The 191,803-nt window shown below is 68.4% G+C and carries 157 protein-coding genes, 1 other RNA gene and 2 pseudogenes; 63 read left to right on the top strand and 97 right to left on the bottom strand.

Translation table 11 applies throughout. The annotated features are described in order from the left end of the window. Window positions 1–117: 117 nt before the first annotated feature. Window positions 118–1,113: an ABC transporter substrate-binding protein gene (locus AC07XP_RS05795; protein ID WP_495264074.1), complete on the top strand. Its 996-nt coding sequence runs from the start codon at window positions 118–120 to the stop codon at window positions 1,111–1,113. Window positions 1,114–1,143: 30 nt separating this feature from the next. Here the strand turns inward: AC07XP_RS05795 and mnhG are convergent, their stop codons facing one another. The 21 genes from mnhG to gyrA all read right to left on the bottom strand — a co-directional run bounded on the left by mnhG (window position 1,144) and on the right by gyrA (window position 23,559). Beyond that, window positions 1,144–1,494: a monovalent cation/H(+) antiporter subunit G gene (mnhG, locus tag AC07XP_RS05790; RefSeq protein ID WP_062468694.1), complete on the bottom strand. Its 351-nt coding sequence runs from the start codon at window positions 1,492–1,494 to the stop codon at window positions 1,144–1,146. Then, the gene (locus AC07XP_RS05785; RefSeq protein WP_062468691.1) at window positions 1,491–1,769 is read right to left on the bottom strand and encodes a K+/H+ antiporter subunit F; all 279 of its coding nucleotides are present in this window, start codon (window positions 1,767–1,769) and stop codon (window positions 1,491–1,493) included. The genes mnhG and AC07XP_RS05785 overlap by 4 nt, the downstream gene beginning before the upstream one ends. After that, the gene (locus AC07XP_RS05780) at window positions 1,766–2,257 is read right to left on the bottom strand and encodes a Na+/H+ antiporter subunit E (RefSeq protein ID WP_062468688.1); all 492 of its coding nucleotides are present in this window, start codon (window positions 2,255–2,257) and stop codon (window positions 1,766–1,768) included. The genes AC07XP_RS05785 and AC07XP_RS05780 overlap by 4 nt, the downstream gene beginning before the upstream one ends. After that, complete coding sequence (locus AC07XP_RS05775; protein WP_159274629.1) at window positions 2,254–3,960, bottom strand: monovalent cation/H+ antiporter subunit D; 1,707 nt, start codon at window positions 3,958–3,960, stop codon at window positions 2,254–2,256. The genes AC07XP_RS05780 and AC07XP_RS05775 overlap by 4 nt, the downstream gene beginning before the upstream one ends. Beyond that, complete coding sequence (locus tag AC07XP_RS05770; RefSeq protein WP_056582686.1) at window positions 3,957–4,307, bottom strand: Na+/H+ antiporter subunit C; 351 nt, start codon at window positions 4,305–4,307, stop codon at window positions 3,957–3,959. Before AC07XP_RS05770 ends, AC07XP_RS05775 begins: the two co-directional genes overlap by 4 nt. Further along, window positions 4,307–7,273 carry a monovalent cation/H+ antiporter subunit A gene (locus AC07XP_RS05765; protein ID WP_495264073.1) on the bottom strand — a complete coding sequence of 989 codons (2,967 nt, stop codon included), beginning with the start codon at window positions 7,271–7,273 and terminating at the stop codon, window positions 4,307–4,309. Before AC07XP_RS05765 ends, AC07XP_RS05770 begins: the two co-directional genes overlap by 1 nt. A 77-nt stretch (window positions 7,274–7,350) precedes the next feature. Then, window positions 7,351–7,737: a fluoride efflux transporter CrcB gene (gene crcB, locus AC07XP_RS05760; RefSeq protein WP_070063999.1), complete on the bottom strand. Its 387-nt coding sequence runs from the start codon at window positions 7,735–7,737 to the stop codon at window positions 7,351–7,353. Between the two features lie 25 nt (window positions 7,738–7,762). Then, window positions 7,763–9,076, bottom strand: coding sequence for a TRAP transporter large permease (locus tag AC07XP_RS05755; protein WP_495264072.1), 1,314 nt, complete (start codon window positions 9,074–9,076; stop codon window positions 7,763–7,765). A 21-nt stretch (window positions 9,077–9,097) separates the two neighbouring features. Next, window positions 9,098–9,631 (bottom strand): TRAP transporter small permease, encoded by a 534-nt coding sequence (locus AC07XP_RS05750; RefSeq protein ID WP_095744336.1) that lies wholly within the window; start codon window positions 9,629–9,631, stop codon window positions 9,098–9,100. 3 nt (window positions 9,632–9,634) lie between these two features. Continuing rightward, complete coding sequence (locus AC07XP_RS05745) at window positions 9,635–10,603, bottom strand: TRAP transporter substrate-binding protein (protein ID WP_495264071.1); 969 nt, start codon at window positions 10,601–10,603, stop codon at window positions 9,635–9,637. Window positions 10,604–10,765: 162 nt separating this feature from the next. Further along, window positions 10,766–11,098 (bottom strand): ComEA family DNA-binding protein, encoded by a 333-nt coding sequence (locus tag AC07XP_RS05740; RefSeq protein WP_095744337.1) that lies wholly within the window; start codon window positions 11,096–11,098, stop codon window positions 10,766–10,768. A gap of 137 nt (window positions 11,099–11,235) precedes the next feature. After that, window positions 11,236–12,414: a lipopolysaccharide assembly protein LapB gene (gene lapB / locus AC07XP_RS05735; protein WP_495264070.1), complete on the bottom strand. Its 1,179-nt coding sequence runs from the start codon at window positions 12,412–12,414 to the stop codon at window positions 11,236–11,238. Beyond that, a complete protein-coding gene (locus AC07XP_RS05730) occupies window positions 12,404–12,739 on the bottom strand; it encodes a LapA family protein (RefSeq protein WP_095744339.1) in 336 nt (111 codons plus the stop codon). The genes lapB and AC07XP_RS05730 overlap by 11 nt, the downstream gene beginning before the upstream one ends. Window positions 12,740–12,785: 46 nt before the next feature. Then, on the bottom strand, window positions 12,786–13,112 hold the full coding sequence (locus AC07XP_RS05725; RefSeq protein ID WP_056582668.1) for an integration host factor subunit beta: 327 nt from the start codon (window positions 13,110–13,112) through the stop codon (window positions 12,786–12,788). A gap of 80 nt (window positions 13,113–13,192) precedes the next feature. Beyond that, entirely contained in the window at window positions 13,193–14,881 is a 1,689-nt protein-coding gene (rpsA, locus tag AC07XP_RS05720) for a 30S ribosomal protein S1 (RefSeq protein ID WP_062468664.1), read from the bottom strand. Window positions 14,882–15,114: 233 nt separating this feature from the next. Beyond that, the gene (locus AC07XP_RS05715) at window positions 15,115–17,133 is read right to left on the bottom strand and encodes a bifunctional 3-phosphoshikimate 1-carboxyvinyltransferase/cytidylate kinase (protein ID WP_495264069.1); all 2,019 of its coding nucleotides are present in this window, start codon (window positions 17,131–17,133) and stop codon (window positions 15,115–15,117) included. Window position 17,134: 1 nt separating this feature from the next. Continuing rightward, entirely contained in the window at window positions 17,135–18,028 is an 894-nt protein-coding gene (locus AC07XP_RS05710; protein ID WP_495264068.1) for a prephenate dehydrogenase, read from the bottom strand. A gap of 18 nt (window positions 18,029–18,046) precedes the next feature. Next, the gene (pheA, locus tag AC07XP_RS05705) at window positions 18,047–19,168 is read right to left on the bottom strand and encodes a prephenate dehydratase (RefSeq protein ID WP_062468655.1); all 1,122 of its coding nucleotides are present in this window, start codon (window positions 19,166–19,168) and stop codon (window positions 18,047–18,049) included. A 24-nt stretch (window positions 19,169–19,192) separates the two neighbouring features. Further along, on the bottom strand, window positions 19,193–20,323 hold the full coding sequence (serC, locus tag AC07XP_RS05700; RefSeq protein ID WP_495264067.1) for a 3-phosphoserine/phosphohydroxythreonine transaminase: 1,131 nt from the start codon (window positions 20,321–20,323) through the stop codon (window positions 19,193–19,195). 6 nt (window positions 20,324–20,329) lie between these two features. Then, a complete protein-coding gene (locus AC07XP_RS05695; protein WP_235926701.1) occupies window positions 20,330–20,917 on the bottom strand; it encodes a DUF2059 domain-containing protein in 588 nt (195 codons plus the stop codon). Then, on the bottom strand, window positions 20,914–23,559 hold the full coding sequence (gyrA, locus tag AC07XP_RS05690) for a DNA gyrase subunit A (protein ID WP_062468652.1): 2,646 nt from the start codon (window positions 23,557–23,559) through the stop codon (window positions 20,914–20,916). Before gyrA ends, AC07XP_RS05695 begins: the two co-directional genes overlap by 4 nt. Window positions 23,560–23,783: 224 nt before the next feature. On the opposite strand from gyrA, the gene ompA reads away from it, so the two are divergent. From ompA to ssrA, 4 genes are all read left to right on the top strand, one after another. Next, a complete protein-coding gene (gene ompA, locus AC07XP_RS05685; RefSeq protein ID WP_070064005.1) occupies window positions 23,784–24,434 on the top strand; it encodes an outer membrane protein OmpA in 651 nt (216 codons plus the stop codon). Window positions 24,435–24,563: 129 nt separating this feature from the next. Beyond that, window positions 24,564–25,292 (top strand): bifunctional 2-polyprenyl-6-hydroxyphenol methylase/3-demethylubiquinol 3-O-methyltransferase UbiG, encoded by a 729-nt coding sequence (gene ubiG, locus AC07XP_RS05680; protein WP_495264066.1) that lies wholly within the window; start codon window positions 24,564–24,566, stop codon window positions 25,290–25,292. Next, on the top strand, window positions 25,292–25,960 hold the full coding sequence (locus AC07XP_RS05675) for an HAD family hydrolase (protein WP_495264080.1): 669 nt from the start codon (window positions 25,292–25,294) through the stop codon (window positions 25,958–25,960). The genes ubiG and AC07XP_RS05675 overlap by 1 nt, the downstream gene beginning before the upstream one ends. Before the next feature lie 12 nt (window positions 25,961–25,972). Beyond that, window positions 25,973–26,357: a transfer-messenger RNA gene (ssrA, locus tag AC07XP_RS05670) on the top strand. A gap of 114 nt (window positions 26,358–26,471) precedes the next feature. Here ssrA and AC07XP_RS05665 read toward each other — a convergent pair. After that, on the bottom strand, window positions 26,472–27,446 hold the full coding sequence (locus AC07XP_RS05665; protein ID WP_495264065.1) for a Bug family tripartite tricarboxylate transporter substrate binding protein: 975 nt from the start codon (window positions 27,444–27,446) through the stop codon (window positions 26,472–26,474). Between the two features lie 57 nt (window positions 27,447–27,503). Then, a complete protein-coding gene (locus tag AC07XP_RS05660) occupies window positions 27,504–28,823 on the bottom strand; it encodes an arylsulfatase (RefSeq protein ID WP_495264064.1) in 1,320 nt (439 codons plus the stop codon). 82 nt (window positions 28,824–28,905) lie between these two features. Here AC07XP_RS05660 and AC07XP_RS05655 point away from each other — a divergent pair, with 82 nt between their 5' ends. Further along, window positions 28,906–29,832 carry a LysR family transcriptional regulator gene (locus AC07XP_RS05655; protein ID WP_492738489.1) on the top strand — a complete coding sequence of 309 codons (927 nt, stop codon included), beginning with the start codon at window positions 28,906–28,908 and terminating at the stop codon, window positions 29,830–29,832. Window positions 29,833–29,854: 22 nt separating this feature from the next. Here AC07XP_RS05655 and AC07XP_RS05650 read toward each other — a convergent pair whose 3' ends face one another. From AC07XP_RS05650 to AC07XP_RS05620, 7 genes and pseudogenes are all read right to left on the bottom strand, one after another. After that, window positions 29,855–31,225: an FAD-binding oxidoreductase gene (locus AC07XP_RS05650; protein WP_495264063.1), complete on the bottom strand. Its 1,371-nt coding sequence runs from the start codon at window positions 31,223–31,225 to the stop codon at window positions 29,855–29,857. A gap of 8 nt (window positions 31,226–31,233) precedes the next feature. Further along, window positions 31,234–32,052 (bottom strand): ABC transporter permease, encoded by an 819-nt coding sequence (locus AC07XP_RS05645; RefSeq protein WP_492738485.1) that lies wholly within the window; start codon window positions 32,050–32,052, stop codon window positions 31,234–31,236. Next, on the bottom strand, window positions 32,049–32,879 hold the full coding sequence (locus AC07XP_RS05640) for an ABC transporter ATP-binding protein (RefSeq protein ID WP_495264062.1): 831 nt from the start codon (window positions 32,877–32,879) through the stop codon (window positions 32,049–32,051). The genes AC07XP_RS05645 and AC07XP_RS05640 overlap by 4 nt, the downstream gene beginning before the upstream one ends. Window positions 32,880–32,892: 13 nt before the next feature. Then, window positions 32,893–33,879 (bottom strand): ABC transporter substrate-binding protein, encoded by a 987-nt coding sequence (locus AC07XP_RS05635; RefSeq protein ID WP_495264061.1) that lies wholly within the window; start codon window positions 33,877–33,879, stop codon window positions 32,893–32,895. Window positions 33,880–33,940: 61 nt separating this feature from the next. After that, window positions 33,941–34,804 (bottom strand): creatininase family protein, encoded by an 864-nt coding sequence (locus AC07XP_RS05630; protein WP_070059842.1) that lies wholly within the window; start codon window positions 34,802–34,804, stop codon window positions 33,941–33,943. A 19-nt stretch (window positions 34,805–34,823) separates the two neighbouring features. Continuing rightward, window positions 34,824–36,092 (bottom strand): annotated as a pseudogene (locus AC07XP_RS05625) (amidohydrolase family protein). 178 nt (window positions 36,093–36,270) lie between these two features. Then, window positions 36,271–37,488: an MFS transporter gene (locus tag AC07XP_RS05620; RefSeq protein ID WP_495264060.1), complete on the bottom strand. Its 1,218-nt coding sequence runs from the start codon at window positions 37,486–37,488 to the stop codon at window positions 36,271–36,273. 111 nt (window positions 37,489–37,599) lie between these two features. Here AC07XP_RS05620 and AC07XP_RS05615 point away from each other — a divergent pair, with 111 nt between their 5' ends. Next, on the top strand, window positions 37,600–38,538 hold the full coding sequence (locus AC07XP_RS05615; RefSeq protein ID WP_495264059.1) for a LysR family transcriptional regulator: 939 nt from the start codon (window positions 37,600–37,602) through the stop codon (window positions 38,536–38,538). Window positions 38,539–38,556: 18 nt separating this feature from the next. On the opposite strand, the gene AC07XP_RS05610 is transcribed toward AC07XP_RS05615, so the two are convergent. From AC07XP_RS05610 to AC07XP_RS05600, 3 genes are all read right to left on the bottom strand, one after another. Next, complete coding sequence (locus tag AC07XP_RS05610; RefSeq protein WP_495264079.1) at window positions 38,557–39,189, bottom strand: TetR family transcriptional regulator C-terminal domain-containing protein; 633 nt, start codon at window positions 39,187–39,189, stop codon at window positions 38,557–38,559. A gap of 291 nt (window positions 39,190–39,480) precedes the next feature. Then, the gene (locus AC07XP_RS05605; RefSeq protein WP_495264058.1) at window positions 39,481–40,329 is read right to left on the bottom strand and encodes a PhzF family phenazine biosynthesis protein; all 849 of its coding nucleotides are present in this window, start codon (window positions 40,327–40,329) and stop codon (window positions 39,481–39,483) included. 31 nt (window positions 40,330–40,360) lie between these two features. Next, window positions 40,361–40,990: a LysE family translocator gene (locus tag AC07XP_RS05600; RefSeq protein ID WP_495264057.1), complete on the bottom strand. Its 630-nt coding sequence runs from the start codon at window positions 40,988–40,990 to the stop codon at window positions 40,361–40,363. Window positions 40,991–41,113: 123 nt separating this feature from the next. Here AC07XP_RS05600 and AC07XP_RS05595 point away from each other — a divergent pair, with 123 nt between their 5' ends. Then, window positions 41,114–42,460 carry an aminotransferase-like domain-containing protein gene (locus AC07XP_RS05595; RefSeq protein ID WP_495264056.1) on the top strand — a complete coding sequence of 449 codons (1,347 nt, stop codon included), beginning with the start codon at window positions 41,114–41,116 and terminating at the stop codon, window positions 42,458–42,460. 13 nt (window positions 42,461–42,473) lie between these two features. Here the strand turns inward: AC07XP_RS05595 and AC07XP_RS05590 are convergent, their stop codons facing one another. Beyond that, on the bottom strand, window positions 42,474–44,015 hold the full coding sequence (locus tag AC07XP_RS05590) for an amidase (protein ID WP_495264055.1): 1,542 nt from the start codon (window positions 44,013–44,015) through the stop codon (window positions 42,474–42,476). A 21-nt stretch (window positions 44,016–44,036) separates the two neighbouring features. Further along, window positions 44,037–45,053, bottom strand: a complete 1,017-nt coding sequence (locus AC07XP_RS05585) for a Bug family tripartite tricarboxylate transporter substrate binding protein (protein WP_495264054.1) — start codon at window positions 45,051–45,053, stop codon at window positions 44,037–44,039. A 187-nt stretch (window positions 45,054–45,240) separates the two neighbouring features. Between AC07XP_RS05585 and AC07XP_RS05580 the strand changes: the two genes are divergently transcribed. Then, the gene (locus tag AC07XP_RS05580) at window positions 45,241–46,146 is read left to right on the top strand and encodes a LysR family transcriptional regulator (protein WP_495264078.1); all 906 of its coding nucleotides are present in this window, start codon (window positions 45,241–45,243) and stop codon (window positions 46,144–46,146) included. Between the two features lie 21 nt (window positions 46,147–46,167). Here AC07XP_RS05580 and AC07XP_RS05575 read toward each other — a convergent pair whose 3' ends face one another. The 4 genes from AC07XP_RS05575 to AC07XP_RS05560 all read right to left on the bottom strand — a co-directional run bounded on the left by AC07XP_RS05575 (window position 46,168) and on the right by AC07XP_RS05560 (window position 50,277). Beyond that, window positions 46,168–47,190: a Bug family tripartite tricarboxylate transporter substrate binding protein gene (locus AC07XP_RS05575; RefSeq protein ID WP_062470813.1), complete on the bottom strand. Its 1,023-nt coding sequence runs from the start codon at window positions 47,188–47,190 to the stop codon at window positions 46,168–46,170. Between the two features lie 85 nt (window positions 47,191–47,275). Further along, window positions 47,276–47,959 (bottom strand): hypothetical protein, encoded by a 684-nt coding sequence (locus AC07XP_RS05570; RefSeq protein WP_495264053.1) that lies wholly within the window; start codon window positions 47,957–47,959, stop codon window positions 47,276–47,278. A 118-nt stretch (window positions 47,960–48,077) separates the two neighbouring features. Then, window positions 48,078–48,926 carry an acid phosphatase gene (locus AC07XP_RS05565; RefSeq protein WP_495264052.1) on the bottom strand — a complete coding sequence of 283 codons (849 nt, stop codon included), beginning with the start codon at window positions 48,924–48,926 and terminating at the stop codon, window positions 48,078–48,080. 22 nt (window positions 48,927–48,948) lie between these two features. Next, entirely contained in the window at window positions 48,949–50,277 is a 1,329-nt protein-coding gene (locus AC07XP_RS05560) for a porin (RefSeq protein ID WP_495264051.1), read from the bottom strand. 492 nt (window positions 50,278–50,769) lie between these two features. Here AC07XP_RS05560 and AC07XP_RS05555 point away from each other — a divergent pair, with 492 nt between their 5' ends. Next, a complete protein-coding gene (locus AC07XP_RS05555) occupies window positions 50,770–51,429 on the top strand; it encodes a Crp/Fnr family transcriptional regulator (RefSeq protein WP_062470825.1) in 660 nt (219 codons plus the stop codon). A gap of 9 nt (window positions 51,430–51,438) precedes the next feature. On the opposite strand, the gene AC07XP_RS05550 is transcribed toward AC07XP_RS05555, so the two are convergent. The 22 genes and pseudogenes from AC07XP_RS05550 to AC07XP_RS05445 all read right to left on the bottom strand — a co-directional run bounded on the left by AC07XP_RS05550 (window position 51,439) and on the right by AC07XP_RS05445 (window position 89,100). Beyond that, window positions 51,439–52,485: an AraC family transcriptional regulator gene (locus AC07XP_RS05550; protein WP_495264050.1), complete on the bottom strand. Its 1,047-nt coding sequence runs from the start codon at window positions 52,483–52,485 to the stop codon at window positions 51,439–51,441. A gap of 21 nt (window positions 52,486–52,506) precedes the next feature. Beyond that, on the bottom strand, window positions 52,507–53,502 hold the full coding sequence (locus tag AC07XP_RS05545) for a Bug family tripartite tricarboxylate transporter substrate binding protein (protein ID WP_495264049.1): 996 nt from the start codon (window positions 53,500–53,502) through the stop codon (window positions 52,507–52,509). 43 nt (window positions 53,503–53,545) lie between these two features. Then, window positions 53,546–54,877, bottom strand: a complete 1,332-nt coding sequence (locus AC07XP_RS05540; RefSeq protein WP_495264048.1) for a DUF1254 domain-containing protein — start codon at window positions 54,875–54,877, stop codon at window positions 53,546–53,548. Then, entirely contained in the window at window positions 54,874–57,234 is a 2,361-nt protein-coding gene (locus AC07XP_RS05535) for an arylsulfatase (RefSeq protein WP_495264047.1), read from the bottom strand. The genes AC07XP_RS05540 and AC07XP_RS05535 overlap by 4 nt, the downstream gene beginning before the upstream one ends. A 54-nt stretch (window positions 57,235–57,288) precedes the next feature. Next, the gene (locus AC07XP_RS05530) at window positions 57,289–58,272 is read right to left on the bottom strand and encodes a Bug family tripartite tricarboxylate transporter substrate binding protein (protein ID WP_495264046.1); all 984 of its coding nucleotides are present in this window, start codon (window positions 58,270–58,272) and stop codon (window positions 57,289–57,291) included. Between the two features lie 245 nt (window positions 58,273–58,517). Next, a pseudogene (locus AC07XP_RS05525) lies at window positions 58,518–58,682 on the bottom strand (acyl-CoA dehydrogenase family protein); the annotation flags it as partial. A gap of 9 nt (window positions 58,683–58,691) precedes the next feature. Further along, entirely contained in the window at window positions 58,692–61,403 is a 2,712-nt protein-coding gene (locus AC07XP_RS05520; RefSeq protein WP_495264045.1) for an FAD-dependent oxidoreductase, read from the bottom strand. A 216-nt stretch (window positions 61,404–61,619) separates the two neighbouring features. Then, window positions 61,620–62,276: a winged helix-turn-helix domain-containing protein gene (locus AC07XP_RS05515; RefSeq protein WP_062470843.1), complete on the bottom strand. Its 657-nt coding sequence runs from the start codon at window positions 62,274–62,276 to the stop codon at window positions 61,620–61,622. Window positions 62,277–62,354: 78 nt separating this feature from the next. Then, on the bottom strand, window positions 62,355–63,716 hold the full coding sequence (locus tag AC07XP_RS05510) for a TolC family outer membrane protein (RefSeq protein WP_095950017.1): 1,362 nt from the start codon (window positions 63,714–63,716) through the stop codon (window positions 62,355–62,357). 86 nt (window positions 63,717–63,802) lie between these two features. Beyond that, window positions 63,803–64,489 (bottom strand): SCO family protein, encoded by a 687-nt coding sequence (locus AC07XP_RS05505; protein WP_354347816.1) that lies wholly within the window; start codon window positions 64,487–64,489, stop codon window positions 63,803–63,805. Further along, entirely contained in the window at window positions 64,486–66,270 is a 1,785-nt protein-coding gene (locus AC07XP_RS05500; RefSeq protein WP_495264044.1) for a multicopper oxidase family protein, read from the bottom strand. Before AC07XP_RS05500 ends, AC07XP_RS05505 begins: the two co-directional genes overlap by 4 nt. 34 nt (window positions 66,271–66,304) lie before the next feature. Continuing rightward, window positions 66,305–67,642 carry an HlyD family type I secretion periplasmic adaptor subunit gene (locus tag AC07XP_RS05495; protein WP_495264043.1) on the bottom strand — a complete coding sequence of 446 codons (1,338 nt, stop codon included), beginning with the start codon at window positions 67,640–67,642 and terminating at the stop codon, window positions 66,305–66,307. Window positions 67,643–67,678: 36 nt separating this feature from the next. Beyond that, window positions 67,679–69,361, bottom strand: a complete 1,683-nt coding sequence (locus AC07XP_RS05490; protein ID WP_495264042.1) for a type I secretion system permease/ATPase — start codon at window positions 69,359–69,361, stop codon at window positions 67,679–67,681. Window positions 69,362–69,392: 31 nt separating this feature from the next. Continuing rightward, window positions 69,393–69,707: a hypothetical protein gene (locus AC07XP_RS05485; protein WP_095744456.1), complete on the bottom strand. Its 315-nt coding sequence runs from the start codon at window positions 69,705–69,707 to the stop codon at window positions 69,393–69,395. Beyond that, on the bottom strand, window positions 69,704–80,698 hold the full coding sequence (locus AC07XP_RS05480; RefSeq protein WP_495264041.1) for a peroxidase family protein: 10,995 nt from the start codon (window positions 80,696–80,698) through the stop codon (window positions 69,704–69,706). Before AC07XP_RS05480 ends, AC07XP_RS05485 begins: the two co-directional genes overlap by 4 nt. Window positions 80,699–81,194: 496 nt before the next feature. Further along, complete coding sequence (locus AC07XP_RS05475) at window positions 81,195–81,647, bottom strand: hypothetical protein (protein ID WP_495264040.1); 453 nt, start codon at window positions 81,645–81,647, stop codon at window positions 81,195–81,197. Window positions 81,648–81,661: 14 nt separating this feature from the next. After that, on the bottom strand, window positions 81,662–82,435 hold the full coding sequence (locus AC07XP_RS05470; protein ID WP_095744458.1) for a LuxR C-terminal-related transcriptional regulator: 774 nt from the start codon (window positions 82,433–82,435) through the stop codon (window positions 81,662–81,664). 858 nt (window positions 82,436–83,293) lie between these two features. Continuing rightward, a complete protein-coding gene (locus AC07XP_RS05465; protein WP_062470864.1) occupies window positions 83,294–83,980 on the bottom strand; it encodes a response regulator in 687 nt (228 codons plus the stop codon). A 37-nt stretch (window positions 83,981–84,017) separates the two neighbouring features. Beyond that, complete coding sequence (locus AC07XP_RS05460; RefSeq protein WP_492694907.1) at window positions 84,018–85,700, bottom strand: sensor histidine kinase; 1,683 nt, start codon at window positions 85,698–85,700, stop codon at window positions 84,018–84,020. Window positions 85,701–86,074: 374 nt separating this feature from the next. Next, a complete protein-coding gene (locus AC07XP_RS05455) occupies window positions 86,075–86,545 on the bottom strand; it encodes a hypothetical protein (RefSeq protein ID WP_083259040.1) in 471 nt (156 codons plus the stop codon). Between the two features lie 378 nt (window positions 86,546–86,923). After that, window positions 86,924–88,270, bottom strand: coding sequence for a DUF5666 domain-containing protein (locus tag AC07XP_RS05450; protein ID WP_495264039.1), 1,347 nt, complete (start codon window positions 88,268–88,270; stop codon window positions 86,924–86,926). Then, window positions 88,267–89,100, bottom strand: a complete 834-nt coding sequence (locus AC07XP_RS05445) for a DUF6502 family protein (RefSeq protein WP_159275114.1) — start codon at window positions 89,098–89,100, stop codon at window positions 88,267–88,269. Before AC07XP_RS05445 ends, AC07XP_RS05450 begins: the two co-directional genes overlap by 4 nt. A 354-nt stretch (window positions 89,101–89,454) precedes the next feature. On the opposite strand from AC07XP_RS05445, the gene AC07XP_RS05440 reads away from it, so the two are divergent. Both AC07XP_RS05440 and AC07XP_RS05435 read left to right on the top strand, forming a co-directional pair. Further along, the gene (locus AC07XP_RS05440) at window positions 89,455–90,408 is read left to right on the top strand and encodes an alpha/beta fold hydrolase (protein WP_495264038.1); all 954 of its coding nucleotides are present in this window, start codon (window positions 89,455–89,457) and stop codon (window positions 90,406–90,408) included. Further along, on the top strand, window positions 90,405–90,722 hold the full coding sequence (locus AC07XP_RS05435; RefSeq protein ID WP_495264037.1) for a hypothetical protein: 318 nt from the start codon (window positions 90,405–90,407) through the stop codon (window positions 90,720–90,722). Before AC07XP_RS05440 ends, AC07XP_RS05435 begins: the two co-directional genes overlap by 4 nt. 4 nt (window positions 90,723–90,726) lie before the next feature. Here the strand turns inward: AC07XP_RS05435 and AC07XP_RS05430 are convergent, their stop codons facing one another. Together AC07XP_RS05430 and AC07XP_RS05425 are read right to left on the bottom strand one after the other, a co-directional pair. Then, complete coding sequence (locus AC07XP_RS05430) at window positions 90,727–91,446, bottom strand: FadR/GntR family transcriptional regulator (RefSeq protein WP_095950006.1); 720 nt, start codon at window positions 91,444–91,446, stop codon at window positions 90,727–90,729. Window positions 91,447–91,520: 74 nt separating this feature from the next. Then, the gene (locus tag AC07XP_RS05425; RefSeq protein ID WP_095950005.1) at window positions 91,521–92,846 is read right to left on the bottom strand and encodes an MFS transporter; all 1,326 of its coding nucleotides are present in this window, start codon (window positions 92,844–92,846) and stop codon (window positions 91,521–91,523) included. Between the two features lie 185 nt (window positions 92,847–93,031). Between AC07XP_RS05425 and AC07XP_RS05420 the strand changes: the two genes are divergently transcribed. Both AC07XP_RS05420 and AC07XP_RS05415 read left to right on the top strand, forming a co-directional pair. Beyond that, window positions 93,032–93,589, top strand: coding sequence for an ureidoglycolate lyase (locus tag AC07XP_RS05420; RefSeq protein ID WP_062470974.1), 558 nt, complete (start codon window positions 93,032–93,034; stop codon window positions 93,587–93,589). 140 nt (window positions 93,590–93,729) lie between these two features. Further along, on the top strand, window positions 93,730–94,086 hold the full coding sequence (locus AC07XP_RS05415; protein ID WP_143599158.1) for a hypothetical protein: 357 nt from the start codon (window positions 93,730–93,732) through the stop codon (window positions 94,084–94,086). Between the two features lie 150 nt (window positions 94,087–94,236). Here AC07XP_RS05415 and AC07XP_RS05410 read toward each other — a convergent pair whose 3' ends face one another. Next, window positions 94,237–94,443 carry a hypothetical protein gene (locus AC07XP_RS05410; protein WP_062470893.1) on the bottom strand — a complete coding sequence of 69 codons (207 nt, stop codon included), beginning with the start codon at window positions 94,441–94,443 and terminating at the stop codon, window positions 94,237–94,239. 145 nt (window positions 94,444–94,588) lie between these two features. Here AC07XP_RS05410 and AC07XP_RS05405 point away from each other — a divergent pair, with 145 nt between their 5' ends. From AC07XP_RS05405 to ntrC, 12 genes are all read left to right on the top strand, one after another. Next, on the top strand, window positions 94,589–96,184 hold the full coding sequence (locus tag AC07XP_RS05405) for a class I SAM-dependent methyltransferase (RefSeq protein WP_495264036.1): 1,596 nt from the start codon (window positions 94,589–94,591) through the stop codon (window positions 96,182–96,184). 56 nt (window positions 96,185–96,240) lie between these two features. Next, the gene (gene ggt / locus AC07XP_RS05400; RefSeq protein WP_495264035.1) at window positions 96,241–97,977 is read left to right on the top strand and encodes a gamma-glutamyltransferase; all 1,737 of its coding nucleotides are present in this window, start codon (window positions 96,241–96,243) and stop codon (window positions 97,975–97,977) included. A gap of 61 nt (window positions 97,978–98,038) precedes the next feature. After that, window positions 98,039–98,779: a pseudouridine synthase gene (locus tag AC07XP_RS05395; RefSeq protein ID WP_307694364.1), complete on the top strand. Its 741-nt coding sequence runs from the start codon at window positions 98,039–98,041 to the stop codon at window positions 98,777–98,779. A gap of 105 nt (window positions 98,780–98,884) precedes the next feature. Continuing rightward, a complete protein-coding gene (locus AC07XP_RS05390; RefSeq protein WP_492741291.1) occupies window positions 98,885–99,898 on the top strand; it encodes a YncE family protein in 1,014 nt (337 codons plus the stop codon). Continuing rightward, the gene (locus tag AC07XP_RS05385) at window positions 99,882–100,712 is read left to right on the top strand and encodes a polysaccharide deacetylase family protein (protein WP_495264034.1); all 831 of its coding nucleotides are present in this window, start codon (window positions 99,882–99,884) and stop codon (window positions 100,710–100,712) included. Before AC07XP_RS05390 ends, AC07XP_RS05385 begins: the two co-directional genes overlap by 17 nt. 16 nt (window positions 100,713–100,728) lie before the next feature. After that, on the top strand, window positions 100,729–101,703 hold the full coding sequence (locus tag AC07XP_RS05380) for a sterol desaturase family protein (RefSeq protein WP_070059806.1): 975 nt from the start codon (window positions 100,729–100,731) through the stop codon (window positions 101,701–101,703). A gap of 56 nt (window positions 101,704–101,759) precedes the next feature. Beyond that, window positions 101,760–102,665: an EI24 domain-containing protein gene (locus AC07XP_RS05375; protein WP_495264033.1), complete on the top strand. Its 906-nt coding sequence runs from the start codon at window positions 101,760–101,762 to the stop codon at window positions 102,663–102,665. Continuing rightward, entirely contained in the window at window positions 102,662–103,462 is an 801-nt protein-coding gene (locus AC07XP_RS05370; protein WP_167394999.1) for a competence/damage-inducible protein A, read from the top strand. Before AC07XP_RS05375 ends, AC07XP_RS05370 begins: the two co-directional genes overlap by 4 nt. 147 nt (window positions 103,463–103,609) lie before the next feature. Next, on the top strand, window positions 103,610–105,025 hold the full coding sequence (gene glnA / locus AC07XP_RS05365; RefSeq protein ID WP_062470904.1) for a type I glutamate--ammonia ligase: 1,416 nt from the start codon (window positions 103,610–103,612) through the stop codon (window positions 105,023–105,025). Window positions 105,026–105,171: 146 nt separating this feature from the next. After that, the gene (locus AC07XP_RS05360) at window positions 105,172–105,699 is read left to right on the top strand and encodes a hypothetical protein (protein WP_495264032.1); all 528 of its coding nucleotides are present in this window, start codon (window positions 105,172–105,174) and stop codon (window positions 105,697–105,699) included. Between the two features lie 14 nt (window positions 105,700–105,713). After that, a complete protein-coding gene (gene glnL / locus AC07XP_RS05355; protein WP_062470910.1) occupies window positions 105,714–106,793 on the top strand; it encodes a nitrogen regulation protein NR(II) in 1,080 nt (359 codons plus the stop codon). Between the two features lie 26 nt (window positions 106,794–106,819). Further along, window positions 106,820–108,340, top strand: coding sequence for a nitrogen regulation protein NR(I) (ntrC, locus tag AC07XP_RS05350; RefSeq protein WP_062470913.1), 1,521 nt, complete (start codon window positions 106,820–106,822; stop codon window positions 108,338–108,340). Window positions 108,341–108,367: 27 nt separating this feature from the next. Here ntrC and AC07XP_RS05345 read toward each other — a convergent pair whose 3' ends face one another. The 16 genes from AC07XP_RS05345 to AC07XP_RS05270 form a co-directional block, all read right to left on the bottom strand. Then, window positions 108,368–108,898 (bottom strand): hypothetical protein, encoded by a 531-nt coding sequence (locus AC07XP_RS05345; protein ID WP_495264031.1) that lies wholly within the window; start codon window positions 108,896–108,898, stop codon window positions 108,368–108,370. A gap of 5 nt (window positions 108,899–108,903) precedes the next feature. Continuing rightward, window positions 108,904–109,689 carry an exodeoxyribonuclease III gene (gene xth / locus AC07XP_RS05340; RefSeq protein WP_354347836.1) on the bottom strand — a complete coding sequence of 262 codons (786 nt, stop codon included), beginning with the start codon at window positions 109,687–109,689 and terminating at the stop codon, window positions 108,904–108,906. A gap of 223 nt (window positions 109,690–109,912) precedes the next feature. Then, on the bottom strand, window positions 109,913–111,406 hold the full coding sequence (locus tag AC07XP_RS05335; protein ID WP_495264030.1) for an ABC transporter permease: 1,494 nt from the start codon (window positions 111,404–111,406) through the stop codon (window positions 109,913–109,915). 82 nt (window positions 111,407–111,488) lie between these two features. Further along, the gene (locus AC07XP_RS05330; protein WP_139703615.1) at window positions 111,489–112,319 is read right to left on the bottom strand and encodes an ABC transporter substrate-binding protein; all 831 of its coding nucleotides are present in this window, start codon (window positions 112,317–112,319) and stop codon (window positions 111,489–111,491) included. A 48-nt stretch (window positions 112,320–112,367) separates the two neighbouring features. Further along, the gene (locus tag AC07XP_RS05325; protein ID WP_495264029.1) at window positions 112,368–114,287 is read right to left on the bottom strand and encodes a molybdopterin biosynthesis protein; all 1,920 of its coding nucleotides are present in this window, start codon (window positions 114,285–114,287) and stop codon (window positions 112,368–112,370) included. Next, on the bottom strand, window positions 114,284–115,537 hold the full coding sequence (locus tag AC07XP_RS05320; RefSeq protein ID WP_495264028.1) for a molybdopterin molybdotransferase MoeA: 1,254 nt from the start codon (window positions 115,535–115,537) through the stop codon (window positions 114,284–114,286). Before AC07XP_RS05320 ends, AC07XP_RS05325 begins: the two co-directional genes overlap by 4 nt. A gap of 151 nt (window positions 115,538–115,688) precedes the next feature. Next, window positions 115,689–116,078 carry a hypothetical protein gene (locus AC07XP_RS05315; protein WP_062470933.1) on the bottom strand — a complete coding sequence of 130 codons (390 nt, stop codon included), beginning with the start codon at window positions 116,076–116,078 and terminating at the stop codon, window positions 115,689–115,691. Beyond that, the gene (locus tag AC07XP_RS05310) at window positions 116,075–117,331 is read right to left on the bottom strand and encodes a formate dehydrogenase subunit gamma (RefSeq protein WP_495264027.1); all 1,257 of its coding nucleotides are present in this window, start codon (window positions 117,329–117,331) and stop codon (window positions 116,075–116,077) included. Before AC07XP_RS05310 ends, AC07XP_RS05315 begins: the two co-directional genes overlap by 4 nt. A gap of 12 nt (window positions 117,332–117,343) precedes the next feature. Then, the gene (locus AC07XP_RS05305; RefSeq protein WP_082817975.1) at window positions 117,344–117,595 is read right to left on the bottom strand and encodes a hypothetical protein; all 252 of its coding nucleotides are present in this window, start codon (window positions 117,593–117,595) and stop codon (window positions 117,344–117,346) included. Next, a complete protein-coding gene (gene fdh3B / locus AC07XP_RS05300) occupies window positions 117,592–118,212 on the bottom strand; it encodes a formate dehydrogenase FDH3 subunit beta (RefSeq protein WP_062470938.1) in 621 nt (206 codons plus the stop codon). Before fdh3B ends, AC07XP_RS05305 begins: the two co-directional genes overlap by 4 nt. Window positions 118,213–118,221: 9 nt before the next feature. Beyond that, window positions 118,222–121,197: a formate dehydrogenase subunit alpha gene (locus AC07XP_RS05295; protein ID WP_487850023.1), complete on the bottom strand. Its 2,976-nt coding sequence runs from the start codon at window positions 121,195–121,197 to the stop codon at window positions 118,222–118,224. Between the two features lie 9 nt (window positions 121,198–121,206). Then, on the bottom strand, window positions 121,207–121,434 hold the full coding sequence (locus tag AC07XP_RS05290; protein ID WP_062470944.1) for a hypothetical protein: 228 nt from the start codon (window positions 121,432–121,434) through the stop codon (window positions 121,207–121,209). Window positions 121,435–121,548: 114 nt separating this feature from the next. Beyond that, window positions 121,549–122,166 (bottom strand): TorD/DmsD family molecular chaperone, encoded by a 618-nt coding sequence (locus tag AC07XP_RS05285; RefSeq protein ID WP_070059791.1) that lies wholly within the window; start codon window positions 122,164–122,166, stop codon window positions 121,549–121,551. Continuing rightward, entirely contained in the window at window positions 122,163–124,241 is a 2,079-nt protein-coding gene (locus AC07XP_RS05280) for a 4Fe-4S dicluster domain-containing protein (protein WP_495264077.1), read from the bottom strand. Before AC07XP_RS05280 ends, AC07XP_RS05285 begins: the two co-directional genes overlap by 4 nt. After that, window positions 124,201–124,824 carry a DUF3306 domain-containing protein gene (locus tag AC07XP_RS05275; RefSeq protein ID WP_495264026.1) on the bottom strand — a complete coding sequence of 208 codons (624 nt, stop codon included), beginning with the start codon at window positions 124,822–124,824 and terminating at the stop codon, window positions 124,201–124,203. The genes AC07XP_RS05280 and AC07XP_RS05275 overlap by 41 nt, the downstream gene beginning before the upstream one ends. After that, on the bottom strand, window positions 124,817–125,407 hold the full coding sequence (locus tag AC07XP_RS05270; protein ID WP_095744485.1) for a DUF3305 domain-containing protein: 591 nt from the start codon (window positions 125,405–125,407) through the stop codon (window positions 124,817–124,819). The genes AC07XP_RS05275 and AC07XP_RS05270 overlap by 8 nt, the downstream gene beginning before the upstream one ends. A gap of 82 nt (window positions 125,408–125,489) precedes the next feature. On the opposite strand from AC07XP_RS05270, the gene AC07XP_RS05265 reads away from it, so the two are divergent. Continuing rightward, entirely contained in the window at window positions 125,490–126,401 is a 912-nt protein-coding gene (locus AC07XP_RS05265) for a formate dehydrogenase accessory sulfurtransferase FdhD (RefSeq protein WP_493192974.1), read from the top strand. Window positions 126,402–126,414: 13 nt separating this feature from the next. On the opposite strand, the gene AC07XP_RS05260 is transcribed toward AC07XP_RS05265, so the two are convergent. Both AC07XP_RS05260 and AC07XP_RS05255 read right to left on the bottom strand, forming a co-directional pair. Beyond that, window positions 126,415–127,437 (bottom strand): alpha/beta fold hydrolase, encoded by a 1,023-nt coding sequence (locus AC07XP_RS05260; RefSeq protein ID WP_495264025.1) that lies wholly within the window; start codon window positions 127,435–127,437, stop codon window positions 126,415–126,417. A gap of 368 nt (window positions 127,438–127,805) precedes the next feature. Next, window positions 127,806–128,546 (bottom strand): response regulator, encoded by a 741-nt coding sequence (locus AC07XP_RS05255; RefSeq protein ID WP_062470956.1) that lies wholly within the window; start codon window positions 128,544–128,546, stop codon window positions 127,806–127,808. 193 nt (window positions 128,547–128,739) lie between these two features. Here AC07XP_RS05255 and AC07XP_RS05250 point away from each other — a divergent pair, with 193 nt between their 5' ends. Genes AC07XP_RS05250 through AC07XP_RS05240 form a run of 3 tightly spaced genes read left to right on the top strand, consistent with a single transcriptional unit; the run spans window position 128,740 to window position 132,379 of the window. After that, window positions 128,740–129,159, top strand: coding sequence for an organic hydroperoxide resistance protein (locus AC07XP_RS05250; RefSeq protein ID WP_307589588.1), 420 nt, complete (start codon window positions 128,740–128,742; stop codon window positions 129,157–129,159). Between the two features lie 52 nt (window positions 129,160–129,211). Continuing rightward, window positions 129,212–130,588: an ATP-binding protein gene (locus AC07XP_RS05245; protein WP_495264024.1), complete on the top strand. Its 1,377-nt coding sequence runs from the start codon at window positions 129,212–129,214 to the stop codon at window positions 130,586–130,588. A gap of 27 nt (window positions 130,589–130,615) precedes the next feature. Then, complete coding sequence (locus AC07XP_RS05240) at window positions 130,616–132,379, top strand: cytochrome c biogenesis protein DipZ (protein ID WP_495264023.1); 1,764 nt, start codon at window positions 130,616–130,618, stop codon at window positions 132,377–132,379. Window positions 132,380–132,391: 12 nt separating this feature from the next. Here the strand turns inward: AC07XP_RS05240 and AC07XP_RS05235 are convergent, their stop codons facing one another. Genes AC07XP_RS05235 through AC07XP_RS05225 form a run of 3 tightly spaced genes read right to left on the bottom strand, consistent with a single transcriptional unit; the run spans window position 132,392 to window position 133,072 of the window. Further along, a complete protein-coding gene (locus AC07XP_RS05235; RefSeq protein WP_095744491.1) occupies window positions 132,392–132,643 on the bottom strand; it encodes a general secretion pathway protein GspL in 252 nt (83 codons plus the stop codon). 12 nt (window positions 132,644–132,655) lie between these two features. Continuing rightward, window positions 132,656–132,901 carry a hypothetical protein gene (locus AC07XP_RS05230; RefSeq protein ID WP_495264022.1) on the bottom strand — a complete coding sequence of 82 codons (246 nt, stop codon included), beginning with the start codon at window positions 132,899–132,901 and terminating at the stop codon, window positions 132,656–132,658. A 9-nt stretch (window positions 132,902–132,910) separates the two neighbouring features. Continuing rightward, window positions 132,911–133,072: a hypothetical protein gene (locus AC07XP_RS05225; RefSeq protein WP_495264021.1), complete on the bottom strand. Its 162-nt coding sequence runs from the start codon at window positions 133,070–133,072 to the stop codon at window positions 132,911–132,913. A 204-nt stretch (window positions 133,073–133,276) separates the two neighbouring features. Here AC07XP_RS05225 and AC07XP_RS05220 point away from each other — a divergent pair, with 204 nt between their 5' ends. From AC07XP_RS05220 to AC07XP_RS05125, 20 genes are all read left to right on the top strand, one after another. Further along, a complete protein-coding gene (locus AC07XP_RS05220) occupies window positions 133,277–134,227 on the top strand; it encodes a LysR family transcriptional regulator (protein ID WP_062479604.1) in 951 nt (316 codons plus the stop codon). A 157-nt stretch (window positions 134,228–134,384) separates the two neighbouring features. Further along, complete coding sequence (locus tag AC07XP_RS05215) at window positions 134,385–134,894, top strand: cupin domain-containing protein (RefSeq protein WP_495264020.1); 510 nt, start codon at window positions 134,385–134,387, stop codon at window positions 134,892–134,894. A gap of 23 nt (window positions 134,895–134,917) precedes the next feature. Continuing rightward, entirely contained in the window at window positions 134,918–135,925 is a 1,008-nt protein-coding gene (locus tag AC07XP_RS05210; RefSeq protein ID WP_062479601.1) for a hypothetical protein, read from the top strand. A 94-nt stretch (window positions 135,926–136,019) separates the two neighbouring features. Beyond that, window positions 136,020–137,483, top strand: coding sequence for an aldehyde dehydrogenase family protein (locus AC07XP_RS05205; protein WP_062479615.1), 1,464 nt, complete (start codon window positions 136,020–136,022; stop codon window positions 137,481–137,483). Window positions 137,484–137,521: 38 nt separating this feature from the next. Beyond that, complete coding sequence (locus AC07XP_RS05200) at window positions 137,522–138,496, top strand: tripartite tricarboxylate transporter substrate binding protein (protein WP_495264019.1); 975 nt, start codon at window positions 137,522–137,524, stop codon at window positions 138,494–138,496. A 21-nt stretch (window positions 138,497–138,517) separates the two neighbouring features. Next, window positions 138,518–139,585 carry a maleylacetate reductase gene (locus AC07XP_RS05195; RefSeq protein WP_495264018.1) on the top strand — a complete coding sequence of 356 codons (1,068 nt, stop codon included), beginning with the start codon at window positions 138,518–138,520 and terminating at the stop codon, window positions 139,583–139,585. Window positions 139,586–139,634: 49 nt separating this feature from the next. Beyond that, entirely contained in the window at window positions 139,635–140,888 is a 1,254-nt protein-coding gene (locus AC07XP_RS05190; RefSeq protein ID WP_492738375.1) for an ABC transporter substrate-binding protein, read from the top strand. 12 nt (window positions 140,889–140,900) lie between these two features. Next, window positions 140,901–141,620 (top strand): ABC transporter ATP-binding protein, encoded by a 720-nt coding sequence (locus AC07XP_RS05185; RefSeq protein WP_062479592.1) that lies wholly within the window; start codon window positions 140,901–140,903, stop codon window positions 141,618–141,620. Next, the gene (locus AC07XP_RS05180; RefSeq protein ID WP_354347855.1) at window positions 141,617–142,333 is read left to right on the top strand and encodes an ABC transporter ATP-binding protein; all 717 of its coding nucleotides are present in this window, start codon (window positions 141,617–141,619) and stop codon (window positions 142,331–142,333) included. Before AC07XP_RS05185 ends, AC07XP_RS05180 begins: the two co-directional genes overlap by 4 nt. After that, the gene (locus tag AC07XP_RS05175) at window positions 142,326–143,186 is read left to right on the top strand and encodes a branched-chain amino acid ABC transporter permease (RefSeq protein ID WP_159277679.1); all 861 of its coding nucleotides are present in this window, start codon (window positions 142,326–142,328) and stop codon (window positions 143,184–143,186) included. The genes AC07XP_RS05180 and AC07XP_RS05175 overlap by 8 nt, the downstream gene beginning before the upstream one ends. Window positions 143,187–143,198: 12 nt before the next feature. After that, window positions 143,199–144,794, top strand: coding sequence for a sulfatase-like hydrolase/transferase (locus AC07XP_RS05170; RefSeq protein WP_495264017.1), 1,596 nt, complete (start codon window positions 143,199–143,201; stop codon window positions 144,792–144,794). A 36-nt stretch (window positions 144,795–144,830) separates the two neighbouring features. Further along, entirely contained in the window at window positions 144,831–145,808 is a 978-nt protein-coding gene (locus tag AC07XP_RS05165) for a Bug family tripartite tricarboxylate transporter substrate binding protein (protein WP_495264016.1), read from the top strand. 5 nt (window positions 145,809–145,813) lie between these two features. Continuing rightward, window positions 145,814–146,851 (top strand): branched-chain amino acid ABC transporter permease, encoded by a 1,038-nt coding sequence (locus tag AC07XP_RS05160; RefSeq protein WP_495264015.1) that lies wholly within the window; start codon window positions 145,814–145,816, stop codon window positions 146,849–146,851. Beyond that, on the top strand, window positions 146,835–147,698 hold the full coding sequence (locus tag AC07XP_RS05155) for an intradiol ring-cleavage dioxygenase (protein ID WP_495264014.1): 864 nt from the start codon (window positions 146,835–146,837) through the stop codon (window positions 147,696–147,698). Before AC07XP_RS05160 ends, AC07XP_RS05155 begins: the two co-directional genes overlap by 17 nt. 74 nt (window positions 147,699–147,772) lie before the next feature. Further along, on the top strand, window positions 147,773–148,003 hold the full coding sequence (locus AC07XP_RS05150) for a hypothetical protein (protein WP_495264013.1): 231 nt from the start codon (window positions 147,773–147,775) through the stop codon (window positions 148,001–148,003). A gap of 97 nt (window positions 148,004–148,100) precedes the next feature. After that, window positions 148,101–148,955 carry a response regulator transcription factor gene (locus AC07XP_RS05145; protein WP_095744502.1) on the top strand — a complete coding sequence of 285 codons (855 nt, stop codon included), beginning with the start codon at window positions 148,101–148,103 and terminating at the stop codon, window positions 148,953–148,955. A 907-nt stretch (window positions 148,956–149,862) separates the two neighbouring features. After that, window positions 149,863–150,453 (top strand): hypothetical protein, encoded by a 591-nt coding sequence (locus tag AC07XP_RS05140; protein ID WP_495264012.1) that lies wholly within the window; start codon window positions 149,863–149,865, stop codon window positions 150,451–150,453. A gap of 180 nt (window positions 150,454–150,633) precedes the next feature. Then, window positions 150,634–153,606, top strand: coding sequence for a hypothetical protein (locus AC07XP_RS05135; protein WP_495264011.1), 2,973 nt, complete (start codon window positions 150,634–150,636; stop codon window positions 153,604–153,606). A 186-nt stretch (window positions 153,607–153,792) separates the two neighbouring features. Then, window positions 153,793–161,394: an OmpA family protein gene (locus AC07XP_RS05130; RefSeq protein ID WP_495264010.1), complete on the top strand. Its 7,602-nt coding sequence runs from the start codon at window positions 153,793–153,795 to the stop codon at window positions 161,392–161,394. Between the two features lie 473 nt (window positions 161,395–161,867). Further along, the gene (locus tag AC07XP_RS05125) at window positions 161,868–168,617 is read left to right on the top strand and encodes a prealbumin-like fold domain-containing protein (protein WP_495264009.1); all 6,750 of its coding nucleotides are present in this window, start codon (window positions 161,868–161,870) and stop codon (window positions 168,615–168,617) included. Between the two features lie 16 nt (window positions 168,618–168,633). Here the strand turns inward: AC07XP_RS05125 and AC07XP_RS05120 are convergent, their stop codons facing one another. Further along, window positions 168,634–169,416, bottom strand: coding sequence for an IclR family transcriptional regulator (locus AC07XP_RS05120; RefSeq protein WP_062481672.1), 783 nt, complete (start codon window positions 169,414–169,416; stop codon window positions 168,634–168,636). Between the two features lie 141 nt (window positions 169,417–169,557). Between AC07XP_RS05120 and AC07XP_RS05115 the strand changes: the two genes are divergently transcribed. The 9 genes from AC07XP_RS05115 (at window position 169,558) to AC07XP_RS05075 (ending at window position 178,303) form a co-directional block, all read left to right on the top strand. Next, complete coding sequence (locus tag AC07XP_RS05115; RefSeq protein ID WP_495264008.1) at window positions 169,558–170,565, top strand: TRAP transporter substrate-binding protein; 1,008 nt, start codon at window positions 169,558–169,560, stop codon at window positions 170,563–170,565. A 157-nt stretch (window positions 170,566–170,722) separates the two neighbouring features. Then, window positions 170,723–171,784, top strand: a complete 1,062-nt coding sequence (locus tag AC07XP_RS05110) for a ThuA domain-containing protein (RefSeq protein WP_495264007.1) — start codon at window positions 170,723–170,725, stop codon at window positions 171,782–171,784. Window positions 171,785–171,878: 94 nt separating this feature from the next. Beyond that, window positions 171,879–174,104: an outer membrane protein assembly factor BamB family protein gene (locus AC07XP_RS05105; protein WP_095951053.1), complete on the top strand. Its 2,226-nt coding sequence runs from the start codon at window positions 171,879–171,881 to the stop codon at window positions 174,102–174,104. A gap of 36 nt (window positions 174,105–174,140) precedes the next feature. Further along, window positions 174,141–174,215: a pyrroloquinoline quinone precursor peptide PqqA gene (pqqA, locus tag AC07XP_RS05100; protein WP_013539171.1), complete on the top strand. Its 75-nt coding sequence runs from the start codon at window positions 174,141–174,143 to the stop codon at window positions 174,213–174,215. A 58-nt stretch (window positions 174,216–174,273) separates the two neighbouring features. Continuing rightward, window positions 174,274–175,194 (top strand): pyrroloquinoline quinone biosynthesis protein PqqB, encoded by a 921-nt coding sequence (gene pqqB, locus AC07XP_RS05095; protein WP_495264006.1) that lies wholly within the window; start codon window positions 174,274–174,276, stop codon window positions 175,192–175,194. 4 nt (window positions 175,195–175,198) lie between these two features. After that, window positions 175,199–175,936, top strand: coding sequence for a pyrroloquinoline-quinone synthase PqqC (gene pqqC, locus AC07XP_RS05090; RefSeq protein WP_495264005.1), 738 nt, complete (start codon window positions 175,199–175,201; stop codon window positions 175,934–175,936). Next, window positions 175,933–176,202 carry a pyrroloquinoline quinone biosynthesis peptide chaperone PqqD gene (pqqD, locus tag AC07XP_RS05085; RefSeq protein WP_070059765.1) on the top strand — a complete coding sequence of 90 codons (270 nt, stop codon included), beginning with the start codon at window positions 175,933–175,935 and terminating at the stop codon, window positions 176,200–176,202. The genes pqqC and pqqD overlap by 4 nt, the downstream gene beginning before the upstream one ends. Beyond that, a complete protein-coding gene (pqqE, locus tag AC07XP_RS05080; protein WP_495264004.1) occupies window positions 176,180–177,358 on the top strand; it encodes a pyrroloquinoline quinone biosynthesis protein PqqE in 1,179 nt (392 codons plus the stop codon). Before pqqD ends, pqqE begins: the two co-directional genes overlap by 23 nt. Window positions 177,359–177,370: 12 nt before the next feature. Further along, a complete protein-coding gene (locus AC07XP_RS05075) occupies window positions 177,371–178,303 on the top strand; it encodes an alpha/beta fold hydrolase (RefSeq protein ID WP_495264003.1) in 933 nt (310 codons plus the stop codon). Here the strand turns inward: AC07XP_RS05075 and AC07XP_RS05070 are convergent. Genes AC07XP_RS05070 through AC07XP_RS05050 form a run of 5 tightly spaced genes read right to left on the bottom strand, consistent with a single transcriptional unit; the run spans window position 178,284 to window position 183,031 of the window. Next, entirely contained in the window at window positions 178,284–179,699 is a 1,416-nt protein-coding gene (locus AC07XP_RS05070; protein WP_495264002.1) for an ELWxxDGT repeat protein, read from the bottom strand. The genes AC07XP_RS05075 and AC07XP_RS05070 overlap by 20 nt on opposite strands. 4 nt (window positions 179,700–179,703) lie before the next feature. Then, window positions 179,704–180,984, bottom strand: a complete 1,281-nt coding sequence (locus AC07XP_RS05065; protein WP_390345359.1) for a TRAP transporter large permease — start codon at window positions 180,982–180,984, stop codon at window positions 179,704–179,706. Further along, complete coding sequence (locus AC07XP_RS05060; protein ID WP_062476567.1) at window positions 180,981–181,547, bottom strand: TRAP transporter small permease; 567 nt, start codon at window positions 181,545–181,547, stop codon at window positions 180,981–180,983. Before AC07XP_RS05060 ends, AC07XP_RS05065 begins: the two co-directional genes overlap by 4 nt. Beyond that, window positions 181,544–182,011 (bottom strand): type II 3-dehydroquinate dehydratase, encoded by a 468-nt coding sequence (locus tag AC07XP_RS05055; RefSeq protein WP_495264001.1) that lies wholly within the window; start codon window positions 182,009–182,011, stop codon window positions 181,544–181,546. Before AC07XP_RS05055 ends, AC07XP_RS05060 begins: the two co-directional genes overlap by 4 nt. 36 nt (window positions 182,012–182,047) lie before the next feature. Continuing rightward, entirely contained in the window at window positions 182,048–183,031 is a 984-nt protein-coding gene (locus AC07XP_RS05050) for a TRAP transporter substrate-binding protein (RefSeq protein WP_495264076.1), read from the bottom strand. A gap of 195 nt (window positions 183,032–183,226) precedes the next feature. On the opposite strand from AC07XP_RS05050, the gene AC07XP_RS05045 reads away from it, so the two are divergent. Then, entirely contained in the window at window positions 183,227–184,009 is a 783-nt protein-coding gene (locus tag AC07XP_RS05045; RefSeq protein ID WP_062476577.1) for an IclR family transcriptional regulator, read from the top strand. Window positions 184,010–184,055: 46 nt separating this feature from the next. After that, window positions 184,056–185,075, top strand: coding sequence for a TRAP transporter substrate-binding protein (locus AC07XP_RS05040; RefSeq protein WP_062476580.1), 1,020 nt, complete (start codon window positions 184,056–184,058; stop codon window positions 185,073–185,075). A gap of 56 nt (window positions 185,076–185,131) precedes the next feature. Here AC07XP_RS05040 and AC07XP_RS05035 read toward each other — a convergent pair whose 3' ends face one another. Beyond that, entirely contained in the window at window positions 185,132–185,623 is a 492-nt protein-coding gene (locus AC07XP_RS05035) for a hypothetical protein (RefSeq protein WP_492685075.1), read from the bottom strand. Between the two features lie 230 nt (window positions 185,624–185,853). Here AC07XP_RS05035 and gdhA point away from each other — a divergent pair, with 230 nt between their 5' ends. After that, window positions 185,854–187,197, top strand: coding sequence for an NADP-specific glutamate dehydrogenase (gene gdhA, locus AC07XP_RS05030; RefSeq protein ID WP_095744520.1), 1,344 nt, complete (start codon window positions 185,854–185,856; stop codon window positions 187,195–187,197). A gap of 15 nt (window positions 187,198–187,212) precedes the next feature. On the opposite strand, the gene AC07XP_RS05025 is transcribed toward gdhA, so the two are convergent. Together AC07XP_RS05025 and AC07XP_RS05020 are read right to left on the bottom strand one after the other, a co-directional pair. Next, complete coding sequence (locus AC07XP_RS05025; protein ID WP_095951069.1) at window positions 187,213–187,452, bottom strand: hypothetical protein; 240 nt, start codon at window positions 187,450–187,452, stop codon at window positions 187,213–187,215. Window positions 187,453–187,507: 55 nt separating this feature from the next. Next, complete coding sequence (locus tag AC07XP_RS05020) at window positions 187,508–188,002, bottom strand: MerR family transcriptional regulator (protein WP_495264000.1); 495 nt, start codon at window positions 188,000–188,002, stop codon at window positions 187,508–187,510. A gap of 69 nt (window positions 188,003–188,071) precedes the next feature. Here AC07XP_RS05020 and AC07XP_RS05015 point away from each other — a divergent pair, with 69 nt between their 5' ends. Beyond that, entirely contained in the window at window positions 188,072–189,313 is a 1,242-nt protein-coding gene (locus tag AC07XP_RS05015; RefSeq protein WP_495263999.1) for an NADH:flavin oxidoreductase/NADH oxidase family protein, read from the top strand. A 7-nt stretch (window positions 189,314–189,320) separates the two neighbouring features. Here the strand turns inward: AC07XP_RS05015 and AC07XP_RS05010 are convergent, their stop codons facing one another. From AC07XP_RS05010 to AC07XP_RS05000, 3 genes are all read right to left on the bottom strand, one after another. Next, window positions 189,321–190,448 carry a phosphatidate phosphatase App1 family protein gene (locus AC07XP_RS05010; protein WP_139705761.1) on the bottom strand — a complete coding sequence of 376 codons (1,128 nt, stop codon included), beginning with the start codon at window positions 190,446–190,448 and terminating at the stop codon, window positions 189,321–189,323. Next, window positions 190,445–190,963: a dihydrofolate reductase gene (locus AC07XP_RS05005; protein WP_495264075.1), complete on the bottom strand. Its 519-nt coding sequence runs from the start codon at window positions 190,961–190,963 to the stop codon at window positions 190,445–190,447. The genes AC07XP_RS05010 and AC07XP_RS05005 overlap by 4 nt, the downstream gene beginning before the upstream one ends. Before the next feature lie 5 nt (window positions 190,964–190,968). Continuing rightward, window positions 190,969–191,803: thymidylate synthase (locus AC07XP_RS05000; RefSeq protein WP_495263998.1), on the bottom strand; the 835-nt coding region annotated here is incomplete at its 5' end.

The following is a 191,803-nucleotide window of genomic DNA, read 5'->3' as shown; positions in this document are numbered from 1 at the left end:
GTTTTTGATTCTCCCGGCAGGGGCAACGCAGTCTGGATGATCTGGATTGCCTGTCAACCAAACAGTTGGTAATATGAATTTCAGGACCTGTTTTTACCTTCTTTTGGAGTGTTCCGCATGAAAAAGCTGTTGTCGGCCGCCGGCGCCACCGCCTTGCTGATGGCCTCGGCCCCCGCCGCGCTCGCGGCCGATGCCATGAGCCTGATGCTCAACTGGACACCCACGGCCGATCATGCGCCGATCTATTTCGCGAAGGCCAAGGGCTGGTACACCGAGGCGGGCATTGACCTGAACATCGAGGCCGGCAAGGGCTCGGCCGTGTCGGCGCAGCGCGTGGGCACCGGCGGCAGCGACCTGGGCATTTCCGACCTGCCCACCACGATCCAGGCCAAGGGCAAGGGCGCTGACGTGAAGGCCGTGATGGTCATCTACGCCAACAGCCCGCAGGGCTTCTACTGGCTCAAGTCGTCGGGCATCAACGGGCCCAAGGACTTCGCGGGCCGCAAGATCGGCAACCCGCCCGGCGATGCCGCGCGCCTCATGTGGCCGGCCTTCGCCAAGAAGGTGGGGCTCGACCCGGCCAGCGTGGCCTTCGTCAACGTGAGCCCGCAGGCCAAGGTGGCGGCGCTGAAGAGCAAGTCGGTCGACATCATCAGCGACTTCTACAACGAGCACGACCTGAAGGCGCGCGAGTTCGGCGCCGACCTGGGCTTCCAGCCGTGGCGCGACGCGGGCGTGAACGTGTACGGCAACTCGCTGATCGTGAATGGCCCGTACCTCGCGAAGAACCCCGGCCAGGTGAAGAAGTTCGTGGCCGTGACGCAGCGTGCCTACGACGCCTGCGTGAAGAGCTTCGAGCCCTGCCTGCAGGCGCTGCAGGCCAGCGTGAGCGGCCTCACGCCCGACAACCAGCGCGACCAGTGGAATCGCATCAAGCAGCTGATGCGTGACGACACCACGACCAAGGTGGCACTCGGCGCCTTCGACGGTGCGCGCGTGAAGGCCGACTACGAACTGGTGTCTTCGCTGATCGGCATCGACAAGGCCTACGACCCTGCGACGCTCTTTACCAACGAGTTCCTCGACAAGGGCGTGCGCATGGCGCCCAACTGAGGCAAGGAGAAAGAGGAAGAGAGAGCCGCTTCAGCGCGACTCGGAGGAGGGCGGCACCTTCGTGTTGCCCTTCTGCCGTTCGCGGAAGAGGGCAGCACGCATCAGGAAGATGGTGGTGATCGGCGCCGTCAGCACGATGAACAGCACGATCAGCACCGCGTGCAGGAACAGGCTGAAGCCCTGCACCGAGAAGTAGGCGATGGTGGCCACCGTCAGGCACCAGGCGCCCACCGTGGCGCCCAGCGTGGGCGCATGGATGCGGCGGAAAAAGGTGGGCATGCGCACCAGGCCGAAGGAGCCGATGGCCGCGAAAGCCGCACCGAGCACCGCGAACACGGCGGTGATGATTTCGGCCCACAGGGGAAGTGCAGTGGCGCTCATTCGATGACCTCCCCGCGCAGCAAGAACTTGGCGATCGAGGTCGACCCCACGAAGCCGAACAGCGCCACCAGCATCGCCGCCTCGAAGTACACGCTGCTCGCGTAGTTGATGCCGAGCACCAGCATCATCAGCATGCCGTTGATGTAGAGGCAGTCGAGTGCCATCACGCGGTCCTGCGCGGACGGGCCGGCCAGCAGGCGAAAGAGCGCGCACAGCATCGCCACGGCCAGCAGGAAGAGCGCGGCCTTCAGGGCCCAGAAGAGAACAGGCGTCATGATTCGAAAATCTCCATCAGCGGACGTTCGTAGCGGGTCTTGATCAGGGCGATGAAGGCCGCCTCGTCCTCGAGGTCGAACACGTGGATCAGCAGCGTGGTGCGGTCGAACGAGACCTCGCCCCAGGCCGTGCCGGGCGTGAGGCACATGATCATCGCGAGCACGGCGAGGCCGTTGGGGTCGCGCATGTCCAGCGGAATCTGCACGAAGCGCGCCGAGATGTCGGCGGTGCGGCGCGTGAGCAGCAGCCGCGCCACGTCGTACGCCGACTTCAGCATGTCGAAGGTGACGAGGAACGACAGCCGCAGCGCCACGCCGGGCCGGCGCATGCGCACGGTGGCGGGGCGCAGGCCCTTGGTGATCAGTGGCACCGCAATGGCGAGCAGCGCGGCCGACAGCAGCGTGGCCGCCTCGAGCGACTGGTTGAGCAGCAGCCAGATGACGAACAGCGCGAACGACAGCGGTGGGGACGGCATCAAGCGCTTCATGGCTTGGCCTCCTCTTTCTTCGCGGGCACCGGGTTGGGCTTCTGCTTGGCGCCGAGCACGGCCTCGCGGTACGCGGTGGGCGTGCGCAGGCCGCCGGCGGTGGCCTGCGCGTGCTGCATCACGGGCTCGGCCCAGACCGTGAGCGCCACGCAGGCCGCGAGCAGGGCGGCCACCGGCAGCACCTCCAGCGCGGGCAGCGAGGGCATGGTGGCGTGGGGCTGCGTCCAGAAATGGCGGATGCCGGTGCGGCTCAGGGCGATCAGCGAGAGAAAGCCCGAGACGATCAGCAGGCCCAGGAAGGTCCAGCCGGCCGAGGCCACGGTCCTGCCGTCGAGCAGGCCCGAGAGCATCGCGAACTTGCCCACGAAGCCCGACAGCGGCGGCAGGCCCGCCAGCAGCAGCGTGCACAGCATGAAGCTCAGGCCCAGGAAGGCCACGCCCGCCGGGATGGCGCGGCCGTAGAGCGCTTGGGCGTCGTCGTCGAGGTTCACGTCGTCGAGCGCGCGCAGGTCTTCGGCCAGAAAGGGCGCGTTGCCCGCAGCCTCGTGCGGCGCGACGCTCATGCCCGCGTTGCGCCAGCGCTCGATCATGTCGATCAGCAGGAAGAAGGCCGCCACCGCGAGCGTCGAGCTCAGCATGTAGTACAGCGCACCCGCCCACACGGCGGGATCGCCCAGCCCCACGGCGGCCAGCAGCGTGCCCGCCGACACCAGCACGCTGAAGCCCGCGAGGTTCGACAGCCGCTGCGTGCCGACGATGCCGATGGCGCCGACGAACAGCGTCGCCAGCCCCACGCCCACCAGCGCGGCCTGCCCGAAGGCGGCCGAGGCGCCGGTGTCGGGCGCGAACAGCACGGTCCACAGGCGCAGCACGGTGTACACGCCGAGCTTGGTCAGGAGCGCAAACACCGCGCCCACCGGCGACACGGCCGCGCTGTAGGCCGGCACCAGCCAGAAGTTGAGCGGCCACGCGCCCGCCTTGGCGAAGAAGGCGGTGGCCAGGATGGCCGCGGCGGCGTGCACCAGGCCGCGGTCGCCCGGCGCCAGCTCGGCGATGCGCGCGCCCAGGTCGGCCATGTTGAGCGTGCCGGTCACGCCATACAGGATGGCCGCGCCGATCAGGAACAGCGACGAGGCCGCAAGGTTGATCGCGATGTAGTGCAGCCCGGCGCGCACGCGCAGCCGGCCCGAGCCGTGCAGCAGCAGGCCGTACGAAGCCGCGAGCATCACCTCGAAGAACACGAACAGGTTGAACAGGTCGCCCGTGAGGAAGGCGCCGTTCAGGCCCATGAGTTGCAGCTGCAGCAGCGGATGAAAGTGCACGCCCGCGCGGTCCCAGCGCGAGGTGGAATAGATCGAGGCCGCGAAGGCGACCACGCCCGTGAGCGCGACCATCATGGTCGAGAGCCGGTCGGCCACCAGCGTGATGCCGAAGGGTGCGCGCCAGTTGCCCGGCAGGTACACGCCGATGGAGCCCGGGCCGCCCCCGGTGTCGGCCGCGTTCACCCAGCGCAGCAGCGCGAGCGCGGCCAGCAGGCCGACCAGGCCCGACACCACGCTGAGGAAGGACTTGGTGCGCCGGTGGTTCTCGTTCATCAGCAGCATCAGCGCCGCCGTGAGCATGGGCACGAGGATGGGCACCGCCACCAAGTGCGGCATGCTGAACTCGAGGAAGCGGTCGAGCAGGTGCAAGAGGTCGTTCATTCGACCGCCTCCCGCTCTTCACCGTCCACGTGGTCGGTGCCCGACAGGCCGCGCGAGGCGAGCATCACGACGAGGAACAGGGCGGTCATCGCGAAGCCGATCACGATGGCCGTGAGCACCAGCGCCTGCGGCATCGGATCGGCCGTATTGGCCAGCGTGGCCTTGAAGCCTTCGACCAGCACCGGCTCGCTGTCGACCTTGAGCCGGCCCATGCTGAAGATGAACAGGTTGACCGCGTACGAGATGAGCGTCAGGCCCATGATGACCTGGAAGGTCCGCGGGCGCAGCAGCAGGTACACGCCCGAGCCGGTGAGCACGCCGATGGCGATGGCCAGCACGATTTCCATCAGCGGGCCCCTCCGGTGGCGGTGGCAGCCTCTTCGGCTTCGGCGGCCGCGCGGGCCTGCGCTTCTTTCTCTTCTTGTTCATCGGCCCAGCGGTGGCTTCGGATGGACTGGTGGGCCAGCGCGGTCAGGATCAGCATGGTGGCGCCGAGCACCAGCGCGAACACGCCGATGTCGAAGAAGAGGGCACTGGGCACGTGCATGTCGCCCAGCAGCGGCACGTGCACGTGCGCGGTGTGCGTGGTCAGGAACGGGTAGCCGAACACGATCGCGCCGCCGCCGGTGGCCAGCGCGAACAGCAGGCCGATGGCGATCCAGCGGCGCGGGTAGATGCGCAGGTGTTCTTCGACCCACTCGGTGCCCGAGACGATGAACTGCAGCACCAGCGCGACCGACATCACCAGCCCCGCGACGAAGCCGCCGCCGGGCGCGTTGTGGCCGCGCATGAAGAAATACACCGACACCAGCACGGCCACCGGCAGCACGAGGCGCACCAGCACGGCCGGCACCATCAGGTAGCCGATGGCGGAGTCGGTGGCGCGGCGCGGGTTCAGCAGGTCGCTGCTGCCGTCGTCGACCTGCAGCCGCTGCTGGATCGGTAGCGCCATCGATTCGATGGCCGGGCGGAAGCGCCGCAGCAGCGCATACACGGTGAGCGCCACGATGCCCAGCACCGTGATCTCGCCGAAGGTGTCGAAGCCGCGGAAGTCGACCAGCATCACGTTGACCACGTTGGTGCCGCCGCCTTCGGTGAGCGCGCGTTCGAGGAAGAAGGGCGAGATGCTCTGCGGGAAGGTGCGCGTCATCATCGCCCATGCCAGCGCCGCCATGCCGCAGCCGGCGATGGTGGCCACCAGCAGGTCGCGCCCGCGCCGGCCCCAGGGGCGCAGCCGCATGCGCGCGGGCTGCACCACGTCCTTGCTGCGCATCGGCAGCCAGCGCAGGCCCAGCAGGATGAGCACCGTGGTCACGGCCTCGACCACCAGCTGCGTGAGTGCGAGGTCGGGCGCCGAGAACCAGATGTAGGTGACGCACGAGACCAGCCCGGCGCCCGCGGCCAGCATCAGCGCCGCGAGCCGGTGGAACTTGGCCTGCCAGGCGGCGGCCACGGCGCAGGTGCAGCCGATGAGCCAGGTCATCGCGAACATCGGCGAGAAGGGCAGCAGCTCGCGCGTGCCGCGCTCGGCCGGCGTGGTCCACAGCGAGGCCGCGGCACCGGCCACGGCCACCACCACCAGCCACAGCAGCTGCCACTGCAGGCGGCGCGTGCCGAACAGGCGGCGGCTGCGCCGGCCGGCTTCGCTCAGCAGCGCGATCAGGTGTTCGAAGATGAGCTGCCCGTCGAAGCGGTGCAGCAGCGGCGTGTGCTCCAGGCGCCCGCTGCCCAGCGGACGGCGCAGCAGCAGGTAGAGCACGGCGCCGCCCGCGAGCGCGACGAAGCTCATCATCAGCGGCAGGTTGAAGCCGTGCCACACGGCCAGGCTGTAGACGGGCAGCGTGCCGCCGACCACCGGCGTGGCCGCGGCCGCGAGCATCGGGCCGACCGACCAGGCCGGCGCCACGCCCACCACCAGGCACACCAGCACCAGCAGCTCGACCGGCACGCGCATCCAGTGCGGCGGCTCGTGCGGGGGCTTGGGCACGTCGGGGCCGCAGGGCGGGCCGAAGAACACGTCGAACACGAAGCGCGCCGAGTACGCCACGCTGAAGATGCCCGCGAGGGTGGCGATGACCGGCAGGCTGAGGTCGATCCAGGGCGTGGCCTGGATGAAGACGGTCTCGGCGAAGAACATCTCCTTCGAGAGAAAGCCGTTGAGCAGCGGCACGCCGGCCATCGAGGCGCTGGCGATGATGGCCAGCGTGCCCGTGATGGGCATGAGGCGCATCAGGCCGCTGAGCTTGCGGATGTCGCGCGTGCCGGTCTCGTGGTCGATGATGCCGGCCGCCATGAACAGCGACGCCTTGAAGGTCGCGTGGTTCATGACGTGGAAGACGGCCGCCACCGCCGCCAGCGGGCTGTTCAGGCCCAGCAGCAGCGTGATGAGGCCCAGGTGCGAGATGGTCGAGTAGGCCAGCAGCGCCTTCAGGTCGCGCTGGAACATGGCCGCGAAACCGCCCAGCAGCAGCGTGATCGCGCCCGCGCCGCCCACCATCCAGAACCACTGCTCGGTGCCCGAGAGCACGGGCCACAGTCGCGCCATCAGGAACACGCCCAGCTTCACCATGGTGGCCGAGTGCAGGTAGGCCGACACCGGCGTGGGCGCGGCCATGGCGCGCGGCAGCCAGAAGTGGAACGGGAACTGCGCGCTCTTGGTGAACGCGCCGAGCAGGATCAGCACCAGCGCCACCGGGTACAGCGCATGCGCGCGGATGATGTCGCCCGAGGCCAGCACGATGTCGAGCTCGTAGCTGCCGACGATGCGGCCCAGCACGAGCACGCCGGCCAAGAGGCACAGCCCGCCTGCGCCGGTGACGGTGAGCGCCATGCGCGCGCCGCGCCGCGCGTCGCGCCGGTGGTGCCAGTAGCCGATGAGCAGGAAGGAGAACAGGCTGGTGAGTTCCCAGAACAGCACCATCTGAATGAGGTTGCCCGAGAGCACCACGCCCATCATCGCGCCCATGAACGCGAGGAAGAACGAGAAGAAGCGCGGCACCGGGTCGGAGGCCGACATGTAGTAGCGCGCATAGAGCACCACCAACGCGCCGATGCCCAGCACCAGCATGCAGAACAGCCACGCGAAGCCGTCGAGGCGGAACACGAGGTTCAGGCCGAGGGCGGGCAGCCACTCGATCTCCTGGCGCAGCACGTTGCCGTGCGCGATCTGCGGAAAGAGCCAGGCGACCTGGATCGCGCAGCCCAATGCGACGAGCCCTGCGAGGGTCGACTCCCGGTTGCGCGCGTTGGACGGCATCAACGCGGCCAGCACGCTGGCAAGAAAGGGGAGTGCGACGAGAAGGGCGAGGGGCATCGGGGGTCGATTCTATCGACCGACCCTCTGGAGAGCCCCTGTCTATAACCGCAGGAGCACGGGCAGTTTTTTCGCTGTCACGCAGCCAGCACGAGCTGCACGCTGCGGATGCCCAGCCAGGTCAGCACCAGCGAGCCGCACAGGTGCAGCAGGCCGGTGCCCAGCGCCAGCAGCGGCCGTCCGCCGAGCAGCAGTGCGACCACTTCGGCCGAGAAGCTCGAGAAGGTCGTGAGCCCGCCGAGGAAGCCGGTGATGAGCAGCAGCCGCCACACCGGGTCGAGCTGCGGCAGCGCCTGGAAGACGGCCACCGCCACGCCGACGAGGTAGCCGCCCACGAGGTTGGCGGCCAGCGTGCCGTAGGGCACGGGGCCGCCGGTGTTGAGCCACAGGCCCAGGCCCCAGCGGGCGAGGGCGCCGCACGAGGCGCCCACGCAGATCGCTAGAACCGGCAGTAGAGGCGGCATCCGTTCCCTTGTCGTCGTCGCACTGTCATTTCTCCTTGCCCATCACCAGGTCGGGCAGGATCGTGACGATACCCGGGAACAGCGTGATCAGCGCGATGCACAGCACGAGGCAGAAGAAGAACGGAATGGCCGCCCTGGCGATCACGTTGCTGTCCTTGCCTGTCATGTTCTGCAGCACGAACAGGTTGAAGCCCACCGGCGGCGTGACCTCGGCGATCTCGACCAGCAGCACCACGAAGATGCCGAACCACACGAGGTCGAAGCCCGCCTTCTGGATCATCGGCAGCACCACCGCGCTGGTCAGCACGATCATCGAGATGCCGTCCAGCGCCGTGCCCAGCACGAGGTACACCACCACCAGTGCGCCGATCAGCGCATAGGGCGACAGGTGCATGCTGTCGACCCACTCGGCCAGCTCGCGCGGGATGCCGGTGAAGGCCATGGTCTTGGTGAGGAAGGCGGCCCCCGCCAGGATGAACATGATCATGCAGCTGGTGCGCGTGGCGCCCATGATCCCGTCCTTGAAGTTCTTCCACGTGAGGCTGCGTCCGTAGGCCGCAATCGCCAGCGAGCCCAGCACGCCAAAGGCCGCGCACTCGGTGGCCGTGGCCCAGCCGGCCACCAGAACCCACACGATGAACACGATCAGCAGCGCGCAGGGAATGAGGTTGCCCGACAGCCGGATCTTCTGCATGAAGGTGGTGGGCGGATCGGCCGGCGGCACCTTGTCGGGATGGCGCAGGCTCCACCAGGCGATGTAGCCTGAGAACAGCAGCATCAGCAAGAAACCCGGCAGGAAGCCGGCCAGGAAGATGCGGATGATGGAAGCGTCGGCTGCCACGGCATACACCACCATCGTGATCGACGGCGGGATCAGGATGCCCAGCGTGCCGGCGGTGGCCAGCGAGCCGATGGCCAGCTTCTCGTTGTAGCCGCGGCGCTTGAGCTCGGGCAGCGCCACCTTGGCGATGGTCGCGCAGGTGGCGGCCGAGGAGCCCGAGACCGAGCCGAACACGCCGCAGCCGAGGATGGTGGTGTGCATGAGTCGGCCGGGCACGCGGTTCAGCCACGGCCTCAGGCCTTCGAACATCTCCTCGCTGAGCTTGGTGCGGAACAGGATCTCGCCCATCCAGATGAACAGCGGCAGCGCCGCCAGCTCCCAGCTCGCATTGCTTTCCCAGAAGGCCGAGAACAGGTTCTTGCCGGGCAGGGTGTTGGTGAAGAAGGCCTGGCCAACCCAGCCGACGATGGCCAGGGTCATGGCGATCCAGACGCCGCCGGCGAGCAGCAACAGCATGATGCCGAGCAGCAGCGCGCCCATCAAAAGGGTTTCGAGCATCGGTGTCTTTGTTGTTGTCGTTCAGACGTCGGAAGAGAAGTCGCCCGCCGCGTGGCGCTCTTCGACGGCGCGCTGGTAGCTGGGTTTTTCGCCGCGCACCACGCCGACGAGTTCGTCGACCATGGCGATCAACAGCAGCCAGCAGCCGATCACGAAGCTCGACTGCGGAATCCAGATCGGGATCACGAGCAGGCCCGTGGCCATTTCCTTGAACTCGTAGCTCTCGTACGTGAAGCTGGTGGCCCAGTAGGTGAGGTAGGCCACCGACACGGCGGCGATCAGCAGGCAGGCCACGTCGAGCACGCGGCGCACCTTGGGCGGCACGGCATCGAGCAGCAGCGTGACGCGCACGAAGTCGCCGTGGCGAAAGGCGTGGGCCATCGCGAAGAAGGCCGCGGCCGCGCACAGCCAGGCCACCGCGTCGTTGAGTCCGCTCACGTGCCAGTTCATCTGTCGGCCCACGCCGGCCACGATCATCAGCACGAAGATCAGGAACACGCAGAACGCGCCGAGCGCGCCGGCACCGTTGTACAGGCGGTCGAGGAAGCGCCTCACGGCTTACTTCTTCCTGTAGGAGTCGACGATCGCCGCGCCGTCGGCACCGGCAGCCTTGAGCCAGTCGGCCTGCATGATGCCGCCGACCTGGCGCATGTCGGTGTCCAGCTTGGGCGAGGGCTTGTGGATCTTCATGCCGCGCTCGGCCAGCAGGCGCTTGTACTCGTCGTTCTTCTCCTGCGCGACCTTCCAGCCGCGTGCTTCCGCGTCGGCGGCGGCCTTGGCGACGGCGGCCTTGCCGGCGGCATCGAGCGCATCGAAGGCCTTGGCGTTCACGAGGATCGCGTTCTTCGGAATCCAGGCCTGCGTGTCGTAGAAGTTCTTGATGTGCTCGAAGGTCTTGGTGTCGTAGCCGGTGGAGCCCGAGCTCATGTAGCTCTCGATCACGCCGGTGGCCATGGCGGCGCTCAGTTCGGCCTGCTGGATCTGCACGGGCTGCGCGCCGATGAGCTCGGCGATCTTGGCCGTGGCCGGGCTGTAGGCGCGCCACTTGATGCCGCGCAGGTCGGCCACCGAGCCGATCTCCTTCTTGGTGTAAATGCCCTGCGGCGCCCAGGGCACCACGAACAGCACCTTGATGCCTTGCGCGGCCAGCAGCTTGTCCATCGCGGGCTTGGAGGCGTCGTAGAGCTTGCGGGCCTCGGGATAGGTGGTGGCCAGGAAGGGCACGCCGTCCAGCGCGTAGATCGGGTTCTCGTTGGCGTAGTTGGCCAGCAGGATCTCGCCGGCCTGGGCCTGGCCGCTTTGCACGGCGCGCTTGATTTCGGGCGCCTTGAACAGCGACGCGTTGGCGTGCACCGTGATCTTCAGCTTGCCGCCGGTGGCCGCGTCCACGTCTTTGGCGAACTGCGTGATGTTCTCGGTGTGGTAGTTGGTCGCGGGGTAGGCGGTGGGCAGGTCCCACTTGGTTTGCGCGAAGGCGGCGGCGCCAAGGGTGAGGCCCGCCAGGGCAATGCCGAACTTGTGATTCATGGACGCGCTCCGGAATGTAGTCAAAGCTGAATGAAAGAAAAGCATACGTGCAAATTCCGGGCCATTCGCTGAGGCATTTCCCTGCCATGTGGTGTCGATGCGGCACCCGGCGCGGGCATGAAAAAACCGCCTCGGGGGCGGTTTCTTCGGTTCAGGTTGGCGTCACTGCTTGGCGGGTTTCGCCTCGGCCACCTTGGCGGCCTTGCCTGCCTTGGCCGGGGCCGCCGCGCCGTTGAAGCTCTGGCCGTTGACCGTCAGGCCTTCGGCCGACAGCTTGGCCGCGCTCTTTTCCTTCACGCCCTTCACGCGCTGCATGAGGTCGGGCCAGTCCTTGAACTCGCCCTCCTTGCGAGCGTCGAGGATGCGCTTGGACAGCGAGGGGCCGACGCCCTTGAGGCCGTCGAGGTCGGCGGCGCTGCCCTTGTTGGCGTCGACGGCGGCGAACGAGACGGCCGCGAAGCACATGGCGAGCGTGGCGATGACTTTCTTGAACATGGTGAAAACTCCCTCTTCAATCGTTGGTATGGCTATGCCGACAGGAATATCGGCTTCGGCTCAACGAGAGGGGGCGCGCGGCAGTTGACGTGAAAACGGGGCCCAGGGCCCCGTGTGACGATTGTTCCGAACCGTGGTCAGAGTTCTTCCACGCGCCGCGGCGGGTAGCTGTCCCAGGCCTGGCAGCCGGGGCAGTGCCAGAAGTACTGGTGCGCCTCGAAGCCGCAGGCCGCGCAGCGGTAGCGCATGAGCGGACGGGTCGCCTGGTCGAGCGCGCGTTGCACCTGCGGGTGGAACTGCTCGTGCTCGAAGCGCTCGCCGGCGAGCCAGCGCGACGCCGCGACGAGCGAGGGCTGGTGCGCGAGGTGGGCGATGTAGCTGTCGCGCGGCGTGGGGGCTTCGGTGGGCGTGTCCGATGGCGTGGCGTCGGGTGTGCCGCCGAGCGCGATCATCGCTTCGAGCACGTCGATCGACGGCGACTCGGCATAGCGCCGCTGCAGCAGCGCCAGCGCCTCGCCTTCGCGCTGCGCGGCCACGGCGGCTTTCTGCAGCGACGCGGCATACAGCGGCAGCGCCAGCGGTGCCGTGTCGCTGAGCCCTTCGAGCGTGTCGAAGGCCGCGGCGGCTTCGCCGTTGCGCAGCTGCAAGGTGGCGGTGTCGATGGCCGGGCGCGGTGCCTGCGGCGCCAGGGCGCGGGCCTGCGTGAGCAGGTCGCTGGCGCCCTGCAGGTCGCCGGCCGCGACGCGTTCGTTGGCCTGCTCGCACAGGTGGTGGGCGCGGCGCGTGCTGTAGCTGGCCTGGTCGGACTCGTCGAGCTTCTGCGCCACGTCGGCGGCCTGTGCCCATTCGCGCGAGCGTTCGTAGATGGCCAGCAGCGCGAGGCGGGCCTCGTTCTCGTAGCGCGTACCTTCGAGCTTCTGCAGCGCCGCTTCGGCGCGGTCGAGCAGGCCGGCGCGCAGGAAGTCTTGCGCCAGCGCGTGCTGCGCGCGCTCGCGGTCGGCGCGGCTCAGGTCGCCGCGGCCCAGCAGGTGCTCGTGCACGCGCACGGCGCGCTGGTACTCGCCGCGGCGGCGGAACAGGTTGCCGAGCGCGAAGTGCAGCTCCTGCGTGTCGGGGTCGTTCTGTACGGCCTCGATGAAGGCGTCGATGGCCTGGTCCTGCTGCTCGTTGAGCAGGAAGTTCAGGCCGCGAAAGTAGGCCTTGGGCGCCTGCCGGTTCTCGAGCTTGAGCTGGCGGATGTCGAAGCGCGATGCGAGCCAGCCCAGCACGAAGGCGACGGGCAGGCCGATCAGCAGCCAGCTGGGATCAAAGTCCATGTTGACGTACGGCGGGAAGGTCGGTGGCGGAGATGGACGGCGTTGCCGCGGAGGCGGTCGCAGTGGCCAGCGGTGCGGGCGAGGGGGCTTCGGAAACCGCAGGCACCTGGGCCGCGGCGGCGCGGTGTTTCCACCAGCCGGGCAGCATGCCCAGCGCGCCGACCACGAGCCCGCCGGCAAAGGCCGCGAGCACGACGAGCACCAGCGGCGCGCGCCAGTGGGTTCCGAAGAAGAAGTAGACGGTCGCGTCGTGCTGGTTGTTCAGCGCGAAGGCGAAGAGCGTAAAAAAAATGGCTGCCTTGAGCAGCCACAGGAGGTACTTCATAGCTGTTCCCGTTGCCGGGAGCATTCTACGTTTGCATTCATTTGCATCAGGCCTTGCGGCCAGCGGCTTCCTTGCCTGCATCGAGCTCGGCGGTCTTCGCGTCGACGGCTTCGCGCAGCGCCTTGCCCGGCTTGAAGTGCGGCACGCGCTTCTCGGGAATCTGCACGCTCTCGCCCGAACGCGGGTTGCGGCCGATGCGCGGCGGACGGCGGTTGACCGAGAAGCTGCCGAAGCCACGGATCTCGATGCGATGGCCGCGCACCAGCGCGTCGCTCATGGCGTCCAGGATGGTCTTGACGGCGTATTCGGCATCGCGGTGCGTGAGCTGCGCGAAACGGGCTGCGAGTTCTTCGACGAGGTCTGAGCGGGTCATAGGCCAAACATAAACGAAAAACGTGGACGAAAAAAAAGACAGAGCGGCCCCGGGGGCCTGCCTCTGTCTTCGGACTCAGCTTACTTGTTGTCGCTGTTGTCGAGCTTGGCGCGCAGCAGGGCGCCCAGGCTGGTCGTGCCCGCGTTTTCGCGTGCCGACTGCTGGCTCAGGCTGGCCATGGCGCCTTGTTCGTCGACCATGTCCTTCTGCTTGATCGACAGCTGGATGTTGCGGGTCTTGCGATCCACATTCACCACGATGGCCGTGACTTCGTCGCCTTCCTTGAGCACGTTGCGGGCATCTTCGACGCGGTCGCGCGAGATTTCCGAAGCACGCAGGTAGCCGATGATGTCTTCGCCGAGGTCGATTTCAGCGCCGCGGGCGTCCACGGTCTTGACCTTGCCGGTCACGATCTGGCCCTTGTCGTTCACGGTGGTGAACGTGGTGAACGGATCGCTGTCGAGCTGCTTGATGCCCAGCGAGATGCGTTCGCGGTCGACGTCGACAGCCAGCACGATCGCTTCGACTTCCTGGCCCTTCTTGTAGTTGCGAACGGCGGTTTCGCCGGTTTCGTTCCACGAGAGGTCCGAGAGGTGAACCAGGCCGTCGATGCCGGCAGCCAGACCCACGAACACGCCGAAGTCGGTGATCGACTTGATCGGGCCCTTGACGCGGTCGCCACGCTTCGTGTTCTGAGCGAACTCTTGCCACGGGTTGGCCTTGCACTGCTTCATGCCCAGGCTGATGCGGCGCTTGTCTTCGTCGATTTCCAGGACCATGACTTCGACTTCGTCGCCCAGCGAGACGATCTTGTTCGGAGCGATGTTCTTGTTGGTCCAGTCCATTTCGGAGACGTGCACCAGGCCTTCGATGCCGGGTTCGAGTTCGACGAACGCGCCGTAGTCGGCAATGTTCGTGACCTTGCCGAACAGGCGGGTCGATTGCGGGTAGCGGCGCGAAACGCCCATCCACGGGTCGTCACCCATTTGCTTGAGACCCAGCGAGACACGGTTCTTTTCGGTGTCGAACTTGAGGATCTTGGCGGTGATTTCCTGGCCGGCCTGAACGACTTCGCTCGGGTGGCGGACACGGCGCCATGCCATGTCGGTGATGTGCAGCAGGCCGTCGATGCCGCCGAGGTCCACGAACGCACCGTATTCGGTGATGTTCTTGACTACGCCGCGCACGACTGCGCCTTCCTTCAGGGTTTCCATCAGCTTGGCGCGTTCTTCGCCCATGCTGGCTTCGACCACGGCACGGCGCGACAGCACGACGTTGTTGCGCTTGCGATCGAGCTTGATGACCTTGAATTCGAGGGTCTTGTTTTCGTACGGGGTCAGGTCCTTGATCGGACGCGTGTCGATCAGCGAGCCCGGCAGGAATGCACGGATGCCGTTGACCAGAACGGTGAGACCGCCCTTGACCTTGCCGCTGGTGGTGCCGGTGACGAAGTCGCCCGATTCCAGAGCCTTCTCCAGGGCGAGCCACGAAGCCAGACGCTTGGCGGTGTCGCGCGAGAGGATGGTGTCGCCGTAGCCGTTTTCAACGCTGCCGATGGCAACGGAAACGAAATCGCCGGCCTGGACTTCGAGTTCGCCCTTGTCGTTCTTGAACTCTTCGATCGGCACATACGCTTCGGACTTCAGACCGGCGTTGACGACGACGTGGTTGTGTTCGACACGAACGACTTCGGCGGTGATGACCTCGCCGCTGCGCATTTCGGAACGCTTCAGGGACTCTTCGAATAGGTCGGCAAAAGATTCAGACATTTATGGTTCCTTCCGTCAGGCAGGGTTGGCAGGCGCTCTTGCGAAATTGCGTGCGGCTGCTGTGGGGTCTGTAGACGGCGGTTAGGTTGTGGGCGTGAGCCCGGTTGGTTGAACAACCAGCAGGCCGGTGCGCTGTCGCGCGGAAGGAGCCTGCTGGAGCGGTAGGCGCCACCCGGAACACCCGGGAGACGCAAGCCTTTCAAGCGGACTTGAAAGGCTGCACTTCAATCCGCTCAAGCGGACTTGAACGGTTGAATTTCTTGCCACCAGTTCAACACCGTGTCGATCGAGCGTTCGATGGACAGCTGGGAGTTGTCGAGGTGGCGAGCGTCTTGCGCCGGCTTCAGAGGTGCAACGCTGCGGGAAGAGTCCCGGGCGTCACGTGCTTCCAAGTCGGAGCGAAGACTGTCGAGTGTAGTCGAAATACCCTTTGAAATCAACTGCTTATGCCGCCGTTCGGCGCGCTGAGCGGCACCCGCTGTGAGGAACACCTTGAGCGCCGCGTCGGGGAAGATCACGGTGCCCATGTCGCGCCCATCGGCCACGAGGCCGGGCAGGCGGCGAAAGCGATGCTGCAGGTCCTGCAGCGCCTCGCGCACGGCCGGCAGCGCGGAGACGCGCGAGGCGTCCATGCCGGCGGCTTCGGTGCGGATGTCGTCGCTCACGTCTTCGCCGGCCAGCAGCACCTTGCCCTCGGTGAACTGCAGGGGCAGGGCGGCGGCCAGTGCGGCGATCTGTGCTTCGTTCGCGGCGTTGGCCTCCAGGCCGGCGCGGCACGCGGCGAGCCCGGTCACGCGGTAGAGCGACCCCGAATCGAGGTAGTGGTAGCCCAGCAGGCGCCCCACCTCGGCGGCCAGCGTGCCCTTGCCCGAGGCGGTCGGGCCGTCGATGCAGATCACGGGCACCTCGGCAGCCTCGGCCACCGAGAACAGGGTCTCGAAGTAGTCGGGGAAGGTCTTGGCGACGCAGTGCGGCTCGAGGATGCGCACCGGCACACCGGCCGGATTGAAGGCCGCGAGCGAGAAGCACATGGCGACCCGATGGTCGTCGTAGGTGCGGATGCTGGCGGGCCGCCAGCCGGCGGCGGGGAGGGGGTGGACGCGGATGAAATCGGGCCCGGCCTCGACCGTCGCGCCGAGCTTTTGCAGCTCGTTCGCCATGGCGTCGATGCGGTCGGTTTCCTTCACGCGCCAGCTCGCGATGTTGCGCAGCGTGCTCGGGCCATCGGCATAAAGCGCCATGACGGCCAGCGTCATGGCGGCGTCGGGGATGTGGTTCGCGTCGAGGTCGATGGCCTTCAGGGGCCAGGCGCCGCGGCGGATTTCGAGCCAGTTCGGGCCGCTGTCGACCAGCGCGCCCATCTGTTGGGCGGCGTCGATGAAGCGGATGTCGCCCTGGATCGAGGCCGCGCCGACGCCTTCGATACGGATGCCGTTCTGCCCCGAAACGCCCGTCGCAATGGCGCCGAGCGCTATGAAATAGCTAGCAGACGAGGCGTCCGCCTCGACGTGGATCTCGCCCGGCGAGCTGTAGCGGCTGCCGGCGGGGATGGTGAAGCGCTCCCAGCCGTCGCGCTGCACCGTGATGCCGAAGCGTGCCAGCAGGTTCAGCGTGATCTCGATGTAGGGCTTGGAGATCAGCTCGCCGACCACCTCGATCACGATGTCGTCGGCCGCCGCGAGCGGCAGCGCCAGCAGCAGGGCGGTGAGGAACTGGCTCGACACGTCGCCGCGCACGCGGATCGGTGCGCCCAGCGCCAGCTCGTCGTGCGACACCGGGTGGATGCGCAGCGGCGGGTAGCCGGGGTTGCCGAGGTAGTCGATGCGGCAGCCCAGCTGCGTGAGGGCGTCGACCAGGTCGCCGATCGGGCGCTCGTGCATGCGCGGCACGCCGCTGAGTTCGAACTCGCCGCCGAGCAGCGACAGCGCCGCCGTCAGCGGACGCATGGCGGTGCCGGCATTGCCCAGGAACAGCGGCAGCAGCGTCGCGCCCAGCGACGGCGGCAACTGGCCGCCCAGGCCCGTGATGCGCAGCGAGGCGCCGGCCGGCTCGATGCCGCAGCCCAGCGCGCGCAGGGCGTCGAGCATCACGCGCGTGTCGTCGGAATCGAGCAGGTCGTGGATCGTGGTGGTGCCGCTGGCGAGCGCCGCCAGCAGCAGCACGCGGTTGGAGATGCTCTTGGAGCCCGGCAGCCGGACCGTGCCGGCGGCGCCCGCGAGGGGTGGGAGGTCGAGGAAGGCGGTCGAGAACATGTCAGCTGTCCTGCTGGGCCAGAGCATCGGTGCTCGAATTCGGCCGCCAGGCGGCGCGTGCCTTGCTGGCGGCGGCGATGGATTGCTCCAGGCCCTGCAGGTCGCCGGCGGTCATCAGCGTCTCGAGGTCTTCCAGCGCCTTGCGGAAGGCCTGCGACTGCTGCAGCACCTGCTCGCGATTGGCGAGCAGCACGTCGCGCCACATGACGGGGTCGCTGGCGGCGATGCGCGAGAAGTCGCGAAAGCCCGGTCCCGCGAGGCTCAGGAAGCGGTCGCCCTGCGGCTGGCCGGTGAGTGCGTTGGTGTAAGCAAAGGCCAGCAGGTGCGGCAGGTGGCTCACGGCGGCGAAGGCAGCGTCGTGCTCTTCGTGCGTCATGGTGACGACGTTGGCGCCGATGCCGCTCCACACCTGCGAGGCGCGCTGCACGTTGGAGCGCAGCGTGGTCTTGACGGGGGTCAGCACGACCTGGCGGCCGGTAAAGAGCGAGGCTTCGGCATGCTCGATGCCGGAGACTTCCTTGCCGGCGATCGGGTGCGCCGGCACGAAGTTCGCGAATTGCTTTTGCAGGCCGTTGCGCGCGGCCTCGATCACGTCGCCCTTGGTCGAGCCCACGTCCATCACCAGCGTGTCGGCCGAGATGCCGTGGCGGATCGCCTTGAAGGTGGCTTCCGAGGCGGCCACCGGCACGGCCAGCAGCACGATGTCGGCACCCGACACCGCCAGCAGCGCCGAGGGCGCCGCCACGTCGATCACGCCGAGCTGGCGCGCCCGCTCGGTGGTGGAGGGCGACTTGCTGTAGCCCACCACGCGTTTCACCAGCTTCGCGCGCTTGAGCGCGAGCGCAAAGGAGCCGCCCATGAGGCCGCAGCCGATCAATCCCAGTTGCTCGAACATCGCGTCGGTCCGTTCGGCTCAGGCTTTGATCGGGTAGGCGCCGAGCACCTTGTAGAAGGCGCAGAGGCCGCGCAGTTCGGCCAGCGCCGCGGCCACGTTGGGCTGCGAGGGGTGGCCGTCGAGGTCGATGTAGAAGTAGTACTCCCACTGGCCGGTGCGCGCGGGGCGCGACTCGAAGCGCGTCATCGAGACGTTGTTGGCCTTCAGCGGCACCAGCAGGTCGTGCACCGCGCCGGGGCGGTTGGGCACCGAGACGATCAGGCTCGTGCAGTCCTTGCCCGAGGCCGGCGGCATGGCCAGCGTCTGCGGCAGGCAGATCACCGAGAAGCGGGTGCGGTTGTACGAATCGTCCTGGATGGCGTGCGCCACGATGTGCAGGCCGAAGCGGGTGGCGGCGCGTTCGCCGGCCAGCGCGGCCCAGGCCGGGTTGGTGGCCGCGAGGCGCGCGCCTTCGGCGTTGCTCGACACGGCGCGCCGCTCGGCGTTGGGCAGGTGCTTGGACAGCCAGGTCTGGCACTGCGCCAGTGCCTGCGGATGGGCCAGCACGGCCTCGACGCCTTCGAGCGAATTGCTGCTGCGCATCAGGTGGTGACGCACCAGCAGGCTGACTTCGCCGACCACATGGGTGGGCGAGTGCAGGAACAGGTCGAGCGAGCGCGTGACCACGCCTTCGGTCGAGTTCTCGACGCCGACCACGCCGTACTGGGCGCTGCCTGCGGCGGTGGCGTGGAACACCTCGTCGAAGCTGGCGCAGTAGATCAGGTCGGCGGCGCCGCCGAAGTACTCGATGGCGGCTTGTTCGCAGAAGGTGCCCTCGGGGCCAAGCACCGCCACGCGCTGGGGCGACTCGAGGGCGAGGCAGGCCGACATGATCTCGCGCCAGATGGCCGCGACATGGAGGTCCTTGAGCGGACCGCCATTGCTTTTCTGCATCTTGTCGATGACCGCGGCGACGCGGTCGGGGCGGAAGAAGGGCGTGCCTTCGCGCTTCTTGACCTCGCCGACCAGCTCGGCCACATGGGCGCGCTCATTGAGCAGGCTCAGCAGCCGTTGGTCGAGGGAGTCGATCTGCACGCGCAGACCGGCCAGGCTTTCGGAATTGTCGGGGGTGGTGGGTGGTGTGGGGGCAGAGGCGGTCATCGGTGCGAGCAACAGGGCATGCGCCTACGCATGCGATCGCTCGAATTCTCTCATGTAGGCCACCAAGGCTTGCACCCCTGCCAGCGGCATGGCGTTGTAGATGCTTGCGCGCATGCCACCGACCGACTTGTGGCCCTTGAGCTGCAGCAGCCCGGCTTCGCGTGCGCCGGCCAGGAAGGCCTCGTTGCGCCCCTCGTCGGCCAGGAAGAACGGCACATTCATGCGCGAACGGCAGTTGGCGTCGATGCGGTTGGCGTAGAAGTCGGAACCGTCGATGAAGTCGTACAGCAGCTTCGCCTTCTCGACATTGCGTTGCTCCATGGCGGCAACGCCGGTGAGCGCGCCCTCGGTCTGCTGCAGCAGCCACTGGAACGTGAGCCCTGCCATGTAGATGCCCCAGGTCGGCGGGGTGTTGTACATGGAGTGGTTGTCGGCCACGGTCTTGTAGTTGAACGCGCTCGGGCAGATCTCGAGCGCATGGCCCAGCAGGTCGTCGCGCACGACCACGATGGTCAGGCCGGCGGGGCCGAGGTTCTTCTGGGCGCCGCCGAAGGCCAGGCCGACGCGGCTCCAGTCGACGCTGCGCGAAGCCACGTGGGAAGAAAAATCGATGACCAGTGGCGCCTTGCTGCCGAGCGCGGCCAGGTCGGGGAGTTGCTGGAATTCGATGCCGTTGATGGTCTCGTTGCTGCACACGTGCACGTACGAGGCATCGGCGGACAGCTGCCAGCTGGCGGGATCGGGCAGCTGCGTGTGCTGGTTGTCGGCGTTGCTGGCCGCCACGCGGGCGGTGCAGTAGCGCTGCGCTTCCTTGTGCGACTTGGCGCTCCAGCTGCCGGTGACGACGAAGTCGGCAACGCCACCGCGCGACAGGTTCAGCGGCACGATGGCGTTCTCGCCGAGGCCGCCACCCTGCATGAACAGGATGTGAAAGTGCGAGGGGATGGCCAGCAGCGTGCGGATGTCGGCTTCGGCCTGGGTGCAGATGGCACCGAATTCCTTGCCGCGATGGCTCATCTCCATCACGCTCATGCCGCTGCCCTGCCAATCGAGCATCTCGGAAGCGGCGCGTTGCAGCACCGCCTCCGGCATGGCAGCCGGACCGGCCGAAAAGTTGTAGGGGCGCTTGCCGGCCGGCGTCTGCTGCTGGGTCACGTTGCTTTACTTCTTGGCGGGAGCCTTGGCGGCGGGCGCCTTGGCGGGAGCTGCTGCGCCGTCGGTCGGAGCACCGAGGGCCTTGGCGACGTTGGTGTCGAGTGCGCGCATCTTGGGTTCGATGGTGGCGCGGGTTTCGGTCACCAGCTTTTCCGTCAGAGCGGTCTGCATCTTCGGGTTCAGTTCCTGGTACTTCTTGCTCAGGGGCGAGTTGATCCAGGCCAGCAGCTGCTTGAGTTCGTCTTCGCTGAAGTTCTGCTCGAGGATGGGCGTGAGGGCGCCAGGGGCGATCTGCACGGCCTTGTCTCGCACCAGCGGGTAGGCGTCGTCGAAGTACTTCTTCAGCTCGGCGTCGGCGGCCTTGGCGGCGGATTCGCGCTTGGCTTCGGGCACCTGGGTCTGCAGGTACTGCGAACCGGCTTGCGCGATGGGGGCGCTCGACTGCTCGATCAGGCCGCGTGCCAGCGACTCGATGCCGGGGCGCTGGATCTCGATGAACTGCTTGATCAGCGTGGCCTTGTCCTGGGCCATGGCGGCCATGGACGAGCCGGCGAGGGCAGCGGTCAGGAGTGCGAGCTTGAGTTGTTTTTTCACTGAGGATTCTCCGTTGAAGATGTGGAAGTGTCGTCTGCGTCCGGCTCACCTTCGCCGTTCGCGTCGTTTTCGACGATGCGTTGAAGCCCGCTGAGTTTGGCGCCTTCGTCGAGCCCGATCAGCGTGACGCCTTGCGTCGCCCGACCCAGTTCGCGAATCTCGGCCACACGGGTGCGCACGAGCACACCCTTGTCGGTGATGAGCATGATCTCATCGTCCGCATGAACGAGCGTGGCGGCAACGACCTTGCCGTTGCGCTCACTCTGTTGAATCGCGATCATGCCTTTGGTTCCGCGGCCATGACGCGTGTATTCGGTAATGCTTGTGCGTTTTCCGTAACCATTTTCGGTGGCGGTGAGCACGCTCTGCTGCTCGTCCTCGGCCACCAGCATGGCGATCACGCCCTGGCCCGGCTCCAGCGACATGCCGCGCACGCCGCGGGCGTTGCGGCCCAGCGGGCGGACGTCTTCCTCGTCGAAGCGCACGGCCTTGCCGTTGTCGCTGAAGAGCATCACGTCGTGCTTGCCGTCGGTGAGCGCCGCGCCGATGAGGTAGTCGCCTTCATCGAGGTTCACGGCAATGATGCCGCCCTTGCGCGGGTTGCTGAATTCGTCGAGCGCCGTCTTCTTGACCGTGCCCATCGAGGTTGCCATGAACACGTACTGGTCGGCCGGGAAGTTGCGCTTCTCGCCGGTGAGGGCGAGGGCGACGTTGATCTTCTCGCCTTCCTGCAGCGGGAACATGTTGACGATGGGGCGTCCGCGCGAGCCGCGCGAACCTGCCGGCACTTCCCACACCTTGAGCCAGTACAGCCGGCCGCGGTTGGAGAAGCACAGGATGTAGTCGTGCGTGTTGGCGATGAAGAGCTGGTCGATCCAGTCGTCGTCCTTGGTGGACGTGGCCTGCTTGCCGCGCCCGCCGCGCTTTTGCGCGCGGTACTCGCCCAGCGGCTGGCTCTTGATGTAGCCGCTGTGCGAGAGCGTGACGACCATGTCGGTCGGCGTGATCAGGTCTTCGGTCGAGAGGTCGTAGGCGCTGTGCTCGACCAGACTGCGGCGGGCGCCGATCTTCGACTGGCCGAACTCCTGCTTGATCTCGCCGAGTTCGTCGCCAATGATGATCGAGACGCGCTCGGGCTTGGCCAGGATGTCGAGCAGGTCGTCGATCTCGGCCATGACGTCCTTGTACTCGGCGACGATCTTGTCCTGCTCGAGGCCGGTCAGGCGCTGCAGACGCATCTGCAGGATTTCCTGCGCTTGCGTTTCCGACAGGCGGTACAGGCCGTCGCCGCCCATGCCGTATTCACGCTCGAGGCCTTCGGGGCGGTAGTCGTCGGCGTTGATCACGCCGCCGTCGGCGCGCGAACGCGTGAGCATTTCGCGCACCAGCTTGCTGTCCCAGCTGCGGGTCATGAGCTCGGCCTTGGCGACCGGCGGGGTGGGCGACTCGCGGATGATGCGGATGAACTCGTCGATGTTGGCCAGCGCCACCGCCAGGCCTTCGAGCACGTGGCCGCGTTCGCGGGCCTTGCGCAGCGTGAAGACGGTGCGGCGCGTGACCACTTCGCGGCGGTGCTGCAGGAAGACCTCGATCAGGTCCTTCAGGTTGCACAGCTTGGGCTGGCCGTCGACCAGCGCCACCATGTTGATGCCGAAGGTGTCCTGCAGCTGGGTCTGCTTGTAGAGGTTGTTGAGCACCACCTCGGGCACTTCGCCGCGCTTGAGTTCGATCACGAGGCGCATGCCCGACTTGTCGGACTCGTCCTGGATGTGGCTGATGCCTTCGATCTTCTTCTCGTGCACCAGCTCGGCCATGCGCTCCTGCAGCGTCTTCTTGTTGACCTGGTAGGGGAGCTCGTCGACGATGATCGCCTGGCGCTGGCCGCGGTCGATGTCCTCGAAGTGGCACTTGGCGCGCATCACGACCTTGCCGCGGCCTGTGCGGTAGCCGTCCTTCACGCCGTTGATGCCGTAGATGATGCCGGCGGTGGGGAAGTCGGGCGCCGGCACGATTTCCATCAGTTCGTCGATGCTCGCCTGCGGATTGCGCAGCAGATACAGGCAGGCATCCACCACTTCATTCAGGTTGTGCGGCGGGATATTGGTGGCCATGCCGACCGCAATACCGCCGGAGCCATTGACCAGCAAATTCGGCAGCTGGCTGGGCAAAACTTTCGGTTCTTTTTCGGAGCCGTCGTAATTGTCCTGAAAGTCGACAGTTTCCTTGTCGATATCGGCCAGCATTTCATGCGCAATTTTGGCCAGCCGGATTTCCGTATAACGCATTGCGGCGGCGTTGTCGCCGTCGACCGACCCGAAGTTGCCCTGGCCGTCGACCAGCATGTGGCGCATCGAGAAGTCCTGGGCCAGCCGGACGATGGTGTCGTAGACCGACTGGTCGCCGTGCGGGTGGTACTTACCGATCACGTCACCGACGATACGGGCCGACTTCTTGTAGGGCCGGTTCCAGTCGTTGTTGAGCTCGTGCATCGCGTACAGCACGCGCCGGTGCACCGGCTTGAGGCCATCGCGGGCGTCGGGAAGCGCCCGGCCGACGATCACGCTCATGGCGTAATCGAGGTAGCTGCTGCGCATTTCCTCTTCGAGACTGATGGGCAGGGTTTCTTTGGCGAAGGAGGTCATGAGCAAGAGGCTGGCGGCAGGAAGGCGAAATTTTACGCTGTGAGGGGTGTCGCACCGCCGCAACACAAGGGCTCTATTCCGCCTCCGTCCTACGCTTCAGGGGCGTCCAGCGGCCTGTTTGCCAAAGACCCTATGGCACAATCGTCTCAACGTTTTGGGTGGTGGTCACTTAAAGCGTCCTTGATTCGCAGCGCGGCTGCGGCTTTTTCCCCAAGAGGAGAACCATGAAGAAACTGAATAAAGTGGCGATGATGTTTGCAGTCGCTGCGCTCGCCACTGCCGCCGGCGCGCAGACCCGTGTCACCGCTGCGAACGGCGGTCCTACGATCGACAACTGGCAAAACGGCACCGGCGAACTGGTCTGGAAGAACGGCACGAACGAACTGTGCTGGCGCGATGCCAACTGGACGCCCGCAACGGCTGCCGCCGGTTGCGACGGCGCTCTGGTTCCGGCTGCTCCGGCTGCTGTGCCCACCGCTCCTGGCGTGGCTCCCGTGGCTCCCCCGGCTCAAGTCGCTGCTTCGAAGGTCACCTTCGCTGCTGACGCCTTCTTCGACTTCGACAAGTCGGTTCTGAAGCCTGAAGGTCGCGCCAAGCTGACCGACCTGGTCGAGAAGATCCGTGGCGTGAACCTCGAAGTCATCATCGCTGTGGGTCACACCGACTCCATCGGTACCGACGCCTACAATCAGCGTCTGTCGGTGCGTCGCGCCGAAGCCGTCAAGGCCTTCCTGGTCTCGAAGGGCATCGAACGCAACCGCGTCTACACCGAAGGCAAGGGCGAGAAGCAGCCTGTGGCTGACAACCGCACCAAGGAAGGCCGCGCCAAGAACCGTCGCGTGGAAATCGAAGTGGTTGGCACCCGCGCCAACTGATCGATCGATTCCATCGACCGATAAAAACCCCGCCTCGGCGGGGTTTTTTTATGCCTGTCGAATTCGCAGTCGGGCCTGACGCAAGCCCATTGCTTTCGAGTCGGGCTTTGCTCGCTTCATAATTGCCATATGACAGAAAACGTGAATGCAGACCCGGCCGAACTGGCCAAGTTTTCGGAGCTTGCCCACCGGTGGTGGGATTTGGAGAGCGAATTCCGCCCGTTGCACGAAATCAATCCATTGCGACTCGATTGGATTGACGGTATTGCGCCTATTTCGGGCCAACGTGTGGTCGATATCGGCTGTGGCGGCGGCATCCTGGCCGATTCGATGGCGCGCAAGGGTGCCGACGTGCTGGGCATCGACCTCGCGAGCAAGGCCCTCAAGGTCGCGCAACTGCATGCGCTTGAAGCCGGGACGCGTGGCGTGAAGTACCGCGAAGTCAGCGCCGAGGCGCTGGCGGCCGAGCAGCCCGGCAGCTTCGATGTCGTCACCTGCATGGAAATGCTGGAGCACGTGCCCGATCCGGCGTCTGTGATCCAGGCCTGCGCCACGCTGGTGAAGCCGGGCGGCTGGGTGTTCTTCTCGACCATCAATCGCAACCTGAAGTCCTTCATGCTGGCGATCGTGGGCGCCGAGTACGTCCTGGGCATGCTGCCGCGCGGCACGCACGAGTACCCCAAGCTGATCCGTCCCAGCGAGCTGGCCGGCTACTGCCGCGCCGCCCGCCTGGACCTGCGTCACACCCGGGGCATGGAACACAACCCGCTGACCCGGCGCTACTGGCTCAGCGCCGACACCAGCGTCAACTACCTCTTCGCGACCCAGAAGCCGGCGCTGCCGGAGGCGCAAGGATGATGGCGGGAGAAAAGACACAGGCCATCCTGTTCGACCTCGACGGCACGCTGATCGACAGCGCGCCCGACCTCGGCGCAGCCGCCGACAAGATGCGCACTGACCGCGGCCTGGAGCCCTACCCCCTGGAGCGCTACCGCCCGATGGCCGGCGCTGGCGCGCGCGGCATGCTCGGCATCGCGTTTGGCATCACGCCCGATGCGCCCGAGTTCGATGCGCTGCGCGAAGAGTTCTACGTCGCCTACGAGCGTCGCATGCTGCTCAACACCCTCGTGTTCGACGGCGTGGCGCCGCTGATCGAGGCGATCCGCGAGCGCGGCCTGCGCTGGGGCGTGGTCACCAACAAGTCGGCCCGCTTCACCGACCCGCTGACCGGCGCGATGCCGCTCTTCGCAAGCGCGGGCGCCATCGTGAGCGGCGACACCACGCCGTTCTCCAAGCCGCACCCCGAGCCGCTGCACGAGGCAGCGCGCCGCCTGGGCGTGGCGTCCGAGGCCTGCATCTACGTGGGAGACGACGAGCGCGACATCATCGCGGGCCGCGCCGCAGGCATGGGAACCGTGGCGGCCACCTACGGCTACATGGGTTCGCAAGCCGATGCGGCGCTGTGGAAAGCCGATGCCTCAATCTCTTCGCCCCTGGAGCTCTTGAAGTTACTCAATAGCGCCTAAAATGAGTCGCTTGGGGCTGCACTGGTTTCGACGTGGGTTCGGAGTCGCAGCGGGGCATGTCGAGCTGAATGCGCTCGTAAAACAGATTCAAACAAACTAACTGCAAACGACGAACGTTTCGCACTCGCTGCTTAATTGCCAGTGAGCCTTGCAACAGTTGGCCGATGGGCTGGGCAAGGGGGTCTGGAGCAATCCTGACCTCCCGGCTGCAAGGATAATTACATGGGCTGGCTCCGATCTGGGTACCTTGGGTCGGGGCGAGAAAATAGGGTGCTGGCGTCCGGTTTAGCGTGTGACTGCGCGACTCCGGAAGCGAGACTTAAATCAGATCACTACACATGTAGAACTGCGCGATGAAGGCTTGCGGACGGGGGTTCAAATCCCCCCAGCTCCACCACACAACGACCTAGGGCGTTCACTGAAGTTCAGTGAACGCCCTTTTTCATTGGCCAGACGGCTTCGTTTGGACGACCCCCGCGATCCCGTCGATGGGGTTCACTCCACACGCTAGCTAGTCGATCGCGATCTTGTTCTTCTTCACAAGGTCTGCCCAGCGCCGCATGTCGGTGTGGATGTAGTCGGCGGTCTGCTTCGCGCTGTGGGCTTCAGGAAACATGCCGACGTTCTCGAAGCCTTTCATGACCTCCGGGTCCTTCAAGGCCTGTGCCACCGCCTCGTTGAGGCGATCGCTTCGGTCTGCCGGGAGGCCCGTGCGCGCAGCGAGGACGAACCACTGGCTGGCCTCGAAGTTGGCGATGCCGGCTTCCCTGAGTGTCGGCACTTCGGGCAAGGAGGCGGAGCGGGTCGCCGTGGAAACCCCGTACGCCTTGAGCTTGCCGGACTTGATGTGCGGGAGCACGGGCGTGATGCCCAGTACGGCCAGGGGGATCTGTCCACCGATCACGTCGGTCACCGCCTGGTTGCCGCCCTTGTAGGGCACATGCGTCATCGTCACGCCCGTCAATGCCTGCATGAGTTCGCCGGTCAGGTGCTGGCCGGTGCCGTTGCCGGAGGAGCCGTAGCTGTACTTGTCCGGGTGGGCGGATGCGTCTGCGAGCAGGGCCTTGAGGTCCTTGGGCGCATCGGGCCGTGCCGGTCCTACGAGGACGGTGGAGCCTTTGGCGAGCATGGCGATGGCGCTCATCTCCTTGCCGATCTGCGGCATCGGGATGCTCGTGAGCACGGGGCCCGGAACCGTCACCAGGGTGTAGCCATCGGCCGGCTGGGTCGCCACATACCGCAGCGCGAGCGAGCCCGTGGCACCGGGCTTGTTGTCGACCACGATGGGCTGGCCGAGCGTCGCTTCCAGCTTGCGAGCGACAAGGCGCGTGACGACATCGACGCTTCCCCCGGGTGGGTAGCCGACGACCCAGGTGATCGCTCGAGAGGGGTACTTCTCTTGCGCGAGCGTCGCAGAAGACGCCAGCGCCGTGAGTGCGCAGAAGATCAGAAAGAGGCCTCGGCGGCCGCCTGGATGCTTGGACATGGGGTGAGCCTTCTGGGACGGTGGGGAGATGCGCGAGCGCGTCGGGAGTCCGCGGCCTCAGTCGGGCGCTCCCGGCGCCGTGTGAGGATGTGCTGTCGCACTCTGATGGAAGGCGCGGACCATCCGCTGGATCGGCCCCAGGACCCACGTGTTGTAGACGAGCACATCCGACTCCTCCTTGGGGTCGCGCGTGATGTTGAAGAGATAGGGCGACTCGAGCTTGCCCTTGCCTTCGTTCACCTCGGGCTCCCAGTAGAAGTGCAGCTTCCAGTCGCGCCACTTCACCGCGCGCAGTTCGTTCTTGATATGGAAGAGAAAGCCCTCGCGCAAGGACTTCTGTTCGCCGAGGAAGAAGGGCATCTGATCGATGCCATCGATCGGCCTGTCCTCGGGAATGCGGGCGCCGCCCGCGCGTGCCAGCGTGGAGAAGAGGTCGGTGACGTGCACGATCTCATTGCTCACCCGGCCCGCGGCGATCTTGCCTGGCCAGCGCACGATGCACGGCACGCGCAGGCTGCCTTCCATGGCCGTGTGATAGGTGCCGCGCCAGGGGCCGGCCGTGCCGCGGTACGGAGCGCGGAACTCGGGGCCGTTGTCGCTCGCGAAGATGAAGAGAGTGTCTTGCGAAATACCGAGGCGCTCGATCTCGTCGATGACCTGGCCTACGCGGTGGTCCATCTCGACCATGGAGTCGGCGAAATCGCCATGGCCGGTGCGGCCCGCGAAATCGCGGTGAGGCAGGGTGGGGAAATGCAGGTGCGTGAGCGGCAGATAAAGGAAGAACGGCTTCTGTGCCGCGTGGTTGCGCTGGATGAATTCCAGAGACCGGTTCGTCAGCGTCTCGTCGATGCGCCGGCGCGAATCCAGGTTGTATTCCTCGACGTTCTGCGAAGGCACACCGGCACGGCCCTGCATGATGTACGGGATGTCCGCCACGCTCGGGTCGTAGCCGACACTGGCCGTGAACTGGCTCTCGTCCGTGGTGCGCGGGATGCCGTACCACTCGTCGAATCCCCGGTCGCTCGGGAAGCGGCCTTGAACATCGCCCAGGTGCCATTTGCCGTAGTGCGCAGTCGCATAACCCTGTGCCGAGAGCAACTGCGCCAGCGTGATCTCGCGGCGTGCCAGGCCCTGAGGCAGGCCGGGCGGCACCGACTGCAGGCAGCCCGTGCGGATCGGATGCCGCCCGCTCATCAGCGCGGAGCGCGTCGGCACGCAATCGCTCTCGACATTGAAGTTCTGCAGCAGAAGGCCTTGGCTGGCAAGTGCGTCGATGCGTGGCGTGGGCGCGCCCCGCAGCGCCCCGCCGCCGTAGCAGCCGAGCTCGCCCCAGCCGAGGTTGTCGGCAAGGATGAGAACGATGTTGGGTGGGTTCATGGAGGGACTCATTGCGACTGCAGTCTAGGAACGGCTAGGATTCGGGTGTTTCCAATTGGGAAAACTTCGTTAACTTTTATTCATGTCCTTCTCGGCACGTGACCTCGACTACTTCCTGGAAGTGGCGCGCCATGGGCAGCTGGCCCGTGCGGCAACCAGCCTGACGGTGACGGCCGCGGCGCTTTCCAAGGCGATCCGCCGGCTGGAGGACGAGATGGGGCTCGGTCTCTTCGAGCGCTCGGGCCATGGCATGACGCTCACGCCCTTCGGCGTCGCGTTCCGCGAACGTGCGCAACGCATGAAGTCCGAGCACGACGAGGCGCTTCGTCATGCGGGCGACGTCCGTGCAGGACGTGCCGGGCTCATCCGCGTGGGCGCGACGCTGGCGGTTCTGGATGCCGTGCTCTCACCGGCGCTTGCGGCCCTGCAGCCCCGTCGCCCGGGCATGCATGTGCGCCTGGAAGTGGCGTCCTCGGACGAGTTGATCGACTGGACGCGCCAGGGCCTGCTCGATGTCGCCGTGATTCCGACCTATGAATCCATGCCGCACGGCCTGGTGCATGAGGATCTGCTGACCGATGCGCTCGTCGCCGTGGCGCGCGTGGGGCATCCGGTCTTCGCGCGTCGCCGTCTCGCGATGGGCGATCTGTCGAAATTCTCCTGGGTGCTGCCGTCCGTTCATTCGGCTGCACGCGCGAAGCTGGACGAGGTATTTCGTTCCGCCGGCGCGACGCCGCCGCAAGGCGCGATCGAGGTGCACTTCAATGCGTCCTGGTCGCTGCCGGTGCTTGCAGCGACCGATCTGATGGGCATCGTCCCGGTCTCCGTGCTCGCACTGCCTCAGGCGCGTGGCGTCAAGGTGATTCCCGTCGACGCGCTGTCGATTCCGAGGCGCATCTCGCTTTTTTCACGTCCGAATACCTACCGATCCCCACTTCTCGAGGAGTTCGTGCAGGCGCTCAAGGCACTGGCGCCGGCGCAACGAAGCAGCGCGGCGCGCAAGGGCTGACGGACGCTCGCTGAGGTCGTCTTCAGTTCGCGATCGTCGCCTTCACCGGCCAGTCGCGCAGCTTGCCCGGGTTCAGCAAGCCCATCGGATCGAAGCGCTTCTTCACCTCGATGACTTCCGGCGGCAGCGGACCGCCGGCCTTGCCGTCTTCCACGATGTTCACGTGCGGGTTGTTGATGTGCACCTGGCGCGCGCGGTGGATGTCGATGATCTCGTTCAGGCGATCCTCGGTGCTGAAGCGCACCAGCTGCAGCCCGCTGCAGGTCAGGAGCCCTGCCGCGTTGCGCAGGAACTCGACGTGCATCATGACCTCGCCGCCCAGCAGTTTTTCCATCTCGATGACCTGCTCGACATGCCGGCCGGGAATGAACCCGCTTTGCAGGTAGGTCAGCGTCGGGTCGATCTTCAGCGCGTGCAGCGTCGTGTGGTTCCAGGTGAACTCCATCAGCGTGCGGTTGCTCTTCTGTACTTCGGCGGCCGTCTTGCGGTAGCTCACGGTGCCGCCGTGCGCTTGCACCAGCAGCATCATGGCCGGCTCGCTCTGCTCGGCCACCAGCGACAGCACGGTGTGGCAGCCCTTCGGCAGGTGCGCCGCCAGCTGCGCGAGGTGGTCGGCGATGGGGGCGGCAAAGAAGGTGACGCCGCGCTTCACGATGCCCGGCGCATGTGCGAGCTTGTCCGCGAAGTTCAGCGCGTTCTCGAAGTCGTCGAAGGTCACCAGCGTCTCGAGCCACGGATGCGCCGGCGCCAGCGCGATCTCCAGCTCCAGCACGAGGCCGTTGGTGCCCCACAGGTGGTGCATGCGCATCGCTTCGGCGCCGCGCAGCTCGACCACCTGCGGCTCGGCCTCGATGGTCATCGCGCGGATGCCCAGCACATTGCCGGGGGCGCCCAGCGGCCCGTAGTTGATCGAGCCCACGCCGCCGAAGCCGCCACCGAACAGGCCGCCCAACGTCGCGCTGCGGTAGGTCGAGGGCACGCAGCGCATCTCCTGGCCGGTGGGTTTCGTCTGCTTCTCGAGTTCGCCCAGGCGGATGCCGGCCTGCGCGCGCGCCACGCCGGGCTGCACCCACAGGCAGGCGTTGTAGCCCGTCATGTCGAGCACCACGCCGCCGGCGAGCGGCGTGGTCTGGCCGTAGTTGCCGGTGCCGCTGCCGCGAATGGTGATGGGCACGCCGCGGCGCGCGCAGGCGCCCACCACCGCGCGGATGTCTTCTTCGGTGCGCGGGCGCACCACCACGTCGGCGCGCTTGTCCTTCAGCTGGCGGGTGAGCACCGGGCTGAACCAGGAGAAGTCCTGCGAGAGGCGCGTGACGCGGCCTTCGTCGGTGATCCAGTCGAGGTCGGGGAGTTCGAGCAGCAGTTGTTCGATGGCGGAAGCGGGAGCGTTCATGGTCGATTTCAATCCTGGGAAAGTTCGCTCGCGTGCCACGAGCCCAGCGCCACCTTGGTGAGCCAGGCCATCAGAACGAAGAGCGCGACACCGGTGAGGGAGATGAGCAACAGGGCCGCGAACATGCGCGGAATGTTCAGCTGGAAGCCCGCCTGCAGGATCTGGTAGGCCAGTCCCGCGCCCGAGCCGCCCGTGCCGGCCACGAACTCCGCCACCACCGCGCCGATCAGCGCCAGGCCGCTGGAGATGCGCAGCCCGCCGAAGAAGTACGGCAGCGCGCTCGGGATGCGCAGGCGCACCAGCTGCTGCCAGCGCGTGGCGCGGTTCAGCTTGAAGTAGCTCTGCAGGTCGGGGTCGATGCTGCGCAGGCCCAGCGTGGTGTTGCTGATGATGGGAAACAGCGCCACCAGCGCCGCGCACACCGTCATGGCCGCCACCGGGTTCTTCACCCAGATGATGATCAGCGGCGCCACGGCCACGATGGGCGTGACCTGCAGCAGCACCGCGTACGGAAAGAGCGCGGTCTCGATGCGCTTGCTCTGTACGAACAGGAACGAGATCAGCACGCCCGCCACCGTGGCCAGCGCGAAGGACAGCACCGTGATCTTCAGCGTGACCAGGAGCGCGCTGCCCAGCGGCGCCCAGTCGGTCACCAGCGTCTGCACCATCAGCCAGGGCGAGGGCACGAGGTAGGGCGGCAGCTCCATGGCCACCACCATCCACTGCCACAGCGCGACCAGCACCACGCCGATGAGCACCGGGTAGAGCACGCGCTGCACGCGCGGCTGACTCAACAGGGGCGTCGCGGGCTTTGTCGCTGTCTTCATGGCGCGGCCTCCTCTTCGGCGGTGCTGGCGCGCAGCAGGCTGTCCTGCAATTGCTTCGCGTGGCGCGCGAACGCGGGCGTGACCATGAAGTCGGCCTGGCGCGGATAGGGCTCGTCGATCTGGAACTGCTCGACCACGCGACCCGGCCGCGCGGCCATCATCACCACGCGGCTCGACAGGAACACCGCCTCGTGGATCGAGTGCGTCACGAAGATCACCGTGAGCTTCTTCTTGCGCCACAGCTCGAGCAGGTCGGCGTCGAGCTTGTGGCGCGTGATCTCGTCGAGCGCGCCGAAGGGTTCGTCCATCAGCAGCAGGTCGGGCTGCGTGACCAGGCCGCGCGCGATCGACACGCGCATCTGCATGCCGCCCGACAGCGCACGCGGCAGCGCACCGGCGAACTTCTCCAGCCCCACGAGCGCGAGCGATTCCGTCACCCGCGCATCGGCCTCCTTGCGGGGCACGCCCGCCAGGTCCAGCGGCAGTCGCACATTGGTCTGCACGCTGGCCCAAGGCATCAGCGTGGGCGACTGGAACACGAACGACATCTTGTGCGGGCAGTCGTGCAACTGCGCCACGGGCTTGCGCCACACCAGCAGGCGCCCATCGCTGGGCTCCAGCATGCCCGCCACCATCTTCAGCAGCGTGCTCTTGCCGCAGCCCGAGGGGCCGAGCAACGTGACGAACTCGCCTTCGGCGATCGACAGGTCCACCGGCAGCAGCGCCTGCGTGCCGTTGGGGTAGGTCTTCTCGGCCGAGAGGATTTCGACGGCGGGCACGGCGGGCGCCACCGGCGGCGCGAGGGTGTGGGGTTCGATGCGGTTCATGGCGCGGCGAGGTTCAGGGCAAGACCTTGGCGTCCTTCACGAACTCGGTCGTGTAGGTTTTGGCCAAGTCGACCTTGGCCGGATCGAGCAGCTTGGAGGCCACGAGAAAGTCGTAGCTCGCTTTGGCGCGCGCATCGGTGATCACGCCGATGCCGAGCTTGGCCGCGTCGCCGCCCGTGACCATGCCCATCTCTTTCAGCTTGGCCACGCTGTAGGCCAGCTGGTCGTCGGTCATGTTGGGGTTGTCCTTCTTGATCAGCGCGTTGGCCGGTGCCGGGTCGGCCAGGTAGCTCTTCCAGCCTTCGGCCGAGGCCTTCACGAAGGCCGCGACCTGCTTGCTGCGCTCCTTCACCGTCTTGTCCATGCACGACACGGTGACCGCGTAGGAGGGGTAGCCGTGGTCGCTGAACATCAGCACCGTGCTCTTCACGCCGGCCTTCTGGATGGCGTAGGGCTCGGAGGTCAGGTAGCCCTGCTGCGCGGTGTTCGGGTCGGCCACGAAGGGCTGGATGTTGAAGGTGTAGGGACGCGTCTGTTCGTCCTTCAGGCCGAAGCGGGCCTTGAGCCACGGCCAGTAGCCGCGGTTGGCCTGCGCGCCGATCAGGAGCGTCTTGCCCTTGAGGTCCTCGAACTTCTTGACGTCGTCGTGCGCGATCAGCACCTGCGGGTCCTTCTGGAAGAAGGCCGCCACGTTGACCACGGGCACGCCGCCTTCGCGCACCTGCATCATCTGGATGTCGCTTGATCCCATGATGCAGTCGGCCTGGCCCGCGGCCATCATCTGCGTGATGTTGACCTGCGGGCCGCCCATGCGGATCGTCACGTCCAGGCCGTGCTTCTTGTAGATGCCCAGCGCCACCGCCTGGTAGAAGCCGCCGTGCTCGGCCTGCGCGTACCAGTTGGTCATGTAGGTGAACTTGTCCTGGGCCTGTGCGGGTGCGACGGCCGTGAGGAGCGAAAGCGCGGCGGCGCCGGCCAGGGAAAGAGCGAAGGAACGCATGGTGGGGACCTCTCGAAGGCGGGATGAAAAAGAAGAACGAAGCCGTTGCAAGGCGCGCGCCTCAGGCCGGCACGAACGACTGCTGGATGAAGCCCTGCTGGTGGCCGCGCTCCCAGGTGGCTTCCTCGCGCACGACCCAGCGCAGCGCATGAAGCTCGGTCAGCGCCTGGGCCCAGCTGTCCGAGAGCGTGTCCAGGATCTCCAGGCCCTGTTCGCGCGTGGCGCTGGTCGGGTCGCCGATCACGCCGCTGGGGCCGAAGTCGCGCGCGGTCCAGGCGCAGGCCGGGCGGCCGTCGGCCGACAACAGCTGGATCGGGAAGGGCGGCGGAAAGTTGGCCACCGCGCGTTCCATGTGCACGGTGTCGGGCGCCAGCGCGAGCATCAGCGCGGTCTCGGAATGGCCCGCGTGCATCGCGAGCTTCTTCTCCTGCTCGCTCACCTGCCGGCTCGCCGCGCTGGGCAGGCGCGACACGCCGTGCGGCACGATCACGAAGTCGCCATGGCGCAGGCGCAGTTCGCGCGCCGCCATCTCCAGCACCTGCGGCTGGCCGCCGTGCCCGTTGGCGAACAGCAGCTTGCGAAAGCCCGAGCGGTACACCGATTCGCCGATCTCGATCACGGTCGACAGCAGCGTGGTGCCCGTGAGCGTCACCGTGCCGGGAAAGTGCAGGTGCTCTTCCGACTTGCCGTAGGTGATCGGCGGCAGGGCAAAGGCGCGCACCTCGGCCGGCAGCTTCTCGAGCGCCTTGCCCATCACGCCCGAGGCGATCACGCTGTCGACCGAGCACGGCAGGTGCGGGCCGTGCTGCTCGATCGCGCCGCACGGCAGCACGATGACGGTGTTCTCGCGGTCGGGCAGCGCGGCGATTTCGGTCCAGCTCAGGTAGGGCAGGAAGCGGTGGGGCGGGATGTAGCCGTGGAGCATGGGGGTCCTTGCGTGTTCTTTATTCAGGGAAGAAAGGCGATGCGTCGCCGTGCGTCACGCGGCCGTCGCGCAGCACCACGCGGGCGGCGCTGCGCGAGGGCCAGCCGTGGCGGTCGGCCTGCGTGAACAGCACCAGGTCGGCTTTGGCGCCGACCAGCGTGGGCGCCGTCGTGGCGGGCGTGCGTCCAAGCCAGTCGCTGCGGCACAGCGCCTGCGACCAGGTGTCGAAGGGCTCGTCGAGCTGCGCGACCAGCGCGGCCGTGCCCAGCGCCTCGACGGGGTCGAAGCTGCCGAGGCGGCAGAACGGGTCCTGCACGTTGTCGCTTGCGAACAGCAGCGGAATGCCGCGCGCCTGCGCTTCCTTGACCAGCGTGATGCCGCGCTGGCGCGGCGTGCGACCGGTGACGGCGTCCTGCAGCAACAGGTTGGTGGCGGGCAGCGACACCACGGTGATCGGCGCGCGCGCCACGGCGTCCAGCGTGGCGAAGGCCTGTGCCTCCGGCTGGGCTGCCAGCGCGCAGAGGTGGCCGCAGACCACGCGGCCTTCGTAGCCGATCTCGCGCAGCAGGCGCGCGGTGGTCTGCAGGCCCACGGCCGAGGCGTCGAGCTCCTCGTCCACGTGCAGGTCGATGTCGAGCTCGCAGGCCTGCGCCGCCAACAGCAGGTTGCGCAGCGCGTTCTCGCTTCAATTGGTGGAGTGCACGAAGCCGCCGAGCAGCGCGTGCGGTCCGGTGGCCTTCACCTGCTGCGCCAGGCGCAGTGCCTGCGACGCGTCTTCGAACAGGGGCAGCTTGATGAGGGCGACCTGCTCCAGCCGCACCCGGCCGGCCCATTCCTGCGCCAGCTCGGCCATGACGGGCCAGGCCGTGGGCAGCGCGTCGGGCTCCCACCAGTCGACGTGCGTGCGCACATGGGCGGTGCCGCATGCCCAGGCCCATTGCAGGCCGCGCGATGCGCGCTCGCGCACGTCGGCGGGCGTCCAGTGCACGCGGTCGGCCAGCATCGCGTCGATCGCCCCGAGCAGGCCGGGCTGCACCTTTTGCATGCGCGCCAGCGTGAATGCCTTGTCCAGGTGCGTGTGCGCGTCGACGAAGGCGGGGAGGGCGAGCGTGCCGGCGAGGTCCCAGCCGGCGCCCGGCGTGATGTCCCTCGCGGGCTGCACCGACCGCACGCGGCCGGCTTCGATGGCGATGCGTGCGAGTTCCGGCGCCCCGTGGCGCTGCGGCCAGTCGGTGGGCAGCAGCCAGCGCGGCAGCCGTGCGTTGTCCAGCAGCGCGGGCGCGTTCATGCGCAACGCGCCTCCGCCGGGCGTACGGGAGCGCTGGTTTCCATCGACAGACAGCAGGCAACGCGGACATGCATGAATTTGACCAATCAATCAGAGCAACTGGTCAGGTTATGCAAGCGACGTGCCAGTCCGGGTGCACCGGACTGGGGAGGCGGGCTTTAGCCCGCGGCTGATGCGACTACGTTGCCTGGCGCGGCCAGAGCCGCACCGCCAGCGCGGCGGCGGCCGTGGCGGTCGCCAGCGCCGTCACGCCGGCCCAGCCCCACGCGGCGAGCACCAGCGCGCCCAGCGCCGAGCCGGTCGCCATGCCGATGAACATGCTGGTGAACAGCACGGCGTTGAGCCGGCTGCGCGCACCGGGCTCGATGCCGTAGACGATCGTCTGGTGGGCGATCAGCGCCGCCTGCATGCCCAGGTCGAAGCCGATCGCGGCCAGTGCCAGCAGCCACAGCTGCGCATGCGGCGTCATCAGCGGTGCCAGCCCCATGGCCGCGAACGACACCAGCGCCAGCCCCGCGCCCAGGCGCGTCACCAGCTCCGGCCCGCGCCGGTCGGCCAGTCGCCCGGCCAGCGGTGCGGCCAGCGCGCCCGCCGCGCCGGCCAGGCCGAAGGCGCCTGCCGCCGCGCTGCCCAGGTGGAAGGGCGCGCCGTGCAGCATCACGGCCAGCGTCGACCAGAAGGCGCTGAATCCCACGGCCAGCAGCGCCTGGGCCAGCGCCGCGCGGCGCAGCGTGCCGTGGCGCGACCACAGCGTGCCCAGCGAGCCGAGCAGGGCGCCGTAGGCCAGGTGCGTGGTCGGCCGAAAGCGCGGCAGCCCGCGCCAGGCCGCGGCGCCGATGAGCGCGATGCTGGCCGCGGCCGCGATGAACATGGCGCGCCAGCCGAAGTGCTCGGCCACGAAGCCGCTCACCACGCGCGACAGCAGGATGCCCAGCAGCAGCCCCGTCATCACCGTGCCGACCGTCTTGCCGCGCGTGGCGTCGGGCGCCAGCGTGGCGGCGGCGGGCACGAGGTCCTGCGCCATCGTGGCCGCCAGCCCGATCGCGAGGCTGGCCGCCAGCAGCACGCCGATCGACGGTGCCGCGCCTGCCACCAGCAGTGCGGCGCACAGCGCACCTGCCTTGATCAGCACGATGCGGCGCCGGTCGAAGCGGTCGCCCAGCGGCGCCAGCAGCAGGATGCCCAGCGCATAGCCCAGTTGCGTGAGCGTGGGAATGAAGCCCACCGCACGGGTGGAGGCGCCGATGTCGGCGCCCAGCACCCCGAGCATCGGCTGGGCGTAGTAGAGCGAGGCCACCGACAGGCCCGCGCCGGCGGCCAGCAACAGGATCAGCGAGGCCGGCAGGCCATGCCCCGGCGCGGTGGCCGATGCATGCGTGGTTTGAATGGAAGACATAGTGTTAACCCTCGATTATCGAAGCAAGGGTTGGAATGTGCCCGTTGGGGGCTTGGCTTGGTAGTCCCGTGGATCGCACAATGCCCATACGTAAAACGTATAAATGAGGCCATGTCCACGTCCCCTGCTGTCGACCGCATCGAGCTGATGCAGACCTTTCTTCACATCGTCGAGGCCGGCAGCCTGTCGGCCGCCGCGCTCCAGATGGGCGCGACCCAGCCCACCGTGAGCCGTCGCCTGCAGGCGCTCGAGCGCTCGCTGGGCGTGCGGCTGCTGCGCCGCTCCACGCACGCCATGAAGCTCACGGAGGATGGAGAGCGCTGCTACGAGCGCGCCCGGGAGCTGATCGCCGACTGGCACGCCTTCGAAGCCGACCTGCGCGGCGTGGGCGACGAGCCCGAGGGCACGCTACGCGTGGTCGCGCCGCATGCGCTGGGCCAGCTGCTGCTGGTCGGTCCGCTGGCCGAGTACCTGCGCGCCTATCCGCGCGTGTCCGTCGAATGGCTGCTGAACGACCGCCGGCCCGACTTCATCGCCGAAGGCGTCGACTGCGCGATCCAGGTCGGCGAGATGACCGACGCGATGGCCGTGGCGGTCAAGGTCTCGGAGGTTCCGCGCGTGGTGGTCGCCGCGCCTTCGCTGCTGGAAGGGCGCTCACTGCCTGCGCACGCGGCAGAACTGGCCGAGCTGCCGTGGCTCGCGCTGCGCACCTTCTATCGCAACGAGGTGCTGCTCACGCACCGGCCGACCGGCGAGATCGCGCGCGTGCCGATCCGTCCGCGCATGAGCACCGACAGCCTCTATGCGCTGCAAAGCGCGGCGCGCATGGGCCTGGGCGCCTGCCTGGGCTCGGCCTGGCTGCTGAACGAGGACATCGCCGCCGGACGGCTGGTGCAGCTCGTGCCGCAATGGCATGTGGCACCGCTGCCGGTCTACCTGACCTACCCGCACACGCGCTTCCAGCCGGCGCGCCTGCGCCGCTTCATCGAGATGATGCGGCTCGCGTTGGCCGACCCGACGGGCCAGGTCTGGGAGGCCCGCGTGGGCTGAGCGAGGGCGGCGCGGAACTCAGGCCTTGATGTCGCAGCCGCCCAGGACGAACGCCACCAGTTCCCGCGCGATCGGTTCGCGGTCGATCGGCGCTTCGGGCGGCAGGCCGAGCATCACGCGCGTCTGGATCGCGTAGTCGGCGTAGCTCTGGGTCATGGCCCAGATGTGCATCAGCAGCAGGCGCGCATCGAGCGGACGCATCTGCCCGCGCGCGATCCAGCCGTTGATGATGTCGACCTTCTTCTGCGTCCACGCCTGCGCGTTGGGCCAGTAGCGGTCGAGGTTGCGTCCGCCGTCGAGCACCTCGCGCGTGAAGATGCGCGAGATCTCCGGGTTGTCGAACGCGTGGTCGAGCTTCTTGCGGATGTAGTCGCCCAGCACCGTGGCCGGGTCGCTGGCGTCCTCGAACGAGAACACCACCTTCCAGGCATGCAGCACCTGCATCAGCAGCTCTTCGTAGAGCTCTTCCTTGCCGGCGATGTAGTAGTGCAGCTGGGGCTTGGTGAGGCCGGCGCGCGCGGCGATGGCCTGGGTGGAGGTGCCCTTCAGGCCGTGCAGGCTGAACTCGGTCACCGCCGCCGTGCGGATGGCCGCCATGATGCGTTCGCGCCCCGGCCTCGCGCGCGACAGCGGGCCGTCGGGTGCGGGCATTTCTTGGGCGATGGCGGGAGGCACAGGGGCGGTGGCGACGGTCATGGGCGTGGGAGGCGCGGCGTGCGCCCGGCCGATGGTAATCCTTGGCCCGTGGCCCTTTCTTGCGATGAGTGCGCCTGCGCCTTTCTCGATGGGCGATGAAAGGTGACAGCGGTCGGCATCGAGGCGTTTCCCTGAGCTACTTTTTTCTTCCCCTTGCCTCTACCAGCGCCGAACCGCTGTCGAAACGTAGTGTGCGCAACGCAGGTGAAGTCAGAGTGAAGTCTGTGCAGGCCTTGCGTGAACGGATCAAAGGCCGTCCAGTTCGCCCTTGACGTGCGTGCGCGTGTCGCCGCCGACCCAGATCTGGCCGGCGTCGTCGCGGGTCAGGTGGATGCGACCCTGCCGGCCCAGGCGTGTGCCCTGCGCGGCGACATAGTCGTCGTGTGCCACGCCCGTGGCGAAGAGCCACTGCGCGAGCGAGGCATTGAGGCTTCCCGTGACGGGGTCTTCGACGATGGCGCCCAGATGGTCGGTGAAGAAGGCGCGCACCTCGAAGGCCGCATCGCTGCCCTTCGCATGAGGGCCGACCACGCCGACGTCGATGCGGGTGGGCCAGCGCCGGGCCGGCTCCAGAGACAGCACCTTCTCGGCCGAGGCCAGCCGGATCCCCAGCCAGCCGGGACCGTTGTCGATCCAGGCCGCGTCCTCGATGTCGTCGGCTTCGATGCCCAGCAGCCGCCGTGCATCGTCGAGTTCGTCCGGGGTCGGCGCGCCCGAGCGGATCAGCGGCGGCGCGGCGAACGCGAGCCGTCCCTGGTCGCGCCGGATCTGGACCAGCCCCGCGCCGCACTCCTGCGTGATCACCGTGGCGTGCTGCCCGGGCGCGCCCTGGCCCGACAGCCAGGCGTGGCAGCTTCCGAGCGTGGGGTGCCCTGCAAAGGGCATCTCCCGGTCGAGGGTGAAGATCCTCACGCGGTAGTCCGCTTCTGGATGCGTGGGTGCGAAGACAAACGCGGTTTCCGAGAGGTTGAACCAGCGCGTCAGCTGCTGCATGTCGTGCGTGGCGAGCGCGTCGGCGCCGGTGACGACCGCCAGCGGATTGCCCGAGAGCGGGCCGGCGCCGAAGACGTCGACCATGTGGACGGTGATGCTCATGCGTTCGGTCTTTCGAAGGGATTCATTGGATTCAGTTCTGCGAGACCAGCAGCTTGAGCCCCGCGGCCGCGAACACCGCCGAGAGCACGCCTTCGATCCAGCGCCGCAGCCTCGCATACAGCGCAATCATCGAGGCGGTGGAAAAGACGATCGCGTAGCCGCCGAACACCATGATGCCGAGAAGTACGCAACCGCCCACGATCGCCGGCAACCCGCCGGCGGGTGTGTCCTGGCGCACGCCGAGCGAGATGATCGCGATCCACGACATGATGGCCTTCGGGTTGCCGATGTGCATGAGCACGCCCTGGCGGTAGAGGGTGCGGTAGCGCAATGCACCGCGTTCCGCGCTGCCGTTCACCGCGTCGGCGCCAGGTCGCATGGCGGACCGGCCCGCGCGAAAAGCCAGGTACAGCAGGTAGAGGCCGCCGGCGATCTTGAGCACGACAAGGGCCTGCGCATACGCGGTCAGGACCGCGGAAACACCGGTCGCCGCCAGGATCGCCCAGAAGAGCGAGCCCGTGACAACGCCGGCCGCAAGCGCGAGCGCAGGGCGGCGGCCGTCGCGCATCGCGGTGCCCATGATGGCCATGTTGCTCGGCCCCGGACTGGCGGTGGCGATGAGGTACGTCCCGTAGACGAGTGCGATCTGGCTGACGGCCATGCGGGTGCTCCAAAACCAAGGGTGTCTTCGGCGGCCTGCCTTTCGGGGGCCGAGGAGTGAAAGTTACACTATTGGAATATTCAAAAAGTGTCACCTGACACTTTTATTTGCGAGGCCGCGCACGTGCTCCTTCGATCCTCCTGGACGCCCCGTCTGGCAAGCAACGGTGTGAACGCCACCGAGCGGGTGGTGCTGGCCCTGGCCGACGACATCGTCGAGGGGCGGCTCGCAGGCGGCGATCGTCTGCCTGCGCATCGGGACCTGGCGAAGACGCTGCAGATCGGCCTGGGCACCGTGACGAAGGCCTATGCCATCCTGGAGCGCAGGGGCCTGACGCGCAGCGTCAAGGGCCGGGGAACCTTCGTGGCGATCCACCAGGCGCACGGCGACCGGCAGATCGATCTGTCGTCGAACGCGCCGCCGGCCGCGCTCGGTGCGCGCGTGCTGGCGCGCACGCTGACGGGCATCGCGCGCAAGATCGACGCGGATCACTTCAACCTGTATGCGCCGCCCGGCGGGCACCTGGAACATCGCCGCGTTCTCGCCCGCTGGCTCGAGACGATCGGCCTGGCCGTCGATCCGTCGCAGCTGGTGCTGACCAGCAGCGCACGCCAGGCGCTGTCGCTGGCCTTCGAGCTGGTGTGCGGGCGGCAAGGATTGCTGCTCACCGAACGGATTACCTATCCCGGCGCCCTCGCGCTGGCCCGGCGCAAGGGGTATCGGGTCCAAGGGGTCGAGATGGACGCGGAAGGGATGGTGCCGCAGGCGCTCGCACAGGCGCTCGACGGCGCGGCGCCCGCCGGTGGCACGGCGGTCTATCTCACCCCGACGCTGCACAACCCGACGACGGCCACGATGAGCGCGAAGCGACGGCGGGCCATCGTGGCGGTGTGCCGCCGCGCGGGCGCCTGGATCATCGAAGACGGCGTGTATGCGGCGGCCTCCGACGGCTTGCCCCAGTTGGCCACCTTGGCGCCCGACATCGCGTTGCATGTGAACGGGCTCTCCAAGTCGCTCGGCCCGGGATTGCAGGTCGGCGTGCTGGCACTGCCGCCCGACCTGTGCGGCCCGGCGCAGGCGCTGCTGCAGGATGTGCCCATGGCGCCGTCGGCGTTCTCCTGCGCGGTGGTCGACGAATGGCTGGCCACCGGCGTGGTCGCCTCGGTCCAGCGCGATCTGCGCCACGAGGCCCGGCGGCGTTCCAGGCTGGCCGTCTCGCTGCTCGCTGCCAGCGAGCTGGTCTGGCATCCCGATGCCTACAACGTCTGGCTGCCGATGCGACGCGATGCCGCCGAAGGTGTCGTGGCCGCGGCGGCGCAAGCCGGCGTGAAGCTCACCCCGCCGCAGACCCTGATGGCGAACCCGAAGGACAAGGCGAGCGGCCTGCGAATCTGCCTGGGCGGCCCCGGCTTCGACGAGCTGGCCGGGGCCCTGGCCCTGCTGGCCACCTTGCTGAAGCGAAGCGCCTGACGCGGCGCGGACCTCAGACCACCGGTGCCGGGGCGCCGTCGGTGGGCACGCTGGCGTGCCGGTCGTCGGGAGGCGCGGTCACGATCGAGTCGAGGGCCGGCTCGGCCTTGCGAAGGCGTGCGAGATCGGGCCGTGGCCGGCGCAGCCGCGGGTCGGGAGCGAAGGCCTGCTCCATCGCCTGCGCGGCCGACAGCAGCGCGAGGTCGCCGCGAAAGCGCCCCACCACCTGCAGGCCGAAGGGCATGCCGTGCTCGTCGGTGCCGCACGGCAGGCTGATCGCAGGGTGGGTGGTCAGCGTCACGACGTAGGTCAGTGCGAGCCAGCGGTAGTAGTTCTCCTGCGGGCGGCCGTCGATCTGCAGCGCATGCGACTGCGTCCAGGCAAAGGGCGAGACCGGTGTCGTGGGCGAGAGCACAAGGTCGTAGTTCTCGAACACTTTCTGAAAGCGCTGGAGGATGCGCGTCTGTTCCGTCTGCGCCCAGGCCGCGTCGGGCAGGCTCATGTGCGCGCCCATCTCGTAGTTGCTGCGCGGGTTCGGGCCCAGGCTCTCGGGGGCGCGTTCGTAGGCTTCGCGCATGCCGGCGACGAAGGCCTCCGCGCGCAGCACGTCGAAGCAACGGTGCACCTCGCCCAGGTCGAAGCGCACCTCGTCGCAACTCGCAAAGAGCCCGCGCATGGCGGCCATGCGGTCGTGCATCGTCCGGCGGATCGACGGGTCGACATCGCACAGGCCGAAGTCCGTGGTCCAGGCCACGCGCAGGCGCGACAGGTCCAGCGGCGCGGGCCGCGCGAAGGCCGCCGCATCCAGCGGATAGCTCAAGGGATCGCCTGGATGCGGGCCTGCCGTGGCCGCGAGCTGGAGGCAGGCGTCGGCCACATCGCGCCCCATCGGACCGACCACCGAGATCGGCGACCAGCCCAGGCTCTTGCGCACGCTGGGCACGATGCCCGGCGACGGCCGCAGGCCCACCACGCCGCACTTGGCAGCCGGGATGCGCAGTGACCCGCCGGTGTCGGAGCCGGTGCACACCGGCAGCATGTCCAGCGCCAGGGCCGCGGCAGAACCGCCCGACGAACCGCCGGCGTTGAGGTTGGGGTCGAAGGGATTGCCCGTGGCCCCCCAGACCGGATTGCGGCTGTTGGCGCCGGCGCCCATCTCGGGCACGTTGGTCTTGCCCACCACGATCGCGCCGGCGGCACGCAGGCGACGCACCAGCTCGATGTCGTTCGACGGCACATGGTTGCGCAAGGCGGGCGTACCCATGGTGGACAGCAGGCCCGCCGTCGGCTCGAGGTCCTTCACGCCCAGCGGCAGGCCGTGCAGCAGGCCCAGCGGCTCGCCGTTCTTCACGGCCCGCTCCGCGGCGCGGGCCTCGGCGCGGGCGCGCTCGTAGCAGGTGGCGGTCACGGCGTTGACGAAGGGGTTGAGCTGCTCGATGCGCGCGATGCAGGCTTCGAGCAGTTCGACCGGCGAAAGGGCGCGCGTGCCGATCAGCCGACGCAGCTCGACGGCGGAAAGTTCGACGAGCTCGGAGGAGGAAGAAGGTTGGGTCATGGCTTTCGGAATGTGCCGCACTCAGTCGGCCTGGATGTTGGCGCGCCGGGCGACGGCGCGCATGAGTGGCAGTTCGCGTTCGATCTGCGCGAGCGAGGCGGCGGCGCCGGCGAAGGCCGGCTCCGCGCCCTGGGCCTGCAGGGCCGCCTGGGCCTGGGGCGTGGCGACGATCTTGGCGAGTGTCTTCTCCAGCCGCTCGCGCACCGGCGCGGGGGTGCCCTTCGGCGCGACGACCATGATCCAGGTGTCGGCATCGACCTCGGGGTAGCCCGCCTCGGCGAAGGTCGGGACCTGCGGCAGCTGCGAGGAGCGCTGCCGGGTGGTCACGGCGATCGCCTTGACCTTGCCGCCCTTGAGCTGCGGAATGGCGGCGGTGACGGTGTCCACCGAGAACGGCACCTGGCCGCCGATCAGGTCCGTCATGGCCGGCGCGCTGCCCCGGTAGGGCACGTGCATGATCTTCGCGCCCACCGCCTGCAGGATGATCTCGCCGGTGAAGTGCGAGGACGTGCCCGTGCCGAAGGAGGCGTACGAGAACTTGTCGGGCGCCGCGCGCACCGCGCTGGCGAACTCCTTGACGCTGCCGATGGGCATGTTCTTGTTGGCCAGCAGGATCAGCGGAATGCGCGCGACGATCGCGACCGGCTCGAAGCTGCCCAGGGCGTCGTAGGGCAGGTTCGGGCGGATGGCCGGGTTCATCGTGAGGGTCGAGCCCGAGCCGAGCAGCAGCGTGTAGCCGTCGGGCGATGCCTTGGCCACGAACGCGGCGCCGACCGCCGTGCCGGCACCGGGGCGGTTGTCGATGAGCACCGGCTGTCCCAGTTCCTCCGACAGGCGCTGGCCGACCAGGCGCCCCACCGTGTCCGCGCTGCCGCCGGGCGGGTACGGCACCACCAGCGTGACGGGGCGCGTCGGGTAGGCCAATTGAGCCTGCGCCTGTGCCATCGCGGGCAGGGCCGTGCCGAGGCATGCGGCCAGGCCAGCGAGGACGGCACAGCACCAGCGCCGATGCGGCGCTTGCGAACGGGGAGCGTTCATTGACAGGGTCCTTCCGTAGAGCGAAGAGAAGAGGGGGAGGGGAAATGCTGGGGCACGCCCTGCGGTGTAGCAAGCACAATGATTGGAAGGTTGCGTTGCTGCTGGCGCAACGCAGACCACGCCGATGAAACCTCCCACCTCCAAGCCTCCCGCCCCGGCTCGCACCGGGGCGCGCACCGAACGCCCGATCAACCAGCGCGTGCTCCAGGAGGAGTCGATGCGCTACTTCCTGGAGGTGGCGCGCGTCGGCTCGGTCACCGAGGCGGCCGTGCGGCTGAACGTGGCGCCGTCGGCCGTGAGCCGCCAGATCGGCCGCATCGAGCGCGAGCTCGACACCCTCCTGTTCGAGCGCCGCGCCCGCGGCATGGCGCTCAATTCAGCCGGCGAGCTGCTGGCGGCGCATGCGCGACGGGCCTGGCTCGACATCGAGCGCGTGACCGACGACATCCTCGCGCTGCGCGGCCTGCGCAAGGGCGAGGTGCGCGTGGCCGCGACCGAGGGCTTCGCCTACGAGTTCCTGCCGGCCCTGGTGGCTGCGTTCCAGGCGCGCTGTCCCGGCATCCGCTTCACGCTCGACATGTGCGTGCAGCGCGAGGTGGCGCGCCGCGTGCGCGAAGGCCTGGTCGACCTCGGCGTGACGGTGAGCCTGGGCTCGGAGCACGGCCTGGACGTCGAGATCCGGCACCCCTCGCCCGTGTGCGCGGTCATGGCGCCTTCGCATCCGCTGGCCGAGCGGCGGCAGGTGTCGCTGGCGCAGGTGGTCCATTACCCGCTCGCGCTGCCGGCGCCCACGTCGACGCTGCGCCAGCTGCTCAACATCAGCTGCGCCCGCCAGCGCCTGCCGCTCGAGGCGGCACTGACCAGCGATCACCTCTACCCGCTGGTGCACTACGCGGCGCACGGCCAGGCCGTGACCTTCTGCGGCGAGCTTGCGCTGCGCCAGCAGCTCGAGAACGGCACGATCGTGGCGCGTGCCTTGCGCGACCGCGAGATGAACGAGCGGCATTTCGAGGTGCAGAGCATGGCCGGTCGGCGCCTGCCCGATGCGGCGCGCGCGTTCGTCGAGCACCTGCGCGAAGTGCTCAGCGCCTGATGCGAGGCGCGCCGCCGAAGCTCAGTCGGCCGTGATGTTGTTCGCCTTCACGACGGCGCCCCACATCTTGTACTGGTCGCGGGTCATCGCGCCGAGCTGCTCGGGCGAGCCGCCACCGGGCTCGTCCCCGCGATCGACGATGCTCTTGACGACGGTCGGCTCCTTCAGTGCCGCGTTCATGGCGCTGTTGGCCTTCTTCACGACCTCGGGACTCAACCCGGGCGGTCCGTACAGGCCGATGAAGGAGATGATGCTGAAGTCCTTGATGCCGCTTTCCGCGGCGGTGGGCACATTCGGCAGCATCGGCGAACGCTTGTCGCTGGTCACCAGCAGGGGCCGCAGCTGGCCCGACTTCACGAACGGGGCGACGACGGAGGTGGCGTCGAACATGGCGTCGAGGCGACCGGCCATCAGGTCGACCATCGCCGGGCTGCTGCCCTTGTAGGGCACATGGTTCATCGCCGGGTTGCCCAGGCGCTCGCGCAGCAGTTCCATCGTGACGTGGATCAGCGAGCCTGCGCCCCCCGTTCCGTAGTCGATGCCCTTGCCGCTCTTGGCACGCGACTTCACCTCTTCGGCGAACTGCGCGTAGGTCTTGATCGGCGACGTGGCGGGCACCACCAGCACCAGCGGCGACTGCAGCATGATGCCGATGGGGGTCATCTTTTGCGGATCGACGATGCCGAGCTTGGTGTACACGTGCGGCATGATCGTCATCGAGCCGTTGCCCACCAGCAGCTTGTGGCCGTCTGGCGGTGCCTTCATGAGTTCGACGGACGCGATGTTGCCGTTCACGCCGGCCTTGTTGTCGATGACCACGGGCTGGCCGAGCGCGCCCTGCATGCCGTTCGTCAACACGCGGCCGGCGAAGTCGGTCTGCCCGCCGGGCGGGAAGCCGATCAGCAGCGTGACCGATTTGCTGGGCCAGGCCGTCTGTGCCCACGCGGGGCTTGCCCCGAAGGCGCCCAGGCCGAGTGCCGCGGCACCCAGGCAAAGAAGCAGGCGCCGCGGCGCTGCACGAAGGGGCTGGGTGGCTTGGATCATGAAGTCCTCCGATGGGTCGTCTGTGGCACATCGCAGCGCGCCCGCCCGTGGATCGACGCACGGGCCGGGGCGCTGCCCTGCGGGCTCAGTTCACGGCGAAGCAGTACATCAGGCCGGCACTGCCGCTTTGCTTGAGCTGGTCGACGCTGCAGCCCCGCGTGCCGTGCGACGCGTTCCACGAGGCGTTGGCGACCGGGTCGGGGTTGGTGCCCTTCTTGTCGTGGTGGCCGACGATGGCCGAGCCGTCGACGCTGCGCGTCCAGTTGCCGCAGGTGGTGTCCTTGCCGGCGGCGGCCGGCGCGAGCGTGCCGTCGGGGCGTGAGCCGGTGAGGATGTCGTGCCGGTTGACCGGGTCGCCGAAGCCCGAGACCACCTCGCCCTTTTCGGTCAGCGAGGTGTCCTTGCCGAGCTTGGCGTTCGCGCTGTGCAGGTCGGCCACGCTGGTGGCCACGACCACGCCCTTGGCGTTGCGCCACGGCCCGGCGCCGATGCGGTCGCGTGCGTTGACGGCCGGCTGGCCGCCCGCTTCGGCTGCGCTCAGGTAGGCACGCCAGGTCTTGCCGCCCGCACCGGCGCTGGCGGCCAGCGCCTGGCACTGGCGGTCCGCGCCGGTCAGGCCGCCGAGGTCGCCGCCCTTGCCGGGATTGGCACTCGTGATGAAGAAGCTCATCGGGTTGGCGTCCTTGCCCGAAGACATGGCGCCGCATGCAGCGAGGAGTGCGACCGCCGAGGCCGCGGCACCCCATGACAGAACGGAACGATGGCGCATGCGAGGTCTCCTTGGAGTGGTTGGAGTTGGCGAGGCTACCCGCTTCGCACACGCAGCGTTCCCCTCGACAACCCGCACACACGCTGGCCGTGGGCGAGGTGGTCGAGGGGGCGCGTGTTCAGGGCGTCAGCGCCGCGGAACCCGCGATCGCATTCGCCTCGGCCGCGCAGTCGGCGGCAGGCGGAGCGCTGTCCGGGCGGCTGCGTGCCTGCGCGATCTCGTTCTTCGCCGCGCTCATCTGCGCCGTGAACACCGGGTTGGCGTGCAGCCGGCCTACGGCGGCCGCGCCGATCAGGCGTCCCGCTTCGATGTCGCTGCGCCAGTGCACGCCGCAGATGCCGCGGCTTTGCGCGAAGGCGCGGCCGCGCTGCAGCAGCGCGTCCGCGCGCTCCGGCGCGAGCTCCGTCAGCACCAGCGCCCAGGCCCAGCCCAGCGCCGAGTGCCCGGAGGGGTAGGAGCCGTCCTTGGCCAGGTGCGCCTCTTCCTTCGGCGTGCAGCTGGCGGCCTTCAGCGCCACGAAGGGCCGCGTGCGCTGGTACTTCTCCTTGGCCTTGTAGGTGGCGCCGCCGGCATCGGCCAGCGTGCGCCGCAGCAGCATGTTCAGGTGCGGCGTCTGCTGCTCGGAGATGCGCACGCCCAGCGCGCAGGAGAAGGTGGAGGCTGCCTCCGGAAAGCGCAGGTTGGCATCGCGCACCGCGAGCGCGCCGCGCGGCGAACCCTGCAGCGCGGTGAGGCTGCGGAACGCGGCGACGTCGGCCGCCAGCGCGGCCGAGTTGGCCTCGGGCGGCGGTGGCAGCAGCGCCAGGCTGTCGGGCATCTCGGCCGAGGCCAGGTAGCCCTTGAGATAGCCCGACCCCGGGCGTGTTTCGCCGACGTCGGCCGCCGAGGTGGTCGGTGCGGGCGATGTTGCGCATCCGCTCGCGAGCAGGGCCGCGACGAGCAGCGGCGACAGGTGTTTCAAGGCCATGGGTACCTCTTTTCGCATGCGCTCAGAACGCGTGGCGGATGCCGAAGTCGTAGCCCATCGACGAGCGCGGCGCCCAGCCCGCGGCCTGCGCGGTGCCGCCCGTGAGGTAGGCGGCCGAACCGCCGGTGATGGCGCCCATCACGCCGGGGTTGTTCCAGCCGTCCTTGATGCGGATGCGCGACACCGAGGCATACAGCGCGGTGCGCTTGGACAGGTTGTGCACGTAGCCCAGCGAGATCTGGTTGGCCGTGGTGTCGCGGTTGCCGTTCAGGCCCCACAGCAGGCTGTTCAGGTCGGTCGCGGCCGGTGCGCCGTTCTTGTACTTCACCGAGGCGTACGACGCGCGGATGAGGCCCGGGCCCACGGGCACGGTCACGCCCAGCATGTAGCCGTTGTACTTGTCCTTGCGCGTGGCGGTGTTCATGAACGGGACCGCCAGGCCCGGCAGGTTCTGCAGCGTGCCCGTCTCGTTCTTGTCCTGCACGCGCGACACCTCGGCGAACAGCTTGGCGGGGCCGAAGTTGTACGACGCGCCCAGGTTCAGCGCGTTGATCTTGCGCTCCTGCGTGGCGGTCGCGATGCCCAGCGCGTTGAGCGTGGTGCTGTCGGCGGCCGTGCTCTGGCCGTAGGCGATGGCCAGGTCGAGCGGCCCGCTGGCATAGCCCAGGCGACCGCCCACGTAGCGGCCCTTGGCCGATGGCGTGCCGGGCTGGTCGCTGCGCTTGGTGTTCTCGTGCAGCGTGTACTGCAGCTGGCCGTAGACGCCGCCCAGGTTCGGCGGCAGGAAGTAGCCGATCGAGTTGCCGGTGCGGATGTAGTTGTCGGTCGCGGCCACCACGGAGCCGGGGCCGGCGATGGCGGCGATGCGGCTGTTGATGTTGGCGATGAGGTTGGTGCCCACGCCGTTGGTGCCGAAGGGATCGAAGACGGTGTCGTTCCAGAAGGTCGCGGCGTAGTCGCGGCCCAGGCGCAGTTCGCCGAACGGGCCCGACAGGCTCATCGTCGAGCGGCGGTTGAAGTTGGTGATGCCCTTGGCGCCGTCGTCGTTGGTGATGCCCGACTCCAGCCAGAAGCTCGCCGCCAGGCCGCCACCGAGGTCTTCCGTGCCGCGAAAGCCGATGCGGCTGCCCGCATAGCCCGAGTTCGACAGCGCGGTCTGGCTCGTCTTCGCACTGCCGCCCGCGGCGTTCGCCGGTGGCAGCGCGAAGGGGTTGGGGCTGTGGTACGTGCTCTTGGACGTGTAGCGGCTGATGCCGACGTCGACGATGCCGAACACCGTGACGGACGATTGCGCCGATGCAGTACCGGCAGTAGCGAGAAGGGCCAGTGCGGCGAGGGAGTGATGTTTCATGGCAGGTCTTGCTTTGCTTGCTTCTTCAGGGATGAACGAGTCCGCTGGTGCGCATCGCTGCGTTCCAGGGCTCGGGTGTTCCGAAGGGCGGATGCCCTTCGGGGACTTCGGGAAAAAGGGGGGCGGCCTCTAGCCGCGCACGCAGGGCGTGTGGCCGCGCATCACGGCATTCGCATCGCGTCGCGCGAGCCGCGCATGCTGCGCAGGGGTCTCGTCGTTCGCGCATCGCGTCGCATGGGCGACGCAAGAAGCCGGATCAACGAACGCGCCGCGGTGCTGCGAAACAGCGTCAGGCGTGCAGGCAGGGAACGTGCATGTCTCACTTAGGGAGTTCCTCGTTGTTCTTTGATTGGCCAGTCCTATGATAGGAATCGCTGCTCTTCGAATCCGTCAACCAGGCAACAGTTTTTGCTGAGTCATCCCATGGAATACCCGCAACCCGTATCGTAGAGCACAAGGGAAGAGATCGAGCACGGGCTGAGCACGTGCGCGGTGTTTCTCGATTGGCCGAAAGACCGGCTGCGCGAGTTGGCGAACGCCGCGCGCGCCAGGCACTACCGGCGCCGTACGCCGCTCGTGAGTCGCGGCAACCACCAGCGGGAGGTGTTCGTGATCGTGTCGGGCTCGATCGAGATCGCGGCCACCAACGCGGCCGGCGACAAGTACATCCTCTCGGTGCTCGGGGCCGGCCAGATCACGCGCATGGTGCACCTGATCGACGACATGCAGCCCATCTTCGCCTTCGATGCGCGCGCCGATTCGCACATCATCCACATCCCCGGTGCCGCCATGCGGCGCATCCTCGATGCGGAGCCGGTGCTGTGGCGCAGCATCGCCCAGACCATGCTGCGGCGCTATCGCATGAGCGCCGAGATCCTGCAGGACCAGGTGCTGGGCTCGGTGCGCCGGCGCACGGCGATCACGCTGCTCAACATGGTGTATCGCTACGGGGACGCGAGCGGCGCGCCGTGCGACACCGAGCTGCGCGTGTCGCAGACCGACCTGGCGAACATGCTGGGCGTGTCGCGCCAGACCGTCGGCAAGGAACTGGCGCAGTTCAAGGACGAGGGCGTGCTCGGCTGCAACGAGGGCTACCGCCTGGTCACCGTGGTCGACCTGCCCCGACTGCACCGCATCGCCGCGGAAGACTGAGCTGAGGCCTCAGCACGGCGCGCAGGCCAGGCGGTAGGCGTGCGGGCTGGTGCCGGTCCAGCGCACGAAGGCATGCCTGAAGTTGGCGGCCTCGCTGTAGCCCAGGCGCTCCGCGATCTCCTCGGTGGTCATGCGGGTCTTGCGCAGGTACTCGATGGCCAGCCGCAGGCGCACCTCGTTGAGGATCGACCGGTACGTGGTGCCATGCGTGGCGAGCCGCCGCCGCAGCGTGCGCGGCTCCAGCGCGAGCGTGCGGGCCATCGACTCGATGCTCGGAAAGCGCCACGGCATCTGCTCCACCAACTTGCGCCGCACCGCCGCGGCGATGCCGCCGGCATGCGCCAGCCCGGCCACGAACTGCTGGCAGCTCTCGCTGGCCATGGCGTGCGTGAGCGGATCGTGCAGGCGCGGCGCGCGCGTGCACCAGGCCTCGTCGAACTGCAGCGCGTTGTCAGGCTGGCCGAACTGCACGGGGCACTGAAACCACGCCTCCCAGACGCCCGCGCCGTGCTCGGGCGCGGGGCAGGCCAGGCGCAGGCCCGTGAAGCCGAAGCCATCGCCGTACAGGTCGCGTGCCAGCGTCAGGTGGGCCGCGAAGGTGAAGGCCAGCGCAAAGCGGTAGAGCGGATCGCGCGGGTCGGGCGACACCAGCACCTCGAAGCTGCAGGTGCCCGGCGCGCGCGCGGGGTCGTGGTGCATGTCGGCCAGCGGCCCGATGGCGCGGCGGTAGGTGATGGCGAACTCGATCAGCGCGCTGAAGGTGGGGCTGCTCTGCAATGCATAGCCCCACATGCCGTAGGCCGTGAGGTGCATGCGCGCGCCGGCACGCAGCGCCACCGTCGGGTTGCGTGCCAGCGCGAGCGCATTGCGCAGCACGGTCACCGTCTGCGCATACGACACGCGCGTGCCGGGATCGCGCAGCGCGGCCTCGTCGAGCTCGCTGCCGGCCAGGGCCTGTGCGGCGGGGATGCCGTCCGAGGCCAGCGTGGCGACGACCGCGGCGATGCGCTGCGGGGTGTACACCCGGGGTTCGAAATCGGGAGGCGGGTGATGCACGGTTCTCGAGAAGCGGCGCAATCAGTCCAGCGTCACGCCCGTGGCCCGCGTGAGCTTCAGCGACACGGGCAGGAACGCCTTGTACGCCGCCGAGGCTTCGGCCGGCGTGTTGCCGATGGGCTCGGCGCCCATGTCCTCGATGCGGCGCTGCACCTCGGGCTGCTTCACCACGGCGGCGACTTCGCGGCTGAGCTTCTCGACGATGGCGTCGGGCGTCTTGGCCGGCACCAGCAGCGAGGTCGGCGCCATGAGCATGAACATGTCGTCCTTGTAGCCCTGCTCGGCGAAGGTCGGCACCGTCGGGGCGGCCTTGGCGCGCTGCGCGCCGGGCACGGCGATGGCGCGCAGCTTGCCGGCCGCGACGTAGGGCTGGAAGGTGCTGATGGAGCCCACGGTCATCTGGATCACGCCGCTGAGCAGGTCGACCGCCATCGGGCTTTCGCCCTTGTAGGCCGCGTGCAGCGTCTGCGTGCCGTAGGTCTTGTCCATGAAGACCTGCATCTGGTGCGGCTGCACGCCGGGGCCCCAGGAGCCCATCGCGTACTTGCCGGGCGCCTTGCGCACGGCCTCGACGAGGCTTTTGAAATCCTGCGCCGGCACCGAGGGGTGCACGACCATGATCGTGCGCGTGCTCGCGATGTCCGACACGTGGCGCAGGTCGGTGCGCGGGTCGTAGGGCAGCTTCTTGTACAGCGCCAGGTTCGCGGCGATCGGGCCCGGCACCGACAGCAGCACGGTGTAGCCGTCGGGCGCGCTCTTGGCCACGTAGTCGGTGCCGATGATGCCGCCGGCGCCGCTGCGGTTCTCCACCAGCACGGGCTGCTTCAGCCGCTTGGCGAGCCCGTCGCCGACCAGCCGCGCCAGCGCGTCGGCCGAGCCGCCGGCCTGGTACTGGACGATGATGCGGATCGGCTTGCTCGGGTAGTCGGCCTGCGCCAGGGCGGCGCCGGCCGCCAGGTGGAGCCCGACGATGCACAGGCCGGGCGCGCGCAGCGCGCGGAAGCGGGAACGGGTCATGAAGTGAGTGCCTTTCGGGTGGGAGACGATGCGGTCGGTTCGGTCAGGGCAGGCGCTTCAGCGCAGGCGGTGCCCAGCGCCCGTCGAGCACCGGCGCCTGCGGCACGTACAGGCGCAGGTTCATGCTGAAGGGGCCGGCGGGCGCGGGCAGCCAGTTCGGGGCCTTGTCGGCGCCCGGCGACGCGTGCTGGATGTGCAGGTCCAGCGAACCGTCGGCGTTGAAGGCGAGCGCGTCGCGGTCGCCGATGGCGTAGCGGTTCAGCGCGTTGTCGACGAAGAACTGGTCGGGGCCGTACAGCGTCAGCGACCAGAACGCATCGGCCGGCGGCAGCTCGTGCGCATCGAAGTGCAGCACATAGCGCGCAGTGCCCGACAGCGGCTGGCCCTCGCTGTCGCAGACCGAGCGCGGGTACATCGCCTCTTCGCGCGGCAGGGCGCCCAGGCCGGCGTAGGCGACGAAGGCGCGCGCCAGGTAGTCGTTGCCGTAGACGCCCACGTTGCTGCCGAGGCTCCAGCCGTTGCGCACCATGCGCATCGCCGGTGCGCGCTCGAGCATACGCCGGTAGGCATCGGGTGCGGCGCGCTCGAGGGCGCGTTGCACGGCCTCGGGGGCTTCGGCCAGTGCGAAGCGGCGGCCAGGGACGAGGCCGATGCGCTCCATGCGCAGCAGCAATGCACCGTCGGTGGCATGCGGCGGGTTGCGTCGGAGCAGTTCGGCAAAGAGCGCGAAGAAGGCACCGGCACCGAGCGCGGCCACCTGCTCGACGGGCGGGCGCATGTCCATCGCTGCATCGACGTGGCCGGCCGGTGGGTCATGGGGCTTGCCCCAAGCGGACAGCGGCACGGCTTCGAAGCCGGCCTGCAGCGTGTGCACGTGGGCGTAGTCGGCCGCGCCGTTGGTCTGGATGCGCCCGACGATCCAGCCCACGTCCGTGGGGCTCACGATGGCGCGCACGCCCTCGGGCAGCGTGCCTTGCCAGCGCGGACCGACGAGCGCGAAGTGGCCGCCGCCGTTGCCGTTGGTGCGCGTGCCCAGCGTGGCGAACACGTCGGTCCACAGGTCGTAGAACGGAATGACGTGGTAGCGCTCGCCCATGTCCGGCAGCGTCAGCACCAGCGGCTCTTCGCCGACGTCGTACCAGATGTTGGAGTACAGCGTGTCGGCGTTGGGACGCACCACGTCCTTGAAGCCGGCATCGGGGTAGGTGGGCACGTGCACGAAGCGGTTCATCGGCCCGCGCACGCGCGCGCCGTCGGGCTGCGCGACGTTGGTGGCGACGCGGCGCGTCAGCTCCATCACCACCATCGGATAGGCGTAGGTGTAGGCCTCGATGCCGATGGCGTAGGCGTCTGCTTCAGTGATGAACGTGCTCACGACTGCGTCTCCGCATAGCGCAGCCAGACGTCGTGGATGCGCCCGTCGAAGCCGAACGGCGCACGGTCGAAGTACTCGGCCGCCACCGGCGAGCCCAGGTCGCAGCCGACGTCGAAGGTCTCGCAGGCCGAGAAGATGGCCGTCACCGTGACGCCGATGTCGCACGCCGCCACCTGCACGCCATCGACACGCAGCACGGCGCGCGCGGGCCGCTGGGGCGCCGTGCCGTCGCTCATCGTGAACTCGACGTCGATCGCATGGCGTCCGGCGGCGATGCGCGCGGGCGAGCGCGCCTTGAAGCGGTACATGCCGAGCATGTTGTATTCGTAGGCCAGGTGGCCGTCGTCCAGGTACAGGCAGATGCCGCCGTTGAAGCCGCCCAGCGCGAACAGCACGCCGCTCGCGCGCTCGCCCAGCGTGGCATCGACGGTGGCCGTGTGGCTGCGCGTCTTGATGTTGGGCGCGCAGTTCTCGGGAATGCGCGTGATGTCGCCGCTGAAATGCCACGAGGTATGCCGGGGCGCGATGCGGTGCTGCGGCTTCAGCGTCAGGTGGTAGATCGCGCCCAGCGGATAGACGTGGTTGATGCCCGCCTGCACGGCGAACATCTCCTTCATCTGCGCCAGCCTGGCCGGCTGCGCCTGCGCCAGGTCGTGCGCCTGGGCGTAGTCCTTCGCGACGTGGTACAGCTCCCAGACGTCGTTGTCCGGGTCCCAGGTGGCCAGCCCGGGCGCGGCGCCCGCGACCCACGGAATGCGCGGGCCGAACACGCCCGCGGTCCAGCCGTCGTGATGCACCATGCGGCTGCCCGCCACCTCGAAGTACTGCACGCCCTTGCGGCCCTCGGCCTGTGGATGGGCGAAGGTGTAGGCCATCGAGATGCCGTCCAGCGAATCCTGCCGTACGCCGTTGAGCTCGACCGGCGGCGTGATGCCCAAGATGTCGTAGAGCGTGGGCGCGATGTCGTTGACGTGGTGGAACTGCGAGCGCGGCGTGGTGTCGGGCTGGATGCCGCGCGGCCAGGACACGACCAGCGGCGTGCGCGTGCCGCCGAAGTGCGCGGCGATGAGCTTGGTGCTCTGGAACGGCGTGGAGCCGGCCCAGGCCCAGCCCGCATGGTACATGTTGTCGGTCTTGCGCCCGCCGAGCGCGTCGAGACCGCCCAGGCCTTCCAGCAGCTCGAGGTGCTGCGAGATTTTGGTGGAGATGCGGTTCTGCGCCAGCAGCTCGACCACGGTGCCGTTCTGTCCTTCGGCGCTGCCGCCGTTGTCGCTGAACACGAAGAACACCAGCGTGTTGTCGCGCAGCCCGAGCTGCTCCAGTTCGTCGACGACCTTGCCGATCTGCGCATCGGTGTGCTCCAGGAAGCCCGCGTAGACCTCCATCAGCCGGCGCTGGAACGGGCGCTCGGCCTCGGGAATGCTGTCCCAGCTGGCGAGCGTCTCGGGCCGGGGCGTGAGCTCGGCGGTCTCGGGGATCCAGCCCATCGCCTTCTGGCGCGCGAAGGCGCGTTCGCGGTAGGCGTCCCAGCCGTCGTCGAACTTGCCCTTGTACTTGTCGGTCCATTCCTTGAAGACGTGGTGCGGGCCGTGCACCGCACCGGGCGCCCAGTACATCAGGAAGGGCTTGTCGGGCGTGATGGCGCGGTGGCGGCGCAGCCAGCCGCAGGCCTTGTCGGCCATGTCCTCGCTCAGGTGGTAGCCCTCGTCGCGCGGCGGCTCGATGAGCGTGGTGTTCTCGACCAGGCGCGGCTCGTACTGCGAGCTCTCGCCGCCCAGGAAGCCGTAGAAGTGGTTGAAGCCGTGGCCGGTGGGCCAGCGGTCGAAGGGGCCCATCTGCGTGGTCAGGTTGGCCGGCGTGTTGTGCCACTTGCCGAACGCGGCCGTGTTGTAGCCCCAGGCCCCGAGCACCTCGGCCAGGGTGCCGGCGCTCTTGGGAATGACGCCCACGTAGCCGTCCCAGTCGGTGGCGTATTCGGAGATGTGGCCGTAGCCCACGCGGTGCGCGTTGCGCCCCGTCAGCAGCGACGCACGCGTGGGCGAGCACACGCCGCAGTTGTGGAAGGCGTTGTAGGTGATGCCGCTGCCGGCCAGCCGCGTCAGCGTGGGCGTGTGGATCTCGCCGCCGAAGGTGTCGGGGTGCGCGAAGCCGGCGTCGTCGAGCATCACGATCAGCACGTTCGGTGCGTCGTCGCGCAGGTGCGGCACCGCCTTGCGCCGCTCGTGCGTGGACTCCGACAGCTTGCGCCCCGCGATGCTGGCGCTGGGCGGCGCGTCGAAGGGCAGGTGGCCGCCCTGGCCGGGCAGGGTGTTGAAGCCGCCGAGGGGCGCGGACGGGTTGGTTTTTTCTTGTGTCATGGGTGTTCTCTTGGACGCGCGGGGCAGGGCCCCGGCGTCGTGGTGGATGGAGCGTCAGTCCAGCGTGACGCCGATGGACTTGACCAGGGCGCTCCAGTCCTGCAGGTCCTGGCGCAGGACCTCCTTGAACTGCTCCGGCGTGGGGCGCGGCAGGTCGGTGAAGTTGAGTTCGCGCAGGCGCTGGGTCACGGCCGGGTCCTGCAGGGCGCGGTAGATCTCTTCGTTCAGGCGCTTGACGACGGCGGGCGGTGTCTTGGCCGGCACGAAGAAGCCGTACCAGGTGTAGTTCTTGAACGGGAACCCGGCCTGCGTCATCGTGGGCACGTCGGGAAGCATCGGCAGGCGGTCGGGGCCGCTGTAGGCCAGGGCCTTGACCCGGCCGGCCTTCACCACCTCGATGGTGGAGGAGATGTCGGCGAAGCCGGCGTCCACCTGGCCGCCCATGAGGTCCTGCACGCAGGGGCTGCTGCCCTTGTAGGGCACGTGCAGCAGCGAGATGCCGGCCTGCTTCTTCAGGCTTTCCATCGTGAGGTGGCCGCCCGAGCCGTTGCCCCACGAGCAATAGTTGAGCTTGTCGGGGTTGGCCTTGGCATAGGCGACGAAGTCCTTGAGCGTGTTCGGCGGCAGGTCCTTGCGCACCAGCAGCAGGTTGCCGCCGCGGCCCACCTGCGCAACGGGCGCGAAGTCCTTGAGCGGCTCGTAGGGCAGCTTCTTGTAGAGCGCCGGGTTGATCACCATCGTGGCGGCGTAGGTGAACAGCACGCGCGTGCCGTCGGCCGGCCCCTTGGCGACGAAGTCGACGCCCAGGATGCCGTTGGCACCGGCGCGGTTGTCGACGATCACGCTCTGCTTGAAGGCCTTGCCTAGCACGTCGGCGAACAGCCGCGCGATGAGGTCGGTGCCGCCGGCGGGCGGCGTGGGCACGACGATGGTCACCGTCTTGCTTGGGTAGCCGGCGCCGTCTTGCGCCGTGGCCGCGCCGGCGAGGGCGAGAAGGGCCAGCGCGGTGAGTGCCGGCCGCAGCAATGTCCTGTTCACGGAAGTGTCTCCTTGGGAATGGGGTCGCGCAGGCCCCGCGCCGCTGGGCGCGTCCCCCATGGCTATGGGGGTGGGACTGCGTCTCCATGCTAGGAAACAGCGGCCATCGATTCCGTCAACCAGCCGACAGATTCGCCGACACCGGCTCGGGGAATACCCTCTGGCTCAGCCGGATGTGGGCCGTATGTCGACCGGCGAGGGCGCGTTGTCGTTCCGTGGTCGCGCGCACCCTCGACGCGACGCTGTCATGCGCCCAGCTTGCGTGCGATCAGGTCTTTCATGATCTCGCTCGTGCCGCCGTAGATGCGCTGCACGCGCGCGTCGGCATACATGCGTGCGATCGGGTACTCGACCATGTAGCCGCAGCTGCCGAAGAGTTGCAGGCATTCGTCCAGGGCCTTGCCCTGCTGCGCGTAGGGCTAGGCCGCCAATGCCACCGAATGCTGCTGCCAGTCCCCACGCTCCAGCAAGGCGGTCATCGTGGAGACCGGCGCGTGCTCGCGCACGGCCGGAATGACCTCGTCCGCCTCGTCCGGCGATCCGACCAGCACCGCGCCGACAAGCCGGCCCTCGGCGACCACCAGCTTGCGATAGATGCCCTGCGCAGGCTCGGACTGCGTCAACTCGAATTCGCCGGGCCGCGCGGCGTGCACGGAGCCCGCGGAGCGGACGTCGATGCCCGAGACCTTCAGCGCGGTCACCGGCACATGGCCGCGATAGACGCGCTTGCCGCCCAGCGCATTGACGGCCGCGATCTCTCCCTGCTCGGCCGCCACGGCCCACAGGGGGATCGAGTGGCCCTCGAACTCGGCCACATCGCCCGCGGCGTAGACATGGGCGGCACTGGTGCGCATCTGTGCGTCGACGATGATGCCGCGGCCGAGCGCCAGGCCGGCCGACTGCGCGATGTCGACGTTGGCGCGCACGCCGGTGCACACCACGACCACGTCGGCGGGGAGCTGGCGTCCGTCCTTCAGCACGAGCCGCGCCACGCGGCCCTCGCTGCCCGGCTCCAGCCGCGCGGCGTCGGCACCGGTCATGACATGGATGCCCTGGGTTGCCAGGTGCGCTTCCAGCAAGGCGCTGGCCGGGGTGTCGATCTGCCGGTCGAGGATCTGGCCGCTGTTCGACAGCACCTGGACTTGTGCCCCGAGCTGCGCCAGCGCCTGCGCGGCTTCCAGGCCGAGCAAGCCGGCGCCCAGCACGACCGCGCAGGTGCCGTGGAAGCGCTGCATGTAGTCGCGGATCGCCATCGCGTCGTCGGCGTCGCGCAGCACAAAGCTGCCTTCGATGCCGTAGCCGTCGAGCGGCGGGACCCACGCCGAACTGCCCGAGCACAGGATGAGCCTGTCGTAGCCCAGCGTCTCCCGGGTCGCCAGCGTGAGCTCGCGACGCTGCGTGTCGACGCCCGACACATGCGTGTTGAGCCAGGCGGTGACACGGTGTTCGGCATACCACTGCTCGGGCAGCAGGTGCAGGCCCTGGACACCCGTCGGCATGCTGATCAGCTTGGCAATGGCCATCCGGTTGTAGGCGTTGTGGTTCTCGCGGCCGATGAGGTGGATCTCGCAGTCGGGGTGGTGGCGCCGCACATGGTCGGCCGCGGTCAGGCCGGCCACGCCGTTGCCCACGATCACGACGCGGCGGATCGACGCATCGAAGGGCACGACCTCGGGCTTGCGTGTTTCGCGCGCCACCGGGGTCGCCTCCCGCTTCAGGTCGATGCGGATGGGCCCGGCATTGCGGATGCGCGCCATGCAGGCCAGGCGCGTGCCGTCGGCGCAGCCGAGCCGGGCCAGCGTCGCCCGCTCGTCGCTGCCGATGGGTGCGAGCCGCTCGCCGCCCGCCACGACGGCGATCGGGTCGGCGCCGCACACGCCGGAACGGCAGCCGGCGTTGATGGGGGCGCCGCAGTCCTCGAGCGCCTCGAGCAGGGTCTGGCCCTTGCGGATGGGGGTCTTCATGCCGGTGGGGTCGATGCAGAGTTCGGCAGGCTGCGTGGACGCATCCGCCGGTGCGGCCGCAGCGGCCTCGTTCTCCGGCGGGGCCGCAACCGGCGCCTTGCGCGCGGCGTCGTTCGGGCCGCGGTGCAGCCGCATCGTCTCGATGACGATCGGCGCCAGCCGGGAACCGTCCCGGACGCCCTTGCGCAATTCACGGCGAAGGAACAGGCGCTCGACATGCAGCGACCGCGCGATCCACGTCAGGCTCGCGATGATCGTCAGGCCGCGCAGCGTGGCGACGACTTCGGGGGCGATGGCCATGCCGCTCAGGCTGCTCAAGGTGCTGACGACCAGCGGGGCGGTGAACCAGTAGTACAGCGAGAACGCGGCCGCCGCGAAGAGCACCGGCGACAGGTTGCGCGTCTTGCTGCCCAGCAGTTCGATCAGGTTGAAGAGCGTCAGGCTGGCGGCCATGTAGACCAGCATCTGCATGACCGTGGAGACCGGGCCGATCTCGGCGGGCGAAGGCACGAGGTAGTAGCCGAGGATCAGGCCCGGAAAGACGCCCGCGAAGAAGCTGCGGAAGTTGCGGTAGGCCGGGTTCGGGTCGTACTGGTCGGCCAGGTAGGCCGCGCCGGGGTTGAGGTCGTAGCAGTTCTTGGCGCAGCCCACGCACGGTTCGCAGTGCGTGTTGGCGATGCGGATGAACGGCGTCTGGCCGTACAGCCGCTGCACCGGCAGCAGGGGGCAGATGCTGCTGCACCAGCCGCTCTTGCCCTTGAACAGCAGGCCGCCGATGAGCGCCGCCCCCATGGCTGCCGCCAGCAGGCCGGCGGTGGCCATGCCGTTGCCGTTGAACAGCAGCTTGCGCGCGACGACCGCGCAGATCAGCAGGCCGATGCCGATCGGAAATGCCGCGCCCTGCGACAGGCGGCGGCTCGTGAGTGCGCGCGTGATGCCGAGCCTGCGGGGGATCTGGTTGATGGCGGCCAGCGGGCAGACGTTGCGCCACAGCCCGGGTGCCAGCATGAACACGAGCGGGAGCGACGGCACGATCAGCCCCCAGAACAAGGGCATCGCGGTGGCGGGCCGCAGCGCCAGCATGACGGCGAGAGCCAGGGCCGACGCGATGCTCACCACGCGCAGCGCGCGCCACACCGCTTTCGGCACGATGGTCGGCAGCTGCATGAAATTGGCGAAAACGAGAGCGGGAGAGGGCTTGAACATGGTTCGGTGGTACCTGCGTGAGAAGGTGTCGCCATTCATGCCCCGGGGGGACGCTGCGACAGTGGTGGCGCCATCGATGGGTGATGGGGCTCTGCGAGTGGTGCGATTCTGGCCAGTCGCACGTCTTAAGGTTGCTATCTTGTGTGCGGCACGCTTACGAGTCTGAAGACGACGGGCTCAGGTATTCAGGCGGTAGCCGACCCCGCGAATCGTGCGGATGATCTGCCGCCCGAGCTTGCGCCGCACGTTGGACAGGTGCACTTCCAGGGCGTTGCTCGTGGGGGCGCCGTGAATCCCCTGCACCAGCAGTTCCACCTGGGCCTTGGGGACCGTGTGATCGAAGCGCAGCGCGAGCGCCTCCACCAGGTTCCATTCCCGCTCGGTCAGCGCGACAGGCATGCCGCAGCGGACCGTCGTCCGGCTGCCCAGGTCGAACTCGACGTCGCCGCACCGCACGCGCGGCGTTGCCAGGCCCGCGGCCCGGCAACGCAGTGCCCGCACCCGCTCGGCCACCAGCTCAGGGCGGCACGGCATCACCACGAAGTCGTCCGCGCCCGCGTCGAGGACCTCGGCCTGCGCGGTCGGGCCGGGCGCTCCCACCATCAGCATCAGGACCGGCGTGGTGATGTGCTGCACCCGCAACAACCGGACCCAGTCGAGTCCCGATCCGTCGGGCAACTGCGAGCTGACGAGCAGCACGTCGTAGGACTCGTTCTCCAGCATGTCGATGTCGCCGAGCCGCTCGACGCTGTCGATCAGGAACCCGTTCTTGCGCAAGTGCGTGAACAGGCCGTCGTCGACCCGCGCGCGATCCTGAAGCAGAAGCAGTCGCATGGCGTCACCTGCATGTTCAGCGCCGTCATGGCCGCGAGCAGTCGCTGGTGCTGTCGGTACGTGCCATGGCATGCCTCGTCATTGGCGAGCCGGCGTTCTCCTGGACACGGAGACGGGCGCCGCGCTGTCGACCGGGGTGCGGCCGTGGGTTGCAAGCGCGGCATCGATGGCGTTCAGGTCCTCGGGCACCAACGTGCCGTTGGCCTGCCGCAGCTTGAGATTGCCGAGCAGCACCGAATAGCGCGCCACCGCCAGGTCGCGCTTGGTCTGGAACAGCTGGCTCTGCGCGTTGAGCACGTCGATGTTGATGCGCACGCCCACCTGGTAGCCCATGCGATTGGCCTCCAGCGCGATCTGGCTGGAGACCTCGGCGGCTTCGAGCGCTTTCACCTGGCCGGCGGCCGACACCAGCCCCAGGTAGGTGGCGCGGGTGGCCTGCGCGACGCCACGGCGCGTGGCCTCGAGCAGCGAGCGCGACTGGTCTTCGAGCGCCAGCGTTTCCCTGACGCGGTTCTCGATCGCGTAGCCGGCAAACAAGGGCAGGTTGAGGGAGACGCCCACGGTGAGGGCCTTGACCCGCGAGCGGCCCGGCGTGGTGTTGGTGCCCTGGGGGTTGTTCGTGACGTTGTAGCCCAGGGTCGCATCGAGCGTGGGCAGGTGGCCGGCCTGCGCCTTCTGCACCTCGAGCCCGGCCACGTCCAGGCCCAGGCGGGCCTGCTGGATCGCAGGGTGCCCGGCATCCGCGTGCGAGGTCCAGACCTCGATGTCGGCGGGCGCGAGCGGAGGCAGCACCACGGGCGCCGCCAGCGGCACGGGCACGCTGCCGGTGCTGCCGACGAGCTGGTCGAGCACGATCTTCTTCACCTGCAGGTCGTTCTCGGCAGCGATTTCCTGCGCGATCACCAGGTCGTAGCGGGCCTGCGCTTCGCGCGCATCGGTGATGGTGGTGGTGCCGACTTCGAAGTTGCGCTTGGCCGATGCGAGCTGCTCGGCCACGGCCACCTTCTGCGCGCGCACCAGGGCCAGGCTGTCCTGGCTGGCGAGCACGTCGAAGTAGGCCTGGCTCACGCGCACGATGAGGTCCTGCTCGGCGATGGTGAGCACCATCTGCGCCACTTCGGCCTGCCGCTGGCCCTGCTCGTAGGCGGCCCAGTTGGCGGGGCGGTACAGCGGCTGCGTGGCGTTGATGCCGACGCTCTGGGTGTTGAACCCGCGCGTCGTCGCGCTGCCTTCCGTCGAGAGGTCCTGCCGGGTGTGCGAGGCGCCGGCCGAGAGGCCAACGGTGGGCAGGATGCCGGCCCTGGACTGCGCCGCCCGCGCCAGCGTAGCCTCGTACTGGGCCCGCGCGCCCTGGTAGGTGGCGTCGTAGCCGCGCGCCGACGTGTAGATCTCGACCAGGCTCTGGCCATGGACGGGCCACGCGAAGCTCGCTGCGAGCACGGCGCCCCATGCCGGGACGAGACGCTTCCCGGTGGCGGGGGCCCGTGAGCCCTGTCCACCGGGTGGGGGTCGGCGCAGGCGCTGGTTCAGACCGTGCTCCGAGGGTCGGCCTGCAAGATGGCGCCGCCCGCGCGGCGAACCGCGGCCGGGCTGCGATCGACATGCAGGATGGCGGCCACGATCTGCTCGGGCGCCGCCAGCGCCGGCGCCATCGACCAGCGGTCATAGACGTCGTTGCCGATGCGCACCATGCCGGTGTGGCGATTGATCTCCTTGTCGACCTTCGGGTCCGGGTCGTAGAAGCCCAGGGCAAAGCGCACGAGGTCGATGTTGCTCCGGCTCCCGGTCAGGAAAAGCCAGCCCGGGTTCACGCTGTGCATCTCGGCGTAATCGGCCAGGTGCTCCACGGTGTCGATCTCCGGGCGGATCGTGATCGAGTACATGAAGATGTCCCGGCCCACCCGAGAGGCCAGGCGCTCCTGCACGCGCAGGAGGTTGTTGGTCATGAGCGGACAGATGCCTTCGCAGTCCGCATACATCATGTTGATGGCGACGATCTTTCCCCGGACCAGGTCGTCGTAGAAGTTCACCTTCGCCCCGGTGTGGGTCTTCAGTTCGACGTTCGGCATGCGACGCCCCGGGCGTGCAGCCGTTGCCGGTGCCTCGGCGGAGGCGGGCAGGCCGAACGCGTACAAGGACGCGACGCCCAGTCCGGCGATCAAGTGTCTGCGGTGGTTCATGAGAATCTCCTGAAAGTCATCGGCGTTCTTCACACGATGTCGAAGCGAACCATCATTGCGTGGTCCTCGTGGGTGAGGTTGTGGCAGTGCATCAGGTACTTGCCCGAGAAATCGCGAAAGCGCACGAGCACCCTCACGGTCATGAGTTCGCCGACGACGAAGACGTCCTTGCGTCCGCGCTCGTTCACGGGAATGGGCAGGCTCACGCCGTTGACGCTCTTGCTGAGAATCCGTCCTTCTTCGAAGTGCACGTGGATCGGGTGCTGCCAGCCGTTGTCGGGATTGATGAACTCCCAGATCTCGGCGGTGCCCCTGGTGATCCTGGCTCTGGCCGTGAGCGAATCGAAGAACAGCCCGTTGACGTTCCACATGCCGCTGTTGCGCTGGAACACCCAGGTGCGAACTGGCAGGGCGGCGAGTTCGCTGGCACTGGGCAGGTCGCGCAGCGGGCGCAGCACGCTCGGCACCACGCTCAGGTCGGGCGTCGGGGGCTGGCGATCGACGATGAACTTGAGCACGCGCGTGCCCGGCGACTGCACCGGGCCGGGCCGGCGGGTATCGACCTGCGTGAGCTGGTTGACGAGGTAGAGCGTGGTGTTCAGCGGGAATCGCGAGAAGTCCACCACGATGTCCGCGCGCTCGGCCGGGGCGATCCGCACCCTCAGCTGGTTCAGGATCGGTGCCGGCAGCAGGTTGCCGTCGCTGGCGATCTGCGTGTACGGGTACACGATGGTGCCGCCCGTGTTCTGCAGCACGAACTCGTAGAAGCGCGATGGGCCGACGTTCAGCAGCCGCAGCCGGTACTTGCGGCGTGCCACGCGCAGCACCGGCTCGATCTTGCCGTTGACCACGATCTTGTCGCCCAGCACGCCCTCGGGGTTGAGCTCGTCGAAGGTCAGCCGGCCGCCCGAGTCGAACCGCTTGTCCGAGAAGCTCAGGGGGTAGTCGTACGCGCCGCTGGGCAGCCGCAGCCCCGTGGTCTCGTCGCCGGTGTCGAGCGCGTCGAAGACCATGTAGCGCCCGAACATGCCCTTGAGCACGTTCGGTGCCGTCACGCCTTCCGTGTGGTCGTGATAGAAGAGCGAGCCCAGGGCTTCGCGCGAGTCGCCGAGGCCGCCGAACTCGTCGAAGCCGGCGTAGAGGTTGGGGTAGAAGTGGTCGTTGAAGGTCCCCGGCGCGGTCAGCGTCACGCCGCCCTGGACGGCGCTGTAGAAGTCGCTCGCGAAGCCGTCGCTCTCCGACGGCGTGTGCATGTTGTGCAGGTGCGTGCTGATCTCGGGCGAGCCGAATCCCGTGTGGTTCTGCGGCAGCTGGTTGCGGATGCGGCAGATGACCGACTGCCCGTAGCGCGCGTGGATCGTGGGGCCCGGCGTGGTCACTCCCGGCGTGTTGCCTTCGTAGCCCCAGATGGGCTGCGGGGGGTAGTAGGGGTTGTTGCCGTTGAACAGCCAGGCCGGGTTCTCCTTGGCCGTCAGCTGGTACAGCAGCGGCGTGCCGGCCTTGCCGGGCACGGTCAGTTCCGCGTAGCGCTGGTGCGGTGCACGACCGCACTCGCCGCCTGCGATGTTCGCGTTGAGGGTCGGGGCCGGAGTCAGCGTGGCCAGCGGTGTGAGCGGCGTGACCTGGTTGGGCAGGTCCTCGACCCACGGCGTCGTCGGCGGGCTGGGCGGCAGGGGCGTGGGTTGTGCGCGGGTCTTGCCCGGTGTCAGGACCAGGGGGGCGGCCGTGGCTGCCAGCGAGGCCTTCAGGAACGTGCGTCTCTTGCTGTGGGCGACAGGCGTCACGGGGTCGTGGTGGTTGGAATCCTTGCGCATGATGTATTCCCCTCGTTGACAGAGAACAGCCCCGCTACATCTGCCGTCCCGATCGGCGGATGGTGGAGGTGATGGGCTCGATGACGTACTGCAGCGCGGTCTGCGAGACGCCCGCGATGTAGACCTCGGCGGGCATGCCCGCCTGGAGCTTGAAGTCGCCGATGGCCCTGAGCGACTCGGCGTCGGCCAGGATCATCACGCTGTAGTAGGGCAGGTTGGTCTGGCGCTCGATCAACCGGTCGCCGGCGACATAGGTCACCTTGCCCGTGACCATCGAGGTGTTGCGGTACTTGAAGGCGGTGAACTTCACCCGCGCGCGCTGGTTGAGGTGCACGTTGCTGATATCTTCCGGACGGATGCGCGCCTCGATCATCAGCTGGGCATCGCTGGGCACGATGTCCGCGATCGCTTCTCCGGGCCCGACCACCGCGCCGGGCGAGGTGAACTTCAGGTCGATCACTTCGCCGCTGGCCGGGGCCACGACGACCTGCCGCTGCGCCGCGTCGTTCGACTTGCGCTGCTCCTGCTCGATCTCGCCCAGGCGCTGGGTGGTGGCCTTGAGCTGGTCGCTCGCGGCCTTCACGTAGTCGTTGCGGATCGACTGGATCTTCAGGTCGATCTCCACCAGGCGCTGGGCGGCGCGCGCCAGTTCCGTGCGCCGCTCTTCGAGCTTGGCCGCGTACTCCATCACCACCGATTCGAGCTGGGAGATCCGGCTCGACGAAATGAAGCCTTCCTGGATCAGGCCGCGGTTGGCCTCCAGGTCCTGCCGCTGCAGGGCGAGCGAGTTCTGCGCCTGCGCGATCTGCGCGTGCACGGCGACGATTTCCTGCTGCACGCGATCGCGCTGCGTTCTCATGAGCGAGGCCGCGCTGTCCAGCGAATGGCGCTGGGCCTGGAACAGCGCCGTCTCCTTGAGCAGGGCCTGGCCGATGCGATCGTCCTGCCGGGCCGCGCGCAGCAGGTCTTCGGGGAAGGCGAGCGTCTTGGCGACGGACTGCTCGGCCTCCAGGCGCACCAGCATGGCACGCTCCAGATGGACGCGATAGCTCAGGCGGTTGCGGTCGGCGTCCACGCGCACGTCGCCCAGGACCAGGATCGGATCGCCGGCGTTCACATGCTGGCCGTCGCGCACCATGACTTCGCGCACGGTGCCGCCTTCCAGGTGCTGCACCGGACGGCGGTTGAGGTCCACCTTGACGAACGCGGGGGCCACCACCGCCATCGAGAGCGGGGCGAGGCCCATCCACAGGCCCAGAGGCAGGATCGCGCCGAGGATGACCCAGCATCCGCTTCGCGCGAGGCGTCGTGCATGTTCCCGGCTGCTGCGTGGGGCGGCAACGGGAGGCATCGGGAGTGTGGCGGTGCTCATGGTGCGGGGTCCTTGTTCGCAACGGCGGCGCGGCGCTCAGGCGGCCTTCTGGTCCACGATCGCCTGGGCCTGGCGCTGCATGTCGCGCATCACCTCGCTCGCCGGGCCGAACTGCTGGATGCGGCCCGCGGCGAGCACCAGGATCTTGTCCACGTGGGCGATCAGCGACGGGCGGTGGGTGACGACGACCGAGGTCACGCCCGCCTGGCGCAGGCCGCTCATCGCCTGGGCGAGTGCGACTTCTCCTGCGCCGTCCAGGTTGGAGTTCGGCTCGTCCAGGATCACCAGCTGCGGGCTGCCGTACAGCGCGCGGGCGAGCGCGATGCGCTGGCGCTGGCCCGGAGACAACCGCGAGCCGTGTTCGCCCACCGGCGTGTCGTAGCCCTTCGGGAGGGTCAGGATCATGTCGTGCGCATTGGCGCGCACGGCGGCGGCAACCACCGCTTCGGAGTCCACCTTGTCCAGGCGCGCGATGTTGTCCGCCACGCTGCCGTCGAAGAGCTCGACGTCCTGGGGCACGTAGCCGATGTAGGGGCCCAGTTCTTCGCGCGGCCAGTACGACACGTCGGCACCGTCGAGGCGGACCTTGCCGCTGCTGGGGCGCCACACGCCCGTGAGCACGCGCGCGAGGGTCGACTTGCCGGCCGCGCTCGGGCCGACGATGGCCAGGGCCTCGCCCGGCGCCAGCGCGAAGACGATGTTCGAGAGCACCAGGGTGTCCGAGCCGGCCGCGCGGTACGAGATGTTCTCCGCGCTCAGGCGTCCTTCGGGGCGCGGCATGGCGACATGCGGCTCGGTGCGCTCGAAGTCCTTCGACAGTTCCTGCAGGCGCCCGTAAGCCGCCCGCGCCTCGATCAGCGTGCGCCAGCTGCCCACGAGCTGCTCTACCGGCTGCACCGCGCGGCCCAGCAGGATGCTGGTGGCGATCATCACGCCGGCGGAAGCCTGCTGGCTCAGCACCAGGTATGCGCCCAGGGCCAGCATGAGAATCTGGATGGCCTGGCGCGCGGCCTTGGTCCCGGCGGTGAACGCCACGGTGCTGCGGCTGGCGCTGGTCTGCATGGCGGCGATCTGGTCCTGCAAGGCCCTCCAGCGCACCAGCAGGCGCTTGGTCATTCCCAGGGCCTGCAGCACTTCGGCGTTGCGCAGCGAACTCTCGACGTATTGCGCCGCGCGGCGTCCTTCGTTCTGCAGGTTCTCCAGCGACTTGCGGCTGATGCGGTCGTTGAGCCAGGCCAGGCCCAGCATGAGGACCGCGGAAAACGCCGCGCCCAGGCCGAGCGCGGGGTGGAACATCCAGATCACGAACACGTACACGAACACCCACGGCGCATCGAACACCGCGATCAGCCCGTTGGCGGAAAACACGGCGCGCAGCGCGGCCACATCGCGGATGCCTTCCGTGCGCATGCCGGTCGGCGTGCGGGCGGCGCGCTCCACGATGGCGCAGACCACCGGCGGGGACAGCCGCTCGTCCACCATGATCCCCACCACGTTCTGCAGCCGCGTCCGCACGTAGTCCAGCAGGAGCAGGATCAGCAGCGCCACGCCGGTCCCGGCGAGCAGCACCAGCAGCGTTTCATGGCTGCTGGTCGAGATGACCCGGTCGAACACCTGCAGGGTGAAGAACGCGGGCACCAGGAACAGCAGGTTGATGAAGAAGGAGAACGCCGCGATGTACAGCAGCAGCGGTCGCAGTTCCATCCACAGGGTTTTCATGTGCGTCTCCTGTGGTTCTGTGGGGCGTTGCTCAGTTGACCTGCGGGTCCTGGGCCGCGGCCTGCGCCGCGGCTTCCAGCGACTTCACCCGCCGCACCAGCCGGTCGATGGTCACCATCTGCGCCGAGTAGGCGCGCGACAGTTGTTGGGTCGCGTCGCACAGGCCCTGGATGGCGACGCTCAGCTCGTCCTTCTTCGCGTTGACCATGCCGATGCGCGACATGATCAACGTCGCCACCTCGCGCGGGTCGGAGATGGAACGAGGGGCCTGCTGCGGGCTTGCGTTGTTTTTCTCGTCCATGTCGTTCTCCGTGGTCAAGGTCGTTGAAACGTTGGCGGTGCTCATGTCGACAGCACGAAATCGGCCTGCGTGATGGTGTTCGTTCCCACCCCGTTCACGCCCATCAGCAGGATGCTTTCCAGGCCGTCGAACTCGACCAGCGTGTCGGCGCCCAGGTCGGTGATGGACACGTTGGCGGCAAAGTTGCCGGCGTTGATCCCCATCGCGGAGATGTTCAGCCGGTCCTGCCCGTTGAGCAGGTTCCCGCTGGCATCGAAGCCGAGGATCGTGTCGTTGCCGAACCCCGGCGCGAACACGAAGACGTCGTCTCCCGTTCCGCCGTCCATGGTGTCGTTGCCCGTGCCGCCGGTCAGCCGGTCCGCGCCCGCCCCGGTGCTGAGGGTGTCGTTGCCGCCACCGCCATCCACCACGTTCGCGGCATTCAGGAGCGCCACGGGCGCGAAGCTGATGTTGTCGTTGCCCTGGCTGCCGATCACGTTCTCCACCGAGCTCAGCGTGTCGGTGCCGGTCTCGGCGCTGGTGGCGGAGGTCGGCGTGACCGTCGCACCGGCCGAGGTGGCGGACAGGTCGTAGGTGTCGTTGCCGGCGCCGCCGGCGTAGCTGTCGTTGCCGTCGCCCACCGTGGCGATGAGGGTGTCGTCGCCCGCATCGCCGTCCACCGTGTCGCTGTCCAGCCCGCCGGTGAGCCTGTCGTCGCCCGCCTGGCCGTTGATGGTGTCGTTGCCCGAGCCACCCAGCACGATGTCGGCACCGGCACCGGCGCTGATGGTGTCGTTGCCGCCCTGGCCGTCGATGAAATTCGCGCCGCCGTTGACGACGATGATGTCGTTGCCCTGGCTGCCGATGATGTTCTCCATCGTGTTGAGCGTGTCGGTGCCGATCTGCGCGCTCGTGGCGAGGTTGACCGTCACCGTCGCGCCGGCCGTGGTGGCCGACAGGTCGTAGGTGTCCACGCCGGCCCCGCCGACATAGCTGTCGTTGCCGTCGCCGATCGTCGCGACGAAGCGGTCGTTGCCGCCGCCGCCGTTCAGCGCGTTGGCACCGGTGTTGCCGGTCAGCGTGTCGTTGCCGGCGCCACCGGTCACGTTCTCGATGTTCGCCACCGATTCGAAGCCCGTGGCCGTGCCGGTGGCCAGGTTCACGGTGACGGCCGTGGTCGTGGCACCGTAGCTCAGGGTGTCGACGCCGCCCTGGAGGTCGGCCGTGACCGCCTCGACGTCGGTGACGGTGCCGCCCGCCAGGGACGCGATCGCCGTTCCCGTCAGCACCACCGCGAGCGTCTGGCCCAGCGCCGTGCCGGCGATGGTCAGCCGGTCGTTGGCACCCGCGCCGCCGTTGATCGTGTCCGCGCCGTCGCCGACGAGGTAGTGGAAGAGGTCGTCTCCCGCGCCGCCGCTGACCGTGTCGTTGCCGGCGCCGCCGGTGAGCGTGTCGTTGCCCTCGCCACCCGTCACGGTGTCGTTGCCGCCGCCGGCGTCGATGACGTCGTTGCCGCCCTGGCCGTCGATCACGTTCGCACCGCCGTTGACGACGATGCTGTCAGCGCCCTGGCTGCCGATGAAGTTCTCGATGGAAGACAGCGCATCGGTGCCCGTCTGCGCGCCCGTGGCGGTCGTCGGGGTGATCGTCACGCCCGCGGAAACCGCGGACAGGTCCAGCGTATCGGTGCCGCCGCCGCCGGTGTAGCTGTCGTTGCCGTCGTTCACCGTCGCGACGAAGCGGTCGTCGCCGCCGCCGCCGTTGAGCACGTTGGCCAGCGCATTGCCCACGAGCACGTCGGCGCCACCGCCTGTCGTCACGTTCTCGATGCCGGCGATCGAGGTGAAGCCCGAGGCCGTTCCGGCCGTGAGGTTCACCGAGATGGCGGCGGCGCTGGTGTAGGTCAGCGTGTCCACGCCGGCCAGCAGGTCGGCCGTGACCGACTCGACATTGCTCACCGTGCCGCCGGCCACCACCGTGAGCGCGGTGCCGTTGTAGCTCACCGCGAGCGCGTCGGCCGCCGCCGTTCCGATGACGTTCAGGGTGTCCAGCCCCGCGCCGCCGTCGACGGTGTCCGTGCCTTCGCCCATCGTGTAGTTGATGGTGTCGTTGCCGGCGCCGCCGGCGATGCTGTCGCTGCCCGCGCCGCCGTCGATGAGGTCGTCCTGGCCGAGGCCGTTGATGGCATCCGCGCCGCCGCCGCCGAAGATCACGTCCTGGCCTTCAGTGCCCGTGAGGACCTGGGCGGCGTTGTTGGCCGCGATGAAGTCGCCCGTGACCACGGTGGCCGCGGAGCGCACCGTCTCGAGCGCGCCCGCATCGTCCGTGAAGCTCACCGTCAGGCGCAGTTCGCGGTTGACCTGGTCGGCGCCCGGCGTGAAGGTCGCCAGGGTGGCGCCCGCGATGGGCGTGAACCCGGCGGCGCCGCCGCCGACGCCCGTGTTGACGGCCTGTTCCCACTGGTAGCTGAAGACGGCACCCGTCAGCCCGTCCACGTCGCTGATGCCGAGGGTCGATGCCGTCAGCAGCTGGCCTTCGGTCGGCGTGGTGTCGCTGATCGTCGGCTGCCCGGTGGCCGCGGTGTTGAGGGCCAGCGGCGCGGTCGTGGCGGAGTACACGTTCTCCAGCACGTCGTTGGCATCCTTGTAGACCGCCCGCACGCGCAGCGCCAGGCCGAGCTCGAAGGTCCGCGGCGTGAAGCTCGTGCCCGTGGCCCGGGCCACTTCGCCGCCGGCGTTCTCGATCAGGATGTCCTCGAAGATGCCGGGGCGGACCTCGGCCTGCCAGAAGTAGGCGATGGGGCCGGTGATCGCACCGTCGGGGTTGGTCGCGCTGACGTTGTCCGGATCGGTCACGCCCAGGGCCGACACGGTGAGGGTCGCGCCCAGGGTGGGCGTGGTGTCGCTGAGGGTCAGCTGGCCTTCGGGATCGAGGTTGAAGCCTTCTTCCGCAATGAACGCCGCGCCATCGGAGAACTGCAGGCGCTCGATGTTGCGCACCACGTCGATGCCGTCGGCGCCGGCCACGCCGTCCACCACATGGCTGATGCGCCAGACATCGTTTTCGAGGAAGGTGATCTCGTAGTTGCCGAAGACGTCCGAGAAGACGGCCGTGTCGAAGTCCGGCGCATCCGACATCAGGATCTCGCGGGCAATGGTGAGTTGACCCGGGTTGTAGGTGCCGTCGAAGACGCGCCCCTGCAGCTCGAGGTCGGTCATGGTGTCATAGCTCGCGATCTCGGCGCCCGTTCCGTCGGCGTTCTCCCGCACGCTGATGCGCACGTTCAGCCAGGCATCGCCGTCGATGATGTCGTTGCCGCCGCGGCCCTCCAGCAGGTCGCTGCCGCCGCCGCCCAGGATGATGTTGCCGGCGAACGAAGTCACCGGCCCGTCCATCTCCATGCCGACACCGAGCACCTGGTCCAGAAGCTCCTGCAGGCCGTCGATGAGTTCGATGTGGGTCAGCACGCTGCCGGTGGTGCCCGACAGCGCCATCGCGGCCGCATCGTTGTCGTCGCCGCGCAGGACGTCGGCGTGCGCCGAGCCCGACATGCCCTCGACCGAAGTGAACCGCGCCAGCACGGTCGCGTTCGAGATCGGCACGGGCGTCTCGTCGAAGGCACGAAGGAACAGGTCGGCCGTGACGCCGAAGGCGTCGTCCTTGAACCCGGCCCAGTCGAAGCCGGAGCCGCCTTCGTAGCGGTCCACCTGGCCGCCGTTGCCGAACATGATGTCGTCGCCGCCTTCGCCGTCCATCCGGTCGGAGATCGAATTGCCGATGAAGACGTCGTGGCCCACCACCTGGTCGCGGGCGAAGGCGTCGAAGTTCTCGCCGGCGCTGCCGTCGGCCATGCCTTTCTCGATCCAGTCGTCGCCTTCGTTGCCGAACACGAACTCGTTGCCGCGGGCGCCGAGGATGAAGTCGTTGCCCGTGCCGCCGAACGCCTCGGACGGGTCTTCACCGGTGACGATGAAGTCGTTGCCGTGGCCGCCCAGGATCAGGTTGATGCCGTTGCCGCCGTGGATGGCGTCGTTGCCGTCGCCGCCCTGCATGTTGTCGTCGCCACCCAGGTCCGTCATGATGTCGTCGCCGGCCCCGCCGAAGACGAAGTCGTTGCCGTCCCCGCCTTCGAGCCGGTCATTGCCGGCGTCGCCCCAGAGCGTGTCGTCGCCGATGCTGGAAATGATGGTGTCGTTGCCTGCGGTACCGCCCAGAACGACGTGGTCCTCACCGCTGTACTGCAGGTAGTTCGGATCGGCCGCTTCGGTGCCGGGGTTGTTGCGCAGCACCAGTGGCGTCAGGCTCCCCTCGGCCGTCGGATCGTCGCGCCCGTCGAGCCCCAGGCCCGTGAACTGCCGGGACGGGTCCACCTCCAGCGTGAACCCCGGCGTCGTGAAGATGTCGCCAGGCAGGTGCTCGACATCGGTGTTGGCCATCACCAGCCGGGCGAAGGAGTTGTTCTCCAGCTCGGTGAGGAAGTTCAGGCCCTGCGTGCGCTCCAGGTAGTAGAAGCGGTCGCCGTCCTGCAGCTTCTCCATCTGCTCCTCGAAGACGAAATTGAAGGTCGAGCCCAGCAGGCCGCCGAACGGCATCTGCTTTTCGGCCAGGCCGCCGATCCACAGGTCGATGTCGTCGACGCCGGTGGTCGTGATGCCGGCCTCGTCCGCGTAGGCATTGCGTCCGTACAGGAAGTCGAGCCGGTCCTCCGGCGCACCGATGCCGCCGTAGACCAGTGCCACCGCCGCCGCGCGCTTCTCGATCAGGGTGTCGGCGGCGGCCAGGCTGGCGTGCACGCCGTAGGCCGCAATGAAGTTGACCACCGAGGCCTCATGCTTGATGTGCTGCATGAAGTCGACCCAGTTCGCGTAGGGCTTGAGCTGGCTGTCGCCGGTCACGCTGTAGAAGTCGCGCCGCGCGGCGTTGAGTGTCGGCACGCCGGTGTCGCGCCCGCGCACGATGTTGATCGTCGCCAGGTCGAGCGGCAGGCCGAGCAGGTTGTTGCGCAGGGCCTCGGTCACGAACTCGTCGATCTCGTTGCCCTGTTGCCGCGTGAGGCCGCGCGCGAGCGCGCCGGCCGCTTCATCCGCCGTGATGCCGCTGGCTGCGAACGCGAGCGGATTGAGGAAGGCCTCGATCAGCCCGAGCTGCTGGGTGGGGTCGGCCGTGCCGCCGATCACGTTGAAGTCGACGTCGAAGCGGTCCACCGTCTCCGTCAGCATCGAGTGGCCGAAGCGGTACACGGTGTGGGCGAACTCGGCGACGATCGATGGATCGATCTCGGTGTCGTAGACCTGGGTGGCGGCAAAGAAGATGTCGATCTGCGGCTGCACCTTGCGCGCGAACTCCTCGAACACCAGGTGCTGGTACTGCATCTCGGTGCCGAAGCGGGCCGCCTGGAACAGGCGCTCGCCGTCCCACGAGCCATCGGGCAAGTGCCATTCGGCAATGAAGGCCGCGTCGCCCGAAGCCATGATCACCGCCTTGGTGTGTTCGACCAGCCGGTTGTGCTCGGCGTGGAACACATGGTGAATGCTGGTCAGCGCGATGTTTTCGTTGACCCGGCCGTCGCCGGCGATGTAATGCGCGTCGAGCAGTTCGTCGTCGTAGAAGCCCGCGGCCGGTGTGCCGCCGATCTGGTCGTCGGCATCGGCCGTCAGCGCGACGCCCTGGCTGTTCACCGGGTTGGCGGTGTGGGCGATGTCGGCCAGGAACACGTGGCCCGTGCGCACGGCCAGGCTTGCATCGATCGGCGCGCCCGGCAATCCCGAGGCCAGCGTGCCGCCGGCCTGCAGCACGATCTGCGCGAAGCCGGTCACCGGGTCGGGAATGAAGTTGCCGTACTCGTCGGCCGCCAGCAGCGGCAGGTTGAGCGCGTCGGCATTGTCCAGCGCGATGCCCAGCAGGTCGCGCGCCTGCGCCTTGACCACCGCCCAGGTGGCCATGCCGCCGAGTTCGACGTCGTCGGCCGTGCCGAAGAGGCCGTCGGCACCGAGGTCGCGGTTGGTGATCAGCCGCCCGGTGGCGACCGGCTTGCCGTCGGCGTTGAGCTCATAGGCGCGCAGGAAGACCTGGTGCGACGGGTGCGACGTGTAGGTCTGGTTCTGGTCGATGAACGGCGTCGTGAGGTTCGTGGCCTCGTGCGTGGTGTCGTCCGCGGTGCCCATGACGCCGTCGGCGCCGGGTCCGGCAACCTGGGTGGCGCGCGTCAGCACCAGGAAGTTGCTGTTGCTGCCCGACACATAGAGCGGATCGTCGGGCTGCAGCGGGACGAAGATGGTGCCGTTGCCGCCCTTGGCCACGAGGTCCAGGCCGTGGTCGAAGAACTGGCCGAAGAAGGTCATGAAGGCGTTGAACGGCGCCGACAGGCCTTCGTCCGGCGCGGTGTTCGGAATGACCAGCAGGGTGCCGACGGGAATCGCCACGCCGTCCAGGTCGTACAGGACACCGTCCACCAGCGTGCCCAGGCCCGCGTCGACGAATGCGCTCACCGCCGCCGGGTTGTTGCTCGTCATGTCGACGATCAGGTTGCTGATGATGCGCGGGTCGGCGTCCACCACATTGCCGCTGGGGCCGTAGTCCGTGTTGGTGAGCGTGCCCCCCGGGCCGAGGTTGATGCTGTCACCGTCCTGGTCGTTGCGGAACACCGGATCGACCAGGCGCGGGAACACCTGGTCCGCGGCGCCAAAGCCGGACTGGCCCTGCACCAGGTTGTTGTAGGAGCCGTCCACCGTGCGCAGGCCGAGCGGCGCGCGCGCGTTGTCCAGGATGTCGGTCAGCGCCTCGCCGTTCGCGTGCCGCTCCGAGATCTTGATCTGCTCCAGGATGAACTGCAGGTCGGACTGCAGGAAGCGCACGCCCGCGCTGTCGACCAGCGCGGAGGAGGGCGGCGGCGCCGGCGGCACGACGGCCGCCACGCCGGTGACCGCCGCGGTGGGCGCGGAGTACACGGTTTCCAGCACGCCGTCGGCATCGCGGTAGACGGCCCGCACCCGGATGGCCAGGCCGTCGAAGGGCGCGGTGACCCGGAAGGTCGTGCCGTTCACCGTGGCGGGCTGGCCGCCGCCCAGGTCGATGATGTCGCGGAACACGCCCGGCGCGCGCGTCGGGTCGGCCTCGTACTGCCACGTGTAGCTGATCGGCCCGGTGACGGTGCCGCCAGGATTGTCCGCATCGGTGAGGGCGGCCGACACGCTCAGGAGCTGGTTGATCTGCGGCGTGTCGTCGCTGATCGTGACCGAGCCGCCCGGTGCGTTGTTGCTGCCGGACAGCAGCTGGACGGCGTCGGAGAACTGCAGCCGCTCGATGTTGCGCAGGATGTCGGTGCCGTCGGTGCCGACGTTGTCGGTGACGGTGGTGCGGCCGTCGGCGCCGGTGGTGACGGTGTAGTTGGCGCGCAGCCCGGAGAACATCGCGGTGTCGTAGTCGGCGCTGTCGGACATCAGGATCTCGCGCACGATGCTGAGCTGGCCCGGGTTGATCTCGCCCGAGAGCATGCGCGGCACCAGCTCCTTCAGGCTGTCGACGCTGGTGAGGCCGGGCACGCCCGAGACGGCGATGCGCACGTTGAGCCAGGCGTCGCCGTCGATGATGTCGTTGCCGCCGCGGCCCTCGATGAGGTCGCTGCCGTCGCCGCCCAGGATGATGTTGCCCTCGCCGAACGAGGTCATGCCCGCGGGCAAGAGGCCTTGCAGGCCGTCGATGAGCGCGATGTTGGTGAGCACGCTGCCGGTCCAGCCGGCCTGCAGGATCTCGACGGCGTCGGCATCGTCGCCGCGCAGGAAGTCGGCGAAAGCCGATCCCGACAGGCCTTCGGTGAAGGCGAAGCGGTCCATCATCGCGGCGTTCGAGTTGACCACCGGGGGCACCACGAAGTCGTTGACGATCATGTCGGCGGTCACGCCGTACTTGTCGAACTTGTAGCTGGCCCAGTCGAAGCCGGAGCCGCCGTCGAAGTGGTCTTCGCCGTCGGAGCCGGTGAAGATGTCGTCGCCGCCTTCGCCGATCAGCTCGTCGAAACCGCCGCCGGAGATCAGGACGTCGTTGCCGATGACGCTGTCTTGCACGAGCGGGTCGAAGCTGTCGCCCGTGGTGCCGTCCTGGGTTCCCAGCTCGATCCAGTCGTGGCCCTCGTTGCCGAATGTCGGCAGGTTGCCCTTGCTGCCCAGGACGAAGTCGTTGCCCTGGCCGGCAAAGACTTCGGAAACGTCCTCGCCGGTGATGATGAAGTCGCTGCCGTCCCCGCCGATGATGAGGTTCGCGCCGTTGCCGCCGTGGATGACGTCGTTGCCCTCGTTGCCCTTGAGCACGTCGTCGCCGCCGCGGTCCGTGATGATGTCGTCGCCCGCGCCGCCCTCGACCTGGTCGTTGCCGTCGCCGGACTCGATGCGGTCGTTGCCGCCGTCGCCGTAGATGGTGTCGTCGCCGATGCTGGCGATCAGGGTGTCGTTGCCGGCGGTGCCGCCGAGCACGACGTGTTCGTCGCCCGTGTAGCGCAGGTAGGTGGTCTCCACGGCCGCGGTCGTGGGATCGTCACGGATCACCAGCGGGGTGAGTTCGGTGCCGCCTTCGGTCGGGTCGCCGTGGCCGTCCACGCCGATGCCGGTGAACTGGCGCAGCGGGTCGACTTCGAGGATCAGGCCCGGGGTCGAGAAGATGTCGGCCGGCAGGTGCGTGGCGTCGGTGTTGAGCATCACCAGCTTGGCGAAGGTGTTGTTCTCCAGTTCGGTGAGGAAGTTGAGGCCGGCCAGGCGCGAGAGGTAGTAGAAGCGGTCGCCGTTCTGCAGCGCCTCCATCTGCGACTCGAAGACGAAGTTGAAGGTCGAGCCCAGCAGGCCGCCGAAGGGCATCTGCTCTTCGGCCAGGCCGCCGATCCACAGGTCGATGTCGTCCACGCCCGTGGTGGTGACACCGCCGACCATCGCGTAGATGCCCGTGCTGTTCAGGAAGGCGAGCCTGTCTGCTTCGTCTGCAACGAAGCTGCGCTCCGCGGCCGTGCCGGCGTTGAGAACCACGGTGCCGCCGAAGACGAGTGCGGCCGCCACGGCCCGCTTCTCGGCCATCGTGTCGACGTCCGCGGCGGTCAGCGCGCCATGCGTGCCGTACGCCGCAATGAAGTTGATGACGGAGGCTTCATGCTTGAGGTGCTGCGTGAGGTCGACCCAGCTCGTATAGGGCTTGAGCTGCGGGTCCGCGGTCGAGGTGTAGAACTCCCGGCGCGCTTCGTTGAGCGTGGGAATGCCGGTGTCCCGGCCGCGTGCGATGTTGATGGCGGCGAGGTCCAGCGGCAGGCCCAGGAGCTGGTTGCGCACTGCGTCGGTGACGAACTCGTCGATCTCGTTGCCCACCTGCCGGGTCATGCCGCGCACGATGGCGCCGGCCGCCTGCTCCGGCGTCAGTGCGCCGTCGTTGTTGAACCCGATCGGGTTGAGGAAGGCATCGACCAGCGCGAGATCGCTCGACAGGAAATTGGGGTCCAGCCGGTCCACGGTCTCGGTCAGCATCGTGTGGCCGACGCGGAAGACCGCGTGTGCGAACTCGGCGACGATCGCCGGATTGATCGTCGTCTGGTAGTTGGTTTCGGCCAGGAACTCGTCGACGGCCGGCTGCATCTTGCGCGCGAACTCTTCGAACACCAGGTGCTGGTACTGCATCTCCGTCGCGAAGCGCGCGGCCTGGAAGATGCGCTCGCCGTTCCATGAGCCGTCGGGCAGCTGCCATGAGGCGATGAACGCAGCGTCGCCCGTGGCCAGGACGGTGGCCTTGATCTCTTCGGCCTGCCGGTTGTGCTCGGAGTGGAAGACGTGGTGGACGGAGGTCAGGGCGATGTTCTCGTTGCCGCGGCCGTCGCCGGTGATGAAGTGGCGGTCCAGCAGCTCGTTGTCATAGGTGCCGGGTTCCGAGAGGCCGACGGCCGAGTCGCTGTCGGGCGCCAGCACGCCGCCCACGAACACGGGCGCCGCGGCATGCGCGATGTCGTTCAGGAAAGCATGGCCGGTGCGAACGCCCACGCTGGCATCGATGGGCGCGCCGGGCGTGCCCGAGGCGAGCCCGTTGCCGTCCGGGTCCAGCGGCCCGCCGACGTCGGCGGCGCGCAGCACGATCTGCGCGAAGCCGGTCACGGGATCGGGGATGAACTTGCCGAACTGGTCCGTCGCCAGGAGCGGCAGGTCCAGCACATCGGCGTCGTCGAGCTGGATGCCGAGCATCAGCGCCTGCGCCTTGACCTGGGCCCAGTTGGCAAGGCCGCCGTCGGCGCCATCGAGCAGGCTGCCCGTGGCCACCGGACGGCCGTTGGCGTCGAGCACGTACTCGCGCAGGAACACCTGGTGCGAGGGGTGCGAGGTGTAGGTCTGGTTCTGGTCGACGAAGGGCGTGGTCTGGTTGGTCTGGTCGCCGTTCGCATCGCGCGTGGCGCGCGACAGGATCATGAAATTGGGGGCGCCGGGGGCCGTACTGAACAGCGGATCGTCCGGCTGCAGCGGCATGAAGATCATCTCGGTGCTGCTCTTGTTGACCAGGTCGAGGCCGTGGTCGAAGAACTGGCCGAAGAAGGTGAACCATGAATTGAAGGGCGCCGAGAGGCCTTCGTCGGGGCTGGTGTTCGGAATCTCCAGCAGCGTGCCGGGGGGAATGACGACGCCCTGGAGGTCGTACAGGACGCCGGCTGCGTCGAGCGTTCCGAGGCCCGCGGCCACGAAGGCGCTCACCGCCGCGGGGTTGTTGCTGGTCATGTCGGCGACCAGGTTGCTGATCAGCCGCGGGTCGGCATCGACCACGTTCCCGGCGCTGCCGTAGTCCGTGTTGGTGATCCCTGCGAAGGCGTCGTCCTGCTCGTTGCTGTAGGTCTGCGGCACCAGCTGCGGAAACGGGTTGTCTGCGGCACCGAACTCGCTCTGGCCCGGCATCAGGTTGTTGTACGACCCGTCGACCGTCCTGAGGCCGAAGGGCGCAAAGGCGTTCGGGACCAGGCTGGCGGGGTCCGCTCCCGCTGCTTGTGCTTCCGCAATGAGAATTTGTTGAAGAATGAATTCGAGATCGGACCTGATCAGCGTGGCCATTTCTATTCTCCTCAAGACGAACGACTTTCAATGCAGCCCCGGTCCCGCCTACATGGCGAAATGGCTCATGTAGCGTGGCTCAGGAGTGACCGCACGCCTGGAATTGCCAGCCGCGGGTTTTTCGAGGAAGTGATGCAGCGCGTGACCCGGTGGCGGTCACGCCTGGGGAGCGGCTAGGGTCGTCGTCGGCCGCTCAGGCACCGCAGCGGGGCGGTGCAGCGAATATCCATTGCGCGATGCCGGTCAGGCGCGATGCCGGCATGGAGATGAAGCCCGCATTTCATGCGGACCTTGATTCGACACTTGTTCATGCGATACCCCCACCATGGATCCTGTCAAAAAGAATCTAGGTCGGCGCGCCGAAAGTCGTTGCCGCTTGTAAGCGGACGGCAACCGGTGGTCGATTGGTTGTCTTCGAAAACGAAGGTGCTAATTATGAGAGGCCATCTTCAGGAATGCAACTTTCTCACATACAAATTAACTGACGAGAACCTGACTACGCGCGCCAGAGCCAAAAAAAAACAGCGGCCGCGGCGACACCGGCCGAAATCAGGGCGATCAGCGCCATTTCCGCATGGCCGCCATTGCTTTTTTGGGACGCCGCAGCGAAAGCGGGAGGGCGTTCATTGCCGTGTGGCGGGCTCGCGAAGGGGCTGTAGACGGCGGAGCCGGGGCGATCCGGGTCACCGCTTCCTGTGGTGGCCGCCGGATCGTCGGGAGAGGCCGTCGCCACGGCCGCTTCGTTTGCGACTTCGCCGTCCGCAACGCCGCCATCCGGGTTCTCGTGCGCCGCAACGGCCGCCGACGTCGCTTCCGTCGCGATCGCCAGGTCGGCGCACATGACCTGCGTGGCCCAGGCCGCGACAAGCATGGCCTGAACGAAGGGCCGCTTGTCGAGTGCGCGGCGAGGGCGCGATCCGGCGGCGAAGGGGCAATCGATCGGGGTCATGGGGTCGCTGCCCTTCAGATCAGGCCCGTGTGGACGGCGAAGTTCACCGCCTGGGCGCGCGAATGCACATGCAGCTTCTTGTAGATGCTCTTGATGTGCACATTGACGGTCTGGCCCGTGATGCCGAGCTTGGCGCCGATCTCCGCGGAGACGTAACCCGAGGCCACGCAACGCAGGACCTCGCTCTCTCGCGGCGTCAGTGTCATGTCGCGCGACGGCGGCCTCGGCGGCGACGGCGCCTTGTCGGCGACCGGCTCGCGGGGGTGGTAGTCCAGGCGGTGCAGCAGGCGCCGCGTGAGTCGGGGCGTGATCGCCGCCCCGCCGTTCACCACGTGCAGCACGGCATCGGCGAAGCTTTGCAACCAGGCGTTCTTCAGGAGGTACCCCATGGCACCCAGTTCGAAGGCGCGCAGCACGTGGGCATCGTCCTCGAGCGAGGAGATCACGATGACCTCGCTGCTGCGGTGCAGGCGGCGTGCTTCGGTGATCAGCTCGAAGCCCATCTCGTCGCCCAGCTGCAGCTCGAGCATCAGCACGTCGAAGGTGTGCGTGGTCAGCAGCCGGCGTCCCTCGCGAACGCTGTCGGCCTGGCCTTCGAGCTGGATGCGCAGGTCCGACAGCAACTCCTGGGCGATCACCCGGCGCATGTACTCGTCGTCGTCGACGAGCAGCACGCGCACCGGCGATTTCTCCTGGCCGATCAGGAAGTCCGGCCACAGCCTCGCGGCGGGCGCGCAGACGCCGACGGAGGCCTTCTCGCCAGAGCTGATGAGCCGGTGATCAAGCATGTGCCTGCCCCGGTTGGCGTGAGCGACGCAGGCCGGTCGTTGCGAGCGTGGGCGGGGAGACGCAAAGGTCGTCCGTCGAGCGCTCCGGGGCCACTTTCCCCATCGGCGGCAAAGCAGGTTGGGGTTTCATACATTTTCAATAGAAAAATGAAAGGCAAGTGCCGAATTGAATGTTTTTTTTGAGTTTTAATTGAAATTCAATTCGGACCGAGGCTTGTGCAATCCTATGAACTTGACGGGACGGTTGCGCGGGTCTTTTGCTCCTGTTTGTGGAAAGACATGAGTGTTTCAAAATGGAACTACCTGAACCATGACGTTCGATATACCTAATTTCTATGTTTTTGAGGCGGATCGTGAAAAACGACGCATTGTTCGACAAGTGAGCAATGCTGGTTGAAAAGTGGAATGGGTTTATTTATGCGAGGAAATTTTGAAAATAATGAAATTAATCAAATATGAAATTCATTTCTGATTGGGTATTTGGTGTTTGGTGAAATAAAATATTCAAAAAACCAATTGAAACCGAGGAAATAATTTGATTATTGAAATTCCGGTGATATTTGAATTGAATGAAATCTTCTATTAACCAAATTCCCTGCTATTCAATTTTCATTTTTGAAATTTATTCTCTCGCTTGATCATGATTTTTCAATTCAATTGAAATTCAATTTCTTTGAGGTGGCACGAAATACGGTGCAGGATCTTTTTCTCCTCTGCCAGTCCGGTGCGCTCCCGCACGTCAGCTGATCGCAGCAAGCGGGGATCGGAAAAGCGGGGAAATGGCGGGTCCCGGAGGGGCAGCCGACGCTGAGCGGCCCGCAGTGGGCGTCCCGAAGGACGGGGGCGGGCAGGGCGCTGTCAGTGCGCCATGGCGTCGAGGTGGTGCTTGACGGCGTAGATGTACAGCTCGAGCCGGTTCGTCACGCCGAGCTTCTGGTAGATCGACGTGAGGTGGTTGCGCAGCGTGTGCTCGGTGACGAAGGCCTGCCCGGCCAGCGTCTTGTTGGAGGCGCCGCTGCCGTGCACCACGGTGCGGACGATGTCGCGCTCCTTCTGGGTCAGGCTGGCCTGCCTGACGGACTCGGGGTCGGCTTTCGGCGGCTTCTTCACCGAGGTGAGTTCCGAGAGCACGCGGCCCATGGTCGGGGCGTCGAGGCAGAGCTCGCCGTGGTGCACGCGTTCGATCGCATCGAGCACCTGCTCGGCCGAGGCGTCCTTGCGCATCACGCCGCGCGCGCCGCGCAGCACCGCGAGGTCCAGCGTGCGCTGCTCGCGCTCGCCGGTCAGCACGACCACGCGCGAGACCTCGTTCGACAGCAGCTGCGGCAGGATGTCCAGGGCGCAATGGCCGTCCAGGTCGAGGTCGAGCACGATGACGTCGGGGGCCAGGCTCTGCGTGTGCGCCACGGCCTCTTCGCAGCAGCTGGCGGTGGCGACGACCTTCATGCGCGGCTGTTCGCCGTCGATCAGCCGGGACAGGCCCCACAGCATGGTCTGGTGATCGTCCACCAGCAGGACGCCGATGGGGTGGGCTTCGGTTTGCATGAGGGGCTCCTCGGACTGTTGTCGTGCTTTTGGGGGCTCAGATGGGGATTTCGATCAGCACCTCGGTGCCGCCGCCCCGGCACCGGCTGACCTGCGCGCGGCCTCCGAGCGCCGCTGCGCGGTCGCTGAGGGAGCGTGGCCGGAAGGGCGCGAAGTTCTCTTCGCCGCCTTCGTTCTCGATGCGCAGGTGCAGGCAGCCATTGCGGCAGCCGATGCGCACGCTGCCGCGGCGGGCCTGCGTGTGCTTGCAGATGTTGTTCAGGCCTTCGCCCACCATCTGCAGGACCTCCGCGGTCATGCGGTCGTCAAGACGCACGTGGCCTTCGACGTTCACCGAGATCTCGATGCCGTAGAGCCCCTGGATGCGGGCGGCCTGGCTGTACAGCTGGTGCAGCACGAGGCCGCACGAACTTTCCGGGCCGGCCTTGACCGCGCCCGCGAAGCGCCGCAGGTCGGCGATCACGCCGCTCGCCACCTCGGCGAGCTTGTCCAGGTCCTCGAGCAGCGGGTTGTCCGCGGCGGCCTTCTTGCGCAGGGCACACAGGCCCATGCGCAGCCCGATGTAGGGCTGCACGGCCGTGTCGTGCAGGTCCAGCGAGATCTTCAGGCGCTCGGTCGCGGCCGCTTCCGAGGCCATGCGGTCGAGCACCTCGATGGTCTCGATGACCGGGAAGATCTGTTCCATGAGATGCGCGAGGAACAGCGCGTCGGACTTGCTGAAGTGGCCGTTGCGCGACGAGATGAACACGCGCCCCTCGCCCAGGCGCAGCGGCAGCGCGGCGCTGATGAACGCGCGGGCCTCGAGCATGGCGGCCACCGCGGCACTGCGCTTGGCGCCGTCGCGGCCCTCGGGGCGCCAGCCGATCGCACCGGGGCCGTGCATGTGGCTGCGCGCAAAGAAGTGGTTCAGCGGCCAGGGCAGGCGGTTGCTCAGCACGGTGTGCGGATGCTCCAGCGCCATCAGCGGCGACTCTGCGATGCCCCCGAGCGTCTCGACACCGACGTGCTCGCAGGTGTCGTCCTTGCGCAGCGTGCGCAGGGTCCAGTTGCCGGTGGCGGTGTCCCGCGTCATGAGGATGCAATGGCTGGCCTTGAAGAAGGCCAGCGTCTTTTCCATCGTGCGGGCGATGGTGCGGCCTGCGCCGAAGCGCGGGTTCGACAGCTGGCTGATGTCACCCAGCAGGGCCAGGCGCCGCTGCAGGATGAGCTTGGAGCCGCCCCAGTGCACGATCATGTGCCCCAGCGCCAGCAGGAAGGTCGTGCGCATCAGCAGCTGCGGCGCGTCGTCGCCCGTGCTCGTGCCGAGCCCGCAGGCGGCGAACGACGCGACCGAGACGATCGTCACGCGGGCGCCTTCCTCGAAGCCCCAGCGGAACGAGGAGGTCAGGATGGCGAAGAAATAGAACAGGAAGAACAGGCTGTGCACGCCGCCCGTCACGAAGACGATCAGCGTGAACCACATCACGTCGGACCAGTGGACCGCCTTGCCCTGGACATGGCGCCAGCCCCCCTGCGTGCAGGCGTGCACCAGCACGCTGTGCAGGAGATATCCGCAAAAGGCCAGCCAGACCGCGCTGGCCACCGGTTGCCGCGTGGGCCCCGCATCGACCGCCATGGCCAGCACCGCCGAGATCGACAGCACCAGCCGCATGCGGGCGGCCATGAGCGCATCCGTCGACAGGCTGCTGTCGAGGCTCGGGGCGGAGACGGGGGCGCGCATGGCAAGACATCCTTCGCATGAACTGTTTCATGCACGGCAGGGGCCGACGTTCGGTGGTAACAGCCTGGCGTTCATTTCTTCGTGCCAATAACGCGGTGTATGTGAAGGTTTCACATTACTTCTTTGGTACTCGAAAGGAACCTTGTGGGCGATCTGTGACGTCTGTTGCGCTTGGTTGCAATTGTGTCGCGGGCAGGCTTTTTTCATCGCTGTACGAGGCGCTTCCCCTCGGCCGGGGGCTGCCGCACGGCAAACGGGTACCCGATTCATGGAGGTGTGGGGCAAGGGGAACGCGAGGGGCGGTGTTCGTGCGCGCCGGACGCACCGATCCCCGGCGCGCCAGGGCGGGCGCGCCGTGCGATCCGAACCCGGATTCAGCCCCGCCGTGGCACCAGCGCCGTCCGTCCCAGGGGCGTGACCCGCAGGACGGTGGCCTGGCGCAGCTTCTGCCGGGCGCGGCAGATCGGGGGGAGGGTGGCCTCCACCATGCCGGCGGCTTCGAGGACCGCCACGGAGTTGATCTCCGACGGGTCCTCGGTGTGCAGGGGAAAGGTCGAGTTGCCGATCCTGCGCAGGTAATCGAGCGGCATCACGCTCCATTGGGGGCGTTCTTCATGCACCGAAGCGCCGTTGCCGCAAAGCGTGGCGATCTCCGCGTGCCCTTCCTCCGTGATGGCGAAGACCTGGGCGCTTTCGTACCGCTGGTAGCCGAAGTTGTCGACATGGAACTCGGCTTCGATGAGTCCGGTGGCGACCAGCACCGAGGCATGCCGGATGTCCGCGTCCGCCGTGAGCATGACCGGAAAACGCTTGTTCATGAGCCGAAGAAGAAGGACGAGCGGCATGCGGTACTCCTCGCAGTGTCAGCGGTGCCGGCTGGCCCGGCGACGAACAGGCACCCGATGCGCAGCCCCGCACAGGGAGGCATCCGTCAGGCGTGGGCCTGCGATGCCAACGGGGAGCAACGGTCGCACTGAACTCGCGGGAACAGACACGGAAGCCACCAATGTAAGAAATGTGATTTTTTCACTTTAGTCCCTTTTTCGTACTTTCGCCACGGATTTGGAGATAGATGGCCGAAGGTGCTATCCGGCCCGCGTGCGCGCAGGCCCGCCGCGATGCGGCGATATCGAGCTGGATGTGTGCGAAAGCCCGGCTTCGCCTGCCGCCAGAAGGGGCGGGCGATGCAACCGGACGGCGGGGCGCTGCGCCGCCGCTTCAGGTCAGGGGTTGAATGTCACCCGTTGGGCGATGAGAACACCGTCGACGACCCGGTCTCCCACGACGGTCACGCGCTGGCCGTTGGCCAGGTTCGCGGCGGTACCGTTCTCGAAGGTGGTACCCGGTCCGCTGGCGTCCACCGGCTGGCCCTGCACCCTGAAATTGGCAGGGGACTGGTAGCCGCCGATGGCGCCGATGAGCGTGAACGAGGCCGGCCCGCCCGTGCCCGGCACATGGCGGATGCGCAGCTTCTTGACGACCAGCACCCCGCCGGACATGAAGCCGTCGACCTCGACCTTCACGCCGTTGCCGAGCGAACCGACGGGGCCACCCGTGATCTGCGCATTGGTGGCGTCCACCGGCGTGCCCAGCACCTTGAAGGCGCCGCGCGAGACGAAGTCGGTGATGTCCCCCGCCAGTTGCAGTGCGATGCCGTTGCTCGTCGGTATCGCGTACCAGCCCTGCACCTGGGTCGCCGTGAACGCGTTGCCGACCGGCGCGACCGTGCCGCGGGCGCGCACGATGACACCGTTGGCCAGCGACGAGGCGTCGATGCCCGCGAAGCTGGCGCCGCCATAGCTGACCGTCAGCTGGCCGAGCGTGAAGGTCTGGTTCGTCGTGTTGAGGTTCTGGATGGCGCCCGTCACCAGCGGGGCGGTCAGCGTGGGCGCGGTCTGCACGCGGGTGGCGCGCAGCGTGCCCGGCGCGCCGGGCAGGCCCCACACCTGGACGAGGCTGCCGTCGGCCACATTGGCAAGCCCGTTCGCGTCGGCCCAGACCGTGGCCGCATCGATGGTCACGTTGATGCCCATGACGACGAAGCTGCCGGCACCCACGTCGATGCGTGAGACGGCGCCGCGCAGTTCGGCCCCCGACACGACCTGCGTCGCGATGCCGCGGGTGAAGTCGGGGTCGACCTTGCCGGCGACCCGCGCGCTCATGCCGATCTGGAGCTCGGTGGCGTCCTCGACGGTGATGGTGGCCGTGTCCGTGGTGTAGCGCAGGCCGTTCAGGATGATGCTGCCCAGGCCGTCCGCGGCGCCGATGCCGGCGGCGTCCGCAGTCACGCCGGTGCCGCCCGAACCGACACCGGAGCCGTCGGTGTTGCCGTTGCTGGCGGTGTCGCCGGAGCCGCCCGTGCCGGCGTTGCCCGAGCCGGACCCGGTCCCATCCCCGCCTGTGCCCGTGCCCGCGCCGCCCGGGCTGTCACCGCCGATCGCGGTGCCGGTGCCCAGGCCCAGGTTCCCGGTCGAGGCACCACCGCCGCCTCCGCAGGACATCAACAGGGCCATGAGGCCGGCGCAGAACAGGCCCAGCAGGAGGCGGCGGGGTGTTTGGATCGTGCTCATGAGGGGCGCTCGCTTTCAGAGGACGTGGGCGGGGGCGGCGTGCCCTCGTCCTCGTAGTACGTGTAGATGCCGACACGGATTCGTCCTTCGGCGCGGGCCGGCGCGCGGCTGACCGCCTGTGCCATTTCCTGCGCGAGCTCGTGGTGCAGGGCGGACCAGCGGTCGCGCACCAGGCGGTGGATCTGTTCGCAATCGTTCAGCGACAGCCCGCGCGCGTACACCGCGCGCTCGAGCATGCGGGGCTGCTCGCCCAGCGTGTTGGCGACGGCCGCCAGCAGGTGGTCCCGGCCGTTGTCGCCCAGGAAAGCCAGCATCGATTGAAGGTCCTGCACGGGCACGAAACCGTCGGCGGTGAGTTCGGCCATGCCCTCGTTTTCGGTCACCATGTTCAGCCGGATCAGCTCGTCGAGGATGGTGCGGTGGTGGACGTTGCCGCGGCTGCTCAGGCGGGCGACCGCCTCGAACGAGGGCGCCGTGTGGCCCGAGGTGACGGGCAGGCGCCGGAACGAAGCGTCTTCGGTCAGCATCTGCAGCCACAGCGTGAAGGTCTTGGCCGCGGCCGACAGTTCGGTGTGGGGCAGGGGGTCGACGGTGGAGCGGACCTTGGCGGTCACGGCCTTGCGGTTCAGGCCGGTGGTGACCGACAACTGGCTCAGGTTGGGCTTGGGAACGCCCTGGCTGCGCCAGGAGTGCTGCGCCTCCTCGATCAGCAGGTCACGCAGCAACTCCTCCAGGTGGGGGTGCTTGACCCCCATCGCGAGGGCGAGCTTCACCACGGGTCGAAGGATGCGTGAGCAGGCCGCCAGGGCCCATTCCAGCCGTTGTTCCATGACGCGACGTGTGTAGTCCTGAAAGTGCGATGCCGACAGGATCGGAGGCGGCGCCCCGACCACCATCAACGCCCCATTGTCCTGCGCACCGCGCTGCAGTGAAAGCTTTGGACTGCGGTTTGACGGCCAGTGAGCCAAAGTTTCATGTTCGGGCGCGGGGCGACCGTCCGGCCGGTGCTGCCAAGGCCGATCGGCCGACGGGATGGCCAGGTTGCCTATGTCGCCCTGCAGCCTGCCCGCCGCAGGGCGCGCGCGGCCTGGACGACACCCAGGGTCGGCCCTTTCCCACATGCGGGCCCCGCGCCGGAGGCGACAAAGACACCTCTGTTTCTTTGCATGTCTCAAGGAGCCGAGATGGCCAATGCGAACCCCCGAAAGAACGACGCGGCCGGCACGACCGCCGTCACGCACCGCACGGTGCAGATCGATGGCGTCGAGGTCTTCTATCGCGCGGCCGGTCCGGTGGGGGCCCCGGTGCTGTTGTTGCTGCACGGCTATCCGTGTTCTTCGTTCCAGTACCGTGCGCTGATGCCGGCGCTGGCGGACCGCTGGCGCGTGGTGGCGCCCGATTTCCCGGGCTTCGGCTACAGCGGCACGCCCGAGGAGAACTTCGTGTTCGATTTCGATGGCTACGCGCACTTCCTCGACCGCTTCACCGCCGCGCTCGCGCTGCGCCGCTACGCGCTGTACCTGCACGACTACGGTTCGCAGATCGGCCTGCGCCATGCGATGCGGCGGGCCGGGCGGGTGACGGCGCTGATCATCCAGAACGGCGACATCTACGAAGACACGCTGGGGCCGAAGTACGCGGCGATCCGGGCGTACTGGAACAATCCGAGCGAGGCCCATCTCGCGGTGCTGGAGCGCGCCGTGAGCGAAGAAGGCTTTTGGGACGAGTTCATCGGCGAGGTGTCCTCGCGCGTGGCCCCGCGGCTCGCGCCCGATCTCTGGCGCCTTCACTGGCCGTTGATGGACACGCCCGCGCGGCGCGCCATTGCGCTCGGTCTCATGAAGGGGTTGAAGGACAACCTGCGGTGGTTTCCGCGCTACCAGGACTACCTGCGCACGTACCGCCCGCCCACGCTGATCCTTTGGGGGCCGCAGGACGGCTACATGCCGATCGAGGCCGGCCGTGCCTACCTGCGCGACTTGCCCGACGCCCAGTTCCACGCGTTCGACGACGGGGGCCACTGGCTGCTCGAGACGCACCTGGCCGAGGTGCTGCCGCCGCTGCGCGATTTCCTGGGGCGGCACTTGCCGGTGCCGGCGTCTGCATCCACCCGGACGATCGAAGGCGTGCCGGTATGAGCGTCGCCACCATCGCGCGCATCTGGTGCGGCCGCGTCACGCGGGGCCGCGCGGAGGCCTACGAACGCTACCTGCTGGCTGAAGGCATTCCGCCGCTGCGCAAGACGGCGCTCGCGGTGCAGCTGTTCCGGGAAGACCGCGCCACCGAGACCGAGTTCGTCACGACCTCCTACTGGCCCGACGTGGCCGCGATGAGCGCGTTCACCGGCGGCGACCCGAATGGGGTGCATCACCTGCCGCGCGATGCGGAGTTCCTGATCGAGCTGCCCGAGCGCGTCGAGGTGCTGCGCATCGTCGTCGACACGTGGACCTGAAGGTTCAGGTCGCTGCCGAAGCCGCCTCGAGCCCCGTCGGAAAGTGCACGCCCGCGCGCTGCGCGGCCTGCACGATGTGCTGCGTCATCGCCTGCTGCGCCAGCGCCGGGTTGCCTTGCGCGAGCGCCTCGATGATCGCCATGTGCTCGTCGTAGGTGGCATGGCGCGCACCGCGCTTGTAGAAGGGCAGGCGCTGGCTCTCCTGCATCACCTCGGCGCTGTTGCGCAGGATCTCGGCGATGGCCTGGTTTCCGGCGATGCCGATGATCTGCATGTGGAAATCGAAGTCGAGCTGCGTGGCCTGCGTGAAGTCGCCGGCGTCGATGCATGCGCGCATGGCCTGTGCATTGGCACGCAGCGCCGCCAGGTCGTCCGCTTCGATGACCAGGCAGGCCAGCCGCGCGGTGAAGTTCTCGACCGCGAAGCGCAGCTGGTACACGTCCTGCAGCGAATGCGAGGTGGCGAACTTCCAGGCCGGGGAGGCGGCCGGCGCCTGTTGTCCGCCGTCCTCGGCCACGTACATGCCCTTGCCGGGACGCGGAATGACCAGGCCCGTGCCCTGCAGCGTCGACAGCGCCTCGCGCAGCGAGGTGCGGCTGATGCCGAGCTGCTCGGCGAGGTCGCGCTGCGAGGGAAGCAGCCCGCCCGCCGCATAGGTGCCGTCCGCGATCCGCTGCTGGATCAGGCGGGCGGCGGTGGCGGCGACGGCGGGGGAGGCGAGCATGGGTGGTTTTCGGTGCGAAGTGCGGCAGTGGCGGGAGCTGGAAATCTTACTGTGGCCGCACCCCGGGGCCTTCCCTACTTGTTGACCAGCTTGGCCGGCACCGTCCAGGTGAGGAAGGCGCCGAACAGCAGCACGCCGGCCAGCACGAACAACGCGATGTCGGTGCTCTTCGTGGCGTCCTTGATCAGGCCGATCATGTAGGGGCTCACGAAGCCCGCCAGGTTGGCGAAGGAGTTGATGAGCGCAATGCCGGCTGCTGCGCCCGCGCTCGACAGGATGGCCGTCGGCAGGCTCCAGAACAGCGGCGAGGTCGCCAGGCTGCCGCCCGCGGCCAGGGCCAATGCGGCCAGCGAGAGGTACACGTTGTTGCTGAAGATCGCGCTCAGCGTGAGGCCCAGCGCGCCGCAGCAGAAGGGCACGATCAAATGCCAGCGGCGTTCGCGCATGCGGTCGGAGCTGCGGCTCACCAGCAGCATCGAGACGATGGCCACGGCAAAGGGAATGGCCGTGAGCAGCCCGATGTTCAGCGCGCCCGACACGCCCGACTGGCGCACCAGCGTGGGCAGCCAGAAGGTCAGGCCGTACTGGCCCATCACCGTGCAAAAGCAGATCAGCGCCATCTTCACGATGCGGCGGTCGGCAAACAGCGCGCGCAGCGTCATATGGCTGGTGCCGCCCTTGGTGGCGTTCTCGGCGGCGATGTTGCGTGCGAGCACGGCCTTTTCTTCGGCGGTGAGCCAGCGTGCGGCCTGGATGCTGTTGTCGAGGTACACGATGACCAGCAGGCCGATCACCAGCGAGGGCAGCGCCTCGATGAGGAACAGCCACTGCCAGCCGCGCAGCCCGCCCATGCCGTGCATGGCGTCCATGATCAGCCCCGACAGCGGTCCGCCCAGCACGCCCGACACCGGGATCGCGCACATGAACACCGCCACCATCTTGGCGCGCCGGTGCGAGGGAAACCAGTAGGTGAGGTACAGGATCATCCCCGGGTAGAAGCCGGCCTCGGCCGCCCCCAGCAGGAAGCGCAGCACGTAGAACTGCGTGGGCGTGGTCACGAACATCATCGCGGCCGAGATCAGGCTCCACGTGATCATGATCCGCGAGATGGTGGCCTTGGCGCCGATGCGGTGCATCAGCAGGTTGCTCGGCACCTCGAAGAAGAAGTAGCCGATGAAGAACAGCCCCGCGCCCAGCCCGTACATCGCCTCGCTGAACTGCAGGTCGCTGAGCATGTTCAGCTTGGCGAAGCCGACGTTGACGCGGTCCAGGTAGGCGGCCACGTAGCAGAGCATCAGGAACGGCATGAGTCGCCATGCCACTTTCTTGTAGAGCGCGTTCTCCGCTGCAGCAGAGGTGGTGGCCGGCTGCAGCGGCGCATGAAGGGTGGTGGTTGACATGGCGGTCCTCGAAGGCGTCGATGGGGTGGATTAACTGGTATTACCGGTATGATTTAACGCGACCGAGACCTTAAGGCCTCATGCGCCATTGGACACTAGCGATTTCCCTGACGCCGGGAGATTGACTGAGTGGATGTATCGCAAGGATACTGGTAATACCAGTTGGACCAAAAGCCGAGGAGTTTCTGTTGACGATTGCCAGCCCCACCTTCCTGCCCCCGGCGCCGGGCACGCCCGCGGCGCTCGCGCTCGTTGCGCAGCCGCTGACGCGCGAGGCCTTCGCCGCGTTCGGCGACGTCATCGAGAGCGCGCACGCCCGGTCGATGCCGATCAACGCGGGCATGACCACGCGCTTTCACGACCTGGCGCGCGTGGACCCGGGCCCCGGCGACAGCCGCGTGCTGGTGAACATCTTCGAGACGCAGCCCTACGCGCTGCCGCTGCAGGTGGGCATGCTGGAGCGCCACCCGCTGGGCAGCCAGGCCTTCGTGCCGATGGACGGCAGCCGCTTTCTCGTGGTGGTGGCGCCGGCGGGCGACACGGTGCGCGTGGAAGACATCCGCGCCTTCGTCACCGACGGGCGGCAGGGCGTGAACTATGCGCGCGGCGTCTGGCACCACCCGCTGGTGGTCACGCAGCAGCCGGCCAGCTTCGTGGTGATCGACCGCGGCGGGGCCGGGCCGAACTGCGACGAGATTCTGGTGCCGCCGGCGTGCGTGGTGCGCGTCAGCCTGGCGGGCTGAGCGCGCGCCATCCCTGCGGCCATCGCCCGGCGGCTGCGCCAGCGTCGCAGGCACTGCGACGCCGACTTGCGGCCATTGGCGAAAGAGGCCTACACCACCGGGAACGCCCCGGTGAAACCTTCGGGCCATGGGTGAACGCCATGCGCAATCCAACGAAATCGATGTTTGCCGGAAGCCTCGCTGTCGGGGTCATCAGCGTCGCGGCGCTCCTCGCCGGGCCGGCTGCCGCGCAGTCGGCCGACAAGCCACCGCCGGTCAAGCCGCAAGCGCAACCTGGGCCCGACCCCGAACTCCTCGTGAAGCCGCCGCCCCATGGCCATCCGCGGCTGGTGAAGCCCGCGCCGCCCGACCGCGACCCCGGCATGGTGAAAAAGCCACCGGCGGACGCGAAGCGGGCCGGCGAGGACAAGCCCCGCGTGGACGACCCCGGCGCGCCCTCGCGCCAGGACGACTGCCGGGGCACCGCCGAGGACTGCAGGCAGAACTCCCCCCGATGACGCCTTGAACGGAAGAACACGCCTCGCCATGAAATGGTCGAGTCGCCGGGCTACCTGCGCAAGACCTGCGACCGCGAGAGCGGGTTGGCGCTCATCGACATCGACGCCTGAGCGGTGCGGCCGGGCGTCAGCCTTGCGTGATGAGGTGGCTTACTGGCACTGGAACAGCACGCCGGATTCGGCCGGTGCCTTGCCGAGCCACTTCGGCTCCTGGCTCTTGGCGCTGCAGTAGTCCGAGGCCTGGGTGTAGGTCATGGCACGCAGCACACCGTCGCGGAAGGGAACGATCTGGTTGGGCGGCGTCGAGCAGCCGGCAATGACCAAAGCCAGGGGAAACAGTGTGATGCGCCAGTTCATCGGGCCATTCTAAAGAGGTCGTGCAAGCGCATGAGCCTGCGGCCAGGGCAGGGCGGCTCGGCCCGCGCCGGCTTCTTTTTGCGAGGGCACGGGGCTATAGTCTGCGAGCACTGCTGCAGCCCCTTCCGATCCCCAAAGGACGTTCGTGCCGGACTCTCTGACTTCCACGCTCACCAGTTACTACGATGCGGTGCCCTACGACTCGCACCCGTTTCCCCAGTCCGCCGTGGAGCACCTGGAAGCCCTGGCCTTCCTGTTCGGACTCGAGGCGCCGCCGCCGCACAAGGCGCGCGTGCTCGAGCTGGGCTGCGCCGCCGGCGGCAACCTGATTCCGTTCGCGGCGCGTCACCCGCAGGCCCACGCGGTCGGGGTCGACCTGTCGCGCGTGCAGGTGGCCCAGGGCGCCGCGGCGCTCGACCAGGCGGGGCTGTCGAACATCGAGCTCAAGGCCTTCAACATCGCCGACATCGACGCCTCGTTCGGCCTGTTCGACTACATCGTCTGCCACGGCGTCTACAGCTGGGTGCCGGGGCCCGTGCAGGACGCCATCCTGCGTGTGTGCGCCGAGAACCTGGCGCCGGGCGGCGTGGCCTACCTGAGCTACAACGTGTACCCGGGCTGGAAGGCGCGCGAGATCGTGCGCGACGCGATGATCCTGCGCGGCGGCCCGCGCGACACGCCCGAAGAAAAGCTCTCCTACGCGCGCGGCATGCTCGAGTTCCTCGAGCAGTCGGCCCGACCCGACAGCGTGCTGCGCAAGACGCTCGAAGAGACGATGCCGATCGTGCGCAACTCCGGCAACTACTACCTGCTGCACGAGTTCCTCGAGCCCTGCAACGAGCCCTGCTATTTCAAGGAGTTCGTCGCGCGTGCCGAAGCGCGCGGGCTGGCCTACCTGTGCGACGCCGAGCCCTCGACCATGTTCGTGCAGAACTACGGCGAGAAGGTGCGCGACCCGCTGCTGCGCGAGTGCGGCGGCAGCCAGGTGATGATGGAGCAGTACCTCGACTTCCTCGTCAACCGCACCTTCCGCCAGACGCTGCTGGTGAAGCAGGGCAACGCCGCGAACATCCGTTACCGCCTCGAAGTCCCCCGCCTGCGCGCGCTGGAATTCGCCGGCGTTTTCCGCGTCGACGGCGGCGAGGCCCTCACCATCGACACCCGCGAGCAGCCCTGCACCGCGCTGCGCGACCTGAAGGTCACGTTGCGGCTGCCGGCGCACAAGGCGGTGGCGCAGGCACTCGACGCGAGCTATCCGTGTTCGATGTCGACCGAGGCCTTGCTGGCCGCGGTGGTGACGCTCACCGGCGAGCCGCGCACGGCCGTCGAGCCCGTCGTGCTCGCCATGCTCGAGGAGCTGCTGATTCTGGGCGCGCTGCGCATCCGGCGCACGCCGGTGCCTGCGGCTGCTTCGGTGTCCGCGCTGCCGCAGGTGCTGGCGCCGGTGCGCCGTGCGCTGGCCGGCGTGCCCGCGTCGCAAGCGACGGCCGTGCTCTGCAATCAGTGGCACGAGCCGGTGTCGCTCTCGGTGCTCGAGCGCAGCCTGCTGCCGCTGCTCGACGGGGCGCACACGCACGAGGCGCTGGCCGCTTTCCTGCTCGACGAGGTGCGCGCCGAACGCCTGCGCTTCCTCAAGGACGACCAGCCGCTGACCGACCCGTCGGCGCTCCACGCTTTCGCGCAGGAGCAGGTCGCGCAGGCGCTGCAGGGCCTGCGGCGCAAAGCATTGCTCACGGCCTGAAGGCCCACCACTCACCCTCCCTCATTCTTCATCCAACGCACAGAGGAGACTTTTCCATGCAGCATTTCAAGTGGACCCCCACCTTGCGCGCGGCCGTTGCGGCCGCGCTGACCCTGGCTGCGGCCGGGGCCTCGCAGGCCGCGTCGCAGGCGCCGGTCGCGGCCGAGCACGGCATGGTCGTGAGCGCGCAGCACCTGGCCAGCAAGGTCGGCGTCGATGTGCTCAAGCGCGGCGGCAACGCGGTTGATGCGGCCGTGGCCGTCGGCTATGCGCTGGCGGTGGTGTACCCGGCCGCCGGCAACCTCGGCGGCGGCGGCTTCATGACCGTGCAGCTGGCCGACGGCCGCAAGACCTTCCTCGACTTCCGCGAGAAGGCCCCGCTGGCCGCCACGGCCAACATGTACCTCGACAAAGATGGCAACGTTGTCAAGGGTCTGAGCACCCACGGCCACCTCGCCGTGGGCGTGCCGGGCTCGGTGTCGGGCATGGAATACGCGCGCGAGAAGTACGGCACGATGAAGCGCGCCGACCTCATCGCCCCCTCGGTCCAGCTGGCCGACAAGGGCTTCGCGCTGGAGCAGGGCGACATCGACATGCTGCTCACCGCCACCAACGACTTCAAGAAGGACCCGGTCTCCGGCGCCATCTTCCTGAACAAGGGCGAGCCCTTCGCGGTCGGCCAGAAGCTGGTGCAGAAAGACCTCGCCAAGACGCTGAAGGAAATCAGCGCCAAGGGCACCGACGGCTTCTACAAGGGCTGGGTCGGCAAGGCCATCGTGGCATCGAGCCAGGCCGGCAAGGGCATCATCACGCAGGCCGACCTCGACCAGTACAAGACGCGCGAACTCGCGCCGGTCGAGTGCGACTACCGCGGCTACCGCGTGGTGTCGGCGCCGCCTCCGAGTTCGGGCGGCGTGATCATCTGCGAGATGCTCAACATCCTGGAGGGCTACCCGCTCAAGGACCTGGGCTTCCGCTCGGCCGAGTCTGTGCACTACCAGATCGAAGCCATGCGCCACGCCTACGTGGACCGCAACAGCTACCTGGGCGACCCCGACTTCGTGAAGAACCCGCTCGATCGCCTGCTCGACAAGGGCTACGCCGCCAAGATCCGCGCCGCCATCGACCCCAAGAAGGCCGGCGTGTCCAAGGACATCAAGCCCGGCGTCGCGCCGCATGAAGGCAGCAACACCACCCACTACTCGATCACCGATAAGTGGGGCAACGCGGTGTCGGTCACCTACACGCTGAACGACTGGTTCGGCGCCAAGGTCACGGCCGACAAGACCGGCGTGCTGCTGAACAACGAGATGGATGACTTCACCTCCAAGATCGGCGTGCCCAACATGTACGGCCTGGTGCAGGGCGAGGCCAACGCCATCGCCCCCGGCAAGCGTCCGCTGAGTTCGATGAGCCCGACCATCGTGTCGAAAGACGGCAAGCCGGTCTTCGTGGTCGGCACGCCCGGCGGCAGCCGCATCATCACGGCCGTGCTGCACACCATCCTGAACGTGGTCGACTACGGCATGAACGTGCAGGAGGCCGTGGATGCGCCGCGCTTCCACCAGCAGTGGCTGCCCGACGTGACCAACGTCGAGACCTTCGCGATCAGCCCCGACACCCGCAAGATCCTGACCGACATGGGCCACAACCTGGGCGTGCCGCAGCCGGCCAACCACTTGGCGGCGATCATCGTCGGCGCGCCCTCGCTGGGCGGCAAGCCGGTGGGCGCCAACCGCTTCTACGGTGCCAACGATCCTCGCCGCAACACCGGCCTGGCGGCAGGCTACTGAACCTGCGGCACACTTGAAGGCGGTCGTGCCCCTGTCGGCACGGCCGCTTTTTTCATTTTTCATGCACCTGCAAGACATCCTCTATACCCAGGGCTTCGGCACCCGCCGCGTGTGCGCGGGCCTGGTCCAGCAAGGCCACGTGAGCATTGCCGGCGCGGCCGTGACCGACCCCTTCGCCGACCTCGACCCCGAAGGCCTGCTGTTCACCGTGCAGGGCACCGAGTGGGCCTGCCACGAGAAGGCCTACCTGATGCTGCACAAGCCGGCCGGCACCGAGTGCTCGCAGAAGCCCTCGACCTACCCGAGCATCTACACGCTGCTGCCGTCGCCGCTGCGCCTGCGGCCCAACAAGGGCGCGGTGCAGGGCGTGCAGGCCATCGGCCGGCTCGACCAGGACACGACCGGCCTGCTGCTGCTGACCGACGACGGCCAGTTCATCCACAAGATGGGTTCGCCCAAGCACCATGTGCCCAAGGTCTACGAGGTGACGGCCAAGCACCCGATCGACGAGGCGCAGATCGCCAAGCTGCTGGCCGGCGTGGTGCTCGACGACGATCCGAAGCCCGTGCGCGCTGCGGCTTGCGAGTCCGACAGCCCGCTGCACCTGCGGCTCACGCTCACCGAGGGCAAGTACCACCAGGTCAAGCGCATGCTGGCCGCGGTCGGCAACCGGGTCGAGGGGCTGCACCGCTCGCGCATCGGCGGCCTGGCGCTGCCGGACGACCTGGCGCCGGGGCAATGGCGCTGGCTCACGGCCGAACAGGTGGCCCAGCTGCGGGCGCCCGTGCCTCGCGCCGCGTGACATAGGTCAAGGCGCCGGGCTAAACAGCGGGTGAGGGGGCGCCCGCGGTCAGCTTTTCGTCGGGTTCGACCGTTAAGATTGTTAACCCTCTCCCGGAACCTTCCCTTGCGACTCCCTGCCCGCCCGAACGGCCGCATCGCGGCCTTCCTGCTGTCCTGTCTGTGCCTGACAGCCCTGGTGACCCTCCCCGCCGCGGCGGCGCCGCCGGCCCCGCCACCGGTTTTTGTGCTCAATTCGCTGGACGCCAGCGTGAGCGTGATCAACCCGGTCGACTGGACCGAGAAGCAGCGCATTCCCACCGGCAAGGAGCCGCACCACATCTACATGACGCCCGACGAGAAGTCGGTCATCGTGGCCAATTCGGCGGGCGATTCGCTCACCTTCCTGGACCCGCGCACGGCCGAGGTGCAGCGCGTGGTGTACGGCATCATCGATCCGTACCAGCTGCAGTTCTCGCGCGACATGAAGTGGTTCGTCACGGCGGCCAACCGCCTGAACCACGTCGACGTGTACCGCTGGGACGGCAAGGACCTGAAGCTGGCCAAGCGCATCGCCACCGGCAAGACGCCCAGCCACATCTGGATCGACAACACCAGCACCGTCGCCTACGTCACCATGCAGGACAGCGACGAGCTGATCGCGGTCGACCTGCCGACGCAGACCATCCGCTGGCGCATGGCCACCGGCGCCATGCCGGCCGACATCTTCGGCGCCCACAACGACAAGACGCTGCTCGTGGGCCTCACCGGCAGCGACGGCGTGCAGGTGTTCGACGTGGCCGGCGCCCAGCCCAAGCTGGTCGGCAAGATCCCCACCGGCAAGGGCGCCCATGCCTTCCGCTCGGCCGGTGACGGCAAGACCGTGTTCGTGAGCAACCGGGTCGCCAACACCATCAGCCGCATCGACCTGACCACGCTGAAGGTCGTCGCCACCTACAACGTGCCCGGTGGCCCCGACTGCATGGACGTGTCGGCCGACGGCAAGACGCTGTACGTGACCTCGCGCTGGGCCAAGAAGCTCACGGTGGTCGATCTCGCGAGCCAGAAGGTCGTGCGGCAGATCAACGTCGGCCGCTCGCCGCACGGCGTCTGGACCCTCGACCATGCCAAGCGCATCTGAGCGCGTGCGCGGCTTGCGCACCGCCGGGGTGGCCTTCGCGGTCGCGGCGCTGGCCTGCGCCACCGTGCCGGCGGCCGGTGCCCAGGAAGCCGCTGCCTGCGACAAGCCGGTCTACCTGACGCTGGACACCGGCCACATGGGCGTCGCCCCGCTGGTGGCCGACGTGCTCAAGCGCCAGGACGTGCGCGTCACCTTCTTCGCCGCCGCCGAGCGCACCCAGACCGACGGCGACAGCCTGGACGACCACTGGGCGCCGTGGTGGAAGGCGAGGGCGGCCGAAGGCCACGAGTTCGGCTCGCACACCTACGACCACGCCTACTGGCGCGGCGACGTCAAGGGCGCGCCGCCGAGCTTTCGCATCAAGCCGTCGGCCGGCCCGCAGACCGGCAAGGAGTCGGTCTGGAGCGCGGCCCAGTATTGCGCCGACATCCGCAAGTCGTCCGACCGGCTGGCCGCCATCACCGGCAAGAAGCCGCTGCCGCTGTACCGCGCGCCGGGCGGCAAGACCTCGCCCGCTTTGTTGGCGGCCGCCAGGGACTGCGGCTACGCGCACGTGGGCTGGTCGCCCGCCGGCTTCCTGGGCGACGAACTGCCGAGCGAGACGTTCAGTAACCAGAAGCTGCTGGCCCAGGCGCTCGCGGGCATCCGCCCCGGCGACATCCTGCTGGCGCACCTGGGCATCTGGTCGCGCAAGGACCCGTGGGCGCCGGCCAACCTGGAGCCGCTGATCGTCGGCCTGAAGGCCAAGGGCTTCTGCTTTCGCACCCTGCGCCAGCACCCGGACTACCGCGCCTGGATCGCCTCCCATCCTTGATTCCTGAGTTCTTGCCGTGATCGACTGGTTGACCGACGTTTTTTCCGCCATGCAGGGCTGGCTCTTCGAGACCGCCGTGCAGCCGCTGGTGTACGCCATCGGCCTGGGCGGCTGGGCCGAGGACGCCTTCGACGCCACCGGCTGGCTGCTGGTCGGCGTGATCCAGATCCTCGTGCTGCTGGCCGTCATCGGTCCGCTGCAGCGCTGGCGCGCGGTCGAGCCCGTGACCGACCGCCGCGCCATCCGCATCGACGTGCTCTACACGCTGATCCACCGGCTGGGCCTGTTCCGGCTGGCGCTGTTCTTCACGCTGCAGCCCCTGTTCGATGACCTGCTCGGCAGCCTGCGCATGGCGGGGTGGGGCACCTTCCACCTGGACGAGGCCTGGCCCGGCGTGACCGACGTGCCGTGGGTGGCTTTTGCCATCTACCTCGTGGTGCTCGACTTCGTCGGCTACTGGATTCACCGCGGCCAGCACCAGTTCAACTGGTGGTGGAGCCTGCATTCGCTGCACCACTCGCAGCGCCAGATGACGATGTGGAGCGACGACCGCAACCACCTGCTGGACGACGTCATCCACGACACGCTCATCGTCATCGTGGCGCAGCTGATCGGCGTGGCGCCGGGCCAGTTCATCGCCGTCGTGGCCTTCACCCAGCTCAGCGAAAGCCTGCAGCACGCCAACCTGCGGTTGAGCTTCGGCGCCATCGGCGAGCGGCTGTGGGTCAGCCCGCGCTTTCACCGGCTGCACCACAGCATCGGGCTGGGGCATGAGTCGCACGGCCGGAGCACGCTCGGCGGCCACAACTTCGGCGTGCTGCTGCCCTGGTGGGACATGCTCTTTCGCACCGCCAACTTCGAGAACCGCTACGACCCGACCGGCATCCGCGACCAGGTCGAGCCCGGCGCCGACGGCCGCCCGCGCGACTACGGCCAGGGCTTCTGGTCGCAGCAGTGGCTGGGGCTGAAGCGGCTGTTCGGCCGCGCCTGATCCGCCCGCAGGCCCGGCGGCGGGCGGGCCGGGGCCTTGCGCTATCCTCGAACCTCATGCGCCTGCTCCTCGACTCCTTCTGGCGCGCGGTGGCCTATTGCATGCTCCCGCGCGTGATCGTGCTGTCGCTCCTGCCATTGGCGCTCATGGTGCTGCTGGCCGCGGGGCTCGGCTACTTCTACTGGGACGCGGCCGTCGCCTGGACGCGCGAGGCCCTCGACGCCTGGCCGCTGCTGTCCAGCTTCTGGGCCTGGATCGGGCGCCTCTTCTCGAGCGACGTCACGGCCGCGCTGGCGCCGCTGGTGGTGGTGTTCGGCGTCACGCCGCTGATCGTCGTGCTGTCGCTGCTCATCGTGGCCGGCTTCATGGCGCCGGCGCTCACCAAGCTCGTGGCCGAACGGCGCTTTCCGACGCTGGAGCAGAAGAAGGGCGCCTCCTTCTTCGGCAGCGTGGTCCGCTCGCTCGGCGCCACCGTGCTGGCGCTGATTGCGCTGGTGGTGTCGATGCCGCTGTGGCTCATTCCGCCGCTGGTGCTGATCCTGCCGCCGCTGATCTGGGGCTGGCTGACCTACCGGGTGATGAGCTTCGACGCGCTGGCCGAGCACGCCAGCCCCGAGGAACGCGCCGCGCTGCTGCGCGCCCACCGGCTGCCGCTGCTGTGCATCGGCGTGCTGTGCGGCTATCTGGGCGCCGCGCCGAGCATCGTGTGGGCCTCGGGCCTGCTGTTCGCCGCCGCCTTCTTCGTGCTGGTGCCGATCGCCATCTGGATCTACACGCTGGTCTTTGCCTTTTCTGCGCTCTGGTTCGCGCACTACTGCCTCGACGCCCTGACCCAGCTGCGCGCCCAGCGCGCGGCGCAGCAGCCCGCGGCCGGCAGCGGCGACGCGCAGCAGCAGGCGATCGAGGCGGCCGAAGCCACCGAGGCCAACAAGGCCGCTCTTTCTCAATGGAGTTCTCCATGACACGCGCATTCGGTCTCATCGTCGTCGGCGACGAGATCCTTTCCGGCAAGCGGGCCGACAAGCACATGGCCAAGGTCATCGAGCTGCTGGCCGCGCGCGGCCTGCAGCTGGGCTGGGCCGAGTACGTGGGCGACGAGCCCACGCGGATCACCGCGGCCCTGATGCGCGCCTTCGCCTCGGGCGACATCGTGTTCTCGACCGGCGGCATCGGCGCCACGCCCGACGACCACACCCGCCAGTGCGCCGCCCAGGCCCTGCGCGTGCCGCTGGCGCTGCACCCCGAGGCCGAGGCGCTGATCCGCGAGCGGATGCAGGACACGGCCCTGGAGCAGGGCGTGCCCTACGAACCCGACCGGCCCGACAACATCCACCGCCTGAACATGGGCGTGTTTCCGCAGGGCGCGTCGATCATCCGCAATCCGTACAACAAGATCCCGGGCTTCAGCGTCGAGCACGTGCATTTCGTGCCGGGCTTTCCGGTCATGGCCTGGCCGATGATCGAGTCGGTGCTCGACAGCCGTTATGCCGATCTGTTCACCCGCAACGCCATCGCCGAGAAGTCCGTGATCGTTTTCGGTGCGATGGAAGCCACCCTCACGCCGCTGATGCAGGCCATCGAGCAGGCCCACGCCGGCATCAAGGTGTTCAGCCTCCCCAGCGTGGATCACCCGCAGTACGGGCGCCACATCGAGCTGGGCGTCAAGGGCGACCCCGCGAAGCTCGATGCCGCCTATGGCCAGCTGATCGAGGGTCTGCACACTTTCGATGCGAAGCTTGGCCCCGAATTGGTGCGTTAATTCGTATTGCACCAGTTTGGTGATTATTTCCTTTTCCGGCAGCCCCTGGGCCGTCACCCGGGCCTCATCCGGCGGGGTGACAATGGCACAGAAACTGCATCCTCCCGTCCCTGTATTCCTAACCACCATCCAACTCAGGAGAAACTGATGGCAAAGACCGTCGCCGATGTACTCAAGCTCGTCAAGGAAAACGAGGTCAAGTTCGTCGACTTGCGCTTCACCGACACCCGCGGCAAAGAGCAGCACGTGACCGTGCCCGTGTCGCACTTCGATGAAGACAAATTCACCTCGGGCCACGCGTTCGACGGTTCGTCCATCGCCGGTTGGAAGGGCATCGAAGCCTCGGACATGCAGCTCATGCCCGACCCGAACACCGCCAACATCGACCCGTTCTTCGAAGAAACGACGCTGATCCTGACCTGCGACGTGATCGACCCGGCCGACGGCAAGGCCTACGAGCGCGACCCGCGCTCGCTCGCCAAGCGCGCCGAGGCGTACATGAAGGCTTCCGGCCTGGGCGACACCGCCTACTTCGGACCGGAACCCGAATTCTTCGTGTTCGACGGCGTGCGCTGGAAGAACGACATGTCGGGCTGCTTCGTGAAGATCGAGTCCGAAGAAGCCTCGTGGAACACCGACAAGGAGTTCGAGCACGGCAACAGCGGCCACCGTCCCGCAGTCAAGGGCGGCTACTTCCCGGTGCCCCCGGTCGACAGCTTCCAGGACATGCGCTCGGAAATGAGCCTGGTGCTCGAATCGCTGGGCATCCCGGTCGAAGTGCATCACCATGAAGTGGCCAACGCCGGCCAGCTCGAAATCGGCACCCGCTTCAGCACGCTGGTGCAGCGCGCCGACTGGGTCCAGCTGCAGAAGTACGTGATCCACAACGTGGCCCACGCCTACGGCAAGACCGCCACCTTCATGCCCAAGCCCATCGTCGGCGACAACGGCTCCGGCATGCACGTGCACCAGTCGGTCTGGAAGGACGGCAAGAACCTGTTCGCCGGCGACGGCTACGCAGGCCTGTCGGACTTCGCGCTGCACTACATCGGCGGCATCATCAAGCACGCCCGTGCCCTGAACGCCATCACGAACCCCGGCACCAACAGCTACAAGCGCCTGGTGCCCGGCTTCGAAGCCCCGGTGAAGCTGGCCTACTCGGCCAAGAACCGCTCGGCCTCGATCCGCATCCCGTTCGTGGCCAACCCGAAGGGCCGCCGCGTCGAAGCGCGCTTCCCCGATCCGCTGATGAACCCGTACCTGGGCTTTGCCGCGCTGCTGATGGCCGGCCTGGACGGCGTGGAAAACAAGATCCATCCGGGCGAAGCCGCCAGCAAGGACCTGTACCACCTGCCGCCGGAAGAAGACGCGCTGATCCCGACCGTCTGCCACAGCCTGGACCAGGCCCTGGAGCACCTGGACAAGGACCGTGCGTTCCTGACCAAGGGCGGCGTGTTCACCGACTCGTACATCGACGCGTACATCGACCTCAAGATGCAGGAAGTCACGCGCTTCCGCATGGCGACGCACCCTGTCGAGTTCGACATGTACTACTCGCTGTAAAAAGCGCCACAGCAAGCCCGCCCCGGCGGGCAAGTAAGACAAAAGGACGGCCCCGGCCGTCCTTTTTCCTTGGTGCGGAACACCCTGTCGTGAGCGGGCCCGAATTGCATCAAAATGCGCGTTTGTCGCGCCCTCTCCGGATCCAAATGAAGACTGCCTCCCTGATTTTCCTGGCCGCCGCCTCGCTCGCCACCGTCACGGCGGCGCTCGCGCAAGAGCGCGTCTGGCGCTGCGGCAACGAGTACACCAACAACGCGACCGTGGCCCAGCAAAAGGGCTGCAAGATCATGGAAGGCGGCAACGTCACCGTCGTGCAGGGCACGAAGCCTTCGGGCGGCGGTGGTGGCAGCGCGTCGTCGTCGTCGGGCGGTTCATCCGCCGCGCGCGCCCCGGCGGGCAGCCCGCGTGTCGAAGGCGTCGACCAGCGCGCCCGCGACGGCGAGGCGCGCTCGGTGCTCGAGGCCGAGCTGCGCAAGGCCGAGGCCCGCCAGACCGAGCTCAAGAAGGAATACAACAACGGCGAGCCCGAGAAGCAGGGCAGCGAAGGCCGCAACTACCAGAAGTACCTGGACCGCGTGGCCGAGATGAAGGCCGAACTCGCGCGCAACGAGAGCGACATCGCCGGCATCCGCCGCGAAATCGGCCGCCTGCCCGGCAAGCCGCAAGCGCAGTAAGCGGCGCGCAGTCCATGGTGTTCGGCAAGAAGGCGACTGGCGCCAATCCGCGCTTTCGCGCCTTCGACCTCTTGTCCACGCTGATCGCGGTGGTCAACAGCGACGGCTCGGTGCTGTTCGCCAACGCAGGCCTCGAAGACGCACTGGGTACCTCGCGGCGCACGCTCGAGGGCTCGCAGTTCGGCGCCTGCTTCCATGAGCCGCAGGTGCTGCGCACCGCGCTCGACGGCGCCAGCAGCAACGACTTCGCCACGCTGCGCTACGAGGCCTTTTTGCGGCGCGTGAACCACGAGCTGATGCCGGTGCAGGTCACGCTCGCGCACGGCGACAAGAAGGGCGAGCTCATCATCGAGATGTCGCCGCTGGAGCAGCAGGTGCGCCAGGACCGCGAGGAGCGCCTGATCGACCAGGCGCAGGCCAACAAGGAACTCATCCGCAACCTCGCGCACGAGATCAAGAACCCGCTGGGCGGCATCCGTGGCGCGGCGCAGCTGCTGCAGATGGAGGTCGAGTCGCGCGACCTCATCGAATACACCCAGGTCATCATCCACGAGGCCGACCGGCTGCAGACGCTGGTCGACCGGCTGCTGGCGCCGCACCGGCGCCCGCACGTGGTGGGCGACGTGAACATCCACGAGGTCTGCGAGCGCGTGCGCTCCGTCATCCTGGCGGAGTTTCCGCGCGACCTGCACATCGAGCGCGACTTCGACGTCTCCATTCCCGAGTTCCGCGGCGACCGCGAGCAGCTCATCCAGGCCACGCTCAACATCGCGCACAACGCGGCGCAGGCCCTGGCCGAGCGCCGCGCGGCGGGCGATGCGCAGATCACTTTCAAGACCCGCGTGGCCCGACAGGTGATCTTCAATAAGCAGTGGTATCGATTGGCACTGGAATTGCATGTCATCGACAATGGACCGGGTGTGCCGGACACGATCAAGGACCGCATCTTCTATCCGCTCGTTTCGGGCAGGGAAGGCGGGACCGGGCTGGGACTGACGCTTGCGCAAACTTTTGTGCAACAGCATCACGGCGTGATCGAGTGCGACAGCGTCCCGGGCCGAACCGATTTCAAGATATTGATTCCGCTGCCCTAGCGCAGCCCCGGCAACAGAGGAGATGCATGAAGCCGATCTGGATAGTTGATGACGACCAATCGATACGCTTCGTGCTCGAGAAGGCGCTGCTGCGCGAAGACCTGCCCACGCGCAGCTTCACGAACACACGCGAAGTGCTGGCCGCGCTCGAACAGGCCGAAGGCGACGAGCAGCAGGGCCCGCAGGTCCTGGTGAGCGACATCCGCATGCCGGGCGGCTCGGGGCTCGACCTGCTCGACAAGATCAAGGCCAAGCACCCCGGCCTGCCGGTCATCATCATGACCGCCTTCTCCGACCTGGACAGCGCGGTCTCGGCCTTCCAGGGCGGCGCCTTCGAATACCTGCCCAAGCCCTTCGACCTGCCGCGCGCCGTCGAACTCATCCGACGCGCCGTCGACGAAAGCCAGCGCGAAGAGGTGTCCGAAGAGCGCATGGTCGCCGCCCCCGAGATGCTCGGCCAGGCGCCCGCGATGCAGGACGTGTTCCGTGCCATCGGCCGGCTGTCGCAGAGCAACGTCACGGTGCTCATCACCGGCGAATCGGGCTCGGGCAAGGAGCTGGTGGCGCGCGCGCTGCACAAGCACTCGCCGCGCGCCAACGGCCCCTTCGTGGCGATCAACACCGCCGCCATTCCCAAGGACCTGCTCGAGAGCGAACTCTTCGGCCACGAGCGCGGCGCCTTCACCGGCGCGCAGACCATGCGCCGCGGCCGCTTCGAGCAGGCCGAGGGCGGCACGCTGTTCCTCGACGAAATCGGCGACATGCCCTTCGACCTGCAGACGCGCCTGTTGCGTGTGCTCAGCGACGGCCACTTCTACCGCGTGGGCGGCCACAACTCGGTGAAGGCCAACGTGCGCGTCATCGCCGCCACGCACCAGGACCTCGAGCAGCGCGTGAAGCTCGGGGGCTTCCGCGAAGACCTGTTCCACCGCCTCAACGTGATCCGCCTGCGCCTGCCGGCGCTGCGCGAACGCGGCGAAGACGTGCCCGCGCTCACGCGCCACTTCCTGCAGCAGAGCGCGCGCCAGCTGGGCGTCGAGCCCAAGCGCATCTCCGACGCGGCGCTGGCCAGGCTCGCGGCCTTCAACTTCCCGGGCAACGTGCGCCAGCTCGAGAACATCTGCCACTGGCTCACGGTGATGGCGCCCGCGCAGCTGATCGAGTCGAAAGACCTGCCGCCCGAAGTGATGGCGGGCAGCGGGGCGGACGTGCATGTGGCGGTGGCCGAGGTGGCGGCGCCCGTGCAGGCTGCAGCGCCGTTGGCCGTCGAGCGCGACGCGTCCGCACCGGTGGTCGCGGCCCCCGAGGCGGTGCCAGGTGCACCGACGGGCCCCAGCGCCTGGGAGAGTGGTCTCGAAGCCGAAGCTCAGGCGCTGCTGGCGGCAGGCCGCACCGACGTGTGGGACGTGCTCACGCGCCGCTTCGAATCGCGGCTCATCCTCACCGCCCTGGCCAACACGCGCGGCCGGCGCATCGAGGCGGCCCAGAAGCTGGGCATCGGGCGCAACACCATCACCCGGAAAATCCAGGAACTCGGTATCGAATGAAAAGGCCCTCCCAGGGCCTTTTTTTTATTACCGGCTGCGCTGGCCGAGCGTGAGGGAATCGAGCTGGAAATTGCCGCTCTTGTCCCAGAGCCAGGTGTCGACGTACGTGTGGCCGCCCAGCTTGCCGGGGCTCGGCAGGGGCGAGGTCGCCTTGACCAGCTCCGCGATCATCGGCGGCACTTCGGGCGCATGGCTGGGCACGCGGCTGAAGGTGACGTTGGTGACCTTGCCGTTCGCATCGATCTCCGTCTCGACCACCACCACCGCGTACACCAGCGGCGGGATCTTGCCCTTGTAGATGCGGCTGGCATACGCCTTGTAGATGTGGCGCGCGCCGGTCTTGCGGTAGGTGCGGATCGCGGGCGTCTGCGCGGTGATGAGCCGCACGGTCGGCACGTCGCGGCTGCCTTCGGTGGTGGTTGCACCGCCGGGCGATGTGCTGCCCGTGCCGCTTTCCGATCCGCTGCCCGGCTTGAGCACCGAACAGGCGGCCAGCGCGAGCGCCGCGGCGGCGATCGCGGCAGAACGGGCCAGGCGTGCGGCGATCGGCGTCGTCATGGCCGTCAGGCGCCCGCGCCGAGTTCGAGCACCACCGGGGCGTGGTCGCTCGGCTTTTCCCACTTGCGCGGCACGCGGTCGATGACGCAGCTTTTCACCAGCGGCCGCAGCGGCTCGCTCACGAGGATGTGGTCGATGCGCAGGCCGCGGTTCTTCTGGTAGCCCAGCATGCGGTAGTCCCACCAGGAGAAGCTTTTTTCGGGTTGCTCGAACATGCGGAAGCTGTCCGTCAGGCCCAGGCCGAGCAGCGCCTTGAAGTGGTCGCGCTCTTCGGTGGTGTGGTGGATCGTCTCCTTCAGGCCCACGGGGTCGAAGCTGTCGCGGTCTTCGGGCGTGACGTTGAAGTCGCCCAGCAGCACGAGGTTCGGGTGCGCCGCGAGTTCACGCGCAATGTAGGCATGCAGCGCGTCGAGCCACTTCATCTTGTAGGCGAACTTCTCGCTGCCCGGTTCCTGGCCGTTCACGAAGTAGCCGTTCACCACGCGCAGCGGGCCCGAGGGCGTCTCGATGGTGGCGGCGATCACGCGCGACTGCTCGTCGGCGAAGTTCTCGATGTTCTTCACCACGTCGCGCACCGGCGCCAGGCTGAGGATGGCGACGCCGTTGTAGGTCTTCTGCCCGAACACCGCCGCCTCGTAGCCGGCCGACTTCAGCACCTCGAGCGGAAACTTGTCGTCGGTCATCTTGAGCTCCTGCAGGCACAGCACATCGACCGGGTTGGCGATGAGCCAGTCGAGCACATGCTGCAGGCGCGCGGTGAGGGAGTTGACGTTCCAGGTGGCTATTTTCATGAGGGCTCTGCGTATTCGGTTATCGGGGGGCGGTCGTGCGTTCGCAGCCGGTCGGTGAGGTCTCTGTGCAGGCGAAAGAAGTGGCCGCGCCCAGACCCGGAAGGAAGGCGTGTCGGCAGCGAGACCGCGACAGTGATTTCCATCGCGGTATTTTGCCTCGCTGGATCGGGATGCCGTGTAAGCGAAGGCGAGGGGCGCGGAACCGCCGACCAGCCCGCCGGCGCTAGGGCTGACGGTACCAGCCCAGCTCGCCCTGCAGGAACTGGGCGGCCTCGGGCGGCAGATCGTCCGAATCGAAGAAGCTCGCTACAGGCCGCTCGACCACGATGCACCCCGCGTGCAGGTACGCCACGCGCGTGGCCAGGCGCTTGGCCTGCCCGAGGTTGTGCGTGCTCATCACGATCGTCACGCCACTGTGAGCGACCTCTTCGATGAGGGCCTCGATCTCGTTCTTGGCGCCGGGGTCCAGGCTGGCCGTGGGCTCGTCCAGGAACAGGATGTCGGGCTGCAGCGCCCAGGCGCGCGCCAGGCCCAGGCGCTGCTGCTGGCCTCCCGACAGCGAACGCGCCGAGCGCTCGGCATGTTCGAGCAGGCCCACGCGCGCCAGCGCCAGGCCGCAGCGCTCGCTGCGCTCGGCGGCCGGCACGCCCGCCAGCCACAGGCCCACCCACACATTGCGCCACACCGAGAGGCTCAGCAAAAAGGGGCGCTGGAACAGCATGGCCGCGCGCGGCAGGCGGCCTTCGGGCCGCAGCGGCAGGCGATCGCAGCGCCCTTCGCAGGGCAGCAGGCCGTGCAGCAGCCGCAGCAGCGTGGTCTTGCCCGAACCGTTGGCGCCCACGAGCACGAGCCGGTCGCCTCGGTGCAGGGTCAGCGAGGCGTCGTCCAATGCGACCAGCGCGCCGAAGCGCACCGTGGCGCGCTCGAGCCGGATCAGCGGCACCGTGCCGGCCGCGGCCGGCGTGTGCGGGGCGGGCGCGCGGCGTATCGCGCGCGGCTTCGCCGGCGGGGCGGTGCTCAGCGGACGCGTGGCCAGCCATTGCAGCAACCCGATGGCGCCGTTGACCGCGCCGACCACCGCCAGCAGCACGATGCCCAGCGCCAGGGCCAGCGCGAGGTCGCCCTTGCTGGTCTCCAGCGCGATGGTGGTGGTCATCACGCGCGTCACGCCGGCGATGTTGCCGCCGACGATCATCACGGCCCCCACCTCGGCGATGGCCCGCGCGAAGGCCGTGAGCAGCACGGTGGCCACGCCCATCCGGTCGTGCACCAGCATCAGCAGGGCGGTGGCCAGCGGCCCGGCGCCCAGCGAGCGCAGCTGGTCGCCGCCGTCGGCCAGCGCCGCCATCACGAGCCGGCGAGACAGCGCGGCGATCAGCGGCGTGACGAGCACGCTCTGCGCCACCACCATCGCCGACGGCGTGAAAAGAATGCCCAGTTCGCCCAGCGGCCCCGAGCGCGAGAGCAGCAGGTACACCAGCAGGCCCACGACCACGGCGGGCAGGGCGAGCAGCGTGTTCACCAGCCACACGGCCAGCACATGCCCCGGGAACCGCGCCACCGCGAGCCAGGCGCCCAGCAGCAGGCCGAACAGCGCGCCGATCAGGCAGGCCGTGGCGCTCACCTGCAGCGAGAGCGCCGTGATGCGCACGAGTTCGGGGTCGGCGCCGGTGATGAGGCGCCAGGCCAGCGCCCAGCCTTCGGTCACGGTGTTCATCGAGAGACGGCTTTCATCGCCGGCGCGAGGCCGTGTGCATCGCGCGGCCCGGCCCCGGCCCCGTCATCGACCGGCGCGTCGTTCACTGGCCCGCGTTCGGGAAGAAGAGCTGTTCGCCGCCGATCTTGTAGGCGGCGATGGCGGCCTGCCCGTCGCGCGACACGACCCAGTCGGAGAACGCCTGCGCCAGGTCCTTCTTCACATGCGGGTGCCTGGCCGGGTTCACGACGATCACGCCGTACTGGTTGAACAGCTGCTTGTCGCCCTCGACCACGATGCCCAGGTCGGCGCGGTTCTTGAAGTTGAGCCAGGTGCCGCGGTCGGACAGCACATAGGCATTGGTCGAGGCCGCGATGTTGAGCGCCTGGCCCATGCCGCAGCCGCATTCCTTGTAGCCGGCCGGCTTGGCGGCGGCCAGGTCGATGCCGGCCAGCTTCCACTGGCGCAGTTCGGCCGCATGCGTGCCGCTCTTGTCGCCGCGCGAGACGAAGGCGCCGCCCGTGGTGCCCAGCCGCTTGAGCGCGGCCGCGATGTCGTTGCCGCGCACGCCGGCCGGGTCGGACTTGGGCCCGATCAGCACGAAGTCGTTGTACATGACCGGGCGGCGCGGCAGGCCGAAGCCTTCGGCGACGAACTTCTCTTCGGCGGGCTGGTCGTGCACGAACAGCGCGTCGGCGTCGCCGCGGCGCGCCATGTCCAGCGCCTGGCCCGTGCCCACCGCCACCACGCGCACCTCGGTGCCCGATGCCTTGGTGAACTGAGGCAGCAGGTGCTTGAACAGGCCCGACTGTTCCGTCGAGGTGGTCGAGGCCAGCACGATGAACTTGTCCTGTGCGTGCGCCATCGGCGCGAGCAGCGTGCCGACAAGCGCACCGGCGAGGGCGAGAAGGGTGAAGCGTCTGCGCGAAGCCATCGTCATCGTGTCAGTCCTCGAGAGTGAAAGAAAGAAGCGCTCTTGCCATCAGGCTGCGGCATCGACGCGAAAGCCCAGCCGGCCCAGCGCCTCGCGCGCCGCGGTCGATTGCAGCAGCGCAATGAAGGCCTGCACCGGCGCGCGCGCAAGCCGTGCCTGGGGCACCACGAAGTCGTAGCGTTCCTCCTGCACGGGAATGAAGCCCAGCCCGTACTGCCGCGCGACTGTGTCGATGGCCAGGCCCCAGTCGGCGCGCTGCTGCGCCACGGCCACCGCCACCGCGTTGTGCGACTTGGTCTGCACGCCGTAGCCGGGCGGCTGCGCGCCGCCGAGCAGGCGGTCGATGAGGATGCGGGTGCCGCTGCCGGCATTGCGATTGACCATGGTGCAACCGGGCTGCGCGGTCGCCGCGGCGATGGCCGCGGCGGCGTCCAGGCCCTCGAAGCGCGTGTCGCCGGGGCGATGGACGACGCCTTGCATGCGGCCGTAGCCCGTCACCAGTTCGAGACCCGGCGTGAGCAGCGGCCGGTTGTAGACGCCCGTCGCCGGGTCCATCAGGTGGATGCCGGCCACGTCGCATTCGCCGCGCCGGGCGGCCATCAGCCCGCCCGTGCTGCCCACGTTCATGGCCTTGATGCGGATGCCCTGGCGCATCAGCTCGCCGGCCAGCCAGTCCAGGCCCACGCAATGGCTGCCGATGAAGATCAGGTCGGCGGCGTCCAGCCCCTGGCCCAGCAGCTGCACCTGCACGGGGGCGCCGGCATCGACGATCTCGGTGTGCTGGCCGATGGTGATGAAGCCGTCGGCGCTGCTGAAGGTGGTGACCGAGCCCGAGCCCTTGCCCATCGGGTAGGCGGCCACGCCGTCGTCGGTGGGCACCAGGCCCACCAGCAGGTACTCGGTGCGGCCGCGCTCGGAGTTCACGCGCATCGGCAGCGTGGCCGCCACGTGCGCATGTCGCTGCGGCGGCCGGCCCGCGAAGGCGCGGATCACGGGCGCCAGGAACTCGTGGAAGGTGAAGACCGCCGAGGTCGGAAAGCCCGGCAGGATCACGACCGGCTTGCCGCCCGTGACCGCCAGGCACACCGGCTTGCCGGGCTTGAGCGCCACGCCGTGCGCCACCACGCCCGGGTCGCCGAGGGCGGCCACCACGCGGTACGACAGGTCGCCTTCGCCCTTGGACGTGCCGCCCGAGAAGACCACGGCGTCGCATGCCAGCCCGCGTGCGAGCGCGGCCGACAGAAGGGCCTCGTCGTCGGGGATCACGCCCAGGCGCACCGGATCGCCGCCCAGTTCCTCGACCGCGGCGCCGATGATGGCGGCGTTGGAGTCGTACACCGCGCCCGTGGGCAGCGGCGCGCCGGGCGCGACGATCTCGTTGCCGGTGGAGAAGATGGCCACGCGCGGCTTGCGCCACACGGCGACCTCGGCCAGGCCCAGCGCGGCGAGCACGCCGATCTCGCGCGAGCTCAGCACCTGGCCGGCGCGCAGCACGGTCTCGCCGCGTGCGATGTCGGTGCCGGCGTAGCTGACGTTCTCGCCGGCCGTGGCCGCGCGGCGCACCTGCACGTTGCCGCCGTCGAGGTCGGTGTGTTCCACCATCACCACCGCGTCGGCGCCGCGCGGCAGCATGCCGCCGGTGGCGATCGCCGTGGCGTGGCCGGGCGTCACTTCGCGCCGCGGCACGATGCCGGGTGCCAGCGTCTCGCCCACGAGGGCGAGCGCGCGGACCTGTTCTTCCATCGCGCCCCAGGTGTCGGCGGCCTGCACGGCAAAGCCGTCGACGTTGGAGCGGTCGAAGCCGGGCACGTCGATGGCGGCGACCGCGTCGTCGGCGAGCACCCGGCCCAGCGCCGCGTGCAGGGGAACGGTCTCGCGGCCCAGCGGCGCGAGGCTCAGGTGTTCGCGGAAGCGGCGCTCGGCCTCGTCCCGCGTGACGACATCGAGAAATTGCGATTGGGCTTTCACAGGCACTCGTACAGATGAACAGTGACGTCGGTCCCGGGTCCGAAGCCTTCGCTTTCGGCGGGGGCGATCACGAAGCCGTCGGCGCGCGTGGTCGAGCTCAGCACCGAGGCGCCCGAGAGCGCGAGCGGCTCCACGCCGTCGGCGCCGATCTTCACGCGCACGTAGTCGACGCGCCCCACCTGCGAGACGATCTTGCGCGCCACGGTGGCGCGCGTGCGCGGGTAGGGCCAGTCGGCGGGCCGGCCACCGAGCAGGCGGATCGCGCGCCCGGCAAAGAAGTCGTAGGCGCACAGGCAGGAGACGGGGTTGCCCGGCAGCAGGAACACCAGCGTGTCGCCGATGCGCCCCATGCCGGCCGGGCTGGAAGGCCGCATCGCGATGCCGTGGATGGCCAGTTCGCCGAGCTCGGCCAGCAGGCGCGGCGCGTGGTCCTCGGCGCCCACGCTGGAGCCGCCGGAAATGAGCACGACGTCGGCACCGGGCGCGGCCAGTGCCTGCGAGATGATTTGCGGGTCGTCGCCCAGGCGCTGGTGCGACTCGAGCAGGCCGCCGTCGCGCGCCACGAGGCCGCGCAAGGTCACGGAGTTGGCGTCGTAGATCTCGCTCGGCCCCTTGGGCGTGCCGGGCGCGCGCACCTCGTTGCCGGTGACGAGCAGCCGCACGCGCGGGCGGCGCACCACCTGCAACTGCGCCAGGCCCAATGAAGCGGCCAGCCCCGCGTCCTGCGGACGCAGGCGGCGGCCCGTGGCCAGCGCGGTGCTGCCGCGCGCGATGTCCTCGCCGACGTGGCCTACGTGCTGGCCCGGCGCGACGGCGCGCGTGATGGCCAGGCGCCCGTCCTGCTCGCTCGCGTACTCGGCCGGCACCACGGCGTCCAGCCCGTGCGGCACCGGGGCGCCGGTCATGATGCGGATGGCGGCGCCCGCGGGCACCTCGCCTTCGAAGGGGCGGCCGGGCCAGGCGTGGCCCGCGATCGGAAATTCGAGCGGGTTGTATTCGCCGGCGCCCGTGGTCTCGCCGCCGCGCAGCGCATAGCCGTCCATGGCCGCGCGGTCGAACTCGGGCACCGCGATGGGCGCGATCACCTCCTGCAGCAGCACCCGCCCGGTGGCCTCGTCGACGGCCACGGATTCACCGGGCAACAAGGGCGTGTGGGCGTCGATCCAGGCGAGGGCGGCGGGCACCTCGGCGCGCTGCGTGAAGCCGCGCATACGCACATCGGTCGAGGCAGTTCGTTCGGGTGTGGGCATCGGGGCCAGTATAGAAGTTGGAGGTCGCCGGCGTGGTCGGGCATGGCACCCGACAGCCATGCAGAAGGCGGCCGTGCCGGGCCTTGCCGGCGGGCCATTTGCAGTCGCTTTTTCTTCAGCCGCGTCCGCGCACGCGCGGTGCGTCGCCGGCTTACTTCTTGGGTGCGGGATTCGTCTGTGCCGAGGTCTGGTTCGAACTCGGCGGCGACGCGGCCGTGGGGGCCGGGGAGTGGGCGCCCGATGCTTCGATGGGCTTGGCTTCAACCTTGGGGGCGGCGGCGTAAGGCCCCGGGTCCACGCAGGGCGGCGTGGCCACCGCGGCCGGTGCCGGCTTGCCGGCGGCCTGCGCGCTGGCGCGGTACTTGGCGGCGACCTGGTCCTGTGACTTGCACAGTAGGTAGCCGTCGGTCTTGGCGCTCCACGCGGTGCGGGCCGCGGCCTCGGCGGCCTTGGCCTGCGCTTCCGGCGTGGGCGGGGGGAGCTTGGCGACAGCGGAGGTCGCAGCGAGTGCGCACAGAAGAAGGGTCAGCGTGTGCTTCATGCGGAGGTTCCTTGCTGCGCCGTCGCCGGCCGTGCGGGCTCGGGTGCGCCGGCCGGTTGCGAGCGCTGCGCGGGGATCTTGCCGGCCTGGATGTCGTCGTACCAGAGCTTGTGGTGCTCGCGCGCCCAGGCCTCGTCGACATAGCCTTCGCGCATCGCCTTGTAGGCGCCGTCCATGCCCAGCGTGCCGATGTAGATGTGGCCCATGATCATCGCCATCATGAGCAGCGTGGCCACCGCGTGCACCATGTGCGCGATCTGCATCTCGCCGCGCGTGTAGACGAAGCCGGGCAGCAGCTTGTCCAGGAACAGGCCCGAGGCGATGACGATGCTGCCCAGGAACAGCACGCCGCCCCAGAACACCGCCTTCTCGCCAGCGTTGAAGCGATGCGACGCGGGCTCCTTGCCGCCGAACAGGCCGCCGCCGTGCCGCAGCCAGGTGAAGTCGTCCTTGCTCGGCCAGTTGCTGCGGATGAAGGTGAAGATCATGAACAGCGTGGTCACCACGAACAGCGGCCCCACGAAGTTGTGCACGGTCTTGAGCACGTAGGCGAGCCAGCCGAACAGAGCGCTGCCCAGCACCGGCAGCAGGAAGAACTTGCCGAAGGCCATCACGATGCCCGAGATCGCGAGCGTGACGAAGGCCAGCGCGTTCGACCAGTGCGTGGCGCGCTCGAAGGGCGTGAAGCGCTCGATCTTGCGGCCGGTTTCGGTGCCGTGCAGGCGGATCGGCCCGCGCGTGAAATAGAAGATCGCCAGCGCCAGCAGCGTCACGAAGAGCAGCGCCGCGCCGTACGGAATGATCCAGTCGTTGCGCACCTGGCGCCAGGCCTCGCCCGCGTTGGTGAAGCGTGAGCCCGGGTACTGCACGAAGCGCTGGATCAGGTTGCCGGCCTCGGGCGCCTGGCTCACCGGCAGGCTGCTGTAGCCGGTGACGCCGCCGCTCACCTGGCGCCACATCGGCGCGTTGTTGCCGGGCTGGACCTTGTTGCGCTCGCCGTTGGTCTGGTTGAGGTAGTTGGGGTCGGCGCTGGCCTCGGGCTTGACGTCGAAGATGTTCTGGCTGCGGATGCCGCCCTCGGCCTTCGGTGCTGCAGCCGTGGCTGCGGCAGGCGAAGCAGGGGCGGGCGCCGCGGTCACGGCGCCGCTCGCGGCCGGGGTGGCCTCCTGGGCCGGCGCCACCGCCGCCCAGCCCAGGAGCGCGGTCGCCAGCAGCGCGTGGAACGCGTGCCTGGTGCGAATGGTGACGCTCATGCGGCCTCCGGTTCAGTTTTCTCGGGTGTACTCGTTCTGGCCGTTGGAGCGCGTCTTGATCTGCTGCTCCCACGCCGTCTTGTCGCCCACCTTCCAGCCGGGCGCGGTGAAGGCGGTGCCGGTGTTGGCCTGCGTGCCCGTGCCACTCCAGGGCACCGCGTCGTGCTTGACGCCCTCGGCGTTCGTCTGCGGCTTCTCGCTGCAGGCCGCCAGCAGCATCGCGCCCGAGGCGAGCGCGACGAGCATCACGACCGCGCGCTTCACTTGGTGCCTCCGGTGGGCGGCGTGCCGGCCTGTTGCGAGCCGTAGGCCGTGCCCCAGCCCCAGACCTCGGCGCCCGTGCCGCGGTGCACGACGCGGGTACGGAAGATGTCGGCCACCACGTCGCCGTCGCCGGCCAGCAGGGCCTTGGTCGAGCACATCTCGGCGCAGGCCGGCAGCTTGCCTTCGGCCAGGCGGTTGCGGCCGTATTTTTCGAACTCGGCTTCGGAGCCGTTGGCTTCGGGGCCGCCGGCGCAGAAGGTGCACTTGTCCATCTTGCCGCGCGCACCGAAGGTGCCCTGCGAGGGGAACTGCGGCGCGCCGAAGGGGCAGGCGTACGAGCAGTAGCCGCAGCCGATGCACACGTCCTTGTCGTGCAGCACCACGCCTTCGTCGGTGCGGTAGAAGCATTGCACGGGGCACACCGCCATGCAGGGCGCGTCGGAGCAGTGCATGCAGGCCACCGAGATCGATTTCTCGCCCGGCAGGCCGTCGTTGAGCGTGACCACGCGGCGGCGGTTCACGCCCCAGGGCACCTCGTTCTCGTTCTTGCAGGCCGTGACGCAGCCGTTGCACTCGATGCAGCGCTCGGAATCGCAGACGAACTTCATTCTTGCCATGGTGATTCCTTATGCTTTCTCGATGTTGCAGACCGTGGTCTTGGTCTCTTGCATCATGGTGACGCTGTCGTAGCCGTAGGTGGTGGCCGTGTTGATGGCCTCGCCGCGCACGATGGGCGCCGCGCCCTTCGGGTAATAGGCCAGCAGGTCTTCGCCCTGCCAGCGGCCCGAGAAGTGGAAGGGCATGAACACCGTGTCGGGCCCCACGCGCTCGGTCACCAGGGCCTGCACGTTGAGCTTGGCGCCCGTGGGCGTGTGGACCCAGGCGCGCTCGCCGTTGCGGATGTTCTTCTCAGCCGCCACCTTCGGGTTGATCTCGATGAACATCTCCTGCTGCAGCTCGGCCAGCCAGGGGTTGGAGCGGGTTTCCTCGCCGCCGCCCTCGTACTCCACGAGCCGCCCCGAGGTCATGATGTAGGGGAACTTCTCGGCGATCTTGTCGGCGATGTTCTTCTGCTGCACCGTCTTGTAGAGCGTGGGCATGCGCCAGAAGGCCATCTTGTCGTCGTGCGTCGGGTACTTGGCGACGAGGTCGGGGCGCGTGCCGTAGATCGGCTCGCGGTGCTGCGGGATCGCGTCGGGAAAGTTCCACACCACCGCGCGCGCCTTGGCGTTGCCGAAGGGGTGGCAGCCGTGGTTCTTCATGAACACGCGGATCATGCCGCCCGAGCTGTCGGTCTTCCAGTTCTTGCCTTCGGCCTTGGGCTTCTCGGCCTCCGTGAGTTCGTCCCACCAGCCGAGCTTCTTGAGCAGCAGGTGGTCGAGCTCGGGGTAGCCGGTGGTGATGTCGGCGCCCAGCGAGTGGGAGCCGTCCTCGGCCAGCAGGTTCTTGCCGTTGCGCTCCACGCCGAAGTTCGCGCGGAAATTGCCGCCGCCGTCCATCACGTGCTTGGACGGGTCGTACAGGTTCGGCGAGCCGGGGTGCTTGAGCTCGGGCGTGCCGTAGCAGGGCCAGGGCAGGCCGAAGTAGTCGCCCGAGATGTCGTAGCCGTTGACCTTGTCCTTGACCGCCCCCTTGGCCCGCAGCGTGCGCACGTCGAAGGCGGCCATGTTGCGCATGTGCGCCTGCAGCCGTTCGGGACTCTGGCCCGAGTAGCCGACGGCCCAGCAGCACTTGTTGATCTCGCGCAGGATGTCGTCGGGCACGGGCTCGTCCATGCCCTTGACCTTCTGCATCTTGTAGTTCTTGCTGAGCTCCTTGCCGAAGCCCAGGCGGTCGGCGAACTGCTGCATGATCATGTGGTCGGTGCGGCTTTCCCACAGCGGCTCGATGACCTTCTCGCGCCACTGGATCGAGCGGTTCGACGCCGTCACCGAGCCGCTGGTCTCGAACTGCGTGCACGCGGGCAGCAGGTACACCGCGCGGTTCGCGTTGGCGTCCTCGGGCCGGCCCGGCATCGCGGCCATGGCGGCAGTGGCCGAGGGGTACGGGTCGACCACGACCAGCAGGTCGAGCTTGTCCATGGCCCGCTTCATCTCGAGGCCGCGCGTCTGCGAGTTGGGCGCATGGCCCCAGTAGAAGACGCCGCGCAGGTTCGAGTCCTGGTCGATGAGTTCGTTCTTCTCGAGCACGCCGTCGATCCAGCGCGACACCGTGATGCCCGGCTTGCTCATCATCGCGGGCGAGGCGAAGCGGCCCTTGATCCATTCGAAGTCCACGCCCCAGGTGGCGGCGAAGTGCTTCCACGAGCCTTCGACCAGGCCGTAGTAGCCTGGCAGCGAATCGGGGTTGGGGCCGACGTCGGTCGCGCCCTGCACGTTGTCGTGGCCGCGGAAGATGTTGGTGCCGCCGCCCGAGGTGCCCACGTTGCCCAACGCCAGCTGCAGGATGCACGAGGCGCGCACGATGGCGTTGCCGATGCTGTGCTGCGTCTGGCCCATGCACCACACCACGGTGCCGGGGCGGTGCTCGTGCAGCATGGTCGCGACCTTCAGCACCTGCGCCTCGTTCACGCCGCAGGCTTCCTCGACCTTGTCGGGCGTCCACTTGCTCATGACTTCCGCGCGCACTTCTTCCATGCCGTAGACGCGGTCGTTGAGGTAGCGCTTGTCTTCCCAGCCGTTCTTGAAGATGTGGTGCAGGATGCCGAACAGGAACGCGATGTCCGAGCCCGAGCGGATGCGCACGTACTCGTGGGCCTTGGCCGCCGTGCGCGTGAAGCGCGGGTCGACCACGATCATCTTGCAGCCGTTTTCCTTGGCATGCAGCATGTGCAGCATGCTCACGGGGTGCGCCTCGGCCGCGTTGGAGCCGATGTACATCGCGATCTTCGCGTTGCGCATGTCGTTGTACGAATTGGTCATGGCGCCGTAGCCCCATGTATTCGCCACGCCCGCGACCGTGGTCGAGTGGCAGATGCGCGCCTGGTGGTCGCAGTTGTTGCTGCCGAAGAAGCTCACGAACTTGCGCAGCAGGTAGGCCTGCTCGTTGCTGTGCTTGCTCGAGCCGATCCAGTAGATCGCGTCGGGGCCGCTGGCCTTGGTGAGTTCCTTCAGCTTGGCGGTGATTTCGTCGAGCGCGGTGTCCCAGCTGATGCGTTCGTACTTGCCGTTCACGAGCTTCATCGGGTAGCGCAGACGGTACTCGCCGTGGCCGTGCTCGCGCAGCGCCGCGCCCTTGGCGCAGTGGGCGCCCAGGTTGATGGGCGAGTCGAACACCGGCTCCTGGCGCACCCACACGCCGTTCTCGACCACCGCGTCGGACGCGCAGCCGACCGAGCAGTGCGAGCACACGGTGCGCTTCACTTCGATCTTGCCGGCGCCGATGGCCGTGGGCCGGCCGTCGGCGGCCTTGGCCTTCTGGATCAGCGTGAGCTGGCTGGCCGCCAGGCCCACGCCGACGCCCAGGCCGGAGCGCCGCAGGAAGGCGCGCCGGTCCATGGTCGGCAGGGCGTTCGCGAGGCCGCGCCGCAGGCTGTGAACGAAGGGCGATGCGTCGGAGGCCCGCGAGCTCGCGGTGCCTGGGGATTTTCTGGTCAGAAGCACGGGGTCTCCTCAGGCTGACGTGGTGGCGTAGTAACGCTTGACGTGTTCGCTCAGGGAATAGCCGCCGCCGTTTTCGGGCGGGGGCGGCAGGGAAGGCGTGGCGGCGGCGACGGGCGCTTCGGTCGCCACCTTCGGCAGCGCGGTGACGGCCACCGCAGCGGCGCCGGCGGTGGCGGCACCGATGAAGAATCCGCGGCGGGAAGCCGGCTTGATGCCGGTGTTTTGGCTGTCCTGCATATTGACTCCAGGAGTGGCTGGGCGCGACGAGAGAGGGGAAACCCGGTCGGCCTTGTGGATACTAGACCAGCAACAAGGTGTGAGCAACCTGAATACCCCTCGCATTCGTTCGCTTCAGTCCAGCATGTCGAAGGCCTGCGCCTCGACGTCGCCGAATGCGCGCGTGAAGGCGGCGAGCGCCGCGTAGAACCGCGCCTTCGGATGCTGCAGCACAGCATCGCACAAGGCGGGCAGCCAGGGCTGGACGTGTCTGGAGAACATCGCCTGCTGCTGCGTGAGGTTGGCCACCGCCACGTCCTCGCCGGCGATCAGGTAGCGCATGACCTCGAACAGGCAGGCGATGTGGTCCTCGGTTTCGTAGGTGGTCTCGGTGCGCGCCAGGCCCAGCTTGTCCAGGTCGTGGCGCAGCTGCACGAGCGGCTTGTCGTTGAGAAAGCCGCTCAGGTAGTGCGAGCCGAACAGGAAGACCTCGGGCTTGCCGATGCCGCCGAAGAGCGCGTCGTATTCCTCGTGCGCGGCGGCCGCGTCGGTGTCGCGCGCGATGCCGACCAGCTGGCGCCACGGTTCTTCCAGGAAGGCGCCCGCGGCCGGCGCCTCGGTGGGCGCGACCTGGAAGGCCGCCAGCAGCTCGGCATCGGGGGCGGCGTACCAGAGGCGCGCGAGCAGGCCGTAGAGCTCGGCCCGGGCCACCTCCTCGTCGAGCGCGGAAGTGGCGGGAAAGGTCTGGCTCATAGCGGGGCGATCTTCACTTCGTTGGTGGCGCTGTACAGGTCGATGACGCGGCAGTCGCTGCACATCTTGAGGCGCTCCAGCGCTTCGCCCTGGAACATGGCATGCCCGGCCAGCTTGCCGAGCATGGCCTCGATGGCTTTTTGCGTGCCGAAGGGCTTGCTGCAGCGGATGCAGGCCCAGGGCTTGGCCTCGTTCAGCAGCACTTGCTGCTTGCGCTCGGGCGCGGCCAGCAGGCGCGGCACGAGCGAGACGGCGTCCTCGGGGCAGGTGGTTTCGCACAGGCCGCATTGCACGCAGTTCTTCTCGATGAAGCGCAGCTGCGGCGCGCTCTGGCTGTCCAGCAGCGCGCCCGACGGGCAGGCGCTGACGCAGGCCAGGCACAGCGTGCACTTGTCCTTGTCGACCGCGACGGCGCCCAGCGGCGATCCGGCCGGCAGCGCGAAGGCCAGCGGGGCCTCGGCGGATGCCTGAAGAGCCGGAGCCGCGCCCATCAGGTGGTCCAGCGCCATCTCGAGCCGGTCGCGCTTGTCGGCGCCGACGGCGAAGCGCGCCGCCGTGGCCGGCACGCGCTGCGTGGTCGTGCGCAGGCCGGCCAGCGCGGCGTCCAGAACAGCGGGCGAATCGGCCTCGATCACGTGGAAGTGCGTGCCGGTGTAGCCCAGGCCCAGCAGCAGCGCCTGCGCGACGTCCCTCTGTTGCTTGAGCGCCGCGAGGTACTGCGGCGCCTCTTCGCCGGTGCACAGCACCGCGACCTGCGAGGCGCCGAAGGCAACCGCGCTCAGCCACAGGTCGATGCCGGTGCTGGCCGCATGAAAGAGGTCGGCCGGCATCACGCGCGCCGGCACGCCCTGGGCCTTGCCCAGCTGCGCCTGCCGCCCGAGCTGCTCGAGCAGCGCCTGGCCGCCTTCCTGGCTGTGCAGCAGCAGGGCCGCATCGCGCCCGCCCGCCGCGGCATAGGTGCTGAGCAGCTTGCGCAGCCTCAGGCCCTGGTCGGGCGCGCGCGGGTAGGTGTAGCCCAGCGCGCCCGTCGGGCACACCGTGGTGCAGGCGCCGCAGCCGACGCACAGGTTCGGGTTGACCACGATGCGCTGGCGCTGCGGGTCGCTGCTCACGGCATGGGCCGAGCACACCTCGACGCAGGCGTTGCAGCCGACCACCTCGTTGCGGCTGTGCGCGCACAGCTTCTGCTTGTAGTCGAAGAACTTGGGCTTCTCGAATTCACCCACCAGCTCGCGCAGGCGCAGCAGCGTCTGCAGGCCCTCCGCCTGCGCGACGCCGCCGGGCAGGTGGAAGTAGCCCTGCGGCGGCGCGTGCCAGTCGATCTGCGGCGCGGTGCCGAGGTCGAGCACGAGGTCAAAGGCCGCGTCGAGCGCCTGCGGCTCGCGGCTGAAATTGATGGCGCCGGCCACGCTGCAGGCGCGTTCGCAGTCGCGGTGCGAGGTGCAGCGCGCGTTGTCGATCTGGTAGTCCAGCCCGATGGCCTGCTCGGGGCAGGCGACCACGCAGGCATTGCAGCGGGTGCACAGGTCGAGGTCGATCGCGTTGTCGCGCGTCCAGCGCAGCGTGAACGCGCCGAGCCAGCCGGTGAGCGAATCGATGCGCCCGGCGATCACCGGCCAGCGGCGCGCCTGGGCGCCACCGTCTGCACCGGGGCCTTGCGCGAGCAGGGTGACGTCGAGCGTGTCGCCGACCAGCGCCGCGGCGCGCTCGGCGGCGTCGAGCGGGCCGATGATCAGCAGCCGGCCCTGGCTGGTGTAGCTCACGGTCGAGACGGGGTCGGGTTCGGGCAGGCTGGCCGCGGCCAGCAGCGCGGCAATCTTCGGCATCGCGCTTTTCGCGTCGCGGCTCCAGCCGCCCGTCTCGCGGATGTTGATGAAGCGGATCGGCGAGGTGGCGTTGGGCGTCTGCGTGGCGAGTTCGCCGAACAGCCGTTTTTCCTGGGTGCAGGCCACCACGACGTCGTCGCCGGACTGGATGGCGCGCTGGAAGGAGGTCGCCTCGCGGCGGCACAGCGACGAATGCAGCGGGAGGGTTTCAGCCAGTGCCGCGCCGAGCGTCTTCGGCTCGAGCGGCATCGTCTGGTTGCAGTCGCAAATCAGCGTGGTGGTCATCGGTTTCTTGGCTGGCGGGTTGCATCGCGGCAACCGGCGGGCTGGGAAGCGTTTCGGAACCCTGGGACTGTGCCACGTCCGACGTTTCCGCGTCGTCGGGGGTTTCCGGGGGAATGTCTTCGGGGGCTTCGTCGAAGAGCTTGAGGAACTTGGCGCTGGCCATCTGGCGCAGCACGCTCTCGGGCACGGGGGTGGACTGGGAGTAGTCGTCGACGTAGGTGTCCAGGCCGTCCATCACATTGAAATGCGGATCGGCAAAGAGCTTGCGGAAGGCCGCGTTCTTGACCTCGGGCGCGACCTCTTTCGTGAGAAAGGGCTTGAAGTCGGAGCCGATGTCGAGCGCGTCCACGTCCGCGAGCGTCAGCGGCGGCGCGGTGTCCTGCTCGCCTTCGGCGGCGGGGGGCTCGGCGAGCGCGGCGGGGGGTGGCACTGGCGCCGGCACCGCAACGGGTTCCACGGCCGGCAGGGTCTTTTCTTCCACGGCGGCCTCGGCCGCGCGCACTTCCTGCTTGCGGCGCGACCAGCGTCCGAGGAAACCCTCAGACATCGCCCGCGCCTCGCCCGCGCTTCTTCTCGGTCGTCACGCTCGCGGCGTTGCCGAAGCGGTCGACCAGCGAGCGGAAGCTCTCGGGCCGCCGGCGGCGCTTGGGCTCGACCACGTAGTGCTCGTCGACGAAGGCGCGCACCCAGTCGACCACCTCCGCGGGCGCCGGCACCTGCTCCACGGTTTCCTGCGCATCGAGCCAGCGCCCGGCCTCGTAGTAGCTGAGCGTGACCACCACCGGGCGCGGAATGGGCAGCGGCGCGAGCGTGGGCTCTTCGTCCATGCGCCACAGCACGAACCAGCACGGGGTCGGCGTGATTGCGTTGAGGTGGTAGCCCTCGGCCTCGTCGCGGTACAGCTCGACCTGGAAGCCGGGGTGCAGCCAGTGCTGCTCGCCGTCGTCGTCGCGCAGGAGGCGCGGCTCGGTGCCGAAGCCGGGCTCGTCGGGCAGCACGCTGTCGAGCGTCCAGCGCCAGGGCTGCCAGTGGCTCGAGGGGCCGTGCAGGCGTTCGCGGCGCATGACCACCGCGACGTCGAGCGTCGGGCGGCCCGTGGGCGCGGTCGCGGGAGTGTCCGAAGAAGGCATGAACGAACCATAGCCGATGGCGCGCCCGTTCGCGAGCAGTACCCCTTCGAGCTCCGCTCGCAGCGGTGGCGTAGGATTCCGCATGGCCCCACGTGAAGACGACGCAGAAGACGAGACACCGCTGGCTTTCGATGCGGTCCCGCTGCCCCGGCGCGCCGGCGCGCCGCGCCTGAACCCGGCGCGCGGCCCGCTGCTGCGCCGCATCGAGATCGTCGACCAGCACGGCGAACGCCGCGACATCGACATCCCGGCGGAGCGGCCGTTGACCGTCTTCGTCGACAAGCGCGAACTCGTGACGCTGATGACCCTGGGCGCCGCGCCCGAGTTGCTGGTGCTGGGCTACCTGCTCAACCAGGATCTCGTGCGGCGCGCCGACGAGGTCGAGAGCATCGACGTCGACTGGAGCGTGGAGGCGGCCGCCGTGAAGACCCACCGCGGCATCGCGAACCTCGCCGAGAAAACCGCGCACCGGGTCGTGACCACGGGCTGCGGACAAGGCACCGTCTTCGGCGACGCCATGGCGCAGATCGGCGCCGTGCGGCTGCCGGCGGCGCAGTCGGCGCGCATCGCGCAGGGCACGCTGGCGCGCATCCTCGAACAGATGAAATCGCGCAACAGCGTGCACCGGCACGCCGGGTCGGTGCACGGGTGCGCGTTGTTCCGCGGCACCGAGATGCTGGTGTTCGCGGAAGACGTCGGACGGCACAACGCCATCGACACCATCGCCGGCTGGATGGCGGTGCATGGCATCGACGGCGGCGACAAGGTCTTCTACACCACGGGCCGCCTGACGAGCGAGATGGTGATGAAGTCGGCCCACATGGGCGTGCCGATCGTCGTCTCGCGCAACGGCGTCACCGCGATGGGGCACGAGCTGGCCACCCAGCTCGGCATGACCTTGTTCGGCCGCGCGGCCAACCGCCACTTCCTGTGCTACTGCGGGTTCGAGCGCTTCGACGCCGAGCCGCTGGCGCAGGCGCTCACCGCCGACTGAGGGCTTGCGCGCCTTACCCGCGCGCCACGTCGATCACCGCCTTCGCGAACGCCTCGGGCGCCTCCTGCGGCAGGTTGTGGCCGATGCCGCCGCTGACCAGCCGGTGCTCGTAGCGCCCCGAGAATTTCTTCGCATACGCGCTGGGCTCCGGGTGTGGCGCGCCGTTGGCGTCGCCTTCGAGCGTGATGGTCGGCACGCCGATCACCGGCGCCTGGGCCAGCCGGTTCTCCAGCGCCTGGTACTTCGCCTCGCCCTCGGCCAGGCCGAGGCGCCAGCGGTAGTTGTGCACCGTGATCGCCACGTGGTCGGGGTTCTCGAAGGCGACGGCGCTGCGCTCGAAGGTGGCGGCATCGAAGTTCCACTTCGGCGAGGCGAGCTGCCAGATGAGCCTGGCGAAGTCGTGGCGGTTCTTCTCGTAGCCCGCGCGGCCGCGCTCGGTCGCGAAGTAGTACTGGTACCACCATTGCAGCTCGGCCTGCGGCGGCAGCGGCGCCTTGCCGGCCTCCTGGCTGCCGATGAGGTAGCCGCTGACCGACACCAGCGCCTTCACGCGCTCCGGCCAAAGCGCGGCCATGATGCACGCGGTGCGCGCGCCCCAGTCGCAGCCGGCCACCGTGGCGACGGGGATCTTCAGCGCGTCCATCAGCGCAATGATGTCGACGGCCACCGCCGACTGCTGCCCGTTGCGCGGCGTGTCGGCCGACAGGAAGCGGGTGGTGCCGTAGCCGCGCAGGTACGGCACGATCACGCGAAAGCCCGCGGCGGCCAGTTGCGGTGCGACGTCGACGAACATGTGGATGTCGTAGGGCCAGCCGTGCAGAAGAATCACCGGCGCGCCGTCGGCCGGGCCGGCTTCGTAATACCCGATGCGCAGGCTGCCGGCGTCGACGCTCCTGAGGGGTTCGAGGCGACGGGCGCCGCCTGTGCTGGCGGATTGGGCGAAGGCGGGAACGATCGATGTCAGCTGCGTGGCGGCGAGGCCGAGTGCGGCCTTGCCGAGGAACGAACGGCGCGGCAGCGAGGGGGAGGCGGTCATGGAAATCTCCTGGGATTCGAGGGGGGACGGCGCGATTGTTCGGGGGGAAACCCACCTGCTGATCGGCTTGTGTATGCCTCTGTATCCGCGCCGGTTCCGGCCACACTAAATTTCAATCGCGGGCGCGCGAAGGCGCCTCGACGAAACGTGGTGTGTCGATGTCGGGCCGGGATACACAGGCATACGCAATGCCCGTTGCGCGGCGAGCGGGCGGCCAACAATCCGCCCGTCATCCACTCATCGCCCGAAGGAAATCCCCATGACGCGCCCTCGCGGATTCAAGAAGCTCTGGTTCGCGCTGCTGTTCTTCGCGGGCGGGCTGGCGCACGAGGTGCGCCACCCGACCCAGTGCCAGAGCGTGGCGTCGGTCAGTCTCTCGCTTCGACCGCCGAAGCGAGCACGTAGCCTTCGCTGCGCACGGTCTTGATGTAGCGCGGCTCGCGCGCGTCGTCGCGCAGGCGCTGGCGCAGCCGGCTCACGAGCAGGTCGATGGAGCGCTCGAAGAGCTCGGCCTCGCGCCCTTGCGTCAGGCTCAGCAGCTGGTCGCGGCTGAGCACCTTCTGCGGGTGGTCCAGGAACACGCGCAGCAGCCGGTACTCGGCGCCGCTCAGCGCCACCATCACGCCGGCGTCGTCGATCAGGTGGCGCGCCACCGTGTCGACCTGCCATTCGCCGAACCCCAGCTTCTGCGAGGGCTCGACGGTGCCCATGTTGGGCGGCAGCATGCGCGTGCGCCGCATCACGGCGCGGATGCGCGCCAGCAGCTCGCGCGCGGAAAAGGGCTTGGCCAGGTAGTCGTCGGCGCCCATCTCCAGGCCCAGGATGCGGTCGGCTTCCTCGCTGCGCGCGGTCAGCATGAGGATGGGCGTGGCCTTGTACTTGCCGGTGCGCAGGTCGCGGCACAGCGTGAGCCCGTCTTCGCCGGGCAGCATCAGGTCCAGGATGATCAGGTCGAAGGGCCCCGACGCCTCGAGCGCGGCGCGCATGTGGCGCCCCGTGGGCACCGCGACCACGCGCAGGCCGTTCTTCACCAGGTAGGTGGTGAGCAGTTCGCGGATGTCCCGGTCGTCGTCGACGATGAGGATGTGGTCGGAGGTCTTGGGCGTCATGGCAGGGGAGGCATTGGCGGCACGGCGCCGCAGCCGCAATGTAGCGTTCCGGCGGCCCGTGGGCCACGGCCGTGGAAACGTAATGTGTGGATGTACGGGCCAGATACACAGGCATACAGAAGGCGATCCGGCAGGGGGCGGGCGGCCCAACAATCCGTGCGTTTTCCAACCACCCTGCATTCAAGGAACCCCCATGACCCGCATCGACAAAGTCCTCTACACCGGCAAGACCCGCACCTCCTCGGGAGGCCGCGACGGCGAGGCGCGCAGCTCGGACGGCCGCCTGGACATCAAGCTCTCGTCGCCCGGCAGCGCCGGCACCGGCACCAACCCCGAGCAGCTGTTCGCGGCCGGCTGGTCGGCCTGCTTCATCGGCGCGATGGGCAAGGCGGCCGGCAAGATGAAGGTCGCGCTGCCGCCCGACCTGGCCGTGGATGCCGAGGTCGACCTGGGTACGGCGGGCGGCGAATACTTCCTGCAGGCGCGCCTGAACGTGAGCCTGCCGGGCCTGGACCGCGAGGTGGCGCAGGCCCTCACCGAGGCCGCGCACCAGACCTGCCCCTATTCCAAGGCGACCCGAGGCAACATCGACGTTGCCATCCATCTGGTGTGAGCCCGCTGCGCCGATGACGCATCGCCACGCCGCCTGACTGAAGAAGCTGTCCATGTCCACTTCCGCGAATCCCGTTGCGAATCCGACCGGTAGTGCGCCGCGCTGGCGCCGGCTGCTGCCCGGCTCGCTGTTCTCCCGCGTGACGCTGATCATCGTGGTGGGCCTGGCGATCGCGCAGCTGCTCACCTTCGCGGCGATCCGCTACGAGCGGAACATGGCGCTTCGCGAGCTGATGATGATCGGCATCGAGCGCGACATCGCGAGCTCGGTCGCCATCCTCGACCGGCTCCCCGCGGCGGAGCGCGCCGGCTGGCTCGACCGGCTGGAACGGCGCAACTACCGCTTCGTGCTGGGCGGCAGTGCGCAGGGCGGCGCGCCCCGCTCGGAGGCTTCGCAGCAGTTTGCCGCGGCCATCGTCGATGCGATGCGCCCGTTCCCGGTCGTCAAGGTCGGCGAGGTGGCCTGGCCGCCCGAGGGCCTGCAGATCGAGGTGCGGCTGGGCGACAGCTCGTCCGTGGTCGTGCACGCCATGCGCGTGGGCATGCCGGTGTCGGGCTGGGTGATGTGGCTGCTGGCGGGCCAGCTGCTGGTGCTGGCCGTGTGCGCCTGGGTTGCGGTGCGGCTGGTGACGCGGCCGCTCGCGCAGCTGTCCGCGGCGGCCGACCAGCTCGGCCCCGACCTGAAGGGCCGCACGCTGGTGGAAGAGGGCCCGACCGAAGTGGCGCATGCGGCGCGCGCCTTCAACGCCATGCAGCAGCGCATCGCGGGCTACATGTCGGAGCGCGTCGAAATCCTGGCGGCCATCTCGCACGACCTGCAGACGCCCATCACGCGGATGCGCCTGCGCACCGACCTGATGGACGACACGCACGACCGCGAGAAATTCCGCCAGGACCTGGACGCCATGAACGCGCTGGTGCGCGAAGGCGTGACCTATGCGCGCACGCTCCATGGCGCCACCGAGCCGCCGCTGCGCATCGATGCCGATGCGCTGTTCGAGAGCATGGTGGCCGACTACGAAGACGTGGGCCAGCAGGTGCGGCTCGACGGCCGGGCCGGCGCGCCGATCGTGAGCCGCCCGAACGCGCTGCGTCGCATCCTGATGAACCTGATCGACAACGCGCTGAAGTTCGGCTCCGACGTGACGCTGCGCGTGCAAACCGAAGGCGAGGGCGAAGGCGAGGGCGGCCGCCTCGTGGTGAGCGTGCTCGACAACGGCCCGGGCATTCCCCCCGAGGAACTCGACGCGGTGCTCAAGCCCTTCTACCGCGTCGAAAGCTCGCGCAACCGCAGCACCGGCGGCACCGGCCTGGGCCTGGCCATCGCACACCAGCTGGCCATGGCGATGGGCGCCGAGCTCACGCTGCACAACCGCCCCGAAGGCGGGCTCGAGGCGCGGCTGGCGTTGGCCGCTGCGCCGGCCCGCTGAACCCCACCCGACATCTTCCACATCACCATGCTCATCCTCTTCATCGCCTACCTGGGCGGGGTGCTCACGATCCTGAGCCCCTGCATCCTGCCGGTGCTGCCCTTCGTGTTCGCGCGCGCCGACCGGCCCTTCCGCTCGCACGGCCTGCCGATGCTCGTGGGCATGGCGCTGGCCTTCGCCGTGGTCGCCACGCTGGCCGCGGTGGGCGGCGGCTGGATCGTGACGCTCAACGAATACGGGCGCTACGCGGCCATGGCCTTGCTCGCGCTGTTCGGCGCGACGCTGCTGTTCCCGCGCGTGGCCGAGCGCCTGAGCCGGCCGCTGGTGGCGCTGGGCCTGCGCATGTCCGACGGACGGCAGGCTTCGGTGTTTTCTCCGCTGTGGCTGGGCGTGGGCACGGGCCTGCTCTGGGCGCCGTGCGCGGGGCCGATCCTCGGGCTGATCCTGACGGGCGCGGCGCTCAATGGCGCGAGCGTCGGCACCTCGCTGCTGCTGCTCGCCTATGCGGCCGGCGCGTGCACCTCGCTCTCGGTGGCGCTGCTGTCCGGCGGCCGGCTGCTCTCGGCGCTGAAGCGCACGCTGCCGACCGGCGACGGGGTGCGGCGCATCGCCGGTGCCGCGGTGCTGGCCGGCGTGGGCGCCATCGCGCTGGGGCTGGACACCGGCTGGCTCGCGCGCCTGTGGCTGGGCACGACGTCGACGCTGGAGCAGGCGCTGGTGGACTCGCTGCGCAAGGACGCGCCGCAGGCGCAGCGCGCAGACACCGGCTTCGTGCGCGTCTCGGACACCCGCCCGGCCCCGGTGCCCGCGCGCGAGCTCCGCGTCGAAGGCCGCCTGCCTTCGCTGGCGGGCGCGACCGAGTGGATCAACTCGGCGCCGCTCACGCCCGAGGCCTTGCGCGGCAAGGTGGTGCTCGTCGACTTCTGGACCTACTCGTGCATCAACTGCCTGCGCACGCTGCCCTACGTGCGTGCCTGGGCCGAGAAGTACAGGGACGCGGGCCTGGTCGTCCTGGGCGTGCATGCGCCGGAGTTCGCGTTCGAGAAGAACCCGGCCAACGTGCGCAAGGCCGTGAAAGACCTGGGCATCGGGTTCCCGGTGGCGCTGGACAACGACTTTTCGATCTGGCGCGGCTTCGACAACCAGGCTTGGCCGGCGTTCTATTTCGTCGACGCGCAGGGGCGCATCCGCCATCACCAGTTCGGCGAGAACCGCTACGACAAGGCCGAGCAGGTGATCCAGCAGCTGCTGGCCGAGGCCGGGCAGGCCCGGGTCGCCGACGGGCTGGTGGCGCCGCAGGGGCAGGGCACCCAGGCCGCGCCCGGCGCCGAGCCGGCGCAGTCCGGCGAGACCTACCTGGGCCATGCGCGCGCGCACGGCTTTGCGTCGCCCGGCGGCATCGCGCGCGACCGTGCGAAGGCCTACGAGCCCATGGCTTCCTCATTGCGCACCAACCAGTGGTCATTGGGCGGCGACTGGACGGTGGAGGGCGAGCGGGCCGTGCTGAACCAGGCCCACGGCCGCATCGCCTACCGCTTCAAGGCGCGCGACCTGCACCTCGTGCTGGGGCCGATGGTCGACGGCAAGCCGGTGCGTTTCACGGTGCGGGTGGACGGCCAGCCGCCGCTGGCGGACCGCGGCGCCGACACCGATGCCCAGGGCCACGGCGTGGTCGATGCGCAGAAGCTGTACCAGCTGGTGCGGCAGTCGGCGGGCGGCGGCAGGGAGCGCTTGTTCGAGATCGAGTTTCTCGACGCCGGCGCGCAGGCCTACGCGTTCACCTTCGGTTGAGCGGCGCCCCGGTCAGGGCGTCAGGCCCGCGGCGTTGACGGCCCGGCAGGTGTCGACCTCCTGGCGCGTGGGCAGCACGAAGCAGCGGGCGTCCGCCTCGCGCGCGACGGCTTCGCGCAGCTGGCGTTCCTGCGCGGTTTCCACCTGCAGCTCGACCAGCCACTTCATGAGCAGCGCCATCACGATCAGCAGCACCACGGAGGCCGCAAGCAGGGTCGTGCGCCAGCTGTGGACGCGGAAGACGGAAGCGTTGGAAGTACTCATCGCGTGCGGCCCTCAGCTCGACAGCTGCGGAAAGATCCAGATGCTCATGCCGAGCACCACGCCCGCGCCCAACGACATGGCCGCCGCGGTCGCGAACAGGCAGGCCACGAGCAGGCTCGGCACGACCACCGACATGCTCAGGAACGCGATGGCGACGAGCACGTAGGCCAGAACGGGCAGCAGGGCGATGTAGGCCGGCCGCGCGGCGCCGGTCGGCAGTTCGTCGGGCGTCATGTCACGCAGGAACGGGTTCAGCATGGCGGGCGATCAGCAGTTGCCCTTCTTGGCCTGGCCCGGCGGGCAGAAGTTGCCGCCCTTGTGCGCCGGCCCGGGCTCCGCGCGCGGCGGCGGCGCGTGGTGGTGCACGCAGGCGCTCATGAGAGCGGATGCCGCCAGCGCGAGCATCACGGTGATCGTGGATTTGGTCATGGGAACTCCCTGCTTCGATTTCTTGTGCACCCGGGGTGCTTCGGGGCAGGACAATAGTTGCCGTATTAACAATCTCACAGGGAAATGCTCACATTTGTGGGCGAATTGAGAAGGGTGCGGTCAATCTCCGTGCGGGATTGCGCAGTACTTCACACCCGTGCGGCCGACCGGCCGCCGCCGCGCAACCGCTACATTGCATGCCCCATGGACCGCCTCGAGAACATAGAGACCTTCGTGCGGGTCGCACAGACCCAGAGCTTTGCCGAGGCCGCGCGCCAGCTGCGGGTGTCGAAATCGGTGGTGACCAGCCGCGTGAAGCAGCTCGAGGACCACGTCGGCGCGCCGCTGTTCCACCGCAGCACGCGCGTGGTCCGGCTCAGCGACGTGGGGCAGGCCTTCCTGCGCGACTGCGTCGAGCTGGTCGGGCGGGCCAACGACATCATGGACCAGATGCGCGACGCCAAGGACGGGCCCACCGGCACGCTGCGCGTGCATGCGCTCACGGGCTTCGTGCTGGGGCATTTCGCGACGCTGCTGCGCGCCTTCCAGGTGAGCTTTCCGGACATTCACCTGGAGCTCATCGTGAGCGACGCGGTGGTCGACCCGGTGAAGGCGGGCGTCGATTGCGCGCTGCAGATCTTTCCGGCGGCATCGACCGAGCTGGTGTCGCGCCCGCTGTTCCCGGTGCGCCGCGTGTTCTGCGCCACGCCCGAGTACCTGCGCGCGCATGGCCGGCCCGCGAGCCCGCGCGAGCTGCACAAGCACACGCTCGGCCTGTACTCGGGCTACCCCACGCGCGACCGCTGGACCTTTCATCACGCGGGCGAGCAGGTCACGCTGTACATGAGCGCGGCGCTGCTCACCAACAGCGTCCACCTGCTGCGCGAGTACGCCATGGAGCACGCCGGCATCGTCTGTCTGCCGACGCTGGTGGCCGGCGAGGCGATCCTGCGCGGCGACCTGGAGGTGGTGCTGCCGGCGCACCAGCTGTCGTCGTTCTCGCTCAGCGCGGTGTACGCGGGCACCTCGCGCAATGCCTTCAAGCTGCGCCTGTTCATCGAGCACCTGACCCAGGCGTTCTCGAAGGTGCCGCCATGGGACGCGGCCATGATCGAGCGCGGCCTGCTGCCGCCGGGGCTGATCTGGGACGCCTGACGCGAGTGTGGTCCGTTCCGGGGTAAACCCTGTGCATTGAACGGATTTGCCGAACAATGCGGCCCGCGTTTCGGGCCTACCGCTCGCGCCCCCCGTTTCCTACAGTGCACACATCGCAGCGACCACGCTGCATCGTCCGGCACCTCAGGAGACACCCATGACCGTCGCATACCAGACCCGCTTCGGGTCCCTCAAGCACTTCGAGAAAGGCCACGTCGAGCCCATCGACGACGACGTGCGCCACTACGCGTTCTCCAACTGCTTCGAGATCGCCAGCATCAGCCAGCCCTACGAGAAGGTCGTGTTCGGCCAGAACCAGATCTACGTGCTGGAAACGCTGCGCGCCGAAGGCACCTCGCCCTGGTTCACCTGCGCGCACGACGAGTTCGCGCTGGTGATGGACGGCGACGTCGAAGTGCACCTCGTGCAGCTCGATGCGGCCCAGGCCGTGGCCGACACCGAGAAGAACGGCGCCGTGCGCGTGAAGGGCGAACCCCAGGGCAAGAAGATGGGCTGGATGAAGCTCTCGCGCGGCCACCAGGGCCTGCTGCCGAAGAACACCGCCTATCAGTTCAGAGTCGCCGGCGACCCCGGCGTGATCGTGCTGCAGACCTGCAAGGGCGATCTGTCGGTCGAAAAGTGGGCCGACATCTGCCAGACGCACTGAACCCGCCATCCAGGAGCCACACCATGAACGCACCCGCAGAACTCGCCAAGGTCATCGCATCGCAGCCCGATGCCACGCTCGGCTACAAGGATTTCTCGCTCGGCAGCTTCGGCTTCCGCCGCGACGAGTACTTTGCCCACATCACCTGGAAGACCCGGGACGGCCGTCCCATGAGCCACACCATGGACGCCGGCAGCTACCTGCGTGCGCTGATGCGCGACGTGGCCTGGGGCTTCTTCTACGGCTGGGTCAACTTCGACAACGTGTTCGGCACCATCAACCACTACGACTCGGTCGACCTGTACGCCGGCAGCTTCAACGGCACCATGAAGGACGCGGGCATCGACCTGCTCGAGAACTTCCCCACGGCGCAGATCCGCGCCACCTTCGAGGCCATGCTCGACGACTGGACCAACGAGGCCTTCGACCCCTTCGCCGCGCCGCAGGAAACCGGCTCGCCCTACGGCCGCAAGAGCGGCAACAACACGGCCAAGATCACCCGGGCGCGCGAGCTGGCCAAGCGCTGCGTGGGCCTGAAGGGCGACCTCGACCTGCGCAGCGACGCGCGCGGCGCGCCGGTCAACCGCGCCTTCGCCGACGTGCCGCAGGGCCAGCCCGAGCTGCACCCCGAGCCGGGCTTCGAGAACGAGGTGCACGCCTTCAACCTCTTCGGCTTCTTGAGCCGTTCGCAGGTCACGTGGAACCCGAGCTTCACCTCGGTGGTGAAGCACAGCTACATGTGCCCGACGACCGAGGAGCACATCCTGCCGATCATCCACGGCAACGACCGCGTCGAGTGGTTCTTCCAGATGACCGACGAGATCCACTGGGACTGCGGCGACAAGAACACCGGCAAGCCCATGGCCCGCGTGATCATGAAGGCCGGCGACATGGCCGCCATGCCCGCCTACTGCCGCCACCAGGGCTTCAGCCCCAAGCGCTCGATGCTGCTGGTGTGGGAGAACGGCTCGCCCAGCCTGGTCTACGAGATCCAGAAGGGCGAGTCGCCCGAGATCCCGGTCGAGTTCTGACCGGCCGGCCCCCGCCGCTTCCTTCTTCCCGCCACCCATCCATCCAGCCCTCCCCGCGCGGGGAGGGCGAGGAGAACCCATGCCCGCTCTTTCCATCCGCCACCAGCTTTTCATCGACGGCCGCTTTGTCGACGCCGAATCCGGCGAGACGCTCGCCACGCTGAACCCGCACGACAACACGCCCATCGCCCAGGTCGCGCTGGCCGGCAAGGCCGACGTCGACAAGGCCGTGGCCGCCGCGAAGCGCGCGTTCCCCAAGTGGAGCCGCATGGCCGCCGCCGACCGCGGGCGCATCCTGCTGAAGCTGGCCGACCTCATCGAGGCCAACGGCGAAGAACTCGCGCGGCTCGAATCGCTGGACACCGGCCACCCGATCCGCGACTCGCGCCGGCTCGACGTGCCGCGCACCGCCGCGTGCTTTCGCTACTTCGGCGGCATGGCCGACAAGTTCCAGGGCGAGACCATTCCGGTGGAAGAGGGCTTTCTCAACTACACGCTGCGCGAGCCCGTGGGCATCGTCGGCCAGGTGGTGCCGTGGAACTTCCCGCTCATGTTCACGAGCTGGAAGATGGCGCCCGCGCTCGCGGCCGGCAACTGCATCGTGATGAAGCCGGCCGAGATCACGCCGCTCACCTCGCTGCGCATCGCCGAGCTGATGGCCGAGGCCGGCGTGCCGCCCGGCGTGGTCAACATGCTGCCGGGCCTGGGCAGCGTGGCGGGCCAGTACATCGCCGAGCACCCCGAGATCGCCAAGATCGCCTTCACCGGCAGCACCGCCACCGGCCGGCGCATCGTGCAGGCCAGCGCGGGCAACCTGAAGAAGGTGCAGCTCGAGCTGGGCGGCAAGGGCCCCAACATCGTGTTCGAAGATGCGAACCTGCAGGCCGCCGTGAACGGCAGCGCCTGGGCCATCTTCCACAACCAGGGCCAGGCCTGCATCGCAGGCTCGCGGCTGATGCTGCACGAGAAGATCGCCGACGCCTTCCTCGAGCAGTTCATTCCGCTCGCGCAGTCGATCCGCCTGGGCAACCCGCTCGACGAGGCCACCGAGATGGGCCCGCTCACCAGCGCCCAGCACCGCGACCGCGTGCTGAGCTATGTCGAGGTGGCGCAGGCGCAGGGCGGCGAGGTGCTGGCGGGCGGCGGCGCGCCCGGCGGCGACCTGGCGCAGGGCTGCTATGTGCAGCCGACCGTGGTGCGCGCCCGTTCGTACCAGGACCGCGTGGCGCAGGAAGAGGTGTTCGGCCCCTTCGTCACCGTGCTCACCTTCAAGAGCGACGAAGAGGCGATGCAGATCGCCAACGGCACCGACTACGGCCTGGGCAGCGGCCTGTGGACCCGCGACCTGCAGCGCGCCCACAAGGTGGCGCGCGACCTGCACGCCGGCATGGTCTGGATCAACAGCTACAAGCGCGTGAACCCCGGCTCGCCCTTCGGCGGCGTGGGCCAGAGCGGCTACGGCCGCGAGATGGGCTTCGACGCGATGCGCGAGTACACGCAGGTGAAAAGCGTGTGGGTCAACGTCGACGCGCAGATTCCGCCGCACTTCGTGCGCTGACAGCTTTCCTGTTCTCTTCAACCCGACGGACGCACACGATGTCTTTCTCGATCCTCTCCCGGGCCCTGGTCGCCTGCACCTTGCTGTGGGGCATGGCCGCGCAGGCCCAGGCGCCGGCTTGGCCGACCAAGCCGGTGCGGCTCGTCGTCGGCTTTCCGCCGGGCGGCATCGTCGACACCGTCGCGCGCCAGCTGCAGCCGCGCCTGCAGGCCGCGCTCGGCCAGACCGTGATCGTGGACAACCGCAGCGGCGCCGGCGGCACGCTGGCGGGCGCCGAGGTGGCCCGCGCGGCGCCCGACGGCCACACGCTGCTGATGGTGTTCGACAGTTACGCGACCTACCCGCTGGTCTATCCGAAGCTGAGCTTCGACATCGCCAAAGACCTGCAGCCCGTGACGCAGGTGGCGAGCAACCCGCTGGTGCTGGTGGTCAACCCGAAGGTCGAGGCCAAGGACTTCGTGCGCTTCGTCGGCCTGCTCAAGGCGCAGCCGGGGCGCCTGAACTACGCCAGCGTCGGGCCGGGCTCGAGCAACCACCTCACGGCCGAGTACTTCAAGGCTGTGAGCGGCACCTTCGTCACGCACATCCCTTACCGCGGCGGCGGTCCGGCCCAGCAGGACCTGCTGGGCGGGCAGGTCGAGATGATGTTCCTCTCGGCCGTGCTGGCCCAGCCGCATGTCAACGCGGGCCGGCTGCGCGCCCTGGCCCAGACCGGCGCGCAGCGCGTGGCCGCCTATGCCGACGTGCCGACCGTGGCCGAGAGCGGCTACCCCGGCTTCGAGGTGAACTCGTGGGTCGGCCTGCTGGCCCCGGCCGGCACGCCGCGCGCCGTGGTCGATCGGCTGCAGGCCGAGGTGCGCAAGGTCGTGACCGAGCCCGCGTTCCAGCAGCGGCTGCGCGAGCAGGGCCTGACGGGCATCGCCAACACGCCCGAGCAGTTCGCCGCCGTGCTGCGCACCGAGCAGGACAAGTGGGCCCGGCTGGTGCGCGAGCGCCGCCTGAGCCTCGAATAACCGGAAAGAAAGGAGCGCGCCATGCACGACTTCATCCACACCACCCATCCGCAGCGCGTGGTGTTCGGCGCCGGTTCGCTGCGCCACCTGGCGCGCGAGATCGATGCGCTGGGCGCGAAGAAAGCGTTGGTGCTGTGCACGCCCGAGCAGCGCCCGCAGGCCGAGCGCGTGGCGGCCTCGCTCGGTGCGCAGGCGGCCGGCCTGTTCGACCGCGCCGTGATGCACGTGCCCGTGGAAACGGCGCGCGAGGCGCGCGACCTGGCGCGCCAGCTCGGTGCCGACTGCGCCGTGGCGCTGGGCGGCGGCTCCACCACGGGGCTGGGCAAGGCCATCGCGCTGGAGTCCGGGCTGCCGATCGTCGCCATCCCCACCACCTACGCGGGCAGCGAGATGACGCCGATCTACGGCCTCACCGAGAACGGCCTGAAGAAGACCGGCAAGGACCCGCGCGTGCTGCCGCGCACCGTGATCTACGACCCCGAGCTGTCGCGCACGCTGCCCGTGGGCCTGAGCGTGACCAGCGGCATCAACGCCATCGCGCACGCGGCCGAAGGCCTGTACGCGCAGGACAGCAACCCGGTGATGGACCTGATGGCCGAGGAGGGCATCGCGGCGCTCGCACGTGCACTGCCCGCCATCCGCGTGCAGCCCGACGACCTGGCCGCACGCTCCGATGCGCTGTACGGCGCCTGGCTCTGCGGCGGCGTGCTCGGTGCGGTGGGCATGGCCCTGCACCACAAGCTGTGCCACACGCTGGGCGGCAGCTTCAACCTGCCGCACGCCGAGGTGCACACGGTCGTGCTGCCGCATGCGCTCGCCTTCAACGCACAGGCCGCGCCGCGTGCCATGGCGCGCATCGCGCGCGCGCTCGGCGGCGTGTCGGCACCGGCGGCGGTCTTTGCGCTGGCGCGCGACAACGGCGCGCCGGTGGCGCTGAAGGACATCGGCATGCGCGCCGCCGACCTCGACCGCGCGGCCGACATCGCCGTCGCCAACCCGTACTGGAACCCGCGGCCCTTCGGCCCGGCCGAGCGCGACGCGATCCGCGCGCTGCTGCAACGCGCCTACGACGGCGAGCCGCCGGGCTAGGCCACGGCTCGGGCATCGAAGACACACACGAACAACGAAGGAGACAGCCATGACATTCAACCGCAGACAGTTCACGCAGGCCGCCGCCGCGCTCGCCGCCACCGGCGCCGCGCCGCTGGTGTTCGCCGCCGACACGCTCAAGATCGGCTACGTGTCGCCGCAGACCGGGCCGCTCGCACCCTTCGGCGAGGCCGACAAGTGGGTGATCGAGCAGATGAAGGCCGCCTTCAAGGACGGCATCAGCGTGGGCGGCAAGAAGTACGCCGTGCAGATCGTGCTCAAGGACAGCCAGTCGAACCCCAACCGCGCGGGCGAGGTGGCCAACGACCTGATCCTGAAGGACAAGGTCGCACTGGTGCTCACGGCCGGCACGCCCGAGACCGCCAACCCGGTGAGCGATGCCTGCGAGCTCAACGAGGTGCCCTGCATCTCCAGCGTGGTGCCGTGGCAGCCCTGGTTCTTCGGCCGCAAGGGCGACCCGGCCAAGGGCTTCAACTGGACCTACCACCTGTTCTGGGGGCTCGAAGACGTCATCGCCACCTTCACCAACGGATGGAAGACCGTGGCCACCAACAAGAAGGTCGGTGGCCTGTTTCCCAACGACGGCGACGGCAACGCCTGGGGCGACAAGGAACTGGGCTTTCCCAAGCCGCTCGCGCAGATGGGCTTCACGCTCACCGACCCGGGCCGCTTCCAGAACGGCACGCAGGATTTCAGCGCGCAGATCGCGGCCTTCAAGCGCGACAACGTCGAGATCGTCACCGGCGTGGTGATCCCGCCCGACGCCAAGACCTTCCTCACGCAGGCGCGCCAGCAGGGCTTCAGGCCCAAGGTGATCACGCTCGGCAAGGCGCTGCTGTTTCCGGGCGCCATCGAGGCGCTGGGCGAGCTGGGCGAGGGCCTGTCGACCGAGGTGTGGTGGAGCCCGTCGCACCCCTTCAGCTCCAGCCTCACGCAGCAAAGCGCCAAGGCGCTGGCCGAGGCCTACGAAGCTGGCACCAAGAAGCAGTGGACGCAGCCCATCGGCTTCGCGCATGCGCTGTTCGAGGTGGCGGCGAACGCGCTGTCGCGATCGAAGTCGCTCAAGGCCGGCGACGTGCGCGATGCCGTGGCCGCGACCTCGATCAACTCCGTGGTCGGCCCCGTGAAGTGGGGCGGGCAGGGCCCGTTCAAGAACGTCAGCAAGACGCCGCTGGTGCTCGGCCAGTGGGGCAAGGGCAAGCAGCGCAAGGTGGAGCTGACGCTGGTGAACAACGAGGCTGCGAAGGCGATCCCCACCGGCGGCGCGCTGCGCCTGCTCTGAGTGACGGCTGCCATGACGCTGCTGGCCTTGCACGGCGTGAGCAAGTCCTACGGGGCGCTCAAGGTCACCGACGGCATCACGCTGGCGGTGGCCGAGGGCGAGACGCTGGGCATCCTCGGGCCCAACGGCGCGGGCAAGACCACGCTGTTCAACCTGATCTCGGGCGACGCGCGCGTCGACGCCGGCCGCGTGGAGTACGCGGGCCGCGACGTGACGCGGCTGCGCCCGCACCAGCGCTGCCGCGCCGGCATCGGCCGCAGCTACCAGGTGCCGCAGCCCTTCGGCCACATGAGCGTGTTCGAGAACCTCGTCACCGCCGCTTGCTTCGGCGGCCAGCAGGCCGAGCGCGAAGCCTGGGAGACGGCGCACGAGGTGCTGGCCCAGACCGGTCTGGCGCCGCACGCCAACAAGCCGGCCGGCGGACTCACGCTGCTCGACCGCAAGCGGCTGGAGCTGGCGCGCGCGCTGGCGACCAAGCCGCGCCTGCTGCTGCTCGACGAGATCGCGGGCGGGCTCACCGAGCCCGAGGCGGCCGTGCTGGTGGCGGAACTGAAACGCATCAAGGCGCGCGGCGTGACCATGATCTGGATCGAGCACGTCGTGCATGCGCTGCTGTCGCTGGCCGACCGGCTGTTCGTCATCAACTTCGGGCAGCAGCTGGCGGAAGGCGCACCGCGCGCGGTGATGAACGACCCGGAAGTGCGGCGCGTGTACATGGGGATCGAGGCATGAACGCGCTGCTCGACACCCACGGCCTGCAGGCCTTCTACGGCGATGCGCAGGCGCTGTTCGGCATCGACTTCACGCTATCGGCGGGCGAGCTGGTGGCGGTCATCGGCGCCAACGGCGCGGGCAAGTCGACCTTTCTGAAAAGTCTCACGGGGCTGCTGCGCGCGCCGTCCGAAGCGATCCGCTTCAAGGGCGACCCCATCGGCGGCCTGCCGCCCGGCGAGATCGTGCGGCGCGGCCTGGCGATGGTGCCGGAAGGCCGGCGCCTGTTCCCGAGCCTGAGCGTGGAAGAGAACCTGCTGATGGGCGCCACGCCGCGCCGCGCGGGGCCGTGGAACCTGCAGCGCCTGTACGGCCTGTTCCCGATCCTGGCCGAGAAGCGGCGCCAGCCCGCCACCTCGCTGTCGGGCGGGCAGCAGCAGATGGTGGCACTGGGCCGCGCGCTCATGAGCAACCCCGAGCTGCTGCTGTGCGACGAGCTCTCGCTCGGCCTGGCGCCGGTCGTCATCCGCGAGATCTATGCGGCCATGCCGGCCATCACGGGGGAGGGCATGACGGTCGTGATCGTGGAGCAGGACGTGCGCATGGCGCGGCAGGTGTCGCAGCGCGTGTACTGCTTCCAGGACGGGCGCGTGTCGCTCACGGGGCGCTCGGACGAACTCACGCCCGAGCAGATCTCGCAAGCCTATTTCGGCATCGAGGAGCACCATGCTTGAAACCCTGCTCCAGGGCGTGCTGCTCGGCGGCCTCTACACGCTGTTCGCGCTCGGCCAGTCGCTGATGTTCGGCGTCATGCGGCTGACCAACACGGCGCAGGGCGACTTCATCATCCTGGGCGCCTTCGCGGTGATCGCCGGCGTCTCGATGACCGGCGCATCTGTGCCGTGGGCGGTGGTGCTCGCGGTGCTGCCGCTGGCCTTCGGCTTCGGCTACCTGCTGCAGCGCCACGTGCTCAACGGCACGCTGGGCAAGGACCCGCTTCCTTCACTGGTCGTGACCTTCGGCCTGTCGATCGTGATCCAGAACCTGCTGCTGGAGCTGTTCTCGGCCGACCCGCGCGCCATCGAGGTCGGCGCGCTGGCCACCGCGTCGGTGCCGCTGGGCGACACGCTGGCGCTGGGGGCGCTGCCGCTGGTGATCCTGGCGGTCGCGGTGGCGGCCACGGGCGCGATGCAGTGGATGTTCACGCGCACGCCGCTGGGCCGCACCTTCCGCGCGGTGTCCGACGACCGCGAGATTGCCGAGCTGATGGGCCTCAAGGCCAAGCAGGTGTATGCGCTGGCCACGGGCATCGCCTTCGTGCTGATCGCCATTGCCGGCGCGTTGCAGGGCATGCGCACCACGGTGTCGCCGTCGGACGGCCCGCTGCTGCTGCTCTTTGCCTTCGAGGCCGTGATCATCGGCGGCATGGGCTCGTTCTGGGGCACGCTGGCCGGCGCCATGATCCTGGGCATCGCGCAGCAGATCGGCTTTCGCATCGATCCGGGTTGGGGCATCTGGTTCGGCCACCTCGTGTTCCTCGCGGTGCTGGTGCTGCGGCCGCAGGGACTGTTCCCCAAGACACGCTGACCGCCTTCCGACATGACCGACAAGACTTCCCCCGCGCCGCTCAGGCATGTGCTGTTCATCATGTGCGACCAGCTGCGCGCCGACCATCTCTCGTGCTACGGCCACCCGCGCCTGCAGACCCCGCACATCGACGCGCTGGCCGCGCGCGGCGTGCGCTTCAGCCACGCCTATGCGCAGGGCGCGGTCTGCGGCGCCTCGCGCATGTCGACCTACACCGGGCGCTATGTCAGCAGCCACGGGACGATGTGGAACTTCGTGCCGCTGTCGGTGGGGCAGAAGACGCTGGGCGACCACCTGCGCCCGCACGGCGTGCGCTGTGCGCTGGTCGGCAAGACGCACGTCGAGGCCGACACCGAGGGCGCCCGCCGCCTGGGCATCGACCCGACGCAGGGCGCGGGCCGGCTCGCGATGGAAGGCGGCTTCGAGCCCTATGCGCGCGACGACGGCATCTGGCCGCCGGGCTTCAAGGTCACGGGCAATGCCTACTGCGACTGGCTGCGCGCGCAGGGCTACGACTCCGACAACCCCTGGCACGACTTCGCCAACTCGGGGCGCGGCCCCGAGGGCGAGATCCTGAGCGGCTGGCAGATGCGCTGGGCCGACCGGCCCGCGCACATCGCCGGCGCGCACAGCGAGACGCCCTACACGACCGACCGCGCGATCGACTTCATGCGCGAGGCCGGCGACGCGCCCTGGGTGCTGCACCTGTCGTACATCAAGCCGCACTGGCCCTACGTGGCGCCCGCGCCGTACCACGCGATGTACGGGCCTGACGACATGTTGCCCGTGGTGCGCAGCGAGGCCGAGCGCGTCGACGCCCACCCGGTGGTCGAAGGCTTCCGGCGCGAAACCGTGAGCCGCAACTTCAGCCGCGACGAGGTGCGCAACATGGTGGTGCCGACCTACATGGGACTCGTGAAGCAGGTCGACGACCAGCTCGGCCGGCTCTTCGCCTTCATGGCCGAACAGGGGCTGGACCGCGACACGCTGGTGGTCTTCACCAGCGACCACGGCGACTACCTGGGCGACCACTGGCTGGGCGAGAAGGAGCTGTTCCACGACCCGATCGTGAAGGTGCCGCTGATCGTGGTCGATCCGCGCGCCGAGGCCGACGCGCGCCGCGGCACCGTGAGCGACGCGCTGGTCGAGTGCATCGACCTCGTGCCGACCATGCTCGATGCGCTGGGCCTGCCGCAGCCGGCCGAATGGCTCGAAGGCCGGTCGCTGCGCCCGCTGCTGCACGGCCACGTCGGCGCGGCCGGCAAGGACCTGGTGGTGTGCGAGAACAGCTTTGCCTTCCGCGACGAGGTGCGCCTGCCGCTGGCCCAACCCGTCGAGCGCTGCCACATGACGATGCTGCGTACGCGCCGCTGGAAGTTCGTGCACTTCGAAGACCTGCCGCCGCAGCTGTTCGACATGCAGGCCGACCCGGACGAGCTGGTCGACCTGGGCCGCGACCCGGCCCTGGCCGCGGTGCGCGAGCAGATGCTGGGCCTGCTGTTCGACTGGCTGCGCCAGCGGCGGCGCTTTCCCACGGTGGCGCCCGAGGACATCGCGCGCTGGAACGCACGCGAGCTGGCGGCCGGCATCCTCATCGGCGCCTGGTAGGCGAACGCACCCCATTTCGAAAAAAGGAGACATCCCATGAACGCTTTCCGCCGACCTCTCGCGGCCTGCCTGACAGCAGCCGCGGTGCTCGCCACCATCGCCGCACCCAGTCACGCCGCCGACACCTGGCCCACCAAGCCCGTGCGGCTGGTGGTGGCCTTCCCGGCCGGTGCGCCCGGCGACATCGTCTCGCGGCTGATGCAGCCGGCCCTGCAGAAGGCGCTGGGCCAGCCCGTGGTGGTCGACAACAAGCCGGGGGCGGGCGGCAACATCGGCATGCAGGAGGTGGCGCGCGCCACCGACGGCCACACCGTGCTGGTCGGCCCCGACACCATGCTGACCATCAATCCGCACCTGTACCGCAAGCTCGCCATCCGCCCGATGGAAGACCTGGTGCCCGTGACCCAGCTGGCTGCGTTCAGCCAGGAGCTGGTGTGCTTTCCCGGCGCCGGCATCAAGACCCTGCCCGAGCTGCTGGCCGCGGCCCGGGCCAAGCCGATGAGCTACGCCTCGGGCGGCCCCGGCGTGCCCGGCCACATGGCCATGGAGATGCTGCTGGCCGATGCCGGCGTGCAGATGCAGCACGTGCCCTACCGCGGCCCGAGCCCGGCCATGCAGGACGTGATGGGCGGCATGGTGCCTTGCGGCTTCCTGGCCTCGCCGACGGTCGGTCCGATCATCCGCGACGGCAAGCTGGTGGCCATCGCCGTGTCCGGCAGCAAGCGCCTGGGCAGCCAGCCCACGGTGCCGACCGTGGCGCAGGCGGGCATCCAGGGCTACGACGCCAGCTTCGCCGAGATGATGGCCATGCCGCGCGCCACGCCGCCGGCCGTGGTGTCGCGGCTGCAGGCCGAGGTGGCGAAGGCGCTGGCCGCGCCCGAGCTGCGCGAGCGGCTGGCCACCATGGACCTCGAGGTGGTGGCCAACACGCCCGAGGAGGCCGCGCGCCGCCTGCGCGCCGAGCACCAGCGCTGGGGCCAGGTGGCCGCGCGCGTGCAGCTGCAGCTGGACTGAGCGCGATGGCCTCCGTCGTCGTCACCATCGACACCGGCAGCAGCCGCCGCGCGGGCTGGACCGCCGCCGCGCTGGTGGCGGTGGCCGCCACGCTGCCTTTCTGGGGCGAGCCCAGCTGGATGCGCGAGTTCGTCGAGATCGCCTGCTACTTCATCTTCGCGATGATGTGGAACCTGCTGGCCGGCTACGGCGGCATGGTCAGCATCGGGCAGCAGGCCTTCTTCGGCTTCGGCGGCTACGTGATGCTGATGCTGGGCAACTTCGCGGGCGTGAATCCGTTCGTGGCGATTCCGCTGGGGGCACTGGCCGCGGCGCTGATCGCGGTGCCGGTGTCCTTCGTGGCGTTCCGGCTGTCGGGCGGCTACTTCGCCATCGGCACCTGGGTGATCGCCGAGGTGTTCCGGCTCAGCTTCGCCAACGTGTCGGCGGTGGGCGGCGGCTCGGGCACCACGCTCACGGCGCTGCGCGGCATCGAGCGCGCCACGCGCGAGAGCGTCACCTACTGGATGGCGCTGGGCTGCGTGGTGGCGGCGGTGTCGCTGGTCTACCTGTTCTTGCGCAGCCGCTTCGGGCTGGCGCTGCTGGCGATCCGCGACAACGAGATGGCCGCCGAATCGCAGGGCATCCCGGTGGCGCGCATGAAGCTGGCGGTGTACGTGGTGGCGGCCTTCGGCGCCGGGCTGGCGGGCGCGCTGTACTTCGTGGGCAACCTGCGCATCAGCCCCGACGCGGCCTTCGCGCCGAACTGGACCGCCTTCGCGATCTTCATGGTCGTGATCGGCGGCATCGGCCGCATCGAAGGGCCGCTGGTGGGCGCGCTCGTGTTCTGGGCGCTGAACAAGTTCCTGAGCGACTACGGCACCTGGTACCTGCTCGGCCTCGGGCTGCTGGCCATCGTGGCCACGATCTTCTTCAAGCAGGGGCTGTGGGGCTGGGCGCAGCAGCGCTGGGCCTGGTCCCTGTTCCCGACGCAGCGGCGCCTGATGCTGCCGAATGCGCCTTCCACCCCCCTGGAGCCCGACGCCCATGCGCAACATCGATGAACACACCATCACCGCCGCCGTGCTCGAGCGCATGGCCGGCTGCGAAGACGCGCGGCTGAAGGAGGTGATGTCGGCGCTGGTGCGCCACCTGCACGACTTCGCGCGCGAAGTGCGGCTCACCGAGGCCGAGTGGGCCGCGGGCATCGACTTCCTCACCGCCACGGGCCAGAAGTGCGATGCGCAGCGCCAGGAGTTCATCCTGCTGTCGGACACCCTGGGCCTGTCGATGCTCACGGTGGCCATGAACCACGCCAAAAGCCCGCAGGCCACCGAGGCCACCGTGTTCGGTCCCTTCCACGTGGCCGGCGCGCCGCAGCTGCCGCTGGGCAGCGACATCGCGGCCGGCGCGGTGGGCGAGCCGCTGTTCGTGCAGGCCACCGTGCGCGGGCGCGACGGCGAGCCCGTGGCCGATGCGGTGGTCGACGTGTGGGAGGCCGATGCCGAAGGCTTCTACGACGTGCAGCGGCCCGGCGGCCCCATGCAGGGGCGGGCGGTGCTGCGCACCGACGCGCAAGGGCGGTTGTGGTTTCGCGGCGTGGCGCCGGTGGCCTATCCGATTCCCACCGACGGGCCTGTGGGCGCCATGCTGCGCGCCACCCGCCGCCATCCGTGGCGGCCCGCGCATGTGCACTTCATGGTGCAGGCGCCGGGCTACGAGACGCTGATCACGCACGTCTTCCGCGAGGGCGATCCGTACCTCGACAGCGACGCGGTGTTCGGTGTGCGCAGCTCGCTCATCGGCGACTTCGCGGCGCATGCGCCGGGCCGCGCGCCCGACGGCAGCGTGCAAGAGGGGCCGTTCCACACGCTGGACTTCGCGTTCGTGCTCGAGCCGGCAGGGGGCTGATGGAGGGGCCCGCGAACCGTTTCGGCGTTTCGGCGCCTCTATGGCAGGTGTCCATCCCCAAGGAGCCCTGCACCATGTGTCCTGTTTCCATCACCTGGCATCTGCTTCGCGGCGCGGGAGCGCTCGTGCTCATCGCGCTGGCCGTGCTGCTGTCGTCCGCGCACCCCTGGATCGCGCCACCGGCCCTTGTCGGCGCCTTGCTGCTGCTGCGCGGCTGCCCGATGTGCTGGCTCGTCGGGCTGCTCGAAAGGCTGGCCGCGTGCAAGGCGGCCCCTGCGTCCGAGGCCACTTCCGAGAGGGTTTGAGCGCGTTCGGCCTTCGTGGAATGGAAGGCTGATCCGGGATTCCATCCGCCCGTGTCGAGGGGGTGACGCCCCATTAGTGTGAGTTTGTTTGCACACGATGACAAAAGAACAGGGCTACCTGTTTCCGTTGGTCAATATCGGCACTTTTCCCTATCGACTGTACATAAACGTTAATACATTCCACTCCATTGTGAGAGGCATGCGGGGAGCGATGAAAAGGGAAGCGATGGTGGACAGGGTGGAACAGAAAAACGGTCGTGTGGTGGTGCTGACGGACTCCGGCGAAGAGATCGACTGGCTGCGAGGCCGGTTGAAGGACGCCGGCTTCAGCCCCTTGTGTGTGGTCAACGAGGAAGACCTGCTGGAGGCCGCCTCGATGCCCGGCGTCGGGCTCTTCCTGCTGATGGGCGAGGCGATGGAGGGCGCGCTGCCGGAAATCCTGTTCGGCATCGGCGCCAGCCGTGCGGCCACGGCGCCGGTGGTCGTGCTGACCCGGTCGCGCGGCGTGCTGGAAACGCCCCGCGTGTCGGTGTTCGACGTCGATGATTTCCTGGTGAGCCCCTGGAACGCGGAAGAGGTCGTGGCGCGCGTGTCGACGCTGTGCGGCAGGAAATCGCTGCGCCGGAACGCGAAGCCGCACGGCCTGTACGGTTTCCAGCTCGTGCGCAGCCGCCTCGCGGTCGAGTACGCGAGCCGCGAAGCCATCATGACGCCGAGCGAATTCGAGATCGCCCGGGTGCTGGTGCGCCACCTCGACACGCCCGTGTCGCGGCAGCAACTGCCCCAGGGGCCCCGATGCAACGGGGAGCTGGGCGCCAGCCGGTCGCTCGATGCGCTGGTGTCGCGCGTGCGCAAGAAGCTGGCATCGATCGTGGCGGGCGAATTCCGCGTGCGCTCGCTCTATGGCGTGGGCTACACGCTGGAGCGCGCGCACAACCGGCACGGCAAGTGAGTTTTCGCGGGCAGCGCCCGCGGCATCCGAAGGGGTGACGCAAGGTCACCTTGAAAAAAGACGTTCGCCCATTCGCCTCCGAATTGAGGCCGGGCGTCGGAAGACCAACGAATGAATTCCGGCGAAGTGAGCCGGCCGGGATTGGCTTGAATTGAATTCAAGCCAATGGCGCAGCCGTGCCTGTTTGAATGGAATTGGATTTTGAAAAATCCACCAAGACGTATTTCACGCTGCCCGTGATTGAAACCATTGAGGGACAGGGTGCGCATGCAGGCTCTGAAATTCACAGCGCCTTATTACACAGTCTGTGAATTTGTAAATTTAGTTTCGAAGTGGACCCTGGGGCCAGTCCGAAGCCGCTCGAAGGGCCTCGTTTCTCCCTTGAAACATTGGGGGATCGTGAGGCGGCGGGCTGGTGTGGAAGTGAAATTATTCAAACGCATCAACAACTTGGAGGCGATCCGCTTGTGAAATTGATCACACTCAAATTGCAGGTTTATTCACAATCTAAGCGAGCGTCCAGATTACATCTGTATTCACAGTTGTTAACTTTGGAGGGCCTCTCGTGACATTTTCACGGAACCCTCGGCCATTGCAAGTGGCGGATCACGGACGTTCGATTGTTTTTGTAAACATTCAGAAAATAATATGAACGTGGTAAATGGCTCATGGAAGCGGCTCGAAAAGGGCGTGCTTGCGTGAGGCCGAGCGTGGGCATCGGAGGCGGTCGTCGCCGATGCCGGTGTGTCAGTGGTGTGCTGCAAGTGGCTGGGAAATGGCTTCGACGCCAATTCGCGAGGCCACAGGTCAAGTCGGTTTGATCTTCGTGTTGCCTCGGTCTGGCTTTGAAGTTGTTTTTTAGGAGTTGTCTATGTCTATCGGAAGTTCGTCTCAAGTGAATTCATTCATGTCGCCGGTGGTCCGGCTGACCGTTCGCCTCGGCCTGGGGCTCGGCGTGGCCATGACCCTGGGGCTGGGTGGCCTGGCCGCCGCGCAGGGCACGAAGGCCGCGCCCGCGCCCACCGAGGCCGCGCAGAAGAAGACCGTGGCGGTCGTGCTGACGCAGGCCAAGGTGGTCAAGGACGCGCAAGGCAAGGAGCAGCTGGTGGCGGCCGATTCGGTCAAGCCGGGCGACGTGCTCGAGTACACGGCCACCTACACCAACCACACGGGCAAGGCCGTCACCGGCCTGGTGGCCAACCTGCCGATCCCCGAAGGCCTGGAATACCTGCCCAAGACCGCCAAGCCCGGCGCGACGCTGGTCAAGGCCGCGACCAAGGACGGCGCCTTTGCCGCCGAGCCGCTGGCGCGCGTCGTCAACGGCAAGTCGGAGCCGGTTCCGTACAACGAGTACCGCTCGCTGCGCTGGACGCTGGGCCAGCTGCCCGCCAACGGCTCGGCCGCGGTGACCGCGCGCGCCAAGGTCGAGACGGTGGTGCCGCCCGCGCCGGTGGCCGCTGGTGCCGACGCGCAGAAGGTTGCGCGCAGCACGCCCTGAGCTTCCCGCGCTGACGACGACCGTCGGCGGCACTGAGCCGCGCTGACGGCCGGTTCTCTCTTTTCTTCAAAACCCCGCTGGTTTTTCCATTGCCGGTTTCCGTTCGCGGAAATCCCCGGCCGGGGTGAGTTCGTCCTTTTTTTGACCTTTTTTGACCCCAACCCCCGAGGAGAAACCCAAGTGATCCCTACCTTGTCTGCCCGTCGCACCGGCCCCGCGCCGCGCGCGCTCTGGGCGGGCGCAGCAGCCCTGACGCTGAGCTTCCTTTTTGGAAGTTCCGGCGCACTCGCTGCGGCTCCACCCGCCAACACCATCATCGGTAACCAGGCTTCGGCCACTTACGTGGACCCCAACGGGGCCAGCCAGCTTGCGACTTCCAACCTCGTGCAGACGACGGTGCAGCAGGTCGGCTCGTTCAACCTGGACACGTTCACGACCGACACCACGACGGTGGTCAACACCAAGGTCGGCGCCGCTGGCACGACCGTGTATGCGCCTCACGTGCTGACCAACACCGGCAACGGCAGCGACACCTTCACGGTGACCGTGACCGCGCCGCCGCCTGCGAGCGGCTTCACCACGGTCGAAGTGTTCGCCGACGCCAATGCCGACGGCTTGCCTGATAGCACGGCCACGCTGTGCTCGGTCTCTCCGGGTGGGGTCTGCAATGTTCCGGCCCAGACAGTGGCGGGTAACAACGGCACCTTCTCGTTCGTTGTCGCGTACTCGATCCCGAGCACGGCGACTACAGACCCTGGGTCATTTGGCGCCGCACCGGTGGCAGCGACCATCAAGGCGGTTCCTGGCACGCTGCCGCTGTATGCGGCGGCCAACCAGTCCGCTTCGGACGTGGACAACGTGACCCTCACGAAGCTGGCGGCTTTCAATGCCACCAAGAGCCTGAGCGTTCCGTCGGTCAATTGGGTGAACAACGGCGCAAAGCCGTGGCCCGCCGCTTCGGTGAGCGGTCCGCGCTCGGTCGCAGGTTGCGCAGCCACCGCCACGGCTGCAGGCGCGCCCGCAGCAGATTGCGTCTACACCACCTACACGTTGAAGTTCAACAACACGGGTGGTGCGGCAGGCAAGTTCGTCTTGACCGACACGCTGCCTAGCGGCTTCACCTACGTCCCGGGTTCGGCAGTCTGGAGCAGCGCCCCTGGCGTTGCGCTGACGGAGACGTCGGGGCTCAATGACGACCCTGCGGGCATCGACTTCAGCGCGAGCGGCAACACGCTGGCTTTCGTGGTGGCTTCACTGCCGCAGAACGTCACGCAGACGGTGAGCTTCGTCGTGATGGTCAACAACACGGCGGCCTTCGGCACGTCGACCACGACCAACACCGCCAGGTACAACCCGGTCGACGCACCGACGGCGAGCTCGGCAACCCCGGGCGCGACGAACTCGCCGACCAACCCGGCGAGCTACAACGTCATCGGCAGCTTCGGCATCGTGCTCGGCTCCGGCAGCGGCAGCCCGACCACCTCGCTGGACGTGTTGGGCGTCCCCAATACGAGCACAGAGGACACGACCACTGTCGCCAGCGCCGGAACGGGCGCCACGGTGAAGTTCAACCAGATGGTGTTCAACACCGGCAATGCGGCTGACATCGTGAGCCTTGCGGTGCCTGCGACTGGCACTACGAACAACACCTTCCCGGCTGGAACGACCTTCAAGTTCTTCGCCGGTGATGGCGCGACGCCGCTGATCGACAGCAACAGCGACGGCATTCCCGATATCGCGGTTCCGGCGAACGGCAGCGTGCCGTTCGTGCTGGTCGCGACCTTGCCATCTCCTGTTGTCCTTCCTGCTGGTCCTTTCGAAGTGATCGTCACGGGTACCTCGATGGGTGACGGCACGAAGACGGAATCGACGCGCGACAAGCTGACGGCCATGGTGGGTGTGATGGTCGACCTGACCAACTCGGTCACCGGTAACGGCATTCCCGGCAACACCGCCAACGGCGACGTGGGCACGGGCCCGAGCCCGCTGCCGACGACGTCTTACTCGACGCAAGCCGGTGTCAGCACGATCTTCGAACTGCAGGTCAAGAACAACGACTCGAAGGCCAACACCTACAGCCTGGCAGCCAGCCAGAGCAACAGCTTCCCGGGCAGCCTGCCGGCGGGTTGGACCGTCAAGTTCGTGCTGGGTGCCGTTGCCAATCCGGCCGCTTGCGCCACCGCAACGGGGACGACCCAAGTGCCTGTGGGCGCCGGTGCCCAGGCTCAGGTCAGTGCCTGCGTGACGCCGCCTGCTTCGCAAGCGCCGATCGCCCTTCCGGGTCAATCGATCTACTTCCAGGTGCGTTCGACGATCGCGACTTCCACGGGTGCAGTGGCGATCGACACGAAGCTGGACTCGGTGGCTGTGACTCAGGCCGTGACCTACGGTGCGACGCTGACGCCGAGCAACACTGGCCAGGTCGCCCCCGGCGGCTCGGTGGTGTATGCCCACACGCTGACCGCCACCGGTACGCAGAGCTGCGCCGGCCCCTACACCTTCACTGCTTCGCTGCCCCCAGCGGACATGACGGCAGGCTGGACCACCGCGCTGTACATCGACGCGGACGGCGACGGCCAGATCGGCGGTGCGGACCCACTGGTGACCGGTTCGATCCCAGGGCCGTTGACGGCTGGCAATTCGCAGAAGCTGCTCGTCAAGGTGTTCGCACCGGGCGGTGCAACGGCTGGTGCCACCGACACCGCCACGGTGACGGTGACCTTCCCCGCAGGTGCGGCTTCGTGCGGTACGCCTTCGGCCACCGATGTGACCACGGTCGTCACGGGCCAGATGCGCCTCGTGAAGACGCAGGCACTGGACGTGAACTGCGATGGCGCCGAAGTCCCGTCGTTGTCGGTTCCGCTGGTCGCCAAGCCCGGCGAGTGCATCGTGTACCGCGTCGTTGCGACCAATGAAGGTGCCGCTCCGGTGACCAACATGTCCATCCACGACGCTGTGCCGGCCTACACCGGCCTGGCGGGTGCTGCGCAGCCTGTCGCGGCGAACCGCTGCTTCTCTACCGGTGTGACGCCTGCCTTGACGGTAGCGGACTACACCTCGACCGCATCGGGGGTGGCCTGCGGCAGCGCGAGCAACACGGTCGTTCCCGGTGGCACCGCCACGCTGATGTTCTCCGTGAAGGTCAACAACTGAGCGTCACCTGAGTGAAGCGGAGCCGATGGGCATAAGCCCATCGGCTCCTTCGCACAAGGCATGCGAAAGCCTGTGCGTTTTTCCTTTGCGCCTTCTCTCTCTTCCTCTGTCGAGGTGAGGGCGCAAACGAAAAAGTTCTTTCGTTTCTTCTGATCCCCACGCGGTGATCGATCAAGGGTTCGCGGCATGCTGTTCACTTTCAATCCCAGGAGCACACACCGGCCATCGTGGCGCGGATGGGCTGCTGCGCTCGCCGCTGGCGCGGCGCTGCTGCTGGGTGGTGCCGTGCCGGAAGCGAACGCCGCGCCGGCACCCGCCGGCATCGTGATCCGCAGCATCGCCACCGGCACCTACGTGCCCAACGGCCTGGCGCAGACCGAGACCATCTCGTCCAACGAAGTGATCGCCACGGTGCTGCCGGTGGAAGCGCTGGTGCTCACGCAGGACCAGTCGCTGTCGCGCCCGCCCGCGAGCATCGTCACGCTGAGCCACTTGCTCACGAACACCGGCAACGTTGCCTCCACCTACACGCTGGCGCTGGCCAACAACGCCGGCGGTTGCGCGGCCGACACGCTCGACCTCTCGGCGCTTCGCGTGGTGCGCGACAGCAACAACAACGGCGTGGTCGATGCGGCCGATCCGGTGGTGCAACTCAACGCCGCGGGCGCGATCGCGCTCAAGCCCGGCGAGACCGCGGCACTGCTGGTGCAGGGCACGATCCCCACCGCTGCCACGGGCGTGGCCTGCGTCGGTTTGACGGCCACCACCGCGCTGCAAGGCCTCACCGCCATCAACCGCGACACCGTCACCGTCGGCAACGCCGCCGCGCTGCAGCTGGTCAAGTCGGCCAGCTACCCCGGCAACGTCATCCCCGGCCAGACGCGCATCGACTTCTCGGTCTCGGGCACCAACATCGGCGCGCAGGACGCGCAGCCGGCCAACGTCATCGCGCCCACCAACACGCCGCTGCTCGTGAACGGCGCGCCCAGCGCCTTGGTCCTCGTGCGCGACCCCGTGCCCGCCGGCACCCAGTACGTGCCCGGCACCTTGCGCACCACCGCCGCCAACGCCGTCAAGCTGTACCGCCTGGCCAACGATCCTGCGTTCAGCTACCGCACCGCCGAAGACGCGTCGGCCGTCGAAGTGGCCATCGGCATCTCCACCCCCGTGGCGCGCAACGTGTCCATCGCGATGCAGTTCGCCGTCAAGGTCAACGCCGACCAGGTCGGTGAGATCCGCAACACCGCGCACAGCCAGTACAACGACGGCACCGGCCCGGCCACCGTGCCCTCGAACACCATCGTCATCAGCTCCAGCCAGGCGCGCATCGGCGTGGCCAAGGCGGCCTCCACCCCGCGCGTGAACCGCAACGCCGACGGCAAGACCGACGGCACCGCCACCGTGCGCTTCAGCGTCAACGTGCGCAACTACGGCACGTCATGGCTGTACGGCGTGCAGGCCGCCGACGTGATGGAAGGCGCAGGCGCCACGCAGTTCGGCACCTACACCGCAGCCGCCGTGCCCGGCGCGAACCAGTACACCATCGTGCCCGGCTCGATCGTGATCGCGCCCGCACCCAGCGGCGGCACCGTCGCCGCCCCCAACCCCGCCTTCAAGGGCACCGCCGCCGCCTCGAACCTGCTGGCCGACGGCGCCGTGCTGCCCGTGGGCGCGCAGTTCACCGTGCAGTTCGATGCACGCATCAACTTCACCGGCCGCACCGGCACCTTGCTGAACACCGTCAAGGCCTCGGGCGCATTGAATGCCGGCGGCCCGGCGGTGGCCCTGGACGACTCCGTCAACGGCGACAACCCCGACGCCGACGGCGACGGCAACCCCAACAACGACACCTCGCCCACGCCGGTGTCGACCCAGCTGCCCACGCTCACGCTGACCAAGCAGGCCTCCATCGCACGGCGCGTGTCGCCCGGCGTCTACGAGCTGGACTACACCTTCAAGGTCACCAACACCGGCGCCGTCGCCGCGCCCAACGTGCGCGTGATCGACAACCTGAACTGCACCTTCGACATGGACAAGTCGAGCGGTCAGGTCGCCTCGTGGGAACTGCTGGGCCCGCCCAAGGCCGCCAACGGCAACCTCAACGCCGCCACCGGCTTCACCGGCCGCGCCACCTGCAACCGCAGCACGCAAGACAGCGCCGACCCGTTCCAGCTGCCCACCGAAGTGGCGCTGAGCCTGACCGACGGCGCCCGTGCGCTGGCCCCGGGCCAGAGCGAGCAGATCCGCCTGAGCGTGCGCATCACCGAGAAGCCCGCCGCCATCGGCGGGCGCGTGTCGCTCACCAACAAGGCCTGGGCCGCCGCCTTCGAGCAGAACACCGTCAACGTCACGCCCACGATGCTGCTGGCGGCCACCGCCACCTCGGTGCAGGCGCTGCTGGTCGATCCGCAGGGCACGGTCTACAACGCATTGACCCGTCAACCTGTGGCCGGCGCGCTGGTCACCTACACGCGCCAGTCGTGCAGCAGCGGCACGGCCGGCCCCATCACCGCGGCCGAGATCTACGGCGCCGACTCGGGCACCTACACGCTCAACCCCAACGGCAGCATCTCGATGACCACGGGTGCCGATGGCGCCTACCAGTTCTACCTGCAGACGCCGCCCGTGACGGGCCTGTGCACGTACGCGCTGTCGGTGACTCCGCCCGCAGGCAGCGGCTACGTCTACCCCTCGCAGCTGATCCCCGTCACCGGTGGCTCGTTCACCAGCTGCGGCGCCGTCGTGCCCAGCGCCGTACCCCCGAAGGACGCGGACCCGACCAGCTATTACTTCCAGGTGCAGGCCGGCGCCAAGCCCGATGGCACGCCGTGCGACGCCGTGCACAACCACATCCCGCTCGATCCGGGCAACATCCTGGGCCTGGTGCTGCGCAAGGACGGCAGCAAGCGCCAGGTCGAGTTCGGCGACTTCATCGACTACGCGCTCACCGTCACCAACAAGACCGGCTTCCCCGTCACCGGCGTCACCTTCAACGACACGCTGCCCCCGGGCTTCGCGTACGTGGCCAACAGCGTGCGCCTGAACGGGCAAGTGGTGCCCAACCCCGCCGGCGGCGCCGGCCCGGGCCTGATCTTCAACTACCCCACGCTGGTGGTGGCACCCGACCAGTCGGCCATGGTGCGCTACCGCGTGCGCATCGGCGTGGGCGCGCCCACCAACGGCGACGCCATCAACCGCGCGCGCGCCACCTCGGGCCCCATCCAGTCGAACTTGGCCAACTGGACCGTGCGCGTGACGGGCGGCGTGTTCTCCGACGACGCGTTCGCCTTCGGCAAGGTGTACCTCGATTGCAAGCGCGACGGCCAACGGGACGGCCGCCAAGAGGGTGCCGACGAGATCGGCGTGCCCGGCGTGCGCCTGTACATGGAAGACGGCACCCACGTCGTCACGGACATCGAAGGCAAGTGGAGCCTGTACGGCCTCAAGCCCGTCACGCACGTGCTGCGCCTGGACCAGACCACGCTGCCGCTGGGCGCCAAGCTCGAAGTGCTCGACAACCGCAACTCGGGCACCCCCGAGAGCCGCTTCGTCGACCTGAAGAAGGGTGAGTTCCACAAGGCCAACTTCATCATCACGAACTGCGACGAGAAGAGCGTCATTGCCGACGTGGCCGCACGCCGCGCCGCCATTGCCGCGCGTCCCGACACCGAGGCCGAAGCGCAGGTGCGCCTGCGCCTGGACCCCGAAGGCAAGGTCGTGCCCGTGGGCGACGTGCGCGGCCTGCCGGCCACCGGCCAGGCCCTGGCCAGCGGCAGCACGGGCGCCGTGCAGCCCACCTCCGCACCGCTGATCGCGCTGCCCGTGGCGCCGGCCAACGCCAGCAGCTTCGTCAGCGGCGGTGGCGGCAGCATGGGCGGCACGCTGGGCGTGCAGCCCGCGATCCCCACCGGCAGCCTGTTCTCGCCGCTGAACGGCGTGCCCACCACGGGCCTGCCGTCGTCGACCACCAGCGGCTCGGCCACCGGCGTCGGCGCGCAGGCCATGCGCCCCATCGGCACCGGCGGCGCGATGCTCGAGCCGCGCGCCAACCCGCTGCTGCCCCAGGCCGTTCCGAGTCCCATCGAACTCGAGACCCTGCTGCCCCAGCTGGAGAACAACACGCTCGGCTTCATCGGCCTGAAGGACCGCGACACCGTCGCCGGCCAGTCGATCAACGTGCGCGTCAAGGGCACGGCCGGCACCTCGTTGCGCCTGAGCGTGAACGGCGCCGCGCTGGAAGAGCGCCGCGTCGGCAAGAAGACGCAATTGGCGTCCAAGAACATCGCCGCCTGGGAATACATCGGCGTGGCCCTGCGCCCCGGAACCAACACCCTCAAGCTCGAAGCGGTGGACGGCTTCGGCAACGTGCGCGGCAGCGCCGACGAGATCACCGTCGTCGCCCCCGACAAGCTCGGTGCCATCGAGGTCGACCTGCCCGAGGTGGCGCGCGCCGACCTGCGCACGCCCGTCGTCGTCAAGGTGCGCCTGATCGACGCGGCCGGCGTGCCCGTGACCGCCCGCACGCAACTCACGCTGGAGACCGACCGCGGCCGCTGGCTGGCCGAAGACCTGAACCCGACCGAACCCGGCACGCAGGTCTTCATGGACGGCGGCGCCGCAGAGTTCCAGCTGATGCCCCCGGGCGAGCCCGGCGATGCGCGCCTGCGCGTGAGCGCCGGCACCTTCGTCAAGGAAGTGCGCCTGGCGCTGCTGCCCGAGATGCGCCCCATGATCGGCGTGGGCATCGTCGAAGGCGTGCTCGACTTCACCAAGCGCGGCAAGCTGCCGATCGGCGCCATGCCCGCCGGCGCCGCCTTCGAAGCCGAGCTCTCGGGTCTGAAGGACGAAGGCACCAACAGCCGCGCCAGCGGTCGCGCCGCCTTCTTCTTCAAGGGCACCGTCAAGGGCGAGTACCTGCTCACGGCCGCCTACGACTCCGACAAGACGCGCAAGGACCGCCTGTTCCGCGACATCCGCCCCGACGAGTTCTATCCGATCTACGGCGACTCCGCGGTCAAGGGCTTCGACGCCCAGAGCACGCAAAAACTCTACGTGCGCATCGACAAGAACCGCTCCTACCTGCTGTACGGCGACTTCACCACCGCCAGCAGCACCGAGGTGCGCAACCTCAGCCAGAGCAACCGTTCGCTCACGGGCCTGAAGCACGTGTACGAGGACGAGAACGTGCGCGCCACCAGCTATGTCTCGCGCACCGCGCAGACGCAGCAGGTGGAAGAGTTCCGCGCGCTGGGCACCTCGGGCCCGTACTACCTGAGCGCCAGCAACGGCGAGTTCGTGGACAACAGCGAACAGATCGAGATCGTGGTGCGCGACCGCAACCAGCCCAACATCGTGCTGCAGCGCACGGCCGTGGCACGCTTCGTGGACTACACGGTGGAGCCGCTCACGCGCCGCATCCTGTTCACGCACGCCATTGCCTCCATCGACGCGAACCTGAACCCGCAGTCGATCCGCGTCACCTACGAAGTGGACAGCGGCGGCCCCAAGTTCACCGTGGCCGGCACCGACGTGCAAGTGAAGGTCAGCGAGAACCTGCAGCTGGGCGTGGTGGCTTCCACCGACCAGAACCCGCAGAACAAGCGCAACCTGCAGGCGCTCACGGGCGTGGCGCGCATCGGCCAGAACACCAGCGTGGCGGCCGAACTGGTCAAGACCGACTCCGACGACAAGGGCAACGGCCACGGCGCGCGCGTGGAAGCGCGCTACCAGGACGAGAAGCTGGCCGTGGTGGCCCTGGCGGCCAAGACCAGCAAGGGCTTCGACAACCCCGGCGCGAGCTTCTCGGCCGGCCACACCGAAGCCTCGGCGCGCGCCGAGTACCGCGTCGACCCGACCCTGGCCGTGCGCGGCGAGGTGCTCTACAGCAAGGACGCGGCCCAGGTCGACGAGCGCAAGGGCGCCACGGTGAGCGTGCAGAAGAAGCTCAGCGACAAGACCGTCGCCGAGGTGGGCCTGCGCCACGGCCAGAGCAACAACGCGCTGGGCTCCAGCTCGGGCTTCGACTACGGCCAGATCTCTACCTACAACGGCCAGATGGGCAGCAGCATCGGCGCCAACAGCGTGACCACGCTGGGCGCGGCCGCCGCCGCGGCCGGCGTGGACACGCAGAGCCAGACGACCGTGCGCGGGCGCCTGTCGACCGAGGTGCCCGGCGTGGCCGGTGCGCAGGTGTTCGTGGAAGGCGAGCAGGACCTCAAGGACGGCAAGCGCCACGCGCTGGCCGTCGGCGGCAACTACGCCATCACCGAAAAGACGCGCGTGTACGGCCGCTACGAGCTGATCTCCACGCTCAACGGCCCCTACGAGCTGGACAGCACGCAGCGCAACAACACCGGCATCGTCGGCATCGAGAGCAACTACATGGAAGGCGGTCGCGTGTACAACGAGTACCGCATCGCCGACGGCGCCGAAGGGCGCGGCGTGCAGGCGGCCATCGGGGTGCGCAACACCTTCAAGGTCAACGAGCAGATCCGCGTGACCGGGGGCATCGAGCACACGCGCGACATGAGCGGCTACAGCAACAGCAAGAACACCGGCACGGGTTATGCCGGCGGGCTGGGCGAGTCGACCGCGATCACCAGCGGCATCGAATACATCACCGACCGGATCAAGGCCAGCGGCGTGTATGAAGCGCGCCGCGGCGACGACGCGAACACGCGCCTGTTCAGTGCCGGCTTCGGCTTCAAGCTCGATCCGTCCTGGAGCCTGCTGGCGCGCAGCATCGTGAGCGACAGCGAAGGCCAGGGCGCCAACGCGGGCAACGAGCGCCACCTGCAGCGCCACCAGATCGGCATCGCCTACCGCCCCGTGGACGACGACACCTGGAACGCGCTGGCGCGCTATGAGCGCCGCTCCGAGCGCGTGGTGGGCGCGGGCAATGCGGCCGGCGCGCTGCAGGGCAGCAGCGTCTTCGGCGCCGACAACGGCGCCAGCCTGCCGGGCAAGACCAGCGCGGACATCGTCTCGGCGCACGTCAACTACAACCCCGAGCCGGGCAAGGCGGTGATGGCGCGCTACGCCTTCAAGCTCAGCCGCGCCGACGACGGCACGCTCGCCAGCAAGTACTGGGCGCACCTGGTGCAGGCGCGCTACACGCAGGACATCAACCAGGACTGGGACTTCGGCGTGCAGGCCGGCCTGCTGTACGGCAAGGGCGGCGCGCTGCAGAAGACCTTCGGCGTCGAGGTGGGCTACCAGGTGCAGAAGAACATGTGGGTGTCGGCGGGCTACAACTTCGTGGGCCTGAACGACCGCGACCTGACGGCCAACGAGTACACGAGCAAGGGCGCCTATGTGCGGCTGCGCTTCAAGTTCGACGAGACGCACCTGGGCTTCGCTTCGACGGGGGAGACGAACGTGGCCAAGGCTGCGAAGGCCGAGAAGCTGGCCGCGGATGCGCCGGAAGTGGCCCCGCTGCCGATGCGCACGGTGCTGCAGGCCGAGGCGCTGTTCGAGCCCGCCAAGTCCTTCATCAAGCCGCAGGCGCACGACACGCTGAACACGCTGGCCGCGCAGATCAAGGCGACCGAGGCGCAGGTGGTGATCCACATCAGCCACTCGGACGCGCAGCAGGGCAGTGCCGACGACCGCATGCAGCTGGTCGCGCAGCGGACCAACGCGGTGCGCAGCTACCTGATCGGGCGCGGCGTGGATGTGCTGCGCCTGCGCACCGATACCAAAGAAGACACACCTCCCGTCGCGGGCGATGACCACAGCGCCAAGAGCCGTTGGGTCGTGATCGCCGCGGCCGCGCAGGAAACCCGCTGAACGAGACCATGATGCAAAGCAGAACGAGAAACGAAGCGGGCGGGATGGCGCGGCTCGGCGGGGTGTTGAAGGGCGTGCTTGCCGCGACGGCCTTGTGGCTCATTGCCATGCCGGGTGCGCAGGCGGCAATCGCTACGTGCACGCCGCAGTCGGGCTACAACAGCTGCGTGACCTTCACCTATTCGGGGGGGAAGCAAAACTTCACGGTGCCTGCCGGTGTGACCTCGGTGCGTGCCACGATGTGGGGCGCCGGTGGTGGTGGCTCCATAGCGGCAGGTGGCTTTTCAAGCGGCGGTGGCGCTGGCGGCTATGCCGACGGGACCGTGACGGTCACGCCCGGCAACCTCTTGGCGGTGACTGTGGGGCAAGGGGGGCGGAGTGAGGATGCGGCCGGACCCTATGGCAGAGGTGGTGTGGGCGGTGGGAAGGGGTCCAATGTCGGCGTGGGCGCTGGCGGCTCCTCGGGCGGGGGCATGAGCGCGCTGTGGGTCAACGACGGCGAGTTTTCTGTAACGAACGCAAGGCTCATCGCAGGCGGCGGTGGCGGCAGCGCCTACTGGACCGATAACGGCAGGCCTGCTCCCGGCGGTGGTGGCGGCACGAATGGTGGGTCTTCCAGCGGCACTGGCGGGCAGGGCGGCACGCAGTCCGCTGGCGGAGCGATCGGCACACCGACCTCCGGCAGCGTCGCGAGCACCTGCGTTGGCGGTTCGGCTGGCAGTGCCTTGCAAGGCGGCAACGGTTGCTCGGCCGTTGGCGGCATTTCCGTTCAGTACGAAGGTGGTGGCGGCGGTGGCGGTGGCTGGTACGGCGGCGGTGGCGGGATGGCGCAGTGCAGCAGCACGCCGAATCCGATCACGTCCACCTGTTCCTACAACGGACCAGGCGGTGGTGGTTCGGGCTACTTCGCTTCGGGGGCTGTCACCGGTGGCGTGCTCGCTGCGGGGCCCAACGGAAACTTCTCAGGGAGCGTTGCGGCGCCCAACCCAGGCGGCAGCCCTCACTACCAGAGCAGCATCGGCAGGGGCGGGGCGAGCGCGGTTACCGTCCCCCCGGGGCCGGGGGTTGCCGGCACGGCCGGCGGCAATGGCTTCGTCGTCATCCAGTTCAACGTGGTCAGGCTGCAGCTCGCCAAGGCCTGGTCGGCCGGCAGCAACACTGGCGACGTGGCCCTCATCGTGGCCACCACGGGTGGCACCGGCATCTTCGGCGCCGCCAGCAACACCGCGACCTTCAACGCGACGGCACCGACGGCCGGCGACAGCGGAACGCCCGTGGGTGTGGGCATTGGCAACGTCATCACGCTGCCCGCGGAAACGCTGACCACCGGCACGCTGGCGAACTACAACACGGTGCTCTCGTGTACCGCGAACGGCGGCCCGATGGCCAGCACGCTCAGCGGCACCAACGGACAGGTGAGCAACACGCTGACGATCGCCCTCGGCGACATCGGCAAGGACATCGTCTGTACCTACACCAACACGCGCAAGACCGCGACCCTGCAACTGGCCAAGTCGTGGAACCCCATCAGCGTGACGGGCAACGTGGCGAACATCGGCGCCACCACGGGCGGCGCGGCCAACACCGCGGCGTTCTCGTCGACGGCGCCGACGGCCAACACCAGCGCGACCGTGACCGTGGCGGCCGGCAACACGATCACCTTCCCCGCGGAAACCATGAACGGCGGCGTGCTGCCGAACTACACGACCGTGCTGTCGTGTACCGCCGGTGGCGGCGCGACGGCCAACAGCCTGAGCGGCACCAACGGCCAGGCGACCAACACGCTGACGATCGGCGCGGGCGACGCGGGCAAGGCCATCGTCTGTACCTACACCAACACGCCGAAGACCTCCACACTGCAGCTGGTCAAGTCGTGGGGCGCCAACAGCCTCACGGGCAACGTGGCGAGCATTCCAGCCTCCACGGGCGGCACCAACAACACCACGGCCTTCACGGCCACGGCCCCCACGGGCGCGAACAGCGGCACCGCCGTGACCGTGGCCACGGGCAACACGATCACGCTGCCGGCCGAGACGATGTCGCCGGGCACGCTGGCGAACTACAACACCGTGCTGGCGTGTACGGCCGGCGGCGGTGCCACGGCCAACGCGCTCAGTGGCACCAACGGGCAGAACAGCAACACGCTGCTGGTCGGCGCGGGCGACGCGGGCAAGGCGATCGTCTGTACCTACACCAACACGCCGAAGACGGCGACGCTGCAGATCGCCAAGGCCTGGGGCGCGAACAGCATCGCCGGCAACGTGGCGAGCCTGGGCGCGAGCACGGGCGGAGCGAACAACACCGCCGCCTTCACGGCGACGGCGCCCACGGGCGCCAACAGCGGCGCAGCCGTGACCGTGGTCGCCGGCAACACCATCACCTTTCCCGCGGAGACGATGCCGACGGGGACGCTGGCGAACTACAACACCGTGCTGGCCTGTACGGCCGGCGGCGGCGCCACGGCCAACGCGCTGAGCGGCACCAACGGGCAGGCCACCAACACCTTGCTGATCGGCCCGGCCGATGCGGGCAAGGCGATCCTGTGTACCTACACCAACACGCCGAAGACGGCCACGCTGCAGATCACCAAGTCCTGGGGCGCCGGCGCCATCAGCGGCAACGTGGCGAGCATCGGCGCGAGCACGGGCGGCGCGAGCAACACCACGGCGTTCACGGCGACCGCGCCCACGGCGGGCAACAGCAGCACGGTGAACGTGGTGGCGGGCAACACCATCACGCTGCCGGCCGAGACGATGCCCACGGGTTCGCTCGCGAGCTACAACACGGTGCTGTCGTGTACGGCAGGGGGCGGTGCCACGGCCAACGCGCTGAGTGGCACCAACGGGCAGAACAGCAACACGCTGCTGATCGGCGCGACCGACGCGGGCAAGGCCATCGTCTGTACCTACACCAACACCGGCAAGCCCGCGACCCTGACCCTCGCCAAGCGTTCGCTCGGCGGCGTGGCCGGCTTCGACTTCACGGGCACCAACGGCGTGGCCGCGCACACCATCACCACCACCGTGGCCGGCACGGCCGTCAACGGGCCGCTGCAGACGCTGACCGCGACGGGCACGGCGACCACCTTCACCGAAACCTACACGCCGGCCACGGGCGTGCCCGACTATGTGATCACCGACGTCAGCTGCACGGGCATGGGCAGCGGCGGCACGGTGACGCGCGGCACCGCGCAGAACACGAACCAGTTCACGCTGAATGCAGCGGCGACGGTGGCGGGCTCGAACATCGTCTGTACCGTCACCAACGCCAAGGCGCCGACGGTGCAGCTGCGCAAGAAGTGGGTCAACGCGCTCGTCAACGACGCCTTCACGCTGACCGCCTCGGGCACGGTGCACCCGAACCACAACATCGGCTACGCCTTCAACCTGCAGGCCACGGCCAACACGCCCAACGAGACGGACACCGGCGGCGCGCAGCGCGTGGCGGTGGGCGACACCGTGACGCTGTCGGAGACGCCCTTCGGCACCAACGCCGGCTCGTACACCGCCAGCGCCTGGAGCTGCACCGGCGGCGGCTCGCTCAGCGGCAACCTGCTGACCCTGGGCAACGCCGATGCGGGCCTGCCGATCATTTGCGAGATCACCAACACCGCGAAGACGGCGACCGTCACGCTGGCCAAGACCTGGTCGGGCGCGATCGTCAACGACGCGGTGAGCGTCACCGGCACGGGCCTCACCACGCTGGCCTCGGTGGCCAACACGGCCGCCGAGACCGACACCGGCACTGCGCAGGCCGTGCCCGTGGGCAGCGTCATCACGCTGGCCGAGAGCTTCACCACCGGCAGCGCCGCCAACTACACCAGCGCGCTGAGCTGCACCGGCACCAGCGGCCTGTCGGGCAACACGCTGACGGTGGGCGCGGCCGACACGGCCATCGTCTGTACCTACGCCAACACGCGCAAGACGGCGGCGGTGACCTTGTCCAAGAGCTGGAGCGGCGCCATCGCCGGCGACAAGGTCAACCTGACGGTCAGCGGCAGCGCCGCCGAAGTGACGAGCGCGACCGCCGGCACGTCGACCGCGCCGGCCACCACCACCAACGCCACGGCCACCGCGGCCAGCGGCGCCACGGTGACGCTGGCCGAGGCCTTCACCACCGGCAACGCGGCCAACTACACCACGACGCTGGCCTGTACCAAGGTGTCGGACGGCAGCGCGGTGACAGTGAGCGGCAGCGGCCTGAGCCGCACCTTCACCATGCCGTCGGACAGCGCGGTGAACTGCGCCTACACCAACACGCGCAGGACCGCGACGCTGCAATTGGCCAAGGCCTGGAGCGCCGGCAGCACCACGGGCAACGTGGCGAGCATCGGCGCGACCACGGGCGGCGCGAACAACACCGCTGCGTTCACGGCGACGGCGCCGACGGCAGGCACCAGCGGCACCGCGGTGTCGGTGGCCGCGGGCGACACGCTCACCTTCCCGGCCGAGACGATGACCGCGGGCACGCTGGCGAACTACACCACCGTGCTGTCGTGTACCGCCGATGCCGGCGCCACGGCCAACACGCTGAGCGGCACCAACGGCCAGGCCAGCAACACGCTGGTGGTCGGCGCGGGCGACGCGGGCAAGGCGATCGTCTGTACCTATACCAACACGCCGAAGACGGCCACGCTGCAGATCGCCAAGGCCTGGGGTGCGAACAGCATCGCTGGCAACGTCGCGAGCATCGGTGCGAGCTCGGGCGGATCGAGCAACACCACGGCCTTCACCGCGACGGCGCCCACCGGCGCCAACAGCGGCACGGCCGTGACCGTGCAGGCCGGCAACACGATCACGCTGCCGGCCGAGACGATGGCGCCGGGCACGCTCGCCAACTACACCACGGTGCTGGCCTGTACGGCCGGCGGCGGTGCCACGGCCAATGCGCTCAGCGGCACCAACGGGCAGAACAGCAACACGCTGCTGGTCGGCGCGGGCGACGCGGGCAAGGCGATCGTCTGTACCTACACCAACACGCCCAAGACCGTGACCGTGCAGCTGCGCAAGGCCTGGAGCGCGGACAGCACGAACGGCGACGTGGCCAGCATCGGCGCCACCTCGGGCGGCAGCAGCAACACGTCGGCGTTCACCGCGACGGCACCCACCGCCGGCAACAGCGGCGCGGCGGTGTCGATGGTCGTCGGCGGCACGCTCACGCTGCCGGCCGAGACGATGACCACGGGCTCGCTCGCGAACTACAGCACCGTGCTCGCCTGTACCGCCGACGGCGGTGCCACCACCAACCCGCTGAGCGGCACCAACGGCCAGGCGAGCAACACGCTGGCGATTGCCGCGGGCGATGCCGGCAAGGCCATCGTCTGTACCTACACCAACGCGAAGAAGACGGTCACCCTGCAGGTGCGCAAGGCCTGGGGCGCGAACAGCGAAGCGGGCAATGTCGCCAGCATCGGCGCAACCACGGGCGCGACCAACAACACGGCCGCGTTCACCGCGACCGCACCCACGGCCGGCAACAGCGGCGCGGCGGTGGTGGCGGCCGTGGGCAACACGATCACGTTCCCGGCGGAAACGATGCCCACCGGCACGCTGGCCAACTACACGACCGTGCTGTCGTGTACCGCCGACGGCGGCGCCACGGCCAACGCCCTGAGCGGCACCAACGGCCAGGCGAGCAACACGCTGGTGATCGGCGCGGGCGACGCCGGCAAGGCCATCGTCTGTACCTACAGCAACAACCGCCTGCCGACGGTGCAGATCCGCAAGCAGGCGCTGGGCGGCACGGGCACCTTCGCGTTCAGCGGCACCAACGGCTTCGGCTCGGACAGCATCAACGTCTCGGTGTCGGGCTCGACGGTGGTGGGCACCATCAAGACGCTCACCACGGCCAACACCCAGACGGTGCTGACCGAAGTCGCGGCCTCGATGCCCGGCGGCTTCGCGTTCTCGGGCGCGACCTGCACGGGTCTGGCGGGCGGGGCGACGGCGGCCGTCGATCTGGTGGCGGGCACCGTCACGCTGCCCGCGGCCGGGCTGACGAACGGCACGGCCGTGGTCTGTACCTTCACCAACACGCTCGCGGCCATCGTGAGCGGCCGCGTGTTCCTGGACAACGGCGTGGGCGGCGGCACGGCCAACGACGGCCTCGTCAACGGCGGCGAGGGCCCGCTGTCGGGCGTGAGCGTGCGGCTGACCAACTGCGGTGCCACCGTGTACGCGAGCGCGCTCACGGACGCCTCGGGTGCCTACAGCCTGAGCGTGCCGGCCGGCACGGCCACGGGCTCGGCGATGTGCGTGGAAGAAACCAACCCCGGCACGCGCGTGTCGACCGGCGCCTCGGTGGGCAACGTCGCGCTGCCCTCGGGCTCGGCCGTGGCTGCGGCCGGTGGCACCTACACCTACACGCGCACCGGCACGCCCGACCGCATCGCCTTCAGCTGGAACGGCACGGGCCACGCGAACCTGAACTTCGGCGACGTCGACAACAGCGCCTTCGCGACCGACGGTGCCAAGACCGGCCTGCCGGGCAGCACCGTGACCTACGCCCACACCTTCACGGCCGGCACGGCAGGGCAGGTGCGCTTCAGCGTGGCGAGCGAGACGGCCACGCCCGCCATCACCGGCTGGACGACGAAGGTCTTCGCGGATGTGGGTTGCACCGGCAGCCTGCAGGCCGGAGCCGCGCAGCTGTACCCGCCGAGCGCGGCGGCCACGCCCGTGACCTTCGCGGGCAAAGTCTGCGTGATCGTGCAGGAGTTCATTCCCGCCACGGCGCCGCTGGGCTCGAACAACAAGGCGACGATCCGCGCCGACTTCACCTACACCAACGCCAGCCCGTCGCTCAGCGGCAGCTTCACGCTCGACGACCTCACGACCGTGTCGGGCGTGGCGCTGGAGCTGAAGAAGGAAGTGCGCAACATCACGCAAAGCGGCACCTTCGGCGTGAACAACCAGGCCAAGTCGGGCGAGACGCTCGAGTACCGCATCACCTACACGAACAACGGCGACGCGCCGATCCGCAGCATGGTCGTGAACGACATGACGCCGGGCTACACCACCTTCGTGAGCGCGACCACCGGCACCACGCCGGCATCGCTCACGGGCTGCGTGAAGAACACGCCGGCGAACGCGCCGCCGGCGGGCGCGGTGGCCTGCACCACCGTTCAACCCGCCGGGGGCACGGGCGCGATCGACTGGCGCTTCACGGGCACGGTCGAGCCGGGCGGCACGGGCTTCGTGCTGTTCCTGGTGAAGGTCGACTAAGGACCTGGCAGGGCCTTCAGGCCCGGCGCTTGAACAGTGCGGACGCGCCGCTGGCCCGCGCCACGTCGTCCGCCGCGGCCAGCAGCTGCGGGCCCAGCGCGAGCATGCGTTCTTCCGTGAGCCGCACCAGCGGCCCCGCGATGGTGATGACGCCGATCACGCCGCCGTGCGCACCGCGCACCGGCGCGGCCATGGCGGTCATCGCGGGGGCGAACACCTCGTTGATCATCGAGAAACCGCGCTTGCGCGTGGCGCGCAGGAACACGAGCAGCGCCTTCACGGTGGTCGGCGCTTTCGGGCCGAAGTCTTCCGGCTGGCCGAAGCCCTGTTTCGCGACGAGCTGCAGCGCCTGCTCGTCCGTCATGGTCGAGAGCCAGGCGTGGCCCGCGGAGCTGCACGAGAGGTTCACCGACAGGCCCATGTCCGGGTCGTAGCGCAGCCCGCGCGTGGCGCCTTGCGCCTTCGCGACGAAGGTGAGCTCGTCGCCGTCGACCACCGCCAGCCGCACCAGCTCGCCCGACGCGACCGCGAGTCGGTCGAGCAGCGGCTGTGCCACGTCGACGATGCCGCTGTTGCTCAAGAAGCTCAGGCCCAGCGACACCAGCTTGATGGTCAGCATGTAGTCGCCATGGCTCTGGTCCTGCCGCACATAGCCGTAGCGCACCAGTTCGCTCAGCAGGCGGTGGGTGGCGCTCAACGGCATTTCCAGCTCGGCAGAAAGCGCGGAAAGCGCACGGCCCTCGGGGTGGCCGGAGAGGTGTTCGAGCACCTTGAAGCTGCGTTCGAGTATGGCTGTCATGAGACGACTCTAGCATTTTGCCAAGTGTTTTCACTAGTAGAAAGATTTTCCACTAAATCGATAAGATCGCGCCGCCAGGAGTCGGGGCGCGTGTGAAGCGCCCCGGCATGGACCGCTCACATCGCACGCTGGAGAACAACTTTGAGAACGCTTTACCGCTCGCTGGCCACCGCCGGCCTTGCCCTCGCCCTGGTCGTTCCTGCTGTTGCGCAAGCGCAGCAGGAGCGCGTGATCCGCTTCGGCCACCTGAACAACGCCGACCACCCCGTGAGCTTCGGCGTCAAGCGCTTTGCCGAACTCCTGTCGGCCAAGAGCGGCGGCAAGATGAAGGTCCAGGAGTTCCCCGCCTCCCAGCTGGGCAACGAGATGCAGCAGCAGTCGGCCCTGCAGGGCGGCGTGCAGCAGATGTCGGCACCGGCCACCACGTCGCTGGCCGGCATCGTCAAGGAGTTCGGCCTCGTCGACTTCCCCTTCTCGGTGAACAACTTCGCGCAGGCCGATGCGCTGCTCGACGGCCCGTTGGGCCAGGCGCTGATCGCCAAGCTCCCCGAGAAGGGCCTTGTCGCCCTGGGCTACTGGGACCTGGGCTTTCGCAACGTCACGAACAGCAAGCGCCCGATCACCAAGCCCGAAGACCTTGAAGGTCTGAAGATCCGCGTGATCCCCAACCCCGTGTTCCTCGAAACCTTCAAGGCCTTCAAGGCCAACCCGGTGCCGATGCCTTTCGCCGAGCTGTACGGTGCGCTGGAGGCCAAGGCGGTCGACGGGCAAGAGAACCCGTATGCGGTGATCCTGTCGAACAAGTTCTACGAAGTGCAGAAGTTCGTCAGCGCCACCAACCACGTGTACGCCGCCAACATCGTGCTGGTGAGCAAGAAGTTCTGGGACTCGCTCACGCCCGCCGAACAGAAGATGATGAACGACGCGGCCAACGAGGCACGCGGCTACCAGCGCCAGGTCAGCCGCGCCGCCGCGCAGAAGGCCGTGGGCGACCTGCAGGCCAAGGGCGCGCAGTTCAACGAACTCAGCGCCACCGAACAGAAGCGCATGCGCGACATCGCCAAGCCCGTCGTCGACAAGTTCGCCGCCCAGTACGACCCCGCCATCGTCAAGCTCTACAACGACGAGCTCGTGCGCATCCGCAAGTAGCGCGCCCCCACGGCCGACGACGAATTCCTTCTTCGTTCCCGCCGGCAATTTCCGTCACTCCCACGTCTGCGCCTGCCGCCACCCGCGGCGCAGCGACACGTGCTGGGCGCGTGCGCCCGTCCGATTCCGCCATTGACACCACCAAGAGGAGACTCCGTTGACACATCCCAGATTTTTTCCCTTCGGACTTGCATCGGCCGCCGCGCTCGCGCTGGCATTGACTGCCTGCGGTGGAGGCGACGGCGGCGGCGGCGCGGCCTTGCCGATCCTGCCCGTGGCGCCCGCGCCTGCTGCATCGGCACCGCCGCCTGCGCCGACCGACGAAGTGCCGGCGCCCACCGAACCGGTGGCCGAGGTCGACGACAGCTTCGACGAGTACTACAACGTCTGCCGCGGCACCAACCCCAAGTGCTACAACGACTGGGGCGCGTTCGCCACCACGCCCGACCGCGTGCTGATCTACTCGCGCACCGCCGGCCCGCGCCATGCCGTGCTCGGCACGCCGATGGCGGCCGGCCTGAACCCGGCGATGAACACCGACAACGTGATGCAGGCAGGCCTCGTGCGCATGCTGTCGGCCGAGGGCATCACGGTCGACTGGACCGAGGACGTGGCCGTGCTGGGCAGCCGCATCAACAACTACAAGGCGATCATCTTCGCGAGCTCGAACCGCGACACCTTGTGGAACGGCGCGGTGAGCACCAGCCAGGACGCCGCGCGCACCGCACTGCGCAACTACATGCGCCGCGGCGGCGGCTTCGTCGGCCTGCACAACGCCTTCGGCGCCGAATACAACTGGCCCTACTACGAAGGCCTGCTGGGCAACGCGAACTTCTACAACCACGGACCGAACCGCGCGGGCGATGTCGAGATCGTCTCGGACGACCCTTCGACGAAGGACGTGCCCAAGCGCTTCTCCTTCCAGGACGAGTGGTACAACCTGATGCCCTTCCCGACGAAGGTGAAGTTCCTGGCCAAGGTCGACACCTCGACGCTGAAGCCGCTCACCTCCGCGCCGCATCCCGGCCACGCCGACTTCCATCCGGTCGCCTGGTGCCAGTACTACGACGGCGGTCGCGCATGGCTCACGACCCTCGGGCACAACGCGCACTCGTTCACCGCCGACCTGTCGGGCGTGGGCGCCATCGAGTTCCAGAAGCTCGTCGTGCAAGGCGTGAAGTCGGCGATGGGCCTGACGCCTTTCTGCACCACCGAGTAACGACGACGACCTCCCGGGGCCGGTGCGGCGCCGTGTGCGCGCCACCGGTCGTTTCGAACATCCCTGTTCCAACGTTCACCGAGTAGAGACATCCATGAAGAAAAAATCATTGGTCACGCTGCTGATCTCGTGCGGCGTGCTTGCATCGCCGTTGCTGATCACCGCCTGCGGCGGCTCCAGCGGCGGTGGCGGAACGCCCGTGCTGCCCGTCGTGCCGGCCCCTGCGCCGCCGCCGTCTGCCGGCACACCGCCGCCCGCATCGCCACCGGCCGCCGCCGCACCCGCGGCCGACCTGTCGGACTGCTGCACCGCCGGCGACAAGGACTTTCCGAAGGTCGGCGGCAACCTGGGCAACCAGAACTATTCGAGCCTGCGCAAGATCAACAAGGGCCTCGTCACGCAACTGGGCGGCGCCTGGGTCAACCAGATCGAAGGCGGCATGACCACCGGCAACAACCAGAGCACCACCGTCGTCGTCGACGGCGTGCTCTACATCGAGTCCGCACTGGGCAACGTGGTCGCGGTGGACGGCAAGACCGGCGTGACGAAGTGGAAGTGGACCACGCCCTACGGCAGCATCACCCGCCGCGGCGTGGCCGTCGCCAAGGACCTGGGCCTGGTGTTCACCGTGGCCACCGGCAACCGCCTCGTGGCGCTGCGAACCGACACCGGCGCCGTCGAGTGGATCAAGCAGTACCCGACCAGCAGCACCGACCCCGACTACAAGGGCGCGCTGCAGAAGGTCGCGCTGGTCTACCACGACAAGCGCCTGTACCTGGGCACCAACGACGGCAACCGCGGCGCCGCATTCTCGGCCGACGCACTCACCGGCAAGGTGCTGACCACCTTCTGGGGCGTGCCCCGCGCGGGCGAACTCGGCTACGACACCTGGGGCGGCGCACCCGACACGGCACGCACCGGCGCCACGCCGTGGATCCATCCCGCGGTCGATCCCGAGCTGGGCCTGGTGTACTGGACCTTCGGCAACGTGCGCGGCGGCTCGTCGCAAGACGGCTCCTCGCGCCCGGGTCAGAACCTGTTCGCCAACTCCATCGTCGCGCTCGACCTGAAGAGCGGCGAATACAAGTGGCACTTCCAGTCGGTGCACCACGACATCTGGGACATGGACAACGTGATGTCGCCCGTGCTCGCCGATGTGAAGATCGACGGCAAGGACCGCAAGGTCGTCATCTACGGCAGCAAGACGGGCATGTACTACATCCTCGATCGCAAGGACGGCAGCGCGCCGCTGGGCATCGACGAAGTGCCCGTGAAGCAGGACGCCCGCCAGGCCAGCTGGCCCACGCAGCCTCTGCCGCGCCAGGGCGCCTGGACCGAGACCTGCATCGTCGACCAGCCGCTGGGCACGGCCATTCCGGGCGACCCGAACCGCGCGGTGCCCAACTACACGAAGGGCTGCCTGTACGACGCACACTGGGACGTGCCGATCCTGTCCATCCCGGGCCACGGCGGCGGTGCCAACTGGAACCACCAGTCCTTCAGCCAGCGCACGGGCCTGGTCTACACGGGCATGGGCTACGTGTCGGCAGCGCACTCGCTCAGCGAGTCGAGCAACGGCCTGCGTCCGCCGGGCACCTACATGACCGGCGCGGTCGTGGCGGTGGACCCGAGCACCAACCTCGTCAAGTGGAAGAAGCCGCTGCCGTACTCGGTGGCGCACGGCAACGGCATCCTGAGCACGGCCTCCGACCTGCTGTTCATCGGGCAGCCCGACGGCAACCTGCTGGCGCTCGATGCGCAGGACGGCACCGAGCTGTGGCGCTTCCAGACCGGCGCGGCGATCAGCGCGAGCCCGGTCTCCTACGAGATCGATGGCGAGCAGTACATCGCGGTGTTCTCGGGCGGCACCAGCATTCCGTACGGCGACTCGGCCCCGCGCGGCGACCGGCTGTGGGCCTTCAAGGTCGGCGGCGCGGTGACCGCGGCCGCCACGCCGACACCGCCCGTGGTGCGTCGGCCCGTGTCGGGCGCGGCGGTGGAGGGCGCGGCACTGCCGACGCCGAACACCGTGTTCCTGGCGCGTGTGCAGACCGCGGCGAACGAGCCGGGTGCGACCGAGTCGACGGCCGTGAATGCCATGACGCCGACCTTCATGCGCGTGCCCGTCAACACCGCCGTGACCTTCACCAACCCCGCAGCCAACGCCAACACCCACTGCGCCACGCAGTTCTTCGAAGGGCGGTTCAATTTCAGGCTGACCCCGGGCCAGTCGCAGACCCACACCTTTGACACGCCGGGCGAATACTTTTACAACGACTGCCATAGCCCGCGCCCGACGGGAAAGATCGTCGTCTATTGATATGTCCTCAACCCCAACCACTGAAGGAGCAATGCGATGAAATGGTGCAAGCCTGAGTTTGAAGAAATGCGTTTCGGTTTCGAAATCACGATGTACATCTCCGCTCGCTGAGCGCGCAGACCCACGGCACCGGCCTTGCGCCGGTGCCGTGTTTTTTTGTTGGGCCCCCATGAAGATTCTGGTGCTGGGTTCGGGAGCGGGCGGTGGCTTCCCTCAATGGAATTGCAATTGCCGCCTGTGCGCCGGCCAGCGAAGCGGGCAGGTGCGGGCCACGCCCCGCACGCAGAGTTCGATCGCCGTGTCGGCCGATGGCGAACGCTGGATATTGCTGAACGCCTCCCCCGACCTCGGCGCGCAACTGCGCGCCTCGCCGGCCCTGTGGCCGCGCCACGGCCTGCGCCATTCGCCGATCGAGGCGGTGGTGCTGATGGACTCTCAAATCGACCACGTCGCAGGCCTGCTGAGCCTGCGCGAAGGGCAGCGGCTGCAGCTGTACTGCACGCCCGAGGCCCATGACGACCTCAGCGGCAGCCTGCCGCTGCTGCGCACGCTCGACAGCTACTGCGGCGTGACCTGGCACCCGTTGTCGCTCGAGCCCGGCGGCGGTGCCTGGCACGACATCGCCGGGCTGCGGCTGCAGGCCGTGCCGGTGCCCGGCAAGGCGCCGCCGTATTCGCCGCGCCGCCAGACCGAGGCGCGCAGCGAGAACGCCGCGGTGCTCATCGAAGACCCCACCACCGGCAAGCGCGTGCTCTACGCGCCGGGCCTGGCGCAGGTCGGCGAGGCCGAGCGCCGCAGCCTCGATGCCTGCGACTGCGTGCTCGTCGACGGCACCTTCTGGACCGAAGACGAGATGGTCGCGGCCGGCCTCGGCAAGAAGCACGCGGCCGACATGGGTCACCTGCCGCAATGCGACGGGCCGCACGGCCCCGGCATGCTGCAGGCGCTCGACGCCTGTGCGGCGCGGCGCAAGGTGCTCATCCACATCAACAACAGCAACCCCATCCTGGACGAAGACGGGCCACAGCGCGCGCAGCTCGTGCGCCGCGGCATCGAGGTCGCGTTCGACGGCATGGCCTTGGAGATCTGAACACGTGACACAAGAGACACAAGGCCCATGGTCCCCGCAGGAATTCGAAGCGAGGCTGCGCGCCATGGAGTCGCGCTACCACAGCCACCACCCGTTCAATCGCCGGCTCAACGCGGGCGAGCTGCAGCCCTTCCAGGTGCGCGGCTGGGTGGCGAACCGCTTCTACTACCAGTGCCGCATCCCGGTGAAGGACGCCGCCGTTCTGTCCAACTGCGACGACCGCGCCACGCGCCGGCGCTGGGTGGTGCGCATGCTCGACCACGACGGGCACGGCGACCATGAAGGCGCCAACGCGGGCGGCATCGAGATCTGGACCCGCCTGGGCATCGCCACCGGCCTGGCGCGCGAGGTGCTCGAGTCGCACGCGCTCGTCGTGCCCGGCGTGCGCTTCGCGGTCGATGCCTACGTCAACTTCGCGCGCACGGCGTCGTGGCAGGAGGCGGTGATCTCCTCGCTCACCGAGATGTTCGCACCGCGCATCCACAAGGACCGGCTCGCGGGCTGGCCCACGCACTACCCGTGGATCGACACCTCGGGCCTGGACTACTTTCGCAGCCGCATTCCGCTGGCCGACCGCGACGTCGAGCACGGCCTCGAAGTGGCGATGCAGTGGTGCACCACGCGCGAGCGGCAGCAGCGCGCGCTGCACATCCTGGGCTTCAAGCTCGACATCCTCTGGGCCATGCTCGACGCGATCGAGAAGGCTTATCCCGACGACCTTCCGAAAGACCAGCAACCATGACCGCATGGACCGACGATGCCCAACCGGCGCTCACCTCGATCTACCGCATGCAGTGGGAAGAGGCGCAGCAGTGCCACGTGCTGCTGTTCCCCGAGGGCATGATCAAGCTGAACGGGCCGGCGGCCGAGATCCTCCAGCGCTGCGACGGCAAGACCTCGGTGGCCGCACTCGTGGCCGACCTGGAGCGCACCTTCGGCGAGAGCGACCTGCATGCCGACGTGCTCGAATTCCTGGAGCAGGCCCATGGACGCCACTGGATCCGCTGAGCCGCAAGCCCGCGCACCCCGCGCGGTCGCCAAGCCGCCGCTGTGGCTGCTGGCCGAGCTGACCTACCGCTGCCCGCTGCACTGCGCCTTCTGCTCCAACCCGGTCGACTACACGCGCTACCGCGAGGAGCTGGACACGGCCGAATGGATTCGCGTGTTCCGCGAGGCGCGCGCGATGGGCGCGGTGCAACTGGGCTTCTCGGGCGGCGAGCCGCTGCTGCGCGACGACCTGCCGGAGCTGGTCGCGGCGGCGCACGAGCTCGGCTTCTATACCAACCTGATCACCTCGGGCGTGGGCCTCACGCCGCAGCGCGCAGAGACGCTCAAGCGTGCGGGGCTGGACCACATCCAGCTGTCGTTCCAGGATTCGAGCCGCGAGCTCAACGACTTCCTCAGCTCCACGAAGACCTTCGACCTCAAGCAGCGCGTGGCCCGCACCATCAAGGACCTCGGCTACCCGATGGTGCTGAACTGCGTGATGCACCGCTACAACCTGCCGCACGTGGGCCGCATCATCGAGATGGCCGAGGCGATGGAGGCCGACTTTCTCGAACTCGCCAACGTGCAGTACTACGGCTGGGCCTGGCGCAACCGCGAGATGCTGATGCCCTCGCGCGACATGCTGGCCACGGCCGAGGCGGTGGTGCAAACCCATCGCCCGCGCCTGGACGGCCGCATGAAGATCCTCTGGGTGGTGCCCGACTACGCCGAGGGCAAGCCCAAGCCCTGCATGGCGGGGTGGGGCAGCGTGTTCCTCGTGGTCGCACCCGACGGCGTGGCGCTGCCGTGCCACAGCGCGCGCATGCTGCCCGGGCTCGACTTTCCCAATGTGCGCGAGCACAGCATCCGCAGCATCTGGCAGGAGAGCCCGGCCTTCGGCGCCTACCGTGGCACGGGCTGGATGAGCAGCACCTGCCAGAGCTGCGATGAGAAGGAGAAGGACCATGGGGGCTGTCGCTGCCAGGCTTTTCTGCTGACCGGCGACGCGGCGGCCACGGACCCGGTGTGCCCGAAGAGCCCGCGGCATGAGGAGGTGGAGGCGATGGTCAAGGCGGCGGGTGATCCGCGCGACGTCGGCACGCCGATCCGCTTCGTGCCGGGCGCGCGGCGTGCGGGCGACCTCGTCTTTCGCACCGACGCGAACGCGCTGAGCTGAGAACACGCGCCAATGACGATCACCCATCGCCTGCCTCTGGACGGCGGGCATGTGATGCACGTCGAGGAGCACGGCAATCCGGCGGGCCTGCCGGTGGTGGTGCTGCATGGCGGGCCGGGCTCGGGCAGTTCGCCGCTGTTGCGCCGGGACTTCGATCCCGCGCACTACCGCATCGTCTGCCCCGATCAGCGCGGTTCGGGCCTCAGCACACCTGCAGGATCGATCGAACACAACACGCTCGCCGATCTGCTGGCCGACCTGCGGCTGCTGCGCGCACATCTGCACATCGATCGATGGCTGGTGGTGGGCGGCTCGTGGGGTGCCACGCTGGCGCTGAGGCATGCGCTCGACGCACCGGAGGCCGTCGCGGGCCTGCTGCTGCGCAACGTGTTCCTCGCGCGCCCGGGCGACATTCACGCGCTCTTCGCCGGGGCCCTGCAGCACGACGGCCCCGCATGGCGCGCACTGTGGGGCGAGGCCGGGCGCCGGCAATGCCCGGTGACGGTGCCGATCGCCGAGGTCTTCGCGCACGGCACCTGGGAGCGGCAGTGCGAGCTGACGCGCCACTGGTTCGACTGGGAACAGCGCCTCGCCACCGGTGGCGCCGCGCCGCCGATCGACGAAGCGATGCTGCCGCGGCTCGTGGCGCGCTACCGCGTGCAGAGCCACTACCTGCGGCATGGCTGCTGGCTCGACGCGCCTACGCTGTTGCAGCGCTGCGCCGCATTGCCTGCCGTGCCCACGTTGATCGTGCATGGCACGCAGGACGCGCTGTGTCCGCCCGAGGGCGCGCAGGCACTGGCGCAGGTGCTGGGCGCGCCGCTGCAGTGGGCGCAGGGCGCGGGCCACGACCCGACGCACCCCGCCATCGCCGTAGCCATGCAGCAGGCCTTGCGCGACTACGCGGCCACGCAGGCCTTCGGTGTCAGCGCAGCCGCGCCTTGAGCGGATCGCCGATCAGCGTCGCCCGGCCGTCCTTGCCGTCCTTGCGATAGGACCACAGCCGGTCGTTGCCATGGCCGTCGTCGGCCACGAAGAGCACCGCGTCGCCCAGCGCGCGAAAGCCCAGCGGCATGGCGTGGCGTTCGCCCGCGGCCAGGTCGGCCACCGCGCGCGTGCCGGCCGGCGTGCCGTCGCTGGTCCATGGCTCGACGCCCCGGCCACCGCCGCCGTTCGCCGCGAACCACAGGCGCGCCCCGATGACGGCGAAGCGTGCCGGTGAGCCGTTCTCCACGCCCGGTGCGATGTCCTTCACCCGCACCGTGCCCGCCGCCGTGCCGTCGCTGCGCCACAGCTCCGCGCCCGACACGCCGTCGGTCGCGGCGAAGTAGAGCTTGCCGCCCATCACGGCGATCGCGCTCGACACGGAGCCGCTCGGGCCCGGCCGAATGTCCTTCACCAGCACCGTGCCCTTCGCGGTGCCGTCGGTCTTCCACAGCTCGATGCCGTGCACGCCGTCGTCGGCCGAGAAGTACAGCGTGCGGCCCAGCACCGCCAGGTGCGTCGGCCGCGAGGGCGCGGCGCCGGGGCGCAGGTCTTTCACCAGCTGCGTGCCGTGTGCGGTGCCGTCGCTCTTCCACAGCTCGGCGCCGTGTTCGCCGTCGTGCGCGGTGAAGTAAATGTCGTTGCCCACGGCTGTGAGGTTCTGGATGCCCGCATCCTCGATGCCTGGGCGGATGTCCTTCACCAGGCGTGTGTGCTCGGGCGAGCCGTCGGTCACCCAGAGTTCGTGGCCGTGCGTGCGCGTGGTCGCGGTGAAGAACAGGCGCGAGCCGGCCACGGTGAGCTGGCGGGTGAGGGCGCGCGGCCCGGCGTCGACGGCGGACACGCGCGTGGTGCCCTTCGCATCGCCCGTGGTCTTCCACACCTGGAAGCCGGTCTGGCCGTCGTCGGCCACGAAGTAGAGCGCGTCGCGGAACACGGTCAGCTCGTTGGGCATCGCGCCTTCCTCGCCGGGGCGCAGGTCGATCACCTGCGTCGTGCCGGCGGCGGTGCCGTCGGTGCGCCAGAGCTCGAGCCCGCTCGCGCCGTCGGTGGCCGTGGTGTAGACGTGGCCCTTGAACGCGACCTGACCGGCAGGGAACGACCCCCGGAAGCCCGGCCGGATGTCCTTCAGCAAGGAGGTGCCGGCATTGCTGCCGTCGGTGACCCACAGCTCCTGGCCGGTCGTGACGTGGAAGGCGCTGAACACCATCTTGCCGCTGCCCAGCGGCGCGAGGCCGGAGGGCGCGATGAAGGCCAGCCGCTGGCGCTGCTCGGGCAGCACTTCGCGCTCGGGGTCTTGCGCGACCGCGGGAAAAGCCGCGAACAGGGCGAGCGCGGTGAGGCAAATGGCGCGCATCGGCTCAGCCCCCGAACCACCGCGCCGGCACGATCACCAGCTGCGGAAACGCCACCATCACGAACAGGATCGCGAACTCGGCCAGCATGAACGGCACCACGCCGCGCGTGACGTCGTCCATCGAGATCTTGCCGACGCCGGCCACCACGTTGAGCACCGTGCCCACCGGCGGCGTGACGAGACCGATCGAGTTGTTGATGATGAACAGCACGCCGAAGTACACGGGGTCGATGCCGGCCGCCTTCACCACGGGCATGAGCACCGGCGTGAGGATGAGGATGGTCGGCGTCATGTCCATCGCCGTGCCCACCACCATCACGAGCACCATGATCGCGATCATGAGCAGCATCTGGTTGCCCATGAACGGCTGCAGCATGCCCACGATCTTGGAGGGCAGGTCGGCCACCGTGATGAGCCAGGCGCTCACCATCGCCGCGGCGATCAGGAACATCACGATGGCGCTGGTCTTGGCCGCGCTCACGAAGATGGCGTACAGGTCCTTCCAGGTGATCTCGCGGTATACCACCGTCGACACGAAGAGCGCATACACGGCGGCCACCACCGCGGCCTCGGTGGGCGTGAACACGCCCATGCGCAGGCCCACGAGGATGATCACCGGCAGCATCAGCGCCCACAGCGCGTTGCGGAAGGCGGCGGCAATCTCGGCCGACGACTTGCGCGGCGGCGGCACGATCTTTTCGCGCCGCACCAGCCAGGCCCAGGTGATCCACAGCGCGCCGCCGATCAGCAGGCCCGGCACGATGGCCGCGAGAAACAGCTTGGAGATCGACACGTTGGCCGCCACGCCGAAGATCACGAGGCCGATGCTCGGCGGGATCACGGGGCCGATCACGCCGGTGGCCGCAATGAGGCCGGCCGCGCGCGGCTTGTCGTGGCCCGCGCGCACCATCATCGGCAGCAGCAGTGCGGTGAGCGCGGCGGCATCGGCCACGGCCGAACCCGAGAGCGCCGACAGCAGGCAGCCCGCCATGATCGTCACGTAGCCGAGGCCGCCCTTCACGTGGCCGACCAGCGCGAGCGCGAAGTCGACGATGCGCTTGGACAGTCCGCCCACGTTCATGATCTCGCCCGCGAGCATGAAGAAGGGCACGGCCAACAGTGGAAAGCTGTCGGCGCCGCCGATCACGTTCTGCGTGAGGATCTGCGCGTCGAACAGGTCGAGGTGCCACATCAGCGCCACGCCGCTGGCCAGCAGCGAGAAGGCGATGGGAATGCCCATCGCCATGGCGAGCAACAGCGAGCCGACAAAAACAACGATGGTCATGGCCGTGCCCCCGGTTCCTTGGCATCTTGCGAACCCAGGATCTGCTGCAGCTGCACCGCTTCTTCCGACTCCTGCACCATCACCAGTTCATGGTCGGCGATGCGGCCCGTGAGCAGGCGCAGCAGGTCGAGCGCCAGGATGAGCCCGGCCAGCACCGAGAACACGATGCCCGCCGCGTAGACGATGGCCATCGACGCGCCGGTGACGGGCGCCGTCACGTCCCAGTTGATGCGCGCCTGCGCGATGCTGCCCTGCAGCAACAGCCAGACGATGTAGAGCATGACTGCATGGCCGACGGCCAGGCAGATCTTCTTGCCGATGGGGGGCAGCTTCTGCACCACCATGTCCACACCCAGGTGCCCGTGCTCCTTCAGCGCAACCACGGCGCCCAGGAAGGTCATCCAGATGAAGAGCCAGCGCGAGATTTCCTCGGACACCGTGATGCCCGAGTTGAAGCCGTAGCGCAGCACCACGTTGCCGAACACGAGCACGACCATGACCGCGAGCGCGGCCGCGATCAGCGCCTCGATGCCGGTGCAGCACCGGTCGAGCCAGCGGGTCATGCGGAGGCCTGCGCCTGGACTTGAGCCTGCGCCTGGCGCTGCATGTCGACCAGCGCGCGCAACGCCGCCAGGTACGACAGCGGGCCCAGGCCCTGGACCGTGCCCTTCACCGCCGGCGAGATGATCGAATGCGCGCGCCATGCCTCGCGCGCAGCGATGTTGGACATGTGGACCTCGATGGTCGGGAACGGCATGGCCTTGATCGCATCGTGCAGCGGCACGCCGTGCTGCGTGAGGCCGGCGGGGTTCACCAGCGCGCCCTGCGCATCGTCGATGTGGGTGTGCAGGAAGTCGATCAGGTCGCCTTCGTGGTTCGACTGGATGGTGTCCAGCGTCACGCCGAGTTCGCCGGCGAGGGCCTGCAGCTGCGCGTTGATCTCGGCGAGCGTGGTCTTGCCGTAGATGTGCGGTTCGCGGCGACCGAACAGGTTGAGGTTGGGGCCGTGGAGAACGAGGATCTTCATGGGGAGCTTCGGTGAGGGACGGGCTGGCTTGCTGACTTACTTGCGGATGCGCACGAGCTCGTCGTTGTAGAGCTTGACGATGGCGGGGTCGTACTGTGCGGCGAACTTGTCGACGACGGGCTTGGCGATGTCGCGCATGCGCTTCTGTTCGGCGGGCGAGAGTTCATTGAACTGCGCGCCCTTGGCCTGCAGGTCGCCCACGGCCTTTTGCGCGGCGGCGCGGCTCACTTGGCGCTGGTAGCCGCGTGCCTCGTTGGCCGCGTCGTTCATCATCTTCTGCTCGGCAGGCGTGAGCGAGTCCCAGAACTTCTTGCTCACCAGCACGATGTTGGCGGCGTACACGTGGTTGGTGGCGCTGACGAACTTCTGCACTTCGTAGAACTTGTTCGACAGGATCACCGCATACGGGTTCTCTTGCCCATCGACCGCCTTGGCTTCGAGCGCGCCGTACAGCTCGGCGAAAGGCATCGGCACGGGGTTGGCCTTGAAGGCCTTGAAGGTTTCGAGGAACACGGGGTTGGGGATCACGCGGATCTTCAGGCCCTCGAGGTCTTCAGGCTTGGTGATGGGCCGCTTGCTGTTGGTGACGTTGCGAAACCCGAGGTCCCAGTAGCCCAGGGCGACGAGGCCCTTCTCGGGGAGCTTGGCGATGAGCGCTTGGCCCAGGGGCCCGTCGAGCAGTGCATCGGCCTGCGCGAAGTTGTTCACCGAGAAGGGGAAGTCGACGAGGCCGAACTCCTTGACGATGCCGGCGAGCGATGTGGTGGCCGGCGCAGACATCTGTTGCACACCACCCTGCAAGGCCGACTGCTGCTGCATCTCGTTGCCCAGTTGCGAGGCGGGGAACTCCTGGACCTTCATCTTGCCGCCGCTCTTGGCCGAGAGCAGTTCGGCAAAGCGCTTGACGCCGAAGCTCACGGGGTGGTCGGCGTTGTTCAGGTGGCCGAAGCGGATCACGCGCTCCTGCTGCGCCCACGACGGGGCGGTGAGGCCGGCGCACAGGCCGGCCACGGCAAGCATACGAAGAAGTTTCACGAAGGGTCCTCAGGCGGGAAGGAAGAAAGAGGGAAGGAAAAATGCCGGACGGAGGCGATCGTATTTTTGTTGGAAAGAATTTCCATAATGGAAATCCCTTCCCCGAGTTCTGCTACGCTGGCGGACCCTGAGTGGCGGGCCGCATCGCCCGCGTTGACGAGACGACATCTGGAGGACGAAATGAGCGGAATACTGGAACGCAGCTTCAAGGTGCTGGAACATCTGGCGGAGCATCCCGAGGGGTGCGCGCTGTCGGCGTTGGCCAGCGAATTGCAGATTCCATTGAGTGCATCGCACCGATTGCTCGCGGAGCTCATCCGCTGCGGCTACGTGCGGCAGGAGGCGCGCGACGGCCACTACGTGCTGACCATCAAGCTGGTCTCGATCAGCCTGTCGTTCCTCAGCCGCTCGGGCATCGTCGACATCGCGCAGCCGCTGCTCGACCAACTGGCTTCGACCTCGGGCGAGCTCGTGCGCCTGGCGGTGGTCGACGGCGAAGACCTGACCTTTGTCGCGAAGGCCCAAGGCGCCACGCATGGCCTGCGCTACGACCCCGACATGGGCTTGTCGGTCGCGCTCTCGTGCAGCGCAGCCGGGCATGCGTGGTTGTCGACCATGGGCGAGGATGACGCGATGGCGCTCGTCGCCAAGAAGGGGCTGGGCAAGCCCGAGGACTACGGCCCCAAGGCCCCCACGTCGCTCAAGGCCGTGATGGCTTTCGTGAAGGCGGCGCGCCAGCGCGGCTTCAGCATGATCAACGAGGTGTTCGCCCCCGCGATGACCGCCATGGCCGCACCCGTGTTCGGCGCCGACGGCACGGCGATCGGGGTCGTCACCATCGCGGGCCCGTCGGTGCGGCTCACGCCGCAGCGCATGGAAGCGCTGGGGCCGGCGCTGTGCCAGGCCGCCGAAGAGGTGGCGCGCGCCAGCGGGGCCTCGGCGTTGTTCAAGAAGAGGGCGTAGGCCCAGCCGTTTGCACCATCCCCAACAAAGAGAAGGAGACATCACCATGAAGACGAAGCATTCGAAGCGCACCCTGCTGCTGGCCGCCATGGCGGCGGCCCTTGCGTTCGCCGCCCCTGGTGCGTTCGCGCAGCTCAAGGAGCGCACCATCAAGTTCGCGTTCCAGAACCAGGCCGGCCATCCGCAGGCGCAGGGCGCACAGAAGTTCGCCGACCTCGTGGCCGCGAAGTCGGGCGGCAAGATCACCGTGAAGCTGTTCCCGGGCGGCACGCTGGGCGGCGACCTGCAGACGGTGTCGGCGCTGCAGGGCGGCACGGTGGAGATGACCGTGCTCAACGCCGGCATCCTGTCGGCGCAGGTGAAGGAGTTCGCGGCCTACGACTTCCCGTTCCTCTTCAACAGCGGCAAGGAAGCCGACGTCGTCACCGACGGCCCCTTCGGCCAGAAGCTGATGGCCAAGCTGGAGGACAAGGCGCTGCACGGCCTGGGCTACTGGGACCTGGGCTTTCGCAACCTGACGAACAGCAAGCGTCCGATCGTCAAGGCCGACGACATCGCGGGGTTAAAGATCCGCGTGATCCAGTCGCCGATCTACATCGACATGTTCAGCGCGCTGGGCGCCAACGCCACGCCGCTGCCGTTCCCCGAGCTGTATCCCGCGCTCGACCAGAAGGCGGTCGACGGCCAGGAGAACCCGAACACGACCATCCTGTCGTCCAAGTTCGCGGAAGTGCAGAAGTACATCACCCAGACCCGCCACATCTACAACCCGCAGGCGCTGCTGATCAGCCGCAAGACCTGGGACGGCATGAGTGCCGACGAAAAGAAGATCGTCAACGAGGCCGCCGCGGAGGCGACCACGTTCCAGCGCCAGGCCTCGCGCGGCGCCGCCGACAGCGCGCTCGACGCGCTCAAGAAGGCCGGCATGACGGTTTCGGAGCTGCCACCCGAAGAAATGGCGAAGCTGCGCGCCAAGGTGAAGCCGGTGATCGACAAGTACACAGCCTCGGTCGGCGAGGCCACCGTCAAGGAGCTGATGGCGGAGATCGAGAAGGCGCGCAAGTAGCAGGCGAGCGCGCCCTTGATCCGGGGCGCCTTGCCTTCATCGTCCCCGGTTCCCGGTCAGAGCTCGCGGTAGTCCCGGATGCGCGCGCGTGCGAGCTGCTGCGCCGCTGCAATGGCCGCCGGATCGGCCGCGGCCGCATCGGGCAACCAGTGGAAGGCGTCCGGGCCGTGGCACAGCAGCAGGCCGTCCTTGAAGCGGCGGGCCTTGGTGTAGGCCTCCCAGCCGTGGCGCACCTCGCTGTGGCGGCCCCGTGCGTGGGAGCCGCTCTCCGACAGCGAGAAGTCGATCTCGTCGTTGTAGAAGGGGCTTTGCCTGAAGCGATGGAGGGCCAGCCGGGCGATGGCCGGCGCGCTCAGCAGCAGCGCGATGCCCACCGCGAAAACGACCGCCAGGACGGGAAACCCTTCGTAGACGCATATGGCCAGGGCCAGGGCGAACAGCAGCGCCAACGGCCACTTGAACCGGACCCACCAGACCTGCTGCAGGTTGCGCAGGAAGCCGGTGAGCACATGCGCCTGCGAGAACTGGAAGCGGTAGCTGATCTGCATCTTTGAATTCCGAGACGGGCCGTGCGGGAGGGCGCGGGGCGGGATTCTGACCGCTTTTTGCGGGTGCCGGTGCGCTCCGGCGATGTTCCAAGTTGGGGCCTTGCCACGCCACACGCCCCAAACAGCGCACCTTGTTAGGGCTTTGCGCCTCAATCTGGTTCTCCGATCCGGCAAAATGCAGGATTCGCATAAGGTTATGCACCGTTTTGGAAAACAGAGGATTGATTGGAATGAAGCACGCATCCGTCGGGGGGTTCCTCGCACACGTCGCACAACGCAACCCCGGACAGCCCGAGTACCTGCAGGCCGTGACCGAAGTGATGGAGAGCCTGTGGCCCTACATCGAGAAGCACCCCAAGTACACGAGCCACAGCCTGCTGGAGCGGCTGGTGGAGCCCGAGCGCGTGATCATGTTCCGCGTGTCCTGGGTGGACGACCACGGCGAGGTGCAGGTCAACCGCGGCTTCCGCATCCAGCACAGCCTGGCCATCGGCCCCTACAAGGGAGGCATGCGCTTCCACCCCTCGGTGAACCTGTCAATCCTCAAGTTCCTGGCCTTCGAGCAGACCTTCAAGAACGCGCTGACCACGCTGCCCATGGGCGGCGGCAAGGGCGGCGCCGACTTCGACCCCAAGGGCAAGAGCCAGGGCGAGGTGATGCGCTTCTGCCAGGCGCTCGTGACCGAGCTGTTCCGTCACGTGGGCTCCGACACCGACGTGCCGGCCGGTGACGTGGGGGTGGGCGGGCGCGAGGTCGGCTTCATGGCCGGCATGGTCAAGAAGCTCACCAACCGCGCCGATTGCGTGTTCACCGGCAAGGGCCTGAGCTTCGGCGGTTCGCTGATCCGCCCCGAGGCCACGGGCTACGGCAACGTCTACTTCGCGCAGGAAATGCTCAAGCGCAAGGGCCGCAGCTTCGACGGCCTGCGCGTGAGCGTCTCGGGCGCGGGCAACGTGGCGCAATACACCATCGAGAAGGCCATGGCGCTGGGCGCCAAGGTGGTCACCGTGTCCGACTCGAGCGGCACCGTGGTCGACGAGGAAGGCTTCACGCCCGAGAAGCTGGCCGTGCTGATGGACGTGAAGAACCACCTCTACGGCCGCGTGAGCGACTACGCCGAGCGCACCGGCACCCGCTTCGTGGCCGGCGCCACGCCGTGGCACGTGCCGGTCGACGTGGCGCTGCCCAGCGCCACGCAGAACGAGCTCAACGAGGAAGACGCGCGCACGCTGGTGAAGAACGGCGTGGTGTGCGTGGCCGAAGGCGCCAACATGCCATCGACCATGGAAGCCGTGAAGGTGCTCGAAGGCCACGGCGTGCTGTACGCGCCGGGCAAGGCCAGCAACGCGGGCGGTGTGGCCACGTCGGGCCTGGAGATGAGCCAGAACGCGGCCCGGCTGTCATGGACGCGCGACGAGGTCGATGCGCGCCTGCTGCAGATCATGCAGGGCATCCACGAGTCGTGCCTGCACTACGGTTCGCGCGCCGACGGCAGCGTGAGCTACGTGGATGGCGCGAACATCGCCGGCTTCGTGCGCGTGGCCGATGCGATGCTGGCGCAGGGCGTGGTCTGAGCGTGCGGGCGAACCTCAGAGTTCGATGAACGAAGAGGTCGCCTTGTTCAGGGCCAGGCGGCCCTTCGCGGTGATCGATTCCACCTGGGCCAGCTGATGGATCGCGCGCTCGTCGGGCGCGTGCTCCGACGGCGGAATGAAGGCAGTCACGAGGTCGGCGGCACGCAGCACGCGCAGCCTGTCGATGTCTGCGGGCGTGTGGAGGACGTATGGCAATTTCTGCTCGGCGAGGGTCCGAAGAAATTCCATGGACATGGGTCGTCTCCTTGTGTTGAGGGGAGGGCGGTCCGGACATTGTGCGCACAAACAATTAGCGCTGTCTAAACCCTGCGCCGCGCATGCCTTTCGGGGCGTGTACCGAAGTTTCCAGTTCTTTCTGCGGGCGCGAGGGACGTGCCACTTTGTTTCTGGTCGTAGCCATGCTTTCGGCCAGCGTGGCGGGGTCCATGCATTCGCCGGCGGCCCAGGTCTGGCGCAAGGTGGTGCGCAGGTCGGTCAGGTCGCGCCGCTGCGCGCGCAGGCCGGCCATGAGCTGGTCGATTTCGCGCACGCGGCCGTCGAGCCGTTCGAGCAGGTCGTCCCCCGAAAAGACCTCGCAGCCCGCGAAAGCGCTGCGCAGGCTGTCCAGCGAGAAGCCGAGGTTCTGCGCGATCTGGATCAGCTGCAGCCGCTTGAGCGCGGCCTCGGTGTAGACGCGGTACCCATTGGCGCCGCGCTCGGGTGCGGGCAGCAGGCCGCTTTGTTCGTAGAAGCGGATGGCCGAGGGCGCCATGCCGGTCTTGTCTGCCAGTTCACCGATCTTCATATCGCTTGACCTTCAAGTTGGCTTGAATCTTAGCATCGGGTTTTTCCACTTCACCACCCGGTCCTCATCGTGAACTCCTCGCCGCTTTTTCAGCCGCTGACCCTGCCCAACGGGAGCGTCCTGCCCAACCGCCTGGCCAAGGCCGCCATGGAGGAAAACATGGCCGATGCCGGGCAACTGCCGGGCGCGGCGCTGCACGACCTGTACCGCGTCTGGGCGCAGGGCGGGGCGGGCCTGATCCTCACGGGCAACGTGATGATCGACGGCCGCGCGCTCACCGGTCCGGGCGGTGTCGTGCTCGAAGCCGATACGCCGCTCGAGCGCTTCACCGAATGGGCCACGGCCGCGCGCAGCGGCGGCGCGCAGGTGTGGATGCAGATCAACCATCCGGGCCGGCAGGTGCAGATCAGCATGGGCGGCACGGCCTGGGCGCCGTCGTCGGTGGCGCTCGATCTGGGCAAGCACAGCAAGCTTTTCGTGCAACCCAAGGCGATGAGCGAGGCGGAGATCGCCGAGACCGTCGACCGCTTCGCCGCCACGGCGCAGGCCGCCGAGCGTGCGGGCTTCACCGGCGTGCAGGTGCATGCGGCGCACGGCTACCTGCTCTCGCAGTTTTTGTCGCCGCTGACGAACCAGCGCACCGATGCCTGGGGCGGCAGCCTGGAGAACCGCGCGCGCTTTCTGCTCGACGTGGTGCGTGCCGTGCGGGCCCGCGTGGCGCGCGGCTTCGCCGTGGCCGTGAAGCTCAACTCCGCCGACTTCCAGCGCGGCGGCTTCTCGGAGAACGATGCGAAGCAGGTCATCCGCTGGCTCAACGACGAGGCCGTGGACCTGGTCGAGCTGTCGGGCGGCAGCTACGAGAGCCCGGCGATGCAGGGACGCACCGCCGACGGCCGCACGCTGGCGCGCGAGGCCTACTTCCTGGAGTTCGCCCGGGAGCTGGCCGCCGAGGCGCGCATGCCGGTCATGACCACGGGCGGCATCGTGCGCCGCGCCGTCGCCGAACGGGTGCTGGGAGAAGGCGTCGCCGTGGTGGGCATGGCCACCGCGCTGGCCGTGGCGCCCGACCTGCCGGCACGCTGGCGCGCGGGCGAAGACGCGGCGGCGCAGAGCCCGCAGGTCGACTGGAAGGACCAGGTCATGGCCGCGCTGGCGCGCATGGCGCTGGTGAAGCGCCGGCTGCGCACGCTGCGCCCGGGCCGCAACAGCGCGCCCGCGCATTCGCCGTTCCTGACCCTGGTGCTCGACCAGCTGCGCACGAAGCGGCTGACGAAGCGCTACCGGCGTTGGTTGGGCGCGCGCGCGGCGTGAACCGCCGCTATCGATTGGCTGGTTGAATGGGCCAGGCGGTGGTGTCGGGCCGCAGCAGGTGCCAGACCACGGGCGCGATGCCTTCGAAGGTGGCGCGGTAGCGGTCGGACAGCCGGTTCTCGTCGGTCACGTCGCGGATCACGATGCCGTCGATGCGCTGCGGATGCGCGCGGAACACCTGCGCGTAGATCTCGGGATCGGCCTCGCCCGAATCGCCCACGAGCAGGAAGCGGCGCTGCGGAAATTCGGCCAGCAGCCGCTCGATCACGCCGAGCTTGTGCGCGCGCGAGTCTTCGGCGCTGGGGATCAGCGTGCGCCATGTCGTGCTCTCGCGCAGGTGCATGCTGCCGGCGGGAAAGTCGGCGTCGCGAATGAAATCGGTGAGCGCGGGGTACAGCTGGATCGGGCTGCCCGAGAGGTAGTGAAAGCGCGTGCCGGGCGCCTGCGCCAGCGCGCGGTAGTGCGCCGCCATGCCCGGCGCGGCCTCGAAGCGGCGCGCGAAGGTGTTCAGCAGCATCTCGCGCCGGTCGCGCACCTGCGTGCGCTTGATGGTGTCGTCGATGTCCGAGATGACCGACACGCCCTGCGCCGGCACGATCTGCGCACGGCCGCGAAAGCGCGGCAGCAGCTCGCCCGGGCCGGTCACGCCGTGGAACGGCAGCCACTCCTGTGACGCCGGGATGTGCGAGGCCTCGACGACCGCGCGCAGGTTGCTGCGGCCGTCGGCGCCCGTGGGCGGCATCGTGAGGCGCGTGGCCGAGCCGTCGAAGACGACGTCGATGACCTTGTCTTCTTCCGACTCGGCATGGAACAGCGCGGTGCGCTGGCTGAAGCGCAGCCGCGCGGCCGGCGTGAGCTTCTTCAGATTCATGCCGAGGTAGCGCGCGAGCGCGGCGTCGAGGCCCCAGCGGTGCTCGCGCTCGAACACCCAGGCATGCACGTCGACCTCGAGCCGGCCGTCGGCCGTGGGGCGCGCGGTGCCGGGCATGAACAGCGCCTCTTCGTCCGACTCCAGCGGCCCGGCGGCCTGCAGGGCCTGCAGCGGCGCGAGGCCGGCGAGCAGGGCGGCACCGGCCAGCACGGTGCGCCGCGACAGTTGTGGCGAGGTACCGGGCGCGCGGTGCTTGATCGTCATGCAGTGACGCGTTCGTAGGTCACGAAGCTGAAGGGCAGGCCGTCCTTGGCCGAGACGTGCGACTCGCGCTGCGTTTCGCGCCACACGGCGGCGTCGAGCACGGGGGCATGCGCGTCGCCTTCGTAGTCGCGTGCGATCTCGGTGACCACCGCGCGTTGGGCCAGTGGTTCGGCTTCGGCGTAGATCTGTGCGCCACCGATCACCCAGACTTCGGGCGAGTCCGCCGGCGTGCACAGCGACAGCGCATCGGGCAGGCTGCCGACCGCTTGCGCGCCTTCGGCTTGCCAGTCGGCTTGTCGCGTGACCACGATGTTCCGGCGGCCCGGCAGCGGGCGAAAGCGCGGCGGCAGCGAATCCCAGGTCTTGCGGCCCATCACCACGGGTGCGCCCGCGGTCTGCTGCTTGAAGTGGGCCATGTCCTCCGGCAGGTGCCAGGGGATAGTGTTGTTCACGCCGATCACGCCGTTGGCGGCGCGCGCGAAGATCAGGTTGATGCGGGGCGTGGCGGCGCTCATCGCGTTCACACCGCCACCGGCGCCTTGATCGGATCGCCGTGCTTGTAGTCCAGCACTTCGAAGTCTTCGTACTGGTAGTCGAAGATCGAATCGGGCTTGCGCTTGATGTGCAGCGTGGGGTAGGGGAAGGGCGTGCGGCTCAGTTGCAGCTTCACCTGCTCGGCGTGGTTGCTGTAGATGTGGCAGTCGCCGCCGGTCCAGATGAAGTCGCCCACGTCGAGGTCGCACTGCTGCGCCACCATGTGCGTGAGCAGCGCGTAGCTGGCGATGTTGAAGGGCACGCCCAGGAAGATGTCGGCGCTGCGCTGGTAGAGCTGGCAGCTGAGCTTGCCGCGCTCGCCTTCGGCCTGCGGCGGTGCCACGTAGAACTGGAAGAAGGCGTGGCAGGGCATGAGCGCCATCTTCGACAGCTCGGCCACGTTCCAGGCGCTCACGATGATGCGGCGCGAGTCGGGGTTGCTCTTCAGCGTCTTGATGACGTCGGAAATCTGGTCGATGTGGCCGCCGTCGGGCGTGGGCCAGCTGCGCCACTGCACGCCGTACACCGGGCCCAGGTCGCCGTCTTCGCGCGCCCATTCGTCCCAGATGGTGACGCCGCGCTCCTTGAGCCAGTTGTTGTTGCTGGAGCCGGTCAGGAACCACAGCAGTTCCTGGATGATGGACTTCAGGTGCACCTTCTTCGTGGTCACCAGCGGAAAGCCCTCGTTCAGGTCGAAGCGCATCTGGTGGCCGAACACGCTCTTGGTGCCCGTGCCCGTGCGGTCGCTCTTGAACACGCCGTGCGTGTCGACGTGGCGCATGAAATCTTCGTACTGGGAGCGGACGGGGCGGGCAGGGAGG

Source organism: Variovorax sp. GW531-E2 (genome assembly GCF_059423125.1).
Note: the sequence above shows the minus strand (reverse complement) of the source record. Positions and strands in the feature narration are given on the sequence as shown.

Coding starts and splice junctions, on each gene's coding strand:
- AC07XP_RS05795 (WP_495264074.1), top strand. CDS start 118: ATGAAAAAGCTGTTGTCGGCCGCCGGCGCCACCGCCTTGCTGATGGCC.
- mnhG (WP_062468694.1), bottom strand. CDS start 1,494: ATGAGCGCCACTGCACTTCCCCTGTGGGCCGAAATCATCACCGCCGTG.
- AC07XP_RS05785 (WP_062468691.1), bottom strand. CDS start 1,769: ATGACGCCTGTTCTCTTCTGGGCCCTGAAGGCCGCGCTCTTCCTGCTG.
- AC07XP_RS05780 (WP_062468688.1), bottom strand. CDS start 2,257: ATGAAGCGCTTGATGCCGTCCCCACCGCTGTCGTTCGCGCTGTTCGTC.
- AC07XP_RS05775 (WP_159274629.1), bottom strand. CDS start 3,960: ATGAACGACCTCTTGCACCTGCTCGACCGCTTCCTCGAGTTCAGCATG.
- AC07XP_RS05770 (WP_056582686.1), bottom strand. CDS start 4,307: ATGGAAATCGTGCTGGCCATCGCCATCGGCGTGCTCACCGGCTCGGGC.
- AC07XP_RS05765 (WP_495264073.1), bottom strand. CDS start 7,273: ATGCCCCTCGCCCTTCTCGTCGCACTCCCCTTTCTTGCCAGCGTGCTG.
- crcB (WP_070063999.1), bottom strand. CDS start 7,737: ATGCCGCCTCTACTGCCGGTTCTAGCGATCTGCGTGGGCGCCTCGTGC.
- AC07XP_RS05755 (WP_495264072.1), bottom strand. CDS start 9,076: ATGCTCGAAACCCTTTTGATGGGCGCGCTGCTGCTCGGCATCATGCTG.
- AC07XP_RS05745 (WP_495264071.1), bottom strand. CDS start 10,603: ATGAATCACAAGTTCGGCATTGCCCTGGCGGGCCTCACCCTTGGCGCC.
- AC07XP_RS05740 (WP_095744337.1), bottom strand. CDS start 11,098: ATGTTCAAGAAAGTCATCGCCACGCTCGCCATGTGCTTCGCGGCCGTC.
- lapB (WP_495264070.1), bottom strand. CDS start 12,414: ATGGACTTTGATCCCAGCTGGCTGCTGATCGGCCTGCCCGTCGCCTTC.
- AC07XP_RS05730 (WP_095744339.1), bottom strand. CDS start 12,739: ATGAAGTACCTCCTGTGGCTGCTCAAGGCAGCCATTTTTTTTACGCTC.
- AC07XP_RS05725 (WP_056582668.1), bottom strand. CDS start 13,112: ATGACCCGCTCAGACCTCGTCGAAGAACTCGCAGCCCGTTTCGCGCAG.
- rpsA (WP_062468664.1), bottom strand. CDS start 14,881: ATGTCTGAATCTTTTGCCGACCTATTCGAAGAGTCCCTGAAGCGTTCC.
- AC07XP_RS05715 (WP_495264069.1), bottom strand. CDS start 17,133: ATGTTCTCGACCGCCTTCCTCGACCTCCCACCCCTCGCGGGCGCCGCC.
- AC07XP_RS05710 (WP_495264068.1), bottom strand. CDS start 18,028: ATGTTCGAGCAACTGGGATTGATCGGCTGCGGCCTCATGGGCGGCTCC.
- pheA (WP_062468655.1), bottom strand. CDS start 19,168: ATGACCGCCTCTGCCCCCACACCACCCACCACCCCCGACAATTCCGAA.
- gyrA (WP_062468652.1), bottom strand. CDS start 23,559: ATGACCTCCTTCGCCAAAGAAACCCTGCCCATCAGTCTCGAAGAGGAA.
- ompA (WP_070064005.1), top strand. CDS start 23,784: ATGAAGAAACTGAATAAAGTGGCGATGATGTTTGCAGTCGCTGCGCTC.
- ubiG (WP_495264066.1), top strand. CDS start 24,564: ATGACAGAAAACGTGAATGCAGACCCGGCCGAACTGGCCAAGTTTTCG.
- AC07XP_RS05675 (WP_495264080.1), top strand. CDS start 25,292: ATGGCGGGAGAAAAGACACAGGCCATCCTGTTCGACCTCGACGGCACG.
- AC07XP_RS05665 (WP_495264065.1), bottom strand. CDS start 27,446: ATGTCCAAGCATCCAGGCGGCCGCCGAGGCCTCTTTCTGATCTTCTGC.
- AC07XP_RS05660 (WP_495264064.1), bottom strand. CDS start 28,823: ATGAACCCACCCAACATCGTTCTCATCCTTGCCGACAACCTCGGCTGG.
- AC07XP_RS05655 (WP_492738489.1), top strand. CDS start 28,906: ATGTCCTTCTCGGCACGTGACCTCGACTACTTCCTGGAAGTGGCGCGC.
- AC07XP_RS05650 (WP_495264063.1), bottom strand. CDS start 31,225: ATGAACGCTCCCGCTTCCGCCATCGAACAACTGCTGCTCGAACTCCCC.
- AC07XP_RS05645 (WP_492738485.1), bottom strand. CDS start 32,052: ATGAAGACAGCGACAAAGCCCGCGACGCCCCTGTTGAGTCAGCCGCGC.
- AC07XP_RS05640 (WP_495264062.1), bottom strand. CDS start 32,879: ATGAACCGCATCGAACCCCACACCCTCGCGCCGCCGGTGGCGCCCGCC.
- AC07XP_RS05635 (WP_495264061.1), bottom strand. CDS start 33,879: ATGCGTTCCTTCGCTCTTTCCCTGGCCGGCGCCGCCGCGCTTTCGCTC.
- AC07XP_RS05630 (WP_070059842.1), bottom strand. CDS start 34,804: ATGCTCCACGGCTACATCCCGCCCCACCGCTTCCTGCCCTACCTGAGC.
- AC07XP_RS05620 (WP_495264060.1), bottom strand. CDS start 37,488: ATGTCTTCCATTCAAACCACGCATGCATCGGCCACCGCGCCGGGGCAT.
- AC07XP_RS05615 (WP_495264059.1), top strand. CDS start 37,600: ATGTCCACGTCCCCTGCTGTCGACCGCATCGAGCTGATGCAGACCTTT.
- AC07XP_RS05610 (WP_495264079.1), bottom strand. CDS start 39,189: ATGCCCGCACCCGACGGCCCGCTGTCGCGCGCGAGGCCGGGGCGCGAA.
- AC07XP_RS05605 (WP_495264058.1), bottom strand. CDS start 40,329: ATGAGCATCACCGTCCACATGGTCGACGTCTTCGGCGCCGGCCCGCTC.
- AC07XP_RS05600 (WP_495264057.1), bottom strand. CDS start 40,990: ATGGCCGTCAGCCAGATCGCACTCGTCTACGGGACGTACCTCATCGCC.
- AC07XP_RS05590 (WP_495264055.1), bottom strand. CDS start 44,015: ATGACCCAACCTTCTTCCTCCTCCGAGCTCGTCGAACTTTCCGCCGTC.
- AC07XP_RS05585 (WP_495264054.1), bottom strand. CDS start 45,053: ATGAACGCTCCCCGTTCGCAAGCGCCGCATCGGCGCTGGTGCTGTGCC.
- AC07XP_RS05575 (WP_062470813.1), bottom strand. CDS start 47,190: ATGATCCAAGCCACCCAGCCCCTTCGTGCAGCGCCGCGGCGCCTGCTT.
- AC07XP_RS05570 (WP_495264053.1), bottom strand. CDS start 47,959: ATGCGCCATCGTTCCGTTCTGTCATGGGGTGCCGCGGCCTCGGCGGTC.
- AC07XP_RS05565 (WP_495264052.1), bottom strand. CDS start 48,926: ATGGCCTTGAAACACCTGTCGCCGCTGCTCGTCGCGGCCCTGCTCGCG.
- AC07XP_RS05560 (WP_495264051.1), bottom strand. CDS start 50,277: ATGAAACATCACTCCCTCGCCGCACTGGCCCTTCTCGCTACTGCCGGT.
- AC07XP_RS05545 (WP_495264049.1), bottom strand. CDS start 53,502: ATGACCCGTTCCCGCTTCCGCGCGCTGCGCGCGCCCGGCCTGTGCATC.
- AC07XP_RS05535 (WP_495264047.1), bottom strand. CDS start 57,234: ATGACACAAGAAAAAACCAACCCGTCCGCGCCCCTCGGCGGCTTCAAC.
- AC07XP_RS05520 (WP_495264045.1), bottom strand. CDS start 61,403: ATGCAGCTGCCGACCATCGTGCCGAAAGCGGTGTGGCGCGCGCTGCGC.
- AC07XP_RS05515 (WP_062470843.1), bottom strand. CDS start 62,276: ATGCGACTGCTTCTGCTTCAGGATCGCGCGCGGGTCGACGACGGCCTG.
- AC07XP_RS05500 (WP_495264044.1), bottom strand. CDS start 66,270: ATGCGCAAGGATTCCAACCACCACGACCCCGTGACGCCTGTCGCCCAC.
- AC07XP_RS05495 (WP_495264043.1), bottom strand. CDS start 67,642: ATGAGCACCGCCACACTCCCGATGCCTCCCGTTGCCGCCCCACGCAGC.
- AC07XP_RS05490 (WP_495264042.1), bottom strand. CDS start 69,361: ATGAAAACCCTGTGGATGGAACTGCGACCGCTGCTGCTGTACATCGCG.
- AC07XP_RS05485 (WP_095744456.1), bottom strand. CDS start 69,707: ATGAGCACCGCCAACGTTTCAACGACCTTGACCACGGAGAACGACATG.
- AC07XP_RS05480 (WP_495264041.1), bottom strand. CDS start 80,698: ATGGCCACGCTGATCAGGTCCGATCTCGAATTCATTCTTCAACAAATT.
- AC07XP_RS05475 (WP_495264040.1), bottom strand. CDS start 81,647: ATGACCCCGATCGATTGCCCCTTCGCCGCCGGATCGCGCCCTCGCCGC.
- AC07XP_RS05470 (WP_095744458.1), bottom strand. CDS start 82,435: ATGCTTGATCACCGGCTCATCAGCTCTGGCGAGAAGGCCTCCGTCGGC.
- AC07XP_RS05465 (WP_062470864.1), bottom strand. CDS start 83,980: ATGCAAACCGAAGCCCACCCCATCGGCGTCCTGCTGGTGGACGATCAC.
- AC07XP_RS05460 (WP_492694907.1), bottom strand. CDS start 85,700: ATGCGCGCCCCCGTCTCCGCCCCGAGCCTCGACAGCAGCCTGTCGACG.
- AC07XP_RS05455 (WP_083259040.1), bottom strand. CDS start 86,545: ATGCCGCTCGTCCTTCTTCTTCGGCTCATGAACAAGCGTTTTCCGGTC.
- AC07XP_RS05450 (WP_495264039.1), bottom strand. CDS start 88,270: ATGAGCACGATCCAAACACCCCGCCGCCTCCTGCTGGGCCTGTTCTGC.
- AC07XP_RS05445 (WP_159275114.1), bottom strand. CDS start 89,100: ATGGAACAACGGCTGGAATGGGCCCTGGCGGCCTGCTCACGCATCCTT.
- AC07XP_RS05440 (WP_495264038.1), top strand. CDS start 89,455: ATGGCCAATGCGAACCCCCGAAAGAACGACGCGGCCGGCACGACCGCC.
- AC07XP_RS05435 (WP_495264037.1), top strand. CDS start 90,405: ATGAGCGTCGCCACCATCGCGCGCATCTGGTGCGGCCGCGTCACGCGG.
- AC07XP_RS05430 (WP_095950006.1), bottom strand. CDS start 91,446: ATGCTCGCCTCCCCCGCCGTCGCCGCCACCGCCGCCCGCCTGATCCAG.
- AC07XP_RS05425 (WP_095950005.1), bottom strand. CDS start 92,846: ATGTCAACCACCACCCTTCATGCGCCGCTGCAGCCGGCCACCACCTCT.
- AC07XP_RS05415 (WP_143599158.1), top strand. CDS start 93,730: ATGCGCAATCCAACGAAATCGATGTTTGCCGGAAGCCTCGCTGTCGGG.
- AC07XP_RS05410 (WP_062470893.1), bottom strand. CDS start 94,443: ATGAACTGGCGCATCACACTGTTTCCCCTGGCTTTGGTCATTGCCGGC.
- ggt (WP_495264035.1), top strand. CDS start 96,241: ATGCAGCATTTCAAGTGGACCCCCACCTTGCGCGCGGCCGTTGCGGCC.
- AC07XP_RS05395 (WP_307694364.1), top strand. CDS start 98,039: ATGCACCTGCAAGACATCCTCTATACCCAGGGCTTCGGCACCCGCCGC.
- AC07XP_RS05385 (WP_495264034.1), top strand. CDS start 99,882: ATGCCAAGCGCATCTGAGCGCGTGCGCGGCTTGCGCACCGCCGGGGTG.
- AC07XP_RS05375 (WP_495264033.1), top strand. CDS start 101,760: ATGCGCCTGCTCCTCGACTCCTTCTGGCGCGCGGTGGCCTATTGCATG.
- AC07XP_RS05370 (WP_167394999.1), top strand. CDS start 102,662: ATGACACGCGCATTCGGTCTCATCGTCGTCGGCGACGAGATCCTTTCC.
- glnA (WP_062470904.1), top strand. CDS start 103,610: ATGGCAAAGACCGTCGCCGATGTACTCAAGCTCGTCAAGGAAAACGAG.
- AC07XP_RS05360 (WP_495264032.1), top strand. CDS start 105,172: ATGAAGACTGCCTCCCTGATTTTCCTGGCCGCCGCCTCGCTCGCCACC.
- glnL (WP_062470910.1), top strand. CDS start 105,714: ATGGTGTTCGGCAAGAAGGCGACTGGCGCCAATCCGCGCTTTCGCGCC.
- ntrC (WP_062470913.1), top strand. CDS start 106,820: ATGAAGCCGATCTGGATAGTTGATGACGACCAATCGATACGCTTCGTG.
- AC07XP_RS05345 (WP_495264031.1), bottom strand. CDS start 108,898: ATGACGACGCCGATCGCCGCACGCCTGGCCCGTTCTGCCGCGATCGCC.
- xth (WP_354347836.1), bottom strand. CDS start 109,689: ATGAAAATAGCCACCTGGAACGTCAACTCCCTCACCGCGCGCCTGCAG.
- AC07XP_RS05335 (WP_495264030.1), bottom strand. CDS start 111,406: ATGAACACCGTGACCGAAGGCTGGGCGCTGGCCTGGCGCCTCATCACC.
- AC07XP_RS05330 (WP_139703615.1), bottom strand. CDS start 112,319: ATGGCTTCGCGCAGACGCTTCACCCTTCTCGCCCTCGCCGGTGCGCTT.
- AC07XP_RS05320 (WP_495264028.1), bottom strand. CDS start 115,537: ATGCCCACACCCGAACGAACTGCCTCGACCGATGTGCGTATGCGCGGC.
- AC07XP_RS05315 (WP_062470933.1), bottom strand. CDS start 116,078: ATGAAGCACACGCTGACCCTTCTTCTGTGCGCACTCGCTGCGACCTCC.
- AC07XP_RS05310 (WP_495264027.1), bottom strand. CDS start 117,331: ATGAGCGTCACCATTCGCACCAGGCACGCGTTCCACGCGCTGCTGGCG.
- fdh3B (WP_062470938.1), bottom strand. CDS start 118,212: ATGGCAAGAATGAAGTTCGTCTGCGATTCCGAGCGCTGCATCGAGTGC.
- AC07XP_RS05290 (WP_062470944.1), bottom strand. CDS start 121,434: ATGCAGGACAGCCAAAACACCGGCATCAAGCCGGCTTCCCGCCGCGGA.
- AC07XP_RS05285 (WP_070059791.1), bottom strand. CDS start 122,166: ATGAGCCAGACCTTTCCCGCCACTTCCGCGCTCGACGAGGAGGTGGCC.
- AC07XP_RS05280 (WP_495264077.1), bottom strand. CDS start 124,241: ATGCCGCTCGAGCCGAAGACGCTCGGCGCGGCACTGGCTGAAACCCTC.
- AC07XP_RS05275 (WP_495264026.1), bottom strand. CDS start 124,824: ATGTCTGAGGGTTTCCTCGGACGCTGGTCGCGCCGCAAGCAGGAAGTG.
- AC07XP_RS05270 (WP_095744485.1), bottom strand. CDS start 125,407: ATGCCTTCTTCGGACACTCCCGCGACCGCGCCCACGGGCCGCCCGACG.
- AC07XP_RS05265 (WP_493192974.1), top strand. CDS start 125,490: ATGGCCCCACGTGAAGACGACGCAGAAGACGAGACACCGCTGGCTTTC.
- AC07XP_RS05260 (WP_495264025.1), bottom strand. CDS start 127,437: ATGACCGCCTCCCCCTCGCTGCCGCGCCGTTCGTTCCTCGGCAAGGCC.
- AC07XP_RS05255 (WP_062470956.1), bottom strand. CDS start 128,546: ATGACGCCCAAGACCTCCGACCACATCCTCATCGTCGACGACGACCGG.
- AC07XP_RS05250 (WP_307589588.1), top strand. CDS start 128,740: ATGACCCGCATCGACAAAGTCCTCTACACCGGCAAGACCCGCACCTCC.
- AC07XP_RS05245 (WP_495264024.1), top strand. CDS start 129,212: ATGTCCACTTCCGCGAATCCCGTTGCGAATCCGACCGGTAGTGCGCCG.
- AC07XP_RS05240 (WP_495264023.1), top strand. CDS start 130,616: ATGCTCATCCTCTTCATCGCCTACCTGGGCGGGGTGCTCACGATCCTG.
- AC07XP_RS05235 (WP_095744491.1), bottom strand. CDS start 132,643: ATGAGTACTTCCAACGCTTCCGTCTTCCGCGTCCACAGCTGGCGCACG.
- AC07XP_RS05230 (WP_495264022.1), bottom strand. CDS start 132,901: ATGCTGAACCCGTTCCTGCGTGACATGACGCCCGACGAACTGCCGACC.
- AC07XP_RS05225 (WP_495264021.1), bottom strand. CDS start 133,072: ATGACCAAATCCACGATCACCGTGATGCTCGCGCTGGCGGCATCCGCT.
- AC07XP_RS05220 (WP_062479604.1), top strand. CDS start 133,277: ATGGACCGCCTCGAGAACATAGAGACCTTCGTGCGGGTCGCACAGACC.
- AC07XP_RS05215 (WP_495264020.1), top strand. CDS start 134,385: ATGACCGTCGCATACCAGACCCGCTTCGGGTCCCTCAAGCACTTCGAG.
- AC07XP_RS05210 (WP_062479601.1), top strand. CDS start 134,918: ATGAACGCACCCGCAGAACTCGCCAAGGTCATCGCATCGCAGCCCGAT.
- AC07XP_RS05200 (WP_495264019.1), top strand. CDS start 137,522: ATGTCTTTCTCGATCCTCTCCCGGGCCCTGGTCGCCTGCACCTTGCTG.
- AC07XP_RS05195 (WP_495264018.1), top strand. CDS start 138,518: ATGCACGACTTCATCCACACCACCCATCCGCAGCGCGTGGTGTTCGGC.
- AC07XP_RS05190 (WP_492738375.1), top strand. CDS start 139,635: ATGACATTCAACCGCAGACAGTTCACGCAGGCCGCCGCCGCGCTCGCC.
- AC07XP_RS05185 (WP_062479592.1), top strand. CDS start 140,901: ATGACGCTGCTGGCCTTGCACGGCGTGAGCAAGTCCTACGGGGCGCTC.
- AC07XP_RS05180 (WP_354347855.1), top strand. CDS start 141,617: ATGAACGCGCTGCTCGACACCCACGGCCTGCAGGCCTTCTACGGCGAT.
- AC07XP_RS05175 (WP_159277679.1), top strand. CDS start 142,326: ATGCTTGAAACCCTGCTCCAGGGCGTGCTGCTCGGCGGCCTCTACACG.
- AC07XP_RS05170 (WP_495264017.1), top strand. CDS start 143,199: ATGACCGACAAGACTTCCCCCGCGCCGCTCAGGCATGTGCTGTTCATC.
- AC07XP_RS05165 (WP_495264016.1), top strand. CDS start 144,831: ATGAACGCTTTCCGCCGACCTCTCGCGGCCTGCCTGACAGCAGCCGCG.
- AC07XP_RS05160 (WP_495264015.1), top strand. CDS start 145,814: ATGGCCTCCGTCGTCGTCACCATCGACACCGGCAGCAGCCGCCGCGCG.
- AC07XP_RS05155 (WP_495264014.1), top strand. CDS start 146,835: ATGCGCAACATCGATGAACACACCATCACCGCCGCCGTGCTCGAGCGC.
- AC07XP_RS05150 (WP_495264013.1), top strand. CDS start 147,773: ATGTGTCCTGTTTCCATCACCTGGCATCTGCTTCGCGGCGCGGGAGCG.
- AC07XP_RS05145 (WP_095744502.1), top strand. CDS start 148,101: ATGACAAAAGAACAGGGCTACCTGTTTCCGTTGGTCAATATCGGCACT.
- AC07XP_RS05140 (WP_495264012.1), top strand. CDS start 149,863: ATGTCGCCGGTGGTCCGGCTGACCGTTCGCCTCGGCCTGGGGCTCGGC.
- AC07XP_RS05130 (WP_495264010.1), top strand. CDS start 153,793: ATGCTGTTCACTTTCAATCCCAGGAGCACACACCGGCCATCGTGGCGC.
- AC07XP_RS05125 (WP_495264009.1), top strand. CDS start 161,868: ATGAGCGCGCTGTGGGTCAACGACGGCGAGTTTTCTGTAACGAACGCA.
- AC07XP_RS05120 (WP_062481672.1), bottom strand. CDS start 169,416: ATGACAGCCATACTCGAACGCAGCTTCAAGGTGCTCGAACACCTCTCC.
- AC07XP_RS05105 (WP_095951053.1), top strand. CDS start 171,879: ATGAAGAAAAAATCATTGGTCACGCTGCTGATCTCGTGCGGCGTGCTT.
- pqqB (WP_495264006.1), top strand. CDS start 174,274: ATGAAGATTCTGGTGCTGGGTTCGGGAGCGGGCGGTGGCTTCCCTCAA.
- pqqD (WP_070059765.1), top strand. CDS start 175,933: ATGACCGCATGGACCGACGATGCCCAACCGGCGCTCACCTCGATCTAC.
- pqqE (WP_495264004.1), top strand. CDS start 176,180: ATGGACGCCACTGGATCCGCTGAGCCGCAAGCCCGCGCACCCCGCGCG.
- AC07XP_RS05075 (WP_495264003.1), top strand. CDS start 177,371: ATGACGATCACCCATCGCCTGCCTCTGGACGGCGGGCATGTGATGCAC.
- AC07XP_RS05070 (WP_495264002.1), bottom strand. CDS start 179,699: ATGCGCGCCATTTGCCTCACCGCGCTCGCCCTGTTCGCGGCTTTTCCC.
- AC07XP_RS05065 (WP_390345359.1), bottom strand. CDS start 180,984: ATGACCATCGTTGTTTTTGTCGGCTCGCTGTTGCTCGCCATGGCGATG.
- AC07XP_RS05060 (WP_062476567.1), bottom strand. CDS start 181,547: ATGACCCGCTGGCTCGACCGGTGCTGCACCGGCATCGAGGCGCTGATC.
- AC07XP_RS05055 (WP_495264001.1), bottom strand. CDS start 182,011: ATGAAGATCCTCGTTCTCCACGGCCCCAACCTCAACCTGTTCGGTCGC.
- AC07XP_RS05050 (WP_495264076.1), bottom strand. CDS start 183,031: ATGCTTGCCGTGGCCGGCCTGTGCGCCGGCCTCACCGCCCCGTCGTGG.
- AC07XP_RS05045 (WP_062476577.1), top strand. CDS start 183,227: ATGAGCGGAATACTGGAACGCAGCTTCAAGGTGCTGGAACATCTGGCG.
- AC07XP_RS05040 (WP_062476580.1), top strand. CDS start 184,056: ATGAAGACGAAGCATTCGAAGCGCACCCTGCTGCTGGCCGCCATGGCG.
- AC07XP_RS05035 (WP_492685075.1), bottom strand. CDS start 185,623: ATGCAGATCAGCTACCGCTTCCAGTTCTCGCAGGCGCATGTGCTCACC.
- gdhA (WP_095744520.1), top strand. CDS start 185,854: ATGAAGCACGCATCCGTCGGGGGGTTCCTCGCACACGTCGCACAACGC.
- AC07XP_RS05025 (WP_095951069.1), bottom strand. CDS start 187,452: ATGTCCATGGAATTTCTTCGGACCCTCGCCGAGCAGAAATTGCCATAC.
- AC07XP_RS05020 (WP_495264000.1), bottom strand. CDS start 188,002: ATGAAGATCGGTGAACTGGCAGACAAGACCGGCATGGCGCCCTCGGCC.
- AC07XP_RS05010 (WP_139705761.1), bottom strand. CDS start 190,448: ATGACGATCAAGCACCGCGCGCCCGGTACCTCGCCACAACTGTCGCGG.
- AC07XP_RS05005 (WP_495264075.1), bottom strand. CDS start 190,963: ATGAGCGCCGCCACGCCCCGCATCAACCTGATCTTCGCGCGCGCCGCC.